General features: G+C 68.2%; 202 protein-coding genes and 11 pseudogenes (2 of these 213 running past the window's edge). 125 read left to right on the top strand and 88 right to left on the bottom strand.

The window, feature by feature from the left end; all coding sequences use genetic code 11:
* The 3 genes and pseudogenes from AC5WJ1_RS24075 to AC5WJ1_RS24065 form a co-directional block, all read right to left on the bottom strand.
* On the bottom strand, positions 1-2,334 hold the 5' portion of the coding sequence (locus AC5WJ1_RS24075) for a DUF748 domain-containing protein (protein WP_494476602.1). It extends 1,746 nt beyond the left edge of the window; 2,334 of the gene's 4,080 nt are visible here — the first part of the coding sequence; the start codon lies at positions 2,332-2,334; its stop codon lies beyond the left edge, outside the window.
* An 821-nt stretch (positions 2,335-3,155) separates the two neighbouring features.
* Positions 3,156-4,019 carry an alpha/beta fold hydrolase gene (locus tag AC5WJ1_RS24070; RefSeq protein ID WP_494476977.1) on the bottom strand — a complete coding sequence of 288 codons (864 nt, stop codon included), beginning with the start codon at positions 4,017-4,019 and terminating at the stop codon, positions 3,156-3,158.
* A gap of 166 nt (positions 4,020-4,185) precedes the next feature.
* Positions 4,186-4,293, bottom strand: a pseudogene (locus AC5WJ1_RS24065) (NmrA family transcriptional regulator); the annotation flags it as partial.
* Positions 4,294-4,295: 2 nt separating this feature from the next.
* Between AC5WJ1_RS24065 and AC5WJ1_RS24060 the strand changes: the two are divergent.
* Positions 4,296-4,856, top strand: a pseudogene (locus AC5WJ1_RS24060) (substrate binding domain-containing protein); the annotation flags it as partial.
* Between the two features lie 207 nt (positions 4,857-5,063).
* Here the strand turns inward: AC5WJ1_RS24060 and AC5WJ1_RS24055 are convergent.
* Entirely contained in the window at positions 5,064-6,221 is a 1,158-nt protein-coding gene (locus AC5WJ1_RS24055) for an extracellular catalytic domain type 1 short-chain-length polyhydroxyalkanoate depolymerase (protein WP_133095814.1), read from the bottom strand.
* A gap of 250 nt (positions 6,222-6,471) precedes the next feature.
* Between AC5WJ1_RS24055 and AC5WJ1_RS24050 the strand changes: the two genes are divergently transcribed.
* A complete protein-coding gene (locus tag AC5WJ1_RS24050; protein WP_135703120.1) occupies positions 6,472-7,266 on the top strand; it encodes a Crp/Fnr family transcriptional regulator in 795 nt (264 codons plus the stop codon).
* Positions 7,267-7,303: 37 nt separating this feature from the next.
* On the opposite strand, the gene AC5WJ1_RS24045 is transcribed toward AC5WJ1_RS24050, so the two are convergent.
* A complete protein-coding gene (locus AC5WJ1_RS24045; RefSeq protein ID WP_431189868.1) occupies positions 7,304-7,690 on the bottom strand; it encodes a hypothetical protein in 387 nt (128 codons plus the stop codon).
* Positions 7,691-7,772: 82 nt separating this feature from the next.
* Positions 7,773-8,063, bottom strand: a complete 291-nt coding sequence (locus AC5WJ1_RS24040) for a transposase (protein WP_158577668.1) — start codon at positions 8,061-8,063, stop codon at positions 7,773-7,775.
* Between the two features lie 926 nt (positions 8,064-8,989).
* Between AC5WJ1_RS24040 and AC5WJ1_RS24035 the strand changes: the two genes are divergently transcribed.
* Positions 8,990-9,949, top strand: coding sequence for a LysR family transcriptional regulator (locus tag AC5WJ1_RS24035; RefSeq protein WP_135703121.1), 960 nt, complete (start codon positions 8,990-8,992; stop codon positions 9,947-9,949).
* Between the two features lie 343 nt (positions 9,950-10,292).
* Positions 10,293-10,958 (top strand): response regulator, encoded by a 666-nt coding sequence (locus AC5WJ1_RS24030; RefSeq protein WP_135703122.1) that lies wholly within the window; start codon positions 10,293-10,295, stop codon positions 10,956-10,958.
* 28 nt (positions 10,959-10,986) lie between these two features.
* Here the strand turns inward: AC5WJ1_RS24030 and AC5WJ1_RS24025 are convergent, their stop codons facing one another.
* The 3 genes from AC5WJ1_RS24025 to AC5WJ1_RS24015 form a co-directional block, all read right to left on the bottom strand.
* Positions 10,987-11,448 (bottom strand): MarR family winged helix-turn-helix transcriptional regulator, encoded by a 462-nt coding sequence (locus AC5WJ1_RS24025; protein WP_133095819.1) that lies wholly within the window; start codon positions 11,446-11,448, stop codon positions 10,987-10,989.
* A 48-nt stretch (positions 11,449-11,496) separates the two neighbouring features.
* A complete protein-coding gene (locus AC5WJ1_RS24020; RefSeq protein WP_135703123.1) occupies positions 11,497-13,092 on the bottom strand; it encodes an MFS transporter in 1,596 nt (531 codons plus the stop codon).
* A 74-nt stretch (positions 13,093-13,166) separates the two neighbouring features.
* Complete coding sequence (locus AC5WJ1_RS24015; RefSeq protein ID WP_135703124.1) at positions 13,167-13,832, bottom strand: TetR/AcrR family transcriptional regulator; 666 nt, start codon at positions 13,830-13,832, stop codon at positions 13,167-13,169.
* A gap of 153 nt (positions 13,833-13,985) precedes the next feature.
* On the opposite strand from AC5WJ1_RS24015, the gene AC5WJ1_RS24010 reads away from it, so the two are divergent.
* The 3 genes from AC5WJ1_RS24010 (at position 13,986) to AC5WJ1_RS24000 (ending at position 19,224) form a co-directional block, all read left to right on the top strand.
* Positions 13,986-15,464, top strand: a complete 1,479-nt coding sequence (locus AC5WJ1_RS24010; RefSeq protein WP_494476601.1) for a coniferyl aldehyde dehydrogenase — start codon at positions 13,986-13,988, stop codon at positions 15,462-15,464.
* Positions 15,465-15,552: 88 nt separating this feature from the next.
* Positions 15,553-17,532 carry an alkyl/aryl-sulfatase gene (locus tag AC5WJ1_RS24005; RefSeq protein ID WP_494476600.1) on the top strand — a complete coding sequence of 660 codons (1,980 nt, stop codon included), beginning with the start codon at positions 15,553-15,555 and terminating at the stop codon, positions 17,530-17,532.
* A 57-nt stretch (positions 17,533-17,589) separates the two neighbouring features.
* Complete coding sequence (locus tag AC5WJ1_RS24000; RefSeq protein WP_494476599.1) at positions 17,590-19,224, top strand: AMP-binding protein; 1,635 nt, start codon at positions 17,590-17,592, stop codon at positions 19,222-19,224.
* 136 nt (positions 19,225-19,360) lie between these two features.
* Here AC5WJ1_RS24000 and treF read toward each other — a convergent pair whose 3' ends face one another.
* From treF to AC5WJ1_RS23980, 4 genes are all read right to left on the bottom strand, one after another.
* Complete coding sequence (treF, locus tag AC5WJ1_RS23995) at positions 19,361-21,103, bottom strand: alpha,alpha-trehalase TreF (RefSeq protein WP_494476598.1); 1,743 nt, start codon at positions 21,101-21,103, stop codon at positions 19,361-19,363.
* Between the two features lie 149 nt (positions 21,104-21,252).
* Positions 21,253-21,405: an ATP-binding protein gene (locus AC5WJ1_RS23990; protein WP_255519877.1), complete on the bottom strand. Its 153-nt coding sequence runs from the start codon at positions 21,403-21,405 to the stop codon at positions 21,253-21,255.
* Positions 21,402-21,638 carry a hypothetical protein gene (locus AC5WJ1_RS23985; RefSeq protein WP_255519878.1) on the bottom strand — a complete coding sequence of 79 codons (237 nt, stop codon included), beginning with the start codon at positions 21,636-21,638 and terminating at the stop codon, positions 21,402-21,404. The genes AC5WJ1_RS23990 and AC5WJ1_RS23985 overlap by 4 nt, the downstream gene beginning before the upstream one ends.
* Positions 21,635-22,354, bottom strand: coding sequence for a response regulator transcription factor (locus AC5WJ1_RS23980; protein WP_240745833.1), 720 nt, complete (start codon positions 22,352-22,354; stop codon positions 21,635-21,637). The genes AC5WJ1_RS23985 and AC5WJ1_RS23980 overlap by 4 nt, the downstream gene beginning before the upstream one ends.
* Positions 22,355-22,591: 237 nt before the next feature.
* Between AC5WJ1_RS23980 and AC5WJ1_RS23975 the strand changes: the two genes are divergently transcribed.
* Positions 22,592-24,592 (top strand): ligand-gated channel protein, encoded by a 2,001-nt coding sequence (locus AC5WJ1_RS23975; protein WP_494476597.1) that lies wholly within the window; start codon positions 22,592-22,594, stop codon positions 24,590-24,592.
* Here the strand turns inward: AC5WJ1_RS23975 and AC5WJ1_RS23970 are convergent.
* From AC5WJ1_RS23970 to AC5WJ1_RS23960, 3 genes are all read right to left on the bottom strand, one after another.
* Complete coding sequence (locus AC5WJ1_RS23970) at positions 24,562-25,098, bottom strand: hypothetical protein (protein ID WP_135703131.1); 537 nt, start codon at positions 25,096-25,098, stop codon at positions 24,562-24,564. The genes AC5WJ1_RS23975 and AC5WJ1_RS23970 overlap by 31 nt on opposite strands.
* 60 nt (positions 25,099-25,158) lie before the next feature.
* Positions 25,159-26,595 (bottom strand): multidrug transporter subunit MdtD, encoded by a 1,437-nt coding sequence (gene mdtD / locus AC5WJ1_RS23965; RefSeq protein WP_494476596.1) that lies wholly within the window; start codon positions 26,593-26,595, stop codon positions 25,159-25,161.
* A 181-nt stretch (positions 26,596-26,776) separates the two neighbouring features.
* Complete coding sequence (locus tag AC5WJ1_RS23960) at positions 26,777-28,963, bottom strand: TonB-dependent receptor family protein (RefSeq protein WP_434034438.1); 2,187 nt, start codon at positions 28,961-28,963, stop codon at positions 26,777-26,779.
* Between the two features lie 305 nt (positions 28,964-29,268).
* Here AC5WJ1_RS23960 and AC5WJ1_RS23955 point away from each other — a divergent pair, with 305 nt between their 5' ends.
* The 5 genes and pseudogenes from AC5WJ1_RS23955 to AC5WJ1_RS23935 all read left to right on the top strand — a co-directional run bounded on the left by AC5WJ1_RS23955 (position 29,269) and on the right by AC5WJ1_RS23935 (position 34,100).
* Entirely contained in the window at positions 29,269-29,889 is a 621-nt protein-coding gene (locus AC5WJ1_RS23955) for a flavodoxin family protein (protein WP_133095830.1), read from the top strand.
* A gap of 317 nt (positions 29,890-30,206) precedes the next feature.
* Positions 30,207-31,931, top strand: a pseudogene (locus AC5WJ1_RS23950) (ribonucleoside triphosphate reductase); the annotation flags it as partial.
* On the top strand, positions 31,928-32,101 hold the full coding sequence (gene nrdD / locus AC5WJ1_RS23945) for an anaerobic ribonucleoside-triphosphate reductase (RefSeq protein WP_135703134.1): 174 nt from the start codon (positions 31,928-31,930) through the stop codon (positions 32,099-32,101). The pseudogene AC5WJ1_RS23950 and the gene nrdD, both read left to right, overlap by 4 nt.
* Positions 32,064-32,828, top strand: coding sequence for an anaerobic ribonucleoside-triphosphate reductase activating protein (locus AC5WJ1_RS23940; RefSeq protein WP_434034437.1), 765 nt, complete (start codon positions 32,064-32,066; stop codon positions 32,826-32,828). Before nrdD ends, AC5WJ1_RS23940 begins: the two co-directional genes overlap by 38 nt.
* A 168-nt stretch (positions 32,829-32,996) precedes the next feature.
* Positions 32,997-34,100 (top strand): methyl-accepting chemotaxis protein, encoded by a 1,104-nt coding sequence (locus tag AC5WJ1_RS23935; RefSeq protein WP_434034436.1) that lies wholly within the window; start codon positions 32,997-32,999, stop codon positions 34,098-34,100.
* Between the two features lie 152 nt (positions 34,101-34,252).
* Here AC5WJ1_RS23935 and AC5WJ1_RS23930 read toward each other — a convergent pair whose 3' ends face one another.
* Together AC5WJ1_RS23930 and AC5WJ1_RS23925 are read right to left on the bottom strand one after the other, a co-directional pair.
* Positions 34,253-35,596: an aspartate aminotransferase family protein gene (locus AC5WJ1_RS23930; RefSeq protein WP_434034435.1), complete on the bottom strand. Its 1,344-nt coding sequence runs from the start codon at positions 35,594-35,596 to the stop codon at positions 34,253-34,255.
* A 241-nt stretch (positions 35,597-35,837) separates the two neighbouring features.
* On the bottom strand, positions 35,838-36,938 hold the full coding sequence (locus AC5WJ1_RS23925; RefSeq protein ID WP_240745835.1) for a helix-turn-helix domain-containing protein: 1,101 nt from the start codon (positions 36,936-36,938) through the stop codon (positions 35,838-35,840).
* A 245-nt stretch (positions 36,939-37,183) separates the two neighbouring features.
* On the opposite strand from AC5WJ1_RS23925, the gene AC5WJ1_RS23920 reads away from it, so the two are divergent.
* The 15 genes from AC5WJ1_RS23920 to AC5WJ1_RS23850 all read left to right on the top strand — a co-directional run bounded on the left by AC5WJ1_RS23920 (position 37,184) and on the right by AC5WJ1_RS23850 (position 54,426).
* Positions 37,184-38,302 (top strand): aromatic ring-hydroxylating oxygenase subunit alpha, encoded by a 1,119-nt coding sequence (locus AC5WJ1_RS23920; protein ID WP_135703138.1) that lies wholly within the window; start codon positions 37,184-37,186, stop codon positions 38,300-38,302.
* Positions 38,303-38,330: 28 nt separating this feature from the next.
* Positions 38,331-39,797, top strand: a complete 1,467-nt coding sequence (locus tag AC5WJ1_RS23915; RefSeq protein WP_135703139.1) for an aldehyde dehydrogenase family protein — start codon at positions 38,331-38,333, stop codon at positions 39,795-39,797.
* A gap of 85 nt (positions 39,798-39,882) precedes the next feature.
* The gene (gene betA / locus AC5WJ1_RS23910; protein ID WP_133095836.1) at positions 39,883-41,613 is read left to right on the top strand and encodes a choline dehydrogenase; all 1,731 of its coding nucleotides are present in this window, start codon (positions 39,883-39,885) and stop codon (positions 41,611-41,613) included.
* A gap of 178 nt (positions 41,614-41,791) precedes the next feature.
* The gene (locus AC5WJ1_RS23905) at positions 41,792-42,679 is read left to right on the top strand and encodes a TorF family putative porin (protein ID WP_135703140.1); all 888 of its coding nucleotides are present in this window, start codon (positions 41,792-41,794) and stop codon (positions 42,677-42,679) included.
* A gap of 46 nt (positions 42,680-42,725) precedes the next feature.
* Positions 42,726-43,028, top strand: coding sequence for a CBU_0592 family membrane protein (locus AC5WJ1_RS23900; RefSeq protein ID WP_133095838.1), 303 nt, complete (start codon positions 42,726-42,728; stop codon positions 43,026-43,028).
* A gap of 367 nt (positions 43,029-43,395) precedes the next feature.
* On the top strand, positions 43,396-45,015 hold the full coding sequence (locus tag AC5WJ1_RS23895) for a trimethylamine N-oxide permease (protein WP_494476976.1): 1,620 nt from the start codon (positions 43,396-43,398) through the stop codon (positions 45,013-45,015).
* A gap of 74 nt (positions 45,016-45,089) precedes the next feature.
* A complete protein-coding gene (locus AC5WJ1_RS23890) occupies positions 45,090-46,043 on the top strand; it encodes a PDR/VanB family oxidoreductase (RefSeq protein ID WP_133095840.1) in 954 nt (317 codons plus the stop codon).
* 95 nt (positions 46,044-46,138) lie between these two features.
* Complete coding sequence (locus tag AC5WJ1_RS23885; protein ID WP_133095841.1) at positions 46,139-46,600, top strand: SRPBCC family protein; 462 nt, start codon at positions 46,139-46,141, stop codon at positions 46,598-46,600.
* Complete coding sequence (locus AC5WJ1_RS23880) at positions 46,584-46,928, top strand: ArsR/SmtB family transcription factor (protein ID WP_434034433.1); 345 nt, start codon at positions 46,584-46,586, stop codon at positions 46,926-46,928. The genes AC5WJ1_RS23885 and AC5WJ1_RS23880 overlap by 17 nt, the downstream gene beginning before the upstream one ends.
* A gap of 188 nt (positions 46,929-47,116) precedes the next feature.
* The gene (locus AC5WJ1_RS23875; protein ID WP_133095843.1) at positions 47,117-48,334 is read left to right on the top strand and encodes an efflux RND transporter periplasmic adaptor subunit; all 1,218 of its coding nucleotides are present in this window, start codon (positions 47,117-47,119) and stop codon (positions 48,332-48,334) included.
* A gap of 23 nt (positions 48,335-48,357) precedes the next feature.
* Complete coding sequence (locus tag AC5WJ1_RS23870) at positions 48,358-49,050, top strand: ABC transporter ATP-binding protein (RefSeq protein WP_133095844.1); 693 nt, start codon at positions 48,358-48,360, stop codon at positions 49,048-49,050.
* 6 nt (positions 49,051-49,056) lie between these two features.
* A complete protein-coding gene (locus tag AC5WJ1_RS23865) occupies positions 49,057-50,211 on the top strand; it encodes an ABC transporter permease (protein WP_133095845.1) in 1,155 nt (384 codons plus the stop codon).
* An 11-nt stretch (positions 50,212-50,222) separates the two neighbouring features.
* Positions 50,223-51,389 (top strand): ABC transporter permease, encoded by a 1,167-nt coding sequence (locus AC5WJ1_RS23860; RefSeq protein ID WP_135703144.1) that lies wholly within the window; start codon positions 50,223-50,225, stop codon positions 51,387-51,389.
* A 270-nt stretch (positions 51,390-51,659) separates the two neighbouring features.
* Positions 51,660-52,850, top strand: a complete 1,191-nt coding sequence (gene gltS, locus AC5WJ1_RS23855; protein ID WP_494476595.1) for a sodium/glutamate symporter — start codon at positions 51,660-51,662, stop codon at positions 52,848-52,850.
* A 1-nt stretch (position 52,851) separates the two neighbouring features.
* Positions 52,852-54,426, top strand: coding sequence for a TAXI family TRAP transporter solute-binding subunit (locus AC5WJ1_RS23850; RefSeq protein ID WP_135703145.1), 1,575 nt, complete (start codon positions 52,852-52,854; stop codon positions 54,424-54,426).
* Between the two features lie 21 nt (positions 54,427-54,447).
* Here AC5WJ1_RS23850 and AC5WJ1_RS23845 read toward each other — a convergent pair whose 3' ends face one another.
* Complete coding sequence (locus AC5WJ1_RS23845; RefSeq protein ID WP_133095849.1) at positions 54,448-55,257, bottom strand: CDP-diacylglycerol diphosphatase; 810 nt, start codon at positions 55,255-55,257, stop codon at positions 54,448-54,450.
* Entirely contained in the window at positions 55,245-55,478 is a 234-nt protein-coding gene (locus AC5WJ1_RS23840) for a CDP-diacylglycerol pyrophosphatase (RefSeq protein WP_195429955.1), read from the bottom strand. Before AC5WJ1_RS23840 ends, AC5WJ1_RS23845 begins: the two co-directional genes overlap by 13 nt.
* Positions 55,479-55,617: 139 nt before the next feature.
* Between AC5WJ1_RS23840 and AC5WJ1_RS23835 the strand changes: the two genes are divergently transcribed.
* Complete coding sequence (locus AC5WJ1_RS23835; RefSeq protein ID WP_135703146.1) at positions 55,618-56,103, top strand: DM13 domain-containing protein; 486 nt, start codon at positions 55,618-55,620, stop codon at positions 56,101-56,103.
* Positions 56,104-56,239: 136 nt separating this feature from the next.
* Here AC5WJ1_RS23835 and AC5WJ1_RS23830 read toward each other — a convergent pair whose 3' ends face one another.
* Complete coding sequence (locus AC5WJ1_RS23830) at positions 56,240-57,310, bottom strand: porin (RefSeq protein WP_135703147.1); 1,071 nt, start codon at positions 57,308-57,310, stop codon at positions 56,240-56,242.
* 318 nt (positions 57,311-57,628) lie between these two features.
* Here AC5WJ1_RS23830 and AC5WJ1_RS23825 point away from each other — a divergent pair, with 318 nt between their 5' ends.
* The gene (locus AC5WJ1_RS23825) at positions 57,629-60,268 is read left to right on the top strand and encodes a penicillin-binding protein 1A (RefSeq protein ID WP_133095851.1); all 2,640 of its coding nucleotides are present in this window, start codon (positions 57,629-57,631) and stop codon (positions 60,266-60,268) included.
* A 17-nt stretch (positions 60,269-60,285) separates the two neighbouring features.
* On the opposite strand, the gene AC5WJ1_RS23820 is transcribed toward AC5WJ1_RS23825, so the two are convergent.
* The 5 genes from AC5WJ1_RS23820 to AC5WJ1_RS23800 all read right to left on the bottom strand — a co-directional run bounded on the left by AC5WJ1_RS23820 (position 60,286) and on the right by AC5WJ1_RS23800 (position 64,869).
* Positions 60,286-60,687 carry a type II toxin-antitoxin system VapC family toxin gene (locus tag AC5WJ1_RS23820; protein WP_135703148.1) on the bottom strand — a complete coding sequence of 134 codons (402 nt, stop codon included), beginning with the start codon at positions 60,685-60,687 and terminating at the stop codon, positions 60,286-60,288.
* On the bottom strand, positions 60,687-60,929 hold the full coding sequence (locus tag AC5WJ1_RS23815) for an antitoxin (RefSeq protein ID WP_133095853.1): 243 nt from the start codon (positions 60,927-60,929) through the stop codon (positions 60,687-60,689). The genes AC5WJ1_RS23820 and AC5WJ1_RS23815 overlap by 1 nt, the downstream gene beginning before the upstream one ends.
* Before the next feature lie 92 nt (positions 60,930-61,021).
* Positions 61,022-62,356, bottom strand: coding sequence for a DUF1501 domain-containing protein (locus AC5WJ1_RS23810; RefSeq protein ID WP_494476594.1), 1,335 nt, complete (start codon positions 62,354-62,356; stop codon positions 61,022-61,024).
* A 27-nt stretch (positions 62,357-62,383) separates the two neighbouring features.
* Positions 62,384-63,934 carry a DUF1800 domain-containing protein gene (locus AC5WJ1_RS23805; protein WP_431189877.1) on the bottom strand — a complete coding sequence of 517 codons (1,551 nt, stop codon included), beginning with the start codon at positions 63,932-63,934 and terminating at the stop codon, positions 62,384-62,386.
* 173 nt (positions 63,935-64,107) lie between these two features.
* Positions 64,108-64,869: an NADPH-dependent F420 reductase gene (locus AC5WJ1_RS23800; protein ID WP_133095856.1), complete on the bottom strand. Its 762-nt coding sequence runs from the start codon at positions 64,867-64,869 to the stop codon at positions 64,108-64,110.
* 314 nt (positions 64,870-65,183) lie between these two features.
* Between AC5WJ1_RS23800 and AC5WJ1_RS23795 the strand changes: the two genes are divergently transcribed.
* Positions 65,184-66,248, top strand: coding sequence for a YVTN family beta-propeller repeat protein (locus AC5WJ1_RS23795; RefSeq protein ID WP_135703149.1), 1,065 nt, complete (start codon positions 65,184-65,186; stop codon positions 66,246-66,248).
* Positions 66,249-66,259: 11 nt separating this feature from the next.
* On the opposite strand, the pseudogene AC5WJ1_RS23790 reads toward AC5WJ1_RS23795, so the two are convergent.
* A pseudogene (locus tag AC5WJ1_RS23790) lies at positions 66,260-66,580 on the bottom strand (ankyrin repeat domain-containing protein); the annotation flags it as partial.
* Between AC5WJ1_RS23790 and AC5WJ1_RS23785 the strand changes: the two are divergent.
* The 3 genes and pseudogenes from AC5WJ1_RS23785 to AC5WJ1_RS23775 form a co-directional block, all read left to right on the top strand.
* Positions 66,576-66,803: pseudogene (locus AC5WJ1_RS23785) on the top strand (quinonprotein alcohol dehydrogenase); the annotation flags it as partial. The pseudogenes AC5WJ1_RS23790 and AC5WJ1_RS23785 sit on opposite strands and share 5 nt — an antisense overlap.
* Positions 66,804-67,116: 313 nt before the next feature.
* Positions 67,117-68,496: an amino acid permease gene (locus AC5WJ1_RS23780; RefSeq protein WP_135703150.1), complete on the top strand. Its 1,380-nt coding sequence runs from the start codon at positions 67,117-67,119 to the stop codon at positions 68,494-68,496.
* A 172-nt stretch (positions 68,497-68,668) separates the two neighbouring features.
* Positions 68,669-69,817: a glycosyltransferase gene (locus AC5WJ1_RS23775; RefSeq protein WP_135703151.1), complete on the top strand. Its 1,149-nt coding sequence runs from the start codon at positions 68,669-68,671 to the stop codon at positions 69,815-69,817.
* Positions 69,818-69,857: 40 nt separating this feature from the next.
* Here the strand turns inward: AC5WJ1_RS23775 and hpnA are convergent, their stop codons facing one another.
* Entirely contained in the window at positions 69,858-70,862 is a 1,005-nt protein-coding gene (gene hpnA, locus AC5WJ1_RS23770) for a hopanoid-associated sugar epimerase (protein ID WP_135703152.1), read from the bottom strand.
* 233 nt (positions 70,863-71,095) lie between these two features.
* On the opposite strand from hpnA, the gene ispH reads away from it, so the two are divergent.
* The 4 genes and pseudogenes from ispH to AC5WJ1_RS23750 all read left to right on the top strand — a co-directional run.
* Entirely contained in the window at positions 71,096-72,121 is a 1,026-nt protein-coding gene (gene ispH / locus AC5WJ1_RS23765; RefSeq protein WP_135703153.1) for a 4-hydroxy-3-methylbut-2-enyl diphosphate reductase, read from the top strand.
* A gap of 21 nt (positions 72,122-72,142) precedes the next feature.
* Entirely contained in the window at positions 72,143-73,315 is a 1,173-nt protein-coding gene (hpnH, locus tag AC5WJ1_RS23760; protein WP_133095862.1) for an adenosyl-hopene transferase HpnH, read from the top strand.
* A gap of 103 nt (positions 73,316-73,418) precedes the next feature.
* Positions 73,419-73,707, top strand: a pseudogene (locus AC5WJ1_RS23755) (ChbG/HpnK family deacetylase); the annotation flags it as partial.
* Between the two features lies 1 nt (position 73,708).
* Positions 73,709-74,082: pseudogene (locus tag AC5WJ1_RS23750) on the top strand (lysylphosphatidylglycerol synthase domain-containing protein); the annotation flags it as partial.
* Here the strand turns inward: AC5WJ1_RS23750 and AC5WJ1_RS23745 are convergent.
* Positions 74,079-74,711: an MlaC/ttg2D family ABC transporter substrate-binding protein gene (locus tag AC5WJ1_RS23745; RefSeq protein WP_135703154.1), complete on the bottom strand. Its 633-nt coding sequence runs from the start codon at positions 74,709-74,711 to the stop codon at positions 74,079-74,081. The pseudogene AC5WJ1_RS23750 and the gene AC5WJ1_RS23745 overlap by 4 nt on opposite strands.
* A 175-nt stretch (positions 74,712-74,886) precedes the next feature.
* Between AC5WJ1_RS23745 and hpnN the strand changes: the two genes are divergently transcribed.
* Both hpnN and AC5WJ1_RS23735 read left to right on the top strand, forming a co-directional pair.
* Complete coding sequence (gene hpnN / locus AC5WJ1_RS23740; protein ID WP_135703155.1) at positions 74,887-77,529, top strand: hopanoid transporter HpnN; 2,643 nt, start codon at positions 74,887-74,889, stop codon at positions 77,527-77,529.
* Positions 77,530-77,561: 32 nt separating this feature from the next.
* The gene (locus AC5WJ1_RS23735; protein WP_494476593.1) at positions 77,562-78,428 is read left to right on the top strand and encodes an MlaA family lipoprotein; all 867 of its coding nucleotides are present in this window, start codon (positions 77,562-77,564) and stop codon (positions 78,426-78,428) included.
* 19 nt (positions 78,429-78,447) lie between these two features.
* On the opposite strand, the gene AC5WJ1_RS23730 is transcribed toward AC5WJ1_RS23735, so the two are convergent.
* A complete protein-coding gene (locus tag AC5WJ1_RS23730) occupies positions 78,448-78,888 on the bottom strand; it encodes an FKBP-type peptidyl-prolyl cis-trans isomerase (RefSeq protein WP_494476592.1) in 441 nt (146 codons plus the stop codon).
* A 218-nt stretch (positions 78,889-79,106) separates the two neighbouring features.
* Between AC5WJ1_RS23730 and AC5WJ1_RS23725 the strand changes: the two genes are divergently transcribed.
* The 3 genes from AC5WJ1_RS23725 to AC5WJ1_RS23715 all read left to right on the top strand — a co-directional run bounded on the left by AC5WJ1_RS23725 (position 79,107) and on the right by AC5WJ1_RS23715 (position 81,436).
* Complete coding sequence (locus tag AC5WJ1_RS23725; RefSeq protein ID WP_133095867.1) at positions 79,107-80,432, top strand: tetratricopeptide repeat protein; 1,326 nt, start codon at positions 79,107-79,109, stop codon at positions 80,430-80,432.
* Between the two features lie 113 nt (positions 80,433-80,545).
* Entirely contained in the window at positions 80,546-80,908 is a 363-nt protein-coding gene (locus AC5WJ1_RS23720) for a DUF6152 family protein (RefSeq protein ID WP_133095868.1), read from the top strand.
* A gap of 15 nt (positions 80,909-80,923) precedes the next feature.
* Positions 80,924-81,436 (top strand): DUF6644 family protein, encoded by a 513-nt coding sequence (locus AC5WJ1_RS23715; RefSeq protein WP_434034428.1) that lies wholly within the window; start codon positions 80,924-80,926, stop codon positions 81,434-81,436.
* 25 nt (positions 81,437-81,461) lie between these two features.
* On the opposite strand, the gene copD is transcribed toward AC5WJ1_RS23715, so the two are convergent.
* The 4 genes from copD to AC5WJ1_RS23695 are packed head-to-tail and all read right to left on the bottom strand — an operon-like array spanning position 81,462 to position 85,710.
* Entirely contained in the window at positions 81,462-82,385 is a 924-nt protein-coding gene (copD, locus tag AC5WJ1_RS23710) for a copper homeostasis membrane protein CopD (RefSeq protein WP_135703158.1), read from the bottom strand.
* 9 nt (positions 82,386-82,394) lie between these two features.
* Positions 82,395-82,781, bottom strand: a complete 387-nt coding sequence (copC, locus tag AC5WJ1_RS23705; RefSeq protein ID WP_494476591.1) for a copper homeostasis periplasmic binding protein CopC — start codon at positions 82,779-82,781, stop codon at positions 82,395-82,397.
* 44 nt (positions 82,782-82,825) lie between these two features.
* Entirely contained in the window at positions 82,826-83,833 is a 1,008-nt protein-coding gene (locus AC5WJ1_RS23700) for a copper resistance protein B (protein WP_431189869.1), read from the bottom strand.
* On the bottom strand, positions 83,833-85,710 hold the full coding sequence (locus AC5WJ1_RS23695) for a copper resistance system multicopper oxidase (RefSeq protein WP_135703161.1): 1,878 nt from the start codon (positions 85,708-85,710) through the stop codon (positions 83,833-83,835). Before AC5WJ1_RS23695 ends, AC5WJ1_RS23700 begins: the two co-directional genes overlap by 1 nt.
* Positions 85,711-85,868: 158 nt before the next feature.
* On the opposite strand from AC5WJ1_RS23695, the gene AC5WJ1_RS23690 reads away from it, so the two are divergent.
* The gene (locus AC5WJ1_RS23690; protein WP_135703162.1) at positions 85,869-86,561 is read left to right on the top strand and encodes a heavy metal response regulator transcription factor; all 693 of its coding nucleotides are present in this window, start codon (positions 85,869-85,871) and stop codon (positions 86,559-86,561) included.
* On the top strand, positions 86,558-87,964 hold the full coding sequence (locus AC5WJ1_RS23685; protein WP_494476590.1) for a heavy metal sensor histidine kinase: 1,407 nt from the start codon (positions 86,558-86,560) through the stop codon (positions 87,962-87,964). The genes AC5WJ1_RS23690 and AC5WJ1_RS23685 overlap by 4 nt, the downstream gene beginning before the upstream one ends.
* A 164-nt stretch (positions 87,965-88,128) precedes the next feature.
* On the opposite strand, the gene AC5WJ1_RS23680 is transcribed toward AC5WJ1_RS23685, so the two are convergent.
* From AC5WJ1_RS23680 to AC5WJ1_RS23670, 3 genes are read right to left on the bottom strand one after another with little or no spacing between them, the layout of a single operon-like run.
* On the bottom strand, positions 88,129-90,678 hold the full coding sequence (locus tag AC5WJ1_RS23680) for a CHASE2 domain-containing protein (protein WP_135703164.1): 2,550 nt from the start codon (positions 90,676-90,678) through the stop codon (positions 88,129-88,131).
* Entirely contained in the window at positions 90,593-92,296 is a 1,704-nt protein-coding gene (locus AC5WJ1_RS23675; RefSeq protein WP_135703165.1) for a FecR family protein, read from the bottom strand. The genes AC5WJ1_RS23680 and AC5WJ1_RS23675 overlap by 86 nt, the downstream gene beginning before the upstream one ends.
* A complete protein-coding gene (locus AC5WJ1_RS23670) occupies positions 92,289-93,017 on the bottom strand; it encodes a response regulator transcription factor (RefSeq protein ID WP_135703166.1) in 729 nt (242 codons plus the stop codon). Before AC5WJ1_RS23670 ends, AC5WJ1_RS23675 begins: the two co-directional genes overlap by 8 nt.
* Before the next feature lie 887 nt (positions 93,018-93,904).
* Between AC5WJ1_RS23670 and AC5WJ1_RS23665 the strand changes: the two genes are divergently transcribed.
* The 4 genes from AC5WJ1_RS23665 to AC5WJ1_RS23650 all read left to right on the top strand — a co-directional run bounded on the left by AC5WJ1_RS23665 (position 93,905) and on the right by AC5WJ1_RS23650 (position 98,066).
* Positions 93,905-94,108 (top strand): cold-shock protein, encoded by a 204-nt coding sequence (locus tag AC5WJ1_RS23665; RefSeq protein ID WP_029045406.1) that lies wholly within the window; start codon positions 93,905-93,907, stop codon positions 94,106-94,108.
* A gap of 253 nt (positions 94,109-94,361) precedes the next feature.
* Positions 94,362-95,234 (top strand): presqualene diphosphate synthase HpnD, encoded by an 873-nt coding sequence (gene hpnD, locus AC5WJ1_RS23660; RefSeq protein WP_135703167.1) that lies wholly within the window; start codon positions 94,362-94,364, stop codon positions 95,232-95,234.
* 88 nt (positions 95,235-95,322) lie between these two features.
* Positions 95,323-97,389, top strand: a complete 2,067-nt coding sequence (gene shc, locus AC5WJ1_RS23655) for a squalene--hopene cyclase (protein WP_135703168.1) — start codon at positions 95,323-95,325, stop codon at positions 97,387-97,389.
* Positions 97,386-98,066: a phosphorylase gene (locus AC5WJ1_RS23650; RefSeq protein WP_133095881.1), complete on the top strand. Its 681-nt coding sequence runs from the start codon at positions 97,386-97,388 to the stop codon at positions 98,064-98,066. The genes shc and AC5WJ1_RS23650 overlap by 4 nt, the downstream gene beginning before the upstream one ends.
* A gap of 35 nt (positions 98,067-98,101) precedes the next feature.
* On the opposite strand, the gene AC5WJ1_RS23645 is transcribed toward AC5WJ1_RS23650, so the two are convergent.
* Positions 98,102-99,358: an Hsp70 family protein gene (locus AC5WJ1_RS23645; RefSeq protein WP_494476589.1), complete on the bottom strand. Its 1,257-nt coding sequence runs from the start codon at positions 99,356-99,358 to the stop codon at positions 98,102-98,104.
* Between the two features lie 100 nt (positions 99,359-99,458).
* Positions 99,459-100,697: a GGDEF domain-containing protein gene (locus tag AC5WJ1_RS23640; protein WP_135703971.1), complete on the bottom strand. Its 1,239-nt coding sequence runs from the start codon at positions 100,695-100,697 to the stop codon at positions 99,459-99,461.
* 506 nt (positions 100,698-101,203) lie between these two features.
* Here AC5WJ1_RS23640 and AC5WJ1_RS23635 point away from each other — a divergent pair.
* Positions 101,204-101,437 (top strand): IclR family transcriptional regulator, encoded by a 234-nt coding sequence (locus tag AC5WJ1_RS23635; RefSeq protein ID WP_195430021.1) that lies wholly within the window; start codon positions 101,204-101,206, stop codon positions 101,435-101,437.
* 212 nt (positions 101,438-101,649) lie between these two features.
* Positions 101,650-102,009 (top strand): helix-turn-helix domain-containing protein, encoded by a 360-nt coding sequence (locus AC5WJ1_RS23630; protein ID WP_133095884.1) that lies wholly within the window; start codon positions 101,650-101,652, stop codon positions 102,007-102,009.
* 11 nt (positions 102,010-102,020) lie between these two features.
* Here AC5WJ1_RS23630 and AC5WJ1_RS23625 read toward each other — a convergent pair whose 3' ends face one another.
* From AC5WJ1_RS23625 to AC5WJ1_RS23605, 5 genes are all read right to left on the bottom strand, one after another.
* Positions 102,021-102,791 carry a class I SAM-dependent methyltransferase gene (locus AC5WJ1_RS23625; protein WP_133095885.1) on the bottom strand — a complete coding sequence of 257 codons (771 nt, stop codon included), beginning with the start codon at positions 102,789-102,791 and terminating at the stop codon, positions 102,021-102,023.
* 55 nt (positions 102,792-102,846) lie between these two features.
* Positions 102,847-103,758 carry an ABC transporter permease gene (locus AC5WJ1_RS23620; RefSeq protein ID WP_133095886.1) on the bottom strand — a complete coding sequence of 304 codons (912 nt, stop codon included), beginning with the start codon at positions 103,756-103,758 and terminating at the stop codon, positions 102,847-102,849.
* A gap of 32 nt (positions 103,759-103,790) precedes the next feature.
* Positions 103,791-104,642: an ABC transporter ATP-binding protein gene (locus tag AC5WJ1_RS23615; RefSeq protein ID WP_135703171.1), complete on the bottom strand. Its 852-nt coding sequence runs from the start codon at positions 104,640-104,642 to the stop codon at positions 103,791-103,793.
* Positions 104,643-104,644: 2 nt separating this feature from the next.
* Positions 104,645-105,655 (bottom strand): ABC transporter substrate-binding protein, encoded by a 1,011-nt coding sequence (locus AC5WJ1_RS23610; protein WP_135703172.1) that lies wholly within the window; start codon positions 105,653-105,655, stop codon positions 104,645-104,647.
* 78 nt (positions 105,656-105,733) lie between these two features.
* On the bottom strand, positions 105,734-106,660 hold the full coding sequence (locus tag AC5WJ1_RS23605; RefSeq protein ID WP_135703173.1) for a TauD/TfdA dioxygenase family protein: 927 nt from the start codon (positions 106,658-106,660) through the stop codon (positions 105,734-105,736).
* 271 nt (positions 106,661-106,931) lie between these two features.
* Between AC5WJ1_RS23605 and AC5WJ1_RS23600 the strand changes: the two genes are divergently transcribed.
* The 6 genes from AC5WJ1_RS23600 to AC5WJ1_RS23575 all read left to right on the top strand — a co-directional run bounded on the left by AC5WJ1_RS23600 (position 106,932) and on the right by AC5WJ1_RS23575 (position 113,058).
* On the top strand, positions 106,932-108,086 hold the full coding sequence (locus AC5WJ1_RS23600; RefSeq protein ID WP_240745837.1) for an ABC transporter substrate-binding protein: 1,155 nt from the start codon (positions 106,932-106,934) through the stop codon (positions 108,084-108,086).
* A gap of 4 nt (positions 108,087-108,090) precedes the next feature.
* Positions 108,091-108,930: an ABC transporter permease gene (locus AC5WJ1_RS23595; RefSeq protein ID WP_135703174.1), complete on the top strand. Its 840-nt coding sequence runs from the start codon at positions 108,091-108,093 to the stop codon at positions 108,928-108,930.
* Between the two features lie 13 nt (positions 108,931-108,943).
* Positions 108,944-109,741 (top strand): ABC transporter permease, encoded by a 798-nt coding sequence (locus AC5WJ1_RS23590; RefSeq protein ID WP_135703175.1) that lies wholly within the window; start codon positions 108,944-108,946, stop codon positions 109,739-109,741.
* A gap of 36 nt (positions 109,742-109,777) precedes the next feature.
* Positions 109,778-110,566 carry an ABC transporter ATP-binding protein gene (locus tag AC5WJ1_RS23585; RefSeq protein ID WP_135703973.1) on the top strand — a complete coding sequence of 263 codons (789 nt, stop codon included), beginning with the start codon at positions 109,778-109,780 and terminating at the stop codon, positions 110,564-110,566.
* Between the two features lie 45 nt (positions 110,567-110,611).
* Positions 110,612-111,580 (top strand): TauD/TfdA dioxygenase family protein, encoded by a 969-nt coding sequence (locus AC5WJ1_RS23580; RefSeq protein ID WP_135703176.1) that lies wholly within the window; start codon positions 110,612-110,614, stop codon positions 111,578-111,580.
* A gap of 203 nt (positions 111,581-111,783) precedes the next feature.
* The gene (locus tag AC5WJ1_RS23575) at positions 111,784-113,058 is read left to right on the top strand and encodes an O-acetylhomoserine aminocarboxypropyltransferase/cysteine synthase family protein (protein WP_135703177.1); all 1,275 of its coding nucleotides are present in this window, start codon (positions 111,784-111,786) and stop codon (positions 113,056-113,058) included.
* A 46-nt stretch (positions 113,059-113,104) separates the two neighbouring features.
* On the opposite strand, the gene AC5WJ1_RS23570 is transcribed toward AC5WJ1_RS23575, so the two are convergent.
* The 3 genes from AC5WJ1_RS23570 to AC5WJ1_RS23560 form a co-directional block, all read right to left on the bottom strand.
* Positions 113,105-114,094, bottom strand: coding sequence for a lysylphosphatidylglycerol synthase domain-containing protein (locus AC5WJ1_RS23570; RefSeq protein ID WP_494476975.1), 990 nt, complete (start codon positions 114,092-114,094; stop codon positions 113,105-113,107).
* Positions 114,094-115,311: a cardiolipin synthase ClsB gene (gene clsB, locus AC5WJ1_RS23565; RefSeq protein WP_133095891.1), complete on the bottom strand. Its 1,218-nt coding sequence runs from the start codon at positions 115,309-115,311 to the stop codon at positions 114,094-114,096. The genes AC5WJ1_RS23570 and clsB overlap by 1 nt, the downstream gene beginning before the upstream one ends.
* A gap of 63 nt (positions 115,312-115,374) precedes the next feature.
* On the bottom strand, positions 115,375-115,716 hold the full coding sequence (locus AC5WJ1_RS23560) for a hypothetical protein (protein WP_135703178.1): 342 nt from the start codon (positions 115,714-115,716) through the stop codon (positions 115,375-115,377).
* Between the two features lie 178 nt (positions 115,717-115,894).
* Here AC5WJ1_RS23560 and AC5WJ1_RS23555 point away from each other — a divergent pair.
* The 6 genes from AC5WJ1_RS23555 (at position 115,895) to AC5WJ1_RS23530 (ending at position 121,651) form a co-directional block, all read left to right on the top strand.
* A protein-coding gene (locus tag AC5WJ1_RS23555) for an IS630 family transposase (protein WP_464225665.1) occupies positions 115,895-116,889 on the top strand; the annotation gives its coding sequence in 2 pieces (ribosomal slippage) (positions 115,895-116,360 and positions 116,360-116,889; 996 coding nt in all).
* A gap of 108 nt (positions 116,890-116,997) precedes the next feature.
* Positions 116,998-117,813 carry a MetQ/NlpA family ABC transporter substrate-binding protein gene (locus AC5WJ1_RS23550; protein ID WP_494476588.1) on the top strand — a complete coding sequence of 272 codons (816 nt, stop codon included), beginning with the start codon at positions 116,998-117,000 and terminating at the stop codon, positions 117,811-117,813.
* 203 nt (positions 117,814-118,016) lie between these two features.
* Complete coding sequence (gene pdhA / locus AC5WJ1_RS23545) at positions 118,017-119,102, top strand: pyruvate dehydrogenase (acetyl-transferring) E1 component subunit alpha (RefSeq protein WP_135703179.1); 1,086 nt, start codon at positions 118,017-118,019, stop codon at positions 119,100-119,102.
* Between the two features lie 46 nt (positions 119,103-119,148).
* The gene (locus tag AC5WJ1_RS23540; protein WP_135703180.1) at positions 119,149-120,126 is read left to right on the top strand and encodes an alpha-ketoacid dehydrogenase subunit beta; all 978 of its coding nucleotides are present in this window, start codon (positions 119,149-119,151) and stop codon (positions 120,124-120,126) included.
* A 45-nt stretch (positions 120,127-120,171) separates the two neighbouring features.
* On the top strand, positions 120,172-121,290 hold the full coding sequence (locus AC5WJ1_RS23535; RefSeq protein WP_135703181.1) for a dihydrolipoamide acetyltransferase family protein: 1,119 nt from the start codon (positions 120,172-120,174) through the stop codon (positions 121,288-121,290).
* Between the two features lie 166 nt (positions 121,291-121,456).
* Entirely contained in the window at positions 121,457-121,651 is a 195-nt protein-coding gene (locus tag AC5WJ1_RS23530; protein WP_063237357.1) for a CopG family transcriptional regulator, read from the top strand.
* Position 121,652: 1 nt separating this feature from the next.
* On the opposite strand, the gene AC5WJ1_RS23525 is transcribed toward AC5WJ1_RS23530, so the two are convergent.
* Positions 121,653-123,362 carry a SulP family inorganic anion transporter gene (locus AC5WJ1_RS23525; protein ID WP_135703182.1) on the bottom strand — a complete coding sequence of 570 codons (1,710 nt, stop codon included), beginning with the start codon at positions 123,360-123,362 and terminating at the stop codon, positions 121,653-121,655.
* A 265-nt stretch (positions 123,363-123,627) separates the two neighbouring features.
* Between AC5WJ1_RS23525 and AC5WJ1_RS23520 the strand changes: the two genes are divergently transcribed.
* Together AC5WJ1_RS23520 and AC5WJ1_RS23515 are read left to right on the top strand one after the other, a co-directional pair.
* Positions 123,628-124,065 (top strand): universal stress protein, encoded by a 438-nt coding sequence (locus AC5WJ1_RS23520; RefSeq protein ID WP_133095898.1) that lies wholly within the window; start codon positions 123,628-123,630, stop codon positions 124,063-124,065.
* An 82-nt stretch (positions 124,066-124,147) separates the two neighbouring features.
* Positions 124,148-124,804: a peroxiredoxin gene (locus tag AC5WJ1_RS23515; RefSeq protein WP_133095899.1), complete on the top strand. Its 657-nt coding sequence runs from the start codon at positions 124,148-124,150 to the stop codon at positions 124,802-124,804.
* 342 nt (positions 124,805-125,146) lie between these two features.
* On the opposite strand, the gene AC5WJ1_RS23510 is transcribed toward AC5WJ1_RS23515, so the two are convergent.
* Entirely contained in the window at positions 125,147-126,103 is a 957-nt protein-coding gene (locus AC5WJ1_RS23510; RefSeq protein WP_133095900.1) for a chemotaxis protein, read from the bottom strand.
* A gap of 162 nt (positions 126,104-126,265) precedes the next feature.
* Here AC5WJ1_RS23510 and AC5WJ1_RS23505 point away from each other — a divergent pair, with 162 nt between their 5' ends.
* Both AC5WJ1_RS23505 and AC5WJ1_RS23500 read left to right on the top strand, forming a co-directional pair.
* Positions 126,266-126,460 carry a hypothetical protein gene (locus tag AC5WJ1_RS23505; RefSeq protein WP_135703183.1) on the top strand — a complete coding sequence of 65 codons (195 nt, stop codon included), beginning with the start codon at positions 126,266-126,268 and terminating at the stop codon, positions 126,458-126,460.
* A pseudogene (locus tag AC5WJ1_RS23500) lies at positions 126,457-126,983 on the top strand (FAD-binding protein); the annotation flags it as partial. The gene AC5WJ1_RS23505 and the pseudogene AC5WJ1_RS23500, both read left to right, overlap by 4 nt.
* A gap of 46 nt (positions 126,984-127,029) precedes the next feature.
* Here the strand turns inward: AC5WJ1_RS23500 and AC5WJ1_RS23495 are convergent.
* Positions 127,030-127,119 (bottom strand): annotated as a pseudogene (locus tag AC5WJ1_RS23495) (ABC transporter ATP-binding protein); the annotation flags it as partial.
* Here AC5WJ1_RS23495 and AC5WJ1_RS23490 point away from each other — a divergent pair.
* Positions 127,104-128,046: pseudogene (locus AC5WJ1_RS23490) on the top strand (HEAT repeat domain-containing protein). The pseudogenes AC5WJ1_RS23495 and AC5WJ1_RS23490 sit on opposite strands and share 16 nt — an antisense overlap.
* 132 nt (positions 128,047-128,178) lie before the next feature.
* Here AC5WJ1_RS23490 and AC5WJ1_RS23485 read toward each other — a convergent pair.
* A complete protein-coding gene (locus AC5WJ1_RS23485) occupies positions 128,179-128,439 on the bottom strand; it encodes a MoaD/ThiS family protein (protein ID WP_063237368.1) in 261 nt (86 codons plus the stop codon).
* A gap of 14 nt (positions 128,440-128,453) precedes the next feature.
* Positions 128,454-129,602, bottom strand: a complete 1,149-nt coding sequence (locus AC5WJ1_RS23480; RefSeq protein ID WP_494476587.1) for a glycosyl hydrolase — start codon at positions 129,600-129,602, stop codon at positions 128,454-128,456.
* Positions 129,603-129,824: 222 nt separating this feature from the next.
* Here AC5WJ1_RS23480 and AC5WJ1_RS23475 point away from each other — a divergent pair, with 222 nt between their 5' ends.
* Genes AC5WJ1_RS23475 through AC5WJ1_RS23465 form a run of 3 tightly spaced genes read left to right on the top strand, consistent with a single transcriptional unit; the run spans position 129,825 to position 130,819 of the window.
* Entirely contained in the window at positions 129,825-130,004 is a 180-nt protein-coding gene (locus AC5WJ1_RS23475; RefSeq protein ID WP_133095901.1) for a glycosyl hydrolase, read from the top strand.
* A gap of 17 nt (positions 130,005-130,021) precedes the next feature.
* On the top strand, positions 130,022-130,153 hold the full coding sequence (locus tag AC5WJ1_RS23470; protein WP_255519863.1) for a hypothetical protein: 132 nt from the start codon (positions 130,022-130,024) through the stop codon (positions 130,151-130,153).
* A gap of 60 nt (positions 130,154-130,213) precedes the next feature.
* On the top strand, positions 130,214-130,819 hold the full coding sequence (locus tag AC5WJ1_RS23465) for an N-acetyltransferase (protein ID WP_240745839.1): 606 nt from the start codon (positions 130,214-130,216) through the stop codon (positions 130,817-130,819).
* A 26-nt stretch (positions 130,820-130,845) separates the two neighbouring features.
* Here AC5WJ1_RS23465 and AC5WJ1_RS23460 read toward each other — a convergent pair whose 3' ends face one another.
* Entirely contained in the window at positions 130,846-131,067 is a 222-nt protein-coding gene (locus AC5WJ1_RS23460) for a hypothetical protein (RefSeq protein ID WP_135703185.1), read from the bottom strand.
* 480 nt (positions 131,068-131,547) lie between these two features.
* Between AC5WJ1_RS23460 and AC5WJ1_RS23455 the strand changes: the two genes are divergently transcribed.
* Positions 131,548-132,942 carry an NCS2 family permease gene (locus tag AC5WJ1_RS23455; RefSeq protein ID WP_195430033.1) on the top strand — a complete coding sequence of 465 codons (1,395 nt, stop codon included), beginning with the start codon at positions 131,548-131,550 and terminating at the stop codon, positions 132,940-132,942.
* A 134-nt stretch (positions 132,943-133,076) separates the two neighbouring features.
* Here the strand turns inward: AC5WJ1_RS23455 and AC5WJ1_RS23450 are convergent, their stop codons facing one another.
* Positions 133,077-133,487: a VOC family protein gene (locus AC5WJ1_RS23450; RefSeq protein WP_434034414.1), complete on the bottom strand. Its 411-nt coding sequence runs from the start codon at positions 133,485-133,487 to the stop codon at positions 133,077-133,079.
* 279 nt (positions 133,488-133,766) lie between these two features.
* Between AC5WJ1_RS23450 and AC5WJ1_RS23445 the strand changes: the two genes are divergently transcribed.
* Positions 133,767-134,081, top strand: coding sequence for an H-NS histone family protein (locus tag AC5WJ1_RS23445; RefSeq protein ID WP_494476586.1), 315 nt, complete (start codon positions 133,767-133,769; stop codon positions 134,079-134,081).
* A 66-nt stretch (positions 134,082-134,147) separates the two neighbouring features.
* Here the strand turns inward: AC5WJ1_RS23445 and AC5WJ1_RS23440 are convergent, their stop codons facing one another.
* Positions 134,148-134,633 (bottom strand): hypothetical protein, encoded by a 486-nt coding sequence (locus AC5WJ1_RS23440; protein WP_494476585.1) that lies wholly within the window; start codon positions 134,631-134,633, stop codon positions 134,148-134,150.
* Between the two features lie 630 nt (positions 134,634-135,263).
* Between AC5WJ1_RS23440 and AC5WJ1_RS23435 the strand changes: the two genes are divergently transcribed.
* Positions 135,264-136,271, top strand: a complete 1,008-nt coding sequence (locus AC5WJ1_RS23435) for an AraC family transcriptional regulator (protein ID WP_135703188.1) — start codon at positions 135,264-135,266, stop codon at positions 136,269-136,271.
* A 91-nt stretch (positions 136,272-136,362) separates the two neighbouring features.
* On the opposite strand, the pseudogene AC5WJ1_RS23430 reads toward AC5WJ1_RS23435, so the two are convergent.
* Together AC5WJ1_RS23430 and AC5WJ1_RS23425 are read right to left on the bottom strand one after the other, a co-directional pair.
* Positions 136,363-136,742, bottom strand: a pseudogene (locus tag AC5WJ1_RS23430) (substrate binding domain-containing protein); the annotation flags it as partial.
* A gap of 71 nt (positions 136,743-136,813) precedes the next feature.
* Positions 136,814-138,037 (bottom strand): NnrS family protein, encoded by a 1,224-nt coding sequence (locus tag AC5WJ1_RS23425; RefSeq protein ID WP_494476974.1) that lies wholly within the window; start codon positions 138,035-138,037, stop codon positions 136,814-136,816.
* 280 nt (positions 138,038-138,317) lie between these two features.
* On the opposite strand from AC5WJ1_RS23425, the gene AC5WJ1_RS23420 reads away from it, so the two are divergent.
* The 23 genes from AC5WJ1_RS23420 to AC5WJ1_RS23310 all read left to right on the top strand — a co-directional run bounded on the left by AC5WJ1_RS23420 (position 138,318) and on the right by AC5WJ1_RS23310 (position 164,555).
* Positions 138,318-139,598 (top strand): MFS transporter, encoded by a 1,281-nt coding sequence (locus tag AC5WJ1_RS23420; protein WP_494476584.1) that lies wholly within the window; start codon positions 138,318-138,320, stop codon positions 139,596-139,598.
* Between the two features lie 53 nt (positions 139,599-139,651).
* Positions 139,652-141,037: a NarK family nitrate/nitrite MFS transporter gene (locus AC5WJ1_RS23415; RefSeq protein WP_135703191.1), complete on the top strand. Its 1,386-nt coding sequence runs from the start codon at positions 139,652-139,654 to the stop codon at positions 141,035-141,037.
* A 187-nt stretch (positions 141,038-141,224) separates the two neighbouring features.
* Positions 141,225-144,974: a nitrate reductase subunit alpha gene (locus AC5WJ1_RS23410; RefSeq protein ID WP_494476583.1), complete on the top strand. Its 3,750-nt coding sequence runs from the start codon at positions 141,225-141,227 to the stop codon at positions 144,972-144,974.
* Complete coding sequence (gene narH, locus AC5WJ1_RS23405; RefSeq protein ID WP_434034410.1) at positions 144,971-146,521, top strand: nitrate reductase subunit beta; 1,551 nt, start codon at positions 144,971-144,973, stop codon at positions 146,519-146,521. The genes AC5WJ1_RS23410 and narH overlap by 4 nt, the downstream gene beginning before the upstream one ends.
* Positions 146,522-146,548: 27 nt before the next feature.
* The gene (gene narJ, locus AC5WJ1_RS23400; protein WP_135703194.1) at positions 146,549-147,214 is read left to right on the top strand and encodes a nitrate reductase molybdenum cofactor assembly chaperone; all 666 of its coding nucleotides are present in this window, start codon (positions 146,549-146,551) and stop codon (positions 147,212-147,214) included.
* A 45-nt stretch (positions 147,215-147,259) separates the two neighbouring features.
* Positions 147,260-147,943: a respiratory nitrate reductase subunit gamma gene (gene narI / locus AC5WJ1_RS23395; RefSeq protein WP_135703195.1), complete on the top strand. Its 684-nt coding sequence runs from the start codon at positions 147,260-147,262 to the stop codon at positions 147,941-147,943.
* A gap of 17 nt (positions 147,944-147,960) precedes the next feature.
* Positions 147,961-148,713 (top strand): peptidylprolyl isomerase, encoded by a 753-nt coding sequence (locus AC5WJ1_RS23390; RefSeq protein ID WP_135703196.1) that lies wholly within the window; start codon positions 147,961-147,963, stop codon positions 148,711-148,713.
* A 29-nt stretch (positions 148,714-148,742) separates the two neighbouring features.
* Positions 148,743-149,450, top strand: coding sequence for a carbonic anhydrase (locus tag AC5WJ1_RS23385; RefSeq protein WP_133095916.1), 708 nt, complete (start codon positions 148,743-148,745; stop codon positions 149,448-149,450).
* Positions 149,447-150,004, top strand: coding sequence for a molybdopterin-guanine dinucleotide biosynthesis protein B (gene mobB / locus AC5WJ1_RS23380; protein WP_135703197.1), 558 nt, complete (start codon positions 149,447-149,449; stop codon positions 150,002-150,004). The genes AC5WJ1_RS23385 and mobB overlap by 4 nt, the downstream gene beginning before the upstream one ends.
* Positions 150,005-150,224: 220 nt before the next feature.
* Complete coding sequence (locus AC5WJ1_RS23375; RefSeq protein ID WP_135703198.1) at positions 150,225-153,110, top strand: AMP-binding protein; 2,886 nt, start codon at positions 150,225-150,227, stop codon at positions 153,108-153,110.
* Between the two features lie 99 nt (positions 153,111-153,209).
* Positions 153,210-154,226 (top strand): TerC family protein, encoded by a 1,017-nt coding sequence (locus tag AC5WJ1_RS23370; RefSeq protein WP_133095919.1) that lies wholly within the window; start codon positions 153,210-153,212, stop codon positions 154,224-154,226.
* A gap of 10 nt (positions 154,227-154,236) precedes the next feature.
* Positions 154,237-154,662: a universal stress protein gene (locus AC5WJ1_RS23365; RefSeq protein WP_133095920.1), complete on the top strand. Its 426-nt coding sequence runs from the start codon at positions 154,237-154,239 to the stop codon at positions 154,660-154,662.
* Positions 154,663-154,938: 276 nt separating this feature from the next.
* Positions 154,939-156,624: a nitrite reductase gene (locus AC5WJ1_RS23360; RefSeq protein ID WP_133095921.1), complete on the top strand. Its 1,686-nt coding sequence runs from the start codon at positions 154,939-154,941 to the stop codon at positions 156,622-156,624.
* Positions 156,625-156,691: 67 nt separating this feature from the next.
* Positions 156,692-157,045 carry a c-type cytochrome gene (locus AC5WJ1_RS23355; RefSeq protein ID WP_133095922.1) on the top strand — a complete coding sequence of 118 codons (354 nt, stop codon included), beginning with the start codon at positions 156,692-156,694 and terminating at the stop codon, positions 157,043-157,045.
* Positions 157,027-157,413, top strand: a complete 387-nt coding sequence (locus tag AC5WJ1_RS23350; protein ID WP_133095923.1) for a c-type cytochrome — start codon at positions 157,027-157,029, stop codon at positions 157,411-157,413. Before AC5WJ1_RS23355 ends, AC5WJ1_RS23350 begins: the two co-directional genes overlap by 19 nt.
* Positions 157,341-158,582, top strand: a complete 1,242-nt coding sequence (locus tag AC5WJ1_RS23345) for a cytochrome D1 domain-containing protein (RefSeq protein WP_494476582.1) — start codon at positions 157,341-157,343, stop codon at positions 158,580-158,582. Before AC5WJ1_RS23350 ends, AC5WJ1_RS23345 begins: the two co-directional genes overlap by 73 nt.
* Positions 158,583-158,590: 8 nt before the next feature.
* Positions 158,591-159,574 (top strand): siroheme decarboxylase subunit beta, encoded by a 984-nt coding sequence (gene ahbB, locus AC5WJ1_RS23340; RefSeq protein ID WP_133095924.1) that lies wholly within the window; start codon positions 158,591-158,593, stop codon positions 159,572-159,574.
* Positions 159,571-160,071: an Lrp/AsnC family transcriptional regulator gene (locus AC5WJ1_RS23335; protein WP_494476581.1), complete on the top strand. Its 501-nt coding sequence runs from the start codon at positions 159,571-159,573 to the stop codon at positions 160,069-160,071. Before ahbB (AC5WJ1_RS23340) ends, AC5WJ1_RS23335 begins: the two co-directional genes overlap by 4 nt.
* Complete coding sequence (ahbB, locus tag AC5WJ1_RS23330) at positions 160,071-160,586, top strand: siroheme decarboxylase subunit beta (RefSeq protein ID WP_195430417.1); 516 nt, start codon at positions 160,071-160,073, stop codon at positions 160,584-160,586. Before AC5WJ1_RS23335 ends, ahbB (AC5WJ1_RS23330) begins: the two co-directional genes overlap by 1 nt.
* A complete protein-coding gene (gene nirJ, locus AC5WJ1_RS23325; protein WP_494476580.1) occupies positions 160,586-161,749 on the top strand; it encodes a heme d1 biosynthesis radical SAM protein NirJ in 1,164 nt (387 codons plus the stop codon). Before ahbB (AC5WJ1_RS23330) ends, nirJ begins: the two co-directional genes overlap by 1 nt.
* Entirely contained in the window at positions 161,746-163,245 is a 1,500-nt protein-coding gene (locus AC5WJ1_RS23320; protein ID WP_135703201.1) for a nitrite reductase, read from the top strand. Before nirJ ends, AC5WJ1_RS23320 begins: the two co-directional genes overlap by 4 nt.
* A gap of 33 nt (positions 163,246-163,278) precedes the next feature.
* On the top strand, positions 163,279-164,046 hold the full coding sequence (cobA, locus tag AC5WJ1_RS23315; protein WP_135703202.1) for a uroporphyrinogen-III C-methyltransferase: 768 nt from the start codon (positions 163,279-163,281) through the stop codon (positions 164,044-164,046).
* 50 nt (positions 164,047-164,096) lie between these two features.
* A complete protein-coding gene (locus tag AC5WJ1_RS23310) occupies positions 164,097-164,555 on the top strand; it encodes a potassium channel family protein (protein ID WP_494476579.1) in 459 nt (152 codons plus the stop codon).
* A 73-nt stretch (positions 164,556-164,628) separates the two neighbouring features.
* On the opposite strand, the gene AC5WJ1_RS23305 is transcribed toward AC5WJ1_RS23310, so the two are convergent.
* The 4 genes from AC5WJ1_RS23305 to AC5WJ1_RS23290 form a co-directional block, all read right to left on the bottom strand.
* Entirely contained in the window at positions 164,629-165,393 is a 765-nt protein-coding gene (locus AC5WJ1_RS23305; RefSeq protein ID WP_133095929.1) for a DUF4410 domain-containing protein, read from the bottom strand.
* A gap of 243 nt (positions 165,394-165,636) precedes the next feature.
* Positions 165,637-166,968, bottom strand: coding sequence for an ATP-binding protein (locus AC5WJ1_RS23300; RefSeq protein ID WP_133096045.1), 1,332 nt, complete (start codon positions 166,966-166,968; stop codon positions 165,637-165,639).
* Between the two features lie 14 nt (positions 166,969-166,982).
* Positions 166,983-167,696 (bottom strand): response regulator, encoded by a 714-nt coding sequence (locus AC5WJ1_RS23295; RefSeq protein WP_133095930.1) that lies wholly within the window; start codon positions 167,694-167,696, stop codon positions 166,983-166,985.
* A 162-nt stretch (positions 167,697-167,858) separates the two neighbouring features.
* On the bottom strand, positions 167,859-168,857 hold the full coding sequence (locus tag AC5WJ1_RS23290) for a hypothetical protein (protein WP_135703204.1): 999 nt from the start codon (positions 168,855-168,857) through the stop codon (positions 167,859-167,861).
* 252 nt (positions 168,858-169,109) lie between these two features.
* On the opposite strand from AC5WJ1_RS23290, the gene AC5WJ1_RS23285 reads away from it, so the two are divergent.
* A complete protein-coding gene (locus tag AC5WJ1_RS23285; protein WP_135703205.1) occupies positions 169,110-170,024 on the top strand; it encodes a sterol desaturase family protein in 915 nt (304 codons plus the stop codon).
* Positions 170,025-170,115: 91 nt separating this feature from the next.
* Here AC5WJ1_RS23285 and pobA read toward each other — a convergent pair whose 3' ends face one another.
* Complete coding sequence (gene pobA / locus AC5WJ1_RS23280; protein WP_135703206.1) at positions 170,116-171,285, bottom strand: 4-hydroxybenzoate 3-monooxygenase; 1,170 nt, start codon at positions 171,283-171,285, stop codon at positions 170,116-170,118.
* A 127-nt stretch (positions 171,286-171,412) separates the two neighbouring features.
* Between pobA and AC5WJ1_RS23275 the strand changes: the two genes are divergently transcribed.
* Positions 171,413-172,300 (top strand): helix-turn-helix domain-containing protein, encoded by an 888-nt coding sequence (locus tag AC5WJ1_RS23275; protein ID WP_135703207.1) that lies wholly within the window; start codon positions 171,413-171,415, stop codon positions 172,298-172,300.
* Between the two features lie 4 nt (positions 172,301-172,304).
* Here AC5WJ1_RS23275 and pcaDC read toward each other — a convergent pair whose 3' ends face one another.
* The 4 genes from pcaDC to pcaH all read right to left on the bottom strand — a co-directional run bounded on the left by pcaDC (position 172,305) and on the right by pcaH (position 176,266).
* A complete protein-coding gene (pcaDC, locus tag AC5WJ1_RS23270; RefSeq protein ID WP_135703208.1) occupies positions 172,305-173,480 on the bottom strand; it encodes a bifunctional 3-oxoadipate enol-lactonase/4-carboxymuconolactone decarboxylase PcaDC in 1,176 nt (391 codons plus the stop codon).
* A 27-nt stretch (positions 173,481-173,507) separates the two neighbouring features.
* Positions 173,508-174,896, bottom strand: a complete 1,389-nt coding sequence (locus AC5WJ1_RS23265; protein ID WP_135703209.1) for a 3-carboxy-cis,cis-muconate cycloisomerase — start codon at positions 174,894-174,896, stop codon at positions 173,508-173,510.
* A gap of 94 nt (positions 174,897-174,990) precedes the next feature.
* Positions 174,991-175,560 carry a protocatechuate 3,4-dioxygenase subunit alpha gene (gene pcaG, locus AC5WJ1_RS23260; RefSeq protein ID WP_135703210.1) on the bottom strand — a complete coding sequence of 190 codons (570 nt, stop codon included), beginning with the start codon at positions 175,558-175,560 and terminating at the stop codon, positions 174,991-174,993.
* Between the two features lie 4 nt (positions 175,561-175,564).
* Entirely contained in the window at positions 175,565-176,266 is a 702-nt protein-coding gene (gene pcaH / locus AC5WJ1_RS23255; RefSeq protein ID WP_494476578.1) for a protocatechuate 3,4-dioxygenase subunit beta, read from the bottom strand.
* A 94-nt stretch (positions 176,267-176,360) separates the two neighbouring features.
* On the opposite strand from pcaH, the gene AC5WJ1_RS23250 reads away from it, so the two are divergent.
* Entirely contained in the window at positions 176,361-177,314 is a 954-nt protein-coding gene (locus AC5WJ1_RS23250; protein WP_135703212.1) for a LysR substrate-binding domain-containing protein, read from the top strand.
* A gap of 23 nt (positions 177,315-177,337) precedes the next feature.
* Here the strand turns inward: AC5WJ1_RS23250 and AC5WJ1_RS23245 are convergent, their stop codons facing one another.
* Entirely contained in the window at positions 177,338-178,717 is a 1,380-nt protein-coding gene (locus AC5WJ1_RS23245; protein ID WP_133095940.1) for an MFS transporter, read from the bottom strand.
* A gap of 456 nt (positions 178,718-179,173) precedes the next feature.
* Between AC5WJ1_RS23245 and AC5WJ1_RS23240 the strand changes: the two genes are divergently transcribed.
* The gene (locus tag AC5WJ1_RS23240; protein WP_133095941.1) at positions 179,174-179,383 is read left to right on the top strand and encodes a DUF2905 domain-containing protein; all 210 of its coding nucleotides are present in this window, start codon (positions 179,174-179,176) and stop codon (positions 179,381-179,383) included.
* A 16-nt stretch (positions 179,384-179,399) separates the two neighbouring features.
* Here AC5WJ1_RS23240 and AC5WJ1_RS23235 read toward each other — a convergent pair whose 3' ends face one another.
* Both AC5WJ1_RS23235 and AC5WJ1_RS23230 read right to left on the bottom strand, forming a co-directional pair.
* Positions 179,400-181,352: a methyl-accepting chemotaxis protein gene (locus AC5WJ1_RS23235; protein ID WP_494476577.1), complete on the bottom strand. Its 1,953-nt coding sequence runs from the start codon at positions 181,350-181,352 to the stop codon at positions 179,400-179,402.
* A gap of 215 nt (positions 181,353-181,567) precedes the next feature.
* Positions 181,568-182,608: a LysR family transcriptional regulator gene (locus tag AC5WJ1_RS23230; protein ID WP_135703214.1), complete on the bottom strand. Its 1,041-nt coding sequence runs from the start codon at positions 182,606-182,608 to the stop codon at positions 181,568-181,570.
* A 143-nt stretch (positions 182,609-182,751) separates the two neighbouring features.
* Here AC5WJ1_RS23230 and AC5WJ1_RS23225 point away from each other — a divergent pair, with 143 nt between their 5' ends.
* Positions 182,752-183,987, top strand: coding sequence for an MFS transporter (locus AC5WJ1_RS23225; protein WP_135703215.1), 1,236 nt, complete (start codon positions 182,752-182,754; stop codon positions 183,985-183,987).
* Positions 183,988-184,080: 93 nt separating this feature from the next.
* Here the strand turns inward: AC5WJ1_RS23225 and AC5WJ1_RS23220 are convergent, their stop codons facing one another.
* Both AC5WJ1_RS23220 and AC5WJ1_RS23215 read right to left on the bottom strand, forming a co-directional pair.
* Positions 184,081-185,988 carry a sensor histidine kinase gene (locus AC5WJ1_RS23220; protein WP_240745841.1) on the bottom strand — a complete coding sequence of 636 codons (1,908 nt, stop codon included), beginning with the start codon at positions 185,986-185,988 and terminating at the stop codon, positions 184,081-184,083.
* An 11-nt stretch (positions 185,989-185,999) separates the two neighbouring features.
* A complete protein-coding gene (locus tag AC5WJ1_RS23215) occupies positions 186,000-186,701 on the bottom strand; it encodes a response regulator transcription factor (RefSeq protein ID WP_135703216.1) in 702 nt (233 codons plus the stop codon).
* Positions 186,702-187,100: 399 nt separating this feature from the next.
* Between AC5WJ1_RS23215 and AC5WJ1_RS23210 the strand changes: the two genes are divergently transcribed.
* Both AC5WJ1_RS23210 and xth read left to right on the top strand, forming a co-directional pair.
* Positions 187,101-188,225 (top strand): BON domain-containing protein, encoded by a 1,125-nt coding sequence (locus AC5WJ1_RS23210; protein ID WP_135703217.1) that lies wholly within the window; start codon positions 187,101-187,103, stop codon positions 188,223-188,225.
* Positions 188,226-188,335: 110 nt separating this feature from the next.
* Positions 188,336-189,145: an exodeoxyribonuclease III gene (gene xth / locus AC5WJ1_RS23205; protein WP_135703218.1), complete on the top strand. Its 810-nt coding sequence runs from the start codon at positions 188,336-188,338 to the stop codon at positions 189,143-189,145.
* A gap of 21 nt (positions 189,146-189,166) precedes the next feature.
* Here xth and AC5WJ1_RS23200 read toward each other — a convergent pair whose 3' ends face one another.
* Positions 189,167-190,090, bottom strand: coding sequence for a LysR substrate-binding domain-containing protein (locus tag AC5WJ1_RS23200; protein WP_133095948.1), 924 nt, complete (start codon positions 190,088-190,090; stop codon positions 189,167-189,169).
* Positions 190,091-190,232: 142 nt separating this feature from the next.
* Between AC5WJ1_RS23200 and AC5WJ1_RS23195 the strand changes: the two genes are divergently transcribed.
* Both AC5WJ1_RS23195 and AC5WJ1_RS23190 read left to right on the top strand, forming a co-directional pair.
* Positions 190,233-191,732 carry an amidase gene (locus AC5WJ1_RS23195; protein WP_195430134.1) on the top strand — a complete coding sequence of 500 codons (1,500 nt, stop codon included), beginning with the start codon at positions 190,233-190,235 and terminating at the stop codon, positions 191,730-191,732.
* Positions 191,733-191,832: 100 nt separating this feature from the next.
* Positions 191,833-192,819, top strand: coding sequence for a Bug family tripartite tricarboxylate transporter substrate binding protein (locus tag AC5WJ1_RS23190; RefSeq protein ID WP_133095950.1), 987 nt, complete (start codon positions 191,833-191,835; stop codon positions 192,817-192,819).
* A 46-nt stretch (positions 192,820-192,865) separates the two neighbouring features.
* Here AC5WJ1_RS23190 and AC5WJ1_RS23185 read toward each other — a convergent pair whose 3' ends face one another.
* Positions 192,866-193,642, bottom strand: a complete 777-nt coding sequence (locus AC5WJ1_RS23185; RefSeq protein WP_135703220.1) for an NAD(P)H-dependent oxidoreductase — start codon at positions 193,640-193,642, stop codon at positions 192,866-192,868.
* Positions 193,643-193,739: 97 nt separating this feature from the next.
* On the opposite strand from AC5WJ1_RS23185, the gene AC5WJ1_RS23180 reads away from it, so the two are divergent.
* Both AC5WJ1_RS23180 and AC5WJ1_RS23175 read left to right on the top strand, forming a co-directional pair.
* Positions 193,740-194,642, top strand: coding sequence for a LysR family transcriptional regulator (locus tag AC5WJ1_RS23180; protein WP_135703221.1), 903 nt, complete (start codon positions 193,740-193,742; stop codon positions 194,640-194,642).
* Positions 194,643-194,740: 98 nt separating this feature from the next.
* The gene (locus AC5WJ1_RS23175; RefSeq protein WP_135703222.1) at positions 194,741-195,136 is read left to right on the top strand and encodes a nuclear transport factor 2 family protein; all 396 of its coding nucleotides are present in this window, start codon (positions 194,741-194,743) and stop codon (positions 195,134-195,136) included.
* Between the two features lie 26 nt (positions 195,137-195,162).
* Here the strand turns inward: AC5WJ1_RS23175 and AC5WJ1_RS23170 are convergent, their stop codons facing one another.
* Positions 195,163-195,597, bottom strand: a complete 435-nt coding sequence (locus AC5WJ1_RS23170) for a RidA family protein (protein WP_205751623.1) — start codon at positions 195,595-195,597, stop codon at positions 195,163-195,165.
* Between the two features lie 126 nt (positions 195,598-195,723).
* Here AC5WJ1_RS23170 and soxR point away from each other — a divergent pair, with 126 nt between their 5' ends.
* A complete protein-coding gene (gene soxR, locus AC5WJ1_RS23165) occupies positions 195,724-196,239 on the top strand; it encodes a redox-sensitive transcriptional activator SoxR (protein ID WP_243736937.1) in 516 nt (171 codons plus the stop codon).
* A 9-nt stretch (positions 196,240-196,248) separates the two neighbouring features.
* On the opposite strand, the gene AC5WJ1_RS23160 is transcribed toward soxR, so the two are convergent.
* Positions 196,249-196,638, bottom strand: coding sequence for a c-type cytochrome (locus tag AC5WJ1_RS23160; RefSeq protein ID WP_133095955.1), 390 nt, complete (start codon positions 196,636-196,638; stop codon positions 196,249-196,251).
* Between the two features lie 157 nt (positions 196,639-196,795).
* Here AC5WJ1_RS23160 and AC5WJ1_RS23155 point away from each other — a divergent pair, with 157 nt between their 5' ends.
* Together AC5WJ1_RS23155 and AC5WJ1_RS23150 are read left to right on the top strand one after the other, a co-directional pair.
* A complete protein-coding gene (locus AC5WJ1_RS23155) occupies positions 196,796-197,200 on the top strand; it encodes a hypothetical protein (protein ID WP_133095956.1) in 405 nt (134 codons plus the stop codon).
* A gap of 120 nt (positions 197,201-197,320) precedes the next feature.
* Positions 197,321-197,980, top strand: coding sequence for a DsbA family oxidoreductase (locus AC5WJ1_RS23150; RefSeq protein ID WP_135703223.1), 660 nt, complete (start codon positions 197,321-197,323; stop codon positions 197,978-197,980).
* A gap of 59 nt (positions 197,981-198,039) precedes the next feature.
* On the opposite strand, the gene AC5WJ1_RS23145 is transcribed toward AC5WJ1_RS23150, so the two are convergent.
* The 7 genes from AC5WJ1_RS23145 to AC5WJ1_RS23115 form a co-directional block, all read right to left on the bottom strand.
* A complete protein-coding gene (locus AC5WJ1_RS23145; protein ID WP_218959656.1) occupies positions 198,040-199,182 on the bottom strand; it encodes a 3-deoxy-7-phosphoheptulonate synthase in 1,143 nt (380 codons plus the stop codon).
* A 175-nt stretch (positions 199,183-199,357) separates the two neighbouring features.
* Positions 199,358-199,735 (bottom strand): hypothetical protein, encoded by a 378-nt coding sequence (locus AC5WJ1_RS23140; RefSeq protein WP_195430144.1) that lies wholly within the window; start codon positions 199,733-199,735, stop codon positions 199,358-199,360.
* A 52-nt stretch (positions 199,736-199,787) separates the two neighbouring features.
* Positions 199,788-202,892, bottom strand: a complete 3,105-nt coding sequence (locus AC5WJ1_RS23135) for an efflux RND transporter permease subunit (RefSeq protein ID WP_494476576.1) — start codon at positions 202,890-202,892, stop codon at positions 199,788-199,790.
* A gap of 9 nt (positions 202,893-202,901) precedes the next feature.
* Positions 202,902-203,966, bottom strand: a complete 1,065-nt coding sequence (locus AC5WJ1_RS23130; RefSeq protein ID WP_240745843.1) for an efflux RND transporter periplasmic adaptor subunit — start codon at positions 203,964-203,966, stop codon at positions 202,902-202,904.
* 68 nt (positions 203,967-204,034) lie between these two features.
* Complete coding sequence (locus AC5WJ1_RS23125; RefSeq protein ID WP_434034392.1) at positions 204,035-204,589, bottom strand: hypothetical protein; 555 nt, start codon at positions 204,587-204,589, stop codon at positions 204,035-204,037.
* Complete coding sequence (locus AC5WJ1_RS23120) at positions 204,586-205,803, bottom strand: TolC family protein (protein WP_494476575.1); 1,218 nt, start codon at positions 205,801-205,803, stop codon at positions 204,586-204,588. Before AC5WJ1_RS23120 ends, AC5WJ1_RS23125 begins: the two co-directional genes overlap by 4 nt.
* Positions 205,804-205,902: 99 nt before the next feature.
* Positions 205,903-206,283 carry a hypothetical protein gene (locus AC5WJ1_RS23115; RefSeq protein WP_494476574.1) on the bottom strand — a complete coding sequence of 127 codons (381 nt, stop codon included), beginning with the start codon at positions 206,281-206,283 and terminating at the stop codon, positions 205,903-205,905.
* A gap of 138 nt (positions 206,284-206,421) precedes the next feature.
* On the opposite strand from AC5WJ1_RS23115, the gene AC5WJ1_RS23110 reads away from it, so the two are divergent.
* Genes AC5WJ1_RS23110 through AC5WJ1_RS23100 form a run of 3 tightly spaced genes read left to right on the top strand, consistent with a single transcriptional unit; the run spans position 206,422 to position 209,914 of the window.
* Positions 206,422-207,384, top strand: a complete 963-nt coding sequence (locus tag AC5WJ1_RS23110; protein WP_494476573.1) for a chromate resistance protein ChrB domain-containing protein — start codon at positions 206,422-206,424, stop codon at positions 207,382-207,384.
* A 36-nt stretch (positions 207,385-207,420) separates the two neighbouring features.
* On the top strand, positions 207,421-208,614 hold the full coding sequence (locus tag AC5WJ1_RS23105; protein ID WP_494476973.1) for a chromate transporter: 1,194 nt from the start codon (positions 207,421-207,423) through the stop codon (positions 208,612-208,614).
* Between the two features lie 37 nt (positions 208,615-208,651).
* Complete coding sequence (locus AC5WJ1_RS23100) at positions 208,652-209,914, top strand: MFS transporter (protein WP_135703231.1); 1,263 nt, start codon at positions 208,652-208,654, stop codon at positions 209,912-209,914.
* 33 nt (positions 209,915-209,947) lie between these two features.
* Here AC5WJ1_RS23100 and AC5WJ1_RS23095 read toward each other — a convergent pair whose 3' ends face one another.
* Together AC5WJ1_RS23095 and AC5WJ1_RS23090 are read right to left on the bottom strand one after the other, a co-directional pair.
* Complete coding sequence (locus AC5WJ1_RS23095) at positions 209,948-210,241, bottom strand: EF-hand domain-containing protein (protein ID WP_494476572.1); 294 nt, start codon at positions 210,239-210,241, stop codon at positions 209,948-209,950.
* 89 nt (positions 210,242-210,330) lie between these two features.
* Positions 210,331-210,624, bottom strand: a complete 294-nt coding sequence (locus tag AC5WJ1_RS23090) for a hypothetical protein (protein ID WP_135703233.1) — start codon at positions 210,622-210,624, stop codon at positions 210,331-210,333.
* Positions 210,625-210,878: 254 nt separating this feature from the next.
* Between AC5WJ1_RS23090 and AC5WJ1_RS23085 the strand changes: the two genes are divergently transcribed.
* The gene (locus tag AC5WJ1_RS23085) at positions 210,879-211,793 is read left to right on the top strand and encodes a sterol desaturase family protein (protein ID WP_135703234.1); all 915 of its coding nucleotides are present in this window, start codon (positions 210,879-210,881) and stop codon (positions 211,791-211,793) included.
* Positions 211,794-211,899: 106 nt separating this feature from the next.
* On the opposite strand, the gene AC5WJ1_RS23080 is transcribed toward AC5WJ1_RS23085, so the two are convergent.
* Entirely contained in the window at positions 211,900-212,121 is a 222-nt protein-coding gene (locus tag AC5WJ1_RS23080) for a hypothetical protein (RefSeq protein WP_195430437.1), read from the bottom strand.
* A gap of 117 nt (positions 212,122-212,238) precedes the next feature.
* Here AC5WJ1_RS23080 and bufA1 point away from each other — a divergent pair, with 117 nt between their 5' ends.
* From bufA1 to AC5WJ1_RS23050, 6 genes are all read left to right on the top strand, one after another.
* Positions 212,239-212,559, top strand: coding sequence for a BufA1 family periplasmic bufferin-type metallophore (gene bufA1 / locus AC5WJ1_RS23075; RefSeq protein WP_135703236.1), 321 nt, complete (start codon positions 212,239-212,241; stop codon positions 212,557-212,559).
* Between the two features lie 11 nt (positions 212,560-212,570).
* A complete protein-coding gene (gene bufB, locus AC5WJ1_RS23070) occupies positions 212,571-213,452 on the top strand; it encodes an MNIO family bufferin maturase (RefSeq protein WP_195430174.1) in 882 nt (293 codons plus the stop codon).
* Positions 213,424-214,209, top strand: a complete 786-nt coding sequence (locus AC5WJ1_RS23065) for an HvfC/BufC N-terminal domain-containing protein (protein ID WP_195430176.1) — start codon at positions 213,424-213,426, stop codon at positions 214,207-214,209. Before bufB ends, AC5WJ1_RS23065 begins: the two co-directional genes overlap by 29 nt.
* Before the next feature lie 24 nt (positions 214,210-214,233).
* On the top strand, positions 214,234-214,710 hold the full coding sequence (locus tag AC5WJ1_RS23060) for a DoxX family protein (RefSeq protein ID WP_133095968.1): 477 nt from the start codon (positions 214,234-214,236) through the stop codon (positions 214,708-214,710).
* A gap of 48 nt (positions 214,711-214,758) precedes the next feature.
* Positions 214,759-214,977: a GDCCVxC domain-containing (seleno)protein gene (locus AC5WJ1_RS23055; RefSeq protein WP_133095969.1), complete on the top strand. Its 219-nt coding sequence runs from the start codon at positions 214,759-214,761 to the stop codon at positions 214,975-214,977.
* A 140-nt stretch (positions 214,978-215,117) separates the two neighbouring features.
* Entirely contained in the window at positions 215,118-215,963 is an 846-nt protein-coding gene (locus tag AC5WJ1_RS23050; protein ID WP_494476571.1) for a cytochrome c, read from the top strand.
* A gap of 282 nt (positions 215,964-216,245) precedes the next feature.
* Here the strand turns inward: AC5WJ1_RS23050 and AC5WJ1_RS23045 are convergent, their stop codons facing one another.
* The gene (locus AC5WJ1_RS23045; protein ID WP_135703240.1) at positions 216,246-217,112 is read right to left on the bottom strand and encodes a LysR family transcriptional regulator; all 867 of its coding nucleotides are present in this window, start codon (positions 217,110-217,112) and stop codon (positions 216,246-216,248) included.
* Positions 217,113-217,261: 149 nt separating this feature from the next.
* Here AC5WJ1_RS23045 and AC5WJ1_RS23040 point away from each other — a divergent pair, with 149 nt between their 5' ends.
* Both AC5WJ1_RS23040 and AC5WJ1_RS23035 read left to right on the top strand, forming a co-directional pair.
* Complete coding sequence (locus AC5WJ1_RS23040) at positions 217,262-218,575, top strand: DUF3422 family protein (RefSeq protein WP_494476570.1); 1,314 nt, start codon at positions 217,262-217,264, stop codon at positions 218,573-218,575.
* Between the two features lie 40 nt (positions 218,576-218,615).
* Positions 218,616-218,792 (top strand): hypothetical protein, encoded by a 177-nt coding sequence (locus AC5WJ1_RS23035; RefSeq protein WP_167884554.1) that lies wholly within the window; start codon positions 218,616-218,618, stop codon positions 218,790-218,792.
* 88 nt (positions 218,793-218,880) lie between these two features.
* Here the strand turns inward: AC5WJ1_RS23035 and AC5WJ1_RS23030 are convergent, their stop codons facing one another.
* Positions 218,881-221,169 (bottom strand): nitric-oxide reductase large subunit, encoded by a 2,289-nt coding sequence (locus AC5WJ1_RS23030; RefSeq protein ID WP_133095973.1) that lies wholly within the window; start codon positions 221,167-221,169, stop codon positions 218,881-218,883.
* Positions 221,170-221,207: 38 nt separating this feature from the next.
* The gene (ytfE, locus tag AC5WJ1_RS23025) at positions 221,208-221,936 is read right to left on the bottom strand and encodes an iron-sulfur cluster repair protein YtfE (RefSeq protein WP_195430182.1); all 729 of its coding nucleotides are present in this window, start codon (positions 221,934-221,936) and stop codon (positions 221,208-221,210) included.
* Positions 221,937-222,089: 153 nt separating this feature from the next.
* On the opposite strand from ytfE, the gene norR reads away from it, so the two are divergent.
* Positions 222,090-223,646, top strand: coding sequence for a nitric oxide reductase transcriptional regulator NorR (gene norR, locus AC5WJ1_RS23020; RefSeq protein ID WP_494476569.1), 1,557 nt, complete (start codon positions 222,090-222,092; stop codon positions 223,644-223,646).
* A gap of 161 nt (positions 223,647-223,807) precedes the next feature.
* Positions 223,808-223,872, top strand: the start of a protein-coding gene (locus AC5WJ1_RS23015) for a polyhydroxyalkanoate granule-associated phasin (protein WP_240745844.1). 388 nt of this gene lie beyond the right edge of the window; 65 of the gene's 453 nt are visible here — the first part of the coding sequence; its start codon is at positions 223,808-223,810; its stop codon lies beyond the right edge, outside the window.

Raw genomic sequence — 223,872 nt, 5'->3', positions numbered from 1 at the left:
CATGGCAGGCAAGACGGTGCCGTCGATGCCGATCACGCCGCGCCGGCCGGATTCGGCGTGCAGCTTCACCGGCACCGCCGCCGGCGTCAGCGGCCAGGCAATGGCGCCGGTGCTGAGCTCGATATTGCGGAACTGGTGGATCACCGGGCGGCCGCGGTTGGCTTCGGCCGGCTGGTAGTCGGCCACGCGCGCGCTGCCGCCGTCGACGGCGATCTTGCCGATCCTGGCTTGCCAGACACCTGCGGCGGCACTGCCGTTCCTGCCATTGGCGCCACTAGCGCCATTCGTGGCATTCGCGGCAGGGGCCGGTGCCTTGCGCGGCGTGGCGCGAGCCTGCTGGGCGGATTCGCTGGCCCACAGCCGCGCCATTTCGAGCAGTTGGCCGCTATGGTCGCGCGTGGCCGCGATCTGCGGCTGCGCCAGCGTCACCTGGCTGGTCGCGAAGGTCTGGCGCGCGAGGTCAAACTGGATATCGTCGAGCACCAGCTTCTCGGCGCGCAGCAGCGGCAGGTTGGCGCCTGCACGGTCGGCCTCGGCGCGTTCGCGCGCACGACGGCTGACGCGCTGGGGGGCCTGCGTCGCGGCTTCATTCGCGGTGTTGGCGGTGTTGGCGGTGTTGGCGGTGTTGGCGGTGTTGGCGGTGTTGGCGGTGTTGGCGGTGGCGGTAGGTGCGGCCGGCATCACCACCGGATCGCGTGTGGCGACATAGAGCGGCGCCAGTTCCACCCGGGACTTTTCCAGCACGAACTGGAACTGCGGCGCCGCCCACGACATGCGGTAGTGCAGCTCGGCATCGACCGCGGTCTCGCCGAACTGGCTGCGCAGCTCGCGCGGCCACCACGCGGCAAAGCCCTGCGGCCGCAGCCCCTTGGTCTCGAGCGTGCCGGCCAGCGTGCCGTCGCGCAGCAGCAGGTCGCCGGCATGGTGCAGGGTCTGGCCGTCGGCCACGGTCAGGGTGGCATCGATATGCGCCGGCTTGTCGCCTTCGGTGCCGGCAAAGCCCTTGACCTCGGCGTCGAGCGGGCCCAGCGCCAGCTTGCCCGGGCCCGAGGGCGCCAGCGCATCCTCAAACCCGAGGTTGGCCTGCTTTACTACGATGCGGTCGACCGCATAGCGCCAGGGCTGGTCCTTGGCCGCGGGGCCGGCCGGCGCGGCTTGCGCGGCAGAAGCCGAAGGAGCAGGAGCAGCGGAAGCAGCCGCGGCGGGCGCGGGCGCGGACGCCGCCGCAGCCGGAGCCGGAGCGGGGGCCGGCGCCACGCCGTCGGTCGACTTGCTTACCGCCTGCGGCAGGAACGCCGTCGCCAGGTTCAGCGTGCCGTCGGCGCGGCGTACCGCCTGCACCCCCAGCCCTTCGATTTCCACGCTACGCAGCTGGGCCCGGTGCGCCAGCGGCTCGAGCCGGGCAATGTCCAGCGCCAGCCGGCCGCTTTTCACCAGCGGCTGGCCCGCGCGCGTGCGGATATCCGCATCGCGCAGCGCGGCCGTGCCCATCAGCAGCATTTCCTGCGTGTCCTTCTGCTGGCGGAACGCCACCGTCAGGCGCGTATCAAGCTTGCCGGACTTGACCTCGGCATCGCGCAGCGGCGGCGCGAAGGCCATGAGGCGCGTCACGTCGAGCCCGTCGAGATTGACATTGAGCCGGGTCTGGCGCGAATCGGCGAAGGGCAGCACCTCGCCATCGAGCGCCAGCGGCGTGCCGTTGACCCGCGCGCTCAGCGTCGGCCGCGTCACGATCTCGACGTCATGCGGCAGGTTGGACAGGAACGGCAGCGTCAGCGTCAGGTGGTCGACGCGCAGGCTGGTGTCGAGCAGCCTGTCGTCATAGCTGAAGCTGCTGCCGGTCACGGCAATATTGTTGACCGAGAAGCGCGCCGGCTTGGCATCGGCCGGCTTGGGCGGCAGTGCTGCGAACTTTTCCTGGACATCGGCAAAGGTCATGCGCCCGTCGGCGCCGCGCGCGACGCGCACGGCAAGGCGGTCGACGTGCAGGTTGTCCACCACCGGTGCCAGATGCCACAGCGATGCCACCGAAGTATTGGCCTCGGCCTCGCCCAGCGTCACCGCAGGCGTCTTGCCGTCGCGCTCGTAGATCGTCAGGTCAGACAGCGTGGCGGCCAGTTCGAACGGCCGCACATGCGCCTTGCCCAGCGTGACCTTGCGCCCGAGTGCTTCAGTCGCGTTCTTTTCGATCAGGTATTTGAGCAGCGGCGGTCCGCCGATATAGCCCGCCAGCCCGAACACCGCGAGCGCGGCAACCACGCCGCCGGCAACGCGGGTCGCCAGCCGGCCGCGCGGCGTGGCGGCCACTGCCTGAATGGATTGCTTGAATTCCATGTCGTCCCAGAAAATCTGACCCCGCACTCCGGCGTTACACGCTGCTTTGTGCCCCGGATTTCACTTTTTTGTCGCCATTATGGCAACGGATTCGGACAAAGCAAAGACATGGGAATTGCTCAGTCACCGCCAAAAATGCCGATCTGGCATCTTTATGGCCTTTGCGAAGTGGTTGGTCGCAAGCCTGGGGCTTACCCGCCACACCGCGCCTGCCACTCCCGCGCTGTATCCGACGTCGCTCGGGGAATGCCCCCGCGGTGACGACTTGTGTACGGTTCGATTGTCGACTGAGAGCTCGCGCGCGATTTCTTTCATCGTGCGGCCCTGGGCGCGCAGCGCCATCACCCACTCGCAACAGGCGCCCGTTCGGACCCGGTCGGACGAAATAGCCTTGCCTTGTGGAAGGCGCTTTCGCCGATATGCAGGCTGGTGTCCGAAGGCGCCGGCCGCTGCGCCACCTGCCATAGCGGCACACTGCTTACCGACGCCAATGCGCGCCTGCATCCGCCGAGCGACTCGATGGTCGAACCGGAATCGCCCAGCTATGCCTCACGTTCGGCAAGCAGTATCGAACCAGTCCGCTCAGGAGTGTGTGGCAGCATCCGCCTTACTTCCACGACGGGTCGGCTGCAACGCTGGAGGACGTTGCGCAGACCTATAACACCAGGCAAGGGCTGGGGTTGACCGCTGAGCAGATTGCGGATCTGGCCGAGTATCTGAAGTCGTTGTAGGCGCGCCTTCCGTGAATGACGCGTCAGGATTTCCTCGGTCACGATGGCGATCAACGGCTCGATCCACGAACTCTGCGAGACAGGGCCTCTCTAGCCAGCCAACTCGGCAACCGCCCGATTGAACGCGCCTGGGTTGGCAATATTCATGCCGTGAGAGGCTCCGGCAATTGTCTGACGCTTAGCTTGCACGATCCATTCTTGAAGCTTCTCGACCGTGCCACGGAACATGCGCGGACTCTTTTGCCCATCGATCAGCAACGTTCGACACCGGATTTCGCCGGCCGCTTCGCGTGTGTAGGCGGGCAACGGGTCACGCAGCTGCTTCGGCAGTGTGAGCGCATTATCGAGCGCCATCCTGCGGAAGCCCTGGGAACTCTTGCTCCAAAAACCCGGCATGGTTACCGAGTCTACGAACAGATTCAGACCGGCATCGAATTCGCCTTGCTCAACCAGTGCTGCAGCCTTCTCTCTCAACGCATGGGTGGCCGGCGGCAATTTGCCGGCCCCTGCTTGCGGCGTTGCCTGAAGTGGGCCGCCTGGATCAGCGAGCGTGAGCGTGTTCACCAAGTGAGGGTATTCACACGCTAGATGAAACGCAATGCAACCGCCACGCGAGTGGCCGACCAGATGGACCGGCCCCAGACCGAGCGCATCGATGAACTCCGCAATCTCCGCGACGTGCGCCTCCCAACTGAAGTCGCCGCGTCCGTTCGCACTGGTTTGTGGCCAATAGTGGCCCAGGCTCGGAGCGAGGCAGTGGAAGTCCTTCGACAGAGAAGCGAGCTGCGGCTCCCAATAGCGGTAGTCGCACAGCGACCCGTGCACGAATACCATTGGCTCGCCGCTCCCAGCTTCCACATAGGGAACGGAGGTGCCGGAGGCGGTGGAAACAAAAGAAGGTTGTGGCCAGGCACCGGCAAGAGCCAGCGCAGTCAGGGGCGCTCGTGCATTCATGTTTAACTCCTTGCCCAGACTTTGCGGCACCGCACTCAAAAAGAAAATCGAATAATATTGATGGAATCTTTCAGATTTTCTGATAGCTCCACATTCGCGGGGCTCCCTTGCGGCCTTGTCGAGTCCGAAGGCCTTGCCGGACGAACCGGGCACCGTGCGGAACGCGGACATCGTCCGACGCGACAGGCTGGATCAGCGCGGACGCGAGTGTGATCGTGTCGCCCTGTCCGGCCGACTGCACGATGCCGCCGAAAAATTCAAGGAACTGGGTCGACGGATTTCGCCTCGGAACAGATCGACATCGCGTTCCGCAACGGGCGGATCGAGGATTCGAGCATCATCGCCAGGCAGCTGATTCCGATGCAGATGGCATTGTGCGCAGCGCCGTCCTACGTGGCCAGGCACGGCCTGCCACAGACGCTGGAAGACCTGCCGCAGCACGAGTGCATCAATTTCCGCTATTCCAGCGGGCGCGTGTTCGATTGGGAGTTCAAGGTCGACGGCATTGTCCGCAAGTACACGCCAGCGGCTCGCATGACCTTCAACGATGCCGACCTTGTACTGCAGGCGGTGCTGCAGGGATGGGGCATTGCGCAGATGGCCGGCTACCAAATCTGCGATCACATCGCGAGCAAAAACCTGCTGGTTGCGATGAGCAGGCACTCGCCCGACGACCGCGGGCATTACATCTGCTATCTGAGCCGGCAACACCTGCCCACGCGAAATCGCGTCTTCATCGATTTCATGGTCGAGCACATCCGTGCGCTCGACCTGAATTGCCTGACCGAGTTCAACGCCGGAGACATTGATGCGACGGCGGAGGCGGCGGCAGCGTAGTTCTCCAGTTCAGGTGCCGCGTCTGCGCATTGGTAGTCCAGCTTCGACCACGGCGATGTGGTCGCTGTGCGTGCCGGGCATGGTGACGGCGCTGTTCGTCAAGGACCGCTTGCGCGGCTGAAGCTTGGTGGCCCTGAAACGCAGAGAAAGGGAGGGCAATTGCCGGGGCAATTGCCGTCCCTTTTTCCATGCGCGCGTGGTCGCGGCTCAACGCCGGTGCTGGCGCAGGAAATCCCACATCATCGCGCTGGCGTCGGGGCCGATGTCGCTATGGAAACCGTAGCTGGCGTCGCCACCGCTCCAGGCGTGGTCCAGCCCTTCCACCTCCACCAGCGCGACCAGGTCGCGGCTCCAGCGGCCGAAGCGGTACTCGCGGCAGCGGCCGGGTTCTTCGCCCGGCGCCGCGTCGGGCCCTGCGTCCGGAATCGCGGCAAGCCGGTCTTCCAGCTCGTTGTAGGCGAGAAACTGGCGCGCCAGCAGCCTGCCGTTGACCGGGTGCACCGCATCGTCGGCGAGGCCGTGGATCACCAGCGCCGGCATCTCGGGCCCGCCTGGCGTGACGCCAGCGGCGTCGAGCAGCCATGCCGGCTCGGCCGTGGCACCGTGCCGCATGGCGTGCAGGCCGGCGCGCGGCGTGTCGGCAGCGCCGATCACGACACCGGAATGCATCGCCACCGCGGCCACCTTGCCGGGGTAACGCAGCGCCACCACCGCGGCCATGGCCGCACCGGCGGACATGCCGGCGAGGTAGATCTCGCGCTCGCGCACATCGTGGCGCGCGGCCAGCGCATCGAGCAGTGCCGCCAGGGCCTGCGCCTCGCGCCCGCCCTCGGCGGCGCTCAGGTCGAACCACTGCCAGCAGCGCTGGACCTGCCGCCGCAGCGGCTGTTGCGGGTAAGCGACGATAAAGCCCTCCTGTTCTGCCAGCGCGTTCATGCGCGTGCCGGCACTGAGGGCATCGGGCGTCTGCCGGCACCCATGCAGCAGCACCACCACCGGCAACGGGCCGCGATGGCGCTTGGACGGGATATAGAGGTGATAGGACAGCTGTGGCACCAGTTCGCCGGGCAGCGCCGCCAGGCGCAGCCGGTGTGCCTGCCAAGTGCCGGGCAGTTCGTCCGGCGCGATGGGTGACGTGGCGGGCGACCTCGCGGGTGACCACGCGGGCGGCGTGGCGGGCGTCGTCAGGGGGGCAACAGCCGAGCGGCGTGGGCGGGCTGGCGCGTCCTGCGGACGTGACGGTGTCAGCGGGTTCAGCGAATCGAGGCGTCGCAGCCAGGACTTCACCTGAGTTTCAGTTCGGGCCTGCACCCGGCTCAGGCGCCGGAGTTGTGCGTGCCAGTCAGCGGCTAGGCTCTTGGTCATGAGGACTCCTGCTCATATGACGGAATCTCCCCCGGGGTGCCTTTGTTGTGCGTTGCAGCATACCACACCCCGGATGGACTTCCCGTGAGGCGGATGTGGCACGCGGATTGCCTTGGCGCCACGCCCGGGCCTCCCCCGCCATCGCGAAAATATTGAACACTGGAATCGAAAGAATGAAGATCGCAGCAAGTTGGCTGGCGATGCCGGCGTTTTATACTGACTTGTCGATTGCCCTTGCGTCAAAATACCCATGCCGGATCACGGCGCCCCCGCCTGTTCGCTTTGCCTTTTCCATCCCGTCTGTGGCGCAGCCGCGACGGCCGCCGCCACCGCGCCCGCCGGCACGCGCCTGCGGCCCGAGCGCCTGAGCCTGCGCGCCGGCGACTATGTCGTCCGCCAGGGACGCCCGGCATTGACGGTCTATCCGCTGCGCACGGGCAGCGCCAAGCAGGTCTACGAATCGCCGCTGGGCTGGCGCCAGGTCACCGGCTTTTCCTTGCCGGGCGATGTGCTGGGACTGGAACCGCATGAAGCGCCACAGCACGGTGCCGCGGCGATCGCGCTGCAGGACTCCGAGGTGTGCGCGGTGCCGGTCGAATCGCTGCGCGAGTTGATGGCTGCGCCGGCCTTCCGCATCGCCGCACTGGCGGTCATGCGCCGCAACGCCGAGCGCGAGCGCGTGCTGCTGGTTGCCGTGGGATCGATGAAAGCCCCGCAGCGCCTGGCCATGCTGCTGCTGGACCTTGCCGGCGAGCAGGCACGCCGCCATGGACGGCAGGACAGCACGCTGACGCTGGCGATGTCGCGCGCCGATATCGCCAGTCTGCTGGGCCTGACGCTGGAAACGGTATCGCGGCTGCTGTCGCGCTTTGCATCGGTTGGTCTGATCGCGGTGCGCCAGCGGCGGCTGCGCATCATCGACTCCGCCGGGCTTGCCTCGATCTATGCCGACCTTGACGGCGGCGCACAGCGGCCTGCGCGCGAAGGTGATCCGGGCGCGGAATTCGCGCCCGCGATGGCGATGTGCCGGGGCCCGGCGTCCTAGCCGTCGGCGACGGCTTGCAGCCCCGGGGGTTGCGCACTCAGCGACGTTGCTGCGTGCACTCCTGCCGATACGCCTCTTCCAGCCGCTTGCGATCCGGCTGCCGCTCCAGTGTCGGATAGGTGCGGCCGTCTGCCGTGGTCACCGACGACTTGCCTTCGGACCACTGGGGCCCCTTCGGCAGCGCATCGATCTGGTCCAGCAGGCCCTGGCAGTGCTGGCGCTGCGATGCGGACAAGGTGCCACCGGGGCCTTCGACCACGGCGGTGGCTTCGTCCAGCATCCGCGGCGGCGGTGGCGCCACCATCGGCGTACCTCCGGCGGCGGCTGCGGATGCGGCAGGACTCGCTGCCCACGACGTGGCGTGCAGGGAAATTGCCACGATGGCGGCCGTCAGCAGGCCGCACTTGCAAACAAACCTCTTCAAAACCAGTACTCCAGGGGCCTGCGCAGGGCATGGCGACAGCCATGGTGCGCGGCATTGCGTTGCGGAAAAACCAGCCGTGCCTTCAGCGATCCTTGCCGTTGCCCTGGCGGCGGCCGGTACGGTTGCGCAGCAGCTCGAGCTTGAGCAGTGCGTCCGCAAGCATACTCTTAAGCCGCGCATTCTCCTCTTGCAGTTCGCGCAGCTTGCGCCCGTCGCGGGCATCGTTCTGGCTCTGGTCCCCGTAGCGCGCGCGCCATCCATAGAACGAGGCATCGCTGAAGCCATAGCGCGCGCACAGCTCGCGCACCGGCACGCCGCTGGCCGCTTCGGCCAGGTAGCTGCGGATCTGTTCTTCCGAATACCGTCTGTTCACGAATCTCTCCGCTCCACAACGGCGCCGGCGCTGGCGCAGGCAATGCCGGCCGCGCCGCCAACCGTGCCGACTCTGGCCGTACGTTAGCCCACGGCCGCGCCAAAAGGCAATTCAGTGTCTTCGCAAGGCGAGTTAAGAAAATTATCTGGATGGACGCCGCGCGCAGCGCCGCCCAAATGGCTGCCGCAAGCCACCTGCCAGCAGGCGCGCGGGCGTTTCCGGCACCTCGTCGTTCAGAAAATCCGCAAGCCTCGCCGTAGCCGCACAGGCCGTGCCGCCGTGCCGGCAACGCTGCCGACACGGCCATATTTTGCTAAGCCAATTTGGAGTCCACTTTGTTTCAGCACCGTGGCAATGGCCTGGCAAGCCGTGTCGGCCCGCACGTCGTCTTGAGCCGGCAGCGGCTGTCCCGCCGGTATAGCGAACCGGATAAGGGCGATAAAAGCAGGATTAGAAGCCTGTCATCAAATCAAGTTTCTAGGACTTTTGCAGACCATGTATTAAGATTCCTCGGCACAACTAAATTTCGCACGCTTTCGCAATGCGCCACGCGGCGCTCGCAGGAAGCGGCCCGGCAGCCCGCAGCCACCGTGAAGAGAACCGGTGTGCGGTCCCTACACTGCCGGCAAATATCAGGCCTGAAGGATCGAGGAGTCACTGCGCCAATTTGTCGACGCAAGTCGGAAATGTGGAGTCGTGCATGGCCATCCAAAGAGTCCTGTCCGGACGGCGCGGACCGATCCGGTCTGCCGCGCCGAGTGTGACGGGCGCCATTTTCCAAGCTGGCTTTGCAGTATGGGCGTCAGATTGCCGCCCCGTCGGATAAGCACGTTTCATGCTTTGCCGCGCGCTCCATTGCGCGCGGTGCTGTACGCATCGGACAGACAAGAAATCAAAAAAAGAATCATGCATCGGGAGAAGTCAGAATGCGTCACGTCAGCACCAAGCTATTACATGTCTTCGTCCTGGTGATGGAGTATCGCGACCTCAACGCGGTCGCCGCCTGTACCCAGGGACGCGTGCCCACCGTCGCTTATAGCCTGACGCGCTTGCGCGAAATCACGGGCGATCCGCTGTTCGTCAAGCGCAATGGCATGCTCGAACCGACGCCCCACGCCTTGCGCCTGGAGCAGACCGCGCGCCAGATCCTGGCCAAGTGGAACCAGCTGGTGCGCCCGGGCGAAGCGGGCATAAGCCAGCGCCGCGCGGACGGCAGGCGGATTTCCATCGGCTTCTCGTCTTCGATCGGCGACCCGGTCATTACGGAAATCCTGACCACGCTGTGCGAGCAGTTCCCGCAGGACAGCTTCATCACGCGCCCCGTGATCGCCGATGCCGCGCTGGCCAGCCATCTCGATAGCGGCCAACTGGATTGCGCGTTTGTCGTAGACGGCGGCCACGACCCCGAGCGCGTGCAGCAACAGAACATCATGGCCACGCCGCGCCGCCTCGTCAGTGCCGCCCGCGAAGGCAGCCACGACGAGGGTGAAACGGACTGGATCCTGCTGCAGGAAGATTGCGAAGCCGGCAGCCCGCTGCGCGCCTTCCTGAGCCGGCAGGCCGGCACGCCCGGGCATCGCGAGACCGTGGTGCCTTCCTGGCACACGCAGATCACGCTGCTGCATGCCGCGGGAGGCATCTGCCCGGTGCTGGACTTCAACGTGCCGCTGGTCACGCGCGAGCGCAAGACACGGCTGCTGGCACCGCCGAGCAGTTTTCCCGAATGGGCCGCCCTGCATTTCTGGGCGCCGGAGCGCAGCCACGACAAGGCGGTGCTGCGCGACATCATGGAAGTCGGCAGCGCGGTGCTGCGCGATCCGCTCAAGGCCATCGACGGCCGCCGCAGCGGGCGGCCCGCGATGGCACAGGCCGAGGCGCTCGCCTGACTCGCGCAATGGCGCCGGCGCGCTAGTCGCCGATCCGTCAACGCATTCGATGCGCCGCGAGGCGCTGGCCCCTGCCGGGGCCAGCGCTTTTTTTTTGCTGCGACACGGTGGCGACAGCGCTTTGCGAATTCTCCTACTTTCGCGCCGGGGCATAGCCAGTATCCTGCCCATGCATCGCAGCGCGCCGGCCGTCTCCCGTTTGGCCCGTCCTGCGGCGATGCATGCAGTTGTCTGGCGTCACTTGTCTGGCGCCGCCATTTCGCCGCACGTCGGCCGACGTGCGGCGTTTTCTTGAGCGCGGCGCGGCATGACGGCCGGCACGAATCTGGACCGAGGAGACCCGATGGCATTGAGGATCCTGCTTGCCGATGACCATCCGGTGGTCAGCGCGGCCGTTGCCGACCGCCTGCACACCCAGACCGGATGGGAAATCTGCGGCACAGTGACCAGCGCAACGGCACTGCTGAACAGCGTCGCGACCCTGCGGCCCGATGTCGTCGTCACCGACTATCACATGCCCTCGCAGCAGGAAGGCAGCGGGGACGGTTTGCGCATGTTGGGCGCACTGCGCCGGCGCCATCCGTCGCTGGCCGTGACCGTTCTGACCATGATCACCAACCCTCTGGTGCTGCGCTCCATCCTCGATACGCAGGTGCATGGCCTGCTGCTGAAAGACGCCCCGCTGTCGGAGCTGGTCACCATGATCAGCCGCATCCAGCGCGGCTTCCGCTACATCGGCAAGTCGGCCATGGAGATCCTGTCACAGGCCGATCCCGGCAACCCGGCGGCAAGCCATGGTGGCGCCGAGCGGCTGTCGGCGCGTGAAATGGAAGTGCTGCGGATGTACCTGGCCGGGCGCTCCGTCAGCGAGATTGCGGTCCTGCTATGCCGCAGCGTCAAGACCATCAGCCGCCAGAAGAACTGTGCCATGCACAAGCTCGGTGTCACCAACGACCGCGAGCTGTTCGAATTCGCCGCCCTCAACGGCATGCTGCTTTCCGGCTGCTGAATGGCGGGCGCCGGCACCGGCCCGGCACTCAGGCCACGGCGTCAGGCTGCTCCAGCCGCGCCAGCGCATGCGCAATGCCGGTCTCCAGCTGCGCCAGCCCGCGCGACAGGTCTTGCATGGTCGAGGCCGAAACCTCGGTCAGCACATCCTCCAGGAAGGCGGAGCGCAGCGGCATCAGGCGCGCCACCAGTTGCTGCCCGGCGTGCGACAGCGTGACATGGGTCACGCGGTTGTCGCGCTCCGATGTGGTCCGCTCGACCCAGCCAAGCTCCTGCATGGCCTTGAGCTGGCGCGTCAGCGCGCCCGGATCCATGCCGACGCGGTCGGCCAGTGCCCGCTGCGCAATGGCATCCTCCTGCAGGTGCAGTACATGCAGGATCCGCCAGCGCGCCAGCGGCAGGCCGATGCACTGCTCGAATGCGGCCGCATACGCGCGGTAGGTGCGTCCGAACTGCTGCAGTACGGCTACGCTTTGTCGCTCCAGTTCCATCCGTTCTCCTCAGGGGTACACAAGCGCCATCACAGGCGCCGCAGGCGCTCACTCCGCCGCCATCGCAGGCCCCGCGGTGCGCACCAGTCTGACCGGCGGCACCCGGTGCGCGCACCAGACGCCCACCGCAGCGGCAATCCCGGCGGCCAGCAGGCCCAGGTGGATCGCGCTGACCAGCGACATGCGCGCCTGCTCCAGCAGCAAGGCGCCATTGTGCCCGGCCTGGCCCAGCTCGCCGAGCAGCGCCAGTTGCGAGGCCTTGTCGATCAGCACCTGCGGGTCTCCCATGCGCGCTGCCCACTGGCTGGCGCCGGCGGCAGCCATGGCGTGGTCGACGCCGCCGGTATAGCTGCGCGTGACCAGCGTGCCGACGATCGCCGTACCGACCATGCCGCCCACCATGCGCAGCGATTGCAGCATCGCCGTGGCAATGCCAAGGTGCTCGCGCCCGGCGGTCTGCTGCGCGAACACCGTCAGGTTGGGCATGATGAAGCCCAGCCCGAGTCCGCCCACCAGCATGATGGCGAGCAGCATCCCGTGCGGCATGGCGCGCGTGGCCTGCGACAGGGCCAGCGTGGCCAGCGCCAGCATGCCAAACCCGGCATAGAGCATCGCGTTGGGCCGGCGGATGCGGGTGATGACGCGGCCGTTGACGATGCTGCCGACCGTGATGCAGACCACCAGCGGCGTGATCAGCAAGCCCGCTTCCTTCGGCGACAGGCCAAAGCCGCCCTGGAACAGCAACGGCGCATACAGCAGCAGCGCGAACATCGTGAAGCCGGCGAACACCGACAGCTGGAACAGCGGCGCCAGTCCGGGATTGCGGAACATCTCCACCGGCAGGATCGGGTTGGCGCAGCGCCGCTCCCAGTGCCACAGCGCCACCATCGCGAGGGCCGACAGCAACAGCAAGCCACCGGTATAGGCATCGAAGCCGCGCCCGGGCAGCAGTTCGACGCTCATCTGCATGGCGCCCAGGCCAAGGGCGATCAGCAAGGCCCCGACCCAGTCCACGCGCACCGGCCCGCTGTGCGCCTGCTGGCGCAGGTGCGGCAGGTAGCGCCAGGCAAACCACAGGCCCAGCACGCCGACCGGCAGGTTGACATAGAACACCGCGCGCCAGCCGTACCACTCGGTCAGCACGCCGCCCAGCGACGGTCCGATGGCATTGGCGATACCGAATGCCGCACTCAGCATCACCTGCCAGCGCAGCCGCACATGCGAGTCGGGAAACAGGTCGGCAATGCAGGCGAAAGCCGTGCCCACCAGCATGCCGCCGCCGATGCCCTGCAGCGCTCGCGCCAGCACCAGGAACGGCATGCTGCTCGCGAGCCCGCACAATGCCGACGCGACGGTGAACACCACGATCGACGCCAGCACGAAGGGCTTGCGTCCGTAATAGTCGCCCAGCCGGCCGAAGATCGGCACGGTGATGACGGACGTCAGCAGGTACGCCGTCGCCACCCAGGCGTAGTACTCGAAGCCTTGCAGTTCCGCCACGACGGTCGGCAGCGCGGTGCCGACCACGGTCTGGTCCAGCGCCACCAGCATCACCACGAAGGACACGCCCAGCATGGCCAGCAAAGACTTGCGGAATGGCAGGACCTGGCCGGTGGCCTCACCGCTTTGTGGCTGGGGCGTCATGTGATTGCTCGATCAATCGTTGCGATGTCAATGATTATAGGACACACATCGGAGTCCGCCAGCCCTCAAGACGATTATTCCGCGCCGAGATACCAGTGGCGGAACATCTCCCGTGCCGGCGCCAGGTAACTGCCGATAGGCTCCTGCCGGCCATTGGCATACCAGTGGCAGTAACAGCCATGGAATACCGCCAGCAGCGCGCGCGCCATTTCCGGTGGCAGCGGGCGCTCCGGCGTGCCAAGGGCCTCCACCAGAACCCGCACATGGCCGTTCCACCCTTCACGGATATGCTCGCGCACGCTTTGCGGCGCATTGCCTGAAAACAACAGCGCCAGCACGATCCCCTTGGTTTCCGGGTTGCGCGTGAAGTAATCGGCTACCCGCTCGAACAACTCATCCACCCGCTGCGACACGGTCAGGCCTTGCAGGTCAGCCGGGTCGAACTGCACCTCGATTTCCTGGAACAGGCTGATCGCGGCTTCCGCCAGCAGCATTTCCTTGCTGCCGAAATGCCACAGCAAGCTGCTTTTTGCCACGCCGGCGTGTGTGGAGACCTGGTCCAGCGTGACTTCGCCATAGCCGTGCTCGGCGATCAATCCCTTGGTCAGGTCAATGACGCGCTGGCGCGTTTCCAGGCCGCGGCGGTATTTGGTCGCGCCGGTTCCGCGTGCCGGCGGTGCTTTCGGTGCGGTGTCGTGGGGGCGGTCGGTGCCTGGGGCACCTTCTTCTGATGAATGCATGGCTGCGTCGGCACTGGGCCGGGGAAATGTTGAGCGCCGGCCATTTTCCCTCTCGGGATTTGCCCTAGAGGCGGCATGCTGTCCTTGACAGGCTACCACCGCCTTCACCAAACTTGAAATTGTACCGACTGTTCAGAATAAATTTAGGGGATTATGATTATGGTGAATGCAGCACAACCAACACGCCTGGAGGCGCTGCTGGCAATGCAGCAGTCAGCCTTCATGGCGTCGCCCTTCCCCTCGCTGGCGCAACGCAGAAGCGCACTGCAGCGGCTGCGCCGGGCGATTCGCGGCCATGCCCACCGGCTCGCCGCCGCCGCGGCGCGCGACTTCAGCGCGCGCGCCGACGCCGAGACTCTGATGGTCGACGTACTACCGTCGGTGCTGCATATCAACCACCTGCTGCGCGGCCTGCGGCGCTGGATGAAGCCGTCGCGCCGGCACACCGAGCTGCTGTTCCTCGGCAACGGCGCGCGCGTGATGGTCCAGCCCAAGGGCGTGGTCGGCATCGTGGTGCCGTGGAATTTCCCGGTCTACCTCGCGCTGGGCCCGCTGGCGACCGCGCTGGCCGCCGGCAACCGCTGCATGGTGAAGACCTCCGAATACGCGCCGCACACCTCGGCCGCGCTGCGCGCGCTGCTGGCCGAAGCCTTCGATGAAGACGAGGTGGCCGTGGTCGAGGGCGATGCCGCGGTGGCACGCGCCTTCACCAGCCTGCCGTTCGACCATATCGTCTTCACCGGCTCGCCCGAGGTGGGCCGCCACGTCATGCGAGCCGCCGCCGACAACCTGACCCCCGTGACGCTGGAACTGGGCGGCAAGTCGCCGGCAATCGTTTCCCGCAGCGCGGCGCTGGCGACGGCGGCCACGCGCATCGCCCATGGCAAGACCCTGAACGGCGGCCAGATCTGCGTCGCGCCCGACTACGCGCTGGTGCCGGAAGAGCTTGCCGGCGCTTTCGCCGAAGCAGTGCTCGCCGCCGCGGCCCGCATGCATCCACAGGGCAGCGACGACTACACCGCCGTCATCCACGACGACGCGCTGGCCCGCCAGCGGGCGCTGCTCGACGATGCCCGCGCGCACGGCGCGCGGATCCTCTCCGCGGCGATGCCGGCGGACGGACGGCGCCTGCCCCTGCACGTGGTGCTTGGGGTCACGCCGCAGATGCGCCTGGCGCGAGAGGAAATCTTCGGGCCGATCCTGCCGGTCATGACCTACCGCACCTTCGACGAGGCCATCGTCTGCGTGCAGCGCGGCACGCGGCCACTGGCGCTGTACTACTTCGGCCATGACAAGGCCGAGACCGGTCCGCTGCTGGAGCGCACCCACGCCGGCGGCGTCACGCTCAACGACTGGGGCTGGCATGTGGTCAACCACGACCTGCCCTTCGGCGGCACCGGCACCTCCGGCATGGGCAACTACCACGGCGCCGAAGGCTTCCGCGAGCTGTCGCACGCCAAGGCGGTGTTCAGCGAGCGCCGCTGGTTCCCGATCACGCTGTTCCACCCGCCATACGGCGGCCGGATCCAGCGGCTCGCTCTGCGCCTGTTTCTCGGCAAGCCGCATTCGTCCGCCGCGGATGCTCCCCTGCCTTCCGGCACGAAGGCGGTTCCGCCGGCCACGCCCCGCTGAGCCACACGCCCGCCGGCCATCATCGATACGCCGGCGACGGCTGCCTGCTTCCCCGACAACGACCCTACCAAGCAACACTGGAGACTTTATGCTTCGCAAGTCCGCCGCTTCCGCGATCTCCATCGCGTGCGCCCTGCTGCTGCCGCTGCCCGCCGTCGCCGGCGTAGCGCCGGTAGCTCCGGGCGATGCCACCGCGGCCACGCGCCAGGCCAACGCCGAGGTGCTGAAGCACCTGCCCTTCGCCAACCGGCAGGATTTCGAGGACGCGCGCCGCGGCTTTATCGGCACTATCGAGCGCGGCGAGATCCGCGACGCCAGCGGCCGCGTCGTCTGGAACCTAGACGCCTACGCCTTCCTGAAGGACGACGCCGCGCCGGCCTCGGTCAATCCGAGCCTGTGGCGCCAGGCGCAGCTCAACCTGCACCATGGCCTGTACCGCGTGACCGAGCGCATCTACCAGGTGCGCGGCTTCGACCTGTCCAACATGACCGTGGTGGAAGGCGACACCGGCCTCATCATCATCGACCCGCTGCTCACCGCCGAAACCGCGCGCGCCGCGCTCGACCTGTACTACAAGCACCGCCCGAAGAAGCCGGTCGTCGCGGTGATCTATACCCACAGCCACGCCGACCACTTCGGCGGCGTCAAGGGCGTGGTCAGCGAAGACGACGTCAAGGCCGGCCGCGTCAGGATTATTGCCCCCGAAGGCTTCATGGAAGAAGCCGTCAGCGAGAACATCTACGCCGGCAACGCCATGAGCCGGCGCGCGCAGTACATGTATGGGCCGCTGCTGCCTAAGGGGCCGCGCGGGCAGGTCGACGCGGGGCTGGGCAAGACGGTGTCGCTCGGCACCGTCACGCTGATCCCGCCCACCGACCTGGTCGGCAAGACCGGCGAGACCCGCACCATCGACGGCGTGCAGATCGAATTCCAGATGGCTCCCGGCACCGAGGCGCCGGCCGAGATGCTGATGTACTTCCCGCAGTTGAAGGCCCTGTGCGCTGCAGAGGACGCCACCCACACGCTGCATAACCTCTACACCATCCGCGGCGCGCAGGTGCGCGACGCCAACCAGTGGTGGCGCGCGCTGGACGAGACCGCAGACCGCTACGGGCATCGCACCGAAGTGGTCTTTGCCCAGCATCACTGGCCGATGTGGGGCCAGCAGAGCATCCTCGCGTACCTGGGCAAGCAGCGCGACGGCTACAAGTACATCCATGACCAGTCGCTGCGGCTGGCCAACCAGGGCTACACCATGACCGAGATCGCGGAAATGATGAAGCTGCCGCCGTCGCTGGCCAGCCAGTGGGACCTGCGCGACTACTACGGCACCGTGAACCACAATGCCAAGGCCATCTACCAGCGCTATCTCGGCTGGTACAGCGGCAATCCGGCCGACCTGCACCCGCTGCCGCCCGAGCAGTCCGCGCAGCGCTACGTGCGATTCATGGGCGGCGCCGACAAGGCGCTGGAGCAGGCGCGCGCCTCATACGCGCAAGGCGACTACCGCTGGGTGGCCGAGGTGGTCAAGCATGTGGTCTTCGCCGATCCGAAGAACCAGGCGGCACGCAAGCTGCTGGCCGACGCGCTCGAGCAGATGGGCTACCAGGCCGAATCCGCAGCCTGGCGCAGCGCCTACCTGGTGGGCGCCTACGAGCTGCGCAACGGCGTGCCGAAGACGCAGTCCACGCAGACCGCCAGCCCCGACATGGTCCGCGCGATGACCGACACCATGTTCCTGGACTTCCTCGCCGTGCGCCTGAACAGCGAACGCGCGGCCGGCAAGCTGGTGAAGATCAACTGGGTCCAGCCCGACACCGGCAAGCGATACGCCCTGTCCGTCGACAACTCGGTCTTCATGTATCGCGCGGAACGCCAGCACGCCGACGCACAGGTCACGCTGACCGCGCCGCGCGCAGTGCTGGTCGGCGCGCTGCTTGGCCAGACCACGCTGCAGGCGGCAACGGCTGCCGGGCAAGCAAAGCTTGACGGCGATCCCGCCGCGCTGCAGACGCTGTTCGGCATGCTCGACAAGTTCGACCCGCAATTCGAGATCGTGGCGCCGTGATACCCGCCGACGGCGCGCGACTTTCTCCGCTTTCAAACCCTGCTTGACCAAGGCACCATGACCACGAAACCCTGGCTCGCCAGCTATGGCGACATCCCCGCCGAGATCGATGCGGACACGCCCCGCTCGCTGACCGCACTGCTGGATACCGCGCTGCGCCAGCATGCCGACCGGCCCGCCTTCACCTGCCTCGGGCAGACCGTCAGCTACGCCGGTCTCGACGCGCAGTCGCGCGACTTCGCCGCCTATCTGCAGTCCGAACTCGGCGTGCGCAAGGGGGACCGCATCGGCGTGATGCTGCCCAACCTCATCGCCTTCCCGATCGCGCTGATCGCGATCGCGCGCATCGGTGCGGTGCAGGTCAACATCAACCCGATGTACACGGCGCGCGAGCTCGAGCATCAGCTCAACGACGCGGGGGTCGAGATCCTGGTGGCCTACAGCGGAATCAGTGCCACCGTCGCAGAAGTGATGGCGCGGACCCCGCTCAGGACCATCGTCACCGCCGGACCCGGCGACGGCACCGGGGCGGCGTTGCCGTCGCCGCCGGTCGATCCCCGGCTGGCGCAGGCAATCGCCTTCGACGCAGCCGTCGCCCAGGGTCGTGCGCTGCCGCTGCAGGCCGTGGAAATCGAAGGCAACGACCTGATTTTCCTGCAATACACCGGCGGCACCACCGGCGTGTCAAAGGGCGCGGCGCTGTCGCACCGCAACCTCGTCGCCAACGTGGCGCAGTTCAAGGCGATGGTGACGGACAACCTGGTCGACGGCAAGGAAGTGGTCGTGACCGCGATCCCGCTGTATCACATCTTCGCGCTGATGGTGAACTTCATCACCTTCTTCACGGTCGGCGCGCGCAACTGGCTGGTGCCGAACCCGCGCGACATGGATGCCTTCATCGACGTGCTCAAGGCCTCGCGCTGCACCGTGCTGACCGGGGTCAACACGCTTTACGCCGGCCTGGTTGCGCACCCGCGCATCGGCGAGGTCGACTTCTCGTCGCTGCGCCTGGCCGCGGGCGGCGGCGCGGCCATCGTGCCGGCCACCTCGCAGCGGTGGAAGGCGCTGACGGGTGTCTTCATCCGCGAGGGCTATGGCCTGTCAGAGACCAGCCCGATCGTCAGCTTCAATCCACCGACGGCCGAAGCCTTCAACGGCACCACCGGCCTGCCGTTGCCGTCCACCGATATCCGGCTGCTGGGCGACGACGACCGTGACGTGCCGCCCGGCGCGGCGGGCGAAGTCTGCGTCAAGGGGCCGCAGGTCATGCGCGGCTACTGGAACAAGCCAGGCGCCAACGCCGATGCGTTCACCGTCGATGGCTACTTCCGTACCGGCGACATCGGCATGCTGACCGAACAGGGCTACCTGAAGATCGTCGACCGCAAGAAGGACATGGTGATCGTCTCCGGATTCAACGTGTTCCCCAACGAGATCGAGGCCGTGGTCAGCGACTGTCCCGGCGTGATCGAATGCGCGTGCGTGGGTATCAGCGACGGCCACTCCGGCGAAGCACTGAAAGTCTACGTGGTGAAGGCCGCCGGCGCGACGCTGGATGCAGCGGCATTGCAGGCGCATTGCCGCGGGCAACTGACCGGATACAAGGTGCCGAAATCCTTCGAATTCGTCGAGGCACTGCCGAAGTCGACAGTAGGCAAGGTGTTGCGACGGGAGCTGCGGCCCCGGGCGTGAAGCCAGTTTGCAAGCAACGCCAACCGCGTCAGGTACCAGAACCCTTCCACCGCCGGCTCGCCTCCGGGAAAGGACGGCCCGCCCAACCTCGGGCGTGCCGTCCATGACCACGCGCTGTCGACGGGATCGAGCCAGGCTAGACGTTCAGGCACATCGCCGGCAGATCGCCATACAACGCCATCAACGCACTGGCAACGCCGTTGGTCCAGCCGAACCCGTCCTGCAGCGGATACTCGCCGCCTCCGCCACCCCTGGCACGCTCGCCGGTGGCCTCGATCCGGTATTTCTCCACCAGCTTGCATTCCCGGGCATAGACACCGGCGATCGTGGCGAGCCAGCGCTGCGCGATGTCGCGCGCCAAGCCTTCATGGCCGTAGCGCGTCAGTCCGCGCACCGCGAGCCATTGCAATGGCGCCCAGCCGTTGGGATGGTCCCACTGCTGGCCGGAGGTGAGTTCGGTGGTGGCCAGTCCTCCTGAATCCATCAGGCGTGCAGCCACAGCACTGGCAACGCCGCCGGCTTCTTCCGTCCGTGCAAGGCCGAGGTATAGCGGCATCATCGTCGCCGCTGTCAGGCATGGTCGCGGCGATCCGCAGCACCAGTCGTAGTCGACGAAGATGCCGGCTGCGTCGTCCCACATGTATTGGCGGATGGCGGCTTCGCGCCGGCGCGCGGCGGCAAGGAAGCGGTCGGCATCGGCATCGCCGGCCTGGTCGCACAATTCGGCCAGGCGCGTTTCTAGGTGCCACAACAACGCGTTGAGGTCGACCGGCAGGACCGCTGTAGTGCGAATAGTGGCGAGATCGGCGGGTTGCCCCGCAAGCGGCAGCTCGAGCCAGCGGGAGCTGAAATCCCAGCCCGATTCGGCGGCGGCGCGCAGGTCGCGAAACACCAGGTGGTGCGGCCGGCCGCTGCGCTCGGCGGTCTGCACGTCTTCCAGGAAAGCTTCCTCGCGCGGGCAAGGCCGGTCGTCCCAGTAGCGGTTAAGCACGGCGCCGTCGGGCAGGCACAGCGCGCGCCGGTGTGCGCAGCCCGGACGCAGGGCCTGGGCGCCGTCCATCCAGAAGTCGTACTCGCGCCGAAGCTGCGGCACGAAGTCGCGCGCGCTGGCGACCTGTTCGCGCTCGAGCAGGTCGACCATCAGCGCGAATACGGGCTGCTGCGAGCGGCTCAGATAATAGTTGCGCGTACCGTTTGGCACCAGCCCGTAGGTGTCGATCAGGTAGGCGAAATTGCGCGCCATTTCCAGCAGCAGGTCGCCGCGCCCGCTTGCCGACAGCCCCACCATGGTGAAATAGGAATCCCAGTAGTACAGCTCGCCGAAGCGCCCGCCAGGCACCACGTAGCGATGCGGCAGCGGCAGCAGCGACGACAGCGGCGGATGCGCGCCCGGCTCGCGCGTCAGCACCGGCCACAGGCCGTCGATATGTTCGCGCAGCGTATTGGCGGGATCGGAGACATAGTGGCTGTCCGGCACGATCGCGCGGGTGAAGTGGGCCTGCACGAAGTCGGCCAGGCAGAAGCCAGGCTCGACGCGTGTCTGGCGATAGCGCGCGACGATCCACTCGGGGTCGCAGCCGGGAATGCAATCAGGAAAGGTCTTGCTGTCGGCGAACAGGCCGCTGTGCTGGACATCGACGAACAGTTCGCCGTAGCGCACCGCCGGCGACAGCGTGTCGGCCTGCGGACAGCTCGCCAGGGCATGTGGCTGCGGGCATTCGCGATGCGCGGCCAGCGGCGGATGAGCCACCGCGTGGACCTTGGCCGGCGCGGCGACGGCGCCGGAGACCGCCCCGGCGCCATCGGGCGTGGCCGGGTCAGTGCGCGGCACCGTGTAGGCGCCCGCGCTTGCGGCGCGGCGGTCGTCATTGTTGTGCATAGGTCCAGTGCAGGCTGCCGGTCACTGACGTATTCATGACGGCCGAAGCCTTGGCGCCTTCTCGCGTTGATGCCGGCATCCTGTACGCCGCCGGCGCATGATGGCAGGAGCGGCCAGGCGCAGCGAAGTTCGCCCGTCAAGGTGTGGATTCAGTGTAGTGCGGCGAGGTCGGCAACTGCGTCTTCCGGTGCCTGCACGACATGGCACGGCAGACAGATCCGCACCGCGAGGCCATGCGGTGCAGCATTGTGCGCGGTGACGGCACCGCCATGCGCGGCGATCGCCGCCTGCGCGATGCTCAACCCCAGTCCCGCGCCGCCGGATGCCCGGCGCCGCTGCGTACGCGGAAAAAGGGCTCGAACAGGCTCGGCAGTGCATCGTCAGGCACGCCGCGGCCGCCGTTGAACCACTCCACCGCGGCGGTCAGCGCCATGCCGATGCCGACAATGGCAGCCACGCCCAGCCAGAACGTCAGAAAATTGCGCCAGAACAGCGGCAGCGGGAACAGCGCACGCACGCGGCGCCACGGAGTCATGGCGACTGCACCAGCATGTAGCCGCGGCCGCGCAGGTTGCGGATCAGCAGCGGCGGGGCCGTGCCGTCGATCGCCAGCTTGCGCCTCAGTGCGCTGATATGGGTGTCGATGCTGCGGTCGAAGCGCTCGGGCGCGCGGCCCAGCGCAAACTGGCCAATCTCTGCGCGCTCGACCACGCGGCCCGCGGAGCGCAGCAGGATTTCGAGCACGCGCTGTTCTGCTCCGGTCAGCATCGCCTGGATGTTGCCGTGCATGGCAACGCCCGTAGCCAGATTCAGACGCAGCGTGCCGGCCTGCAGCCAGGTGTCCTGCTCCGGCTGCGCAGCCTCCACGCCCGTGCGGAAACGGCGCAGCACGGCGTGGATGCGCGCCTTCAGCTCGCGCGGGCTGAATGGCTTGCTTAGGTAGTCGTCGGCGCCGAGCTCCAGGCCCAGCACGCGGTCGGTTTCATCGCCATGCGCGGTGAACATGATCACCGGCCGCTGCGAGCGGCTGCGGTGCTGCCTGAGCAGGTCCAGCCCGTTGCCGTCCGGCAGCATCAGGTCGAGCAGCGCCACATCATGGTCGTTGCGCGCGAGCAGGACTTCGCCCTGCTCGCGGGTGTGCGCCAGCGTGACCGTGCAGTGATCGGGTTCGAGGTATTCGCGCAGCATCTGCGCAAGCTCGATGTCGTCGTCGATCAGCAGCACGCGCGCGGCGCCCATGTTGAAGCACATCTGTATCCAGCCTTCCCGGTGACGGCGTTTGATGCTGCCGCGCGCCCGGGTTCCGTCAAGAAACGTCAAGAAAACAAAACCTATCCAAAGTGACTGGTAAGCACTTTGTATCGCGAATTCTAATATGAGAATGATTGTTATTCACATTGTGCGGGGAAAATAATGAAGGACAGGCAAGCCATGGGGCACACCGTGGCGGCAAACACGGCGGCCGGTACGTCGGCAGGTTCGACGGCAATGAGCGCAGGATCGTGGGGCCGGATCGTGGCGGCGCTTTGCGCGGCTTCCGGCATGACGGGAATGACAGGAGCCTGGGCGCAGTCAGGCCAGCCGGACGCCGAAGCGAAGAACCTGCCCACGGTGGTGGTCACCGCCGCCGGCAGCGCGCAGGACATCCGCGACGCACCCGCGTCGATCAGCGTGGTCACGCGCGATGAGCTTGAAAACAAGGCCTATCGCGACCTCAACGACGCGCTCGTGGAAGTGCCCGGCGTCATCATCAGCGGCGGCGGCGACACCACCGACATCAGCCTGCGCGGCATGGGTCCCAAGTACACCCAGATCCTGATCGACGGCAAGCGCCAGAGCTCGCGCGAGACGCGCACCAACTCCGACTCGTCCGGGGTTGAAAGCAGCTGGACGCCACCGCTGTCGGCGATCGAACGCGTCGAGGTGGTGCGCGGGCCGATGTCGTCGCTGTATGGCTCGGATGCCATGGGCGGCGTAGTCAACATCATCACGCGCAAGGTACCCAGGACATGGACCGGCGAACTGCGCGGCGACGCCACGCTGCAGCAGAACAGCGACTCCGGCGACATCTACCAGGGCAATTTCTACCTCGCCGGCCCGCTCAGGAACGACCTGCTCGGCCTGCAACTGTACGGCCAGAGCTACCATCGCCAGGAAGACGATATTGACAACGGTTTTCGCGGCCGCCGCGCCGAGAGCCTGACCGCCAAGCTGGCGCTCACGCCCACGCGCGACCACGACATCGTGCTGGAAGCCACCACCATGCGCCAGCTGCGCAACGAGACCGTCGGCAAGACCGTGCCGCCGCTCGCGCCCGGCGCCAGCTGTCCGCGCACCGGCTGCCCGACCTCGTCCGAGGCCGACTACCGCAGCGAGAAGTTCGCGCTGTCGCATACCGGCCGCTGGGGCTTCGGCGTCTCCAACAGCTATATCCAGCAGGAGGAGTTCGACAACCGCAGCCGCCAGATGAAGATCAGGAACCTGGACCTGCGCACCAGCTGGGCCATGCCGCTGGGCAACCACATGCTGTCGGTCGGCGCCGAGTACCTGAGCCAGCGCCTGCACGACCAGACCGGCAACCAGATCGCCAACGGCCCGGAAAAGGTTGACCGCTACCAGTGGGCGCTTTTCGCCGAGGACGAATGGCGCCTGTCGCAAAGCTTCGCGCTGACCGGCGGCGCGCGCATGGACTATGACGAGAACTTCGGCCAGCACTACAGCCCGCGCCTGTACGGCGTGTGGCAGCCGGCCGAGCGCTGGACCGTCAAGGGCGGCGTTTCCACCGGCTTCCGCGCGCCGGACCTGCGCCAGACCGTGGCCGGCTGGGGCCAGACCAGCCGCGGCGGCAATATGTATGGCAATCCGGACCTGAAGCCCGAGACCATGCTGTCGCAGGAACTCGGCCTGCTGTATGACCAGGGCAATGGCCTGCAGGCCGGCGTGACACTGTTCAACAATGACTTCAAGGACAAGATCACGCGCGTCGCCTGCCCGAACACGCAGTGCACCGATGGCGCGAACCGGTTCGGCGCCAACCCGACCACGTACATGAACGTGGACAGCGCCTACTCGCGCGGCGTGGAAGCCAGCCTGCGCTGGCCGATCGCGCGCACCTTGTCGCTGACCGGCAGCTACACGTACACCAAGTCGGAACAGAAGAGCGGACAGTACGCCGGCCAGCCGCTGAACCAGCTGCCGATGCACCTGTTCGTCGCCACGCTGAACTGGCGCCCGACCGGAGAGCTCAACGGCTGGGCGCGCGTCAACTATCGCGGCAAGGAAAGCCAGCCGATCACCGGGCCGTCGTCCAGCACCGTGGTGGCGCCGTCGTACACGTTCGTCGACCTTGGGGCGACTTACGCGGTGACCAAGCACGTGTCGGTGTTCGCCGGCATCTACAACCTTTTCGACAAGCAGGTGAACTACACCGATTACGGCTATGTCGAGGATGGCCGGCGCTACTGGATGAGCGTATCGGTCAAGTTCTGATCTTTCGGCTTGTCAACGGCCCGGTGGTCCTGGTTGCAGGATCCCGGGCGTTGCTGTGCATTCAACCAGGGACTCTGATGAACCGATTCCAACCGGGCAGGCGCCGCCTGCTCGCCGCCGGTGCCGCGGCCCTGCTCGCCCCCGCCTTGCCTGCGCTGGCAATGACGGTGAAGCATGCTAAAGGCACCACTGAAGTACCCGACCATCCCGCGCGCATTGCCGTCTTCGACATGGCCACGCTCGACACGCTGCGTGTGCTGCAGGTCCCGGTCGCCGGCGTGCCCGAAGGCCAGTTCCCCGGCAAGCTCACGATGTACCAGGATGCGCGCTACGCCCGGCTGGGCCCGGTGAGTGAGCCCGACCTGGCGGCGATCCGCGCCCTGGCCCCGCAGCTGATCGTGGTCGGTGGCCGCTCCGCCGCCAGGTACGACGCGCTGGCGCAGCTGGCACCGACGCTCGACCTGTCGCCGGGCCGCGACGACCTCGTCGGCAGCGTCCCAGCACATGCAGAACTGCTGGCCCGCCTGACCCGAGGCCGGCTCCCAACGCCGGTCCGCCAACTGCCCTCACACCTCCTTCTCCCCATGCCTGACCGGCAACGCCGGCGCCGCCTCCTGCCTCCCCAGCTGCATGAAGATCCACGCCGACGCACAAGTGATCAGCCCCATGCAGACAAAGGTGGCATGAAACGCCGGCAACACCGCGGCCGTGTCCCCGCCAAACCGATTCTGGAACGTCGCCAGCAACGCGCCCGCCGACGTCACCGCCAGGCTCATCGACAGCATCTGCACCATCGACAGCATGCTGTTGCCGCTGCTGGCGCCGGCGCCGCTCAGGTCCTTGAGCGTCACGGTATTCATCGCCGTGAACTGGATCGAATTGACCATGCCGAACACGGCCAGCAAGGGGATCAGCAGCCATTGCGGCAGTTGCGGCGTGATCAGCGCGAAGGCGGCCATCACCAGGCCGACCACGAAAGTATTGGAGACCAGCACGCGGCGATAGCCGTGGCGCTGGATCAGCCGCGTGGCGAGCCGCTTGGAGGCCATGCCGGCGGCGGTGACGGGCAGCATCATCAGGCCTGCGTCGAAAGGGGAATAGCCCAGGCTGACCTGAAGCGTCAGGGGGATCAGGAACGGCATCGAGCCATTGCCGATGCGGGCGAACAGGTTGCCCAGCAGGCCGACGCTGAAGCTGTGGATGCGGAACAGGCGCAGCGGGAACAGCGGCTGCTTGCGGCGGTTGGCATGCAGGCCGTAGGCGGTCAGCGCGGCCATGCTGGCGATCAGCAGCAACAGCACGGTGGCGTGCTGGAAGCCGAGGCCGGCCAGGCCGTCGAGGGAAAATGACAGCGCCAGCATGGCGATGGCCAGCAGCAGGTAGCCAGCGATGTCGAAGCGGCCGATGCCGGACAGCTTTGCGTTCGGCATATACCGGATCGTGGCGATCGCGCCGAGCAGGCCGACGGGCACGTTGATCAGGAAGATCCAGTGCCACGACAGCGCCTGCGTCAGCCAGCCGCCCAGCGTGGGTCCGATCAGCGGACCGATCATGCCCGGGATGGCAACGAAGCTCAGCGCCTGCAGGTACTGTTCGCGCGGGAAGGTGCGCAGCACCGAGAGCCGTCCGACCGGCAGCAGCATGGCGCCCCCCACGCCCTGTACCACGCGTGCGCCGACCAGGAAGTTGAGCGTGGGCGCGTACGCGCACAGCAGCGAGCCGGCCACGAACAGGCCGATCGCGGTCTGGAAGATGGTGCGCGTGCCGAAGCGGTCGGCGAGCCAGCCCGAGGCCGGGATGATCACCGCCATGGTCAGCGAGTAGGCGATCACCACGGACTGCATCCGCAGCGGGCTCTCGCCGAGGCTGCGCGCCATCGACGGCAAGGCGGTGTTGACGATGGTCGAGTCCAGCGTCTGCATGAAGAAGCCGACCGCCACGACCCACAGCATGATGCGGCGGGTACGGTCGTCCGGCGACGGCACGACGGGAAGGTCTGGCATGGGCGCGGTCATTACGCAAACTCCGGTCTGGCGCGCGCTGCCGCCGGCAATGACTGGTTGGGCATGCAGGCGGACGCAGCCAAAGCCAACACCTTAAAGGGCAATGGCGCAACAGGCAATCAACAGGCAATCAACAGGCAGTCAGCGAAACCGGTGCACGACCGCCCGACGCGTGCCGAGCCTACAAGGCCGCGCGCAGCCCGATGAAGAAGCGCCGGCCCGGTGCCGGCTCGAAGTAACGCCCGTTGGCCTCGTTGACGATCACCGAGCCGATATAGCGCCGGTCGGTCACGTTGTCGATGCGGCCGAACAGGTAGGCGCGAGTCGGGCCGATGCGGAACTCATAGCCCGCGCGCAGGTTGAAGACCGCGTAGCCGGGCGCGGCCTGCGTGTTGAGATCGTCGGCATAGACGCGGCTGTCGACGCGCATCTCGGCGCCGAGCGTGAGCGGCGCCAGCGGCCGCCAGGCCACCTCTGCGCTGAGGCTGTGGCGCGCGATGCCGGGCAGCCGGTTGCCCGCGGCCACGGTCTGGCCCTGCGCGTTGACGAAGGCATCGCCGAAATAGGCATCGAGCCAGGTATAGGCCAGCCCGGCCTCGACGCGGCTGCCGCCGCCCTGCCCCGGCGTGCCGACCTGCCCCAGGAAGCCGCCGCGCCAGCCCAGCTCGAAGCCGCGCCGGCGCACACCGTTGACGTTCTGGTAGACGGTGCGGCCCGCGTTGTTCGATTGCGGCACCACTTCGTCGTGGCTGTCGGCATCGAACAGCGCGGCCTCCAGCCGCTGCCCGTCAGCCTGCCACTTGATGCCGATCTCGCCCTGGCGGCTGGTCGAGGCGCGCAGGCCAAGGTTGCTGCCGACCCCGCCGGGGCCATAGGCGATCTCGGTCAGCGTCGGCGTCTCGAAACCGCGCCCGAGGTTGGCGTAGACGTTCAGGGTATCGAGCGCATGCCACACCAGTCCCAGCACCGGGCTGACGTTGCTGTAGGTGGCGGTGCCGCTGTCGTCCGGGCTGGCCGCGGTGATGAACTGGTCGTCGATGCCGAGCCGCACGCGGCTGGCACGCACGCCGCCGACCACCTGCCAGGCGGGGTGGAAGGTCCAGTCGACCTGCGCGAAGGCGCCCAGGTCGGTCGCGGTATTGGTCTCGTCGCGCCGCAGCGCGCCCTGGCTGCCATCCTGGTTGACATAGCCGTTGCGGCCGTCGCGCATGCCGTTGGCTTCCACCCCGGCAGTCCACCGCAGCGGCAGGCCGTTGGCGGTAGTGCGCCGGCTCCAGGACAGCGCACCGCCGCCAAAGATGCGATCCAGGTCGACGATGCCGCCGGACGACGTCGGCGCGGCGCCGCTGAAGCCGAGCCGCTGGTACAGGTTGCGGGTGCCGCCGTAGAGACGCCCGGAGAGGCTGTCGAGGTCGGTCAGCTGGTGCTCCGCCACCACGCCCGCCTGCGCCTGCTCGACGTTCTTGCCGGTGTCAAACTGGGTCGCCGCCGGCACCGCCTGGCGCGGGTTGGCATCGGCCTGCGCGCGCGTCAGCCCGAGCGGATCCTGCGCCAGCGGCTGGTTGAAGTAGTTGAACTGGCCGGTCACGCGCGTGCCGCTGGCCGGCTGCGCCACCACGCGTGCATTGAGCTGGTAGCGGCGCGCCGCCGAATGGTCGCGGTAGCCGTCGGTCTGGTAGGTCCAGGCATCGAGCGAGCCGCCCAGGCGCTCGTTGCCGCCGGCCAGCGCCACCCCGGCCTGCCACTGGCCGTCCGAGCCGAAGCCGGTCGACGCGCGCGCGGTAAAGCCGTCCTTGGGCGGGTCGGGCGTAAACACCTGCACCACGCCGCCCGAGGCATTGCCGTACATCTGCGCAAACGGGCCGCGCAGCACCTCGACCCGGCCGGCGTTGGGCAGGTCGGCGGTGGAGGCCTGGCCCTGCCCGTCCGGCATGGTCGCGGGGATGCCGTCGACATAGAGCCGAACGCCGCGCACGCCGAATGTGGAACGCGTGCCGAAGCCGCGCACCGCCAGTTGCAGGTCCTGCGAATAGTTCTGCCGGTCGCGCACGGCCACGCCCGGCACACCCGCCAGCACTTCGGACAGATTGACCAGCGGCGTGGCGCTGCGCAGCGGATCGACCGGCACGCTGTCTACCGCGGCGGGCGCGTCGAAGCGGCGCTGCTCGCTGCGGGTGGCGGTGACCACGATGTCGGAGAGGGTTTCGCCGGTGGCGGCGGCCACCGCGCTGTCCGGCGGATCTGCGGCGCGCACGCCGGCGCATGTGAGCAGCAAGGCTGCCAGCGCCAATGCCCTGGGCACCAGCACGCGGAGGCAGGGACGGCGCTGATGCAAGACCGACGAAGGCTGCGTGCCGCCTGGTCTCATGATGGTCGGGGGCGTGGGCCACAAGTGGTGGTGCCGCAACTTTATCGCGTCCCGGGGCGCTTTTCCATGGCCGCCGCTGCGGGGAAAACCCGGGATAGCGCTGCGTGGACGATCGTCCAGCGCGGCACGATCGAAACTTCAAAATATTTCAATAATTTGTTTAATGAATGGCCTCACGCAGGGGTAACCGCGTGCCTAAACTCTCTTCACCGGCCGACACAACGCGCGATACTAAAAGGCAGACACGCCACAGCGCAGCGCAGCAAACGGTCATTCAGATTTTTAAAATCAAGGGACTAGACACCATGCATACCCAACCTACCCGCGTCGCCATCGTCTACCACAGCGGCTACGGCCACACCGCCAAGCAGGCCCAGGCCGTCGCCCGCGGCGCCGGCAGCGTGGCGGGTGCCGAAAGCCTGCTGATTCCGGTGGAAGACATCGACCAGCACTGGGACACGCTGGAGCAGGTCGACGCCATCATCTTCGGTGCGCCGACCTACATGGGCAGCGCCTCGGCGCAGTTCAAGGGCTTCATGGACGCCACCTCGCGCAACGTCTTCGCCAAGGGCGGCAAGTGGGCCAACAAGGTCGCGGCCGGCTTCACCAACGCCGCCTCGCGTTCGGGCGACAAGCTGGCAACGCTGCAGCAGATCGCCATTTTCGCGGCACAGCACGGCATGCACTGGGTCAACCTGGGCCTGCCCCCGGGCCACAACAACTCCAAGTCGACCGAGGACTCGCTGAACCGCCATGGCTTCTTCCTCGGCGCCGCCGCGCAGTCCAACGCCGATGAAAGCGCCGACGTGGTGCCGCCGCTGGCGGACCTGCGCACCGCCGAGCACCTCGGTGCGCGCGTCGCTGAAGTGGCGCAACAACTGGTGGCAGGCCGGCGCGCGCTGGCGGAACTGAAGCAGGCCGCCTGACCCCTCACCACGCCTCGCGCGTGAACTGCCTGCCGGCCCTTCGGGGCCGGTTTGCGTTTTGGGAGACGTGCGTTGCACCGCAGCGGGAATGCCCCGCCCGGAAATATGGCTTTGCGCGCGCGCAAGCGCTGCCCCAGCCAGCCAGGCGCCGGTTATGTCGGTTGACAGCCGTCAACCTAGACGCAGAACACATGACTCCGGCAGCTCATGACCACTATATGTAGTGCTAACCTGTGCGTCACACACTACATAAAGGGGTAAACATGCGCGACGCACAGCAAGCCGGCACGCTGCCGCCGGCCCAGCCCGGCGGCCAGGTCGACGTGGCCAGCGCCATGGAGGAATACCTGGCCCAGCGCGACTGGCGCGTGCGCGCCAACGCCAACCAGGGCTATAGCCTGGGCGGACTGATCCTCAACGTCGCCGGCAAGGTCACGGCCAACTACTGGCTGTCGCAAATCTTCAGCCCTGAATCCGGGCAGGCGCACCGCGACGGCGACCTGCAAATCCATGACCTCGACATGCTGTCCGGCTACTGCGCCGGCTGGTCGCTGCGCCAGTTGCTGGCGGAAGGCTTCAACGGCGTGCCGGGCAAGGTCGAGGCCAACCCGCCCAGGCATATGTCGGCCGCCGTCGGCCAGATCGTCAACTTCCTCGGCACGCTGCAGAACGAGTGGGCCGGCGCGCAGGCATTTTCCAGCTTCGATACCTACATGGCGCCGTTCGTGCGGCACGACCGCATGGACTACCGCGCGGTACGCCAGGCGATGCAGGAGCTTGTATTCAACCTGAACGTGCCAAGCCGCTGGGGCACGCAGACGCCGTTCACCAACCTCACCTTCGACTGGACCTGCCCGCAGGACCTGGCCGGCCAGGTGCCGTATATCGCCGGCGAGGAAATGCCGTTCACCTACGGCGACCTGCAGCCGGAGATGGACATGATCAACCGCGCCTACATCGAGGTGATGATGCAGGGCGATGCGCGCGGGCGCGCCTTCACTTTCCCGATCCCCACCTACAACATCACGCCGGACTTCGATTGGGACCATGCCAATGCCGAGCCGCTGTTCGAGATGACGGCGCGCTACGGGCTGCCCTACTTCCAGAATTTCATCAATTCCGACCTGGAGCCGCACATGGTCCGCTCCATGTGCTGCCGCCTGCAGCTGGACCTGCGCGAACTGCTCAAGCGCGGCAACGGCCTGTTCGGCTCGGCCGAGCAGACCGGCTCGGTCGGCGTGGTCACCGTCAACTGCGCGCGCCTGGGCTACCTGCACGCGGGCGACGAGGCCGGGCTGACGGCAGCACTGGACCGCCTGCTGGCGCTGGGCCGAGACGTGCTCGAAGACAAGCGCCGCGTGGTGCAGCACTACATCGACGCGGGGCTGTATCCCTATACGCGCCGCTACCTCGGCACGCTGCGCAACCACTTCAGCACGCTCGGCGTCAACGGCATCAACGAAATGATCCGGAATTTCTCCGGCGACGCCGACGACATCACGACGCCGGGCGGGCATGCCATGGCATTGCGGCTGCTCGATCATGTGCGCGCGCGCATCGGCGAGTTCCAGGAGGCGACCGGCCACCTTTACAACCTGGAGGCAACGCCGGCCGAAGGCACCACCTACCGCTTTGCGCGTGAAGACCGCAAGCGCTGGCCCGACATCCTGCAGGCCGGCACCGCCGAGCAGCCCTACTACACCAATTCCAGCCAGTTGCCGGCCGGCTATACCGACGATCCGTTCACCGCGCTGTCGATGCAGGAGGCGCTGCAAGGCAAGTACACCGGCGGCACCGTGCTGCACCTGTACATGAACGAAGCCCTGTCCGGCGCACAGGCCTGCAAGGCGCTGGTCCGGCGCGCGCTGTCGCGCTTCCGCGTGCCGTACCTCACCGTCACGCCCACGTTCTCGATCTGCCCGAAGCACGGCTACCTGAGCGGGCGCCACGAGTTCTGTCCCCGGTGCGATGCCGAGTTGCTGGCACGCGCCCCAGCCGCGGCGAGCGCGCCGCAAACCCAACCTGAAGAGGAGCTCTCATGAATACCGAATCGCGCCAGCCAGCCACGCCGGCCCTCGATCCCGCCCTGCGTACCCGCTGCGAGGTCTGGACCCGGGTGATGGGCTATCACCGGCCCGTGACGTCCTTCAACACCGGCAAGCAGGGGGAGTTCAATGAGCGGCTTTTCTTCACCGAAAGCGCCTGTCGCTGACAGCCCCTGCCTCACGGCCATACCGGTGCCCGCGCCGGCGGCCACCGCGTCATTGCGGGGCGGGCCGGCGCTCGCCGGCCTGGTGCCATTCTCCAGCGTGGACTGGCCCGGCCAGCTGGCGGCGGTGCTGTTTATCGCCGGCTGCCCGTGGCGCTGCGGCTATTGCCACAACGCCCACCTGCAGCGGCGCCATGCGGCCTATGCCTGGCCTGCAGTGCTGGACTGGCTGAAGACCCGCGCCGGGCTGCTCGACGGCGTAGTGTTTTCCGGCGGCGAGCCGCTCAGCGAAGCGCGCCTGCCGGACCTGGCCGCGGCGGTGCGCGCGCTCGGTTTCAAGGTGGGGCTACATACCGCCGGCATCTACCCGCGCCGTCTCGCCGCACTGTTGCCACTGCTGGACTGGGTCGGGCTGGATATCAAGGCGGACGCCGCCGGCCACGATGCGCTGGTTGGACGGCCCGGCGGCCTGGCGCGCGTGCAGGCCAGCCTGGCGCTGCTGATCGGCGCCGGCGTCCCGTTCGAATGCCGGACAACGTGGGATCCCGCCTGCCTCAGCGAGCCGCGCTTGCTGGCGCTGGCACGCTCGCTGGCCGCGCATGGCGTGCGCCACTATGCCGTGCAGGCCTGCCGGACGGGCACGGTGGCGGTGCCTGGCGCATCGTTGAGCGCGCCGGGGCGCGCGGCGCTGGCGTCGTCGTTCGAGACGTTCTGCTACCGCGAAGGGTGAGCCGTGCCGCCCGGCGGTGCCTTTGGCCCCCGTCCGCAAAAAATTCCCTAAAGCCCCGCCTTCCGCCGTCGATAACAGTAGGTTGAGGCGTCAAGCGTGCGTGCCGGCGAACCGGCACCGGCGAGGCGCCATGACAGCCGACTTGGACAGCGGGGGAACGGAGGAGACATGCAGAACCTGGGAATACGGATGAAGCTCGGCGCGGCGTTCGGCGCCATGTGGGCACTGGCGGCGGTCGGCATCGCGATCGCACTGCCGCGCATGCAGGGCGCCGCCGACGGCAACGCGCGCAACCTGCTGGTGGCGCTTGGCGTGGCCGGATTGGGCGTGGCGGTGGCGGCCACCTGGGCCCTGGCGCGCAGCATCGAGGCGCCGCTGGCCGAAGCGGTCTACATCGCCGAGACAGTGGCCGCCGGCGACCTGAGCCAGGACTTCGAGACCGAGCGCGGCGGCGAATTCGGCCGGCTGCTGGGCGGGCTGGGCGAGATGGAAGACATGCTCACCGACCTGGTGACGCGCATCAAGGCCGCCACCGATTCCATCGGCGCGGCCTCGCACCAGATCGCCGCCGGCAATACCGACCTGTCGCAGCGCACCGAGGAACAGGCCGCCTCGCTGCAGCAGACCGCGGCCAGCATGGGCGAGCTGACGGCGATGGTGCGCCAGAACACCGAACGCGCACGCGCGGCCAACGGCCTCGCGGAAGCCGCATCCGGCATCGCCGAGCGCGGCGGCGAGGTGGTCGGCCACGTGGTCCAGACCATGTCGGCGATCAGCGCCAGTTCGCGCAAGGTCACCGACATCATCGAAGTGATCGAAGGCATTGCCTTCCAGACCAACATCCTCGCGCTAAACGCCGCGGTGGAAGCCGCGCGCGCCGGCGAGCAGGGCCGCGGCTTCGCCGTGGTGGCGGGCGAGGTGCGCACGCTGGCGCAACGCAGCGCCGCGGCGGCCAAGGAGATCAAGCAGCTGATCGACGCCTCGGTGCAGCAGGTGGACAGCGGCTCGGCGCTGGTCGGGCAGGCGGGCGAGACCATGCATGAAATCGTGCAGTCAGTCAGCCGCGTCACGGCGCTGCTGGGCGAGATCACCGTGGCGTCGGAACAGCAGAGCGCGGGGATCGCGCAGGTGAATGAAGCGGTGGCGCAGATGGACAGCGTGACGCAGCAGAACGCCGCACTGGTGGAGCAGGCGGCCAGTGCTTCGAGTGCGCTGGCGGGGCAGGCTACGGAGTTGCAGCAGGTGGTGGGGGAGTTCAAGCTGGAGGCTTGAGCGGGGCTGCGACAACGCATCCCTACCGATGGTTTGCTCCCCTCTCCCACTTCGCGGGAGAGGGGAGCCTTCGCCAGCGGTGGAGGCTTGCGTATTAGCGCGCCGGCGCACCACCGCACTTGATGGCGAGGCAGCGCTCGCGCGCCCACGCCCTACACTGCAGCAACCACCCCCGCCGGCAGCACAGCCCGCACCGCCGCTGCAAAGCGCCCCACGATATTGTCGATATCCTGCTCCGTACTGATAAACGGCGGCGCAAACAACACGTGGTCGCCACGCACGCCGTCCACCGTGCCACCCATCGGATAGACCAGCAACCCGTTCTGCATCGCCGCAGACTTGAGTCGCGCATGCGTCTTCAGCGCGGGATCGAGCGTCGCCTTGCTGTCGCGGTCCGCGACAAACTCCACGCCGACAAATAGCCCGCGTCCGCGCACGTCGCCCAGGTTGGGATGGTCGCCCAGTGCTTCGCGCAGCCGCGCGCGCAATTGCTCGCCGCGGGCCAGCACATTGGCCAGCAGCCTGTCTTCGGCAATCGTGCGCTGCACCGCCAGCGCCGCTGCACAGGCAGTGGCATGCCCGATGTAGGTATGGCCGTGCTGGAAGAAGCCGCTGCCGCCGACGATGGCGTCATAGATGCGGCGCGTCGACAGCATCGCCCCGATCGGCTGGTAGCCGGCCCCGAGGCCCTTGGCAATGGTGACGATATCCGGCACCACGCCATCCTCTTCGCACGCGAACAGGTGGCCGGTGCGGCCCATGCCGGACATCACTTCGTCCAGGATCAGCAGCACGCCGTACTTGTCGCACACGGCGCGGATGCGCTTCAGGTAGTCGCCCACCGGCGGCACCGCGCCGGCGGTGGCGCCGACCACCGTCTCGGCGACGAAAGCGGCGACGGTGTCCGGCCCCAGTTCCAGGATCTTCGCTTCGAGCTCGTCGGCGAGCCGCTGTGCGTACTGCGCGTCGGTCTCGCCAGCCTGCTGGTCGCGATAGGCGTAGCACGGCGAGACGTGATGCGCCGGCACCAGCAGCGGCAAGAACGGCTCGCGCCGCCAGGCATTGCCGCCGATCGCCAGCGCGCCGAGCGTGTTGCCGTGGTAGCTCTGACGGCGCGCGATGAAATGGCGGCGGCCCGGTTGGCCCACCTCGACGAAATACTGGCGCGCCAGCTTCAGCGCCGATTCCACGGCTTCGGAGCCGCCCGAGACGAAATACACATGGTCGAGATCTCCGGGCGCGGCGTGCGCCAGCGTTTCGGCCAGCGTTTCCGACACCTCGGTGGTGAAGAACGAGGTATGCGCGTAGGCAATGGTGTCGAGCTGCGACTTGATCGCCTCGATCACACGCGGGTGCGCGTGCCCGAGGCACGATACGGCGGCGCCGCCGGAGGCATCGAGGTAGCGCTTGCCTTCGCTGTCGATCAGTTCGATCCCCTGCCCGGCAACGGCGACGGGCAGTTTCTGACGCGGATTGCGATGGAATACGTGGGTCATGATGGCGTGGTGGTGGCAATGGCCGGACGCTACGGCTGCGCGGCACGGGCGACACGCATCGTGGCGCGGTGCGAAACAGTATAAGGACTTGGCGGGGATTTGCGCAACATTTGTTGCATTTACGATTTCCCATGCAATCAAGACGTTTTCACCGAAAAGTACGCCGGCATCACCCGAAAGCCACCCGGTGCGAAACGATTGTTTCACCACAGCGCGTAGCGTCGCACCTGACGGATGCCCCTCAACGCCTGCTCTTCGCCGCTTTCGGCCCCTCCGTGCCACCCTCCCCCTCTGCCAACGCCTCCACCAACGCGGCCTTGACGCGCTTCTGCTCGGTCACGTCCTGCGACGCGCCCACCATGGTCAGCGCATTGCCGTGCTCGTCCAGCGTGACCTCGCCTTCCTCGTGGATGTCGCGGAGGCTGCCGTCGGGCAGCGTGATGCGGTAGTCCACGCGGTACGGCGCCTTGTCGACGGTGGCCGCGCGGATGGCGGCCTGCACGCGCGGGCGATCCTCCTCGACGATCGAGGCCAGGTAGCGGTCCATCGTCACCTTGAACGCCTGCGGCGCCCACCCGAAGATGCGATAGGCCTCGTCGGTCCAGGCGCAGTCGTCGGTCTGGATGTTCCAGTACCAGCCGCCCAGGTGCGCGATCTCCTGCGCCTTGGCCAGCAGCGCCTCGTTCTGGCGCAGCGCGGCCTCGGCGCGGCGGCGTTCGGTGATGTCCAGGCTGACGCCGATCATCTTCACCGGGCGCTGGTCGAAATCGCGCACCAGCGTGGCCCGCGACGAGATCCAGCGCGTGGTGCCCTCGTGCACCACGCGGAATTCCCACTCGTGCATTTCCTGCGCGCCCAGCGTGCGCGCCAGCACTTCCTTGAGCCGCGCCACGTCGGCCGGATGCACGCAGGCCCAGAAGTCGTCCATGTTGCGGATATGCCGGCCGAACAGCGTGACGTCGTTGGATGAGTACGTCAGGCCGTCGGTCAGCACGTTCCATTCCCACGTGACGATGCCCGAGACCTCCTGCGCGAACTTCATACGCGCCTCGCTTTCCATGATCTCGGCCAGGTGCTTCTGGCGCAGTTCCTTGATGTGCGGATCGGACGCGCTGCTTGCCTCCAGGTCGGCGATGGCCTGCTCGCCATATCGCAGCCACAGCCAGTTCACGCCCAGGAAGCGCGCCAGCGCCAGCAGGCGCTCATATTCGATCTCGCCGCCGCGGGTCCACTTGTGTACCGCCGATGGCGAGACCGACAGGGCCTCGGCCACCTGCTTGAGCATGATCCTTTTGCCCTCCAGCACGCCTTTCAGGCGGGTGGCAAAAGTGTCTTCGGTCATGGCATCCCCTCTACTTTTTTTCAACCGATGGTGAATTGAGTAACTCGAACCTTACACCATCGGGGTAAATCGCGTGACTTGATAGCTTGGATCAATTGTGTATGTATTATCGATCGCTTTTACCATATTGCGCCGCTCCCGCTCTCGTCACTAGACTTCATTCCACATCACTGGTGGTAATTTAATTTACTTTCAGTGAATCGACAAGTCACCGCACAGACCGAGACAAACGAGGAGACACCCCCATGCAAGAGACCACCGCCGCCGCCTGCAGCACCACCCCGCTGGCCTACACGCTGCCGGCCCACTACTACACCTCGCCGGAGATCTTCGAGCACGAAAAGAAGACGATCTTCGCGCGCAGCTGGGTCTGCGTGATGCACAAGAGCCAGGTCGCCGAGAACAACCAGTACGCCACCGCCAAGGTGGCGGGCGAGAACGTGTTCGTGGTGCGCGGCCGCGACGGCGTGCTGCGCGCGTTCTACAACGTGTGCCCGCACCGCGCGCACGAGCTGTTCGCCGATGGCGCCGGCAAGGCAAAGAACGTGATCACCTGCCCGTACCACGCGTGGTCGTTCGGCCTGGACGGCAAGCTGATCCATGTGCGCAACGCCGAAAACGTGCCGGGCTTCTGCAAGGACAACGCCGGGCTGACGCCGGTGCGCGTGGAAGAGTTCTGCGGCCTGATTTTCGTCAACCTGGACATGGATGCGAAGCCGCTGTCGGAACTGGCCGCCGGCCTGAACGACGAGATCCGCGCGCGCTGCCCTGACGTCGACAAGCTGGTACCGGCGCACAAGCTCACCTACGAAATGAAGGCCAACTGGAAGGTGGTGGTCGACAACTACCTGGAGTGCCTGCACTGCCAGACCGCGCACCCGGCGCTGGTCGAGTCGATCAGGATGGAGACCTACAAGCACGAAGTGCGCGGCCTCTACACCAGCCAGGTCGGACAGACCCGCTCCGGCAGCGACGCCTTCACGTATGACAGCGATGCGCCCAATACCGACTTCGCCGCGTACTGGCTGTGGCCCAACGTCACGCTGAACGTGCTGCCGGGCGACGGCAACTATGGCGTGTTCTACATGTTCCCGGTGGATGCCGACACCACCATCCAGCACTTCGAGTTCTACTTCCGCGACAGCACGCCCACGGCCGAGCAGGAACAGCTGATCGAGTACTACAAGAACGTGCTCAAGCCGGAAGACCTCAGCATCGTCGAATCGGTGCAGCGCGGCCTGAAGTCGCGCGGCTACCGCAACGGGCAAGGTCCGCTGCTGGTCACCGACGACAAGACCTCCGCCATCGGCGAGCACGGCGTGCAGCACTTCCAGCAGATGGTGCTCGACGCGCTGGCCGCCTGAACCAACAAGATAACGAGGAACCGCAGCAATGATCCAGACCCAGCTCTATATCGACGGCCAGTGGCAGTCGCCCGTCGACCACGGCACGCGCGCCATCGTGAGCCCGGCCGACGAATCCGTGATCGCCCAGGCCGCCGAAGCCACCCGCGCCGACGCGCGCCTGGCCATCGCAGCTGCGCGCAAGGCCTTCGACGGCCCGTGGCGCCAGACGACGATCCGTGACCGCGCCAGACTGCTGAACAAGATCGCCGGATTGATCGACCGCGATGCCGAGAAGCTCGCCCACCTGGAGTCGCTCAACACCGGCAAGACGCTGGCCGAGAGCCGCACCGACATGGGCGATATCGCCGCCACCTTCCGCTACTTTGCCGGGCTGGTGGCGTCGGAATCGGGCGCCGTCAACGAAGCGCCGCACCACGTCATCAGCCGCACGCTGCGCGAGCCGGTCGGCGTGTGCGGCCTGATCACGCCGTGGAACTACCCGCTGCTGCAGGCCGCATGGAAGATCGCGCCGGCGCTGGGTGCGGGCAACACCGTGGTGATCAAGCCCAGCAACCTGACGCCGCTGACCACGCACCACTTCACGCAGCTGGTGGCCGAGCTGGACCTGCCGCCAGGCGTGTTCAACCTGGTGACCGGCGGCGCCGAAGTCGGGGCCGAACTGGCCGAGAGCCTGGATGTGGACCTGGTGTCCTTCACCGGCGGCGCCTTTGCCGGCGAGAGCATCATGAAGGCCGCCACCGGCAACTTCAAGCGCATCGGTCTGGAGCTGGGCGGCAAGAACCCCAACATCGTCTTTGCCGATGCCGACCTGGATGCCGCGGTGGACTACGCGCTCAACGCCGCGTTCTTCCACGCCGGCCAGGTCTGCTCCGCCGGCTCGCGCCTGATGATCGAGGACAGCATCTATGATGCATTCATCAGCCGGCTGGCCGAACGCCTGCCGCGCATCGTGATCGGCAACGGCTTTCATGGCGAAACGCAAATGGGCCCGGTGCAGTCGGCGCAACAGCACGAGAAGATCCTTGGCATGGTGCAGGCCGGCATTGCGGAAGGCGCGCGCCTGGTCCACGGCGGCAAGCGGCCGGCCGGCGACGTGTACAAGAAGGGCTACTGGCTGGAGCCGACGCTGCTGGCCGACGTGACGGCAGACATGAAGATTGCGAAGGAGGAGATTTTTGGGCCGGTGATCACGGCCGAGCGTTTCCGCTCCGAAGAAGAGGCACTGCGTGCCGCCAACGACACGCCGTACGGCCTGGCCGCCGCGGTCTGGACCCGCGACCTGGACAAGGCCAACCGCATGTCGCGCGCGCTGCGCTTCGGCACGGTGTGGGTCAACGACTACCACCCGTACTTCCCGGAAGCGCCGTGGGGCGGCTACAAGGCGAGCGGCATCGGCCGCGAGCTGGCCCGCATCGGCCTGGACGAGTACACCGAGCTCAAGCACAGCTATATCAACCTGGCCCCCAAGGCGATGGGCTGGTTTGGCGCCTGAGCGCAGCTGACTTCGCAATCGCGTGCGCGGCGGTACCGTCCCCGGGCTGCCACGCACGGCGTCAAGCACACAAGGAGATTGCACCATGCAGGCAATCCAAGAGTACGACTACATCATCGTCGGCGCAGGTTCCGCGGGCTGCGTGCTGGCGGCGCGGCTGACCGAGGACGCCGGTGTCTCGGTGCTGCTGCTGGAAGCCGGCGGCCCAGACTGGCGCCTGGACTGGCGCACGCAGATGCCTGCGGCGCTGGCGTATCCGCTGCAGGGCACCACCTATAACTGGGCCTATGTGACCGAGCCCGAGCCGCACATGAACAACCGCCGCATGACGCAGGGCCGCGGCAAGGGACTGGGCGGGTCGTCGCTGATCAACGGCATGGTCTATATCCGCGGCAACGCGATGGACTATGACGGCTGGGCGGAGAACCGGTCGCTGGAGGACTGGAGCTACGCCGACTGCCTGCCCTACTTCCGCAAGGCCGAGACCTACGACAAGGGCGCCAACGACTACCACGGCGGCAACGGCCCGCTGCATGTGACCACCCCGAAGGCGAACATCAGCCCGCTGTTCGACGCCTTTATCAAGGCCGGCGAGCAGGCTGGCTATGGCAAGACCGACGACCTGAACGGCTACAGGCAGGAAGGCTTCGGTCCGATGGACCGCACCACCACCGCGCGCGGCCGCCGCTGCAGCACGTCGCTGGCCTACCTCGACCAGGCGAAGGACCGGCCCAACCTGACCGTGCACACCCGTGCGCTCGCGGACCGCGTCCTGTTCTCCGGGCAGCGCGCCATCGGCGTGTCATACATCCAGGGCGATCACGTGCGTGAAGCGCGCGCGCGCCGCGAAGTGATCGTCAGCAATGGCGCGGTGGCCTCGCCGCAACTGCTGCTGCGCTCCGGCGTGGGCAATGCCGATGAGCTGCGCGCGTTCGGCATCGATCCCGTCGCGGACCTGAAAGGCGTCGGCGAAAACCTGCAGGACCACCTGGAGATGTACCTGCAGTACGAATGCATTAAGCCCGTGTCGCTGTACCCCGCGCTGAAGTGGTGGAACAAGCCGGCCATCGGCATCGAGTGGTACCTGCGCGGCACGGGCATCGCGTCGTCGAACCACTTCGAAGCGGGCGGCTTTATCCGCAGCAGCGACGAGTTTGCGTGGCCCAACCTGCAGTACCACTTCATCCCGCTGGCGATGAACTACGACGGCAGCAACCCGGTGCAGTCGCACGGCTTCCAGTGCCATGTGGGCTCGATGCGCTCGCCCAGCACCGGCTTCGTCAAGCTGGCCAGCCGCGACCCGCGCGTCAAGCCGCGCCTGCTGTTCAACTACATGGCGCATGACGTGGACTGGCGCGAGTTCCGCGCCGCGGTGCGCCTGACGCGCGAGATCATCGGCCAGCAGGCGATGGACCAGTTCCGCGGCCGCGAGATCAAGCCCGGCATGATGATACAGAGCGATGCCGAGATCGATGCCTTCGTACGCGAGCATGCCGAGACCGCCCTGCACCCGTCGTGCACGTGCAAGATGGGCGACGCGTCCGACCCGATGGCCGTGGTCGACAACCAGGGCCGCGTGCATGGCCTGTCTGGCCTGCGCGTGGTCGATGCCTCGATCATGCCGAGGATCGTCACCGGCAACCTGAACGCGCCCACGATCATGATGGCCGAGAAGCTGGCCGACGTGATCCGCGGTCGCGCCCCGCTGCAGCGCTCGACGGCGCCTTACTACAAGGCGGCGCCGGCGCGCAGGCAGGCGAGTGCGGAGCGAGCGCAGCCACCCACCGCGCGCGTCCCCGTGCCTATGCCTGCCTGACCCGAGCGGCGCGACTCGCGGGCCTACCGCCCGAACCCTGACTGCGGCACATGTGCTGCCGGGACCAAGGTCCCGGCGGGCAGCGTGCGCCCGGCCGGACGCGTCGCGCCTCCCACACCACCAAAAGCCGGCGACCCATCAACAAACCCAGACCGGCTGCAAGGAGGAGACAACTTCCATGCTGCGCAAATGCTTTCCCGCAAGACGGGCCCTGCAAGGCGCCCTGCCCCTGTTGCTGTGCCAGGCGCTGCCGGCGCTGGCTCAAGCCGACGGCGACACCACGCTGGCGGTCGCGCCGGTGCCGCAGGTCACCGCGACCGTGCCGCCGGCAGAAGCCGCTGCGGTAGCGTCGCCGTGGAGCGCCAACATGACGCTGACCTCGCAGTACGTCTCGCGCGGCTTCCGCCAGACCTGGGGCAAGCCTGCCGTACAGGGCGGCATCGACTACGCCCATCCGAGCGGCTTTTCCGCGGGCACCTGGATGTCGAGCATCAGCGACAAGTTCATCGAGGGCGGCACGGTCGAATGGGACTTGTATGCCGGCTACACCGGCACAGTCGGCGACTTCGTCTACGCCGGACAGGTTTACTACTACCTGTATCCGGGCGCGAAACTGCAGTACGCACAGACCAGATACAACTATGGCGAGGCAGTCGCCTCGCTGACCTACAAGTGGTTCAACGTCAAGTACTGGCTGACCTATACGCCCGACTACTTCGGCTATAACAGCGCCTCGCTGTTGACCGGCAACAACCTGCACAGCCGCGGCTCGGGCTACCTCGACATCAACGGCACCTTCGACCTCGGCCACGGCGTTTCGCTACTGCTGCACTACGGTCAGGAGCGCGTGCGCAATTTTGCCGCCTACAGCTTCCGCGACGTGCGCGTCGCGGTTTCCAAGGCGTTCGAAGGCGGCTGGACCCTGACGGGCGCCTACACCCGCGGCTGGGGCCGCACCAACGTCTACGACAACTACACCACCGGCGCGCTGGATTCCTCCGGCAACCCGGCGGTGTCCAACCCGCTGAAAAGCACGTTCCTGGTCTCGCTGACCAAGACGTTCTGACGGCATTCACCAACCGCTGTACCACTGCCTTACGAAGCACACCACCATGGCCTCCCTGGGTCTTACCGATGCGACCGGACTTGTCGGCGTAGCCGCCTACGTCGCCGCGCACTTTGCCGTGCAGGTCCTGCACAAATCCCCGACCGGCCGGCTGGCGGTCGTCCTCAACGTGATCGGGCCGAGCTGCATCCTGATCTCGCTGACCGGCGCCTTCAACCTGGCCTCGTTCCTGACCCAGTGCTTCTGGCTGGGGCTGACGCTGTTGGGATGGTGGCGCAACCGGCGGACCGGGCGCGCGGTGGTTGAAACGTTGGGTGGCCCGCGTCCGGGGCAGCCCGTGCAGCAGTAACCCACGGCGCGGCCGGTGCCGATTGCAACGCGATACAAAACTTCCGTTGCCATGGCACAGCGCCGTTCCTATACTCATTCGAAACACCATTAGTGCTGTAATTTACTTTTGGTGAATTGATAAGACACCGGAAGTTGCGAGACCTGCATTCGGGGATCGCGGCAACCCCGGGATGACAACAGGAGACAAGGATGAGAAACGCCCCCAAAATTCCCGCCACAGATTCCCGACCGTCGTAACGACCGGCAGGCAGTACCCAAGTACCTACCCACCGCAGACGGCAGACCGTGACGGAGCTAGCGCTCCAGACAAACGGCACCGGGAAGCAAGGAGACATTTCGTGTATTCGCAAAAAGACGTGCTGTCGATCGGCGCGCAGGCGCCGCTCGCCCCTGCGCAGCAACAGACCCAGCCAACCCAAACCCATGAACTGCAGCGCACCCTGACCTGGAAGGACGCCTTCTGGGTCACCAGCGGCGTGCCCGCCGGCGTGCTCTTCACCATCGGCGGCGTGTCCGCCACCATCGGCAACCCGGCGTGGGTGATCTGGATCCTGGCCATCCTGATCGGCTTTGCGCAGTGCTTCGTCTACGCCGAGATCTCGGGCCTGTATCCGCACAAGTCGGGCGGCGCCTCGGTGTACGGCGCGCTCGGCTGGGTGCGCTACAGCAAGTTCGTCGCGCCGGTCTCGGTGTGGTGCAACTGGGTGGCGTGGTCGCCGATGCTGGCGCTGGGCACCAGCCTGGCCGCCGGCTACATGCTGAGCGCGCTGTTCCCGCCCGATTCGGTCATCAACACGTGGCAGCTGACGCTGGTCGACCTGGGCTTCGTCAGCAAAGGCCTGACGCTGCGGGTGAACTCCACCTTCCTGCTGGCGACGGCATTCCTGCTGATCACCTTCAAGCTGCAGCACAGCGGCGCCTCGGCCGCGGCTACCACGCAGCGCATCCTGGGCATCGCTTCGCTGACGCCGCTGGTGGTGATCGCGCTGGTGCCGCTGTTCACCGGCGACATGCCCTCGACCAACTTCCTGCCGCTGCTGCCGCTGACGCATGACGCCACCGGCGCCGCGGTGCTGGGCGGCTGGAACGCGGCCGGCATCAGCACGGCGATGGGCGCGATGTTCCTGGCCTGCTGGTCGACCTTCGGCTTCGAGACCGCGGTCTGCTACACCCGCGAGTTCAAGGACCCGCAGAAGGACACCTTCAAGGCGATCTTCTGGTCCGGCGTGCTGTGCCTGTTCATGTTCATCGCGGTGCCGATCGCCTTCCAGGGCTCGCTCGGGCTGCAGGGCATGCTGGCGCCCGACATCGTCGACGGCTCCGGCGTGGGCGCGGCAATGGCCAAGTTCGTCGGCGGCGGCGCGGTGGTGTTCAACGTGATCGTGGTGATGCTGGTGCTGGCGATCCTGCTGATCGTGATGACCTCGATGATGGGTTCGTCGCGCACGCTGTACCAGGCCTCGCTCGACGGCTGGCTGCCGCGCTACCTTTCGCACGTCAACGAGCACGGCTCCCCGACGCGCGCGATGTGGACGGACCTGCTGTTCAACCTGTTCCTGCTGCTGATGTCGAACTACATGGCGGTGCTGTCGATCAGCAATGTCTGCTACATGATCTTCGTGTTCCTGAACCTGCAGGCCGGCTGGATCCACCGCATGGACCGCGCGGACTGGGCCCGCCCGTACAAGTGCACGAACTGGCTGCTGGCACTGGGCGCGTTCTGCGGCTTCTTCGACCTGGCTTTTGTCGGCGCCGGCGCCAACTTCCAGGGCGAGAACACGCTGCGCAATGGCCTGATCGCCGCGCTGCTGATCGTGCCGGTCTTCGTCTACCGCCACTATGTCCAGGACAAGGGCCAGTTCCCCGAGTCGATGCGCCGCGACATGGAACTGCCGCATGCGCGTGCCGGCAAGCTACCCTACGTGGCGCTGATCGCCGGCGCGGCGGTGGTGTGGATCGCCGCGCGGCTGACCGTGATCTCCTGATCTGGCGAGGCAGGCGGCGCCTGGCTCGCCTGCCCTCTCTCTTCCCGACATTCCCTGCATTCCGAGGTATTGCCATGACTGACACGCTCCGCGTACGCGTCGGCCGCGTCGAGCCGCTGGCCGCCGGCATCAAGCGCTTCACCCTGCAACCCTGCGACGGCGGCGCGCTGCCCGCTTTCTCCAGCGGCAGCCACGTCGTGGTCCATATGGACAGCGGCCGGCTGCGCAACGCTTACTCGCTGACCAGCGCGCTGGACAACCCGGCCCACTACCAGATCGCAGTGCGGCTGGAAGAAGCCTCGCGCGGCGGCTCGCGCTACATGCATGAGCAGGTGCAAGAGGGTGATGAACTGCACATCGGCGCGCCGGGCAACCTGTTCGGCCTGGACCATGGCGCCGGCCGCCACCTGCTGATCGCCGGCGGCATCGGCATCACGCCGTTCATGACGCATATCCAGGCGCTGCGGGCGCGCCACGCCGCGTTCGAGCTGCACTACTGCTTCCGCAACGCGCAGTCCGCGGCGTTCCTCGACGTACTGCCGGCCACGCTGCAGCCGGGCCAGTTGCACCTGTACGAGAGCGATACCGGCACCATGCTCGACATCGCCGCGCTGCTCGCCGCGCAGCCCGCCGATACCCATGTCTATGTGTGCGGCCCCGGCCCGCTGAACGATGCCGTGGTCAACGCCGCGCGCGCCGCCGGCTGGGATGCCGGCCGTATCCACTTCGAGCAGTTCCGCAACGAGGTCGACACCACCGGTGGCGCCTTCGAGGCCGTGCTGCAAAAGAGCGGGCTGACGCTGCAGGTGGGCGCAGAGGAATCGCTGCTGCGCGCGATCGAGAAAGCCGGCGTCCAGGTGGATTGCATGTGCCGCGAGGGTATCTGCGGCTCGTGCGAAACCGCGATCCTGGAGGGCGAAGCGGACCATCGTGACCAGTACCTGTCCGATGCGGAGAAGACGGCGCAGAAGACGATGATGCTGTGCGTGTCGCGGTGCAAGGGGCAGCGGCTGGTACTGGATCTCTGATCGCCATTCGCAACATTTTGGTTGCATCTCCCTCCCCGGTCTCCTAACATGCAACCACACCGTTGCATATCAACCCCCGAAACAGGAGACCGGACATGCCCTCAGAAACCGACCGCATCGAGCGCAGCATCCTGATAGAAGCCCCCGTGGCGCGCGTGTGGCACGCGCTGGCCGATGCCGATACCTTCGGCAGCTGGTTCGGCGTCAAATTCGACGGCGCCACCTTCACGCCCGGCCGGCGCGCCATCGGCAGCATCACCCACCCCGGCTACGAGTACCTGAGATTCGATGTGCAGGTGGAACGCATCGAGCCCGAAAGGCTGCTGTCCTGGCGCTGGCACCCCGCTCCGGTGGAACGCGGGCGCGACTATTCCGGCGAACCCAGCACGCTGGTGGAATTCACCCTGCGCGAAGTCGACGGCGGCACCATGCTGACGGTAGTCGAGTCTGGCTTCGACCAGATCCCGCCCGAACGACGCATGGAAGCGTTCCGCCTCAACAGCGGCGGCTGGGACGCACAGATGAACAATGTCCGCAAGCATGTCACCGGCGCCTGAAGCGCTGGATCTGAAACAGTCGGCCGCGGTCTTTGCCGCGCTGGGCGACGAGACCCGGCTGCGGCTGGTGGCGGCGCTGTGCGCGGGCGGCGCGATGTCGATCGCGCAGCTGACCGCCGGCAGCGCGATGACGCGGCAGGCGGTGACCAAGCACCTGCAGGTGTTGTCGCAGGCCGGGCTGGTGCGCGACAGCAAGGCCGGGCGCGAGCGGCTGTGGATGTTCGAGCCCGGGCAGGTCGAGGCGGCGCGGCACTCGCTGGAGGCGATTGGAAGGCAGTGGGAGTTTGCGCTGGGCAAGCTGAAGCTGGCGGTAGAGACGAATCACTAGCCAAACCGACGTCCCGCACGTCACCTGTTTGCTCCCCTACCCCGCAAGCGGGAGAGGGAGCACACATTTGTAGACGACACCGCAACATGTAATCCCCCGCGCACCCCGCTATACTGGGAAGCCCCCCGCCTCACCACCACGGCAACGCAGGCCGCGCCCGCGCCAGGCCTGCCGGAGGAAGCGCGCAATTGGCTGACCACGACCTGTCCAGGCTGAAAATCGACCGCAGCGCCACCGCCGCGACCGGCGCCCGCGTCCGCCCCCGGCGCAGATGGCTGCGCTATGCGGTCATCGCGCTGATCCTGCTGGCCGTGCTCGGCATCGCTGTCAGGCTCGCCGGCCCGAAGTCGGTGCAGACCACAACGGTTACCTCGGCCTACCCCACGCAGAATTTCACGCTGCTCAACGCCACCGGCTATGTCGTGCCGCAGCGCAAGGCGGCGGTCGCATCCAAGGCGCAGGGCCGGCTCGAATGGCTGGGCGTGCTGGAAGGCTCGCGCGTGAAGAAGGACGAGGTCATCGCGCGGCTGGAAAGCAAGGACGTGTCCGCGTCCTTCGCCCAGGCGCAGGCGCAGGTCAAGGTGGCACAGGCCAACCTGGCCCTGCAGCAGGCGGAGCTGAAGGACGCAGAAGTCAACCTGCGCCGCTCGCAGATCCTGATCGGGCCGAACGCGATCTCGCGCACCCAGTACGACGCCGATGTTGCGCGCTACAACAAGGCCAGGGCCTCGGTCAGCAGCTCGCAGGCGTCGATCGCGTCGGCGCAGGCCAATGCGCGCGCGGCCGAGGTGGCGGTGGAACAGACCGTGGTGCGCGCGCCGTTCGACGGCGTGGTACTGGTCAAGCATGCCAACGTCGGCGACAACATCACGCCGTTCTCGGCCGCCGCCGACACCAAGGGCGCGATCGTGACCATTGCCGACATGGAGACGCTGGAGGTCGAGGCCGACGTCGCCGAATCCAATATCGCCAGGATCCGCGCCGGCCAGCCGTGCGAATTGCTGCTCGATGCGTTGCCGGGCGTGCGCCTGGCCGGGCAGGTGTCGCGCATCGTGCCGACGGTGGACCGCTCCAAGGCCACGGTGCTGGTCAAGGTGCGCTTTGTCGACCGCGACGCGCGCGTGCTGCCGGACATGAGCGCCAAGATCGCCTTTTTGTCGCGCGCGGCCACGGCGCGCGACCGCCAGCCGATGGTGGCGGTGCAGCCCGCCGCGGTGGTCATGCGCGATGGCCGGCAGGTGGTCTACGTGGTGCGGGACGGCAAGGCGCACGAGACCCAGGTCAAGACCGGCGACAAGCTCGGCGAGCTGGTCGCGGTACAGGGCGTCAAGACCGGCGACGTGCTGGTGCTGTCCCCCGGCGACAAACTCGGCGACGGCGACCGCGTCACGCCGGCCAAGCCTTGAAGTAACCACATGAGGGTGAGCGCATGAGCACCGCGCCGCTGGTCCGCATCAGCCACGTCGCCAAGTCCTACCGGCGCGGCATGCAGACCGTGCCCGTGCTGACCGATATCTCGCTCGATATCGGCGAGGGCGACTTCGTCGCGCTGATGGGCCCGTCCGGCTCCGGCAAGAGCACGCTGCTGAACCTGATCGCCGGCATCGACCGCCCCGACAGCGGCACGCTGCAGGTGGGCGGGCTCGATATCACGCAGCTGCCCGAGGCCGCGCTGGCGGACTGGCGCGCGGCCAACGTCGGCTTTATCTTCCAGTTCTACAACCTGATGCCGGTGCTGACCGCATTCGAGAACGTGGAGCTGCCGCTGATGCTGACCAGCCTGCCGCGCGCGGAACGGCGCGCGCGCGTGGAGCTGGTGCTGGACATGGTCAACCTGGCCGACCGCATGAGCCACTACCCGTCCGAGCTGTCGGGCGGGCAGCAGCAGCGCGTGGCGATCGCGCGGGCGCTGATCACCGACCCGTCGCTGATCGTCGCCGACGAGCCCACCGGAGACCTCGACCGCACCTCTGCCGCGGAAATCCTGGCGATGATGCAGCGCCTGAACGCGGAACTCGGCAAGACCATCATCATGGTCACGCACGATGCCCATGCCGCGGCCGCGGCGGGCTCGCTGGTGCACCTCGATAAGGGCGAGCTGATCCGCGGCGAGGTGGCCTGATCCGTCATGTACGCGCTCAAGCTGATCACTCGCAACGCACTGCGGCACAAGCTGCGCACCGCGCTGACCGTGCTGGGGCTGGTGATCGCGGTGCTGGCGTTCGGGCTGCTGCAGACCGTGATCGATGCGTGGTACGCCGGCGCGTCGGCCGCGTCCAGCGCGCGGCTGGTGACGCGCAATGCGATCTCGCTGGTGTTCCCGCTGCCGCTCAGCTACGAGGGCCGCATCCGCGGCGTCGACGGCGTGACCGCGGTGGCGCGCTCCAACTGGTTCGGCGGCGTCTATCGCGACCGCAAGAATTTCTTCGCGCAGTTCGCAGTGTCGGACAACTATCTCGATCTCTACCCGGAATTCATCGTTCCCGAACAGCAGCGTGCCGAATACCAGCGCGACCGCAAAGGGGCGCTGGTCGGCCGCCAGCTGGCCGACCAGTTCGGCTTCAGGATCGGCGACGTGATCCCGATCAAGGGCACCATCTACCCCGGCACCTGGGAGTTCGTGGTGCGCGGCATCATGGACGGCCGCGACGAAAGCATCATCACGAAGCAGATGGTGTTCCACTGGGAATACCTGAACGAGACCATCCGCAAGAAGTCGCCGCGGCAGGCCGACCAGGTCGGGGTCTATGTGCTGGGCGTCGACAATCCCGACAACACCGCGGCGATCTCGCGCAATGTCGATGCCGTGTTCCGCAACTCGCTGGCCGAGACGCTGACCGAGACCGAGCAGGCGTTCCAGCTCGGCTTCGTCGCCATGTCGAACCAGATCATCGCGGCGATCCGCGTGGTCTCCTACGTGGTGATCGTGATCATCATGGCGGTGATGGCCAATGCGATGGCGATGAGTGCGCGCGAGCGCACCGCGGAATACGCCACGCTCAAGGCGCTGGGCTTCGGACCAGGATTCCTGGCGCTGCTGGTGTTCGGCGAGTCGCTGGCGATCTGCGTGGCGGGCGGCGCGCTCGGCATGCTGGCTACGCCGCCGATGGCGGCGGCGTTCAAGCAGGCGGTGGGCGGCGTATTCCCGGTGTTTACAGTGTCGCAGGAAACGATGCGCGCGCAGGCCGCGTGCGCGCTGGCGGTCGGCATCGCCGCCGGCATCGTGCCCGCGGTACAGGCCGCGCGGGTGCGCATCGTCGAAGGCCTGCGGGCAATCGGCTGACGCGTTCGACCATGGCGATCCCGCTCACCTATATCGCGCGCAACCTGTGGGCCCGGCGGCTGACCACCGCGCTGACCGCGGGCGGGCTGGCTTTGGTGGTCTTTGTCTTCGCCACCATGCTGATGCTGGATGCCGGCCTGAAGAAGACGCTGGTCACCACCGGCGAGCGCGACAACGTGGTAGTGATCCGCAAAGGCGCCGAGACCGAAATCCAGAGCGCCGTCGAGCGCGGCCAGGCCGGCATCATGGAAATGCACCCGGCGGTGGCCATGACCGGCGCCGGCCAGCCGATGGCCTCGCGCGAGGCCGTGGTGCTGATCTCGCTGACCAAGTCCAGCACCGGGCAGCCCTCCAACGTGGTGATCCGCGGCATCTCGCCGCTGGGCATGGACCTGCGTCCGCAGGTCAGGCTCGTGGCGGGGCGCATGTTCCGTCCGGGCTCGGCTGAAATCATTGTCGGCAGCAGCATTGCCGACGGCTTTGCCGGCGTGCAGATCGGCGAACACCTGCGCTTCGCCCAGCGCGAGTGGACTGTGGTGGGCCACTTCGACGCCGGCGGCAGCGGTTTCGACTCGGAGATCTGGGGCGATGTCGACCAGCTGATGCAGTCGTTCCGGCGCAATGCGTATTCGTCGATGGTGGTGCGGCTGGCCAACCCCACGCTGTTCGAGCGCTTCCGCGCCGATATCGACGTGGATCCACGCCTTGCCGACGAGGCCAAGCGCGAGCAGGTCTTCTATAGCGACCAGTCCAGGGCGCTGTCCAAATTTATCAATATCCTGGGCTTTACGCTGTCCACGATTTTTTCGATTGCGGCAATGATCGGCGCCATGATCACCATGTACGCGTCGGTGGCCAACCGCGTGGCCGAGATCGGCACGCTGCGCGCGCTGGGATTCAAGCGTGCCAACGTGCTGGTGGCTTTCCTGATCGAGGCGGCGTTGCTCGGACTGGTGGGTGGCGTGGCCGGGCTGGCGTTTGCGGCGCTGATGCAATTCGCGTCGTTCTCGACGACCAATTTCCAGACGTTTGCCGATCTGTCGTTCCGCTTCATCCTGACGCCTGGCATTGCGCTGCAGACGCTCGGGTTCGCGATGGCAATGGGGCTGGTGGGCGGCTTCCTGCCGGCGGTGCGGGCGGCGAGGATGAATATCGTGGATGCGCTGCGGGCGCGTTGAGCGGCTCGCTCGCTGCCGGTTTGCTCCCCTCTCCCAATGAGGGGAGAGGGAGAACACCTTGCTTAGCCCGGCTCGGGCGGCTTGGGTGCACCCAACGCCGTTGGCTTCGCTACAGGTCTCCAAGAGCCCCGATCCTTTCCTTGCCTTCTCCCCACTGTCCGTCTACAACCCGTAGTGATGCATGCTACTCGCCAGGCCTCGCTGGCGGCCAGTGCGCACCGGCACGGCCAGCGGCGCCCCACCGCAGGACTTACCGCCAGGACGCCCCCGATGAATCTCGACCTGCTGGCTTCATTGCTGACTGCCGTGGTGGTGCTGCTGATCGGCACCCTGGTCAACCGCAGCGTCGGCATCCTGTCGCGCTACAACATCCCCGACCCCGTCACCGGCGGGCTGCTGTTCGCCATCGTCGCGTCGGTGGCAGCGGCGGCGGCGAATTTCCGCGTGGTCATCGATCCCGGCATGAAGCCGGTGCTGCTGCTGATGTTCTTCGGCGGCGTCGGCCTTGGCGCCGACCTGCGCATGCTCAAGCGGGGCGGCAGGGCGCTGGTGATCTTCCTGATCATCCTGCTGCCCTATATCGTGGTGCAGAACGCCGTCGGCGTGGCCATGGCCAGGACACTCGACCTGCACCCGATCTTCGGGCTGGTGAGCGGCTCCATCACGCTGGTGGGCGGCCATGGCACCGGGGCCGCCTATGCCGAGCGCTTCGCCGAGGTCAACAACCTGCAGGCGGTGATGGACCTGTCGATGACGGTGGCGACCATCGGCCTGGTCGTCGGCGGCATCATCGGCGGTCCCGTGGCGCAGTACCTGATCTCGCGCTGCAAGCTGCGCTCGACCGCGCGCGAGGTCGGCGACACCGAGGAGGAAGCCGCCGCCGCGTCGCCGATCACCACGGTCGGCGCGCTCGCCGCGCTGGCCGGCATGCTGGCCGCCGTGATCGGCGGGCGCTGGATCGCGGCGCAGATGCCGGCGGGCCCGATCACCATCCCCGGCTTCCTGTGGTGCATGATGCTCGGCATCGCGATCCGCAACCTGCTGCCATTCATCGGCCTGCGCTTCGACGACCGCGCCACCGACCTGATCACCAACGTCTGCCTGTCGCTGTTCCTGGTGATGACCATGATGGCGCTGGACCTGGCCGAGGTGGCGCTGTCGGCCGGCCCGTTCCTGCTGATCATCGCGATGCAGGTCGTGTTCATCATCCTCTACGTGGTGTTCGTCTGCTTCCGCTTCATGGGCGGCGACTACGAGGCGGCGGTCACCTCGGCCGCGTTCATCGGCTTCAACATGGGTTCCACGGCGACCGCCATGGCCAACATGCGCGCGATCACCGCGCGCTACGGGCCGGCGCCCACCAGCTACCTGATCACGCCGCTGGCCGGCGCGTTCTTTGTCGACCTGATGAACGCGTTCGTGCTGACCATGTTGCTGGCCTTGCCGCTGATCGGAGGCTGACATGCGCCGCGCCTGCCTTGCCTTCCTCTTTGCGCTGCTGGCCAGCCTGTGGCTGGGCGGCTGCGGCGGCGGCCCGAACGCCGACGGCATCCGCGCCAATCTCAACGAGCGCCTGGCGCAGGCGCTGCCGCCGGGCACCGTGCAGCTGGTCGACGTCGACCGGCGCGGCTCGCAGTCCGATACCAAGGCACCGGCCGGCGAAACCCGGCGCGTGGTGTACTTCGATGCGGAACTGAAGCTGCTGCGCGACTACGACTTCGGCGCGTGGGATTCGCCCGGCGTGGCCGGGCTGATCTCGGCGCTGGGCGCGGGGCCGCGCGGGATCACCGGGGTCACCAGCGGCGGCAACAAGGCGGGCGACGTGCTGCGCGCGCACGGCACCGCGCTGTACCGGCGCGACGGCGAGCGCTGGGTCAGCGTGCAGCCCGCCGGCTATCGCCCCGCCGAGGCGCCGGCCGTGGCCACCAACGCGCCCACCGGCCCGGCAGCGATCCTGGATGCGATGCGCAAGGTGATCGAGGCGGTGCAGAAGGACGCCTCGCCGGCGCAGCGCGCGGTGATCGAGCAGGAACTGACCACCGCGCACGCCAATATCCGCGCCCGGCTGGCACGCGTGGACGAGGGCTACGCCATTGCCGCCGGCGCCGAGCATGGCCAGTACCTGCGCTTCGTGCGCGCGCTGGTGGACGGCGCGCGTGTGCGCGCCATCGCGCTGGTCACTCGCGGCGGCGAAGAGAACCTGCGCCTGCTGCGCGCCGGCAAGGTCTCGGCGGCCATGGCGCAGGGCGATGCCGCGCTCGATGCCTACGAGGGCAAGGGCGCCTTTGCCGAAGACGGGCCGCACGCGTCGCTGCGCGCCGTCGGCAGCCTGTACCCGGAACCGGTGCACGTGCTCGTGCGCGACGGCGATCCGGCACGCTCGGTGTCCGACCTGCGCGGCAAGCGCATTGCGGTGGGCGAAAGCGGCTCGGCCTCGCGCGGCACGGTGCTGCGCGTGCTGGCCGCACACGGGCTGGCCGAGAAGGATTTCAAGGCCGAGGAAGTGGGCCTGGGCGCGGCGCTGGTGGCACTGCGCCAGAACCAGGTGGATGCCGTGATGCAGGTGATCGGCGTGCCGTCCGACAGCATCCGCGATGCGCTGAGCGAACTGCCGTTGCGACTGCTGCCACTGGACGAGCGCGCTATCGCGGCGATGGTCGGGCAGAAGGCGGGGTATTTCCGCGCCAGCATCGCACCCGGCACGTACCCCGGCCTGCGCGAGCCGGTGCGCACCGTCGCCACCGCGGCGATCCTGGTGACCGGACCCGACCTGTCGGATACCGAGGTGGCCGACCTGACGCGGCTGGTGTACCGGCATGGCCGCGACTTCGTCGCGCGCGGCAGCGCCCAGGGCGGGCAGATCAACGTGGCCACGGCGCGCGAAGGGCTGGTGATTCCGCAGCACCTGGCGGCAGCAAAGGTGCTGGACGGCCTGGCGGCGGGCACGCCAGCGCAGCGGTCCGGAGGACCGGCCACTCAGGCACCGGCACCCGCGTCGGCACCGGCTGCCACCGCATCCAGGCCGGCCGCCCGCTAACCCCGGAAGCCGCCGCTCGCGCTACCCTGCCGCCGGCAACTCCGCCGCCAGCCGGCAGCGCCGGTCGAGAAAATCGCTCGCATGGCCATTGCTGCCACCCGCCGCGTGGACCGGCTGGTCCACCAGGAAGAAGCCAGGGCGGCCCTGCCGGTCCTGGCCATAGGTCAGGAATATGCCCCGGTCGGGCGGCGGCACCGCGGCGGCGCTGGCGCCGGGATCGTCAGCCCTGCCCCCGACCAGCGCGAACGGGTCGGCCGACAGGACCGGCGTGGCAGCCGGGATAAACCTGGCCCGCACCGGCTTACCGTCGAACCGCAGCGAAGTCCACTCGGTGCCGATCGGCCCGCTCGCGCCATTGACGAAGGCGCGCGCCGCGGCGCTGATGCAATCGAGATGGATATGGAGCTGGTCCTGGCTGCGCGAGGTGCGGGAATTGACCGCCAGCCCCAGCATGTCGTCCGGCACGGGCTTGCCCAGCGCCTGCCCGACCATGCCGCGCTCGTCCCAGCCGAAGGCCCAGGCGTTGGCACCGGTGCCGTCCCACGCCTTGCGATCCTCCACGCCCGTCACTGTCCGTGCCGGGATCACCAGGTAGTGCGACACGCCGATCGCGTCCTTGTACAGCACCAGCCCGCGGGCTCGGTCGACGCTGGCGCAATCGGCATGCTGCGGCTGCGGCGGCGCCAGGCAGCGCTGCTGCACGTTGCGCCACAGGCCATCGCGCCCGCCGGACAGGACGCCGACCACGTTCTCGGCGGTGCAGCCCGCCAGCATCATTGCCGCCGCCAACGCCAGCGCGCCGCGCCGGCGTGCCGGGGTCAGCGCCGGCATGGAATGCCGTAGTACGTCCCTACCCGCGGGTTGGACACGATATAGGCGTGGCGCTGGGCCCAGAACTGGGCGTCGCGGAAGACCTCGGCCTCGCGTTCGCTCCAGGGTGTGGCCAGCAGCGGCAGGGCTTCGGCGTCGGTGGTCGGGTAGACCTGGGCCTGGTAGCGGGCCGTCTGCAGCGCGCCCGTACGGATGGTACGGATCGTGACGTGGCGTGTCATAGGCAGCTTCTCGTCATGAGGACGCCAAATCATAACCACATTCCTGTGTTGCTTTGATGACTGCGGCTGTAACTTGCTGTCAGGAAGCCGCACCGGCCACGACCAACCGATGTCCCCTCGCCGGAAACCGGAGCCAGACATGACGATCAAGTCACCTCGCAAGATCGCAATCCTCGCGCTGACGCATCTCGCCATGCTGGCGGCCGGCTTCGCGGCCGGGATCTATGTGCTGCCGATCCTGACCGAGCAGGCGGGGGCGAGTATCGGGCAGTTACAGGAGGTGTCGCGGCAGGCGGCCTTTTCCGGCGCCTTCCGCAAGGACCTGGCCGGCAGTGACGCATTCCACTGGGCCAGCGGACGGCTGCATGTGTCGGACCGCGCCATTGCCTTCGAAGGCAGCGTGGCGCCGGGACCGGACTACCGGATCTACCTGGTGCCGGAGTTCGTCGACACCAAGGCCGCTTTCCTTGCGATCAAGGACCGCGCGGTGCAGGTTGCGCCGTTGAAGACCTTCGGCAATTTCACCGTCGCGTTGCCGGATGGCGTCGATCCCGGCCAGCACCGTGCGGTAGTGATCTGGTGCGAGCGGTTCGGGCAATTCATCAGTGCCGCGGCCTACCGGTAGGCCGCGCAAGAAAAAAAGGCCGATCGAGGAACCGGCCCAACGAACCCCGCACAGGCAAGGTGTCGATATGAACATCACGCGCCCGCCCGTGCGCGGCGCCGCAGCGCCATCGCGGGCGGGCATCAGGCGGCGGTGATCAGAAGCGGTGACGCATGCCGATGGTGGCGCCGGTCTGGTTCTCGCCCGCGACCACGGTGCCCACGCCATTCAGGCCCAGGGCCGAGCCGTTCTTGTTCTTGGCGTAGCCCACGTTCAGGTACACGTCGGTGCGCTTGGACAGCGAATAGTCCGCCGACAGCACGAACATCCACGGATCGGCATCGCTGCTGCGGGTGTCGTTGTAGTAGGCGGCGCCGGTCACCAGGAAGGCGGGCGTGAAGCGGTACTGCGCGCCAGCCCAGTAGACGTTGCTGCGGGTCGCGGCGGCGGTGGCGCTGGAGACGCCATCGTCCTTCAGCCAGCGGTAGCCGGCGAACACCTTGGCGTCGCCGAAGGCATAGGCGGTGCCCACCGCGGCGCGCTTGGCGCTGCGGTCCTGCAGCGCCACGGTGGCGCCCTGGTACTGGTCGTAGGCGGCACCGACCGAGAAGCCGCCGGCGGCATATGTCAGCCCGCCGCCGAAGTTGCGCGCGACCTTGGGTTCGCCCGGCACTTCGCCGTTGTTGTCGCGGCCGAAGCTGTAGAAGCCGGTGGCGGTCAGGCCGCCGAACTTGCCGGTGTACTTGATGGTGTTGTCGGCGCGGCCGTTGAAGGCCGAGTCGACGCTGTTGAGCGAGTAGCGCGGGCCCACGCCCATCGGGTCGAAGGCGCCGAACAGGTCGTACAGCGCGTTCTGCTGGCGGCCCAGCGTGACGGCGCCGAAGCCGCCCTGCAGGCCCACGTAGGCCTGGCGGCCGAACAGGCGGTTGCCCTGGCCTGAGGTGCCGGTATCGATATCGAAACCGCTTTCCAGCACGAAGATACCCTTCAGGCCGTCGCCCAGGTCTTCGGTGCCGCGCACGCCCCAGCGCGAGCCGGACAGGTTGCCCGAGTTCAGGCGGGTGGCCGTGCCCTGGGCACCGTTGGTGCCGGGCACGTGGCTGATGACTTCGAGGCCGGCATCGGCGATGCCGTACAGCGTTATGTTCGATGCGGACTGGGCCGAGGCCACCCCGGATACCGCGGTAGCGGCCACTGCTGCCGCCATTGCAAGGAGAGCTTTCTTCACTGTGATTTCTCTGTTTTATGGTGATTCCATGACACCGCGCCGGACCGACCGGGACCGGTCGGCCATCCTGGCCTGAGCTGGCTGGCCGCGCAGGACCCGGCGGCGGCGCACGTCCGCACAAGTGCGGCCGGCGCATTGTGCTGGCGCAATATGAAAGCGTTGTGACGAGTAGTACGCAGCACAAAGTGCCGAATAGCACTCGCATGGGGGTTTTCCCTGCAACCGACGGGATCGTTTTGGTAGGATGCAGGCTTTTCCGACGACGGTAATGCCAGTGCTCCTTGCCGCCATGTGCCCTTGCCTCGACAGCTTCGCGTCATGAAGCTGGCAGAGATCAAGACCCGGCTAGCCTCGCTGCAGGCTCCGCTCCCCGCCTCGATCCAGCAACGCCTTTCCGGCCTGTGCGCGCGCAGCGCGCGCCTGGGCCTGACCCGGCCCGGCTCGCTGCGCCCCACGCGACGTGGCGTGCTGGTGGGCATGGCCGCGGTGCCGGCAGCCTTGCTGCTGTACGTGCTGGTGCTGGTGCCGTTCACGCCGGGCATCAGCGACATCCGCAAGGCCAAGTCCGAGCAGCCGGCGCAGGTGCTTTCGGCCGACGGCAAGGAGCTGGCGCTCTTCAAGTGGGCCAACCGCGACTGGGTGCCGCTCAAGCAGATCTCTCCCAACGTGGTGGCGGCGCTGATCTCGACCGAAGACCACCGCTTCTATGAGCACCACGGGCTCGACTGGCGCCGCCTTGCCTCGGCCGCGGTGCATACCTTCTCGGGCGACCGCCAGGGCGGCTCGACCATCACTCAGCAGCTGGCGCGCAACCTCTATCCCGACGAGATCGGCCGCGCGCCCACGCTGACGCGCAAGCTCAAGGAAGCGATCACCGCGTTCAAGATCGAGGCCCTGTACACCAAGGACGAAATCCTCGAGACCTACCTGAACACGGTGCCGTTCCTGTACAACGCGTTCGGCATCGAGATGGCCGCGCGCACGTACTTCGACAAGCCGGCGCGCTCGCTCGATGTGCTGCAGAGCGCCACGCTGATCGGCATGCTCAAGGGCAACAGCTACTACAACCCGGTGCTGAACCCCGAGCGCGCGCTGGACCGGCGCAATATCGTGCTGGGGCAGATGGTCAAGCGCGGCAAGCTCGACGCGGCCCGCTATGAGCAGCTCAAACGCCGTCCGCTGCGTATCGACTTCGAGCGCCAGACCGAGCCGCCCGGCCCCGCGCCGCATTTCGCGCAGCAGCTGCGCAAGTGGCTGATCGGCTGGGCCGACCGCAACGGCTACGACATCTACGCCGACGGCCTGGTGGTGCGCACCACCATCGACGCGCGCCTGCAGGCCATGGCCACGCAGGCGGTGGCGCAGCAAGGCAACCGCCTGCAGGCGATCGCCAACGCGGCCTGGGCGCCGCGCGCGGGCTGGGCCGCGGACCGCGCGCTGGTGCAGGCCTTCGTGCGCGAGTCGCCGGAATACCGTGCCGCCACCGCCGCCGGCACGCCGTCCGAAGACGCGATGAAGCAGCTGCTGGCCAATGGCGCCTTCATGCGCGCGCTGCACCAGCAGAAGACGCGGATCCAGGCGGGCTTCCTCGCCATCGATCCGCGCAACGGCGAGATCCGCGCCTGGGTCGGCAGCCGCGACTACACGCAGGACGCCTTCGACCATGTGCAGCAGGCGCGCCGCCAGCCGGGCTCGACCTTCAAGCCCTTCGTCTACGGCGCGGCGTTCGAGGAAGGCAAGTCGCCCGACGACACGCTGATGGACCAGCCGGTCGAGATCGAGCTGGCCGGCGGCGAGATCTGGCGCCCGTCCGACGAGGGCCGCCCCACCGGGCGCGCGATGAGCCTGCGCGACGGCCTGGTCTACTCGCGCAACACCATCACCGCGCAGCTGATGCAGCAGGTCGGCCCGGCGCGCGTGGCGCGGCTGGCGCGCGAGATGGGCGTGCGCGAAAGCCGGCTCGACGAGGTGCCGTCGCTGGCGCTGGGCACCAGCCCGGTCACGCTCAAGGAGATGGTGGCCGCCTACGGCACCATCGCCAACGCCGGCAACTACATCGCGCCGACCATGGTCACGCGGATCGAAGACCGCAACGGCAATGTGCTGCAGGTATTCCGCCCGGCGCGCGCCGAGCACGCCCTGCCCCACGCCACCACGCAGACCCTGCTCGACGTGATGCGCGACGTGATCGACCGCGGCACCGGCGCCGGCATCCGCTCGCGCTTCGGCATCCGCGCCGACGTGGCCGGCAAGACCGGCACCACGCAGGACAACGCCGACGGCTGGTTCATCATGATGCACCCGGAGCTGGTCGCCGGCGCCTGGGTCGGCTTCAACGACAGCCGCGTCACGCTGCGCAGCGACTACTGGGGCCAGGGCGCGCACAGCGCGCTGCCGATGGTCGGCGACTTCTACCAGCGCGCCCTGCGCGGCCGCATCATCGACGGTAGCGCTCGCTTTGCCGAGTACGAGGAAACCCATGTGTTCGCCTCGCTCGGCAACCAGGTGCGCGGCTGGTGGGCCCAGTTGTTCAGCCGCGACAAGGCCAACGACGCCACCGCGCCGCGCCCGGCACCGCGCCGTCCGGCGCTGCCGGCGCCCGAGGCGGATGTGGCGCCGCCGGCGAGCACGCCGATGGCGTCGGCCTCAGCGCCGGGGAGCGGTGGGGGCAGTGGCGGGGAAGAGTCCAGCCTGGCGCTGGATCAGGGGGAAACAGTGATGGCGGTGCCGCCGGGTTTTGAGGCAAGTCCAGCGCAGGCACCAGCGGCATCGCAGGCACCGGTCACGCCCGCGACGCCGCCTGCCCCGCCGCCCGATCCAGCAGGCTCCAATGCGCCTGCGGCGCCTGCGTATCCGGCCGGGCGGCCGGCGCCGGCTGCGCCCGTACCCGCAGCGCCAATACCGCCGGCACCGGTGACGCCGGAAAGCAATAACCAGAGCAGCGTCGCGCCCGGCTAAAGCAGGCACTGGCGGGCTTACGCCATCCAGTTCTCGCAGCGCAGTCCGTTCACGCGGGAAAATTCACCCATGTTGTCGGTGACCAAAACAGCCCCAAGCGAGAGCGCATGCGCGGCAATCAGCATGTCATTGGCTCCGATGACTGTGCCCTTGCGCTCCAGTGCTGCACGCAACTCGCCGTAGCAGTGATCCGCGTCACCGCCGAGGGGCAGGACGCGCAGGCCGGCCAGTGCCTGGCCGACACGCTGGCTGAGCGCCGATGAGCCATTCTTTGCTGCGCCGAAGCGCAATTCGGCCGCGACGATGATCGATGTGCAGAGACTATCGGGGTCGGTCGCTTCGATCCGGGCCGCGCAAGCCCCACGAGTATTGCGAATGGCGTCGGAAATGATATTGGTGTCGAGCAGGAACAAGGCCATCAGAGATTGACGTCCTCGGCTGGCAAGTCGTCGATCGTCGGCCAATCGTCGTCGATCGGCTCCCATTGCGACAGCAGCGCCCGCAACGGCGTGGCCGCGACCGGCTCAATGATGAGGTGGTTGCCTTCGCGGCGAAGAATGGCCTCGTCCCCGGGCAGCTCGAACTCGCGCGGGATGCGGATTGCCTGGTTGCGACCGTTGCGGAACAGCCTGACATGGCGGATTTCGTCGGTTGTCGTCATCGAACCTCCTTCGCATATGCCAAAGCATATGCCAAATGCCGGGGTACTGCAATGAGAGCCGGCTCAAATCGCCGCAGTGCCTCGTCGACGACTCAAATCAGTCCCAGATCACCGGCCCGCCCCCCTGGAAACACCTGTTCCAGCCGCCCCGCATCCAAGCCGTACAACCGCTGGAGCAGCCCGCCCAGCACCGCCCGATACTCATTGCGCACCGGCCAGTCCCGGTCCTGGTTCAGCGCCGCGCGCTCCACCGCGACCTGCTCGCCCGCGATGCGCCCGCCGCGCACCGCGCCGCCGGCCACCCAATAGACGGTGCCATGGCCATGGTCGGTGCCGCGGGTGCCGTTCTCGCGGAACGTGCGGCCGAACTCCGACAGCACCACCACCGTGGTATTGCCCCACGCCGGCCCCATACCGTCGGCGAAGGCCGACAGGCCGCGGCCGAGGTTGTCGAGCAGGCCGGCGAGCTGGCCCTGCGCCGCGCCCTGGTTGACGTGGGTATCCCAGCCGCCGACGTCGATAAAGCCGAGGTTGAAGCGCTCGCGCATCAGCCCCGCCATGCGCCGCGCCTCGATTTCGAAGCCGCGCGCGCTGAGCGAGCGGCGGTTGGCGGCCTGCATCTCCTGCTGGCGCGCGGCCATGTTGCTGCCACCTGCCATGTCCCCTGCGGCCGCCTCGGCCTGGCGTGCGACCGCCTGGCGCAGCTCGAAGCCTTCGTCGATCAGCGACTCGAAGCGCGTGCCGCGGTACATCTGCGCCAGCATCTGTTCCTGGCGCGCGTCGAACGGGGTGCGGCCGCTGCCCTTGAGCGAGACGTTGGGCACGCCGCGCGGCCCCGCCAGCACCAGTGGCAGGCCATCGGTGAAGGCCACCGGCGCGGCCTGGCCGCCCATCACCTGCGCCAGGCGGTTGAGAAAGCCGCTGCCGCGCAGCGCGGCGAGCTGGCTGCGGTTGTGGTCGCGTGGATCGTCGCCCGCGCCCGGCAGCCCTGCCTCGATGGTGTCCTGCGTCTCGAAGTGGCTGCGCGACAAGTCATGCGTGCCGGCAAACGGCACGAAGGCCAGCTGCCCGCGCTGCCACAGCGGCAGCATGGCCGGCGCCAGTGCCGGGTGCATCGCCCAGCCGCCGATGCCGCGCGCGGCGCTGTCGGCGGCAAAGGCCGGCGCCAGCGCGACGGCGGCGCCGGGGTCGGGGTCCGCTCCGGCGGCGGGCGGTCGCCGGATCGCGATATTGGGGCGCGCCGCGTAATAGAAGTCGCTGCCGGCCGGCACCAGCACGCTGGCGGCGTCATAGCCGCCGCGCAGGAACACCAGCAGGAAGCGGGCGTCGGCCTGCGCCGGCAGCGCGTAGACGCGCGACACCGTGGCGGGCAGCGCCCACGCCAGCGCGGTGGCGCCCATCGTGCCGAGCCATTGTCTGCGTCGCATGGCGAGCTCCTTCCTTTCCCGTGCGCGTCAGCGCTGCATCCATTCGGGCGAGCTGAGCAGCACGGTATTCCACTCCGCCTGCGAGGCCGCCTGCGCCAGCCCCGCGCGCGTTGCCGGGCCAAGCGTGGCTTCGATGCCGTCGTAGTAGAGCTTGTTGCCGATCACCGGGAAGCGCGCGCCGCGCGGCGTGCCCGCATCGCCGGCGAACAATCCGGCCGGTCCCGAGCCGATTGCGCGCGCAATCTCGAAGCGCCGCACCATCTGCCCGGAACTGGCCCAGGCGCTCTCCGCCGCGGGATAGCCGTCGGGTGTCACGTGGCCATACAGCGGCTCGCCCAGCTGGTTCAGCCAGTTCAGCACCGGGCGCAGGTTGGCGACCGGCCGGCCTTCGTAGGCCAGCCGCAGCGACGACACCACGTAGACCACCGGATCCTTGAACTTGCGCGGGGAAGAAGCCGGCAGCCGGTCCAGCTCGGGCGCCAGCAGCATGGTGCGCAGCACCGCGGCGATATTGCCATCGGTGCGCGCGAAGGTCTGGGCCATGCGGTCGACCAGTGCGGGCGGCGGGTTGTCGGCGATGAAATAAGCGGCCAGCCTGGCACTGATAAATCGCGCCGTGGCCGGCTCGCGCGACAGGATCGCCACCGCGCGCTCGACCTCGGCAAACCCGGCCGGCTCGATGCGCTGGCCCAGCAGCGTCTTGGCGCCGAAGTCATGCCGCGCCGGATTGAACTCGAACGCGCCGTCGCTGCGGTACAGCGCCGCGCGCGCGGGCGGCAGCCGCGGCGGCGTGCCGCGCAGGTTGACGCCGACGCCGGTCAGCACGCGCGCCAGTTCCTGCACGTCTTGCTGGGTGTAGCGCGAGCCGCTGGGGCCGCCCGCCACGCCCAGCGTATGCAACTCCATCAGCTCGCGCGCGTAGTTCTCGTTGATGCGGTTGGCGCTGCTTTGCGCGTTGTCGAGGTAGAGCAGCATCGCCGGCGCGGTGACGGTGGCCATCAGCAGGTCCCGGAAGCGGCCCAGGGCATGGGGGCGGATCGCGCGTTCCTCATAGTCGGGCAGCAGCCAGCGCACCTGCCCCTTGCCCGAATAGACATTGAAGTGGTTCATCCAGAACCACGTCATCTGCTCGCGCAGTTGCGCCGGCGAGTACAGCGCCCGCAGCAGGTGGCGCCGCGCGGTATCGGCCACCAGCTCGCGGCCTTTTTCGTTCAGGGCCTGGCGGGCCTGCTGCTTGCTGTCTGCGTCGGCCAGCGCGTCGATGCGCTCGCGCGCCTGCCGCGCAGCCAGCAGCGGCGTGCCGGGGTCGCCTTGCAGGGCCGGCAGCGCGGCGATGGCGGCCCCAAGTTCGGGCGGATCCGCCAGCGGCATGGCGAGCTGGCGCTCCAGATAGGCTGTGCGTCCCAGTCGGCGCAGCTCGGCCAGGCTGGCCTGGTCGGCGCCGAAGCTGACGGTATTGAGCCAGCGCAGGTCGGTCGCGCTGTCGCTGCCGGCGTCCGGCATCTGGGCACAGGCGCCTGCGCAGGCGGCCAGCACCACCGCTGCGCCGGCGCGCCAGGCGGCCAGCCGCCGCGGCATCCTGCCATGCCCCGCCTGTTGCGCCGCATCCATGCCCGCCTCCTTGTCATGCCCACTGTCAATGTTACGGGGCAAGCGCGTTTCCGTTGACATGGGCGCTTGGCGGGCGGCTGCCTTGCACGATCGGCAGCGCTGATCGGTACGTGCGCGCGGTAAGGTCGCGGCGACCAGCCCTATTGCCCGCTCATCTTCCTGCGGAATTCTTCGGCCGTGCCGATCTGCCGAAACAGGGGTCCGCCTGGCGCGAACCTGTCCGCGCTGGCCAGCGGCCCCACCACCACCGGCTCGAACCCCGCGTCGCGCACCAGCCGCGCCGCCACCTGCAGCGCCGCCTCGTCGTCACCGGCGATCGGCACGGCGATCAGGCCGCCGGGCCGGTGATGTTCATTGGCAAAGTTGGTCGCGCCCATGAAGTTGAACGCCCTCACCACGCGCGCGCCGCGCAGGTATTTCGCCGTGGTGATGCCAATGCCGTTGCGCTGCGCTTCGTCGGCAATCGCGCCGTCGCGCTGGGCGAAGGCATTGGTGGCATCCAGCACGATCTTGCCCGACCATGCCCCGGCATTCTCCTGGCTTAGCTGCGGCAAGGCGTTGTACGGGGTGGCGAGAAACAGCACGTCGGCAAAGGCGATTGCCTCGGCGACCGTTCCCGCCCGCGCCAGCGGGCCAAGGCCGTCGACCAGCGGCTTGAGCGCTTCAGGATGCCGCGACGAGAACAGGACCGGGTGCCCCGCCTTGACCCAGAGGCCGCCGATGGTGCCGCCAATGCGCCCGGAGCCGATCACGCCGATGCGCCCCGGACCCGCGTCGCTGGCGGCAGCCGGCTTCCGGGCACAGGCGCTCAACGGCGGCAAGCTCAGCGCCACCATGGCCATTGCCCCCGTTCGCAGCATGCGGCGACGTTCGGGATTGAAGACATTGGCCGGCTCTTGCATCGCGCGCTCCCAGGATGATTGCTTGCCCGCGCGGCCACCATGCGCATCTCCTGCCGCACACCGGCCGCCCAACGAACTCTAGGCGAAAAAATGGCTTGCCGGGCCATCGCGCTTGGCACTGCCTGCGCGCTGGACTAGATTAGGTAGCATTTGCGCCACGCCACGAAGTCTGCGTTACAGCCGCCCGCGCGATGCGGCGCGAGAGGGGAAAGGGGAACCCCATGGCCCACGCCCGACCCCGTTGCCAGGCTTGCATCGAGCCACAGGCTTTTCCCGCCAATCCAGACAGTCACCGACGGCGAGGAGGAATCGCCATGCTCTCGCATCTGTTACGCCGTACGCCATGCAGCTTCGCGGCCGCCTTGCTTGCGCTGGCGTGCCCGCTCGTAGCCCACGCGGCGCAGGCCTACGTATCGACCGAAGGCGGCGGTATCGCAGTCATCGACCTGGAGCGGCTCGAAGCCGTCGCCAGTCTGCCGGCGGGTGGCAAGGGCCCGCGCGGGCTGGGCGTGACCGCCGATGGCAAATACCTGCTGGCGGCCAACAAGGACACCGGCGACGTGTCGGTGATCGAACTGGCCACCGGCCAGCCGGTCCGGCGCGTGCCGATCGGTCAGAACCCGGAGTTCGTGCGCATGGCGGGCGACCAGGCCTTCGTCACGTTCGAACCGGGCGAGCGCTCCGGCCCGCCCGGCGCCGCGCCGACGCCGCCCGCAAAGGGCAAGGGCACTGACGACAAGCCGCTGCCGGCTGAAATCGCCGTGATCGACCTGAAAGACTGGCGTGTGAGCCGGACCATCCGCAGCGGGCTGGAAACCGAAGGGATCGAGTTCTCGCGCGATGGCAAGCTGATGCTGGTCACCAACGAAGGCGACGACACCGTCACGGTCTACGAAAAAGCCAGCGGCAGGCAAGTGAAGCTGCTGCCGATGCCGGCCGGCTCGCGCCCGCGCGGGATCAAGGCAAGCCCCGACGGCGCCCGCTACGTGGTGACGCTGGAAAACACCAACGCCTTCGTGGTGCTCGACGCCACGGACTTCCGCGTGCAGCGCACCGTGCCGACGCGCACCGGTCCCTACGGCGTGGCGTTCGATCGCGCCGGCGCGCGGCTGTTCGTCGCCGCGTCGCGCGCCGACTCCCTGCAGGTGTTCGATGCGCAGACCTTCGCACTACTGACCGAGATCCCGGTCGGCAAGCGCTGCTGGCATTTCAGCTTCACGCCGGACGATGCGCGGCTGCTGGTGGCGTGCGGCCGCTCCAATGCGGTCCTGGTCTTCGACGCGCGCACCTACAAGCCGGTGAAGCAGTTCGACGGGCTGCCGCTGAGCTGGGGCATCGTGACCTTTCCGAAAAGCGTGGGTTCGATCGATTCGCCGTAAGCGGCGCGGCGTCATTTCACCGGCGCCGCCGCGGTAGGGCTGCCCGACAGGATCGACACCACGTTCTTCGCGCCAGCCTGCTCGGCAATCTCGCGTGCGGTCAGCCCACGGTCATCGCGCAACGAGGCATCGGCGCCACGTGCAATCAGCAGTTGCACGACCTCGCTCTTGTCATAGCCGGCCGCCCACATCAGTGCCGTCAGCCCATGCGCATAGCGCGCGTTGCTGTCGACGCCGGCGTCCAGCAACTGCTTCACCACCACCGTGCGACCCTCTCCCGCTGCATAGATCATGGCGGTCTTGCTGACGCGGTCGGTGGCGTTCAGTTCGGCGGCCATCCTGGTCGACGTGCGCGATGAAAAGGGCCAGATGACCCCGGGCGTCATCCACGGCGGCAAGACCGGGCACGTCTACGTGCATGATCGCCGCGATGGCCGCCTGATCCGCTATTCGCAGGCGATGATCCCGCAGGAGAACATGTGGACCCTGCCCACCCCGCAAGGCGCGCGCATGCTGCCGGGCGCAAACGGCGGCGTGGAATGGGCGCCCAACGCCGTGCAACGTACCGACACGGTGTTGCGCAACAAGCATTTACCACAGCAGGCATAGCAATTTTTCTTAAATTTCTACGGCAATTCAGCAACAAATTCCCCCGTGATCTTATTAACCTGCCCGCTATTTTCCGTTTGCGGCCAGACCTCTTGTTGGACATTTCCTGACGGCGGCTACCTCACCGGCGCACGCGGATTGCGCGGTGTGGCGTATTGCCGGCTCGGCGCAGGCCCGTAGCGAACGCGAAGATATGCTGCTCCCCGCCAGCCCCACAAGGGCCGGCGCGGCCATTCTGATCACACGGAGACAACGAGACATGAGTGCAAGCGCAGAGCATCTGCAACGCGGCCTGGGCGAACGCCACATCCGCCTGATGGCGCTGGGTTCGGCCATCGGCGTGGGCCTGTTCCTGGGCGCCGGCAGCGCCATCAAGATGGCCGGCCCCGCCATCATGCTGGCCTACCTGATCGGCGGCGCGATGATCTTCCTGATCATGCGCGCGCTGGGCGAGATGGCCGTGCACAACCCCGTGGCCGGCTCCTTCTGCCGCTACGCGCAGGACCACATGGGCCCGCTGGCGGGCTACCTGACCGGCTGGAACTACTGGTTCCTGTGGCTGGTGACCTGCGTGGCGGAGATCACCGCGGTGGCCATCTACATGGGCATGTGGTTCCCCGACGTGCCGCGCTGGATCTGGGCGCTGGCCGCGCTGGCCGCGATGGGCTCGGTCAACCTGATGGCGGTCAAGGCCTACGGCGAGTTCGAGTTCTGGTTCGCCATGATCAAGATCGTCACCATCGTGCTGATGCTGTTCGGCGGCGGCGCGATGATCGTGTTCGGCTTCGGCAACGGCGGCGTCGCCACCGGCATCTCCAACCTGTGGGCGCATGGCGGCTTCATGCCCAATGGCGCCTCGGGCGTGCTGATGTCGCTGCAGATGGTGATGTTTGCCTACCTGGGCGTGGAGATGATCGGCCTGACCGCCGGCGAGGCGCGCAACCCGAAGAAGTCGATCCCGGACGCGATCAACTCGGTGTTCTGGCGCATCCTGATCTTCTACGTGGGCGCGCTGTTCGTGATCCTGTCGCTGTACCCGTGGAGCGAGATCGGCGCGCAGGGCAGCCCGTTCGTGCTGACCTTCGAGCGCCTGGGCATCAAGACCGCCGCCGGCATCATCAACTTCGTGGTGCTGACCGCGGCGCTGTCGTCGTGCAACGGCGGCATCTTCAGCACCGGGCGCATGCTGTACAACCTGGCGCTGCAGGGCCAGGCGCCGGCGGCCTTCGCCAGGGTAGACCGCAACGGCGTGCCGCGCCGCGCGCTGCTGGTGTCGATCGCCGCGCTGCTGTGCGGCGTGCTGCTCAACTACCTGGTGCCGGAAAAGGTGTTCGTCTGGGTGACCGCGATCTCCACCTTCGGCGCGGTCTGGACCTGGGCCATCATCCTGGTCACGCAGATCAACTTCCGCCGCGGCCTGTCGGCGGCCGAGCGCAAGGCGCTGGCCTTCCGCATGCCGTTCTGGCCGTATGGTTCATACATCGCGCTGGCGTTCCTGGCGCTGGTGGTGGCGCTGATGGCCTACTTCCCGGAAACGCGCGTGGCGCTGTACGTGGGCCCGGGCTGGCTGGTGCTGCTGACAATCTGCTACTACGCGCTGGACATGCGCTCGCGCGGGCCGGTCAGCTACCGCGCCTGAACGAGCGCGAGTGCGCGCGAGGTGCGCGTGACAGCGCACCTCGCTACAATGGCCCCGGGCAATCCATTGCCAGGGGGCCGAATGTCCGAGACGCCTGACACCTGCGCCGCACCGCGCCAACCACGCCGCCTCGCCGCCAAGGCGTGCCGGCGCGCCACTTGCTGAAATCGCCATGGATATCGCGCTGGCGCTGTCGCTGCTGACGCTGGCGATCTGGTGCGGGCTGCTGTGGCTGCGCGCCGGCTTCTGGCGCGTGCACAAGCCGGCCGCCGCACCGGCGCCGGCGCAATGGCCGGACGTGGTCGCCATCATCCCGGCCCGCGACGAGTCCGCGGTGATCGCGCGCGCGGTCGCGGGCGTGCTCGGCCAGCGCTATCCGGGGCAGCTCTCGCTGGTGGTGGTCGATGACCACAGCCAGGACGGCACCGCCGATCTCGCCCGCGCCACTGCCGCGACGACCGCGCGTCCGCAAGCGCTTGCGGTGTCCGGCGCGCGCGAGCTGCCGCCCGGCTGGAGCGGCAAGGTCTGGGCCCAGTCCGAGGGGCTGGCCGAAGCCGACCGCATCGCTGCGCGCGCCCGCTATGTCTGGCTGACCGATGCCGACATCTGGCATGGCCCCGGCGTGCTGGCATCGCTGGTGGCGCGCGCGGAGCACGAGCGGCGCGACCTGGTCTCGCTGATGGTGCGGCTGCGCTGCGAATCGGCGTGGGAGCGGCTGGTCGTGCCCGCGTTTGTCTTTTTCTTTGCCAAGCTCTACCCGTTCGCGCGCGTGCGCGACCCGCGCTCGCGCGTGGCCGCGGCGGCGGGCGGCTGCATGCTGGCCCGGCGCGCGGCGCTGGCGCGCATCGGCGGCTTTGCCGCGATCCGCGGCGAGCTGATCGACGACTGCAGCCTGGCGGCGCGCATCAAGCCCGGCGGCGCGATCCGGCTGGACCTGGCCGACGACAGCCTGTCGCTGCGTCCCTATGACGACTGGCGCAGCCTGTGGGACATGATCGCGCGCAGCGCCTATACGCAGTTGCGCTATTCGCCGCTGCTGCTGGCGGGCGCGGTGGCCGGCATGGCCCTGACCTACCTGGCGCCGCCGCTGCTGGCGCTGGCCGGCGGCTGGCGGCTGTGGCCGGCGTGGCTGGCATGGGGCGCGATGGCGTTTGCCTACCTGCCGATGCTGCGCGAGTACCGCCAGCCGGCATGGCTGGCGCCGCTGCTGCCGGTGACGGCGCTGTTCTACCTCGGCGCCACCATCGACTCGGCGCGGCGCTACTGGCTGCGCCGCGGCGGGCAGTGGAAGGGGCGGGCACAGGCGCCGGTGCGGTCCTGAGGCGCAGCACTCACCCGCTCACCTGCCGCTCACCTGCCGCTCATTTGCCAAGATATCCCTGCGTGCGGAACCATGCCAGCGCATCGCGCAGCCCTTCGCGGTAAGCGCGCGGCGCATAGCCCAACTGCTGGCGCGCCTTGGCCGACGTGAAGAACATCCGGTAGCGCGACATATTGAGCCCGTCGACGGTAATGAGGGGCTCCTTACCGGTCACCCGCGCCGCCGCTTCCGCCGCACGCGCCAGCGGATACAGCGGCCAGCGCGGCAGTTGCATGGTGGGCGGACGCCGGCCGCACAGCTCGGCGATATCGCGCAGCATCTGCTGCAGCATCACGTCGTCACCGCCCAGGATGTAGCGCTCGCCGGTGCGGCCGCGCTCCAGTGCCAGGAAATGGCCCTCGGCGACGTCGTCCACATGCGCCAGGTTCAGCCCGGTATCTACGAAGGCCGGGATCTTGCCGGCCGCCGCCTCGACGATGATGCGGCCGGTCGGCGTGGGCCGGACGTCGCGCGGCCCGATCGGCGTCGACGGGTTGACGATCACCGCGGGCAGGCCATGCTCGGCCACCAGCCGTTCGACCACGCGTTCGGCCAGCACCTTGCTGCGCTTGTAGGCGCCGATGGCCTCGTGCGGGTGCATCGGCGCGGTCTCGTCCACCGGCGCCTGCGCGCCGGCGACGCGCAGCGTGGCAACGCTGCTGGTATAGACCACGCGCTCGACGCCGGCGCGCTGCGCGGCTTCCATTACCGCCAGCGTGCCATCGACGTTGGTGCGCACGATCTCCTCCGGATCGGGCGCCCACAGCCGGTAATCGGCGGCAACGTGGAACAGGTAGCGCACGCCCTGCAGCGCGGCGGCCACGGCGGCGGCGTCGCGCATGTCGCCCTCGGCCACCGTCACCGGCAGGCCGGCCAGGTTGGTGCGCGGGCTCTGCGGGCGCACCAGCACGCGCACGCTGAAACCCTGCGCCAGGGCCTGCCGCACTATCGCCGACCCGAGGAAACCCGAGGCTCCTGTCACCAGCACGTCATCGTTTCTCGTCATAAAGCCGTTTTCCCGGTGTGGTACAAGCGCCGCAAAGGCGGCGGGCCGCGCTCGCCGTCCGGCCCGCCGGGTCGCGGGGCTGCCAGACAAAGCGCGCGAGTCGGGTATATAGTAACCATCGTGCGACGGAAATGTGATCCTGATGAATCTCCGGTGCGGCGCCGGCCTGTGGATCGCAAATCCGGCCATCCCAATTGCTGAAACCCGTTGCAAAGGGTCTGGGGGTCTACTTTATGCAGGTGATTCTGGCTCAGCCCCGCGGCTTCTGTGCCGGCGTGGTGCGCGCGATCGAGATCGTCGACCGCGCCCTCGTCAAGCACGGCGCGCCGGTGTTCGTGCGGCATGAGATTGTGCATAACAAGCACGTAGTAGAGGGGTTGAAAGAAAAAGGCGCGCGTTTTGTCGAAGAACTCGACGAAGTTCCGACCGGCGCCGTGACCATCTTCAGCGCGCACGGCGTTTCCCGCGCGGTCGTCGCCGATGCCAGCCAGCGCCAGCTGCATGCCATCGACGCCACCTGCCCGCTGGTGATCAAGGTCCATACCCAGGGCCGTCAGTACGCTGCCAGCGGCCGCACCGTGATCCTGATCGGCCATGCCGGCCATCCCGAGGTGGAAGGCACCATGGGCCAGATCCCGGGCAAGGTGATCCTGGTGCAGAACGAGGCCGAGGTCGAGCAGCTGGACCTGCCGCCCGAAACGCCGGTGGCCTACGTCACGCAGACCACGCTGAGCGTTGACGACACCCGCAATATCATCGCCGCGCTGGCCCGCCGCTTCAGCAACCTGGTCGGCCCCGATACGCGCGACATCTGCTACGCCACGCAAAACCGCCAGAGCGCCGTGCGCGACCTGTGCAAGCTGGCCGACGTCATCCTGGTGATCGGCGCGACCAACAGCTCCAACTCCAACCGCCTGCGCGAGATCGGCACCGAAAGCGGCGTGCCCAGCTACCTGATCGCCGACGGCAGCGAGCTGGACCCGGCCTGGGTGCGCGACGCCAACGTGGTCGGCATCACCGCCGGCGCCTCGGCGCCCGAGGAAATGGTCGAGGACGTGATCGCCGCGTTGCGCAATCTGGGCCCGGTCGAGGTCACCACCATGGCAGGGCGCGAGGAGCATGCCGAATTCCGCCTGCCCGCCGAACTGGCCGAGGTCAGGCCATCCGCCGTGCCGCGCAAGGCTGGCAAGGCCGCCGCCCGCGCCGAAGCCGACACCGCGCCTGCCGCTGCCGGCACCAGCGAGAATATCGCCGGCTAAACCCAACCAGAGGAAGCTGCCTTGGCCATCCCGCTCCTGCAGGTTGCCCGCGTGGGCGCCTACATCGTCGGCAAGCATCTGTCGCGGCAAAAACGGTATCCGCTCGCGCTGATGCTAGAGCCGCTGTTCCGCTGCAACCTGGCCTGCTCGGGCTGCGGCAAGATCGACTACCCCGATCCCATCCTGAACCAGCGCCTGTCGGTGCAGGAATGCCTGGACGCGGTCGACGAATGCGGCGCGCCGGTGGTCTCGATCGCCGGCGGCGAACCGCTGTTGCACAAGGACATGCCGGAGATCGTGCAGGGCATCATCGCCCGGCGCCGCTTTGTCTACCTGTGCACCAACGCGCTGCTGATGGAGAAGAAGCTGGACCAGTACCAGCCCAGCCCTTATTTCATCTGGTCGGTGCACCTGGACGGCGACCGCGAGATGCACGACCGCTCGGTGTGCCAGGAAGGCGTCTACGACCGCGCGGTGGCGGCGATCCGGCAGGCCAAGGAACGCGGCTTCCGCGTCAATATCAACTGCACGCTGTTCAACGATGCCGAGCCCGAGCGCGTGGCCAGTTTCTTCGACTCGGTCAAGGCGCTGGGGGTGGACGGCATCACCGTGTCGCCGGGCTATGCCTATGAGCGCGCGCCCGACCAGCAGCATTTCCTGAACCGCGGCAAGACCCGGCAACTGTTCCGCGACATCCTCGGCCGCGGCCGCGCGGGCAAGAACTGGGCCTTCAGCCAGTCGACGCTGTTCCTGGACTTCCTGGCGGGCAACCAGACTTACCATTGCACGCCGTGGGGCAACCCGGCGCGCACGGTGTTCGGCTGGCAGCGGCCGTGCTACCTGGTCGGCGAGGGCTATGCCAAGACCTTCCGCGAGCTGATGGACGAGACCGACTGGGACGCCTACGGCACCGGCAACTACGAGAAGTGCGCCGACTGCATGGTGCACAGCGGCTACGAGGCCACCGCGGTGGCGGATACCTTCGCCCACCCGCTCAAGGCGCTGGGCGTGAGCCTGCGCGGGGTGCGCACCAGCGGGCCGATGGCGCCCGATATTGCGCTGGACCGGCAGCGGCCGGCGGAGTACGTATTCTCGCGCCACGTCGAGATCAAGCTCGAGGAAATCCAGCGCGCGAAGCCGCCCGCCAATCAGGGCCGGCAGGCGGCCAAGGCCGAAGGCGCAGCCACGCACTGATCCCGGAACCGTGCCATGCTCGCCGCCAGCCTGACCGGCGCTGCGCTGACCTGCGTGGCGGCGGGCTTGCGCTGGCCGCGGCGTCGGTGGCGCGCCGTCGAAGCGCGCGCGCCGGCTGCCGTCATTGCGCGTGGGCCTGCACGTGGTATTGGCTGACGGGCCCGCCACGCTGCCGCGCGCGGATCCCGGCGCTGGTCGATGCGCAGGGCCGCTTCGGCTCGGCCATGGCGCCGGACGGCTGCCGCTTCTTCTTCCTGCCGCATGTGCGGCGCCAGCTGGCCGCCGAGATCCGCGCGCAGTTCGACGCCTTCGCCGCGACCGGGCTGCCGCTGGACAATGTCAACACGCACAAGCATTTCCACCTGCACCCGACCGTGCTGGCCCTGATCCTGCAACCGCCGCCACAACGAACTGGTGAGCGCCGTGTTGTGGCAGCTCGCGGGGCTGGTCACCGGCACGCTGGAAGTGTGGTTTGCGCTGATGCTGCTGGGCCACCCGGTGCAGTTCTGGCATGCGCTGGTGATCGAGGCGCTGACGCAGGCCGCGCGCAACGTCGCGTTCTTCGTGCCAGTGGGGCTCGGCGTGCAGGAAGCGGTGGTGATGCTGCTGGGGCAGGCGCTGGGGATGGATGCGCAGGTCGGCTGGCGCTGGCGCTGGTCAAGCGCGCGCGCGAGGTGCTGGTCGGCGTGCCGGCGCTGCTGTCGTGGCAGTGGGTGGAGCTGCGGCGCTGGCGCCGCAGCCGCGCGCGCGAGGCGGGAAAAGCCTAGTCGGCGTTCTGCCGGGCGTTGTGCGTGGTCAGGTAGCTCACCAGTCCGTCCACGCCGCCGCGCGCGACGATATCGGCGAACTGCTTGCGATACACCTCGATCAGCCACGCGCCCATCATGTTGATGTCATAGATGCGCCAGCCGGCGGCGGTGCGCTGCAGCCGGTAGTCGATCTGCATCTCGTCGGCATTGTTGATCACGCGCGTCTGCACCACCACGTCGGAGGCGTCGCTGCCGGCTTTGGACGGCTGGTAGCGGAACTTGACGTTCTGCTCGCGCAGCTGCGCCAGCGATACGGCGTAGCTGCGCACCAGCAGCGTCTCGAACTGCTCGTAGAGCTGCTTCTGCTGCTCGGGCGTCGCGCTGCGCCAGGCGCTGCCGACCGCCAGCCGCGTGGTGCGCCGGAAATCGGCATAAGGCAGGAATTGCTTGCGCACGACCGCGGTGATCTTGGCGAGGTCGCCGGCGCGCGTGTCGGGGTTGGACTGGATCGTGCCGACCACGCCTTCGACCGCCGTCTGCACCAGCTTCTCGGGGCTGGCGCCGGGCTGGACCGCCTGGGCGTGCGCCGTTGCAACCATGACCACCGCCGCAAGCGGCACCAGGGGGAGCAAACCGTAACTCTTCATGATCTCGTGCAGGAAGGACAGGGTGGCCGCGCGTGTGGCGCATGGCTGTCAGGCGCGGTTGGCAAGTGTGCGGCCAGTATAAGCGGAACACTCCTGCGCTGCTCCGCCCCGTATGCCGCATATGCCACGCCGCCAGCCGATATACTCGCGGTTCGTGCTCCTTCCGGATCCGCCCATGCTGACTACGCTGCTGACACGCATCGTCCGGCTCGCCACGGCCTGGCCCTGGCGGGTCATCATGCTGGCGGCATTGCTGAGCGCTGCGAGCGGCGTCTACGTCGCGCACAACTTCGCGATCAACACCGACATCGGCCGCCTGCTCGAATCGGACGCGCCGTGGGCACAGCGCAATGCCGCCATCAATGCCGCCTTCCCGCAGCGCGGCCAGCTGCTCCTGGCGGTGGTCCAGGCGCCAGCCGCGGAGCTGGCAGATGCCGCCGCCGATGCGCTGGCCGAGGCATTGCGCCGCCAGCCGGCGCGCTTCACCGCCGTCGTCCAGCCTGGCGGGGGAGCGTTCTTCGCACGCAACGGGCTGCTGTTCGCCAGTTCCGACGAAGTCCGCCAGCTGTCGCAGCAACTCGTGCAGGCGCGCCCGCTGGTCAGCGCGCTGGCGCACGACCCCACGCTGCGTGGCCTCTCCGATACCCTCACCACCACGCTGACGCTGCCGTTGCAGTTGGGCCAGGTCAAGCTTGGCGACATGGCCAAGCTGCTCGGCAGCAGCGCACAGGCACTGGACCAGGTGCTGGCCGGCAGGCCCGCGGCGCTGTCGTGGGCCGGACTGGTCGAAGACAGCCTCAAGCCCGGCCCCGGCGGCCATGCCTACAGCTACGTCGCCGTGAGCCCGGTGCTCGACTACAGCGACCTGCAGGCCGGCGCCGCGGCCTCGCGCGCGATCCGGCAGGCGGCCGCCGACCTGCAGCTGGCGCAGCGCTACCAGGCGACGGTGCGGCTGACCGGCCCGCAGGCGCTCGCCGACGATGAATTTGCCTCGGTCAGCGACGGCGCCGCGCTCAACGGCGTGCTGACCGTACTGGTGGTGGTGCTGATCCTGTGGCTGGCGCTGCGTTCGGCGCGGCTGATCGTGGCCGTGCTGGCAAGCCTGTTCGCCGGGCTGGTGATCACTGCGGCGCTGGGACTGGCCATGGTGGGCGCGCTGAACATGATCTCGGTGGCGTTCGCGGTGCTGTTCGTCGGCCTCGGCGTGGACTTCGGCATCCAGTTCGGGGTGCGCTACCGCGCCGAGCGCCATGACCGCGACCACGCGGTCGAGGCGCTGGGAATGGCCGCGCACGCGGTCGGCGCGCCGCTTGCGCTGGCCGCGGCCGCGACCGCGGCGGCGTTCTTCTGCTTCCTGCCGACCGATTACCGCGGCGTGGCCGAGCTGGGCCTGATCGCCGGCGTCGGCATGATGATCGCGTTCGCCACCACCTTCACGCTGCTGCCGGCGCTGGTCTGCGTGCTGCGGCCCGGCGGCGAAGCCGAGGCGCCCGGCTTTGCCTGGCTGGCGCCGGCGGACCTGTTCTTCGAGCGCTACCGCAAGCCGGTGCTGCTGGTGACGCTGCTGGCCATCCTCGCCGGCGCGCCGCTGCTGCCGGGCCTGCGTTTCGATTTCGATCCGCTGCACCTGAAGGACCCGCAGTCCGAATCGATGGCGACGCTGCTGGCGCTGAAGGACGCGCCGCAGGCCGGCACCGAAAACGTGAGCGTGCTGGCGCCGTCGCTGCAGGCGGCGCGCGACAGCGCCGCCCGGCTCGCGGCCCTGCCCGAGGTGGCGCGCGCTGTCACGCTGCAGAGCTTTATCCCGGAAGACCAGCCGCCCAAGCTGCAGGCGATCGCGCAGGCGTCGGCCGCGCTGATGCCGGCGCTCACGCAGCCCACCGCCACGCCCGCGAACGACACCGCCCGCGTCAATGCGCTGCGCAACGCGGCGCGCCAGCTCGCCATCGCCGCCGACGAGCATCCCGGCCCCGGCGCGGCCGAAGCGGCGCACCTGTCGGCCACGCTGAAGAAACTCGCCGGCGCCAACGCGGCCACGCGCGACCGCGCCGAGCGCGCGATCGCGCTGCCGCTGCAGCTGGCGCTGGCCCGGCTCAGGCTCGCGCTCAGCCCGCGCCCGGTCAGCCGCGAGACACTGCCGCCTGAACTGGTGCGCGACTGGGTCACGCCCGATGGCCGCGCGCTGGTCAGCATCAGCCCGAAGTTGCCGCCGGCCGGCAGCGCGCAGCGAGAGGCCGCGCTGGACCGCTTTATCGCCGCGGTGCAGCGCGCCGAGCCTGCCGCCACCGGCGGGCCCATCGCCGTGCGCGGCTCGGCCAACACCATCATGACGGCATTCGGGCAGGCCGGCGCCTGGGCGGTGCTGTCGATCACGCTGCTGCTGTGGATCACGCTGCGCCGCTTCGGCGACGTGCTGCGCACGCTGGTGCCGCTGCTGGTGTCGGCCATCGTCACGCTGGAGCTGTGCGTGCTGTTCGGCATTGCGCTGAACTTTGCCAACGTGATCGCGCTGCCGCTGCTGCTGGGCATCGGCGTGGCCTTCAAGATCTATTACGTGATCGCCTGGCGGCACGGCAAGACCAAGCTGCTGCAATCGAGCCTGACGCATGCGGTGCTGTACAGCGCCGCCACCACCGCCACCGCCTTCGGCAGCCTGTGGCTGTCGCACCATCCCGGCACCGCCAGCATGGGCAAGCTGCTGGCGCTGGCACTGGTATGCACGCTGGTGGGCGCGGTGTTCTTCCAGCCGATCCTGATGGGCCGCCCGCGCGAAGAGGCGCAGCCCGGCCACGACAAAACCGCCGCGCCTTCGCCCTGAGCCGTCCCGACTTCCCGCACCTTTTTCGTACGATGCCTTTCCGCACCCGCCCGCGCGCGCCTGCCATTTCCCTTGCCGCCATCGCCGCCGCGGCCCTGCTCGCCGGCTGCGCCACCGGCCCGCAGGCCAACCCCGACGATCCGCTCGAACCGATGAACCGCGCCGTGTTCAAGGTCAACGACAAGCTCGACCAGTACGTGGCCAAGCCGGTCGCGCAGGGCTACAAGGCGGTCACGCCGGAGCCCGTTCGCACCGCCGTCACCAACTTCTTCTCGAATCTCGCCGACGTCGGCAACTTTGCCAACAACCTGCTGCAGGGCAAGGGCGTGGCGGCGGCCGAAAGCTTTATGCGGGTCGCGGTCAATTCCGTGCTCGGGCTGGGCGGGCTGATCGATATCGCCACGCCGGCCGGGCTGGAAAAGCGTTCGCAGGATTTCGGCCTGACGCTGGGCACGTGGGGCGTGCCGTCGGGGCCCTACCTGGTGCTGCCGTTGTTCGGTCCGAGTTCGTTCCGCGACGGCGTGGGCCTGTATGTGAATTTCCAGTTCGATCCCATCACCTATGCCGAACCGGCGGTACGGAATTCGCTGTTTGCCGCCAACGTGGTCGACGTGCGCACCAACCTGCTGGGCGCGACCGACCTGCTGTCGCTGGCGGCGCTGGACAAGTATGCGTTCGTGCGTGACGCGTACCTGCAGCGCAGGCGCTACCTGCTGGGGGAAAACACGGCGCTGCCCGACTATGGCGACGAGGACGACCTGGACAACGCGGACAACGCGAGCGGCAAGGGCGACAACCAGGACAACAAGGACAGCAAGGACAGCAAGGACAGCAAGGACAGCAAGCCTGCCGCGCCGGCCGCTGCGCCGACGCCGACGCAGCCGGTGGCGCCGCGCTGAGGCGGCGCCTGCGCCCGGATCAGCTGCCGATACCGAGCAGCACCACCTCGAACGTCAGCGTCGCGTTCGGCGGAATCGTGCCCGGCACGCCGCGCGCGCCATAGGCGGTCGAGGCCGGGCAGGTCAATTTGGCCTTGCCGCCCACCTGCATCGCCTGCACGCCTTCGGTCCAGCACGGGATCACGCGGTTGAGCGGGAACGAAATCGGCTGGCCGCGCTTGTACGAGCTGTCGAACTCGGTGCCGTCGGCGAGCGTGCCGCGGTAGTGGACCTGTACCGTGTCGGTGTCCTTGGGCGAGGCGCCGGTGCCCTTGACCAGGTGCTGGATGGTCATGCCCGAAGGCAGCGCCTGCGGCGCCGCGGGGGCGGCCGGGGTGGATGCAGCCGGCCCCGCCGCCATGGCAGAGGCAGCGGCGCAGGCCAGAGTCAGGGATCCGACAAAAAGCGCGAGAGTTTTCATGGGAAAGGCCATCGTGTTGTCGTGATTGGGATGCGGCAGTGTAACTTAGGCGGGCATCCCCTCGGCGTGCCAGCGCCCGATGGAGCACAGGCGGGTTGCGCCATGCGGCGTATGCGGCGTATGCGCCGGATTGCGACACAGGGCCCGTTGCATGCCCCGTTTTGCGGTCTACGATGATTCTGACAGTCCCGGCGCGGCCGGGCCGCACGGAGGATGCCATGGCATTGACGGACTCAAGGGATCTCGCGGTCACCACCCAAAACGCCCGCTCGGTCGAGCTGTACGAGACGGCATTGCGACTGCTGAACGGCTACTACGGCGACCCGCTCGGCGTCATCGACGCCGCGCTCGACGCCGATCCCGGCTTCGCCATGGGCCATGCCTTGCGCGCCGGCCTGATGCTGACCGCCGGCGACGGCACCGCCGAGCCCATGCTGCGCGACAGCGTGGAAGCCGGCGAGGCGCTGGGCGGGCTGAACGAGCGCGAGCAGCGCCACCTGGCCGCGGCGCGCGCGTGGCTGGACGGCGAGTTTGAGCGCTCGCTGCGGCTGTACGGCGATATCGTGGTCGACTATCCGCGCGACCTGCTGGCGATCCAGGTGGCGCACCTGGGCGACTTCCTGCTGGGGCAGTCGTCGATGCTGCGCGACCGCATCTCGCAGGTGCTCCCGCACTGGGACGAAGGCATGCCGGGCTACGGCTACCTGCTCGGCATGCATGCGTTCGGGCTGGAAGAAACCCAGCTCTACGGCCGCGCCGAGGAAAGCGGCCGGCGCGCGCTGGAACTGAACCCGCGCGACCCGTGGGCGGTGCACGCGGTGGCGCACGTGATGGAGATGCAGGGGCGGCTCGACGACGGCATCGCCTGGCTGAATGCACGCCGCGACGACTGGTCCGAGGACAACATGCTGGCCGTGCACAACTGGTGGCACCTGGCATTGTTCCAGCTCGAAGCGGGCAACACCGACGACGTGCTGGCACTGTACGACCACGAGATCAGCCGCCCGGCGCCGGCGATCGCGCTGGACCTGGTGGATGCCTCCGCGCTGCTGTGGCGGCTGCGCCTGCGTGGCGTCGACGTAGGCACGCGCTGGCAGCCCGTGGCGGACGACTGGCTGGGCCGCGGCGCGGCCGGATACTACGCCTTCAACGACGTCCACGCCGTGATGGCGAGCCTGGGCGCGCACCGGCCGGCGGCCGTCGACCAGTTGCGGGCCGCGCTCGAGCGCGCCGCGCTGGGCAACGGCACCAACGCCATGATGGCGCGTGACGTGGGACTCCCCGTTGCCGATGCGCTGATCGCGTTCGAGCAGGGCGACTACACCGGGGCGATCGACCTGCTGCTGCCGGTGCGGCTGATCGCCCATCGCTTCGGCGGCAGCCATGCGCAGCGCGACGTGATCGGCCTGACGCTGCTCGAGTCGGCACTGCGTGCCGGCCGCCGCAACCTGGCGATTGCGCTGACTGCCGAGCGTGCCGCGCTCAGGCCCGTGAGCCCGAGCCTGCACCGGCTGGTGCAGCGCGCGGACAGCTGCCGGCCATGATGTGGCCCCATAAAGCGGACCCGCGAGGCGGCCCAGCGCCGCCTATACTGCACCTGACCGCACCTGGCCGCACCCGAGCGCCCCCGACCCTGCACCTGACCGGAGACCGCCCCATGCCGAACCGCTTCCGCTCGCTGATGCTCGCCGCCAGCGCCACGCTGGCGCTGGCCGCTGTACCCGCCCTGGCCCACCACGGCTGGTCGACCTACGACGAGACCAAGCCCCTGACGCTGACCGGCAAGATCGTCGAGAGCCACTACGAGAACCCGCACGCGCATATCCGCATCGATGCGGGCGGCAAGCGCTGGCTGGCGATCCTTGCGCCGGTGTCGCGCATGGAAGCGCGCGGCGCCACCGCCGACAAGGTCGCCGTGGGCCGCGAGGTCACGCTGGTCGGCTACGCCAGCAAGGACAAGGCCGACGAGCTGCGCGCCGAGCGCATCACCGTGGACGGCAAGACCGTCGAGCTGCGCTGAGCCGCCACGTGCGCCATGGCGGCACTGCTGGCGCAATGGAGCGAATGGGCCGCCGGGCTGGCACGGCTGCCGTTCGCTGCCGCGTTGCGCTCCTCCCCGTGGGCCTACCCGGCGGTGGAAATCGTCCATCTCGCCGGCATGGCGCTGCTGTTCGGCTCCATCGTCGTGGTTGACATGCGCCTGGCCGGGCTCGGGCGCCGGCTGCCGGTCAGCCTGCTGCTGCGCCATGCACTGCCGTTCACGGTAGCGGCCTTTATCGCCGTCGCCGCCAGCGGCGTGCTGCTGTTCATGGCGCACGCGGACGAACTGGCCACCAATCCCGCCTTCCTCGCCAAGCTGTTCCTGGTCGCGCTGGCGCTGCTCAACGTCGCGTGGTTCCACACCGTGCCCTACCGGCGGCTGCATGACAGCCGGCTCGGCTGGGACGTTGAGCGCGCGCCGCCGGCCGGCGCGCGCATCAGTGCCATCGTGTCGGTGGTGATGTGGGTGCTGGTGATCTGTGCCGGACGCCTGATCGCCTACGTCTGAGGGGACGCACCGCGCGCCGGCTGAATCAGCTCATTGCGGGCGACAGCGTGCCCAGAGCCGCGACCAGCGCCAGCACCGCCGTGCCCGCAGCCGCTTCCAGCGCCACGCTGCGCCGCAGCGCGCGCGCCGCCATGGCGGCCTGGCCCGTGCGCAAGGCCTGCGCCAGCCGCGGTGCGTGGCGGAAGCGGTTGGCCGCGGCCAGCGCCAGCATCGCCATGAACAACGCGAGCTTGGCGGCCAGCAAGCCACCGTATGCGGTGGCCGAGAAGTCCGGCAGCGCGGCACCGACGATGAAGCCGTAGTTCAGTACGCCGGTCAGCACCAGCGTGACGACAATGCCGGTGCCGAGTCGGGCGAAGCCGTTGGCCGTGCGGCTGAGCAGCGACAGCGCGGCGGGATCGGATCCGGGCCGTGCCCGCGACAGCAGCACGAAGGCGGCCAGCGCACCGGCCCACGCACCCGCGGCAAGCAAGTGCGCCGCATCGGCGGCCAGGTGCACGTAATGGCCAATCCCCTCGCTCATCGCGCCGTGGCCGGCCCAGGGCTGCGCTGCCAGCGCCACCGCCGACAGCGTCGCCAGCGATACGGCCTGCGCCACGGGCCGCGCGCGCAGCACCAGCACGGCGGGCAGGCACAGCACCAGCGCTGCCACGCGCACCGACCAGGCGAGGCCGTACGCCGTGCCGGTCAGGATCATGGCGAAGACCTCGCGGTCCAATGCGGCATACGACGCCGCGCCGCTCATCGTCCTGGCCATCACCACCAGCCCGGCCAGCGACAGCACGATGCCGGCCAGTGCGCAACCGAGCGCAATGACACGGCACTGCGTGGCGAAGCGCGCACCGTGTTCATCGCGCCGCAGCGCAGCCAGGCAGAACAGCGGCAGGCCGAACGCCAGGCCCAGGACGACATAGAGCGCCAGGCGCAGCACCACGGCGAGCCAGTCCATCGCTCGCGATCACTTGACGGTGAAGGAGAAATTGCCGGTGACGGGATGCGTGTCGGCCGACACGGCGCGCCATTCGACGCGGTAGCTGCCCGCGGGCAGCGGCTGCGCCGGCGTGATCACCATGGCCTTGGGGTCGCTGCTGGCGGACACCCTGACGGCCATCTTCATCGGCGCATGGCTGGCCATGCCGGGCATGCCGGTCATCACCAGGTTGGCGCCGGAAAACTGCGTGACGAGGTCTTCCGAGAAGGTCAGCTCGATCTTCTGCGGCGCGGCCACCTCGGCCTTGTCGGCGGGCGAGGACGTGACCAGCCTCGGATGCGCAAGGACTGCGCTGCTGGCCAGCGCGGCGGCCGCGGCGGCAATGGTCGCGATCAGGGGGCGCTTGATTCGCATGGCTGTGCTCCGTATTGGTAGTAAGAAAGAAAAATGGCGGCCGCTCAGAACCACATGCGCACGCCGGCCACGAAGCGCGTCTCGCCGGCGCGGCCGCCGGAGGTACGGATCATGTCCGCCGTGTTGCCGAAGGCCTGGTAGCGCTCGACGCCGATATACGGCGCGAACTGCCGGCTGATCTCATAGCGCAGGCGCACGCCCACGGTGCCGCTGGACAGGCCGCTGCCGATGCCGGTCTCGGGGTCGTTCTTGCCGTACAGGTTCGCTTCGATACGCGGCTGCAGGATCAGGCGCTGCGTCAGCAGCAGCTCGTACTCGGCGGCAAGCCGCAACGCAGTGCGGCCGCTGGTGCCGAGGTAGGCGGTGGCGTCGACCTCGAACCAGTACGGCGCCAGCCCCTGGATGCCGAATGCCAGCCAGTTGCGCGCGGGCCGGCCGCTGCCGGCATCGTTGCGCAGGCCCAGCTGGGTATCCCAGTAGGTGGCCACGGCATGGCCCCACAGCAGTTCGGTGCGGGCGTCATGCATCTTTCCCTTGGCGGCCTCGCCTTCGGCCTTCAGCACGAGCTTGTCGTAGCTGTTGCCGAACCACGCCTGCGCCTCGTAGGCCGCGGCGTTTTCGCCGCTGGCGTGCGCCCACTCCAGTCGGTCGACCAGCACGGAAGCGAACAGGTGCTCGTCGGCCATCACCAGCTGGCGCTTGTCGCCCAGCGCGTACTTGCCGACGCCGAGCTGGTAGCCGCCGGAATACGCGTTCGGATCGCGCGCATCGGGCGGGGCGCTGCCGCCCTGCATCTTCATGTCGCCGTGATCCATCGCGCCGGATTGCTGCATCGGCTGCATGGGTTCCATGGGCTGCATCGGTTCCATGGGCTGCATCGGTTCCATGTCTTGCGTCGGGGAGGTGTCCTGCGCCGGCACACCATGGCCCTGGTGGCCCGCGTGCGGATCCTGCGCCGACGCGGCGCCCATCGCGGCCAATGCCAGCACGGCGGCCACGACATGGGTGGCTGGCCTGGCCAGCGAACGGGAAGCCTTCTTCATTGCCGTCATCACGCCACCACCACTTCGCGGAACATGCCCGCATCCATATGCATCATCAGGTGGCAATGCCAGGCCCAGCGTCCCAGCGCATCGGCGGTGACGAGGAAGCTGATGCGCTGTGCCGGCTGCACGGGGATGGTGTGGCGCCGCGCCTGGAAGCTGCCGTCCGGCGCTTCCAGTTCGCTCCACATGCCGTGCAGGTGCATCGGGTGAGTCATCATGGTGTCGTTGTGCAGGATAACGCGCAGCCGTTCTCCGTGCTTGAAATAGATCGGCGTCGACTTGCCGAACTCCACGCCGTCGAACGACCACGTGTAGCGTTCCATGTTGCCGGTCAGGTGCAGTTCGACTTCGCGGCCCGGGCCGCGCGGATCCATCGGTCCGCCGATGGTGTGCTGGTCGGCCAGCGTCAGCACGCGCCGGCCGTTGTTGCGCAGGCCGATGCCGGGATCGTCGAGATTGGTGCGTGCCGTGTCGACGCGCATGTCGGTGCCGGCGCCATACTCGGTGCGGGCGTGGCGCGCGGCCTTGCTCGGCACCTTGAGCGACGCCTCGGCCGGCATCGCCGCCATGCCGTGCTGGCTGTGGTCCATGCCGTGCTGGCTGTGGTCCATGCCCGGCATCGCGCCATGGTTCATCGCGGCCATGCCATGCATGCTGCCGTGGTCCATGCCATGCGCGCCACCATGACCCATGCCACCCATGTCGCCCATCATGTCCGCCATGGTCAGCCACTCCGGCTTGTCCAGCGCGGGCACGGGCGCCGACAGTCCTTCGCGCACGGCCAGCGTGCCGCGCGCATACCCGGTGCGGTCGATCGACTGCGCGAAGATGGTGTAGGCGTCGTCCTGCGGCGCGACCACGACGTCGCAGGTCTCGCCCGGGCCGAAGCGGAATTCGTCGACGGTGACCGGCTCCAGGTCCTGCCCGTCGGCCTGCACCACGCGCAGCTTCAGGCCGGGAATGCGCACGTCATAGAAGGTATTGCCCGAGCCGTTGATAAAGCGCAGCCGCACGGTTTCGCCGCGGCGGAACAGCCCGGTCCAGTTGCCGGCAGGCGTGACGCCATTGGTCAGGTAGGTCAGCGTGGCGCCGGACAGGTCCGCGAGATCGGTCGGGCTCATCCGCATCTGGTTCCACATGCGGCGCTTGTCCAGCGCCTGCTTCATCCCGTCGCGTGCCGCGTCGCGGAAGAAGTCGACGGCGGTCGGCTGGTTGTAGTTGTAGTAGTCGCTCTGCACCTTCAGCTTGGTCAGCACCCGCATCGGGTCTTCGTCGGTCCAGTCGGACAGCAGTACGGTGTGGTCGCGGTCGGCATGTCCGTGCTCGCGGCCCGCTGCCGGGTCGATGACGATGCCGCCGTAGACGCCTGTCATCTCCTGGAAACCGGAGTGCGAGTGGTACCAGTAGCTGCCCTGCTGAGCCACCTTGAAGCGGTAGGTGAAGGTCTCGCCCGGGGCAATGCCGGCAAAGCTGATGCCCGGCACGCCGTCCATCCCGAACGGCAGGATGATGCCGTGCCAGTGGATCGAGGTCGCCTCGCGCAGCCGGTTGGTGACGCGGATGGTGACGGTGTCGCCCTCGCGCCAGCGCAGCGTCGGGCCCGGCAGCATGCCGTTGATGGTGGTCGCCACCATCGGCTTGCCGGTGAAGTTGACCAGCGACTCGCCGATCACGAGGTCGAATTCGGTGCCGCGCAGCACCGGCGCGGTTCCCGCCGCGGCGGCAGCGGTGGCGCGGTGGGGCGTGCCGGCCAGCGCGCTGGCGCCGCCAAGCCCCGCCAGCCCGGCGACCACGCCGCCGGCCACCAGTCCCTGGACGAAGCGGCGGCGTGGCAGGTCGGGAGGCGTGGGCAGCAAGAGGCCCGTAGGTCGGTGGCGTCGCATGGCTTCACTTTGTTGATCAAGGCAAGCCAAGCGTAGCTAGCGCCACCCTACCCTCGCCTGACCGGAACATGACAATCCGGTAATCTTCCGGTCATGTTCTCGCGCGCCGCGCGCGCGTACAGTTGCCGCAACCATTGATTGCAAGGAATCCAGGGCCAATGAAGCTTCTCGTAGTGGAAGACGAGTCCAAGACCGGGGAGTACCTGCGCCAGGGCCTGACGGAAGCGGGCTTTGTCGTCGACCTGGTGCACAACGGCCTGGACGGCCAGCACCTGGCCATGACCGAGCCCTACGACCTTGTCATCCTCGACGTGATGCTGCCGGACATGGACGGCTGGCGCATCGTACAGGCGCTGCGCGCCGCCGAAAACGCCGTGCCGGTGCTGTTCCTGACCGCTCGCGACAGCGTGGCGGACCGCGTCAAGGGACTGGAGCTGGGCGCCGACGACTACCTGGTCAAGCCCTTCGCTTTCTCCGAACTGCTGGCGCGCGTACGCACCCTGCTGCGGCGCGGCGCCGCGCATATGGCGCTCGACCGGATCCAGGTGGCCGACCTTGTGCTCGACCTGGGCCGCCGGCGCGCCACACGGGCCGGGCGCCGCATCACGCTGACCAGCAAGGAGTTCGCGCTGCTCGAACTGCTGGCGCGCCGCCGCGGCGAAGTGCTGCCGCGCTCGCTGATCGCCTCGCAGGTGTGGGACATGAACTTCGACAGCGACAGCAACGTGATCGACGTGGCCATCCGCCGCCTGCGCGCCAAGATCGACGACGGCTTCGAGCCCCGGCTGATCCAGACCGTGCGCGGCATGGGCTATGTGCTGGAGGCGCCGGACCCGGAGGATGCGGCATGAAGGCCCGGCTGTCGCTGACGGCGCGGCTCACGATCCTGTTTTCGCTGTCGTCGGCGGTGGTGCTGCTGGGGCTGGGCGTGCTGATCTGGCTGGCGATGGACAGCCATTTCGCCGACGAAGACTATGCCGTGCTGGACGACAACGTGCGCCTGGTCCGCAAGATCGCGGCCGAAGGCCCGATGGCGTCGCTGCCGCAGCGGCTGGGGCAGGCGCTGGAGCACCATCCCGGCTTCGTCGCCGAGGTGCGCAACGCGGATGGCCAACGCGTGTACGCCACGCATGGCTTCGATTTCGGCCCCGCGCAGGCCGTTGCCACGGCAGCGCAGCGCGATACCTTCGCCTGGGAGCAGAGCGGACAGGCCTACCGCGGCTTGCGCGCCGTGGCGCAGGTGCCGGGTGCCGGCGCGCTGCGCATCGTGGTCGGCATGGACACCGCGCTGCATGCGCACTTCATGCAGGCGTTCCGCAAGTCGCTGGCCTTCTACACCGCGCTGGCCGCGCTGGCCAGCGGGCTGCTGGGCTGGTGGGCGGCCCGCCGCGGGCTGGCGCCGCTGCGCACCATGGCATCGCGCGCACGCACGGTCACCGCGCACAAGCTCGACGAGCGCATGCCGGTGGAAGCGGTGCCGGTGGAAATGGCCGACCTGGCCGCCACGCTCAACGCCATGCTCGCGCGGCTGCAGGACGACTTCAGGCGCCTGTCGGAATTCTCCTCCGACCTGGCGCATGAGTTGCGCACGCCGATCACCAACCTGATGACGCAGACCGACGTGGTGCTGTCGCAGCCGCGCGATGCGGCCAAGTACCGCGAGGTGCTGGCGTCAAACGCCGAGGAGCTGCAGCGGCTCGCGCGCATGGTGTCCGACATGCTGTTCCTGGCCAAGATGGAACACGGCATCACGCTGCCCAGCGCCGAGCCCATCACGCTCGAGCAGGAAGTCGCGGCCCTGTTCGACTTCTACGATGCGCTGGCAGAAGACAAGGGCGTGCAGCTGCGGCAGCACGGCAGCGGCCGCATCACCGGCGACCGGCTGATGGTGCGGCGCGCGCTCAGCAACCTGCTGTCGAACGCGCTGCGGCACGCCGCCGCGGGCAAGCCGATCGTGGTGACGATCGTGCCGCGCGCCAGCGCGCAGGACGGCGCGGACGCAGTGGATATCGTGGTCGAAAACGAAGGCGAAACCATTCCGCCCGAATTCGTGCCGTCGCTGTTCGACCGTTTTTCGCGCGCCGACAAGTCGCGCGCGCGGCCAGAGTCGGACGGCACCGGGCTGGGCCTGGCGATCACGCAGGCGATCATGGCCGCGCATGGCGGCGCCATCGCCGCCGAGTCGATCGCGGGCAGGACGCGCTTCGTGCTGACGTTCCGCGCGCGGCGCGAACAGGACATCGTGCGGACGTGATTGCCGGCGGGCTGCATGGCATGTAAAAAAACCGCCCGAGCCAGTAAGGCCGTTGGGGGAGCTGGCAAGGGCGCAAAAACCGCCGGATGCGGCTCCAGCGGCGGTCCGATGCTACGCAATTCCGCCCTGATCGAATGGCAACAATTGTGTCGGCGGACCCGCGCTTAACCCGCCGGCAATGCGATCCGGAATGTCGCGCCGGCACCTGCCGCGCTCTGCACCGTGACCTTGCCGCCATGCCGCTCGGCCACCGCGCGCACCAGCACCAGGCCCAGCCCCGTGCCGTCCGGCGCGCCCTGCCGGCCCTCGTGCAGGCGCACGAAGGGCTCGAACAGCCGCGCCTGGTCGGCCTCGTCGATGCCGGGGCCGTGGTCCTGCACCGCGATCACGAAATGCTGGTGCGCGTGCGTCAGCGTCACCGCCACCTCGGCACCGTGTGGGCTAAATTTGATCGCGTTGCTGACCACGTTGGCGATGGCCCGCACCAGCAGCGCGGGCTCGCCACGCAGCACGGCGGGCTCGTCGGGCAGGTCGACCTGCAGCGATACGCTGCGGGCATTGGCCAGCGCCCATAGCTGATCGGTGGCATCCAGCACCAGGCCGCCAAGCTCGACCTCGGTAAAGGCGAGCGACTGCGACTCGGCGCGCGCCACGCTGATGAAATCGTCGGCCAGCGTCATGGTGCGGCGCGCGTGGGCGGCGATGCGGTGCAGCACGGCGTGCGCGGCGCGATGGTGGCCGTCGTCGGTGTCGGTGTCGGCGGCGTCATCGGTGTCTGCGATGTCGGCGGCATTGCGGCGGGCGCGGCGCTCGTGCAGCTCGATCAGCGCCAGGATCGATGCCTGCGGCGAGCGCATGTCATGCGACAGGAAGCGCAGCATCTGCTCGCGCTGGCGCTCGGCCACGCGGATCGCCGTGATGTCGGTGACGCTGACGATCAGCCCCGCCACCGCGCCGGATTCTCCGTGCAGCGGCGCGCCGTGCACCAGGTAGCGGCGGTCGCCACGCCCGGCCACCTCGATGCCGCCCTCGGGCACGGGCTCCTGCCCCGGCCGGACCCCGGCATGGCGGTCATGCAGCGCGTGCCAGTACGCCAGCGCCGGCGCGGGCGCCGGGAACAGCGCCTCGATCACGTCGCGGATCGGCGGGCGCGGCTGGCCGGAATCGCCTGCCGCGGCCATGTTCCCGAGCACCGCCGGCGCCAGCGCCACGCAGCGGCGGTTGGCCAGCATCACGCCGCCCGCCAGGTCGCAGATGGCGGTGGCATCGGGCAGGCTTTCCACCCCGTCGGAGAGGAATCGGCGCATGCCGCGCAGCCTGGCGCTCATACCATAGACGGCGCGCATGCGGCTGTCCAGCGTGGCGCCGGTGTAGTGCGGTGCCGGCATCAGTCCCGGCTCGCGCTCCAGCCGCGCCAGTTCGTCGGCCAGGAAGCGCAGCGCCGCTTCCTGGCGGCGCCACGCCCACAGCGGGTAGAACAGCAGGCAGCCCAGCGCCGCCGCGGCCGGGGCGAACCAGAACCGTGCTAACGCCAGCAGCGCCAGCGAGCCGCCCAGCAGGGCCGCCAGCAGCAGCCCGGTGGCGACCAGCGCGCCACGCGGCGGCAAACGCAGCGCGGCCAGCGCCGCCAGCAGCACCGCCAGCAGCGTTCCCGCGAGCTGCCAGCCGCGCGGCACCGCCAGGATGGCGTCGCCGTCGGTCAGCGCCTGCAGCGTATTGGCCAGGATCTCGACGCCGCTCATGCCGCGGCCGTCGCGCGACACCGGGGTGGGCAGCACATCGCCCATGCCGGTGGCCATGGCGCCGACCAGCACCGCCTTGCCGGCAAAGCGCGCGGGATCGACGCGGCCTTCCAGCACGTCGCGCGCCGACACGCGCGCAAAGGTGCCGGGCGGGCCGGCGTAGGGAATGCGCAGGCGGCCGCTGCGCTGCCAGCCGTTGCTTTCGGCGACGCGAGCGGCTTCGTGGCGGTAGCTGTCGAGCGCGCGCGGTGCGCGTCCCGGTTCTGCCAGCATGCCGGCCATCACCGCCGCAAGGTGCGGCACGCCGGCGCCCTCGACCGGCTGCGGCCCTTCGCGCAGCCAGACCTGGCGCGCCACGCCGTCGGTATCGACCACCATGTTGATATGGCCCACCGCGGCGCCCAGCCCCGCCAGCGGATAGCGCACCAGCATGCCGCCGGTGCCGCCGGTGCTCGGTTCGGCCACCACCGGCAGCACCACATTGCCCGCCTGCGCCAGGCTGCGCGCCAGCAGCGCATCGTCCTGCGGATAGCGGGTGTCGCGCTCGGACAGGATCACGTCGACGCCGATCACGCGCGGGCCGCCGGCGGCAATGCGCTCGACCAGTTGCCCCAGCACCGCGCGGCGCCAGGGCCAGCGGCCGATGGCGGTGATGCTGGCGTCGTCGATGGCGACGATGACGATGTCGTCGCGGGCGGGATGGTGCTGGGCGGCGATGGCGGTGTCGTAGGCGGCCAGGTCGGCGCGTTCGGTCCAGCCCTGGCGCGCGGCCAGCAGCACCAGCGCCAGCACCGCCGCGACCAGCACGCACCATTCTGCCAGCGTGCGGCGGCCGAAGGCGCGCCCCGGCGCGATCGGCGCGTCCGGCTCCGGCGCCGCGGCGGGCTCAGTGGAGGCGGATGCGGCCACCGCCAACCGTCCCGCCACCCGCGCCGCCACCTGTCCCGCCACCCGCGCCGATGGCACCGCCATTGCCGTCCATCAGGTAGGTGAAGACCTCGATGCGCTGCGGCGTGGAGAAGGCCGCCGGGTCGGGCGCTGTCCCCGGCGCCGCGCGGGCGACCCGCACGTAGTAGACGCCGGGCGCCGGACGCGGCAGCTCGATGGCGTTGGTTTCGCTGTGCTGGTCCACCAGCAGCGTGGCAAAGCCGGCATCGGCCGACAACTGGACCCGGTAGCCGGTGCCCGCGCCACGGTCGGCGGGCCAGCCGATCTGCAGTGTCTTGCCGTCGTCCTGCATCGACGGCACCGGGCCCGGCGGCTCGACGCGATAGGCGACCGGCGCCGACCAGGGACCGGGCCGGCCCGCGGCGTCGACGCTGCGCACGCGCCACCAGTACTGGCCCGGCGCCTGCGGCTGCGCGCTGGCCGGCTCGGCGGCGGGATGCAGTGCCACCTCGCTGGCGAAGCCGGCATCCGTGGCCACGGCCAGTTCATAGCTGCCGGCGCCGGGCACCGCCGCCCAGGCGAACGCCACCGTCTCGCCATAGCGCACCGCATCGGCGGCTGGCTGCAGCGTGAACGGCGCTGGCGGGTTCAGCCGCACGGCCACCGGCGCCTGCGCGGCAAGGCCGGTCAGCCGGTTGGCGTCGATGGCGCTGACGGCAAGATAGAGCGTGCCTTCCGGCAGGCCCTCCGGACGCGCGCGGGTGTCGGTGGTGGTGCCGCTCCAGGCCAGTTCGGTCAGCGCCGCGTCGCGCGCCACCGTGACACGGTACGCGCTGGCGCCGGGCACCGGCTGCCAGGCGGCGTCGAAGGCCGGGCCCAGCACGGTATCGGCGGGGGGCAGCAACACCGGCGCCGGCAACAGCGCCACCGGCTGCGACAGCCGGCCACGATCGGACACGCCGACGCCGTAGCCGGCGCTCACTTGCGCCGCCGCCGTCATGGCGCGACCGGCGGGTACGGGCCTGGCCTGGCGCGCCGCGCTGATGCCCACGCGGCCTTCCAGCACCTCGCTGCGGCTGCCGGCGGCGTCGGCCGCAACCCGGTAGCTGGTGCCGCGCACGCCCGTGACCATCATCGGCGTATGCAGCTCGAAGCGGCCCACGCCGCTGCCCTCGGGCGCCACGCGGGTATCGGCGCCGCCCTGGTCGATGCGGATCACGGTATCGGTCAGGCCGCTGCGCGCGAACGTACGCAGCCGGCGCACGGCCACCGTGGTATTTGGCGGCAACGTGATGCGGCTGCGATCGGGCAGTTCCAGCGTGACCGAGCCGGCCGCCGGGGTCTCGATCCGTGCCGATTCGTCCAGCGACATGCCCACCTGCACCGCACGGCCGTTGGCGCGCACTTCGCCGTTGACATAGACCACGCGCGCCGACGCGGCCTGCTCGGGGATCTGGCTCAGCGGGATGCGCAGCCGCGAACCGGGCACCAGCCGGTAGGGATCCGCCACGCCGTTGAGCCGCTGCAGCGTGCGCCAGCCATCGGACGAGGCCATGTAGCGCTCGGCCAGCCCGATCAGGGTATCGCCCGGCTCCACCAGGTACAGGAAATCGGCGCCCTCCGCGCCCGCCGGCCCGCCCTGGGCCGGACCCGCCACGCCGGCCAACCAGGCCAGCGCAGCCGTGCCAATCCACTTACGCATCCGCCGCGGCCTCGTCAGCTTCCGCTTCGCCAGCGGAAATTTCCTCAAAGCGATAGCCGTGCGAATACACCGACGTCAGCCGCACGCCGTTTTCGGGGCGCAACGCCAGCTTCAGCCGCAGCCGCGAGATATGGGTATCGAGCGTGCGCGAGCCGGCGCCCATGGCGCGGCCCCAGACCGCCTGCTCCACCACCTCGCGCGCCAGCAGGCGCCCGGTATTGCGGAACAGGAACAGGGCCAGCTCATACTCGCGCGGCGACAGCTGCACGGGCTGGCTGCCGATGGTAATGGCGCGGGTATGGGGATCGACGGTGTAGTTACCGCGCCGGATCAGCTCGACTTCCTGCGCGGCCTCGGGATAGGCGCGGCGCAGCAGCGAGCGCACGCGCGCGACCAGCTCGCCGGCGCGGATGGGCTTGAGCATGTAGTCGTCGGCGCCGACGCTCAGGCCGGCGACGATGTCGGCCTCGCCGGTACGGCTGGTGACAAACAGGATCGGCGGCATGTTGCCGGACTTCTGGCGCACCCAGCTGACCAGTTCATAGCCGCTGGTGCCGGGCAACTGCCAGTCGACCATCAGCAGGTCAAACGCCCGTTCGCGCAGCGCGCGCAGGAAATCGGCGCCATTGGCGAACGATTCGCACTCGAAACCGGCCTCGCCCAAAATCTGCCGGATCAGTTCGGCCTGATCCGGATCGTCCTCCACCGAGGCAATTCTCATCCACTCCCCCCTGCCTACTGCGACTGCCACTGCGACTGCGCGCCGGGCAATACTGACGGCTGCTCTGATATCCACCCTGGCGGGCGCGGCCCATGGTCAATCGCGCGGCAAGCGTGGCCGAAGCAAGCCGGAAGTCGCAATGTTACCTAACAGCGACACCCGCCGTCGAGGCTACCGACGAGGGGCATGCCGCAACATGCCGGGATCGGCCATCGATCCGAGGCGAAAAACCGGCCAATCGCAACGATCGCGGGCGAGCGGGGGCGGCGGACTGGCGGACCGGCGGTGGGAGAGCCCGCGAACACTCAGGCGCGGCATGCAGGGGTTCACCCTATATACGTTGCACGAGAATCGTTCTGCGAAATGGAGCGCTGCGGCATTTCTCCCGCCGGATTTGCCCCAAACTATTGCCGCCCACACCCGAACGGGCAAAAACATCCCCCGAATGTGGTAATGCATTTGAAACAAAGCGAAACAAATGCACCGAAACACGGACCTTCCGCACCAGGAGCCCGCATTCGGCGCGCATTCAAGGTGCACCCGTCTGAAATTCAGTCCAACCCGCGCAGGCAAGCACACTCAGGGAATTCACTGAATCGAATGCGAAGTAGAAGACGTTAATATCTCCTATCGGAACCTCTCATCATGATTAGGCGCTTCGCCTGATTGACACATCGGGAAAATTCGGCAGAATGATTCCCACTTGTGCAGCGCCCTTTGGGGTGTGTCATTTGGTGTGTTGTTCCGTGACGTTTTCGGTTGTCACGACAGCGACATATCGAGGTCATACGGATGCAGCAGCGGAACCAAAACAATCCGTTGCCTGCGTTGCACACGGTGTATAACGAGCGTTTTCGCTCATTTTGAAATCCAAGGTTGAGATAGATATGGAAACCGGTACCGTTAAGTGGTTCAACGACGCCAAGGGCTTCGGCTTCATCACGCCGGACGCAGGCGGCAACGATCTGTTCGCGCACTTCTCCGCAATCGAAGGCTCGGGCTTCAAGTCGTTGAAGGAAGGCCAGAAGGTGCGCTACGTCAAGGCCATGGGCCAGAAGGGCGAGCAAGCCACCAAGATTCAGGCCGTCTGATACCGGTTTAGGACCGGCCCGGTCCCGCGGCGTCTCGCGACGCCGCGCCGGCCAGCAAGCCCCGCAGCTCCGGCGCGGGGCTTTTCTTTTGCGCGCCGGCAATGCGCTGCCGCCTCCCTGCCGCCGGCCAGGGCGCCGCGATGCCAGGGTTGATGTTGCTATAATCGCCCGACCCACAACCACCGCCCGCGCATGGGCGCGCACACCGTTGCGTGCGAAGCGCGGGAAGGTATGCAGCGTGTCGAGGAGTTACGTGGCCGGTACTCAGATCGCAACGCAAGACACCCCCGCCGCCGTGGCCGGCTCCAGCGCGGGAGCCGCCGCCTCTGCCGGCAGTTCCTTCCATGCCGCACTGCGCATCCTGCCGGCGCACCAGCGCCAGGCCATGTTCGAGATCTACGCGTTTTGCCGCGCGGTCGACGACATCGCCGACGGCAACGCTCCGCATGCGGAGCGCCTGGCAGGGCTCGATGCCTGGCGCAGCGACATCGCCGCCTGCTACGCGGGCAGCCCGCCCGCGGCGCTGCAGCCGCTGGCCGTGCAGATCCGCGCCTTCGACCTGCAGCAGCAGGATTTCCTCGCCGTCATCGACGGCATGACCATGGACGTGGTGCAGGACATCCGCGCCCCCGACGCCGCCACCCTCGACCTGTATTGCGACCGCGTGGCGAGCGCGGTGGGGCGGCTGGCGGTGCGCGTGTTCGGCCTGGAAACGTCGTGCGGCATCGCGCTGGCGCACCACCTGGGGCGAGCGCTGCAGCTGACCAACATCCTGCGCGACATCGACGAGGATGCCGCCATCGGCCGCCTCTACCTGCCGGCCGAGGCGCTGGCCGCCGCCGGCATCGATGCCGCGGGCGCCACGCCGCAGGCCGTGGTCGCGCACGCGGCAATCGGCCAGGCTTGCGCGGCGCTGGCCCTGGAAGCGCAGGCGCACTACGACCAGGCCGACGCCATCATGGCGCGCTGCCCGGCACGGCTGGTGCGCTCGCCGCGCATCATGGCCGACGTCTACCACCGCATCCTCGCGCGCCTGCGCATGCAGGGCTGGCGGGCACCGCGCCAGCGCGTGCGCCTGCCGCGCGCGCAGTTGCTCTGGATCATGCTGCGCCACGCCATTGGCTGAGCGCCGCATGCCGTTGCCGGCGATGTAAGCCGATGCAAGCCGAGGCCGGGCGCGGATCATCCCGCCCGCGCCGGCACAAGGAGTCCGCATGTCGATCAACGAGACCGCCTTGGGCACGACAGCCCCGCCTGTCCGGGTCGCCGCCGATCCGGCGTTCGCCCCTGCTTTCGCCCAGCGATCTGCCGCACAGGAGCTCGACCACGGCATCGGCCTCGCGGTCGATGCGCTGCTGCACCAGCAGCGCCCCGATGGCCACTGGGTCTACGAGCTGGAAGCCGACGCCACCATCCCGGCCGAATACGTGCTGCTGGTGCATTACCTGGGCGAGGCGCCCGACCTGGCGCTCGAAGCGCGCATCGCGCGCTACCTGCGCCGCATCCAGAACGCCGATGGCGGCTGGCCGCTGTTCCATGACGGCAAGGCGGACATCAGCGCCAGCGTCAAGGCCTACTTCGCGCTGAAGATGGCGGGCGACGATCCGCAGGCGCCGCACATGGCGCGCGCGCGCCAGGCCATCCATGCCATGGGCGGCGCCGAGGCCAGCAACGTGTTTACGCGCACGCTGCTGGCGCTGTACGGCGTGATGCCGTGGTCGGCGGTGCCGATGATGCCCGTGGAAATCATGCTGCTGCCGCGCTGGTTCCCGTTCCACCTGTCCAAGGTCTCTTACTGGGCGCGCACGGTGATCGTGCCGCTGCTGGTGCTGAACAGCCTGCGCCCGCGCGCGCGCAACCCGCGCGGGATCGGCATCGACGAACTCTTCTCCAACCCGCGCCGCAGCGTCGGCCTCGCGCCGCGCGCGCCGCACCAGCACGCCGGCTGGTACAACCTGTTCCGCGGGCTCGACGCGCTGCTGCGCGTGGCCGAGCCGGCGTTCCCGCGCGTGCTGCGCCGGCGCGCCATCGCCGCGGCGCAAAGGTTCGTGCGCGAGCGGCTGAATGGCGAGGACGGGCTCGGCGCGATCTTTCCGGCGATGGCCAACAGCGTGATGATGTTCGACGTGCTGGGCGTGCCGGCCGACGATCCCGCGCGCGCGGTGGCCCGGCACTCGGTCGAGCGGCTGCTGGTCGAGCATGGCGACGAGGCCTACTGCCAGCCCTGCCTGTCGCCGGTGTGGGACACCGCGCTGGCCGCGCAAGCGCTGCTCGAGACCGGAGAGGCGCGCGCGGCCGCGGCCGTGGGGCGCGCGCTGGACTGGCTCAAGCCGCTGCAGGTGCTGGACGTGCGCGGCGACTGGAGCGTGCGCCGCCCGCGGGTGCGCCCGGGTGGATGGGCCTTCCAGTACGCCAACGCGCATTACCCGGATGTCGACGACACCGCCGTGGTGGCGGCGGCGATGGACCGCTACATGCGCGAACACGCCACGCCCGGCCGCTACGACGAAGCCGTGGCACGCGCGGCCGAATGGATCGTCGGCATGCAGAGCGGCAACGGCGGCTGGGGTGCGTTCGAGCCCGAGAACACGCACCTGTACCTGAACAACATCCCCTTCGCCGACCACGGCGCACTGCTGGACCCGCCCACCGCGGATGTCTCGGCGCGCTGCCTGTCGATGCTGTGCCAGACCGGCGCCACGCCCGCCAGCAGCGAGCCCGCCGCGCGCGCGCTGCGCTACCTGCTGGCCGAGCAGCTGCCGGATGGCAGCTGGTTCGGCCGCTGGGGCACCAACTACATCTACGGCACCTGGAGCGCGCTGTGCGCGCTGAATGCGGCCGGCCTGGGGCCCGACGCGCCCGCGGTGCGGCGCGCCGCCGACTGGCTGGCCGGAATCCAGAACGACGACGGCGGCTGGGGCGAAGACGGCGCCAGCTACCGGCTCGACTACCGCGGCTATGAGGCCGCGCCCAGCGTGGCATCGCAGACTGCCTGGGCCTTGCTGGCGCTGATGGCGGCCGGCGCCGTGCAACACCCGGCGGTCGCGCGCGGCATCGGCTACCTGCTGCGCACGCAGCGCCCGCCGCAGGAAGGCGGGCTCTGGCACGAGCCGCGCTTCACCGCCGTGGGTTTCCCGCGCGTGTTCTACCTGCGCTACCACGGATACGCGCGCTATTTCCCGCTGTGGGCGCTGGCGCGCTACCGCAACCTGCGGCGCGGCGGTGACGGTGGCGGTGGCGGTGAGGGTGTCGCTGAGGGCCGCGTGGCGTGGGGCCTGTGAACGCGCCCTTCGTCATGGTCGTCACCGGCATGGATTTCGAGGCCGGCATCGCCGCCGGCCCGCATTGCCGCGTGGTGCACGGGCTGCGCGGCGTCGCGCTGGAGCAGGAGGTGTCGGCCATGGCCAGCCGCGCGTGCCGGGGCATCGTCAGCTTCGGCGTCGCCGGCGGGCTGGACCCGGCGCTGGCGCCCGGCGACCTGGTCATTGCCGATGAGATCCGCGCGCCCGGCGAACGCTACGACACCGCGCCGGACTGGACCCATGCGCTGCACGCGGCGCTGCCGCATGCCCGGGTCGGCCCCATCGCCGGCACGGAAGAGCCGGTGCTCGACGTCGCCGCAAAACACGCGCTGCGGCAGGCCAGCGGCGCGCTGTGCGTCGACATGGAATCGCATCTCGCCGCGCGCATGGCCGCCGCCTGCCGGCTGCCGTTCGCGGCTTGCCGCGTGGTCATCGACCCGGCCAGCCGCGCCGTGCCGGCCGCGGCGGCGGCAGGGATGGGGGAAGGCGGCAAGACCGATGTGGCGGCGGTGCTGGGCGGGCTGCTGCGCGCGCCGTGGCAATTGCCGGCGCTGCTGCGGCTGGCGGGCGATGCCGCCGCGGCGCGTGGCGCGCTGCGGGCGGCCAGGCTGGCGGTGGGCGACGGCTTTGCGTTGCGCGACGTGCTGCAGCAGTAGGCGGGCCGGTCGAGCCGAACGTCGCCCGGATTTCCTCAGCCGAACTTCCTCACCGCATCCAGCGCCAGCCCGCTGCCGATGCTGCCGAATCGGTCGCCTTCGACGCGGCGCGCCTGCGGCAGCAGTGCCGCCAGCCGCTGGCGCAGCAACGGCACGCTGCTGGAACCGCCAGTGAAGAAGATGGTATTGACGCCGTTGCCGTCCACGCCCGCGTCAACCAGCAGTTGCTGGACCGTCTTCTCGGTCCTGGCGACCAGCTTGTCGATCGACGCATCGAATTCGTCGCGCGTGATCGTCAGCATCAGCCCCTGCTCCAGCCGGTGCAGGTCGACCTCGGTGCTGGCCGCATCCGACAGCGCGATCTTGGCGCCTTCCACCTGGATCGCCAGCCAGTGGCCGGCACGCTCGCGGATCAGCCGCACCAGGCGGTCGAGGCTGACGGTGTCGGCAGCATCGCGGTAGTTGTCCATCACCACCGACCAGGCCTTGCGCGTGTAGACGTAGTTGATGGTGTGCCAGCTGGCCAGGTCGAAGTACTGGCTCGACGGCATCGCCTTGCCGTTGCGCAGCTGGCTGCCCAGCCCAAGCAGCGGCATGGCGCGCGCCAGGCTGAGCGCGCGGTCGAAGTCGGTGCCGCCGATATGCACGCCACCGTTGGCAAGGATGTCTCCCCTGCGGTCGGTCTTGCGGGCGCGTTCGGGCGACAGGCGCACCAGCGAGAAGTCCGAGGTGCCACCGCCGATATCGGCCACCAGCACCAGCTCCTCGCGCGAAATGCCGGCTTCGTAGTCGAACGCCGCGGCGATCGGCTCGTACTGGAACGCGATCTCGGCAAAGCCGGCGTCGCGCGCGATCTCGGCCAGCGTCTCTTCGGCGAGCCGGTCGGCGGCCGGGTCCTCGTCAATGAAGAACACCGGGCGGCCCAGCACCGCGTGGGTAAAGGTGGTGCCGCCGGCCTGCTCGGCGCGGGCCTTCAGCTCGCGGATGAAATGCGCCAGCAGCTTGCGGAACGGCATGGCCTGCCCCATCACCTCGGTGCTGTCGTCCATCATCGAGGTGCCGAGCAGGCTCTTGAGCGAGCGCATCAGCCGCCCTTCATAGCCGGCCAGGTAGTCGCCGAGCGCGGCGCGGCCATAGCTGACCAGCGGATCCTCGGCGTGAAAGAAGATCACCGACGGCAGCGTCACCTTGCCGTCTTCCAGCGGCAGCAGCGCCGCGGGGCGGTCGGGCCGGCTCCAGCCGACGGTTGAGTTGGACGTGCCGAAGTCCAGGCCGCATGCGTTTGACATCATTGATTCCAGATTTTCCTGCAAGACACCACATCAGTTGCCGCTGGACGCGAGTCCGGGCGGGGGCGCCATTGTAGGGCAGGCGCGCGGCGGCCCCGCGATTTCAGGCGACGGGGTCGGCGGCAGGCTCCAGCATCGGCGGGGCGTGGCCCGGCACCGGCGCGGCCATCGACGAGGCCAGCACATAGCGGTCACGCCCGTGCTCCTTGGCGCAGTACAGCGCGCGGTCGGCATCGGCGAACAGCGCGCGCCACAGGCCTTCCTTACTGCCCGGGCCGCCGCGCAGCTGGGCCACGCCGATGCTGACGCTGGCAAAGCCCTGCGCGCCCGGCAGCGCGATCGCGCGCACCTTGCGCAGGATGCGGTTGGCCAGCGCCGACGCCTGCTGCTCGTCGGTGTGCGGGCACAGGATGCAGAACTCCTCGCCGCCATAGCGCCCGGCCACGTCGGAGGCGCGGCGCGAGTTGTCCAGCGCGTGCGCCACTTCGCGCAGCACCGCATCGCCGGCATGGTGGCCGAAGGTATCGTTGACCTGCTTGAAGTAGTCGATGTCGATCACCAGGCAGGACAGCGGCAGCCCGTCGCGCTGCCAGCGCGCCACCAGCTGCAGCGCCGACATCTCCAGCGCGCCGCGGTTGAGCAGGCCGGTCAGCGCATCGACGCGCGCGCCGCTCTCGTTGTGCGCGACGATCTGCTCCATTGCCATCACGGTGAAGCCGAACAGGCCCAGCAGCGTGGCGATCAGCGGCGCCAGCATCCAGGCCGAGCCGGCGGGGCCGGCGAAGAACAGGATCATCGGCTGCGCATCGGCGCCGGCCAGCCGCATCGCATGGTCAAAGCCGGCCAGCTGCGTGGCCAGTTGCACCAGGCTGGCAACCAGCACCAGCGGGGCTCCGATGCTGCGCCGCCCGCGCCCGGCGCGCGCCAGCGTGGCAAAGGTGGCCAGCGACAACAGCGCCAGCACGCCGTAGACCACGCGCAGCACCAGCTGAGGCCCGCCGGGCAGGCCACCAACGGCCACCAGGGTGGCCAGCACGATGGTGGCGGCACTGGCCAGCGCGCCCGGGTACGCCGGTACGCCGTAATAGACGCGCACCCCGCGGTAGATCAGCAGCCAGCCGATGACGAAGGCACCCGCCCCTAACGTGCCAAGGTGGATGGTGCCTGTGGCCGCGCTCAACGCCAGCGCCAGGCCCGCGCCGGATGCCAGCACGTGCCCCGATGCCCACAGGCGTCCCGCCTCGCTCGCGCGCAGCGCGAACACCAGCCCCGCCGCGATCACCAGCGTGCTGCAGAAAAACACCATCATCACGACCGCAATGGTCTGCTGGTCCAGGTGCACGGGAATCCTCAAGGAGGCGGTCCGCCTTGCCGTCAATCGATGGGCGGGACTGGGGCCAAGGGACAGTCAAGATACGCCGCGGCAGGCCGGCGGCGCTCGGCAAACGAGCATGATAGCCCGCGTGCGCTGGCAGTTGGCACCCCCGTCTAGCCGGGGGCGTGCATGACGGGCCGGTTGTGGTGCCGGCGCCGCTGCGCGGCGTCGCATGGATAGATCCCACTGGCGTTTTTATGCAACACCCAGACCGCGTTGAAGGATGCCTCTAACGGCAACCACTCGCGCGCAAGCGGCTTGCGCGCCCCACCAGCCTCAGCATGCGCCACATTGCCACCACGCAATCGCCACTCGCTCGCGTGCAAGCGGAATTGAGGTCAAAGTTGGTTGCATTTGGTTAAGCAGGCACTGCACCGGCTGGATAAAATCATGCGTTGCCTACCGCGCCGACCGCGCAAGAATCTCGCGTCAATACTGCATCAATGACCCGCCCTGCTATTCCCGACCCTGGTATGACCGTTCCCGCCCTCTCGCTTGGCGCCATCCTGGATGACCTGCGCAGCGCACCGCGCCCGCTGACATCCGCGGAGTACGCATACCTGGCGCACCTGCGGCAACGCATCGTCACCGGCGATGCCGACTTGTGGACCACGCTGGAGACCGCCGGCGTGCCGTGCCGCGAACGCCGCCTGTCGCCCGAGGTGATGCAGGCGCTGACGGCGATCGGCCATTTGCCGATGCACTGAAGCGCACCGGCATCGCCATCTGTGACCATCTGACCGGGACCATTCCCCACCTTAACTCGGAAGCTTCACCGCCCTACCCCCGTGCGTGCGCCGCTACGATCGGTTAACTTCGATCCGCCGGCAACAGGCCGCGCACCCGGGGTGCATCGCCTCCCCGCCGCGCAACGGTGCCCCAGCGCGCCGCAAGTGCCCGTCCCGGCAATGGCACATCCATGGCATACCTTGTCAACAACAGGCGCGTCAGCTTCCTGTCGTTGCGCGCCTTCGTCGCACTGATGCAGCACCGCGACACCGCCCGCGCCGCGCAAGCGCTGGGCATACAGACCCAGAGACTCCTTTACCAGATCCGCAGCCTCGAGGCCGTGCTCGGCACGCCGCTGTTCAGCGTGGGCAGCCCCAACTGGCTGCCCACGCCCACCGGCGTCAAGGCCCTGCCCAAGGTCATGGCGATGCTGCACATCTGGGAACAGATTGCGCCGCGCCCGTGCGCCGGCCGCACCGGCCCGCCGCCGGAGTTCAGTGACGCCGCACGCCGCGGCCCGGCGTTCTGGGTCCGGCACGCGACGATGTAGCGCGGCGCGGCTCAGGCCAGGCGTTCGCAGCTATAGGCTTCGGTGCGATAGGGAAACGCGACTTCCTGCCGTCCGGCAAGCGCCGGGTGGCCATCGATGACAGCCTGCAGCGCGGCGCGCACGCGCTCCTGCTCCGTGCCGGGCAGCGAGGCAATGAAGCTCACCGACATCACCCGGTCGACGATCACTTGCTGCGGCGGGCCCGCGTGCGTGTATGGCAGGCTGTGCAGCGCCATGGGGCCGAAGCCCTCGGCGGGAAAGACCCGCTTCCAGTCGCCCTTGTAGAAGCGCGGCGCGTCGCCCTCGTAGGGCGTCATGATGGCGGTCAGCTGCGCGACCCAGTCCACGCTTTCATCGCGTACGTTCCAGACCAGCCCCAGCCGGCCGCCCGGCCGCAGCACGCGGCGGATCCCGGCGATGGCGCGGTCGTTGGCAAACCAGTGGAACGCCTGCGCGCAGACCACTGCGTCTGCGCTGGCATCGGGCAAGGGAATCGCTTCGGCGCTGCCCGCGAGCGCCCGCACGGCCGGCAGCGCACCGGCGAGCTGCGCGCGCATCTGCGCCACCGGCTCGACCGCGATCACCGCTGCACCGGTGTCGGCCAGCCGGCGCGTAAATTTGCCGGTACCGGCACCCAGGTCCAGCACGGTGCGGCCCGGGCCCAGCCCGAGCGTGGCGCGCAGCCAGCCATCGATGGCTTCAGGATATTCGGGGCGTCCGCGCGCGTAGGCATCGGCCTGGCTGGCGAATCCCTGTGCGGCGGCCTGGTGGATGGCGGTCATGGCGGCTCCGGTTGGCTTTACGGTGCCGTAGGCTACGCCCGAAGTCCCCGCGCGGCTAGTGCTGCATGCCCCAGCGTCGTACGGTCAGCCGCTCCAGCGTGGTGAAGACCAGCCCCTCCACCAGCAGGCCGATCAGGATCACCGCCGCCAGGCCCGCGAACACGCGGTCCGTATAAAGCTCGTTGCGGTTCTGGAAAATGAACCAGCCCAGGCCGCCCTCGCCCGACGACGCGCCGAACACCAGCTCGGCCGCGATCAGCGTGCGCCAGGCAAAGGCCCAGCCGATCTTCAGCCCCGACAGGATCGCCGGCAGCGCGGCAGGCACCAGCACCAGCGCGACATAGCGCGGCCCGCGCAGGCCATAGTTGCGCCCGGCCATGCGCAATGTCTGCGGCACCGCCTGGAAGCCGGCGTACATGTTCAGCGCCAGCGGCCACAGCACCGAGTGGACCAGCACGAACACCAGGCTCCTGGTGCCCAGCCCGAACCACAGCAGCGCCAGCGGCAGCAGCGCGATCGCCGGCAGCGGATTGAACATGGCGGTGAGCGTGTCCAGCACATCGCGGCCGAAGCGCGTCGATACCGCCAGCGACGTGAGCACGAACGCCAGCACGATGCCCGCGGCATAGCCGCGCAGCAGCACCGACAGCGACACCGCCGCTTTGCCCGGCAGTTCGCCGCTGGCCACATCCTGGACGAAGGCGCGCAGGGTCGCCAGGAACGTCGGCAGCAGCAGGTCGTTGTCCTGCACGCGTGCCACGATTTCCCACACCAGTGCCAGCGCCAGAAGGATCACGGCCTTGCGCAGCCAGCCGTACTGCCACAGCCGTTGCTGCCACGGCAGCGCGCGCGCCAGCGGCGCTTCGGTGAAGGGTTCGATGTCGCGCTCGTATGCCGGGCGCACCAGCGGCCGGAAGTCGGGACGGAGTTCGGGCGACTCGGGGAGCGCCAGGGTGGATTGCGTCATGATGCTTCTTTCCCTTTCCGCAGTAAGGCTCGCTAGCGGCCCGCGGCGCTGCGCGCGCGCAGCGGCTGCGCGTCGGCGGCGGGCTCGCCGAACAGCATGGTGTGGATGCGTTGCGCGGCGGCCTGGAATTCCGTGCCACCCTGGCTGGCCAGGCTGAACTGGTGGCTGTTCAGTTCGGCGCGTACGCGGCCCGGGTGCGGCGACAGCAGCAGGATGCGGCTGCCCACCACCAGCGCCTCTTCGATCGAATGCGTGACGAACAGCAGCGTGAAACCCGCGTCGTCCCACAGCGCCAGCAGTTCTTCCTGCATGCGCCGGCGCGTCAGCGCGTCGAGCGCGGCAAAGGGCTCGTCCATCAGCAGCACCTTGGGCCGCATCGCCAGCGCCCGCGCGATCGCCACGCGCTGCTTCATGCCGCCCGACAGCGTATGCGGGTAGGCATCGGCGAAATCAGCGAGGCCGACCTTCTCCAGGCTGTCCAGCGCGCGCTCGCGCGCTTCGGCGCGCGACAGGCCGCGCGCCTGCCGCAGCGGGAATATCACGTTCTGCACCACGGTCTTCCACGGCGGCAGCTGGTCGAACTCCTGGAACACGACGATGCGGTCCGGCCCGGGCTGCTGCACGCGCTGGCCTTCCAGGCGGATCTCACCCTCGGCGGGCGCGACGAAGCCGGCCACCGCCTTGAGCAGCGTCGACTTGCCGCAGCCGGACGGCCCCAGCAGCACGAAGCGGTCGCCCGCATGCACGTCGAAGCTGACCCGGTGCGTGGCGCGCACGATGCGCTCGGGCGTGCGGTACTCGAGCGACACGCCGTCAATCTGAAGCAACGGCGGTAGCAGCGGCGCGGCGCGGTCGGACACCACGCGCAGGCTGTGCGTGGCCATGATCAGCTTCCCTGCGCGGTGACCGGGTCCTGGAAGAAATAATCCTGCCAGGACTTGGGCTGGTTGCGGATCGCGCCCACGCGGTGCATGAACGAGGCCAGCGCAAAGGTGTTCTGCGGCGCCACCTTGAACTGCACCTGCGGGTTCTTCAGCACGCGCACCAGCAGCGCGCGGTCGGTCTTTGCCTTGGCCTGGCGCAGGTAGATATCGGCGGCGGCCTCGGGATTGGCGGTGGCGTAGGCAGCCGCTTCAGCCAGCGCATCGACGAACGCGCGGTAGGTCTTCGGATTGTCGTTGCGGAACTTCTCGGTCGCGTACAGCACCGTCGACGAGCTCGGCCCGCCCAGCACGTCGTACGAACTCAGCACGATGCGTGCGTTCGGATTGCCGGCCAGTTCCTGCTCCTGGAACGGCGGGTTGCCGAAATGACCGGTGATTTCCGTGCCGCCCGAGATGATCGCGGCAGCGGCGTCGGGATGCGGCACCGCCACGGTCCACTTGTCGAGCCGGTTGTACTCCTTGTCGCCCCATTGCTTCGCCGCTGCCAGCTGCAGCACGCGCGACTGCACCGACACGCCCACCGCCGGCAAGGCGATGCGGTCCTTCTCGGTGAAATCGGCAATGGTCTTCACCTTGGGGTTGTTGCTCACAAGGTAGTACGGGAAATTGCCCAGCGACGCCACGCCGCGCACGTTCTGCTTGCCATGGGTGCGGTCCCACAGCGTCAGCAGCGGACCGACGCCGGCACCGGCGATATCGATCGCGCCGGACAGCAGCGCATCGTTGACCGCGGCGCCACCGGAAAGCTGGGTCCATTCGACCTTGACGTCGATGCCCTGCTGCCTGCCGTGCTTCTCGATCAGCTGCTGGTCGCGCGCCACGTTGAGCAGCAGGTAGACCACGCCGAACTGCTCGGCGATGCGCAGCTTGCCTTCGGCGTGCGCGGCACCGGAAATCGCCAGGCCGGCGCTCAGCGCGAGCAGGCCCAGCTTGCGGGAAAACCGTTGGAACATGAATGGACTCCGGGAAATCAGGGAAGGGACGCACGCGACATGCGTGAGTCCGGGATGCATGGCGAAGCGATCGCCGCGTCAGCGCGGCACGTCGCCTTCGATGGTGGTGCGGTACATCACGCGCCGCAGGTGGTCCGGACAGCCCGCGGCCAGATGCAGCAGCGAGCGGTTGTCCCAGAACACCAGGTCATGCGGCTGCCATTGGTGGCGGTACACGTGCTCAGGCTTGACGCTGTGCGCGAACAGCTGCTTGAGCAGGTCGCGGCTTTCGTCCTCGGGCAGGCCCGCGATGCGCGTGGTGAAGTGCTCGCTGACGAAGAGCGCCTTCCTGCCGGTTTCGGGATGGGTGCGCACCACCGGCTGCAATACCGGCCTGACCTGCGCGATCTGCTCGGGCATCAGGTTGGGACGCCACGGGCTGCGCTGCTGCAGTTCGGCATAGCGCGCCAGGTAGGTGTGCTCGGCGTACAGGCCGTCGACAGTGCGCTGAAGTTCCGCGGGCAAGGTATCCCATGCCAGGTGCATGTTGGCGAACAGCGTATCGCCGCCTTCGGCGGGCAGCTCGCGCGCATGCAACAGCGAACCCAGGCTCGGCTTCTCCTTGTACGACAGGTCCGAATGCCAGAAGTGGCCGGCATCGCCGAGTCCGATCGGCTTGCCGTTCTCGACCACGTTGGACACCACCAGCACTTCGGGATGGCCGGGTAGCTGGAACTGGTGCAGCACGTGGATCTGCAGCGGCCCGAAGCGGCGGCTGAAGCTGATCTGCTGCGCCGGGGTGATCCGCTGGTCGCGGAACACCACTACGTGGTAGTCGAGGTGGGCGCGATGGATGCGCGCGAAATCGCTGTCGGACAGTGGGCGGGACAGGTCGAGGCCGAGCACCTCCGCGCCCAGCGGCGCGTCCAGCGCGCGGATCTCGAAATCCTGGCCGGCATCGATCGCGGCGGAATGCAGTGCGCTCTGCTGGCGCGAAACTATGGTGTAGGCGGTTGCGGTCGTCATGGCAGCTCTGGCAATTCGGGGGAAGCCTGCGCGGCAACGGGTGCCGCGTGCAAGCTTGCACTGTAGAGAGACGGGGCAAGCAGGGTCAACGAATCAAATCGCTGGGGCTTATCCGCTTATCGCATATCCATGTCTGCACATTGCCCTGCGCGCGCGAAAGAGCGCATCCCATATACGCCGACCCGATATCCAATGCCGGAATCATTCGTTCAGGTCCGCGCACGGCGCCGCTTATCGTTGAGCCGTCCTCCACTTCGAGAAGGTCTGCACGATGAAGACCCAGCGCCCCCGTTCCGCCGCCGGATTCCGCGGTGCCGATGCACTGCCATCCCGATTGAGCCGCCGCGACCTGCTGCGCGGTGCGGCATGGTCAGGCCTTGGCCTGGCCGCATCGCTGTCGCCGCTGTCCGCGTTCAGCGCGAGTCCGTCGGCGCGTCCAGACGTGATCCGCATCGGCGTGGCGCAGCCGGCCACCGGCACGCCGCCCAGCTTCGCCGGCAGCTCGCTCGCGATTGCGCATGCACGCGGCTGGCTGGAGGAATCGTTCAAGCCCACCGGCACGCGCGTCGAGTGGTTCTTCTTCAAGGGCGCAGGCCCCGCGGTCAACGAGGCGCTGGCCAACCGCCAGCTCGATTTCGCGCTGCAGGGCGACCTGCCGTCGCTCGTCGGCCGCGCCGCCGGGCTGAAGACGCGGCTGGTGCTTGCCACCGGTGTGCGCGCCAACATCTATGTCGGCGTGCCGCCCGACTCGCCGCTGAAGACGCTGGCCGACCTGCGCGGCAAGCGCGTGTCGCTGTTCAAGGGCACCAACATGCATCTGCCGGCGCTGCGCCTGCTGGAGGCCAACGGCCTCACCGACAGGGACCTGCGCCTGCTGAATCTCGACACCGCGGGCTACCTCGCGGCGCTGTCCACCAAGGACATCGATGCGGCCATCGGCGCCATGGACATCCTGCGCCTGCGCGACAAGGGCGCGGTGCGCATCCTCTATTCGAGCAAGAACCAGTCCCCGATCTACACGCGCCAGAGCCACGTGCTGGTGACCGACGATTTCGCCAGCCTCTATCCCGAGGCCACCCAGCACCTGGTGAAGACCGCGGTCGAAGCCGCGCGCTGGGCCTCCGACGAAAGCCATCGCGAAGAGGTGCTGCGCACCTGGGCGCGTGCAGGCACGCCGTACGAGCACTGGAAGGAAGACTTCGACGGCGAGCCGCTGCGCGTGCGCCTGAACCCAAACTTCGATCCCTTCCTGGTGAGCCGCTACAAGGACGCGGTCGAGCAGGCCTATCGCTTCCGCCTGAGCCGCGCGCGCTTCGACGTCGACCAGTGGATCGACCAGCGCTTTCTCAAGGCCGCGCTCAACGACCTGAGCCTGCAGTCCTACTGGCCCGTGTACCAGCCCAACGGCAAGATCCTGGGAGCCTGATGCCATGTCCGTCGCCGAACTCTCGCTGCCCGCCGCACAGCACGGTGCCTCGCGTGCGGCCCCATTGCGCAAGGCCCTGAACTGGCGCAATGCCACGCGCTGGCTGCTGGCCTGGCCGGTGCCGCTGACACTGCTGCTGCTCTGGTACGTGGCATCGCGCCATGCCTGGATTCCGCCGCAGGTGCTGCCCGCGCCGGAAGACGTGGCACACACGCTGGCCGGGCTGTGGACCAGCGGTGAACTGCAGGCCAACCTTGCCATCAGCGCGCTGCGCGTGGCCGGCGGCTTCGGCGTGGGACTGCTCGGCGGACTCGCGCTGGGCGCGGCGATGGGCCTGTCGCCGACGCTGCGCGACTACGTGTACCCGACCTTCAAGGCCTTCAGCCAGGTGCCGGTGCTGGGCTGGCTGCCGCTGCTGATGCTGCTGGTCGGCATCGACGAAGCGCTCAAGGTCATCCTGATCGCCAAGGCGGCGTTCGTGCCCGTGGCGCTGAACACGTACAAGGGCATCGGCAGCGTGCCGGTGCGCTACCTGGAAGTGGCGCGCGTGCTGCAGCTGACGCGCTGGCAGACGCTCGCGCGCGTGGTGCTGCCCGCAGCGGCGGCACCGGTGTGGAACGGCGTGCGCTACGGCCTCACGCACGCCTGGCTGGCGCTGGTGGTGGTGGAGCTGCTGGCTTCGTCCGAGGGGCTGGGCTACATGATCGTCTACGGCCGCCAGCTGTTCCAGCTCGACATGGTGCTTGCCGCGGTGGTAGTGGTGGGCGTGATCGGCTTCGCGCTTGACAAGGTTCTGGCGCTGGCCGAGGGCGCGGTGCTGCGCTGGCGCAAGCCCGGATTCTGAACGGAGGCCACCAATGACCGTATCCGCCAGGCATTCCCGTCTTGCCGTGCCGCGCGCGCTGCGCGGCTGGATCCTGCCGCTGGTGCTGGTGGCGCTGTGGTGGGCTGCCGTGCGCTTCCACTGGACCACATCCCCGCTGCTGGTGCCGGTCTCCGCCGTATGGGACACCGCCGTGCGCCAGCTGCAGAGCGGCGCGCTCCTTGTCTCGCTGTCGGCCAGCCTGTGGCGCGACGTGGCCGGCTTTGCGATCGGCGCAAGCGCGGGGCTGGTGTTCGGCGCTGCGCTGGGGCTGTCGCGGCTGTTCGAGCGGCTGGTCGGCCCGAGCTTCCATACCGTCAAGCAGATCTCGCTGTTCGCATGGATTCCGCTGATCTCGGTGTGGTTCGGGCTGGGCGATACCGCCAAGGTGGTGTTCCTGTCGCTGGCGGCATTCTTTCCGGTGGTGCTCAACACCTTCGAAGGCATCCGCGCGGTGCCCGCCGACCTGCTGGAAGTGGCGCGCGTGCTGAGCTTCAACCGCGCGCAGGTGCTGTGGCGCATGGTGCTGCCGTCGGCGGCGCCGTCGATCTTCGCCGGCATCCATCTGGGGCTGATCTATGCGTGGCTGGCGACGCTCGGCGCCGAGTACCTGCTGGTCTCGGGCAAGGGCATCGGCAACACCATGATCGACGGCCGCGAGAACTTCTGGATGGACCTGGTGATCTTCGGCGTGATCGTGGTCGGGCTGGTCGGCTTCACGCTCAACTGGATCGCCAGCCGCATCGAACGACGGCTGCTCGCGTGGCGCGGCAGCTCGGTGGCGGCGGGCTGAGCCCGACGCTTGCTCAATATTTCCGGAGAGAACGACATGGCGCATGCCGGCACGCTCAGCATCGCACACCTGCACAAGCAGTACGAGGTCAAGGGCCGCACCCTGCCCGTGCTGGAGGACATCACGCTGACCATCGCCCCGGGCGAGTTCTTCAGCATCGTCGGCGCCAGCGGCTGCGGCAAGTCGACCTTGCTGCGGCTGGTGGTGGGGCTGGAAGAAGACTATCGCGGCGAGATCCTGCTCGATGGCAAGCGCGTGGCCGGCACCAGCCTGCAGCGCGGCATCGTGTTCCAGGAGCACCGGCTGTTCCCGTGGCTGACGGCGGAGCAGAACATCCGGCTGGCGCTGCTGAACACGCCGGGCAGCGCGGCGGAAAAGGACCGCAATGTCGCCGAGCATATCGCGCTGGTCGGGCTGCGTGGCTTCGAGCATGCGTATCCGCACCAGCTCTCGGGCGGCATGTCGCAGCGCGTGGCGATCGCGCGTGCGCTGGTGACGCGACCCGAAATCCTGCTGCTGGACGAACCGTTCGGCGCGCTCGACGCGATGACGCGCACCTACCTGCAGCAGGAGCTGCACCGCATCTGGCAGGCCGAGGGCATCACCATGATCCTGGTCACGCATGACGTCGAGGAAGCCGTGTATCTCGGCGACCGCGTGGTGGTGATGGAGCCGCGGCCCGGCCGAATCCGCCGCATCGTGCCGGTCGGCCTGCCGCATCCGCGCGAGCGCGCCGGGCAGCCGTTTTCACGCGTGCGCGATGCCGTGCTGCAGGAATTCGCCGGACAGGCTATCGCCGCCGAAGCCATTGCCGAACCCGCCTGACCGCATTCGAACGATGACCCACCCGCATTTTCCCGGAGCCCAGCAATGACCCAAGCAATCCAGCAAGACCAGGCAGTTCAGCTCGATATCCACCCGGTGGCCGGCCGCATCGGCGCCGAAGTGCGCGGCGTCGCCCTGCATGGCGACCTGCCTGCCGAGACCTTCGCCGCCATCCGCGCCGCGCTGCTGCAGCACAAGGTGCTGTTCTTCCGCGACCAGGTCCACCTCGACGACAGCGCACAGCAGCGCTTTGCCGCGCTGTTCGGCGAACTGGTGCCGCATCCGACCGTGCCCTCGCGCGACGGCACGCAACTGCTCGAACTCGATTCCGAGCACGGCGGCCGCGCCAACTCCTGGCATACCGACGTGACCTTCGACCTGGCCTACCCTGCGGTGTCGGTGCTGCGCGCGGTGACCGTTCCCGCGTTCGGCGGCGACACCGTGTGGGCCAACACCGCCGCGGCGTACCAGGACCTGCCCGAGCCCCTGCGCGAGCTGGCCGACAAGCTGTGGGCGCTGCACACCAACGACTACGACTACGCGGCCACGCGGGTGAAGGCCAGCAGCGAGGGGCTGAAGCGCTATCGCGAGGTGTTCACCTCCGCGCTCTATGAAACCGAGCATCCGGTGGTGCGCGTGCATCCCGAGTCCGGCGAGCGCACGCTGGTATTGGGGCACTTCGTCAAGAAGCTGCTCGGCTATTCGTCGGTCGATTCGGCGCACCTGGTATCGGTGCTGCAGGGCCACGTGCACCGGCTCGAGAACACGGTGCGCTGGCGCTGGCGCGCGGGCGACGTCGCGATCTGGGACAACCGCGCCACGCAGCATTACGCCATCAACGACTACGGCGACGCCAAGCGCGTGGTGCGCCGCGCCACCGTGGTGGGCGCGGTGCCGGTCAGCGTGGACGGGCGCCACAGCGTGGCGGTCAAGGCCGGCGTGCGCCGCGACGACACGGCCCCGGCCAATCAGCCTGCAGATCACGCCGACGCAGCCGCGCAGCGCGCGGCGTGAGTAGTGCCAGCGGCCGGCACGCTCGCGCAGGCCGCATATCCAAATGCAATAAGGTTCCTTGCCTCGCTGGGTGCCGTCCGTGACCATAGCGCCCGAACGCCTGGGCGGTGCAGCGGCCGGCTGGTACCATCGCTCGGCCCGGCGGCGCGCATTTGCGTGCGCGGCGCCGCCAGGCATGTCCGGCACACAACCCAGAGAAGAACATGAGACTCGAAACTTTGGCCGTCCATGGCGGCTACTCGCCCGATCCGACCACCCGCGCGGTGGCGGTGCCGATCTACCAGACGGTGGCCTACGCCTTCGACAATGCGCAGCATGGCGCCGACCTGTTCGACCTGAAGGTCGCGGGCAACATCTACAGCCGCATCATGAACCCGACCAACGACGTGCTCGAGCAGCGCCTGGCCGCGCTCGAGGGCGGCGTGGGCGCGCTTGCGCTGGCATCGGGCATGGCCGCGGTCACCTACGCGATCCAGACCATCGCTGAGGCCGGCGACAACATCGTTTCGTCGAGCCAGCTGTACGGCGGCACTTACAACCTGCTGGCGCACACGCTGCCGCAGTCTGGCATCGAGACCCGCTTCGCCGACGGCCGCAACCCGTCGAGCTTCGGCGACCTGATCGACGAGCGCACCAAGGCCGTGTTCGTCGAGTCGGTTGGCAACCCGCTCGGCAACGTGGTCGACATCGAGGCGATCGCGCGCGTGGCGCACAACCACGGCGTGCCGCTGATCGTCGACAACACCGTGCCCTCGCCCTACCTGTGCCGGCCGTTCGAGCATGGCGCCGATATCGTCGTGCATTCGCTGACCAAGTACCTGGGCGGGCACGGCAACAGCGTCGGCGGCGCCATCGTCGACAGCGGCAAGTTCCCGTGGGCCCAGCACAAGGCGCGCTTCCGGCGCCTGAACGAGCCGGACGTGTCGTACCACGGCGTGGTCTACACCGAGGCGCTGGGGCCGGCGGCCTATATCGGCCGCGCGCGCGTGGTGCCGCTGCGCAATACCGGCGCGGCGCTGTCGCCGTTCAACGCCTTCCTGATCCTGCAAGGCATCGAGACGCTTGCGCTGCGGCTGGACCGCATCACCGAAAACGCGCTGGCGATCGCACGCCACCTGCAGCAGCACCCGAAGGTGGAATGGGTCAACTTTGCCGGCCTGCCCGACCATGCGGACCACGCACTGGTGCAGAAGTACCTGGGCGGCCGCGGTCCCGGCATCCTGTCGTTCGGCCTGAAGCAGGGCGGCCGCGAAGGCGGGGCGCGTTTCCTGGATGCGCTGCAACTGTTCACGCGGCTGGTCAATATCGGCGATGCCAAGTCGCTGGCCACGCATCCGGCATCGACCACGCATCGCCAGCTCAACCCCGAGGAGCTGAAGGCGGCTGGCGTCAGCGAGGATATGGTGCGGCTGTCGGTGGGCATCGAGCATATCGATGACCTGATCGAGGACCTGGAGCGCGCGCTGGCGGCAGCGTAAGCGCAGGTTTGCCCCCCTCTCCCGCCTGCGGGAGAGGGGGGAGCGTTCACTGCCGGCGTTGGTTTTCTTCCATCGCCGTTCCCTGCGCCAGCTTCTTCCCCCGCGCCTCCAGCAGGAAGTACCCCACCGTCCCTACTGCCAGCGGTATCAGGTAATACAACGCCCGATACGCGATCAACGCCGCCAGCAACAACCCATGCGGCACCTGTCCGCCCAGCATCGTCAGGAACACCGTCTCGACAACCCCAAGGGCGCCCGGCACGCGGATCACCACGCCCGCCAGTCCGGAGGCAAGGTACACGCCGAGCACCGTGTAATAGTCCGCATGCGTATGAAGGAAGGCATGCAGGATGGCCGCCACCGCCGCCCAGTTGCCCGCCGACACCAGGATCTGCAACAGCGCGAAGCGCGGTGACGGCACATAGATATCATGGTCGCGCACAGTACGGTGCCGACCCTGCCACGCCGCACATGCCGCTATGTAGGCAGCCGGCGCGGCCAGCATCACTACGCCAATCAGCCGCGTCGCCGCCGGCGGGATACCCCACCCGGGCGGCAGCACTACCAGCTGCCCGGCCAGGATGATGCCCGCCAGCAGCGCGTAGCCGAGCCAGTTGCTGCTGACCGCCACCGCGAACACGCTCCAGATCTGCGGCGGGCTCAGGCCCGCGTGCGAATACAGCCGGTAGCGCACGCCCGCGCCGCCGAGCGTCGCGCCCAGGTTCAGGCTCATGGTGTAGCTGACATAGGCGATCGCCATCACCCGATGCACCGGCAGCGGGTGGCCGGCGTAGCGGCACCCCAGCACGTCGAACTGGCTGTACAGCAGACCCGTCAGCACCACGAACCCCGCGGCTGGCAACAGCGTGCGGCGGTCGAAGCCGCGCAGCGCGGCTAGCACCGCGTCCCAGTCGATGGTGCCAAGCTTGCGCGCGATCAGCGCAAGCACTGCCGCGATGAACAGGATGCCGATCGCGCGCCGCCACATCGGCCAGCGCGCGTGGTGCCGGATTGCCGAAAGCGCCTGCGCGACCATCACTCGGCCTCCCGTTCCAGCACGAATACGCGGCGGCGCCCGCGCGGGTCGCCGGCTTGCGGCGTCACCAGCCGCGGCGTATGCGCGGGCAGCCAGCCGGCCCACGCCGGGAAGCGGCGCAGGAAGTGGAACATCAGCGTGGCGCCGGCCGCGTCCAGCAGCGAGCGCTCGTGCCGGCGCGGCGGCACCTCGCGGCAGCGTTCGGCGATCAGCGCCTGCAGCCTGCCGCGCAGCCGCTGCGCGAAGGCGGTGTCGCGGATCACCAGGTTGGCTTCGAGATTCAGCGACAGGCTGAGCGGGTCGAGGTTGCTCGAACCCACCGTGGCCCATTGCTCGTCGACGACGGCGACCTTGCCGTGGAACGGCCGCTCGACGTACTCGAGGATCTGCACCCCGGAGTCCTGCAGGTGGCAATACAGCAGGCCACCGGCACGCGCGACCCATGGCATGTCGGGCTTGCCCTGCAGCAGCAGGCGCACCTGTATGCCGCGCCCAGCGGCTTCGCACAGCGCGTGCAGCAGCCGGTAGCCCGGCAGGAAATAAGCGTTGGCGATGACCACCTCGCGCCGCGCGGCGCGGATCGCATCGAGGTAGGCAAACTCGATGTCGTTGCGATGGCGATGGTTGTCGCGCGTGACCAGACGCACCGGACCCGGCGGCGCCGTGTTGCAGCCCGGCGGCGGCGGTGCCAGCCTGCCCTGCAGGCATGCGCCGGGGATGGCCCGCGCGAGGAAGTCATGCACCTGCCGCGCCGCGGGGCCGGCGATTTCCACGGCATAGTCCTGCTTGGCCCGTGGCCCGTAGCCATACAGGTGCTGCGCCGAGAAATTGATGCCGCCGACAAAGGCCACCTCGCCGTCGATCGCGACCAGCTTGCGGTGCATGCGCCGGAAGATATGCGTGCGCACGCCCAGCAGGCGGCGGCAGGGCGAGAATGTGCAGAAGTGCACGCCCGCCTTGACCAGCTCTGTAATGAATGCAGGGGGCAGGTCATGCGAGCCGAAGCCGTCGACCGTGACGGCCACGCGCACGCCGCGCCGCGCGGCAGCCAGCAGCGCGGCGTGCAATTTCGTTCCTGCCTCGTCGTCGAACAGGATAAAAGTTTCCACCAGCACGCTTTCGCGCGCTTGCGCGATCGCCTCGAATACGCGCGGGAAGTACTCTTCTCCGTTCTCCAGCAGGCGGATGCTGTCGGGGGCGGACGGCAACGGTGTCATGGCCCGAGAGGCGCCGCAAACACCATGCCAGCGCCGGGGTGTTGCCGGGGGCGCCCGGGCCGCTCAGCCAGGGCCGCGCCGCCGGCGGACCACTAGGGCCGTCAGCAGCACGCCCGCCAGCAGCCCCGCCGTGCCCACCCCGGCCATGGTGAGCGGCGGCATGCCGGGATTGGGCGGCGCACCCGCCTGCTGTGCCAGCGCGCGCCAGTCGGCGGCTGTGATCTGCGTCATGCTGATGGCGTTGTCCAGGCCGTACACGCAGACTTCGCCGCCAGGCAGCTTGCAGAAGCGCTCACGCGGGCAGGCCTTGAGGATCTCCTGCGGCGCGCCTTCGCCGCAGCGCGCGCCGGCACTGCGCAGGACCTGCAGCGTGACATCGGGATGCCGGGTCAGTTGTTCGGGCATGGCGGCCTCCGTGCAAGGATGGGCTGGCGGTCTTTCAGCGTAGCGCACGGCGCTGCCTGCAGGCAGCCTATATGCGCTTCAGGCATATCGGCATGATTATTGAGATTTACAAAAAACATGACAACGGATTCAGGGCTGGCGCGTTTCATCTCTAACGGGTTGATTGGAGATACGCGCCGTGTCGAAGAAGCCGTTAGACGATGCAACGAAGAAGCGCTTGCGAGCTGGTCGGATGCTGTTGGCTGGCAAGCGACCAGCCGAGGTGGCATTGGCCGTGGGGGTAGCCCGACAAACGGTGTACACGTGGAAAGCTCTGCTCGATGAAGGCGGAATTGATGCGCTACGGGCTGTGCCAGGTCGAGGCCGCCCAGCCAAGCTCGAGCCGGAGCAATTGGCCGAATTGCGCGGGGCGTTGCTGCAAAGCCCGACTGCGCATGGCTTTGGGACCGAGCTATGGACACTCAAGCGCGTCGGCTCGCTCATCAAGCGGACGTATGGCGTCGAGTTCAGCCAAACGCAGATCTGGCGCATTCTTGGGGCGTTGGGTTTCAGCGCGCAAAAGCCAGATCGTCGCGCGATCGAGCGAGACGAAGACGCGGTGCGCCACTGGAAGCGCCACACTTGGCCTGCGCTTAAAAAAAAGCCCAGCGCGAAGGCCGATTGATTGTCTTTATCGACGAGACTGGCATCAGCGAGCGGCCCACGCGTGTGCGCACCTGGGCGCCGAAGGGGCAAACACCCATCATCCAGTTTCATTTCAACTGGAACCATGTGTCGGCGATCGCCGGCCTGAGTCGCACCAACTACCTGTTTCGGCTGTACGAAGGCAGCGTCAAGAAAGAACAGGTGGTCGAGTTTCTTAAGGCGCTCAAAGCGCATCTGAAGCAGCCGTTGCTGATCATCTGGGATGGGGCCAGGCCCCATCGCGCCGCAATGGTCCGCGAATATCTGGATTCTCTCGAGGGACATATTCATATGACCTTCCTGCCACCGTACTGCCCTGAGCTCAACCCAGTTGAGTACCTGTGGGCATGGCTCAAGCGTCACGCGATTGCGAACTTCTGCCCCGACAACCTCAACGAGTTGCATACCGTCGCCCGCAACAAGCTCAAAAGCGCTCAACACCGGCCTTCGATCATCGCCGCGTGCTGGGTTCAGGCAACGTTGTGGTGATGTCATGATTTACGGAAAGATCAATAAGTACTCGTTCGCCAGATGACTTGCCTTCCATACAATGGGCTCTCCAACGAACGATCAATGAACAAACAGGGGAGCGTTTTGATGCGATACGGGAAATTCGGCTTCGCGGTAGCCGCGGCAGTACTGGCGCTGGGCGTGGTGCAGGGCGCAAGCGCCGCCGATCCGGACAAGAAGGAAATCCGCTTCGGCGCCACCGCCGGCCCGTACGCCGACCAGATCCGCTACGGCGTGAAGCCGGTGCTGGAGAAGCGCGGCTACAAGGTCACCATCATCGAGTTCAGCGACTACGTGCAGCCCAACCTGGCGCTGGCCGACGGCGCCATCGACGCCAACGCCTTCCAGCACGTGGCCTACCTGAAGAAGTTCTCGGCTGACCGCAAGCTGCAGCTGACCGACATCATCCAGGTCCCGACCGCGCCGATCGGCATCTACAGCCACAAGCACAAGACGCTGGCGGAGGTGAAGCCGGGCAATACCGTCTCGCTGCCGAATGACCCCACCAACCTGGCGCGTGCCATCGCCATCCTGCAGCAGGTGGGCTGGGTCACGCTCAAGCCGGGCACCGACCCGATCCGCGCCAGCGAGCGCGACATCGATGCCAATCCGCACAAGCTCAAGCTGGTCGAGCTGGAGGCCGCGCAACTGCCGCGTTCGCTCGACGATGTCGACTACGCCTTTGTCAACGGCAACTTCGCGCTGGCCGCGGGGCTGAAGCTGACCACTGCGCTGGCGCTGGAGAAGATTCCCGACTACTACATGAACCTGGTGGCGGTGAAGACTGCGGACGTCAACAAGCCGTTCGTCAAGGACATCAAGGAGGCCTACCAGTCGGCCGAGTTCAAGGCGGTGACGCAGCAGCGCTTCGCGGGCTTCGTGCCGCCGCCGTACCAGCGCTGATCCGGCTCGTATCATCTGCGCAGGGCTCCCGCACGGGAGCCCTTTTTCGTTGGCGGTGCCGGGATCCCGCTCCGCCTTGTGCACGGCAAGACAATTGCCGCCGCCATTGCGCCGCAAATACCCTACACTCGACTACACATGCCGCGCGCGCCCACAAAGCACGCCCGGGATCACAACACGACACGCGCATCGAGAGACCTGCCATGTCCATGGTTGCGAGCTTCGAGATCGGCTATACGCGTTATCTCGCCCCGCCGGGCGAACCCCCTTCCCCCACTTCCCCGCCCCCGCCCTTTGCCAGCGACCCTGAGGCGCTGCTGCCTCTGTACCAGGCCATGGTGCTGGCGCGCCAGTTCGACCTGAAGGCGATCGCGCTGCAGCGCACCGGCAAGATCGGCACCTTCGCCTCGGCCCTCGGGCAGGAAGCCATCGGCGTCGGCGTGGCCTTTGCGATGCGGCCCGAAGACGTGCTGGTGCCCTCGTACCGCGACCACGCGGCGCAGTTTGTGCGGGGCGTCACGATGACCGAGAGCCTGCTGTACTGGGGCGGCGACGAACGCGGCAGTGGATTTGCGGCGGCGCCGCATGACTTTGCCAACTGCGTGCCGATCGGCACCCAGGTGTGCCATGCCGCGGGCGCGGCCTATGCCTTCCAGCTGCGCAACGAGCCACGGGTGGCGGTGTGCCTGCTCGGCGACGGCGGCACCTCCAAGGGCGACTTCTACGAAGGCATGAACATGGCCGGCGTGTGGCGCGCGCCGATGGTGATCGTGATCAACAACAACCAGTGGGCGATCTCGATGCCGCGCAGCGGGCAGACCGCGGCGCAGACGCTGGCGCAGAAGGCGATCGCGGCGGGCATCCCGGGGGAGCAAATCGATGGCAACGACGTGGTCGCGGTGCGGCACCGCGTGGGCGAGGCCATCGAGCGCGCCCGCACGGGCGGCGGCCCCGCGCTGATCGAGGCCATCACCTACCGGCTGGGCGACCACACCACCGCCGACGATGCCTCGCGCTACCGCGACGAGGCCAGCGTCAAGGCGCACTGGCAGGAAGAGCCGCTGCTGCGCCTGCGCACGCATTTGCTGTCGCTGAACGCATGGGACGCGGCGCGCGAAGAGGCATTGGTCAAGGACTGCTCGCAGCAGGTGGCGCAAGCGGTCGAAGCCTACCTGGCGCTGCCGCCGCCGGACGCCGCGGCGATGTTCGACTGCCTGTACGCCACCATGCCGCCGGCGCTGCAGGCGCAACTGGAGACCGCGCGGCGCTATCCCGCGCAGCACGGCTGACGCTTTCATCGTCCCCCTGGCCTTCAACGACCAAAGCGAGCGAACCATGGCGGAAATCAATCTGGTCGAAGCAGTCAACCTGGCCCTGGGACATGCGCTGGAGAACGATCCCGACGTACTGCTGCTGGGCGAGGACATCGGCGTCAACGGCGGCGTGTTCCGCGCCACCGCGGGACTGCAGGCGCGCTTCGGCGCGGCGCGGGTCATGGATACGCCGCTGGCCGAGGGCGGCATCGTCGGCGCGGCGATCGGCATGGCGGCGATGGGACTCAGGCCCGTGGCCGAGATCCAGTTCACCGGCTTTATTTACCCCGCCATCGACCACATCATCAACCACGCCGCGCGCATGCGGCACCGCACGCGCGGGCGGCTGAGCTGCCCGCTGGTGGTGCGCTCGCCATGCGGCGCGGGCATCCACGCGCCCGAGCATCATTCGGAAAGCCCGGAAGCGATGTTCGCCCACATGCCGGGGCTGCGCGTGGTGGTGCCGTCGTCGCCGGCGCGCGCCTACGGCTTGCTGCTGGCCGCAATCGCCGATCCCGACCCCGTGATCTTCCTCGAGCCCACGCGGCTGTACCGGCTATTCCGCCAGGAGGTCGCCGACGACGGCGCGGCGCTGCCGCTCGATACCTGCTTCACGCTGCGCGAAGGCAGCGACATCACGCTGGTGACCTGGGGCGCGATGGTGCAGGAGACGCTGACCGCCGCCGACGAACTGGCCGCCGAAGGCGTGAGTGCGACCGTGATCGATGTCGCCACGCTCAAGCCGCTCGACATGCCGACCATCCTCGAAGCGGTGGCGCGCACCGGGCGCTGCGTGATCGTGCACGAGGCGCCGCGCACCGCGGGCTTCGGCGCCGAGATCGCGGCGGAACTGGCCGATGCCGGGCTGTATTCGCTGGCGGCGCCGGTGCAGCGCGTGGCCGGCTTCGATACCGTGGTGCCGCTGGCGCGGCTGGAATACACCTACCTGCCCAGCGCTGCGCGCATCGCCGACGCGGCCCGCAAGGCCATGGCCGCCTGACTGACACCAGGCAACACCGAGCGACACCAAGCCGAGGAAGCGCCGATGAGAGTCTTCAAGCTGCCCGACCTGGGCGAGGGCCTGCAAGAGGCCGAGATCGTGACCTGGCATGTCAAGGTGGGCGATGCGGTGGCCGCGGACCAGCCGCTGCTGTCGGTGGAGACCGCCAAGGCCATCGTCGAGATTCCCTCGCCCTATGCGGGCACCATCGCCCGGCTGCACGCGCAGCCGGGCGATATCGTCCACCTGGGCGCGCCGCTGGTCGGCTTCGAGGGCGCCGGCGAGGATGCCGATGCCGGCACCGTGGTCGGCTCCGTGCAGGTCGGCACGCGCGTGGCCAGCGAAGCGGCGCCGCCGGGCGCGGCCGCGCCTGCCTCCGGCATGGCCGCGCGCGTCAAGGCCACACCCGCGGTACGCGCGCTGGCGCGGCGCCTCGGCGTCGACCCGGCGATGGCCACCGCGTCGGGGCCGGAGGGCACCGTCACCGCCGCCGACGTCGAACGCATGGCCGCCACGCTGGCCGAACTCGGTGCGCCCGAGGAACTGCGCGGCGTGCGCCGCGCGATGGCGCAGAACATGGCGCGCGCGCAGAACGAGGTCGCCGCGGCCACGGTGATGGACGATGCCGATATCCACGCCTGGCAGGCGGGCGCCGACGTCACCATCCGCCTGGTGCGCGCGCTGGTGGCCGGTTGCCGTGCCGAGCCGGGCCTGAACGCCTGGTACGAGGGCCAGACCGGGCGCCGCCACGTGCTGAAGAAGATCGACGTGGGCATTGCCGCGGACCTGCCCGAAGGGCTGTTCGTGCCGGTGCTGCGCGACGTGGGCAGCCGCGACGCGGCCGACCTGCGCCGCGGGCTCGACCGCATGCGCGCGGACATCCGCGCGCGCACCATCGCGCCGGAGGAGATGCGCGGCAATACCATCACGCTGTCCAACTTCGGCATGATCGCGGGGCGCTACGCGGCGCCGATCGTGGTGCCGCCGACGGTGGCGATCCTTGGGGCGGGACGGGTGCGGGACGAGGTGGTCGCGGCCGGCGGCGTGCCGGCGGTGCATCGGGTGATGCCGCTCAGCCTGACGTTCGATCACCGCGTGGTGACGGGGGGCGAGGCGGCGCGGTTTCTGGCGGCGGTGATTGCGGACCTGGAGATGCCGGCTTAGCGGAACACCGGGGAAAGCGCCTGCAAAGGCCGCCGCCCGTCGTGAACGCTCCCCTCTCCCGCGAAGTGGGAGAAGGGTGGGGGAGAGGGGGGCAAACCAGCGGCTCGGCAAAGTTTGCGCTGTATATAATGCGAGCGATCCAGCCGGACCGCCCGACACACCCCTCATGGAAACCAAGACCGCCCGCCTCACCATCCTGATCGATCCGGTCAAGAAGAAGGCCTTCGAAACCCTGTGCGCCGCGCAGGACCTGACGCCGTCGCAGGTGGTGCGCCAGCTGATCCGCGATTACCTGGCCCAGCACGGCGTGGAATACGCCACCAAGGCACGGCCCGCCGGCAGCGGCCGGCAAAAGAAGTAGCTCAGTGCGGGGCGCCCGTGTCCTCGCGCTCCCGTTCCGCACCCTCCTCTCCCGCCAGCACGCCGCAACGCCGCACCGCCTGCGCCAGCGCATCCGCGTAGTTTTGCTGCCCCAGCGCCGCAAGCACCCCGGCCCGCTCCAGCTTTTGCCGCACGCGCGCATTCGCCTCGGCCAGCACCACGGCCACGCCGCGCCGGCGCAGCGTGCGGATCACGGCTTCCAGCGTCTGCAAGCCGGTCATGTCGATGAACGGCACCCGGCCCAGGCGGATCAGCAGCACGCGCGGCTCGGTATGGGTGTGCACCAGCGCCTGCTCGCAGGCCTCGACCGCGCCGAAGAAGAACGGGCCGTCGATGGCGTAGACCAGCACGCCCGGCGGCATCCGGGCCGCGACGGAATCGGCCGCGTCCGCTTCGGCGCTTAGCTCGCGCTCGATGCCGGTTACGTCCTGGCGCGTCACTTCCACCGACGCCGACATGCGCCGCAGGAACTGCAGCATGGCCAGGATCACGCCGATGTTGACCGCGACCACCAGGTCGGTCAGCACGGTCAGCGTAAAGGTGATCAGCAGGATCGCCACGTCGGCGCGCGGCGCCTGCCGCACCATGCGCGCGAACTGGCGCGCCTCGCTCATGTTCCACGCCACCACGAACAGGATCGCGGCCAGCGTCGCCAGCGGCACGCTCGCGGCCAGCGGCGCCAGGAACAGCAGCACCAGCACCAGCGTCAGCGCATGGGCGATGCCGGCCAGCGGGCTGCTGCCGCCGTTGCGGATATTGGTGGCGGTGCGCGCGATGGCGCCGGTGGCGGCAAACCCGCCGAACAGCGGCGCCAGGACATTGGCGATGCCCTGCCCCACCAGTTCCTGGTTGGAATCGTGCCGGGTGCCGGCCATGCCGTCGGCCACCACCGCGGACAGCAGCGATTCGATCGCGCCCAGCATGGCGATGGTGAAGGCCGGCCCTGCCAGCTCGATCACGCGCGCCAGCGAGATCTCCGGCAGCGCCGGAACCGGCAATCCGCGCGGCAGGCCGCCGAAGGCGCTGCCGATGGTGGCCACGCCGTCGAAGCGGAACAGCGCCTGCACTGCCGTGGCCACCACCAGCGCCACCAGCGGGCCGGGAACGCGGTGCAGCCAGCGCACGCGCGGCGCGCCCAGCACCAGCAGCAGGCTCCCCAGCGCCAGCGCGGTCGTGGCCGCATGCCACTGCGGCAGCGCCTGCAGCAGGTGCCACAGCTTTTCATGGAAGTGGGTGCCGGCTACCGGCGGCAGCCCGAAGAAATCACGCCATTGCCCGACGAAGATGATCACGCCGATGCCCGCGGTAAAGCCCACGATCACCGGCGCGGGAATGTAGCGGATCACGCCGCCAAGCCGCGCCAGGCCCAGCGCCAGCAGGATCAGCCCGGCCATCAGCGTGGCAAGTTGCAGCCCGCCGATCCCATGGCGCGCCGTGATGGCGGACAGCACCACGATGAACGCGCCGGTGGGCCCGGCAATCTGCAGGCGGCTGCCGCCGAACATCGACACCGCCAGCCCGGCGACGATGGCCGTATACAGCCCTTGCTCGGGCTTGGCGCCGGATGCGATCGCAAACGCCATCGCCAGCGGCAGCGCCACCACCCCGACGATCACGCCCGACACCAGGTTGGGCAGCCAGTTGGCGCGGCGGAACAGCCCGGCCTGCCATGCTTCGCGCAGCGCGATCATGCGGAGAATCCTTGCAGTGGGTCAACGTCGGAGGGAGGGCGCAGGTGCATGGAATGATAACAACATGCTAATGCCGTGACATGGACCCAGGCACTTGCGGCTTGCGCCGGACGCGGGGCATCGCGCCATCGAGGGCCGGAGTTGGCCGGCGCTGCACGCGACCTGTCGCTATCACGGGCCAATTCCTATACTGGAGTGGCTCGTCCGGACGGTCCGGGCGGAACGGCCCGGCGGACGCGGCTATTCACTGCAATCGGAGGCCATCATGTTCAAGCACCTCCTAGTCCCCACCGACGGCTCCGCACGCGCCGAGGCGACGGTAGCCCGGGCCATGACCTTCGCCAGCCGCATCGGCGCCCGCGCGACCGGCTTGCATGTGATTCCCGAGTATCACGTATTGACGTACCGGCTGACCAGCCAGCAGGACACCAGGGACTCGTTCGCGGCCGAGGCCGCACGCCATGCCGATACCTTCCTGGCCGCCGTCACGCGTGCTGCCGGCCAGGCCGGAGTGCCGTGCGACACCGTCACCGCCACCGACGACCACCCGTGGCAGGCCATCATCCAATGCGCCGAGCAGCGCGGCTGCGACCTGATCGTGATGTCGTCGCACGGGCGGCGCGGGTTGCAGGCGTTGCTGATCGGCAGCGAAACGCAAAAAGTCCTGACGCACAGCACGATCCCGGTGCTGGTCCTGCGCTAGGCGCCATGCATCGCGCGCGTTGCGGGCCGGCACGCCGGCAACGCGCTTTTTCCACCCCATGCCAACTGCAAGGAGCGCAACCATGGCGATTCGACTGGGTGAACAAGCCCCGGACTTCACCGCAGACACCACGGAAGGCAAGCTCAGCTTCCACGAATGGATCGGCGACAGCTGGGCGATCCTGTTCTCGCACCCCAAGGACTTCACGCCGGTATGCACCACCGAACTGGGTTACATGGCGCGGCTCAAGCCCGAATTCGACAAGCGCAATACCAAGATCATCGGCCTGAGCATCGATCCCGTCAGCGACCACCAGCGCTGGGCCAAGGACATCGAGGAAACCCAGGGCGCCGCCATCAACTATCCGATGATCGGCGACGCCGACCTGACGGTGGCCAAGCTCTACGACATGATCCACCCCGAAGCCAGCGGCGCCGGGCCGCGCACGGCGGTGGACAACGCCACCATCCGCTCGGTGTTCATCATCGGCCCGGACAAGAAGGTCAAGGCGATGCTGGTGTATCCGATGACCGCGGGGCGCAATTTCGATGAAGTGCTACGGCTGCTGGACTCGCTGCAACTTAACGCCAAGCACACCGTAGCCACGCCGGTGAACTGGAAGCCGGGCGAGGATGTCATCATCCCGACATCGGTCTCGGACGAAGATGCGAAGAAGAAATACCCGCAAGGGTTCAAGACGCTGAAGCCCTACCTGCGCACGGTGGAGCAGCCCAAGTAGCGCAATCGCGGGATCCCGGCAGCGACCGGGCCAGGCCAGGCAAGGGAGAGAGAGCGAGCAAGGGAGCGCGGCAGGGCGTGGAGGTCACGCAGGACCGCCGGCAGGCGTCCCGGGCAGTTCGGCCGGGACGCCTGACTTGTCCACAGGATCTATCCACAGCTTCAGTGGATATCTCCCCTCTTGACAACCGCCAAGGGCGCGCCGGCCTTGGCTCGTACTGGAGTGCCCGTTTTATAGGCAAACCGTAAACATACGGGAATGCTTGCAGCCTGATTGATTTTGTGCCTTGTGCTGCCTAAGGCCAACCCGGTTGTGGCCTCAGGCACCTAACTCAGCGCCCGCTCAGCGCGTCAGCACCTGGCGGATGGTATCGGCCAGTTCCTTGGCGACGAACTTCGCCACGTAGGCATCCGCGCCCACCTTGCGCACATGCTCTTCGCTGGCTTCGCCCGATAGTGACGAATGAATCACCACCGGCAGCTGCTTGAGCCGGCTGTCGGCCTTGATCTTGCGGGTCAGCGTGAAACCGTCCATTTCGGGCATTTCCAGGTCTGTCAGCACCAGCGCCACTTCGTCCTGCACCGACTTGCCGTGGCTGGCGGCCTCGCCGGCGATGCGGTCGAGCAGTTCCCACGCTTCCTTGCCCGACTTGGTCATCAGCACCGGTGCGCCCAGCGCCTTCAGTCCCTGCTCGATCAGGCCACGCGCCAGCGCGGAATCATCGGCGGCAATTACCTTAAGGCCCGGGCGCAGGTTCAGCTGCGGACCCACCGAGCCCGGCTCGACGTCCGGCTGCCGCGCCGGCAGCACATCGCGCAGGATCTGCTCCACGTCCAGCACCTGCACCAGGCGCGCCTGGTCCGTGCCGGCATCCAGCTTGGCGATGCTGGTCACGTGGCCGGTGCGCACGCTGGCCTCGGCCGAGTGCACCTGGTTCCACTCCAGGCGCACGATTTCTTCCACCGCCTCGACCGCGAAGCCTTGCGTCGAACGTGCGTACTCGGTCACCAGCAGGATGCCGAGCCCGTTGCGCGGCTTGCATCCCACCAGCCTGGGCAGGTCGATCACGGGGATCACCTGCCCGCGGATATCGGCCATGCCCAGGATCGACGGGTCGGCCCCGACCACCGTCGTGACCTGCGGCATCACCAGGATCTCGCGCACCTTGAACACATTGATGCCGAACAGTTCGGACTGCCCGCTGTGCTCGGCGTCGCCCAGCCGAAACAGCAGCAGTTCGAACTGGTTGTTGTTGGTGAGGTTAGTCCGTTCGTCGATGTCCCTCATGGAACTGCTCATGCGTCGCTCCCGTGCCGTGCGTTGGATGATCTGTGGCCGCCGTGTATGCCTTGCCGTGCCGCCGCGGCGGCTGGCGGACGGCAGGTTTCTTGACTGGATATCGGCGCGGGGACTGGAGAGTTGAGGGAGATCGCCCGGGGGGAGCATGTTCGGATTTCGTCGTTGGATATCCGGATTGCTTCGATCCTCGGCGGGCGTGTCGACTACGAGTTCCTCTACTTCCGCGGCGACGCCTTCCGGTACCGGCTGCGCGCCGAGCGCCACAAGGCCGAGCTGCCTACTTCGCAACCAGCGCCAGCCACGCCCGCACCGAAGCGCACCCGCAAACCTGCCAGCAAGGGAAATCCCAACGCATGAACACCCTGACCCACGAATACGGCATTGTCGTCGTCGGCGGCGGCACCGCCGGCCCGATGCCGCGATCAAGGCCAATGAGCGCAACCCCGCGCTGCGCGTGCTGTTGCTCGACAAGGCGCACGTCAAGCGCAGCGGCGCGATTTCCATGGGCATGGACGGCCTGAACAACGCCGTGATCCCCGGCCACGCCACGCCCGAGCAATACACCCGCGAGATCACCCTGGCCAACGACGGCATCGTCGACCAGTCCACGGTCTATGCCTATGCGCGCCACAGCTTCGCCACCATCGAGCAGCTCGACCGCTGGGGCGTGCGCTTCGAAAAGGACGAGACCGGCGACTACGCGGTGAAGAAGGTCCACCACATGGGCTCGTACGTGCTGCCGATGCCGGAGGGCCACAACGTCAAGAAGGTGCTGTACCGCCAGCTCAAGCGCGCGCGCGTGGAGATCACCAACCGCATCGTCGCCACGCGCGTGCTCACCGATGCCAATGGCGCCGCCTGCGGCGTGATGGGTTTCGATGCTCCAGGTCGAGCAGCGCCTGCGCCTCGCGCTGGCGCTCGCCAGCCTCGATATCGTGGGTGACAAAGACTACGGTGGTGCGCATCTGCGTCCAGACGTCGAGCAGCAGCGACTGCTGCCATCGGCGCGATTGCGCCGCGCCTGTCCGACCCCGACCCCGCCGTGCGCCGCGTGGCGGTGCTGCGACTGGCCGACCTTGAAGACGAAGCCGGCGTCCCGCTGCTGCTGCAGCGGCTGCAATCCGATCCCGCCGCGGCGGTGCGCGCCGAAGCCGCGCGCACGCTGGCCAGCTGGGAGACGGATACCGTCGTGCGCGCGCTGGCTGCCGCGCTGGCCGATGCCGACCGCGAGGTGGCAGAGGCGGCAGCACTGGCACTGGCGGAACTAGGACGCAGACTCCGGCGCGGCCGTGCTGCCCTGGGTCACGCATCAGGATCCCTTTGTCCGCGCGTCAGCCTGGCGCGGCCTGCGCGAATTGCGCTACGCGCCGGGCTTCGCTGCCGCGATGGCGGCGCTGGCCGACGCCGCCGCGCCGGTGCGGCGCGAAGCGGTGACCGTGCTGGGCTGGCTCAGGCGCAGCGAAGCGCTGCCGGCGCTGGCGCAGGTCGCCGCCAGCGATGCCGACACCGAAGTCCGGCGCGCCGCGGCCGGCGCGCTCGGCCTGGCTGCCGACGCCTCGGCGCGCAACGCGCTGCTTGCCGCGCTCGGCGACAGCGCGTGGCAGGTGCGCGAGGAAGCGGCGCAGACGCTCGGCAAGCTCAGATTTGCGGAAGCCGTGCGCCCGTTGATCGGAGCGCTGGAAGACGCCTACTGGCAGGTCCGCCTGCAGGCCGCGCGCGCATTGGGCAAGCTCGGGGACCGGCAGGCGCTGGCGCCCCTCACCGTGCAGCTTGCCCATGCAATCAGTAAGCTGCGCAAGGAAGCCGCGCTGTCGCTTGGCAGCCTGCGCGATCCCGCCGCGCTGCCGGCGCTGTCCGCCGCGGCCAGCGACGCGGACCCCGAGGTGCGCAAGGCGGTGCGGATCGCGCTGGCGCAGATCGGCCATCCGCATGGCGGGGCCTGAGCATGCAGGTTCCGGCGCTGTTGGAACTGGCCAGGGTTGAAGGGACGCTGCGCATCCACTGGCCGGATGGAACGGTCCCCTCTCCCGCGCAGTGGGAGAGGGGAGCAAACCAGCAGCACCTGCGAGCAGTCGCTAGCCCCCCGCCAGCGCCTGCAGGATATGCACCTCATCGGTCTCCCGCAGCGGCGCATCCAGCCGCATCAACTGCGTCCGGTTAACGAAGACGCGGATATACGGCCTCAACTTTCCCTGCTCATCGACAATGCGGAACCGCATGCCCGGAAACTGCCGGTCAAGGTCGTCCAGCAGCGCGCCGATGTTCGCGCCGTGGGCTTCCACATACTCGCGCTGCCCGGTGTAGGAGAACAGCGGCGTGGCAATGCGTACTTGCATGGCTGCCCTCCGACTCAGGCCGGCCGCGCCACGCTGACGGCGTAGACCTGCGGCAGGTGGCTGGCGATGCAGCGCCAGTGCTCGCCTTCGTCAACACTCGCCCAGATCTCGCCGCCGGTGGTGCCGAAGTACACGCCCACCGGCCCGTGGCGGTCGGTGGCCATGGCCTGCCGCTTGACCGTGAACCAGCCCTGCTCTGGCGGCAGGCCGCGGTCCTGTCGCTGCCAGGTCTCGCCGCCGTCGCGGGTGATATAGGCCGCAGGGTGGCCGCCGGGACTGACGCGCGGCCAGACATCGCTGCCGTCCATCGGGAACACCCACACCGTGCGCGCATCGCGCGGATGCGCGACGATCGGGAAGCCGATGTCGCCCACCTCGGCCGGCATTGCCTCGCCGATGCGCTTCCACACACCTTCGCGCCGGTCCATGCGATAGATGCCGCAATGGTTCTGCTGGTAGAGGATGTCGGGATTGGCCGGGTGCTGCAGCACGCAGTGCGGATCCTGGCCGTATTCCGGGTTGGGGTCGGGCAGGAAGAGGGCCAGGCTGCCTCGGTTCAGCGGTTTCCAGTCGGCCCCCGCGTCGGTGCTCTCGAACACGCCGCCGCTGGACATGCCGATATAGAGATGACGCTTGTCGCGCGGATCGACCAGCACGGAATGCATCTTGGGCCCGTCGGGGGTGCCGTCCTGCTCGCCGCCGGTCCAGTTGCGCCACATCGGGTGGTTGTTGAAGCCCGGCACGGACTCCCACGTGGCGCCATGGTCGGTACTGCGGAACAATCCCTGCGGCGAGGTGCCGGCGTACCAGGCGCCGGGTTCGCTGGCGTGGCCGGGAGTCAGCCAGAACACATGGTCGACCACGCGGCCGGTCTCGCCTTCGGGCGCCTTGTCGAAAGCGGGCGGGCGCGTGGCCTCGGTCCAGTTGCGTCCGCCGTCGGCGGAGCGGAATACCGTCGGGCCAAGGTGGCCGGTGCGCGCGGCCATCAGCATCCGCGACGGCTCGCGGGGGTCCTGCACGATGTGGTGGATGGTGTGGCCAAGGAAGGTGGGACCTGCCACCTGCCAGTGGCCGCGGGCGGCATCGCTGGTCAGGGTCCAGGCACCCTTGGTGGTGGCGACCAGCAGCGTGATCGGGCCGGTTTCGGGGGACGTCGTCATCATGGCTCCTGCGGGAAGGCCGTTGAACGATGCATCCGAGTCTAGTACATGTAGACAGTGTTCACAATTGAGATTGCACGAGTGCGATCGGCCCAAACAGCGCCATAGCCGCATCCAGCGAGTCGGTAGACAGCAGATAAAAGCGGATATCGGCACGTTAGCTGGACATCGGCGCACAAATATGGCATAAGCATGGTTGCCCCGAATCCGACGCACCGCGCCCCCATGTCTCGCATCGTCCGCATCGCCGCATTGAACCGCCCGGCCCTGCCGGCGGCGGCGTTCGCCGTGACTTCGCAGCAACCGGGCTACGCCATTGACCACGCCGCCCACGGCGTGGTCCGCAGCGCCGTGCTTTTCCTGGCCGTGCGGGCAGCTCGGGACACTACCCTTCAGCAGACCTGAGCTTTCCTGCACGGCACATGGCGCGGATCGCCATCCGGCATCCGCTTGATCATGCAGCCAGGAGAAAGCCAGCCATGCCTCAGCTCTACCGCCAGACCCTTCTTGCCATGGTGGCGCTTGCCGCCCTTTACCTGCTCCTCGAAGCCTGAGGCGCAGCCATGGTCCCGTTTCCTTCACTAGGCCCGATGTTGGGCCCGATGTTGGGCCCGATGCTGGCCCCGACTCCGGTCCTGACCCGTCCCCTGGCATTGCGCATCGACGTGGAACTGGCCCCGGGCGAGATCGAGCGCGAACTGGACGCGCTCCACGAGCGCATCCACCGGCCCGGCGACCGCCTGCACGACATGCCCGCGCTGCCGGCGGGCACGCCGGCGCTGCGGCTGCGCTACCGCGAAGCCGACGGCGAGTACTACGTGTATGTGGAAGACCTGATGCAGCGGCGCCTGGCCGGCTATACCGTGTTCAACCGGCTGATCGAGGTGGGCCGGCGCGCCGACCCATGGGTGCGTGCGCCGCACACGAAGTTTGCGCCCGCTTACCAGCGCCGCGGCATGGCCAGGGCGCTGTACCGCTGGGCGCTGGACGGCGGGCTGTGCCTGCTGAGCGGCGCCCGCCAGTCGGCAGGCGCGCACGCGCTATGGCAGGTGCTGGCCGCGGATTACGCCGGCGGCTATGTCGACCTGCGCCAGAAGACACTGACATGGCAGGGCGAGACGGTCAGCCCGCAGCAATGCGATGGCCTCCACACGCGCCGGCTGCTGCTGGGCCGCGGCTGGACCCTGCAGCAATTCATGGCACGTACCGGCATGTACTGAGCGCGGGCCGCGCCACGGAAGCGTCTTTACAGGTGCATCAGCGGCGCGACTGCGCGGGCGTTGTCGAGATAGAGCGTCCAGCCGCGGGCGAAGTAGTCGCGAACACGAGCCGACAGCGAGCGGCCGCTGCCCATGCGGGCGTAATCATCGGTCTCGCGCGCCGGTTCGGCGGCAGCACGGGCATTGGACCTGGCCTCGGGCCTGGCTTGGCGGGGTTGACGATAAAGCGTATCAGCGAGCACTTGCATGGCAATATTTCCTTTTCCGGACCGGAGAAATGTTCAGTGCCTCGCAATGCATATCTGACCGGGTTCTGGCCAGCCGCGCGAGGCAGCTCAGGGTTATCCCTAGTATAGCGAAGTACCTCGTTCGGCATCCGGGTCATTACCTATAGGCCGTATATGACTGGCGTGATAATTCCCTGCGTCCAAAGCGCCACCTGGCGGAAGCCTCAGCCTCAAAGATAATCATTCTCCACACTCGATATTCCGCACCGCGCATGCCGTGCATTCCGCGGCGGTTATGACGAGTCCCTCGCACTCACCTAGCCTTCAGCCTTGCCCAGATCAAGCCCGCACTAGAAGGCAACGACAAGCCGGCACACCGATAACAGCGGGTTGGCGAGGCCCTCCAGGCCTGCAGCCCAAAACAGCCCGAACCACGTGAGACAAGCCTGACGACGCGCCGTACGACGGACGTTGCAGCGCCCTGCAAGGAGACAGTTCATCATGATCGAGCAGCCCTATCCGTCGTCAGCGACGGAAGCCGATGCGGCACGCCCCAACGTCCCCGAGGTCCGGAACCGGCTCGACGCCTATTTCGAGATCACCGCGCGCGGCAGCACCCAGCGCAAGGAAGTGGTGGCGGGCATCACCACCTTCATGGCAATGGTCTACGCGGTCTTCGTCGTGCCCGGCATGCTGGGCAAGGCCGGCTTCGACACCAGCGCGGTCTTTGTCGCGGTGTGCCTGACCACCGCCTTCGGCTCGCTGCTGATGGGCCTGTGGGCCAAGCTGCCGATCGCGATCGGCTGCGCCATTTCCTTGACTGCATTCATGGCCTTCGGCCTGGTGCTCGGCCAGGGCCTGTCGCCGGCGGTCGCGCTCGGCGCAGTGTTCCTGATGGGCCTGATCTTCACCGCGATCTCGGTGACCGGGGTGCGTTCCTGGATCCTGCGCAACCTGCCGGCAGGCGTCGCGCATGGCACGGGCATCGGCATCGGCCTGTTCCTGCTGCTGATCGCCTCCAATGAAGTCGGCCTGGTGGTCAAGAACACCCACGCCGGACTGCCGGTGGCGCTGGGCAAGATTACCTCGTTCCCGGTGGTGATGTCGGTGCTCGGCCTGGCCGCGATCTTCGGCCTGGAGCGGCGCAAGGTGCCGGGCGGCATCCTGCTGGTGATCATCGCGATCTCGGCGCTGGGCCTCGTCTTCGATCCCGCGGTGAAGTTCACCGGCGTGTTCGCACTGCCGTCGCTGAGCGCACCGGGCCAAGCTTCGCTGATCGGCGCCATGGACCTGCGCGGCGCGCTGACCGCTGCGGTGCTGCCAAGCGTACTGGCGCTGGTGATGACCGCCGTGTTCGACGCCACCGGCACCATCCGCGCCGTGGCCGGGCAAGCCGGGCAGCTCAACGCCGCCGGCCATATCCACAACGGCGGCCGCGCGCTGACGGCGGACTCGGTCAGCTCGATCTTCTCCGGCTTCTTTGGCGGCGCACCGGCCGCGGCCTATATCGAATCGACCGTCGGCGTGGCCGCGGGCGCCAAGACCGGCCTGACCGCCGTGGTGGTGGGCCTGCTGTTCGTGGCGGTGATGTTCTTCTCGCCGCTGGCGGCACTGGTGCCGTCGTACGCCACGGCGCCGGCGCTGATGTACGTCGGCCTGCTGATGCTGTCCAGCGTCAGCCGCCTGCATATGGATGACCTGGTCGATGCGCTGGCCGGCCTGGTCTGCGCGGTGTTTATCGTGCTGACCTGCAATATCGTCACCGGCATCATGCTGGGCTTCTGCACCCTGGTGGTCGGCCGCGTGATCGCCGGCGAATGGCGCAAGCTCAATGTCGGCACCGTCGCCATCGCAGTGGTACTGGCTGCCTTCTATGCCGGCGGCTGGGCGATCTGATCCTGCTTGATACATCCCGCATCCCGGGCAACTGGCCCGGGCTGTCTACGACAAGTTGTCTCCTCCACCGCGATCCAGGTGGATTTCAAGCCCGGGCTTCCTGCTTTCCCGGGCTGTTTTTTTTGGTGCGCGCCTTACTGCGCGCCCTGCATTGCCGCCGTATCCATGTACACCAGTTCCCAGACATGGCCATCCAGATCCTGGAAGCCATGCCCGTACATAAATCCCAGGTCCATCGGCGGCTTGTAGGTATTGCCGCCCGCGGTCACCGCGGCATTCACCATTTCATCCACGCGCACTCGGCTTTCCATCGACAGGCACACCAGCACTTCGGTGAATTTGCGCGCATCGCAGATGTCATTCGGTGAAAAGCTGCGGAATTTGGCTTCGGTCAGCAGCATCACGAAAATGTTCTCGCCAACGATCATGCAGGTGGCGGTGTCATCGGTAAATTGCGGATTGAAGGTAAAGCCAAGACTGGTAAAGAACGCGATCGACTCTTGCAGGTCGCGTACTGGCAAATTGACAAAGATCTGCTGGTTCATGACGTCTCCGGAAAGCGTTGTACAACGCAGAGAACCAGTCTAGGTGCAAAATCCGGCAGCGCCAGCTTTTTCCTTTCCCGGAAATTGGAGCGGCGGCGTTGCCATTCGCCGCACTAGGAGCACCGCAATGGCGCGCATCGGTGCGCTGTAAAACAGTGAGGCTGTGCGCAAACACAATCAATCCGTGCAATCCCCGTTATTTTTTGTAAAATTTTTATGTCTACCGACACCTGAGGTTCTAGCAACATGCAGCGGCCTAATTGCAGAAAGGGGAAATGAATGGCGACATACAAGCAACTCCTGGCAGAGAAAGAAGCGCTGGAAGCCAAGCTGAATGAAGTGCGTGCGACGGAAGTCGCCGGTGTGATCGACAAAATCCGCGAACTGATGACCGAATATGGCCTGACCGCGGAAGACATCATGCCCCGGCGCAGGCGCGGCCGCCCCGCGGGTTCCGCCGGCAAGGCGGCCGCCCCGGGTTCGACGCTGCCCCCCAAGTACATGGATCCCAAGACCGGCAAGACCTGGTCCGGCCGCGGCCGCGCCCCGGCATGGCTGGGCAAGCGCCCCGAGCGCTTCCTGATCGAGCAGTAATCCCGCCTGTCGGCCAGGCGGGGGCCTGCCCGGCGCGCTATCGTTCCGGCGCCGCCCAGGGCGCCGTCACAGCGCCTGGCACACATACTCCTTGCGCAGCGCGCGGAAGCCCTTCTGCGTCGGCTCCGCCGTCAGGCGCGCGCCGCCGGCTTCCAGCGGCTGCATCCGCAATACCTGCGCCGAGCACTGGCTCGCGCTCTCGTCACGCTGATACCGGATTTCATAGAGGCCGCCCGGCGCGGGCACGAACGACACCCCGGCCGCGCAGCGCTGCTCCGGCAACGGCGGCTCGGCGACGGACGTCACGGCCACGTAGATGCGCCGGCCTGCCTCGACCAGCCGTTCGCGCGTGCGTTCCGGCGGCTCGGGCGAGCGCCCCGGCAGGCCCAGTTCGCGATCCCGTCCCATTGCCGACAACTGCTTGCCCGTGCCGGCCAGGATCAGCGGCCGTGCCGGCACCGGGCACCTGGCCGGGTCGACCACCGCGAAAGAGGTGATTTCTTCGGTATTGGTCAGCAGCCGCACGCTGGCCGTGGGGGCGCCCGATGGCACCCGGTATTGCGCCACGCAGCCGCATAGTGCCGCGGTGGCGGCCAATGTGGCGAGGCAGGTCAGGCGGGAGGGGACTGCGGACGACCGGTCATGGCGCATGGCGGCAGGCAGTTTGGCATCGCGGTTACGCCAGCCGGGCGATCGCTGGCAGCGGGAAAGCGGCAACATCGGTGGAGATAGGCCACGAACCATGCGCGATACCGGCATGCACGGCATCCGGCGGTGACACCGTCGCGGCTTGCGCAGTGTTGCCCTGCTCCCAAAACCGTGCAGCATACCGGTTTCCGGCAGATTGCGGCAGCCGCACAAACCCATGTTGAAAACCCCGGCGTGATATCCACAGAATCTGTGGATATCCTGCCTTCACCCTCCCCGGAAGCCTTGGTCTGTGCGGCAACGCACCGGACCGCACAAATTTTAGGCAACGCGCTGCATCGATCGCGCATCGACCCTCGTCAGCGCGTCGAAGCCTCCCCCGGTGTTGCGCCCCCTTGCCCAGCCCGCCGGTTGCGCTGCCTTGACCACACATCCTCCCCCCGCGTGCCCTTGAAGGCGCCGCCACCACCGCGTAATCTCAGTCTTACCGGGGGCTAGCACAGGTGCCTTGCGCCAATTTGCCAGCCAATAACAATGCCACTACAAGAGCCAATCCAGGCCAGGCCGTTTCCTCGCGACCTGCTGCACGCGCTGCGTGAAGGCGGTTACGATGTGTCGGCGCTCGTGCCTGCTCCTGAATCCGATCCCGAGTCTTCCGCCCCGTACACGCCCGAGGCCGGGCCCCAGCAGGCGAGCCACCTGCTGTGCGCGGTCTACCAGGCCACCGGCGATCCCGCCATCGGCCTGTGGCTGGGCAGCCGGATGCAGCCCGACCTGCTCGGCCTGGCAGGCATGCCGGCCATGGCGGGCCCGTCGTTGGGCACGGCGCTGCGGCGTATCGCGCGCTACCAGAAGCTGATGATGGGCGACCGCATCGAACTGCGCCGGCAGGGCGAAGAGGCCTGGGTCTGTATCCGCCCGAGCGAGCCGGAGGCGCCTGACACCCGCCCCCGCATCGACATGGAGTTGTGCTCGCTGCTGGCCTTCGGGCGCCAGTTCACGCGCAAGCCGCTGCATCCGCTGCGGGTCTCGCTGCGCATCGGCCAGCCCGACTGGCACCTGCGCTATACCGAAGCCTTCGATTGCCCGGTGCGCTTTGGCGAACCGGAAGACGCGATCGTGTTCGGCCGGCGCGACCTGTCGCTGCGCCTGGTCGCGCGCGCCCACAGCCGTCCGGCTGCGCCCGCCGCCATGCGCGACGCGCAGCGCGCGGCGGCATCGCTCGACGACGTGCGAGCCGCCCTGCACCAGCTGGCCGGCGAGCGCGCGCTGAGCCTGGCCGCGGTGGCGCGCCACCTCGACATCAGCGAACGCACGCTGCAGCGCCGGCTGATGGCGGCAGGCACGGGCTTCCGCGCGCTGTGCGAAGATGTGCGTCGCGAACTGGCCGGCCGATACCTGACCGAGGGCAATATGTCGCTGGGAGAAATCGCTTTCCGGCTCGGCTTTGACGATGCCAATTCGTTCTTCCGCGCCTTCCGCCGCTGGACCGGCATGACACCGGGCGACTACCGGCGCTCGGCGGCGCACCCGCAGGGTTAGGGCAAGCGGCCCGATTCCCCCTCCCCGGCCGGCTTCATGCGCCGGCCGGCGCTCCCCACGGCGGATTCTCGCCGTACTCCTGCGCGAGGGAGGTCGAATGCAGCGCGATGCCGAAGCCGGCCAGCGCTGCGTCCGCCAGCAGCTCGCCGGTATTGGCCTCGATGCGCCCACGCACCCGCACCGCGATTTCCCCGCCCTGGCCGTCGCCCAGTCTCCAGACGTCCTGCCGGCCCTGGCTGCCCACCAGCACCAGGCAATCGTGCCGGGCCAGGTCATGCGGCGTGCGCGGCGTGCCGCGCCGGGCAGGTAATCCGGCGCGGCGCACAGCACGCGCCGGTTGCTGGCAAGGCGGCGTGCCACCAGCGAGGAATCGTCGAGCGCGCCGATGCGGATGGCCAGGTCGAAGCCGGCGCTGACGAGGTCGAGCACGTTGTCGGTCAGGTTCACGCTGAGCGATAGCCCGGGATGCCGCTACAGGCATTCTTCCACGGTACCGCAGCAGCCTGTCAGGCAATACTCGGGAACCAGAGTATTCGCATCACTCAACCCGGCTTGCCGTCCACCCGTGGGCGCGCAAGCCGCGGCGCATAGGTCAGTGCATATAGACCAAACCCCGCCACCCAGCACGCCCCCGCGCCCCAGATCCAGTGCAGATAGCCGGCCGGCCATGCCATCGGACCGAACACGCGCAATACCGCGGCCATGGCAATCAGCCAGTACGCCACCGTTTCGGTGCGGCCGGCCACCAGCATGCGCCCGGTATGGCCCAGAGCGGTGCGCGTGATCATGGCGATGATGGCCACGCCGAGCACGCCCACCGTGAACGCATGGGTCGCCAGCCCGGCCATCGCCAGCCCCAGCGCGCCCAGTGCCTGCAGCAGCAACGCTAGCGGCAGCCACGCATAGGCGAGATGCAGCACCCACAGCAGTGGCCGGTTGCCCACCGCATAGCCGCGCCATCCCGCCACGCGCACCGCCAGCACGCCGGCAGCGAGCAGCGACAGCGCCGCGGCCAGCCATGCCGGCAAGGGCAGCAGTCCCGAGGCCAGCCCCAGCACCGTTGCCGGGATCACCATCCGATCGGCCTGCTGGTACTGCCGCAGGCGGAAACCGGGAATCGCGTTGGTGGTAAACATCGGGATCACGCGGCCGCCGATCACCACCACGAACAGCGTCACCAGCGCCACGCCGGCGCGACAGGCATGCAGCGCCGCGACGTCGTGCCCGCCGGCCTGCAGCCACAATGCAGCGATATTGGCCACGGCGAGCAGCCACAGCGCCAGTGCGAGCGGGTAGTTGCGCCGGTTGCCGGCCCTGGCCAGCGTGCGCGTGAAGGCCAGCGCCGCCAGCGGCAGGAATGCGCCTTCGATGGCGAAGGCAACGGTGCCCGGCGCGATCCACATGCCAACGCGTCCCGCCAGCCACAACAGGAACAGCACGGCCAGCGCGGCACCGGTCGGCGTGGGCTGACTGGTCCAGGCGCGTCCCGCGGTGAACAGGAAACCCACCACGATCGCCGCGGCAAAGCCGAACACCATCTCGTGCGCGTGCCAGAACATCCCTGGCAGCACCGGCGCCGGCCCGACCGACTGCATGCCCGCGAGCATTGCCGACCATGCCGCGATCGCCAGCGCGGCAAAGGCCGCGCCGCCCAGGTAGAACGGCCGGAACCCCAGCGCGAACAAGGCGAAGCCACGCGGCGGCGGCCCGCCCGGTTTTTTGCCGGAAGGCGAAGGCCGGGAAGGAAGGATCGGGATGGTTTCCATGGCGGGCGGAAGGGTCGGTATATCTGGTGAATCCGGCAGTGCCGGGGCGGCAGGCGTCAGATTCTTGATCTGGCGCAGGATTGCCGCAAGCACGCAAACGGGTGCCATGCGTGCTGCGATCACGATAGCACCAGCGCCGCGCCACCAACCTCCGCCGGTGGAACTACCTCCAACGACAGATCGCTCCATGTGGCGTGCTGTGCTGCCGGCGAATAGGCAGCACCAGTGGCCGCCCCTACTCTGGCATCACCCCCGCCAAAGTTGACACAGGAGCATGGCCATGGCCACCCAAACACGCGCGCCGGAACCCGTTCCAGCCGGCGCGGCACTCACGCTGGCGTCCAGTACTTTCGCCTTCACCATCTGCTTTGCCGTCTGGATGCTGTTCGCCGTCCTGGGCATCCCGCTCAAGCAGGAACTCGGTCTCAACGACACTGAATTCGGCCTGCTGGCCGCCACGCCGGTGCTGAGCGGCTCGCTGATCCGCGTGCCGCTGGGCATCTGGACCGACCGCTTCGGCGGCCGCATCGTCTTCTTCGTGCTGATGCTGGCCACGGTGGTCCCGATCTGGCTGATCTCCTACGCGCACAGCCTGTGGCAACTGCTGGTGCTGGGCCTGTTCGTCGGCCTGGCGGGCGGGTCGTTCTCGGTCGGCACGCCCTACGTGGCGCGCTGGTTCCCGCGCTCGCGCCAGGGCCTGGCGATGGGCATCTTCGGCGCCGGCAACTCGGGCGCGGCACTGACCAAGTTCGTCGCGCCGGCGATGATCCTGGCGGCCGGCACCTGGACCATCGTGCCGCGCGTCTATTCGGTGGCGATGCTCGTCACCGCGCTGCTGTTCTGGGTGCTCTCGCGCAGCAACCCGGCGCACATGGTCAAGTCCAGCGTGGGCTGGCGCGAGCAGCTGGCGGTGATGCGCGACCCGCGCGTGTGGCGCTATTCGCAGTACTACTCGGTGGTGTTCGGCGGCTATGTCGGCCTGTCGCTGTGGATGACCAAGTACTACATCGGCGAATACGGCTTCGACATCAAGACCGCCGCCTTCCTGGCCGCCTGCTTCTCGCTGCCGGGCGGCGTGCTGCGCGCCATCGGCGGCTGGATCTCCGACCGCTACGGCGCACACCGCACCACCTGGTGGGTGATGTGGGTGAGCTGGGTCGGCTTCTTCCTGCTCAGCTATCCGCAGACCGACTTCATCATCCAGACCACCGGCGGCCCGCAGGGCTTCCGCATCGCGCTGACGCCCACGGTATTCACCTTCCTGCTGTTCTTGGTCGGCATCGCCTTCGCCATCGGCAAGGCCTCGGTATTCAAGTTCATCTCCAACGATTTCACGCACAACATCGGCGCGGTCTCCGGCGTGGTCGGCCTGGCCGGCGGCCTGGGCGGCTTCATCCTGCCGATCCTGTTCGGCATGCTGGCCGACCTGACCGGCATCCGCAGCAGCTGCTTCATGCTGATGTACGGCACGGTGTGCGTGAGCCTGGTGTGGATGCACTACAGCCACCGCGCTGAACGCCAGCGCAAGGCACAGGCTGTCGGCCTGACACAGGCAGCCTGATTGCTCACCTCACAAGCGCGCCTCCGCGCTCTCTCAACCAAGGCATACCAATCATGACCTCATCCGTACTCACCCGCTGGGAGCCCGAGAACGTGGCGTTCTGGCAAAGCGAGGGCGAGCGCATCGCCTATCGCAACCTGTGGATCTCGATCCCCGCGCTGATGCTGGCGTTCGTGGTCTGGATGCTGTGGAGCGTGGTCGCGGTCAACCTCGACCGCGCCGGCTTCCAGTTCACCAAGAACCAGCTGTTCTGGCTGACCGCGCTGCCGGCGCTGTCGGGCGCCACGCTGCGCATCTTCTATTCCTTCCTGGTGCCGGTGTTCGGCGGGCGCCGCTTCACCGCGATCTCCACCGCGCTGCTGCTGGTCCCGGCGCTGGGCATGGGCTTCGCGCTGCGCGACCCGTCCACCGGCTATCCCACGCTGCTGGTACTGGCGCTTCTGTGCGGGCTGGGCGGTGCCAACTTCAGCTCGTCGATGGCCAATATTAGCTTCTTCTTCCCCAAGGCGAAGAAAGGCCTGGCTACCGGGCTGAATGCCGGCATCGGCAACCTGGGCGTGTCGGTGGTGCAGTTCGTCACGCCACTGGTGGTGTCGCTGGCGGTGTTCGGTGCGCTCGGCGGCGAGCCGCAGCAATTCCAGGCCAACGGCGCCACGCAGGACCTGTGGCTGCAGAATGCGGGCTTTATCTGGGTGCCGTTCATCGTGGTGTCGGCGCTGGCCGCGTGGTTCGGCATGCATGACATCGCCGATGCCAAGGCGTCGTTCGCCGAGCAGGCCGTGATCTTCAAGCGCAAGCACAACTGGCTGATGTGCTGGCTGTACGTGGGCACCTTCGGCTCGTTCATCGGCTTCTCGGCCGGGCTGGCGCTCTTGACCAAGTCGCAGTTCCCGGGCGTGAACCCCACCGCCTATGCCTTCCTCGGGCCCCTGGTCGGCGCGCTGACGCGTCCCGTGGGCGGCTGGATCTCCGACAAGCTCGGCGGTGCGCGCGTCACGCTGTGGACCTTCATCGGCATGATCGTGGCGGTGTTCGCCGTGCTGGCGGCGCTGCCGCATGACGGCGCCGGCGGCAACTTCACATACTTCCTCGCGGCCTTCATCGCGCTGTTCGCGCTGACCGGCATCGGCAATGGTTCGACCTTCCGCATGATCCCGGTGATCTTCCTGACCGAGCGCCAGCGCGCCGCGAAGGGCAAGGGCGACGCCGCGCAGCGCCAGGCGCTGCAGGACGCCGGCAAGGAATCCGCAGCGGTGCTGGGCTTTTCCGGCGCGATCGGTGCGTACGGCGGCTTCTTCATCCCAAAGAGCTTCGGCACCTCGCTGGAACTGACCGGTGCCCCCGACACCGCGCTGTACTGCTTCATCGCCTTCTATGTCAGCTGCGTACTGGTGACCTGGTGGTACTACGCGCGCCGCAACGCGCCCATGCCCTGCTGACCGCCTTGCCGGCCGGACTAGTTCTTCGGAACTAGTCCCGCGGCCGGCACCTCCCCCGATCGCCATGCGGCGGCTGTTCCACCAGCGAATTGGCTGCCGCGCCGCTCCCCCATAAGCTCAAGGTGTCCCTGCAAACGCTCCGGCAAGCCCCGGAGCCCCGCAGAAAAGCCTCGCGGAGAACAAGCAAATGAGTCATTTCCTGGATCGACTGAAGTTCATGTCGCGCGTCAAGTCCACCTATGCGGACGGCCACGGCGCGGTGGTGAACGAAGACCGCAAGTGGGAAGACGGCTACCGCAGCCGCTGGCAGCACGACAAGATCGTGCGCTCCACCCACGGCGTGAACTGCACCGGCTCCTGCTCCTGGAAGGTCTACGTCAAGAACGGCCTGATCACCTGGGAAACGCAGCAGACCGACTACCCGCGCACGCGCCCCGACCTGCCCAACCACGAGCCCCGCGGCTGTCCGCGCGGCGCGTCGTACAGCTGGTACGTCTACTCCGCGCAGCGCGTCAAGTACCCGATGATCCGCGGCCGCCTGATGGAGATGTGGCGCGAGGCCCGCAAGACCATGGACCCGGTCGCCGCCTGGGAATCGATCAGCCAGGACCCGAAGAAGGCGGCGCGCTACAAGAGCGTGCGCGGCCAGGGCGGCTTCGTGCGCGCCGACTGGAACACCGCCACGGAGATGATCGCCGCGGCCAACGCCTTCACCGTGAAGAAGTTCGGCCCCGACCGAGTGATCGGCTTCTCGCCGATCCCGGCCATGTCGATGGTCTCGTACGCCGCCGGCGCGCGGTACCTGAGCCTGCTCGGCGGCGCCTGCCTGTCGTTCTACGACTGGTACTGCGACCTGCCGCCGGCCAGCCCGCAGATCTGGGGCGAACAGACCGACGTGCCCGAATCGGCGGACTGGTACAACTCGACCTACCTGATGGTGTGGGGCTCCAACGTGCCGCAGACGCGCACGCCCGATGCGCACTTCTATACCGAGGTCCGCTACAAGGGCACCAAGACCGTCGCCGTCTCGTCCGACTTCGGCGAGATGGTCAAGTTCGGCGATATCTGGCTGGCGCCGAAGCAGGGCACCGATGCCGCGCTGGCGATGGCCATGGGCCACGTGGTGCTGAAGGAGTTCCACGCCAACGGCAAGTCCGCCTACTTCCGCGACTACATCAGGCAGTACACCGACATGCCGATGCTGGTGCTGCTGCGCGAAAACCAGGACAACGCAGGCACGCTGGTGCCCGACCACTTCCTGCGCGCCTCGCACCTGGCCGACAACCTCGGCGAAGCCAATCATCCCGAGTGGAAGACGCTGCAGATCGACGACACCACCGGCGAGATCGTCGCGCCCAACGGCTCGATCGGCTTCCGCTGGGGCGAGGCCGCCCACAACGGCGGCGAGAAGGTAGGCCGCTGGAACCTGGAAATGAAGGACGGGGGCAGCGGCCGCCCGGTCGAGCCGCGCCTGTCGCTTATCAGCCAGCACGATGAGGTAGTGGAAGTCGGCTTCCCCTACTTCGGCGGCGAACACGACGAACTGCTGCGCCGCCGCGTGCCGGCGCGCCGCATCACGCTGGCCGACGGCAGCACCGCGCTGGTGGCGACCGTGTACGACCTGCAGATGGCCAACTACGGTGTCGACCAGGGCCTGGGCGGCCCCAACGTGGCATCGTCGTATGAAGACGACGTGCCCTACACCCCGGCCTGGCAGGAAAAGCACACCTCCGTGCCGGCCCGCCTGGTGACCCAGGTGGCGCGCGAGTTCGCCGACAACGCCGACCGCACGCAGGGCAAGAGCATGGTGATCGTCGGTGCCGCGCTGAACCACTGGTACCACAACGACATGATCTACCGCGGCATCGTCAACCTGCTGATGATGTGCGGCTGCATCGGCAAGAGCGGCGGCGGCTGGGCCCACTACGTGGGGCAGGAGAAGCTGCGCCCGCAGTTCGGCTGGGCCCCGCTGGCGTTCGGCCTGGACTGGTCGCGCCCGCCGCGCCAGATGAACGGCACCTCGTTCTTCTACAACCACACCAGCCAGTGGCGCCACGAGAAGCTGGCCGTCGACGAGATCCTGTCGCCGACCGCCGACCGCAAGCGCTATGACGGCCTGTCGCTGCTGGACCTGAACGCCAGGTCCGAGCGCATGGGCTGGCTGCCGTCGGCGCCGCAGCTCGGCAGCAATCCGCTCGACGTGGTCGACGCGGCCGAGCAAGCCGGCAAGGATCCGGTGGCCTACACCGTCGAGCAGCTGAAGTCTGGCGCGCTGCAGTTCGCCTGCGACGATCCCGACAATCCCGCCAACTTCCCGCGCAATATGTTCGTGTGGCGCTCCAACATCCTGGGCAGCTCGGGCAAGGGGCATGAGTACTTCCTGAAGTACCTGCTCGGCACGCAGAACGCCGTGTTCGGGGATGAAAACGATGCGATCACGCCGAGCGAAGTCAACGTGCGCCCGGCCGCCGAAGGCAAGCTCGACCTGCTGACCGTGCTGGACTTCCGCATGAGCACCACCTGCCTGTACGGTGACATCGTGCTGCCGACGGCAACCTGGTACGAGAAGGACGACCTCAACACGTCCGACATGCACCCCTTCATCCACCCGCTGTCCGAGGCCGTGCAGCCGCTGTGGGAAAGCAAGACCGACTGGGAAATCTACAAGGCCATCGCGAAGAAGTTCAGCGAGATCGCCGGCCCGTACCTGGGCACCCGCAAGGACCTGGTGTGCACGCCGCTGCTGCACGACACCCCGGGCGAACTGGGGCAGCCGTTCGAGCCGAAGGACTGGAAGGCCGGCGAGTGCGACCTGATCCCGGGCAAGACCGCGCCGTCGATGACGGTGGTCGAGCGCAACTACGCGGACATCTACAAGAAATTCACCTCGATCGGCCCGCTGCTCGACAAGCTCGGCAATGGCGGGAAGGGCATCAACTGGAACACCCGGCATGAGGTGAAGGAAATCGGCGAGCTGAGCCATACGGTGACGGAACCGGGCGTGAGCCAGGGCCGCCCGAAGCTCGAAACGGCGATCGACGCCGCCGAGATGATCCTGACCTTCGCGCCCGAAACCAACGGCCACGTCGCCGTCAAGGCGTGGGAAGCGCTTTCGAAGATCACCGGCCGCGATCACACCCACCTGGCCGAAGGGCGCGAGCACGACAAGATCCGCTTCCGCGACGTGCAGGCGCAGCCGCGCAAGATCATTTCCGCGCCGACGTGGTCGGGGCTGGAATCGGAAGAGGTCAGCTACAACGCCGGCTACACCAACGTGCACGAACTGATCCCCTGGCGCACACTCACCGGCCGCCAGCAGTTCTACCAGGACCACCGATGGATGCTGGACTTCGGCGAGGGCGCCTGCGTGTACAAGCCGGCCATCGACACCAAGACCGTGGCGCCGATGCTGGGCAAGAAGCCCAACGGCAACCCGGAGCTGGTGCTGAACTGGATCACGCCGCACCAGAAGTGGGGGATCCACTCCACGTATTCGGACAACCTGCGCATGCTGACGCTGTCGCGCGGCGGCCCGCACGTGTGGATCTCGGAAGTCGAGGCCAAGGCCAACGGCATCCGCGACAACGACTGGGTCGAGGTGTTCAACGTCAACGGCACGCTGACCGCGCGCGTCGTGGTGTCGCAGCGCGTGCCCAAGGGCATGTGCCTGATGTACCACGCCCAGGAGAAGATCGTGAACGTGCCTGGCGCCGAGACCAGCGGCATGCGCGGCGGCATCCATAACTCGGTCACGCGCGCCGTGACCAAGCCCACGCACATGATCGGCGGCTACGCGCAGCTCGCCTATGGCTTCAACTACTACGGCACCGTGGGCAGCAACCGCGATGAGTTCGTGATCCTGCGCAAGATGAAGAAGGTCGACTGGCTCGAAGGGCCGCTCGTGGAAAAGACAGAGAAGGAAGGAGCAACGCAATGAAGATCCGCGCCCAGGTGGCCATGGTGCTGAACCTCGACAAGTGCATCGGCTGCCATACCTGCTCCGTAACCTGCAAGAACGTCTGGACCAGCCGCGACGGCGTCGAGTACGCGTGGTTCAACAACGTCGAGACCAAGCCCGGCATCGGCTATCCCAAGGAATGGGAGAACCAGGACAAGTGGCAGGGCGGCTGGAAGCGCAACCCCGACGGCACGCTGGAGCCGCGCCAGGGCGGCAAGCTGAAGATCCTGGCGAACCTGTTCGCCAACCCCAACCTGCCGCAGATCGACGAGTACTACGAGCCGTTCACCTACGACTACGAGCACCTGCAGAAGGCGCCGCTGTCGCAGACCCCGCCCACCGCGCGCCCGGTCTCGGTGCTGACCGGCCGCAAGATGGAAAAGATCGAGTGGGGCCCGAACTGGGAAGACGACCTCGGCGGCGAGTTCAGCTCGCGCGGCCGCGACAAGCTCTTCGACGACGTGCAGAAGGAGATGTACTCGACCTTCGAGAACACCTTCATGATGTACCTGCCGCGCCTGTGCGAGCACTGCCTGAACCCGGCCTGCGTGGCCTCTTGCCCGTCGGGCTCGATCTACAAGCGCGAGGATGATGGCATCGTACTGGTCGACCAGGACAAGTGCCGCGGTTGGCGCATGTGCATCTCGGGCTGCCCGTACAAGAAGATCTACTTCAACTGGCAGAGCGGCAAGGCCGAGAAATGCCTGTTCTGCTATCCGCGCATCGAGGCTGGCCAGCCTACGGTCTGCTCCGAGACCTGCGTCGGCCGCATCCGCTACCTCGGCGTGATGCTGTACGACGCCGACCGCATCGAGCACGCCGCGTCGGTGGCCGATGAACGCGACCTGTACCAGTCGCAGCTCGACGTGTTCCTCGATCCGCACGACCCGGCGGTGCAGGCCGAGGCGCTGCGCCAGGGCATCCCGCAAAGCTGGCTCGATGCCGCGCGCAAGTCGCCGGTGTACAAGATGGCGTGCGAATGGAAGATCGCCTTCCCGCTGCACCCCGAGTACCGCACGCTGCCGATGGTCTGGTACATCCCGCCGCTGTCGCCGATCCAGTCGGCGGCCGAAGCGGGCCACATGGGCATGAACGGCATCATCCCCGACGTCAAGAGCCTGCGCATCCCGGTCAAGTACCTGGCCAACCTGCTAACCGCGGGCGACGTGATGCCGGTGCTGTCGGCGCTGGACCGCATGCTGGCAATGCGCGCCTACAAGCGCTCGCAGGTGGTGGACGGCGTGCAGGACCTGGACGTGCTCAGGCAAGTGGGGCTGACACCAGCGCAGGTCGAGGACATGTACAAGACCATGGCGATCGCCAACTACGAGGACCGCTTCGTGATCCCGTCCTCGCACAAGGAAATGGTCGAGGACAGCTTCAACGACAAGGCCAGCTGCGGCTTCACCTTCGGCAACGGCTGCTCGGGCGGCACCTCGGATGGCGCGCTGTTCGGCAAGAAGCCGCAGGGCAGCGTGCATTTCGTCGATATGCCCAGGTCGCGCAAGAAGGCCGTGATGAGCTGAGCGCCCGCGAACGAACCGGAGAACAACATGCCCCTCTATCCCATCCTCAGCGCGCTGCTCGGCTATCCCGAGCAGGAACTGATCGACGCGCTGCCCGAGATCGACACCGCCCTGGCCGAATGGCCGCAGGCCCGCCACCTGCTGGCGCCGGTGACCGACATGCTGCGCGGCGAAGCGCTGATCACGCTGCAGGAGAACTATGTCGCCACCTTCGACCGCAACCCGTCGCACTCGCTGCACCTGTTCGAGCATGTGCACGGCGAAAGCCGCGACCGCGGCCAGGCCATGGTCGACCTGATCGACGAATACCGGCGCGACGGCTTCGAGCCGGCCGCGTCGGAGTTGCCGGACTACGTGCCGCTGTTCCTGGAGTTCCTCGGGGCGCTGAGCGCCGACGGCAAGGAGGCACGCGCCGAGCACCTGCTGGGCGAGGCGATCCACGTGCTGGCCGCGATCGGCGACCGGCTCGCGCGCAACCAGAGCCCGTATGCCGGCGTGTTCGCTGTGCTGCGCACGCTGACCGACGTGCAGCCGCAACCGCAGCAGGAGCCGCCGGTGCGGGACATGGACGAGGCGCTGGAGACCTTCGGTCCGGGCGCCGATGGCGTGGAGCCGCTGCTGGCGCCACAGACTGGGCCGCAGGCGGTGAAATTCTATCCGCGTGGCACGGCGCCGGTTCCCGCGCATTGCTGACCACACCTGGCAAGGCAACCCGAACACAGACATTGGGCTAATACCATGGCAACGCTTCACCAATTCCTCTACGGCATCTACCCCTACATCGCTGCCGCCATCTTCCTGTTCGGCAGCCTGGCCCGCTTCGAGCGCGAGCAGTACACCTGGAAGACCGACAGCTCGCAGGTGCTCTACCGCGGCAACCTGCGCATGGGCAACATCCTGTTCCACGTCGGCATCCTGGGCCTGTTCTTCGGCCACCTGGTGGGCCTGCTGACGCCGGTGGCGGTATGGGACGCGCTGGGCGTCTCGCACGGTTTCAAGCAAGGCGTGGCCATGGCGGCCGGCGGCGTGATGGGCACCATGTGCCTGGCCGGGCTGCTGATCCTGCTGCACCGCCGCCTGACCAACGCGCGCGTGTCCGCCGTGACCCGCACCGGGGACAAGGTGCTGCTGCTGTGGCTGCTGGTGACGCTGCTGCTGGGCCTGTCCACCATCTTCGAATCGGCCGGCCACATGGACGGCCACATGATGGTGCAGCTGATGACCTGGGCCCAGCACCTCGTCACGCTGCGCGGCGACGCCGCCGGCTATATCGCCGACGCGCCGCTGCTGTTCAAGGCGCACCTGTTCATGGGCATCACGCTGTTCGCGATCTTCCCGTTCACGCGGCTGGTGCATGTGTGGAGCGGCTTTGCCTCGGTCGGCTACGTCGGCCGCGCCTGGCAGCTGGTACGCGGACGCTGAACCAACGGAGAACCGACATGCCTGTCACCGTCAACGGCGTGGAACTGCGCGACGCCGATATCGAACGCGAGCTGGACCACCATCATGACGCGGCCAATCCCGCGAAGATGGCGACGATCGCGGCCATCCTGCGCCTGCTGGTGCGCGAAGAGGCCGGACGCATCGGCCTGAGCGTGCCCGGCCAGGACGACGACGCGCTCGCCATGGCGCTGCTGGAGCGCGAGGCCGGCATCCCCGAGCCTGACGAAGCCAGCTGCCGCCGCCACTACGACAGCCGTCCGGAGCGCTTCCGCGACGGCGAATGGGTCGAGGCCGACCACATCCTGTTCCAGGTGACGCCGCGCGTGCCGCTGGATGCGCTGCGCGAGATCGCGGCGCAGACGCTGGCGCTGGTGCGCGGCGATCCGTCGAGCTTCGCGCAGCATGCCCGCGCGCTGTCGAACTGCCCGAGCGGCAACAACGGCGGCCGCCTGGGCCGCGTGTTCCGCGGCGAAGCCGCGCCGGAGTTCGAGCGCGCGCTCTTTGCCGCGCAGCATGACGGCGTCTTGCCGCAACTGGTCGAGACCCGCTTCGGGCTGCATATCGTGCGCATCCTGGAGCGCTGCCCCGGCACCCGACTGCCCTTCGATGCCGTGCGCGGCGACATCGCCTGTGCGCTGGCCACGGCGGCGCGCGACCGCGCCTGGAAGCAGTACGCCAGCCTGCTGATCGGCCGCGCCCGCATCGAAGGCATCGAACTGGAAGGCGCCGACAGCCCGCTGGTGCAGTAGCGCCGCCATCCTGACCAACGGAAACCGCCATGCATCAGATCGAACATCTACTGAAGGGCTTCGAGCGGTTCCAGCAACGCTATTTCGACGATGCGCCGAGCCTGTTCGACGCGCTGCGCACCGGGCAGCAGCCGCCCACGCTGCTGATCGGCTGCTGCGACTCGCGCGTGGACCCGGCCCTGCTGCTGGGTTGCGACCCCGGCGATCTCTTCACCGTGCGCAATATCGGCAACCTGGTGCCGCCCTGCACCGGGCGTCATGAAGGCAGCCTGCACGGCGTGTCCGCCGCGATCCAGTTTGCCGTCGAGCAGCTGCAGGTCGACCGCATCATCGTGATGGGCCATGGCGGCTGCGGCGGCATCCGCGCGCTGCTGGCGCAGCCGGCCGACGCCGGCGACCATCCGCCCGAAGAAGGCGACGAAGCCGACTACCTCGGCGCCTGGGTGCGCATCGCCGCACCGGCGCGCCGGCAGGTGGAGCAAACGCTCGCCGACGCCAGCCCGGCGCAGCGCCAGCGCGCCTGCGAACAGGCGGCGATCCTGGTCTCGCTGCGCAACCTGCAGACCTTCCCGTTCGTGCGTCGCGCGCTGGAAGCCGGAAGGCTGACGCTGCACGGCTGGTACTTCGACTTGCAGGCCGGCGCCCTGCTGGCCTACTCGCAACGCGCCGATGCCTTCCTGCCGCTGGTATGCCCTTTGCCCATTACCGCCGCACAAACCGAATCCGTCACGACATGAATCCCTTTATCTTTGGCATCACCGGCACCTCGGGCAGCGGCAAGACCACGCTGATTACCGCATTGCTGCCGTGGTTTCGCGCGCAAGGCCTGACCGTCAACGTGATCAAGCACAGCCACCATCCGCTGGAGCTCGAGCCCCCCGGCAAGGACAGCGCGCGCTTTCGCACGGCCGGTGCCACGGAAGTGATGGTGGCCTCGCCCTATCGCTACGCCATCGTGCGAGAGCTGGCCAATGAAGCCGAGCCGACGCTTGCCGAACAGGTGGCGCGGCTGCGGCCGGCGGACATCACGCTGGTCGAAGGCTTCCGCCGGGAGGATATTCCGCGCATCGAGGTGTATCGCCCGGCGCATGGGCGTGCGCCCTACTATCCCTGCGATCCGTCGATCGTCGCTGTGGCGACCGATGCGCGGCTCGACACATTGCTGCCGTGCCTGCCGCTGGACGATAGCGGGCAGGTCGGCCGGTTCATCCTCGCCATGCGCGGCCGGAACCATCTGGATCCGCTCGACTCCGGCGCTTTCCCCACAGCGGTGGACATGGTCGCCGCCTGACGGCGGCCTCCGGCGGACCCGACAGCCCCGGCGGCATGTGCGGGATGCTGCGTCTGTGCGTCGCCGGAATGCCCGCGCCAGTGCCCGCGCCGCCACCCGCCTCGACAATTTCCGCACGCCGCCTATCTTAAGGGTGTCAGTACTGGCGCCGCCGGTGCTGCCGACTGCCCGTCCGCGGCAGGCGGCAGTCGCCGTTTGCCCGGACGCAGGCATCAAGCGAATGAACGAGGACTCACCCCCGCGGCAGAACTATGAGGATGCCTTGCTCGGCATCGTGGGGGAGATGTCTACCGCCATGCGGCCGCAGGCCGAAGCCGGTGCAGCCGCCGCCCCCTCGTTGGACAGCGCGCTCGAAGCCGAACTGGGCTTCGACAGCCTGACGCGCGCCGAACTCCTGACCCGCATCGAACAGCGCTTCGGCGTCAGCCTGCCGGAACAGGTGCTGGCCCAGGCCGACACCCCGCGCGCGCTGCTGCGCGCCGTGCTCGCCGCCAGGGACCTGCCGCCCGGCGCTGAAGATGCACCCGCACGGCTGGCCAGCCCGGCACCGGCAGATGCCGCGGCACAAGCGCCGGAAGGCGCCGCCACCATGACGGACGTGCTGCGCTGGCACCTGCACCGCCACCCGGACCGTACCCACATCATCCTGCACAGCGGCGAGGGCGAGGATACGCCGATCACTTTTGCGCAACTGCACCGGCGCGCCTGTGCAGTCGCAGCCGGCCTGGCCGCGCGCGGCGTGCGCGCCGGTACGACCGTGGCACTGATGCTGCCAACCAGCGCGGAGTACTTCTACTGCTTTACCGGCATCCTGATGGCAGGCGGGATCCCGGTGCCCCTCTACCCGCCGGCGCGGCTGGCGCAGATCGGTGACCACCTGCAGCGCCACGCCGGCATCCTGGCCAACGCGCAGGCGCCGATCCTGATCACGGTGGCCGAAGCGCGGCCGCTCGCCACCCTGCTCAAGGCCAGCACCGGCACGCTGCAAAGCGTGCTGACGCCACAAGAAGTTGAGGACACCGACGCGGCGCCGGTCCATGCGATGCTGCGCGCGCACGATATCGCGCTGCTGCAATACACTTCCGGCAGCACCGGTTCGCCCAAGGGCGTGGTGCTGACGCACACCAACCTGCTGGCCAACCTGCGCGCCATGGGCTTGGCGCTGTCGGTCGACTCGCGCGACGTCTTTGTCAGCTGGCTGCCGCTGTATCACGACATGGGCCTCATCGGCGCCTGGATGGGCAGCCTGTACTTCGCCTTCCCGCTGGTGGTGATGTCGCCGCTCACATTCCTGGCACGGCCCGAGCGCTGGCTGTGGGCGATCCACAAGTACCGGGGCACGCTGTCTGGCGGGCCCAACTTTGCGTATGAACTGTGCCTGCACAGGCTGGCCCAGGCGGACCTGTCGGGCCTGGACCTGTCGAGCTGGCGTTTCGCCTTCAACGGTGCCGAGCCGGTGAGCCTGCAGACCATGCGCAAGTTCACGGCGCGCTTCGCCCGGCATGGACTGCGCGCGCAAGCGGCAGCGCCGGTCTACGGGCTGGCCGAAGCATCGGTGGGCCTGACCTTCCCGCCGCCGGGACGCGATCTGACGGCCGACCTCATCGACCGCGCCGCATTCGCACGCACGTCGCGGGCCGTTCCTGCCGGAGCGGACGGGCCAGACGTGGCAGGCGAACGGGACGCCATGGAGATCCCGTCGTGCGGGCGGCCGCTGCCCGGCCACGATATCCGCATCGTCGACGCCAGCGGCTGCGAACTGCCCGAGCGGCGTGAGGGCCTGCTGCAGTTCCGCGGGCCTTCGGCCACCAGCGGCTATTTCCGCAACCCCGCACAGACGCGCCAGCTCTTCGATCGCGGCTGGCTCAACACCGGCGACTACGCCTATATCGCCGACGGCGAGCTCTTCATCACCGGACGCGCCAAGGAAACCATCGTCCGCGGCGGCCGCAATCTCTATCCCTACGAAGTGGAGCAGGCCATCGGGGCCATCCCCGGCATCCGCAAGGGCTGCGTCGCGGTGTTCGGCAGCCCCGATCCGGCCAGCGGCACCGAGCACATCGTGGTGATGGCGGAATCTGCGGCAACGGACGAAGCAGCGCGCAGCGCGCTGCAACGGCAGGCGCTGAAGACCGCGCTCGATGTGCTCGGCATGCCGCCGGACCATGTCGTGCTGGTGCCACCGCACACCATCCTGAAGACGTCGAGCGGCAAGATCCGCCGCGCCGCTTGCCGGGAGCGATTCGAGCATGGCGGCACCGGCCCGGGCGACGCCGCGCCATGGCTGCAGATCGCGCGCTTCGGCTGGCAGGCGCTGCTGCCGCAGTTGCGGCGCGGCCGGCATGCCGCCGCCGGGCTGTCCTATTCGCTGTACGCGTGGCTGCTGTTCGCCGCGATGGCGCCAGTGACGTGCCTGGCTTCGGTGGCGATGCACCGGCCTGCCATGGGCTGGACGCTCAGCCACCACGCCGCCCGGCTGCTGCTGCGGCTGGCCGGGGTGCCATGGTTCGTGCAGGGGCTGGAGCACCTGCCGCGCAATCGCGCCTGCGTGCTGGTATCGAACCATGCCAGCTACCTGGACGGCATGGTGCTGATCGCCGCACTGCCCATGCCCGTGTGCGTGGTGGCCAAGCGCGAGCTGCAAGGACAACGCATCCCGGGCGCCTACCTGTCCAGCATCGGGGCCGACTTCATCGACCGTTTCGACAACGTGCGCGAATCCGAGGCGATCGAGCGACTGGTCACAACCGTGCGCGCCGGGCGCTCTGCCCTGCTGTTCCCGGAAGGCACCTTCGGCCGCGAGCCGGGGCTGCAACGTTTTCGCTCGGGCGCCTTTGTCGCCGCCGCCCGTGCCGGCGCCCCGGTGGTTCCGATTGCGCTGCGGGGCACCCGCTCGGTGCTGCGCGACGGCCAGTGGCTGCCGCGCCGGGGCCCGATCAGTGTCGTCATCGGCCGGCCCCTGCCGCCCGACGGGCAGGACTGGCCGGCGGCAATGCGACTGCGCAACGCGGCCCGCGCCGAGATCCTGCACTACTGCGGCGAACCCGATGCACTGCGTATCAAGGCGCAGCCTGCGCGGCCCCACCTCGCGCGGCAGCTGCCATGATCCCTGCTGGCCGGACCGGGCGCGAGCCGCCGACCGCCACATCGACCGTCTCACCGGCCGTCTCACCCGCCGTTTCACCCGCCGTTTCACCATAAGGCAATGGAGACCTTTGCCACCGCCCCGATGTGGGCCGGATTTTTTGTCCTGGTGCTGGGCACGCTGCTCGTGGACATCTTTGTCCTTGGCGGCCGGCATGCGCACCGCGTCTCCTCGCGCGAAGCGCTGGGCTGGACCCTGACCTGGATGACCCTGGCCGCGCTGTTCGGCCTCGGGCTCTGGTGGGTGGTGGCCGAGGACGCCGGCCACGACGCCGCCAATCGCAAGGTGCTGGAGTTCTACACCGGCTACCTGATCGAGCTGTCGCTGTCGGTCGACAACATGTTCGTGTTCGCGATGATCTTCAGCTACTTCGCGGTGCCGCCGGAACTGCAGCGCCGGGTGCTGCTGCTTGGCGTGCTCGGCGCGATCCTGATGCGCGCCGCGATGATCCTGGTGGGCGTATGGCTGATCAGCCAGTTCGCCTGGATTCTCTACGTGTTCGGCGTGTTCCTCATCATCACCGGCATCAAGATGCTGTTCATGTCCAGGCATGCGCCCGACCTCTCGCGCAATCCCATCGTGCGCTTCCTGTGCGCGCATATGCGGATCACCCCGCAGTATCACGGCGAACGCTTCTTCGTGCGCATCGACGGCCTGCGCTATGCCACCCCGATGTTCGTGGTGGTGCTGATGGTGGAGGCCACCGACCTGGTGTTCGCCGTCGACAGCATCCCGGCGATCTTCGCCGTGACCACCGATCCCTTCATCGTCTTCACGTCGAACATCTTCGCGATCATGGGGCTGCGCGCGCTGTATTTCCTGCTCGCCAACCTGGCGGCGCATTTCCAGTACCTAAAGTACGGCCTTGCCGTCGTGCTCGCCTTCATCGGCGCCAAGATGCTGGTCGAGCCGTGGTTCCACGTACCGGTGCACTGGTCCCTGGGCGCGGTCGCGATGACACTGTTCGTCTCCGTCCTGCTCAGCCAGGCCAGGACCAGGCGAGCCGCCGCGGCGGGCGATGAGCCGGGCCGCGGCGGCGCACCGCGCGAACGCGAGGCCGGTAACCGGCGCACATGAGGAGCAAGCCATGAACAAGATCCTGCTGGCGACCGACGGGTCGTCCTATAGCGACGCGGCTGCGCGCTACCTGGCGCAAAGCCCGTTGCTGACCCGCGACTTCGTCGTGCACGTGGTGCATTGCGAGCCGGATGTGCCCGGCGACATCAAATCTTTCATCGATCGCCGCACGCTCGACGACTGGCATCGCGAACAGAACGAGAAGGCGATGGGCTCGGTGGCCACCATCCTCGGCGAAGCCGGGATCCCGTTCGAGCGCCATGGCTTCACTGGCTTCGCGCCGACCCGCATCGTGGAGTATGCGAGCCAGATCGGTGCGAGCCTGATCGTGATGGGCTCGCATGGCCGGGGCGGATTCCTGGATGCCATCGTGGGGTCGGTGGCAAGGCGGGTCCTTGCCCATGCGCACTGTCCTGTGCTGCTGATCAAGGATTAGCAGCGCGTCGTTCCCACTAGGCACGGCCCCATAGCCATAAGGGCGGCGAGCGCTTCCACGCGATGGCGCCGCCGCTGGGAGCGCGCGCGCCTGCCGCGCGCGCAACCGCGTCTTCTCCACAGGCAAAAAACCGCTGCATGACATCCTGCCCGGTTTGATGCCAGTCAATCCCCTTCTCGCAGTGTGTCCGCATCATCACTGCAAGCGCCTGGTGCCAGTTCGCGCCCCACAAGCACCGCGACAACAGCTTTCCACAACCCGCTGAACCACGGCACCATGAAAGCAAGAAAATGGCTTTACCCCGCATTCGCGGCACTGCCGCTCTCGCTCTGGCTGGGTCTTCCCCAGGCAGCCACCAACACCGCCAAGGCCGCACCGAAGGCTGAAGCAAAGGCTGACAGGAAGGCGGCTATCCCCACCCTCACCGCCGCCGAGTTCGATCATGCCAGGCAGATCTACTTCGAGCGCTGCGCCGGCTGCCACGGCGTGCTGCGCAAGGGCGCGACCGGCAAGCCGCTGACGCCCGACATCACCCGCGCGCGCGGCTCCGAATACCTGAAGACCTTCATCAAGTACGGCAGCCCGGCCGGCATGCCGAACTGGGGCACTTCCGGCGATCTCTCCGACCAGGAAGTCGACCTGATGGCCCGCTACATCCAGCTTGATCCGCCGACGCCGCCGGAGTTTTCACTGGCCGACATCGAGAAGAGCCGCAAGGACATCCTGCCCGTCGCGCAACGGCCGACGAAGAAGATGAACCAGTACAACCTGGACAACCTCTTCTCGGTCACGCTGCGCGACGCCGGCGAAGTCGCGCTGATCGACGGCGACAGCAAGCAGATCATCAACATCGTCAAGACCGGCTATGCGGTGCACATCTCGCGCATGTCAGCGTCGGGCCGCTACCTGTACGTGATCGGGCGCGATGCGCGGCTGGACCTGATCGACCTGTGGCTGCCCAAGCCCGACATCGTCGCCGAGGTCAAGATCGGCATGGAGGCGCGTTCGGTCGAGACCTCCAAGTACAAGGGCTATGAAGACAAGTACGCGGTGGCGGGCTCCTACTGGCCGCCGCAGTACGTGATCATGGAAGGCGATACGCTCAAGCCGCTGAAGGTCGTGTCCACGCGCGGCATGACCGTCGACAACGAATACCACCCCGAGCCGCGCGTTGCCTCGATCGTCGCCAGCCATTACCACCCCGAGTTCGTGATCAATGCCAAGGAGACCGGCAAGATCCTGATGGTCAACTACTCGGACCTGTCCAACCTGAAGACCACCACCATCGATTCGGCCAAGTTCCTGCATGACGGTGGCTTCGACTCCACCGGGCGCTACTTCCTGGTCGCGGCCAACGCATCCGACAAGATCGCCGTGGTCGACACCAAGGAAGACAAGCTCGCCGCACTGATCGAGGTGGGCAAGACCCCGCACCCGGGACGCGGCGCCAATTTCTCGCATCCGAAGTTCGGCCCGGTCTGGGCCACCAGCCACCTGGGCGACGAGACCATCAGCCTGATCGGCACCGATCCCGCCGGCCATCCGGCACAGGCCTGGAAGGTCGTGCAGACGCTCAAGGGCCAGGGCGGCGGCTCGCTGTTCATCAAGACGCATCCCAAGTCCTCGAACCTCTGGGTCGATACGCCGCTGAATCCCGATGCCAAGCTGAACCAGTCCGTGGCGGTGTTCGATACGCGCAACCTGGAAGACGGTTTCAAGGTGCTGCCGATCGCCGATTGGGCCGGCCTGAAGGGTGCGGGCGCCAAGCGCGTGGTGCAGGCCGAGTACAACAAGGCCGGCGACGAGGTCTGGTTCTCGGTCTGGGGCACCAAGGACGGCGAGTCCGCGCTGGTGGTGGTCGATGACAAGACCCGCACGCTCAAGACGGTGATCAAGGACAAGCGCCTGGTCACGCCAACCGGCAAGTTCAACGCCTACAACACACAACACGACGTCTACTAATACCCGCGGCACCGCACCGCTCTCTCGGTGCGGTGCCCGGTTCCATTCCCCCAACGGAGAAATCAAGATGAAGCACCCCGTTCACCTGACTGCGCACCTTCCTGCGCGCCTGCCCGCGCTGCTCGCAGCCGCCGCCTGTGTCCTGTCATTCGGCGCCGCCGTACCCGGCGTGGCCCATGCCAGCCAGCAGCTTGCTTCCAGCAAAGCTTGCCTGTCCTGCCACGGCGTCGACAAGAAGCTGATCGGACCGGCCTTCAAGGACGTCAAGGCCAAGTACGCAGGCAAGAAAGACGGGCAGCCGCATATGGTCCAGTCGATCCTGAAGGGCAGCAACGGCCAGTGGGGCGCGATGCCGATGCCGGCCAACGCGGTCAGCGAGGCCGAGGCCAATACGCTGGCCAAATGGATCCTGTCGCTCTGATACCCCGGGGGTGGCGTGGCGCCACGGTGACGGTTCTGGCCGCGGTGCTGCTGACCGCGCCGGCAGCGGCGTCAGCGCAGCCCACGCCCACCCGGCAGGCGCAACTGGCGCACTGGCTGCGCGACGACTGCGGCGCCTGTCACGGCATGACACTGCGCGGCGGCCTGGGTCCGCCGCTGACGCGCGAGGCGCTGGCGGGCAAGCCGCCCGAGAGCCTCGTCGCCACCGTGCTGTACGGGCGGCCCGGCACCGCCATGCCGCCCTGGCAACCCTTCATGACGCAGGATGAAGCCCAATGGCTGATCGAACGACTCCGGGCCGGCACTCCGCCGACCGTCGTGCCCGTCACCACGGCGCCGGCACGATGATGCGCGGCCTGGCCGCTGCCTTAGCCTGCGCCGCGGCACTGTTGGCCGGCTGTGCCAGCGCGGTGCGCGGCACCGGCGATCTCGGCGTGGTGGTGGAACGTGCCGCCGGCCGGCTGCAGATCGTGGAAACCACCGGCATGACGCGGCTGGCCACGGTCGACGGGCTGGGCGACCTGTCGCACGCCAGCGTGGTGTTCTCGCACGATGCGCGCTACGCCTACGTGTTCGGCCGCGACGGCGGGCTCACGCGCGTGGACCTGCTGGACGCGCGCATCACGCACCGCGTCCTGCAAGCCGGCAACAGCATCGGCGGCGCGATCTCGCAGGATGGCCGCGTAGTGGCCGCGCAGAACTACGCGCCGGGCGGGGTCCGGCTGTTCGATGCCCAGACCCTCGAACCGCTGGCCGACCTGCCGGCCATCGGCCAGGACGGGCGTCGCGCCAAGGTGGTGGGCCTGGCCGACCTGCCGGGCCGGCGCTTCGCCGCCAGCCTGTTCGAGTCCGGCGAGATCTGGATCATCGATGCCGCCGATCCGCGCCATCCGCAGGTGACGCGCCTGCCGGCCGGGCGCGAGCCGTACGACGGCCTGGTCACGCCCGATGGACGCTGGTACCTGGCCGGCCTGTTCGGCGAGGACGGGCTGGCGCTGGTCGACCTGTGGCAAACGCCACCGCAGGCACGCCGCATCCTGTCGGGCTACGGGCGCGGCAGCCAGCCGCTGCCGGTCTACAAGATGCCGCATCTGCGCGGCTGGGCGATGGCGCAGGGCCAGGCATGGCTGCCGGCCATCGGCCGCCACGAAGTGCTGGTGGCGGATCCGGCGCGCGGCTGGCAGCAGACCGCGCGCGTGGCGCTGGCCGGCCAGCCGGTGTTTGTGATGGCACGCCCGGACGGCCGGCAGGTGTGGGTCAACTTCGCCTTCCCGCACAACGACACGGTGCAGGTCATCGACACCGCCACGCGCGAGGTGATTCGCACCCTGCGGCCCTGCGGCGGAGTCCTGCACATGGAATTCACGCCCAAGGGAGAGGCGCTGTGGCTGTCCTGCCGCGACGACAACCGCGTCGAGGTCTATGACACCGCCAGCCTGGCACGCATCGCCACGCTGCCGGCCGACAACCCCAGCGGCATCTTCTTCACCGCGCGGGCACAGCGCTTCGGCATGTAGACGGCGCCATGTTCGACGAATTCACCCTGTACGACACGCTGCAGCACGACTTTCCGCTGCAGCCTCGCCCCTACCAGGCGCTCGCGCAAGGGCTGGGCCTGTGCGAGCACACGCTGCTGTCGCTGCTGGCGCGCGATCTGGGCGCGGGCCGGATCAGCCGCGTCGGCGCCGTGTTCGCGCCCAATGTGATCGGCGTCAGCACGCTGGCCGCGCTGAGCGTGCCGACAGCGCAGCTGGATCGCGTGGCCGCGCGCGTCAGCACCTGCGCGTCGGTCAGCCACAACTACGCGCGCAGCGGCCACGCCTACAACCTGTGGTTTGTCGCGGGCGCGCGCGAGCGCGGCACGCTGGATCGCACGCTGGCGGCGATTGCCGACATGGCGGGGCAGGTGCCACTGGACCTGCCGATGGCACGCGAGTACCACATCGACCTGGGTTTTGCGCTCGGTACTGGCAATCGCCGCCAGCGCCGAGTCGCGGCCCCCGTGCTGCCTGTCACGCTGGATGCGGATGACTGGCGCCTGGTGGCGGCGCTCGAGGCGGGCCTGCCGCTGACGCCGCGCCCGTTCCATGATCTGGCGCTGCGCACGCGGCTGCCGATGCCGCGGGTGCTGGAGCGGATTGCGCAATGGTCGGCGCAGGGCGTGATCCGGCGGCTCGGCGTAGTCCTGCGCCACGGCCGCTTCGGCTACCGCCACAACGCCATGTGCGTATGGGACGTGCCGGACGCCCGCGTCGACGCGATCGGCCTGCGCCTGGCACGCCAGCCGCGCGTGACGCTGTGCTACCGGCGCGAGCGGCGCCTGCCGGCGTGGCCCTTCAACCTGTTCGCGATGATCCATGCGCGCGATGCGCACGACCTGCGGCCGGCACTCGACGACATCCGCGCCACCGTGGGGATGGACCAGACCCCCGGCGCGGTGCTGGTCGGCACCCGTTGCTACAAGCAGCGCGGCACGCGCTACGCCACGCAGGAGGCGGCGCGAGCATGACAGCCGATGCCTCCGGTGCCGTGCTTCCCGACTCCTTCGACACCATCGACACCATCGACGCCACCGACCGCCGCATCATCAACGCGCTGCAGCGGGGCCTGCCGCTGGTGCCCCGGCCTTATGCCGAGGCAGCCGCCTCGCTTGGCATCGCGGAGGACGAACTGCTGGCGCGGCTGCGCCGGCTGCTCGACCATGGCGTGCTGACGCGCTTCGGCCCGCTCTACCAGATCGAGCGCGCGGGCGGCCGCTTCGTGCTGTGCGCCTGCCACGCGCCGGAACAGCGGCTCGACGCCGTGGCCGCCGCGATCAACGCCTTCCCGGAGGTCGCGCACCACTACCAGCGCACCCACCACCTGAACCTGTGGTTCGTGCTGGCGGTCGCGCGGGCCGAGGACGTGGCCCCGGCGCTCGCGCGCATCGGCGCCGCGGCAGGCGTCGAGATCCTGCCGTTTCCCAAGGAGCGCGAATTCTTCGTCAACCTCTACCTTCCCGCATGATGTCCGCCGACGCCCACGATACCATCGACCTTGCCCTGATCCGCGCCACCCAGGCCGGCCTGCCGCTAGAGCCGGCGCCGTTCGCAGCGGTCGCCGCCATGCTGGGCCTCGAAGAAGCCGAAGTCATCGCCCGGCTGGCGGCGATGCAGACGCGCGGCATGCTCCGCCGCATCGGCGCGGTGCCCAACCACTACCGGCTGGGCTGGCGCGCCAACGCCATGACGGTGTGGGACGTGGACGATGCCGGCGTCGATGCGCTCGGCGAACGCGTCGGTGCGCTGCCCTTCGTCAGCCACTGCTACCTGCGCCCGCGCCGCTTGCCGCACTGGCCCTACAACCTGTTCGCGATGGTCCACGCGCACACGCGCGCCGACGCGGCGCCGCAGATAGCCCGCATCGCGGCACTGCTGGGCGACGCATGCCGCGCGCATGACGTGCTGTGGTCCACCCGCATCCTGAAGAAAACCGGCCTGCGCCTGCCGCCGGCGGGCGCTGCCCCACAGGAGCCACGCTGATGTTCCGCCTGTCCCGATTCATGGAAGCCCTGCGCGATGCCGGTCCGGTGCCGCATGCCCGCAAGGCCGCCGGGCCGGTCGTGATCTGGAACCTGATCCGCCGCTGCAACCTCAACTGCCGCCATTGCTATGCCACCTCGGCCGATACCGACTTCAAGGGCGAGCTGGATACCGCCGAGGCGCTGCGCGTGCTGGCGCAATTGCGCGATGCGCGCGTGCCCGCGTTGATCCTGTCCGGTGGCGAGCCGCTGCTGCGGCCGGACCTGTATGACATTGCCGCGCATGCGCGCGCGCTCGGCTTCCACCTGTCGCTGTCGTCCAACGGCACGCTGCTCGATGCCGGCCACGCTGCACGGCTGGCCGCGGCGGGCTTCGACTATGTCGGCGTCAGCCTGGACGGGCTGCCAGCCACGCACGACCGCTTCCGCCGCAGCGACGGCGCCTTCGCGCAGGCGCTGGCGGGCCTGCGCGTGGCGCGCGCCGCCGGCCTGCGCGTCGGCGTGCGCATGACGCTGACCGAGGCCAACGCCGCGCAACTGCCCGACATGGTCGCGCTGGCCGAACGCGAAGGCATCGGCAAGTTTTACCTGTCCCACTTCAACTACGCGGGCCGCGCGCGCAGCCATCGCGCCGAGGACGCGCGGCATGCGCGCACGCGCGCCGCGCTGGACTGGCTGTTCGACCATGTCTGGCAGCGCACGCGCGCGGGCCATGCCGGCGACTTCGTCACCGGCAACAACGATGCCGACGGGGTCTACCTGCTGCACTGGATCGCGCAGCGCTTCCCGCACCGCGTCGCCGACATGCGCCAGCGGCTGGAACAGTGGGGCGGCAATCCGACCGGCGTGGGTGTCGCCAATATCGACAACCTCGGCAATGTGCATCCCGACACGATGTGGTGGCATGTCACGCTGGGCAACGTGCGCGAACGGCCTTTTGGCGAGATCTGGGCAAGCCGCGCCGATCCGCTGATGGCGGGGCTGGCCAGCCGGCCGCGCCCGTTGCAGGGACGCTGCGCTGACTGCGCGCACCGTGCCATCTGCAACGGCAATACGCGAGTGCGCGCGCTCGCACTGACCGGCAACGCGTGGGCGGAAGATCCGGGCTGCTACCTCAGCGGCACCGAAATCGCCACCTCGCCCCAAGCGGAGGTGGCGGCATGACACGCCTTGCCCGATGGCTCATGTCCATGGCGCTCGCTTGCGGGATGCAATCCGCGCTCGCGCACGATCCTGCCGCGCTCTATGGCCAGCACTGCGCCACTTGCCACGGCGCCGACCGCCTCGGCGGCCTGGGCCCCGCGCTGCTGCCGGAAAGCCTGGAGCGGCTGCGCCCCAGCGAACTCGATACCGTGCTGCGCGACGGCCGCGCCGCGACGCAGATGCCGGCCTTCGGCGCCACGCTGCCGGCGCCCGAACTGCAGGCCCTGGCGCGCTGGCTGCGCATGGCACCGGCCGCCGCGCCGCAATGGAGCGCCGGCGCGATCCGGGCCAGCCACGTGGTCATGCATGCACCCGGCGCGCTGCCGGCGCGTCCCGTGTTCAGCGCCGATCCGCAGAACCTGTTCGTGGTGGTCGAGGCAGGCAGCCATCACATGACCGTGCTCGACGGCGACAGGCTGGCACCGATCCATCGCTTTGCCACGCGCTTCGCCTTGCACGGCGGCCCGAAGTTCAGCCGCGATGGCCGCTATGTCTACATGGCAAGCCGCGACGGCTGGGTCAGCAAGTACGACCTGTGGAACCTGGCCTATGTCGCCGAGATCCGCGTCGGCATCAACACGCGCAACGTTGCCGTCAGCGACGACGGGCGCTGGGTGCTGGCCGGCAATACGCTGCCGCGCACGCTGGTGCTGCTGCGCGCCGACGACCTGTCGCTGGAGCGGGTGATCGACGTCAAGGGCCTCAGTGGCGACGTTTCGCGGGTATCGGCGGTTTACGACGCGGCGCCTCGCCACAGCTTTATCGCGGCGCTGAAGGACATTGCCGAGGTCTGGGAGATCCCGTATGCCGACGCCGCCGGCGAGCCCCTGGCGTCGCTGGCGCCGCGTGCGATCGTGCTGGACGATGTGCTCGACGACTTCTTCTTCGACCAGCCTTACCGCCATATCCTCGGCGCATCGCGCAGCGGCGGCGGCCAGGTGATCGACCTCGACCAGGGCCGCAAGGTGGCCTCGCTGGCGCTCGGCGGCATGCCCCACCTCGGCAGCGGCATCACGTGGGAACGGGGCGGCCATGCAGTGATGGCGTCGCCCGACCTCGGGCAGGGGCGCATCCCGGTGATCGACATGCAGGACTGGAAAACTGTCGCCGCCATCCCGACCAACGGCCCCGGCTTCTTCCTGCGCAGCCACGAGAACAGCCGCTACGCCTGGGCGGACGCAATGATGAGCCCGCGGCGCGACACGCTGCAGGTGATCGACAAGCAGACCCTGCAAGTCGCCGGCAGCGTCACGCCCAGCCCCGGCCGCACCGCCGCGCATGTTGAATTCACGCGCGACGGGCGCTATGCGCTGGTCAGCCTGATGGAGCGCGACGGCGCGATCGTGGTCTACGACGCCGCCACGCTGCGGGAAGTGAAGCGCATCCCGATGGACAAGCCCATCGGCAAATACAACGTCTTCAACAAGACCACGCGCTCGGCCGGCACCAGTCATTGACGCCATGCCGCCACGCACGCAGGAGTCACTCGCATGAACTCTCCCCTCAAGCCCGGCAAGGTCTGGCTGGTCGGCGCCGGCCCCGGCAGCCCCGACCTGGTCACGGTACGCGCGGTGCGCGCGCTCGGCTCCGCCGACGTATGGCTGGTCGATGACCTGGTCTCGCCGGAGATGTCCTGCTATGCCCGGCCCGGCACGCATGTCGAGTGGGTCGGCAAGCGTGGCGGCCGCTGCTCGGTCACCCAGGCGCGCATCCAGCAGCTGACGCTGCAGCATGCGCTGGCCGGCCGCACCGTGGCGCGCGTCAAGGGCGGCGATCCGCTGCTGTTCGGCCGCGGCGGCGAAGAAGCCGCCTTCCTGCGCGCGCACGGCGTGCCGGTGGAAGTGGTCAACGGCATCAGCAGCGGCGTGGCGGCGGCGCAGGCGCTGGGCATCGCGCTGACCCACCGCGCCCACTGCCACGGCGTGACCTTCGTCACCGGGCACACCAGCGAACACGGCTCGCCGGACTGGGACGCGCTGGTGCGCGGCGGCACCACGCTGGTCATCTACATGGGCATGAGCCGGCTCGCGGCGATACGCGACGGGCTGCTGGCGGCCGGCATGCGCGCGGGCATGCCGGCGGCGGTGGTGATGCATGCCGGCGCCACGGAAGAGCGTTCGTGGACCGGCACGGTGCAAACGCTGGCCGATGCATTGACTGCCGGGCTAGCCAGCCCGGCGGTGGTGCTGGTGGGCGGCGTGGTGGCAGAGGCGATGCCGCCGGCGATGGCGCTCTCCTTCGTCGCGCCGCTGGAGTAGCATGGTGCCGCGCGGCCGGCCCGGGTTGCGCCACACCAACAGGCACAACTATGCTGATCAAGGCTCTCACCGCATTCCTATTGATGGCGCTTTGTGTATCGATCCACGCGATCGGCATCCTGGCGGCGTTTCACTGGCTCAAGTGGCGGATCCCGTCGGGGCCGCGCTACTTCTGGCGCGCCACGCATGCGCTGATCAGCCTGGCGGCGTGCACGATCCTGCTGCACCTGCTGCGGATCACGGCATGGGGCCTGTTCTACTACTGGCGCGCGGGGATGCCCGACCTGCATACGGCCCTGTACTTCAGCGCCGTGACCTACACCACCACGGGCTATGGCGACGTGGTGCTGCCGCAGGAATGGCGCCTGGTGGGCAGCGTGGAAGCGCTGACCGGCATCCTGATGTGCGGCCTGTCGACCGGCTTGTATTTCGCGTTCTTTTCCAGGCTGGTGAGCAAGGTGCTGCGCGACCGGAAAGACGAAGGCCCCGCGCAAGGCGGGGCCGCATAGTGCTGACAGCGCCAAAAGCTGCCAGTGTTGTCTCCCCTCTCCCGCACGCGGGAGAGGGGAGCAAGCCGTTGGCTTAGCGAGCCGCCGCGGCAGTCAGCCAGCCTTCTTCGGTGCTCGCGGCCGCGACCTGGCTGGCGATCGAATTGCCCAGGCGCGTGGCATCGGCGGAGATCGAGTCGCGCGTCATTTCCGTGGCGCCGTGCACGCCGGCGCCACCGGCTGCCGCCATCGCCACATGCCCGGCAGCGGCACCGATGCCGGCGGTTTCCGCGACGCCCGGGACATGGCCCGAATCAGCGCTGGCCACAAAGCTCTGCAGCGGGATCGGCGCGCCGTTGGCGGGCTTGTACGAGATGCGCACATCGGCGCCGACTTCGCTCTTGCCCGCACCCAGGCCGATCAGCAGGCGGCGGCGGCCGCTGCCTTCATCGATCTTGCGGAAATCGCCCTCGACGATCAGCGCGCTGGCACCAGCCGGCGCCGGCGCATCGGAACGCACCGCGTTCAGGCCCATGCCGCGCAGCTCGCGCACGATCTCGTTGGCGACCTGCTCGCGCGCTTCGGCGGCGGTCTGGCCTTGCGCGCTCGCCGACGAGCCGCCGGTGGCCATCATCCTGACCTTCTGCGCCAGGCCGCCGTCAAGCTTCACCTGCCCGGCATCGGCGTCGAACGCGTGGACGTAGATCACGTCGGCGTGCACGGCCTGCATCAGGCCCACCTGGTTGATGCCGGTGACACCGGCGTTGGCGCAGCCGGCGCCGAGCATGGCGGTGGCGGCGAGTGCGGCGATGGTCAGGCGCTTGGTTTGCTTGGCGATGGTCTGGAGAGCGTTGCGCATATCGTTTCCTTTGGGTTGGCGAGTGGTGCCGTCAGTGGTCTGTAAAAGCTGTCACCGACATCGTTGCATCAGGGATCGCAAACCATCGGGAGCTTCTTGCCGCGTTGCCTGCTTCGGGTGTTGCCGAGTGTGTTGCCGTTCGGCATCGCGGTGACGGAAGTATGGGAAAAACCCGCGCGCAGCGCCATCTGGGAATTATTTCGCGCCATGTCACGGCGCGGCGGGGTGCGGCGAGGTGCTGCGCTACGCCGCCGGTGCCTGCAGCGGCAGCGCCACCACCGCTTCGAGCCCGCCGCCATCGCGCGGGCGGAACTGCAGCGAGCCGCCGTGCAGCCGCGCAATGCGCTCGACGATGGCCAGCCCGAGCCCGGTGCCGCCCGCGTGGCCGCGCGCGTTGGCGCCGCGGCTGAAGGGCGCCTTGAGCTGCTCCAGCTCGTGCGCGGCGATACCGGTGCCGCGATCGCCGACCGCCACGTAGGCACACGCGGCATCGCGCCACGTGCGCACGCTGAAGCCAGACTTGCCGTAGACGACAGCGTTCTGCATCAGGTTCATCAGCAGCCGCATCAGGCTGACCGGGCGATAGGGAACCGGCGGCAATTGCGCCAGCGACAGCTCGAACTCATGGCCCAGGCCGGCGAAGTCGGCGGCGAGCTGTGACACCAGCGCGTTGACGTCGCCGGGCTGCGGCTGCTCTTTCTCGCCGCTGCCGGCGTAGTCCATGAACTGCTGCAGGATCGTCTCGATGTGGTCCAGGTAGCCCTCGGCCGAGGCCACGAAGGCGTCGTCGGCGCCGCGCGGGATCGACATGGCCATCGCCAGGCGCAGCTTGGTCAGCGGCGTGCGGATGTCATGCGAGACTCCCGCCAGCATCAGTGCCCGCGTCTGCTCGGCCTGCTGCAACGCCTGCGTCATCTGGTTGAAGGCGCCGCTGACCTGGGCGATCTCGGTCGGACCGTCGGTCGGCAGCGGCGGCGGCGTCGAGCCCGCGCAGATGTCCTGCGCGGCACGCGCAAGGTCCTGCAGCGGCCGGTTCAGGTGGCGCTGGATCAGGTAGCCGGTCAAGGCCGCCAGCAGCGCCAGCGCGGTCGACAGCGCCAGCGCCGTGGCGATGCCGCCGGCGCGCACGTCCTCGCTGATGGGCAGGCCGATCCAGCGAGGCTCGCCGCCCACATGCATGCGGATCCAGAGTTGCTCGGCCTCGCCGGCCTGCCATCGCACCGGCATGTCGGCGGGCAGGTGGCGCCGCAACGCCTCCATGAAGACATCGCGTTGCCAGGTGCGCAGCAGGTGCTGCAGATCGGCCGCGGGTTTCGCCGCGGCGTGCTCGGGCTCTTGCGCCTGCGCGCCCATGCGCGTGGCCGCGGCTCCGCTGGGGTCAAGCGGCATTGCCGCCACCACGCGGTCGAGCGTGCGCACGTAGTCGGCAAAGACGATGGCGGCGCGCTCGATGCGCGGGCGCTGCACGTAATGCATCAGCACCGTCAGCGAGCACGCCTGGGTGATGGCCACCAGCGCTACCAGCAGCAGGATATTGCGCGCCAGCAGCGAGCGCGGCAGCAGGCGCCTGAGCATGGGCGACGAACGGTTCACGAATCCACGCCGGCGACCAGCATGTAGCCGACCCCCCACACGGTCTTGATAAAGCGCGGCTTGGACGGGTCGTCTTCGACGATCTGGCGCAGCCGCAGGATCTGCACGTCGATGCTGCGGTCGAGCGCATCATGGTCGCGCCCGCGCGCCCGCGCCAGCAGGTTCTCGCGGCTGACCGCGCGGTTCGGCGACGATCCCAGCGCGTGCAGCAGCAGCATCTGCGCCGAATGCACTTCTACCGGCTCGCCGCCGCGCAGCAGCGTCTGCTTGCCGACATCGAAGGTGAAGTCGCCGAAGCGCAGCCTCTGCGTGGTCACGGTGGGATCGCCGGCCGACATCTTCTGCCGGCGCAGCAGCGCGCGGATGCGCGCCACCAGCTCGTCGGGTACGAAGGGCTTGGCGAGGTAGTCGTCGGCGCCGGTTTCCAGCCCCGCCACGCGGTCCATCGGGTCGCCCTTGGCCGTCAGCATCAGGATCGGCAGCGTGTGGCCCTCTGCCCGAAGGCGCTTGCAGATGGTGAGGCCGTCCTCGGGCTCCATCATCAGGTCGAGCACCAGCAGGTCGTGCGGCTCGCGCTGCAGGTACTTGTCCAGCTGCTTGCCGTCGGCCACCGCGCGCACGCGGAAGCCGTGCCCGGTCAGGAAGCGCTGCAGCATGTTGCGCAGCTCGGCTTCGTCGTCGAGCACGACAATCCTGTTCACCTGTTCCATCACGGGTCTCCGGCGATGCGGCCCTTTGTGCATAGGCGCCTGCAGAAACAATACACAACACAAGCACAGCAATCATCTTCTTCATGTGGGGCGCGGTAGGCCCGCCGGTCATTTACCGGCGCTTTGCGATGGGATACCGAAGGGAAAACCGCCTCGCTGTGCTCAGACCAAGTGTGCGGGCACCCACGCGCCGCCGGCCCAGTGGCCGGGGATCATGACGGGCGGGCGGGTCACGTAGACAGCGCGCGGCGCGACATAGACGGTGCGCGGCACCGGTGCGGCAACCACCACGCGCACCGGAGGCGGCGGCGGGGCAACCACGACCTTGGCGGGCGGCGGCACGTACACCGTGGCGGACGCAGGGGCCGGCACGTAGACAGGCGCCGGCGGAGGCGGCGTGACCACCACCGGCGGCGTGCTGACCGCCACGGTCGTACCCACCGTGCCGACGGCAGCCACAGTGCCGACCGCTCCGACCGTGGTGACGGTCGTGCCGCCGGTCGTCACCGCCGCGCCGTGGACCACGGTAGTGCCGCCGCCGGTGGTCACCACGCCGGGCGCCACGCTGGTGGCGCTGCCCGAGTGCACGACCGTGCCGCCCTGCGTGCCGGTCACGGTGCCGGAGCGGTAGCAGGTCGAGCCGGCGCAGCTGGTCGAAGCGGCGTGCCCGTAGGTATTGCCGTTTGCGCCAGTGACGGTGCCCGACGACGAATACTGGCCCACGCCTTCGCGGGTCACGCTGCCGGAAGTGGTGGCGGTCTGGCCGTTGGGGCCGGTCAGGTCGCCGCTGTGCGAGCAGGTGCCCCCGGCGCAACTGGTGCTGCCGTCGTGCTGCACCGAGCGCCCGTTGGAGCCGACGGCGGTGCCACTGTTGCTGAACTGGCCCGGCGCCGTGCGCGTGACGGTGCCGGTATTGGTGGCCAGGCCGCCATGCGGGCCCTCGATGCCGCCGGCGTGCGAGCAGCTGCCGCCACCGCAGGCGCCGATATGCCCGCTCTCGAACGTGCCGCGCGGCGTATAGGCCATGCTGTGTCCGCCGAATGCAGCGAAGGCGGGCGTGCTCGCCAGGATCACCAGCGCGCCACTGGCGATACCGAGCACGCGGGGCAGGTGCAGGGGCAGGTGCAAGGAAGAGGCAAGATTGCTGAGGCGTTTCGTCATGGCAGGTCCTTCCGGTTCGTTTCTTGCCGCGCTCCGTGGCGCGGCGACGGTCGAACTATAGGAAAGGGACGGCGGCTTTTCGCGGTGGAAAAAATGTCGCGCTGTTGCACCGCCCGCGGCCCGCCGGGCATGACATACGGCGAAATAATTGCTGGATGGCGCCGCACGGGTCCAGCCACTACATTTGCCTCACCGACGCAGCAAGCAGCAACCCGCAAGCCAAGCGTCCCACCTCACCGCACTGGACCTGACATGCACAATCTCGGCAGATTCACCCTCTACGTCACGGCGTTTATCGTGGCAGTCTCTCTGGTCGAAGCCTTCGTCCTGGCACGCAAGGCGAATCGCCAGGGCAAGGCCTACCCCTGGCATGAAGTCACCCTGTCGCTGGCCGACCTGGTTGGCCGCAAGCTGCTGGCGCTGCTGCCCCTGTCGCTGGCCGCCCCCGTGTTTGCGTTTGCCTGGCAGCACCGCCTCTTCACGGTCGAGATCAACAGCGCGCTCGCAGTGCTGCTGCTCTTCCTCGGACAAGAGTTCTGCTACTACTGGTACCACCGCGCCTCGCACCGCATCCGCTTCTTCTGGGCGACGCACGCGGTCCACCACTCGCCGAACGAACTGACGCTGGGCACCGCCTATCGCCTCGGCTGGACCGGCAAGATCACCGGCACCGCCATCTTCTTCGCGCCGCTGGTCTTCCTGGGCGTTCGTCCTGAAGTGGTACTGGCCACGGTGAGCCTGAACCTGCTGTACCAGTTCTGGCTGCACACCACCTGGATTCCCAAGCTGGGCTGGCTCGAGTACGTGTTCAACACCCCGTCGGCGCACCGCGTGCACCATGCCTCGAACATCGACTACCTCGATGCCAACTACGGCGGCGTGCTGATCATCTTCGACCGCCTGTTCGGCACCTATGTGGAAGAGCGTGCAGCAGAGCCCTGCCGCTACGGCCTGGTCCACCCGACCACCACGCATAACCCGCTGGTCAACCAGTTCGAGCACTGGATCGGCCTGGGCAAGGACATGCTCAACGCTGGCAGCCTGCTGAAAGCGATTGGCTATCTGGTGATGCCCCCCGGATGGACCCCGGATGGGTCGGGCCAGACCACGGAGAGCCTGCGGCTGCAGGCGCAGGCTGAGCGGGCGGTGGCAATAGAAGTCAGGTAAGACCTGCGGAATGCAGGGTTGGAAAGCGCGGCAAGTGCCGCGCTCTATTTTTTCTTCCGACAACGCCCCGCGCGGCACCGGTTTTGGCCGTTCAGTACGGCAACCCCACATAGTTCTCCGCCAGCACCCGGCACGCCGCTTCCGAACCCACCAGGTAATCGAGCTCGGCCCGCTGCATGCGCAGCGCAAACGGATCCGCAGCCGGGAAGCGATGCATCAGCGAAGTCAGCCACCATGAAAAGCGCTCGGCCTTCCAGATGCGGCGCAGGCAGCGCGCCGAATAGGCATCCAGCTCGCGCTTGTCGTCATGCCGGTAGGCGGCGACCAGTCCATCGGCCAGGGTCAGCACGTCGCTGGCGGCCAGGTTCAGCCCCTTGGCGCCGGTGGGCGGCACGATATGCGCGGCATCGCCGGCCAGGAACAGGTTGCCGAAGCGCATCGGCTCGCACACAAAGCTGCGCAGCGGCGCGATGCTTTTCTCGATGCTCGGGCCCGTCACCAGCGACTGCGCCGACTGCGGATCGAGGCGGCAACGCAGTTCGTCCCAGAAGCGTTCATCGGACCAGTCCTCCACGCGCTCGCTCGACGGCACCTGTACGTAGTAGCGGCTGCGCGTGCGCGAGCGCATGCTGCACAGCGCAAAGCCGCGTTCGTGGCTGGCATAGATCAGTTCCTCCGCCACCGGCGGCGTGTCCGAGAGGATGCCAAGCCAGCCGAACGGATAGACGCGCTCGAACAGCTGCGTGGCGGTAAGCGGCACGCTCTGGCGGCTGACGCCATGAAAGCCGTCGCAGCCGGCGATGTAGTCGCAGTGGATCTCGTGCGCCACGCCGCCCTTGCGGTAACGGACCACCGGCCTGGCGCCATCGAAATCATGAAGGCTGACATCCTGCGCCTCGTAGACCGTGGTGATGCCCGCTTCCTGCCGTGCCGCCATCAGGTCGCGCGTGACCTCCGTCTGGCCGTAGACGGTCACGCTGCGGCCGACCAGCGCATGCAGGTCGATCCGATGCCGCTGGCCATCGAACGACAGCTCGATGCCGTCGTGCACCAGGCCTTCCTCATGCAGCCGCGCCGCCACGCCCGCGCGCTCCAGCGCATCGACGGTCACACTCTCGAGGATGCCGGCGCGGATGCGCCCCAGCACGTATTCCGGGCTGCGTTGCTCGACGATGATGTTGTCGATGCCCGCCTTGGTAAGCAACTGCCCGAGCAGCAGGCCGGCGGGGCCGGCGCCGATGATGGCAATCTGGGTGCGCATGTCTTGTCTCCTTGTACATATCGATCTACCGGCGCTAACGATAGTCGGCGGAGGCCCGCTACGGAATGGACAGACCGAACCGATGACAGGACAATCGGAACATTGCTGGTAAACACTGACGCCCCCCGTGAAACCTGTCCCGACCTACTCCCTGTATGGCGTGAATTCGTCCGAGCCGCTGTCTGACCAGCTGCATTTCGAGTCCATCGCCGCGCGCAGCCGCCTGCACGGGTGGGAGATCAAGCCCCACCGGCATGAACGCTTCCTGCAAATTCTGTACATCCACGCGGGTGGCGGGGAAGCCCTGCTCGAGGAACGCCGCGAGCCGTTGCGCGGCGGCTCGCTGGTGACGATGCCGCCGCGGCACATCCACGGCTTCGTGTTTACGCCGGACACTGACGGCATGGTTGTCACCATGACCGACAGCCACCTGCGCACGCTGCTGGCGGGTGTGCCGGATGCGCTGCCGCTGCTCGACCACCCGCGCCACGACCGCGTGCGGCGCGGGCATGCGCTGGCGGATGCGCTGGCGCTGTTTCGTGCGGAGATGGAAGCGGTGTCCGCCTGGCGCGGGGCGTCGCTGTCGGCGCTGCTGACGCTGGTGCTGATCGGCATTGCGCGGCTGGGCAATGCCGATCAGCCGGCCGCCGCGCGCAGCAGCGGCCGACCGGCGCGGCACTTCCAGCACTTCCAGCAACTGCTGGAATCGGACTACCGCGAGCAGAAGGAGATCGGCCACTATGCCGGCACCATCGGCATCACGCCTACACAGCTCAACCGCGTGTGCCGCCAGGCCTCAGGGCAGTCAGCGCTGCAGATGATCCACGCGCGCGTGCTCGCCGAAGCGCAGCGCGACCTGCTCTTCAGCGACCTGGAGATCAAGCACATCGCACTGTCGCTCGGGTTTTCCGATGCGGCGTACTTCTCGCGCTTCTTCGCGCGGCAGGTGGGCCAGGCGCCCACGGAGTTCCGGCAATCGGGGCGGGCGCGGCTGCCGGCGTTCGCGGTGCGCTGACGGATCAGGCGGGCTGGTCCATCGCGGCGAAGATTTCCTCGGCCATGTGGAAGGCCGAATTCGCCGCCGGCACGCCGCAATAGATCGCCGTCTGCAACAGCACTTCCTTGATCTCGTCGCGCGTCACGCCATTGTTGGCGGCGGCGCGCAGATGGAGCTTCAGTTCATCCGTGCGGTTCAGCGCCACCATCATGGCGATGGTCAGCAGGCTGCGCGTATGGCGCGGCAGGCCTTCGCGCGTCCAGATCTCGCCCCAGGCGTAGCGTGTGATCAGGTTCTGGAATTCTTCGTTGAGCGGCGTCAGCCGCGCCAGCGAGCGATCGACATGCGCGCTGCCGAGCACCTCGCGCCGCACCGAGAGGCCGGCGTCGTAGCGCGCGTGGTCGTCGGTCACGGGCAGGCGGCCGCGCACGAAATCGATCAGTGCGGCAGTGAAGCGGCCCGGCTGCTCGAAGCTGGAGATATGCGCGGCAGGCAGTTCGATGAAACGCGCGCCGGGAATCGCATCGGCCAGCGCGCGGCCCTCCTGCGCGGTGGTCGACGGGTCCTGGCTGCCGGCGACAACCAGCACCGGCACCGGGATCGACGGCACCGTCTCGCGGAAGTCGGCGTCGCGCACCGCCGCGCAGCTGGCCGCATAGCCGCGTGGATCGAGTCCTGCCAGCACGCTGCGCAGGCCGTCCAGCGCTCGGTCGGCCGTGGCGGCAAACCCGGGGGTGAACCAGCGCTCGACCGAAGGCGCGACCATCACGCTCATGCCGTCGCGCAGCACGGTGTCGATGCGAGTGTTCCATCCCTCCGCGTTGCCGATCTTTGCGGCGGTATTGGCCAGCACGATGCGGGAAAAGCGCTCGGGCGCATGGATGCCGAGCCACATCCCGGTCAGGCCGCCCATCGACAGGCCACAGAATATGGCCTGGCCGATGCCCAATGCATCCAGGATGGCGATCACGTCCTGGCCGAGTTGTTCAACCGTGAAGGCATCGCCGGGTGCGGTCGAGCGGCCATGGCCGCGCGTGTCGTAGCGCACCACGCGAAAGCGCCCGGCCAGCGCGGCGGCCTGTGGCTCCCACATGGTGTGGTCGGTGCCGAGCGAGTTGGAGAAGATGATGGCCGGCGCGGCCTCGGGGCCGTCGACGGTGTAGAAGAGCCGGGCACCGGCGTGATCGAGATAGGGCAATGCAGTCTCCTGAGAATCCGTGGCCAGTCAGCGTGCGGCACGTCCGGCAAGCGCGGATTGCCACGCCTGCACCGCGGCATCCGCAAAAGCCGATGACTGGCCCGCGTAGTTGGCGGGGTTGGCAAGGCGGTCGAGCGTGGCGTCGTCGAGCAAGCCCGCATGGGCGGGTTCCTCCTGCAGCGTGCGGGCCAGCGCATCGCGCAGGCTGGTGCCGTCGGCCACTGCGCGGCGCGAGGCGCGCTCCACCAGATGGTGCGCCTGCAGGCGTCCGATCCTGCCGCCGATCTCCAGCATCGCGGCCTCGCCGAGTATCAACCCATGCGTGAGATCGAGATTGCCACGCATGCGCGCCGCATCGACCTGCAGCCCCGCCACCACCTCGCCGATCTGGCGCAGCGCGCCCGCGGCCAGCGTGACGATCTGCGGCAGCGTGTCCCATTCCGCCTGCCAGCCACCAAGCGCGCGCTCGTGTTCCTGCACCATGCCCGACAGCATGGTGGCCACCAGCGGCGGCACGCGCACCGATGCCGTCAGCACCGCCGCGCAGCCGACCGGATTGCGCTTGTGCGGCATGGTGCTGGAACCGCCGCGGCCGGGCCCGGTGGGCTCGGCCACTTCCGCCACCTCGGTCTGCATCAGCAGCGAGATGTCGCGCGCCATCTTGCCGAGCGTGCCGGTCAGCATGCCAAGCGTGGCGGCCACTTCGACCATGCGGTCGCGATGCGCATGCCATGGCAGCACGGGTGCGACCAGGCCCAGCTCGCGGGCCAGTGCGGCGGCTACGCCGGGCGCGGCGTAGCCGAGGCTGGCGAGCGTGCCCGCGGCGCCGCCGAACTGCAGCGCGCGGGCCTGCGCGCGTGCCGCATCAAGGCGGGCGAGGTCGCGGCGCAGCGCGTCGAGCCAGCCGGCGGCCTTGCAGCCAAAGGTGGTGGGCAGTGCATGCTGGAGCCAGGTGCGTGCCACCATCGGCGTGGCGCGGTGCGCGCTGGCCAGCGCGGCGCAGGATTCGCCCAGGCGTATCAGGTCGGCATCGAGTACGCGCAGCGCGTCGCCCAGCTGGAGGACGAGCGCGGTGTCGATGATGTCCTGGCTGGTGGCGCCCCAGTGCACGAAGCGCGCCGCATCGGCATCGCGCGCAGCCACGGCGGTGGTCAGCTGTTTGACAAACGGAATGGCCAGATTGCCGGCGGCGACCGCGGCCTGCGCCAGCGCATCGCGGTCGATGGCGCCGACGTCGCTGCAGACTTCGGTGATGACGGTCGCGGCAGCGGCCGGGATCACGCCGCATTGCGCTTCGGCGCGCGCGAGCGCGGCCTCGACGGCAAGCATGCGTTGCACGGTGCCGGCGTCGGAGAAGATGTCCAGCACCGCGGGGCTGCCGAACATGGGATCGGTAAGACGCGTGACGGTTGGCATGGGGGCGATCGGTAGGGGTCGTGGCGATGACGACCACCTGATTATGCTTTGTCGCCGGCGGCCCGGGAGATTCCCCGGCCGCCGGCGCGGCGTGTCAGATATCGAAGAACACCGTCTCGCCCGGGCCTTGCAGCACGATATCCCAGCGCAGCGTGCCATTGCCGGCATCGTTGCCAACCAGCGTGCCGCGCCGCTCGGCCGGCACCAGCGCCAGCACCGGATCGGCCCCATTGGCCGCGGCCTCGTCCGGAAAGTACATGCGCGTGGCAACGTGCTTGACCAGCCCGCGCATGAACACCGACACCATGATGTGCGGCGCCTGCGGCCGGCCGTCGGCACCGGGCACGGCGCCCGGCTTGACGGTGACGAAGCGGAACGACCCGTCAGCCTCGGTCGGCACGCGGCCGAAGCCGGTAAAGCCTGGCACCAGAGGCAGCTCGCGCGTGTCTTCGGCGTGGCGGTAGCGGCCGGCGGGATTGGCCTGCCAGATCTCGACCATGCCGTCGGGCACGGGCTCGCGGTTGCCGTCGGTGACGCGGCCTTCGATCACGATGCGCTGGCCGGCCAGTGCCGGTGCGCTGGCGGTCAGGTCGGCGCAGTTCAGCCCGCTCAGGCCGATATGGAGGTAAGGGCCGACGGTCTGGGATGAGGTGGCGTAAAGCATGGTCTTACTCCATCGGCGTGGCATCGCGGCCACGCAGCACGATATCGAAACGGTAGCCGAGCGCGTATTCGGGCTGGGTGGTCTCCCAGTCGAGGCTGGCGATGAGCCGGTCGCGCGCCTTCTCGTCCGGCACGCAGTTGAAGATCGGGTCGAACGGCAGCAACGGATCGCCGGGGAAGTACATCTGCGTCACCAGCCGCGTGGCGTAGGCATTGCCAAACAACGAGAAGTGGATATGCTGCGGCCGCCAGGCATTGTGGTGGTTGCGCCAGGGATAGGCGCCGGGCCTGATGGTCTTGAACCGGTAGTGCCCGTTGGCGTCGGTGACGGTGCGGCCCTCTCCGGAGAAATGCGGGTCCAGCGGCGCGTCGTGCTGGTCGCGCTTGTGCACGTAGCGGCCGGCCGCGTTTGCCTGCCACACCTCGATCAGCGCGTTCGGCACCGGCCGGCCATTCTCGTCCAGCACGCGGCCGGTCACGAGGATGCGCTCGCCGATGGGCTCGCCGCCGTTGCCGACGGTGAGGTCGTTATCGCCTTCGCGGACGAACTCGTCGCCGAAGGTGGGACCGGTCACTTCGGACAGCGACTGCGGCAGCGCAATCAGCGGCTGGCCCGGCGAGCGCTTCTGCGTGGAAGCGTAGGGGTCGAAGCGGTATTCGGGCTGGGTGTCCCAGTAGGGACGTCGATACTGGGCAAGGCGGGTCATTGCGCAGTCTCCTTGTCGTTGGAATGGTATGACTTTAAGCAACACATAAAGTCATGTAAATTGAGATTTCCAAGAATTACGATAACTTTTCAGCATGAAACCCCCCGCCCCACCCGCGCTCGAAATCTTCCGCAACCGCGTGCGGCTGCGGCATCTCTACTGCTTCGTGGCGGTGTCGCAGACCCAGCACCTGGGCCGCGCCGCTGATCGCCTGGGGCTGACGCAGCCAGCCGTGTCCAAGACCCTGAGCGAGCTGGAGGAGCTGACCGGCACGCGCCTGCTGGTGCGCCAGCGCGCGGGCACGGAACTGACCACCGCCGGCACGCGCTTCCTGCGCCACGCGCTGCGCATCCTCGCCGATATCGATGCGGCGGCCGACAGCATGGCCGGCGAGCAGGCGCAGCCACAGGAGCGCATCCGGCTGGGCGCGCTGCCCAGCGTCGTGCCGGCGGTGCTGACCGATGCCTTGCTGCGCTTCCGCGCCGCGCACCCCGAGGTCGGGCTTGCCGTCCAGACCGGCATGAACCGCAGCCTGATCGACCAGCTCAAGGCCGATGTGCTGGATCTGGTCATTGGCCGGATGGATGACCCGGTTGCCATGGAAAGCCTGTGGTTCGAATCGCTGGGCCCGGACTCGCTGGCGCTGGCGGTGCGTTCCGCGCACCCTCTTGCCGCCGTATCGCGGCCGACCTTGCTTGACGTGCTGGCATGGCCGCTGGTGATCCCGGCAGCGGGCTCGATCCCCCGCCACAACACCGAAAGCCTGCTCGCCCGCCACGGCCTGCCCCTGCCGGGCGGATGCGTGGAAACATCGGACGCCTACCTCGGACGGCTGCTGGCCCGCCACAGCGACTGCGTGTGGGCGGCGCCGCTGTCTGCCGCGCAGCGCGCGGTGGCCGAGGATGAACTGGTCCTGCTGCCGCTCGATACGCAGGGCACGGAGGAACCGATCGGCCTGCTACGGCACGGCGACCGCACCCTCAGCCCGATGGCCGAAGCGCTGGCTGACTGCATCCGCGCCGCGGCCCGGCCGCTTGCGGCTCAGTGATGCTCAGGACTGCTCAGTGAGGCTCAGTGAGCTGCCACGCCGGCGCTGCCCTCGGCGTCGGCACCCGGGGCATGACTGCCGCTGAAATGCTTGACCACCAGCGCACCGGCAGCCAGGAATGCCGGCACGGCAAGCAGCGTAAAGATGGTGTCGAAGCCCAGATGCAGCCGCAGCAGTTCGGCACCGAGCAAGGCCCCGGTGATGCCGCCGAAGCGGCCGATGCCAAGCATCCACGCCACCCCGGTGGCACGGCCCTGCGTCGGGTAGAACGCCGCGGCCAGCGACGGCATCGACGACTGCGCGCCGTTCATGGCGGTGCCGGCGAGAAAGATCAGCACGCCAAGCAGCACCTGGCTGCCAGTGCCGTGCCCCACGGCGTAGATCAGCACGCCGGTGGCGGCGTAGGTGATGGCGATCACCTTGTTGGGGTTGAAGCGGTCCATGAACCACCCGGCCGCGATGGTGCCGATGCCGCCGCCGAGCGGGAACAGCGCTGTCAGGAATGACGCGTGCTGGATCGAGAAGCCGGCGTCCTTCATCAGCGTGGGCATCCAGCTCGTCAGCAGGTAGAAGATGACCAGGCCCATGAAGTAGGTGCACCACAGCATCGCCGAACCCAGGCGATAGCCCGGCGCCAGCACGGTGCCGATGGCGGAGCGGGTCGCGGGCGCCTGCTCGCCGATGACGAAGGCGTTCGCTGCCCCCACGTCCGCGCCGGTCACGCGCCGCAGCAGCTGGCGGATCTGGTCGGCCGGATAGTTGCGCAACACCATGTAGCGCACCGACTCGGGCAGCAGCACCACCAGCAGCAGCGCCAGCGCAAGCGGCACGATGCCGCCAAGCAGCAGCACGCTGTGCCAGCCGAAATGCGGGATCATCGCGGCGGCGACAAAGCCGCCGGCCGCGGAGCCGAGCGGAAAGCCGCAGAACATAGTGTTCACCAGCACGGCCCGGCGGCGTTGCGGCGCGAACTCGGCGGTCAGCGTCACGGCATTGGGCATGGCGGCGCCCAGACCCAGGCCGGTCAGGAAGCGCAGCACCGTCAGCCAGCCCAGCGTGGGCGCAAAGGCCGTGGCCAGGCTGCAGGCGCCAAAGAAGAAGACCGACAGCACCAGCACCTTCTTGCGGCCGATGCGATCAGCCAGCGGGCCAGCAAAGATCGCGCCGAAGGCGAGGCCGAACAGCGCCGCGCTCATGACGGGCCCGAGGGCCGATTTCTCGATCCCCCAGTCCTGCACCAGCGCCGGCGCGATATACCCGATGGCGGCGGTATCGAAGCCGTCGACGGCAACCACCAGGAAGCAAAGCACAAGGATCAGCCACTGGTAAGCAGTGAATCGCTGTCCGTCGATCAGGGCCTGGACGTCCGCGACGCCAGCCTTGGTTTGGAGGGATTGGGGCACTATTGTCTCCGTCTGCCTTGGAAATCGCGCGGTCCGCCTGCAGGCAGGCACGACCGGCACCGCGATTTGTTCTAATAGCGAACTCACGTTCTCTAATTGAACGAATCTTAGGCAACGGGCATTGAGGCCAAGAATTGGCGTTAACCCGGCAAAAAGGCGTGCGCATCAGAGCCGCGATTCACCAGGAATCTCCACCTATCTCGGGTTTTTCACTATCTGTTCCTCACTATTTTGGATATTTATTTCACTGTTCTACGACATACTGAAATTTTCTATCCCAACCATCAATACGAATAAGGAAATTTCATACAAAAAGCGCGAGCCTTCAATTTACATTCCGAAATCCATGTAAATCACGGCATCCTGACCAGGATGGCTGGCCGGCGGCAGACCGGAATCAATGCGTCGACCTGCCGGTCAAATGCCTCAGGATCGCCCGCTGACCCTCCCCATCCCATGCAACGCCTGCTCCTCATCCTGGGCGCCGTGCTGCTTGCCGCCGGCGCCGCCTGGCCCTGGCTGTCGAAGTTGCCGTTCGACCGCCTTGGCCGCCTGCCCGGCGACATCCATATCGTCCGCGACGGCTTCAGCTTCTACCTGCCGATCACGACCTGCATCCTGGTGTCGGTGGTGGTCTCGGTCGTGATCTGGCTGCTGCGGCGCTGACCCCGCGCCAGCGGCATCAGGCCGCCTGCGCCTCGGTGCGGAACACCGCCATCGCGCGCTGCATCTGCTGCGCCTGCGCCTGCAGCGACTGCGCCGCGGCGGCGGCCTCCTCCACCAGCGCGGCGTTCTGCTGCGTGACCTGATCCATCTGCGCCACCGCCTGGTTGACCTGCGCGATGCCGGTGCTCTGCTCGCGCGAGGCATGGCTGATCTCGTCCATCATCGCCGTCACGCGGCGGATCGCCGCCACCGTGCTGTCCATGCTGGCGGCGGCATCCACCGCCAGCGACGTGCCGGATGCCACGCGCTGCGCCGACTGCGAGATCAGCGCGCCAATTTCCTTGGCCGAGTTGCCGGCACGTTGCGCCAGCCCGCGCACCTCGGTCGCCACCACGGCGAAGCCGCGCCCGGCCTCGCCCGCGCGCGCCGCCTCCACCGCGGCGTTCAGCGCCAGGATATTGGTCTGGAAGGCGATGGCATCGATCACCGCGATGATGTCGACGATGCGGCGCGAATCGGCCTCGATGTCCTGCATGGTCTGCCGCATGCGCCCCACCGCGGCGCCGCCGGCCAGCGCGATGTCCGACGCCTCGCGCGCCAGCTCGCTGGCCTGCCCGGCGCTGCCGGCGTTCTGCTGCACGGTGGCGGTAAGCTGCTCCATGCTGGCCGCGGTCTGCTCCAGCGAAGAGGCCTGTTGCTCGGTACGCGCCGACAGGTCGATATTGCCCTGCGCGATCTCGCCGGCGGCAGCCAGCACATTGTGCGCGCCGGCCTTGGTATCGCCGATCAGCCCGCGCCAGCTGTCCACCAGCGACAGCAGGTGGCGCTTGACCTCGCTGAGTTCGTCGCGCCCGTGCACCGCCATGCTCAGGCTCAGGTCGCCGGCGTTGATGCGGTCGACCATGTCCCCCACGGTGCGCACATCGCTGCGCATGCCGCGGCTGAAGCCGCCGAACAGATAGAAGGCCAGGGCCAGCGCGACCACGCCCAGCGCCGCCAGCAGCACGAACTGGCGCTGCTGCGCGGCGATGCGCTGCGCCAGCATGGCGCCGGCGATGGCCGAGAACTCCCTGTTGGCGGCCAGTACGCCGTTGATCGCCGCGGTCGCCTCGTCGAAATAGGTCTTGGCATCGATGCCGATGCCGCTCGCACCAAGCATGCGCGACTTGAGCGTGCGGTGGAAGTTGTCCATCGCCGCCAGCTGCTGCATGGCCGCGTCGAGCTGCGGCTGGTGTGCCGGCGCATTCCTGCGCACGCGCGCGGCATCGCGCCGGATGGCTTCAAGTCCCTCCTGGATCTGCTCGGCAAGCGCGCCCAGGTCGGCCTGCTGCGCGGCATCGGCATAGCCGCCCCGCGCGATGATGCCGGCGCCGCGCCCGCGCGCCAGCGCGCTGTGCTCCGCCAGGCGCGGCATTGGGCCAACCATCAGGCTGATCAGGTAGTAGGCGCCGGCCTCGCCGTCGAGCGCGAGCTCCGAACGGTCGGCCACGTCGGCGATGAACAGCAGCGTCTGCCTGACCAGCGCGCTGTGCCGCTCGAACAGCGGTCCGGGCGAGGTGTTCAGGCCGAGGCCGCGGATGTACTGCCAGTCCTGCTCCAGCTTGCGCGCCGAGGGCTCGAGCGCAAAGCCGGGATTGGCGGTGGTGGCGCGCAGCAGTTCGGCCAGGTTGCCCGCGGCCTTGCCGTCGGCCGCGTCGAAGGTCGGCCGGAAGCCGGCGTTGCCGGCCAGCACGGTATTCGCGGCACCGCGCCGGACCTGCGTCTCGCGCATGAAATCAAGCGCGTGGCCGACGATGACCAGGCCGCGCCGTTCGCTGTCGGTGGTGCGGATCGACTGCGCCGAGCCATGCAGCACGACGTACATCGCTCCGCACAGCGGCACGAGGAACAGCACCGCGATCAGGGTCAGTTTCTGGTTGATGTTGAGGCGCGCCATCAGGCGCTCGGCGGGGCGGAAAAAGGCGGTCATCGGGCTCGGCAAGGGGTTGGCTTTCCCCCGGGCTATCGGCCGCGTTTTCCAGGCCTGAAGCACGAATTCCGATCGTTTTGACGATGCGCAAACGGGGTGCAGAAAATGCCCGGCATCGGGGCAAAATGCACGCACCAGGGGCAGAAAAACGGTGCTTGCACGCCAAGGTCGGCGATACCGACAGAGTCCTCTGCGCGATTGCGGTGTGCCGTCGTCTATCGCTTTCCGGCCCTCGCTTTGCCCGCCCCGGTCTGTGCCTGCCTGCGCCGGGCGCGCGGCGGCTGCACGCCCGCCATGGCCGGCACCGCCTCGCGCATGGCATCGATGAACAACCTGAGCCTGGCGGGGTAGAAGCTGGCGTACGGATAAACCAGGTAGACCGGCAGCGGCTCGGCCTGCCACTCCGGCAGCAGGTGCAGCAGGTCGCCGCGCGCGATGTCGTCGGCGAAGATCCACGCCGAGCCCACGCCGACGCCCAGGCCCTGCAGCGCGGCACTGCGCAACGCGTACAGGCTGTCGGTGCTCAGCCGCGGCCGGAACCGGAGTTCGCGGGAGTCGCCGCTGGCCGCGTGCGACAGCGTCATCGCCTGGCGGTAGAAGGTGTGCAGCGCCAGCCAGGGCAGCGCCTCCAGTTCCTCGGGCTGGAGCGGCAGCCGCCGGCCTTCGAGCAGCGCCGGCGCGGCGACTGCCACGCGCGGCACTTCGGCCAGCCTGACTGCGACCAGCCCGGGCTCGCGCACCTCGCCGACATGGATGGCGCAATCGATGGCCTCGGCGATGAAGTCGGGCGTGCGGTCATGCAGCAGCCACTCCACCGCGACCTGGTCGTACTGGCGCATGTAGGCGGCCAGCGGCGGCACCATCAGGTCCTGGCCGAAGGCATGCGGCACCACCACGCGCAGCGTGCCCTCGGGCGCGTAGCCGGCGCCGCGCAGGTCGGCCTCCAGCGTCGCCCAGTCGCCGACCAGCGCCTTGGCGCGCTCGTAGCAGCGCTCGCCGTCTTCGGTCAGCTTCATCCCATGCGTGGAGCGCTGCAGCAGGCGCACGCCCAGCTGCCGCTCCAGCGCCTGCAGGCGGCGGCTGACGGTGGGCTGCGTGGTCCGCAATTGCGCGGCGGCTTGCGACAAACTGCCGGCCTCGACGATGCGCACGAAGGTCTGGAGCAGGTCGATGCGGTCGGCACCGGCGCTGGCCGGAGCGGGTTCCGGGGTGCCGGCCCGTGCGGTGGCCCGTGCAGTGGTCCGGGATCTGGTCATACGCGCCTCGTATAGCCGTTGTTCACCGCACACCTCTACCAGAAAACGCGGGGGCCGGACAACATCTGCATCCATCGCATCCACTGCACCGATTGCGGATCTGCCTTTTTTCAACGAAATCACCAGATTCAGGAACAACGACCATGCCTTGCCTATCCACCTCGCCCGCCGCTGCCATCGCGGCGCCATCGCCGGCACCGGCGCTCCCGGCACGCCTCGTATTGATGCTCGCCACTGCCGCCGGTCTCGCCGTCGCGTCGCTGTACTACAGCCAGCCCATGCTCGGCATCATGGCGCCTGACCTGCACACCTCCGCCACGGCTGTCGGCGCCATCCCGACGCTGACGCAGCTTGGCTATGCGCTGGGCATCCTGCTGCTGGCACCGCTCGGCGACCGCTTCGACCGCCGCCGCATCATCCTGGCCAAGTCGGCGGCGCTGGTGGCCGCCCTGCTGCTGGCGGGACTGGCGCCCGGCATCGGCTTGGTGCTGGCGGCGAGCCTGGCCATCGGCCTGTCCGCCACGCTGGCGCAGGACATCGTGCCCGCCGCGGCAACGCTGGCGCCCGATGCGCAGCGCGGCAAGGTGGTGGGCACGGTCATGACCGGGCTGCTGCTCGGCATCCTGCTGTCGCGGGTGGTCAGCGGCCTTGTCGCCGCGCAATTCGGCTGGCGCGCGATGTTCATCGCCGCCGCCGGCAGCATCGCCGCGATGGCGCTGGTGGCGCAGCGCAGCCTGCCGCGTTTCGCCCCGACCGCGGTGATGCCCTACCGCGCGCTGCTGGGCTCGCTGCTGACGCTGTGGCGCCGGCATGGCGACCTGCGCCGCGCGGCGCTGGCGCAGGCGCTGCTGTCGGTCGGCTTCAGCGCGTTCTGGTCAACGCTGGCGGTGATGCTGCATGGCGCCCCGTTCCACCTTGGCAGCGAAGCTGCTGGCGCATTCGGGCTGGCCGGTGCGGCAGGCGCGCTCGGCGCCCCGATCGCGGGCCGCATCGCCGACCGCCGCGGCCCGCAGGCCGTGACCCGGCTCGGCGCCGCGCTCGCCGCGCTGTCCTTTGCCGCCATGCTGCTGGCGCCATGGCTGTCGCCGCAGGCGCAGCTCGGGCTGCTGGTGGCCGCCGCCGTCGGCTTCGACCTGGGCGTGCAGGTAACGCTGGTCGCACACCAGACCATTGTCTATGGCATCGACCCGGGCGCGCGCAGCCGGCTGAACGCGGTGCTGTTTGTCTGCATGTTCGCCGGCATGGCCGCGGGCGCCGCGCTCGGCAGCCTGGCGCTGGCGCATGCCGGCTGGACGGGTGTGGCCGCGCTCGCCACGGCCACATCGCTGGCAGCGTTGGCGGTACGGACGCTGCCGTTGCGAGCCGGGCAGGCGTCGTAACCAGGAAGCAATGCGCAAGGCTTCCTGCGGGCGGTGATGGCGGGCGGCTACGTCCCCGCCCGGCCTGCGCCCTGGCATGCCGCCGCGGCACGATCATGCGGCGGGTGCCAGTCCCTCACCTTCCTCGCCGTCCTCATCCCCCGTCGGCGCCAGCGGCAGTTCGATCGTCAGCGTCGTCTGGCCCGGTACCGATTTCAATTGCAGCCGCCCGCTGATCGCCGCAGCACGCACCCCCATATTGCGCAGCCCGCGCCCGCCACGCGGGGCGTCGACATCGAAGCCGCGCCCGTCATCGCCCAGCGTGACGCGGATCACCTGCGCCACCGGGTCGGCATGCGCCGCCAGCGTGATCGCGCTGGCGCCGGCGTGCTGCAGCACGTTGGTGATGCCCTCGAGCAGCAGGTACTGCAGCTCCTGCACCTTGCGCGCGGTGAAGTGGGGCAGCACCGGCAGCCGCTCGACCTGCCAGCGGATGGCGATGCCGGCCTCTTCGATGCGCGGCCCCAGCCGGTAGCGCAGGTTGCCCAGCACCGCGGCGAGGTCGCCGCCGGTGTCCTGCATGGCATCGATGGAGAGCTTGAGCGAGTCCAGCGCATGCCGCACCTGCCCGGCGATCTCCGCGCGGCTGGGCTGGCCTGACTCCAGCATCGACAGCGTGGTGACCAGCTGGCTGCCGAGGCCGTCGTGCATGTCGCGCAGGATGCGGCTGCGCTCGCGCAGCGCGGTCTGCTCGGCGGCGGCCTTCTGCGCGCGTGCGAACACCGCGCGCAACTCGGCCTCGCGCTGCGCCACGCGCTCGCTCAGCACCTGGTTGGCGCGCTGCAGGCTGCGTACGGCGCTGGTGTAGCGCTCCACCAGCATCCACGCCATGACCACGCTGAACGGCACCGAGACATAGCGGGTCATCGAGTGCACCCAGTAGTAGTCGCCGGTCAGCCACACGCGCAGCCAGTCGCCCAGGAACAGCACCGCCGACACGCCCACGGTGGCGGCCAGCAGCCTGGCCTCGCGGCTTGGATGCCGCAGCGCGGCCCATACCAGCGCGGCCGCCACCGTCAGGATGATGCCGACCTTGGCCAGCCAGCTCAGCGGGAACACCAGCGGATGGCTCGACAGCGCGGCCAGCGGCGCCAGTATGGGCAATGCCAGCCACAGGTAGGCGTCGAGCGTGCGGTGCAGCCAGCGCCAGGGCACGCGGATCACCAGCAGGCAGAACTTGCCGATGGCGCCGAGGAAGACCTCGCGCGCGGCCGCGACGATATAGCTGCGCAGTTCCGGCGGCAGCGCGAGGTCGTCGACAAAATAGTCGAGCAGCCGCACGCTCCAGGCGATCTCGGCCAGGCCGTACAGGCCGAACAGCGGGTCGCGCTGGCGCCACCAGATCAGCAGCGCGATGGTGCCGAGCACGGCGCTAAGCACGGCGACGATGAAGGGCCCGGCCACGCGCACCATGAATGCGTCCTGGTAGCGCGCGCGCACCGCCTTGGCCGGCCCCACCGTGACCGGCAGCAGGCCGGCTCGTGAAAACGCGCGCGCCGCCACCGTGATGCGCAGCGCGTTGCCGTGCTCGCGCACCAGCTCCGGCGGCAACGGCACATAGTAGGGTCGCTTGGCCAGCGCGGATGACGGCGCGCCCAGGCTGCCGCCCGCCGCCACCAGGATGCCGTTCAGGCGCACCTCGTAGCTGCCGCCTGCCCACGGCACGAACAGCCCTGCCGCTGCCGCCGCCGGCCAGCCGCGGTCAAAGCGCAGGTCGTAGACCGCCATGCCGGACTTGCCCGGCAGCGCGCGGTCCCAATAGTCCGGCAGCGTCAGCGGCTGCGCCGGCAGCAAGCTGCCGTCGCTAAGCGTGGCGCTGCGCACGGCCAGCTCCAGCTCCGCCAGCCCGTCGCTGGCGGCCGGCGCGGCACCACGCGCCGGCGACGCCAGCCACGACAGCGGCAGCAGTACCGCAAGCACGGCAAGCAAGGTCCGGGTGAGTCGCAGCCAGGTCGGCGGCATGGCGCAGGAAGCTACAGGGACTTGAGCAGGCCGAGCTTGGCGGCCTCATACACGGCTTCGCCGCGCGAGCGCACCGCCAGCTTGCCGTAGATGTTCTTGATGTGCGATTGCACGGTATGCACGCTCAGGCCGACATAGCGCGCGGTCTCGGCATAGGTATAGCCGCGCGAGATCAGGTCGAGGATCTCGCTTTCGCGCGCGGACAGCGTGACGCCGCGCTGGGCGGCGTTGCCGCGTCCGGCGCATTCGGCGGCCCCGGCCAACCCAGCGGCCCCGGCGGGCTCGCCGCGCAGGCGGTTGACCACCTGGCGCGCAATCAGCGGGCTCATCGGCGAGCCACCGGCGCGCAGTTCGCCGATCGAGGCGGCGATGCGGTCGGTGGTCTCGTCCTTGAGCAGGTAGCCAATGGCGCCGGCTTCGATGCTGGCCAGCACGTGCTGGTCGTCGCCGAACACCGTGACCACCATGCATTCGCACTCGGGATAGCGTTCGCGCACCTGGCGTATCACGGCGATGCCGCTGCCGTCCGGCAGGCCCAGGTCGCACAGCAGGACGTCGGGCTGGTGCAGCGCCAGCCAGGCAAGGGCATTGGCGACACTGCCGGCGCAGCCGGCCACGGTACTGGCGGGAGCATGCATCTCGACGGCCTGCACCAGGCGGCTCTGCGCCGCCGGGTCATCCTCGACGATCAGGACTCTTGTTGTGCTTGTCATGCCAGTGTGGTTGCGGGGCCCTGCCGTTGCGTCGGCGCGACGGGTTGCCGGCGGATTCTGACATATCCCCCGGTGTCGCGGGCGTGGCTCGGGCTGGTTTTCAGGGTAAACACAAGCGTCGCCGCGGCCGCCCGCACCAGCCTATCCATGCGGGTGTCGCTTTTCGTCCGCTGGTTCGCGGCGCCGCCCCGTTGTGGAGCACGCGGCATTTCTCCCGGTTCCCCACCCTGCATCCCTTACAAGGTCTGCAAGGCTTGCACGGCCTGCGGCGTCACCCGGGCCGCAGGCGCGCGGCTGCCGCACGGTATGAATCTTGCCGCTCCTGATAACCCGCCACCGGAATGCGGACATTGTTGTGCTCGTCCGCGTATGGCGCCATTCACATATCAGGAAATCAGCATGAGCTACTACTACGACGAACGCCAACGCCGCCAGGCGTGGGACGACGACGACTGGCAACCGGAATCCGAAAGCGACCGCGACCGCTGGCAGGCGCAGCGCCGTCGCCAGCAGCTGACGCCGGGCCAGACCAGCTACGGCGGGCCGGCACGCCAGGGCGGCGGCTACAGTGACGAGTACGGAGCCGGCCGGTATCCGGAGCGGCCGACGCAAGGCGAGTACGGCAGCCGCGGCCAGCAGCGCTCCGCCGGTGCGTGGCGCGGTGACTACGACTATCCACAGCGCCAGGACTTCCAGGGTTCCCAGGGTTCCCAGGGCTACCAGGGCGATGAAAGCCGGCGGTATGAGCGCGACGAGCGCAGCCAGCGCGACCGGGACGAAGAGCGCTATCGCCGCCGAGCCGGCAGCAGCCTGAGCTACGGCCTGAACGGCGGCTATGGCTGGGAACGCGCAGGCGAATGGCGCGATCCGCAGGCGTGGCAACGCGATGACGAATACGCCGACCGCCAGTGGCGCGAAAGCGCCGAGCGCGCCCGCGACCCGTATGAGATCGCTCGCGAGCGCAACCGCGACCGCTACTTCCGCGACCTGCGCAGCGACACCCGCTACTGGACCGAGGACCGCGACGAGCGCGAAGACCAGCAGCGCTACGGCCAGCGCTACAGCCGCGCGGCGGCGCGCCAGCGGGGGTGGGAAACCGATGATCGCGAAGGCTATCGCGGCGACGACCGGGAAGACCGCGGCGTGCTCTACAACCTTGGCCGCCGCATCGGCGAGGCGGTCGGCGACCTGTTCGGCACCGACCAGCGCGAGCACGAGCGCAAGGCTGGCCCGCGCGGCTACCAGCGCAGCGACGACCGCATCCGCGACCAGATCTGCGAGCGGCTCAGCTATGCGCGCGGCGTCGATGTCAGCGATGTCAGCGTCGACGTCAACGAAGGCGTGGTGTCGCTGACCGGCACGGTGCGCGAGCGCGGCCAGAAGTACTACATCGAGGATCTGGCCGACGGCACCTACGGCGTGAAGGAAGTCAACAACGACATCCGGGTGCGCCGCGAGGGCCACGGCACCAGCGCCGGCAGCACGAGTACGTCCGAGGCGACCGGGAGCACCTGGCGCGCCTGATTTGCCGCAGCAGCGCACCGGTGCAGCGCCGGTGCGCGCGGCAGATGCCCCGGCCGGCACTTGTGCCGGCCGGCCTCGTTCCTGCCTCATTACCAACGCGCAAGGTGCCCATGCCCGCCCTCAAGATCGCCACGTTCAACATCAACGGCATCCGCAGCCGGGTCGGCGCGCTGCGCCACTGGCTGGAGCGCGAGGCGCCCGACGTGGCCTGCCTGCAGGAACTGAAGACCGCCGACGAAAGCTTTCCCGCGCGCGAACTGCGCGAGGCCGGCTACGGCGCCGTCTGGCACGGCCAGAAGTCGTGGAACGGCGTTGCCATCCTGGCGCGCGGCGCCGATCCGGTGGAAGTCCGCCGTGGCCTGCCCGGCGATCCCGACGACAGCCACAGCCGCTACCTGGAGGCAGCGGTGCACGGCATCCTGGTCGGCTGCCTCTACCTGCCCAACGGCAATCCGCAGCCCGGGCCCAAGTTCGACTACAAGCTGGCCTGGTTCGCGCGGCTGATCGAACACGCGCAGACGCTGTTCGACAGCGGCCAGCCGGTGGTGCTGGCGGGCGACTACAACGTGGTGCCCACCGACGAAGACATCTACAACCCGCGCTCGTGGCGCAAGGACGCGCTGCTGCAGCCTGAAAGCCGCGAGGCCTACGCGCGCCTGCTGGCGCAAGGCTGGACCGATGCGTTGCGCACGCACTATGGCGAGGAACGCGTCTACACCTTCTGGGACTACTTCCGCCAGCACTGGCAGACCAACTCCGGGCTGCGCATCGACCACCTGCTGCTGAGCGCCGACCTCGCCCCGCGGCTGCGCGATGCGGGCGTCGACACCTGGGTCCGCGGCGAGGATCATCCCAGCGACCATGCACCGGCGTGGGTGGTGCTGAACCGGCCCGCCGCCCGGCGCAAGCGCGCGCCATAGCCAGCGCCGCCAGCGCAGGATTCAGGCCGCCGCGCCCATCTCCGCCGCCAGGCGCTCCCGGGCGAAGTCCAGGAAAGCGCGCACTCCCTCGGGCAGCGTGCGGCCGGCCAGCGTCTGCAGTTCGACCGCACGGCTGCGCATGCCGCGCTCGCGGATGGCAGCGGCATGCAGTTCGCCGCGCCGCAGGCGGTCGCCTACGGTCACCGCGCCCGAGATCGACAGCCCGCCGCCATGCAGCACGAAGCTGGTCAGCGTCTCGAAGTGGTTGGTCACCAGCACCGGATCGAACACGATGCCGCGCTCGCCGCAGGCAATGTCGAACAGCTGCCGAACAGTGTTGTCGCCTTCCGGCAGCGCCAGCGGGTACGGCTGCATCTGCGCCAGCGTGATGCTGCGAAAGCGCGCCAGCGGGTGGTCGGGCCGCATGATGGCGATGACCGGCGCGGGCTGGCGATGCTCGATGCGTATGCCCTGCTCGGCCGCACGGCTGTAGGTGATGCCGATGTCCGCGTCGCCATGCAGCACGATGCCGGTCACCTCCGCCGGCGCCGCCACGCGCACATGGAAATGCAGCCCCGGATAGCGCTCGCGGAACTCGGCGATGATGCGCGGCAGGAACTCGATGGCAAACCCGGCGGAGCTGGCAATGCGCACGCGGCCACGGCGCAGCCCCTGCAGCGCGGCGATCTCCGCCACGACGCGGTCCGCTTCCAGGGCGCCGCGCAGCGCATAGGCGGCGAGCAGTTCACCGGCGGCGCTCGCGACCATGCCCCGGGGGCGCCGGTCGAACAGCGGCACGCCCAGCAGCGCCTCCAGTGCCGCGACCTGCCGGCTGACCGCCGAAACGGTCACGCTCAGGCGCTGCGCCGCCTCGGTCAGCGAACCGCTGCGCACCACCTCCAGGAAGTAGCGCAGCGAGGTGTCCTGCAGGCGGTGCGACAGCATGGGGGCGGCTCCGTGGAATGCGGCGGTGCAGCGAGCCGCTTTGCGTTTTATGCAAGGATATTTGAAAAAATCATCGATTGCGTAAAGCCCTGCCGGGCCCGTATGCTTTTTCCCGACACCACAGGAGACACCGGGAGAACCCATGGCGAACAGGCTTTCCAGCGCGCTTTCCATCACGCTTCCCACCGCGCTTCCCACCGACCCGATCACCGAACTCGATGCCGTCGCCCTGTCGCGCGCCGTCCATGCCCGGGAGGTCTCTTGCGTGGAGGTGCTGGAGGCCTTCCTCGGCCAGGTCGATCGCCACAACCCCCGCGTCAACGCCATCGTCGCGCCAGTCGACCGCGACGTGCTGCGCAGCCAGGCGCAAGCGCTCGATGCCGAGCTGGCGCGCGGCGACAGCCGCGGCCCGCTGCACGGCTTTCCGCAAGCGCCCAAGGACATCAGCCCGGCGGCGGGCATGGTCACCACCAAGGGGTCGCCGATTTTTGCCGGGCAGGTCACCCGGAGCGATGCCGCGATCTTCGAGCGCATGCGCGCCGCGGGCTCGGTCTTTATCGGCCGCACCAACTCGCCCGAGTTCGGCCTGGGCGGCCATACCTACAACCCGGTCTACGGCACCACCCGCAATGCCTTCGACCCGGCGCGCTCGGCCGGCGGCAGCTCCGGCGGCGCGGCGGTGGCCGTGGCGCTGCACATGCTGCCGGTGGCGGACGGATCGGACATGATGGGCTCGCTGCGCACGCCCGCGGCCTTCAACCAGGTGTACGGCCTGCGCACGTCGGTCGGCTGCGTGCCGCATGGGCCCGCCGACGAGGTCTTCTTCCAGCAGTTCAGCGTGGCCGGGCCGATGGCGCGCAACGTGCCCGACCTGGCGCTGCTGCTGTCGGTGCAGGCCGGCTTCGATGCGCGCATGCCGCTGACGCGGCGCGCCGAAGCGCCCGGCGCCTTCACGCTGCCCCCCGCGCGCGACTGGAAAGGTGTGCGCGTGGGCTGGCTTGGCGACCTGGGCGGCCACTTGCCGACCGAGCCCGGTGTGCTCGAAACCTGCGAGCAGGCACTGGACCACTTCCGCGCGCTCGGCTGCGACGTCGACGCCGCACTGCCGGATTTCGAGCTGGAGCGCCTGTGGCAGGCGTGGATCGACCTGCGCAGCTTCTCGGTGGCCGGCGCCAATGGCACGCTGTACCGCGACCCGGCCACGCGCGCGTTGCTCAAGCCCGAGGCCGCCTGGGAAATCGAGCGCGGCCTGGCGCTGCCCGGCACGCGCGTCTACGAAGCCCTGTGCGAGCGCAGCGCGTGGTACCAGGCACTGCGCGCGCTGTTCGAGCGCTTCGACTACCTGGTGCTGCCGGCCGCGCAGGTGTTCCCGTTCGACGCCGGATGGGACTGGCCGCGCAGCGTCGGCGGCCGTGACATGGACACCTACCACCGCTGGATGCAGGTCGTGGTGCCGGCCACCATGGCCGGGCTGCCGGCGCTGGCCGCGCCCGCCGGCTTCGGCCCGCAGGGGCTGCCAGCCGGCATCCAGATCATCGGGCCGGCGCAGGCCGACGCGGCGGTGCTGCAGCTGGGCCATGCCTACGACCAGGCCGGCGGCTTCTCGCGCGTGCGCAGCCCGTGGCTGGACCGCGCGGCCTAGTTCGACAACACACCACACCATCACAACACACGCGGCCCGGCCTGACCCGGGCCGGCGCCCACCCTTCGCTTTCCTACAACTGCCGGCAGGAGTGAATCCGATGACCGCATTGCCCCCGAAGCTGTTCCTCGCCTGTGCCGCATTCAGCGCGGCGATGGCCACGGCGCCTGCCATGGCGCAGGCGCCAGCCTGGCCCGAGCGCCCGTTGCGGCTGGTGGTGCCGTTCGCCGCCGGCGGCGCCACCGACCTGCTGGGCCGGCTGCTCGCTGTCGGCCTCGGCGAAAAGCTGGGCCAGCCGGTAGTGGTCGAGAACAAGCCCGGCGCCAGCACGGTGGTCGGCGCCACCCAGGTCTCCAAGGCAGCCCCTGACGGCTACACCCTGCTGCTGGCGGCCAGCACCACGCTGACGCTGAACCCGGCGATCCGGCAGCACCTGGGCTATGACCCGATCAAGAGCTTCACGCCGCTGGGCCTGGTCGCCGACATGAGCCTGGTGCTGGTTGCCAATCCCGATGCGCAGGTCGGCTCGGTGAAGGACCTGGTGACGCAGGCCAGGGCCCATCCCGACAAGTTCTCCTATGGCTCGTTCGGCACGGGTTCGTCGGTGCATTTCGGCGGCGAGATGCTCAAGTCCGCCACCGGCATCCGCATGGTCCACGTTCCCTTCAATGGCAGCGCGCCGAGCCTGACCGCGCTCGCCGGCGGGCAGGTGCAGGTGGCGGTCGATACCGTGGTTGCCAGCCTGCCGCTGATCAAGGGCGGCAAGATCCGGCCGGTGGCGGTGCTGTCGCCGCAGCGGCTGCCGGCGCTGCCGCAGGTGCCGACGGTGGCGGAAAGCGGCTATCCCGGCTTCCAGATGGGCACCTGGTTCGCACTGCTGGCGCCGGCGGGACTGCCCGCGCCGGTGCAGCAGAAGCTGGAAAAGGCGCTGGCCGAAGTCGCCAATGCCCCGGCCACGCGCGCGCGCATGGTCGAGCTGGCGCTGACGCCGGCCTACGGCAACGGCGCCGCGGTGCGGGCGCGGGTCGAGAAGGAGCTGCCGGAGATGCGCGCAGTGGCCGCGCGCGCGGATATCCGCGCTGAATGACGGTGGCAGGCGCCTGCCTGCCGCACGGTGCCCCCGCGCGCGCGGCTCATGCGACGTGCGCAGCAAACCCTGCCAGGCCCGGCGCCACGTCTTCGCGCAGCGTCAGCGCCGGGATCCGGTAGTCGCCGGCGTTCTGCGGCCGGAACGGAATCGGCGCCGTGGTCGCCAGCGTATCGAGGCGCTCGCCCAGCTCTGCGCGGATCGCGGCAAAGCGCGCGTCGTCGACCCGGCTGGTCCGGTACACCACGTACGGCGGCAACACGTCGAAGCCGGGGTAGTACAGGATGCCGTGCTGGATCGGGAACAGGACATCGTCGATCGGCCCGTTGATGCCGCGCGCGCTGTAGTGCGATTCCCAGCCGCCGGTGGTGACCACCAGCATCGCGCGCTTGCCGGCGAGCATGCCTTCGCCGTAGCGGTTGCCCCAGCGTTCGTCCGAGTGCTCGCCCACGCCGTAGGCAAAACCATAGGCGTAGACGCGCTCGATCCAGCCTTTCAGGATCGCCGGCATCGAGAACCACCACAGCGGGAACTGCAGGATCACCGTATCGGCCCAGCGCAGCTTGTCCTGCTCGCGCGCGATATCGTCGCTCTGCAGGCCGTTCTCGAATGCGTGCCTGGAATCCAGCGAGGGATGGAACGGCGCATCGCCGCGGCGCGCCTTGCTGTCTGCGGCATCGAGCTGCGCTTTCCATTGCATCGCGTACAGGTCGGATACCTGGACCTGGTGGCCGGCATCGCTCAGCCGCTGCACCGCGTAATCGCGGATGGCGCCGTTGAGCGAGGTGGGTTCGGGGTGGGCGTAGACGATAAGAACGTTCATGACAGCGGCTTCCTTGGGTAAGCAATGATCGGGAGAAGCCAGCTTAGGCCGCCGCGAGGTATATTGGAAATGAATATCCAGTATCACAGGTATTGTCATGACTAATCTCAGGCGGCTCGACCTCAACCTGCTGGTCACGCTGGACGTGCTGCTGTCCGAGCACAACGTGACCCGCGCCGCGCAACGCCTGCATTTCTCGCAGCCATCGGTCAGCGTCCACCTGGCCAGGCTGCGCGACTACTTCGGCGATCCGTTGCTGCTGCCCGGGCCGCGCGGCATGCGGCCCACGGCCAGGGCGGAATCGCTGCGCGAGCCGCTGCGCGAAGCGCTGGCCGCGCTGGAGCACGCGGTGTCGCCCGACAGTCCCTTCGATCCCGCCGCCGCCACGCATACCTGGCGCGTGGCGGCCACCGACTACGGCGAATCGACCATCGTGCTGCCGGCCATCCGGGCGCTGCGCACCGCCGCCCCGGGCGCGCGGCTGGCGGTGCTGGAGATGGTGCCGTCGCGCATCGCCCGCCAGTGCGAGCAGGGCGAGCTGGACCTGGCCTTCCACACGACCGAAGGCTCGCCGCCCGCGCTGCACCGGCGCGCCCTGTTCACCGAGCGCTATGTGCTGGCGGGCCGCGGCGGCCATCCCCGGCTGAAGCGGCGGCCGACGCTGGCCCAGTTCTGCGCGCTCGAGCATGTGATGGTGTCGCCCGACGGCGGCGGCTTCTCCGGCGTTACCGACGAGGCGCTGGCGCTGGCCGGCATGCAGCGCCGCGTGGTGCTGTCGGTGCCACATTTCCTCTTTGTCGCCGCGGTGCTGGCGAGCACCGACCTGGTGGCGATGGTGCCGCAGCGCCTGGTGCGCGATGCGCCGGCACTGCGCGTGGTCGAGCCGCCCGTCGAGGTGCCGGGCTACGAGATGTCGATGCTGTGGCATGAGCGCGTGCACCGTGACCCGGCACATCGCTGGCTACGGGAGCAGATCGTCGCGTCGCTCTCACAGGCCTAGACCGGCGCTTCTGTTTTGCATACAAAACTGGAATACAATCAGTGCTTTCAATGTAGCGGCCGGGTGCTTCCCGCGCCGCCCCAGTTTTGGAGGAGACCATGACCTACAGTACAACCGGCCTGACTTCCCGCCACACCGCCGCCCTGGCCCCGATCGAGGACTACCTGCAGGGCCACGCCACCGGCAACCCCGAGGTGATGCGCCGCGCCTTCCATGCCGACGCCCGCATCGTCTCGTTCCGCGACGGCAAGCTGCATTCGCTGACGGTGGAAGACTTTATCGCCGCGCGCTGCCCCGGCCATCCGCCGGCCGATGAAGCGCAGCGCCGGCGCGCCATCAGCCAGTTCGACGTGGTCGGCAATGCCGGCGTGGCCAAGGTCGTGCTGGAGCATCCGGACGTGGTCTTTACCGACTACATGACGCTGCTGCAGATCGACGGCGCGTGGAAGATCGTCAACAAGACCTTCAGCGCCGCGCCACGCGTGCCGCAGTAACGTACTGCGGCGGCTGCCCGCGCGGCTCAGCCGGGCAGCACCGCGGTGGCTTCGATCTCGAACAGCATGTTGTCGAGCGCCAGCCGCGGCACCGGGATCAGCGTGCAGGCCGGCGCGGGCCGGTCGCCCCACATCTCGCGCAGCGCGGCGCCGAAGGTGCGCAGGCGGTCGTGCGAGTGGTCGACCACCAGCACCGTCAGCTTGGCGACATCGCCCACGTCGGCGCCCGCGGCCTGCAGCGCGATGCGCAGGTTCTGCATGGCCCGCGCCACCTGCCGCGGAAAATCCGCCGCCAGGCAGCCGGCGGCATCCTCGCCGCCCTGCCCGGCCACGTAGACGATGCGGGCGGGCCCTTCCACCACCGCCACGTGCGAATAGCCGTTGGGACGCGGGTCGTACAGCGCGGGGGGATTGATCAGGTTCAGCGAAGCATTGGGGCGGGCAGGCGTCAGCATGGTCATCAACTCTGTGTTGAGAGAAGGGCAAACAATGGAGCCGCAAGTATCAAACCTCAAGTTAGGTTAAGGTCAAGCGCGGCCACGGTGGTAGCATGGGCATTCCCGCCGCCGCCCTCCCTCCACCCAGCCATGCCCAAGACTTCCCGACCTGTTCCCGCCGTGCCTGCCACGGCCGATGCGCCGCGCCGGCGCCGGCCAGGACCTGCCGAGGAACTGCTGTCGGTCGGGCAGGTGGCCGAACGCACCGGCATCGCGGTATCGGCGCTGCATTTCTATGAATCACGCGGGTTGATCGCCAGCACGCGCAGCGGCGGCAACCAGCGCCGCTATGCGCGCGCCGTGCTGCGGCGGCTGGCGGTGATCCGCGTGGCGCAGCGCATGGGGCTGCCGCTGGCGGTGATCGCGGCGGCGATGCAGAAGCTGCCCGACGGGCGCGCGCCGACAGTGGCGGACTGGCGGCGGCTGTCGGCCAGCTGGCGCGATGACCTGGAGGAACGCATCCGCACGCTGACGATGCTGCGCGACCAGCTCGATGGCTGCATCGGGTGCGGCTGTTTGTCGCTGAAGGCGTGCCCGCTGCGCAATCCGCAGGATGCGCTGGCCGGAGCAGGGCCGGGGCCGCATTTCCCCGGCGAAGAGGATTAGGCGGAGGCCTTACCGGAAGGTCTGCAGGTATCCGAGCAGGTCTTCGATCTGCTTGTCGTTGCCCATGCCCCAGAAGCGCATTTTGGTGCCCGGCACGACCTTGGCCGGTGAACGCAGGAAGGCGCTCAACGTGTCGCGCGACCACACCACCCTGGATGTGCGCATCGCTTCCGAATACTGGAAATCCGTTGTCGTACCCGCCTGGCGCCCGAAGATGCCGTTCAACTGCGGCCCGAACGCGCCGCGCGCATTGCGGCCGACGTAGTGGCACGACGCGCAGCGCGTGGCAAACAGTGCCTTGCCGGCCTGCAGGTCAGGCTCGGCGCGCGCCACGGCGGGCATTGCGGCAAGGATGGAAAAGGCGAGGAAAGCGGCGGCGGGCAGGACGGTACGGCGCATGGGCAACACGGGGCAATGAACTGCGAGGCTGCATGATACAGGCGCGCGGGTGGATGGGCAGGTTACACCGCGTCACACTTGCAACACTTCGAGCGCCCAATATTACGGACCCTGCCCCTACAGTGAGCCCATGTCCAACGCCCCTTGGGAGGCACCCATGAAACGAATCCTGGCAATGGCAGTAGCAGGCGGTGCATTGCTGGCGGCGAGTGCCGCAGCCCATGCCGGCGTCAGCGTCGGCATCAATATCGGCGCGCCCGCCGTCGTGGTCGCGGAGCCGGCGCCGGTGTACCGCCCGGCCCCGGCGGTCTACGTGCCGGCGCCCGCGCCGGTAGCGTATGCCCCCGCCCCAGTCGCCTACGCCCCGGCACGCCCGGTGGTAGTGGCCCCGGTGCCGGTGCGCTATCGCCCGGACTATCGGGCCGACTATCACCCCGGCTATCACCCCGGCTATCACCGCGCGGAATACCGCGAGGCTCGCCGCGAATGGCGCGAGCGCGAATGGGCCCACCGCCATGACGGGCACCGCGATTACCGCGGCCCGGGCCGCCACTGGGACTGACACGCCGCTGCCGGCCGGGCCCTCCAGCCCGGCCGCCGTGGAAAGGCCCTTCCAGCAAAGATCCGCAAGTCAGGCTACCCTGTCGGCCAACTTCCCGTTTGAGCCTGCCAGGAAATCGCCATGACCCAACCCCTCAGAATCGACTTCGTCTCCGACATCGCCTGCCCCTGGTGCGCCATCGGCCTGTCTTCGCTCCAGCTCGCGCTGCAGCGGCTGGGCGACAAAGTCGACGCCGAGATCGTGCTGCATCCCTTCGAGCTGAACCCCGACATGGGCCCCGAAGGCCAGGCCATTGTCGACTACCTCGGCAAAAAGTATGGCCGCACGCCCGCGCAGATCGCCGAAACCCAGGCCATGATCCGCGAGCGCGGCGCCGGCGTGGGCTTCACCTTCGGCGAGCGCGCCTTCGTCTACAACACGTTCGACGCGCACCGGCTGCTGCACTGGGCCGGCCTGGAGGGCAAGCAAGTCCCGCTGAAGCTGGCGCTGCTGCGCGCCTACCATACCGATGGCAAGGATCCGGGCAACCATGCCGTGCTGCTCGAGGCGGCGGCGTCGGTCGGCCTGGATGCGGACGCCGCGCGCCACGTGCTGGAAAGCGGCCAGTACGGCGACGAGGTGCGCGCCGAAGAGCGCCAGTACCAGCAGATGGGCATCCAGTCGGTGCCGTCGGTGATCTTCAACAACCGCTACCTGGTAACGGGCGGGCAGCCGGTCGAGGCCTTCGAGCAGGCGATCCGGGAGATCGCGGCCGAGGCGCAGGCGGGTACGGCAACCTGAAGCAACGCGTGTGCTGACTGGACCGGCCTGGGGTGGTCCTCAGGCCGGTAGCTTGCGGGTCAGGAATTGCGCTTGTGCCCGCGCCGTTCATTGACCGCTTCGCCGAGCAAGTCCAGCATTGCCAGCGAATCCTCCCAGCCGATGCAGGCATCGGTAATGCTCTGCCCGTAGGTCAGGGCGGACGGGCTGTGCTGCCCCGGGGTGAACTTCTGCGCGCCGGCCACCAGATTGCTCTCGACCATGACCCCGAAGATGGAGCGGCTGCCGCTGCGGATCTGCTGCGCCACGTCCCGCGCCACGTCCAGCTGACGCTGATGCTGCTTGCTGCTGTTGGCGTGGCTGAAATCCACCATCAGCGCGTCGCCCAGCCCTGCCGCCTGCAACTCCCGGCACGCCGCCGCCACGGAATCCGCATCGTAGTTGGGCACCTTGCCGCCGCGGAGAATGACGTGGCAATCCGGATTTCCCTTGGTGTGCACCGTCGCGACCTGGCCGTTCTTGTGCACTCCCAGGAAGTGGTGCGGTCGCGATGCGGCCTGGATCGCGTCGATCGCAATCCTGATATTTCCGTCGGTGCCGTTCTTGAAGCCGATCGGCGCTGAAATGCCTGAAGCCAGCTCGCGATGCACCTGGCTTTCCGTGGTGCGGGCGCCGATCGCGCCCCAGCAGATCAGGTCGCCGATGTACTGTGGCGAGATCACGTCGAGCAACTCGCCGGCCGCCGGCAGGCCGAGGCGGTTGATGTCGACCAGCAGGCTGCGCGCAATGCGCAGGCCCTCGTCGATGCGGTAGCTCTCGTCCAGATAAGGATCATTGATCAGCCCTTTCCAGCCGACCGTGGTCCGGGGCTTCTCGAAATACACGCGCATCACGATCTCGAGCGTGCCGGCATGACGTTGCCGCTGCTCCAGCAACAGCCGCGCATATTCGAGTGCCGCCTGCGGGTCGTGGATCGAGCAGGGTCCCATGATCACCAGCAACCGGTCGTCCTCGCCATGCTGGATACGCGCGATACGCTGCCGCGTCTGCGTGATCAGCGACTCGACCGCCGTGTTCCGGATCGGGAAAAAGCGGATCAGGTGTTCGGGCGGCGGCAGCGGGATGATGTCTTCGACATGCGCGTCGTCAGTCACGCTGGTACGGTCCGGCGGTGACTGCCATTCACTGGTGATGGTGGGCGAAGGTTTGAGCGGGTCGTTCATGGCGAGGTCGAGCAGGTTTTGCTAGCGAACGATGGTGCTACACCAATGGCGAGGGCGTCAAGGCAGGCCGAAGGCCCGCCTGCTTCCGAACTGTGTTGACGGGCACATATGATCCGCCTTCGCCACCCTGGTCCGGCCGGCACCTGTTACTGTCGACGAATCACTTGGCCACAAATCACTTCGCCACGAATCTCGCCGTCACGGTCTTGCCGTCGGCAAACCGGATCGTCGCAACCAGCTTGGCGCCAGCCTGCAGCGACAGCTTGTCGGCGGCCACGAGCGCGTTTCCAGCGCCCGGCGCAAGCGTGGTTTCCGTCTTCCTGGCACCCGTCAGCACCGTCAGCTTGCCGCTGGCACCGGCCACGGGCAATTTCTTGTCGTGGTCGTCAACATAGATGGTGACTGCGCCATCCTTGTTGACCAGTTCGAATTGCAGGTCGCTGGCCGCCTGCACGATGCCGCCGTACTGCGCGGGCCCGGCGCCGTGGGCCAGCGCCAGGCCGGACACGCCAAGGCTGGTGGCAATCAGGATGGTTGTGATCTGCTTCTTCATCGCATACTCCATTGATGCAGCAACTTGGGGGCGTCGCTGCCAAAGCCCATGTTCAGTACATGTCGCCCTGCCGCTGCGACAGGATCCGCTCCAGCGGGCGGCGCCCGAACAGCCAGAAGGCCAGCGGCGTCAGCACGGAATCCAGGATGGTCGAGCTGACCAGGCCGCCGAATATCACCACGGCAACCGGATGCAGGATTTCCTTGCCTGGCGCATCGGCCGACACCAGCAGCGGAACCAGCGCAAATGCGGCGACCAGCGCAGTCATCAGCACCGGGGTCAGCCGCTCCAGGGAGCCTCGCACGATCATCGGGATTCCGAAGGTTTCTCCTTCGTGGCGGCACAGGTTGATGTAGTGGCTGACTTTCAGGATGCCGTTGCGGGTGGCGATGCCGGTCAGCGTAATGAAGCCGACCATCGATGCCACCGACAGCGCGAGTCCGCCGATCCACATCGCGATGACGCTGCCGATCAGCGCCAGCGGAATGTTGGCCATGATGATCAGCGTCAGCGTCGCCGAGCGGTAGCGCGAATAGAGCACCAGGTAGATCAGCGCAAGCGACACCAGGGACAGCAGCACGATCAGTTGCGTGGCTTGCTCCTGCGCCTGGAACTGGCCTTCGATGCTGATGAAGTAACCGCCCGGCAGCCCGGCGCGCGCCACGGCGCCGCGCACTTCGCTGATGATCCTCGACATATCCGAGCCGTCGGTGTTGGCATAGACGACGATGCGCCGCCGGCCATTCTCGCGGCCAATCTGGTTGGGGCCGTCGCCCTCTTCGACAGTGGCGAGAGCCGACAGCGGCACCGGCCCGCGCGGCGATTCCAGCATGATGCGGGACAAATCCTGCGGCGTGCGGCCGGCATCCGGCAAGCGCACCACCAGGTCGTAGCGGCGCACGCCTTCGATGAGCTGGGTGATGCGCGAACCATCGGACAAGGTCTGCAGAGCCTTCAGCGCCTCGCCCGCGGGGATGCCGTATTGCGCTGCCTTGCGGTAGTCGAGCCGCACGTTTACCTGCGGAATCAATACCTGGCGCTCCACCGTGATATCGACAAGCCCCGGTATGGCAGCGAGCCGCCCGCGCACGCTCTCCGCCAGCCCGCGCAGCGTATCGAGGTCATCGCCATAGATCTTGAGCGCGACTTGCGCCCGCACGCCGGACAGCAAATGATCCAGCCGGTGCGAAATCGGCTGGCCTATCGCGACCGACGCCGGAAGGCTTGCAAGCTGGGCGCGGATCGCGGCCATCACTTGCTCCCGGCTACGATCCGAGCGCTTCAGGTCGATGTCGATCTCGGACGAATGCACGCCTTCGGCATGTTCGTCGAGTTCGGCGCGGCCGGTGCGCCGTCCCACCTGGGTGACTTCAGGCACCTGGCGGACCAGCGTCTCGGCCAGTGCGCCCATGCGGTTGGCTTCGGCCAGCGAAGTACCGGGATTCAGCATCAGCGACATCACCAGCGAGCCTTCGTTGAAGGACGGCAGGAAGGTCCGCGGCATGAAGGGTACAGTGGCGGCCGCCAGCGCGACCGTGACGGCGGCCGTCACAAGCACGGCTTTGGCACGCGGGAACGACCGGTCCAGGATCCTGGCATCGACCCGCTTGAGCCACGCCACCAGCGGGCTGTCAGGATGATCCAGCCGCTTCATCCGCGGCAGCAGGTAGTACGAAAGTACCGGGGTCACCGTCATCGACACCAGCATCGACGCCAGGATCGACACGATATAGGCGATACCCAGCGGCGCGAACAGCCGCCCCTCGATGCCAGGCAGCGCGAACAGCGGCACGAATACCAGCACCACCACCAGGGTGGCATAGACAATGCCGGAGCGGACTTCGACCGACGCGCGCCAGATCGTTTCCAGCACGGACGGCGGGTCCTCCACGCTTGAGCGCTGCCTGAGCCGGCGCAGGATGTTTTCCACATCGACCACCGCGTCGTCGACCAGCTCGCCGATGGCAATGGCCAGCCCGCCCAGCGTCATCACGTTGATCGACTGGCCCAGCAGATGGAAGGCCAGCGCTGTCACCGCCAGCGACAGCGGGATCGCGACCAGCGAGATCGCGGTGGTGCGCGCGCTCAGCAGGAAGGCGAACAGGATCACGGTGACCATGATGGCGCCGTCGCGCAGCGCCTCGACCACATTGCCGATCGACGCCTCGATAAAGTCCGCCTGCCGGAACAGGACTTGCGGCGCGGACACGCCTGCCGGCAGTCCTCGCTTCAGTTCGCCCAGCGCTGCTTCCAGCTCGCGCGTCAGCCGGACCGTATCCGCCGCGGGCTGCTTCTGCACGCTGACGATCACTGCCGGCGTGCCATTGAAGCCGGCATCGCCGCGCTTGAGCGCCGCGGCATATCGTGCACTCGCCACCTGCTCGAGGAGCACCGGCGCGCCGTCCTTGTAGGCAACGGCCAGTCCCTTGAGGTCTTCCAGGCGGTTGGTGCGCCCGAGGTTGCGGATCAGGTATTCGCGGCCGTTCAGGTCGATGAAGCCGCCGCTGGTATTGGCCGCGAAGTCGCGCAACGCGTTTTCCACCTGCGGCAGCGCCACGCCGAACTGCGCCATCCTGGCGGTGTCCGGTTCCACCCGTAGCTGGCGCACCTCGCCGCCGATCGGGATGACCTGCGACACCCCGGCCACCGACAGCAGGCGCGGACGCAGCACGAAGTCGGCATACTCGCGCGCCTGCATGGGGCTGGCCCTGGCCGGATCGATCGGCAAGGCGATCAGCATGATCTCGCCCATGATCGACGATACCGGCCCGAGGATGGGCGTGAGCCCGCCGGGCAATTGCTCCCTGACCAGGGCAAGCCGTTCCGACACGAGCTGGCGGTTGCGATAGATATCGCTGCCCCAGTCGAACTCGGCATATACGATGGATAAGCCGACGCCGGACACCGAGCGGACCCGCGTGACGCCCGGCATACCGTTGAGCACAGTCTCGATCGGGAACGAAGCCAGCAGTTCGACTTCCTGCGGCGCCATGCCGCCGGCTTCGGTGATCACGGTCACCAGCGGCTTGTTGAGGTCCGGGAAGACATCCACCGGCGTGCGCCACGCGGTGAAGGCGCCGTACGCCATCAGAATGACGGCGACGGCGAGGACCAGCAGCCGGTTGCCAAGACTCGCGCGAACAATCCAGTTGAACATGCGCGCCCCTCAGCGGACCTGGTTGATCAGCGCCGCGCCGGACACCACCACGCGGTTCTCCGGCGACAGGCCCCTGACCACGACCACGGTACGCGCATCCAGCACCCGGGCCTCAACCGGCTGGGCGATAAAGCGCTGTGTCCCGGACTTGATCCATACCACCGGCACGTTGCTGGCATTGCGCACCAGCGCCTCGGCTGGCAGCGCAATGCCCGTGGCCGTGTCGGTCAGCGTGGCTACCACGGTTACCGGCTGGCCAACGGCAAGCGGCAAGGTTTTGCCTGCAAGCCGGAACATCAGCGGCACGGCCCCGTTCTTCAGGCTGCGGCCCGCGCCCACGAATTCCAGCTTGCCACCGTCCGCGCGGCCCAGCGTGCCGCCCTGGATGCGGCCCGCCAGCGTGGCATCCGCGGTGTTGGCTTCGATCAGCATCCGCTCCGGATCCAGCACTTCGTAAAGCACGTCGCCCGGCGCGACCACCTGGCCGGCCAGGACATTGGCGGTTGCGATGATTCCGCTGGCCGGCGCGGTCAGGTTGTCGGTGTGGCGCAGGCTCTTGCCCACCGCGTCGCGCTGGCCGGACAGGCTGCGGACTTCCGCGCGGACGGCTTCGATCTCCTTGCGCGGGATGCTGTCCTGCAGCGACTCCAGCCGCGCCAGCCGCTGCTGCGCCAGCTTGAGGTCGGCACTCAGGCTCGCCAGGCGGGCCTGCTGGTTGCCGGTATCGAAGGGTTCGTTCTTGTGCCGCAGGACGGCGAGCACCTGGCCCCTGGCAACGCGCTGCCCCAGCACCGGGAAGCCGCCGGAAGGCGGCTCGATCCAGCCGGCATGGCCTGCCTGGAGCCGGCCGCCGGCATTGGGATCGATCGCCACCACGGCGTTCAGCTCCACCGTCATCGGATGCGTGGCTTCCTGCGGCATCGCGGTCCGGATGCCCATGCGCCGTTGCGCGAGCTTGGGCACGTGGACGCTGCCATCCGGCAGCCTGGCCAGGCCGGTGCCCGATACCGCGCCGGCCACATCGAGGTGCTCGCCATCGGGCCCATGGGCACCGGGTCCTGCCTGGACCGGCATGCCTGCGCTAGCGGCCAATGCCATAGCAATGGCGACGAATCTTGTAATCCTGGACATGATGTCTGGCCTCAGCTCTTCTTGCCGGCATGGCGGCGCCACACGAACCCGGCCGCAGCGGCCAGTACCAGCGCGACGGGGATGATCCACGGCCAGCGCGCTTTCCAGAACGCGCCAAAGCCAGCGTCGTGCCCGTCCGCAACAACCTTCAGGCTGCCCTCGATCAGGTCGGACTCATTCCCCGCGATCAGCGTGAACACGAGCGCGTGGTTGCCGGGCCGGTGCAGCGCCCTGAGGAGCTTCTCGTCGGTAAAGGAGTAGTCGCCGAAGTCGGCGTGCAGCTTGCCTTGCGCCCTGATGCCGTTGAACTCGACCTCCAGATTGCCGTTCAGGACTGGTTCGTTGGTGGCATAGCGGTCCACCATCACCGACAGCTCGTCGGCAGCCAGGGTGCCAACCAGTTCGAATGTTTCCGTATGGGCTTCGATGATCGGCTGGGCATTCACGGCAGCGCCGGCGCTTGCCGGCGCGTCCAGGTGTTCGCCGTTTGGTCCGTGGGCCCCGGGCCCGGCATGCGCCATGCAGGCGCAGGAAAGCAGCAAAGTCAGAAAGAACTGGCGGATCATGGCAGCACTCCGAGAGCCTGGTTCAGGTTGGCAATGGCGATACCGCGCCTGGCGCGCTGGCGCGCCAGGTCGGCTTGGGCTTCGAGGGCGTGGTTCTGGGCGCGCAGCACCTCCGGCAAGCCGAGTTCGCCGGCATCGAAAGCCTTGCGTAGCAGCGCCGCCCGCTCGGACAGCGTGGCGCTGCGCTCTTCGGTGAGCCTGAGCTGCTGTTCCGCCAGCGACAGCGCCTGGCGTGCCGCGTCAATTTCGGAGCGGACGACGCGCTCGGTGCGGTCGAGTTCGGCGCGCGCCGTCATCAGATCCGTCTGCGCGGCCGACTCGCGTGGCATGTTGCGCGCCTCGGTGGCAAACGGAATCTTGATGAACAAGCCGACGGTCTGGTCGCTGGGCATGCCGCCGCCCGCACGGTCATTGCGGTACAGCACGCCGACTTCCGGCGGGTCGCGGCGCGACTTGCGCAGGTAGCCCACCTGACGCTCGCCGCGCTGCACGGCCCGCTGCGCCGCTTCCAGCCGCGGGTGGGCCGCGGCGGCGGCAGCAGGGTCGCTCACTGGCGCGGCGGCTTCGTCAAAGCGAAGCGGCAGGGCCGATACCCCGGTCGCTTGCAGCAGCCGCGTCCTGGCGTCCACCAGCCGCCCCTCGCTGTCCGCCAGCAGGCCCTGTGCCGCCAGATGGTCCTGCTGCGCCAGCAGCAGGTCGGTGCGCGCGAGGTCGCCAGCGGCAACCCGCCGGCGCACATCGTCGCGCAATGACGCGGCGATCTCTGCGCGATGCCGCAGCACATCGCGCTCCGCTTCCGCGGCCGCGAGCTGCCAGACTCGCTCGCGCACCTCCGCAGCAAGATTCAGCCGCGCCAGGGCGCCGCCGGCTTCAGCTTCGGCCGCTTGCGCGTCGGCCAGGTCGCCGCGTGCCGCACGCTGCCCTGGCATCCATACGGGGACGCCAAGCTGGACCTCGCTCTCGCGCAGGCCGCGCTTCTCGGTCCAGCGGTCATCCCGGTGCAGCAGCCCGAGCGTAGGCGGCCCGGCGATCAGCGAATCGGCCTGGATCCGGCTGGCCGCGGCCTCGAGGCGCCGCCCTTCGGTCGCCTGGAAGGCAACGGACCGCTCCCACGCTGTATTGAACAGCGCGTGCAGGTCCGCCGGCGCTGGCTGGGCATGGGCCGACGGCAGCAGCAGCGCGGACGCAACAATGGAAATGAAAATCTTCCGCATGGAATCCCCAATGCAAATTGCAAAAACGAAGCAAATGCGGCGGGGCGCGGCACAAGACATTGCGCCACGGGATGCAGTCAGGAGATCAGTGCCCCGCCGTCAGGCGGGCGCGTGAGGGGGGCGTAAAGGTGGACTGCCGCGGGGATCAGGCATGCGGCCGCCGAGGAACAACGGTTTGGGCTGCGTCCGCTGCGCCAGCGACAGCGGCAGGCCCCCGGGCAGCGGCGCCTGGAAGTGCATGCCGTAGTCGAAGTCAAGCTGGTGCGACGCGGAAGCGGCGGAATCGTCGAACGTGATATCCCCGTCATCATCGTGGTGATGGGGGACATGATCGGCATGCGCCGCCATGTGGTCCACCAGGTCCACCAGGTCCACCAGGTCCACCGGGAACCCGGCGGAATGCGCGAGCTGCCGCTGCGCTGCGGCCAGTGCCTGCAGCGGCAGGATCAGCATCAGGAGGATGGCAATCACGCGCGACATGGGGCGGGATTTTACCTGACCTATCGCGTGCGGGCGCGGCCGGGGGTCCAGCTCATGTCTCAAATGTGGCTCAAGAGCGTTTTTTGTAGAGATATCTACATTGTTGAAATGCGAGTTATGGGCTTCTAACATGCGCTCATGACAGCGTTCTCCGACAACTGGGCCCTGCTGATCGTCACGCTACCAACCTCCGGCGCCACCGCCCGGATGCGGATCTGGCGCGCGATCAAGACCATTGGTTGCGCCGCCCTGCGTGACGGCGCCTATCTATTGCCCGCGGGCAACGTGCAGGTCGCCCAGTTGCGCGAGCTGGCCGACGAGGCGCGGCAGGAAGGGGGGCAAGCCTGGCTCCTGAATGTCCGTGCCGCCGATCCGGAGGAGGAGAGCGCTTTCCGGGCGTTGTTCGACCGCAGCCCCGACTATGCCGAACTGCAGGCGGCCCTGTCAGAAGCGCGCAAGTCGCTGTCCGATCAAAGCAGCGCCGAACTCAATCGCCTGCTGCGCCGTCACGGGCGTGCCTACGAAGCGATCCGCATGATCGACTTCTTCCCCGATGCGGCGTCGGCCCGCGCCGAAGCCCAATGGAATGACTTCAGCCGCGCCATCGAGACCATCCAGTCTCCGGGTGAGCCACAGGCCCTCGTGCACGCGATTGCTCGCCGGGATCCTGTCCAGTATCAAGGGCGGCTTTGGGCCACACGCCGCAACTTGTGGGTGGACCGCGTGGCAAGCGCCTGGCTGATCCAGCGCTTCATCGATCCCCACGCCCGCTTCCTGTGGCTGGAGAACCCCGCTGATTGCCCTGGCGATGCGCTGGGCTTCGATTTCGACGGCGCGACCTTCACGCATGTGGGCGAGCGCGTTTCATTCGAAGTGCTGCTGTCGAGCTTCGGCCTCGATTCCGACCGCGGGCTCAGCCGGCTAGGCGCCATGGTCCATGCGCTGGACATCGGCGGCATTGCGGTACCGGAAGCCAGCGGCTTCGAGGCCATGCTGGCCGGCGCACGCGCGCGCCTGAAGGATGATGACGCCCTGCTGGCGGAAATCGGCGCGGTGCTGGATTCGCTTTACGCACACTTTTCCACCAACAGGAAGCCCTGATAGCCAGCTTCCTTACAGGATCCCGTGATGAATCGCATGCAATCAGGCGGCATGGCCCCGCCGGACGCCGCGGAGCAGCCCGCCTATACCCTCTGGCAGCTCGTGCTCTATTTTCTTCGCCTGGGCACAACCGGCTTTGGCGGGCCGGTCGCGCTGGCCGGCTATATGCATCGCGACCTGGTGGAGCGGCGGGGCTGGATCAGCGATGGCGACTACAAGGAAGGGATGGCGCTGGCACAACTTGCGCCCGGCCCGATGGCGGCGCAACTGGCGATCTACCTGGGCTACGCCCACTATCGGATCCTCGGCGCCACGCTGACCGGCGTGGCCTTCGTGCTGCCGTCGTTCCTGATGGTGCTGGCGCTGGGTTGGGCCTATGTCAGCTTCGGCGGGCTGACCTGGATGCAATCGGTGTTCTATGGCGTAGGTGCCGCCGTCATCGGCATTATCGCCATCAGCGCCTATAAGCTGACCACGAAGAGCGTCGGCAAGGACAAGCTGCTGTGGGCAATCCACCTGGTGCTGGCTGCGGTGACCGTCGTCACCGAGTCCGAAATCGCCTGGCTGTTCCTGGCGGCGGGGGGGCTTGCCTGGTTCTGGCGCGCCCCGCCCAAATGGCTGCGCCAGAGTGGCGTCAATGCGCTCGCGGCAGTGCAGGTACCCGCCGCAAGCGGCCTGGCGAGCACGCTGGACTGGTCGCTACTGACCCAGATCGGCTTGTTCTTTGCCAAGGCAGGCGCCTTTGTCTTCGGCTCCGGACTCGCCATCGTGCCGTTCCTGTACGGCGGTGTCGTGACGGAGTACCAGTGGCTCAACGAAAAGCAGTTTGTCGATGCGGTGGCCGTGGCCATGATCACGCCCGGCCCGGTTGTCATCACGGTCGGCTTTATCGGATACCTGGTGGCGGGACTACCCGGCGCCTGCGTGGCGGCACTGGCGACGTTTCTGCCTTGCTATCTGTTCACCGTGCTGCCCGCTCCTTATTTCAAGAAGTACGGAAAACTGCCCGCCATCCTCGCCTTTGTCGATGGCGTCACGGCGGCCGCGGTTGGCGCCATCACGGGTGCAGTGCTGGTGCTGGCCAAGCGCTCGATCGTCGACGTTCCGACCATCCTGCTGTCCCTGGGAACGGTCGCATTGCTGCTGAAGTTCAGGAAGCTGCCCGAGCCCGTCATCATCACCGGCGCCGCGCTGATCGGCCTCGCGGTTTATCCTGTGCTGCACCACTGAAGGCGCATGCACATGCTCCGCTAAACCCAGGCTCGCCATGGCCCGGCACAATGGCCATCCCTCGAACGCCAGAAGCAGCTGGCTCGAACGCATCGCGCTGCCATCCGGTGTCCACGCCGACGCCATGCCGCTGCTTGCCGGCCGCGCGCTGCGTGGCATCTGCGATGGCTATGTTGCCGTGCTGTTGCCGTCCTACCTGCTGGCACTCGGCTTCGACTCGATGGCGGTCGGGCTCATCAGCAGCGCGACCCTGATCGGCTCCGCCCTCGCCACGATCCTGATCGGACTCGTCGGGCACCGCTACCCGCAACGCCGCCTGATGATGCTGGCGGCTGCCCTGATGTTTGCAACTGGCCTCGGCTTTGCGGGTTTCTCCACGCTGTGGCCGCTTCTGATGATCGCCTTCGTCGGCACGCTCAACCCCGGGTCCGGCGATGTCAGTATCTTCCTGCCGCTGGAACATGCGCGGCTGGCGGAATCGGCAACGCCCGACACCCGGACGGCGCTGTTCGCCCGCTACGGCCTGATCGGCGCATTCTCATCCGCCTTCGGGGCACTGGCGGCGGCGATACCGGCATGGCTGGCCGGGCAATCCCCGCTGTCGCTACTCGATGCGATGCGCCTGATGTTCGTTTTCTACGGGATCATTGGGTTGCTGCTGTGGCGTCTGTATGCGCGCGTGCATGCCGCTCAGCCTCATGGCGCTGCGACCGCGGCTAGAACACCACTGGGTCCTTCCCGTCCGATCGTGTTACGGCTGGCCATGTTGTTCAGCGTAGACGCGTTCGCTGGCGGGCTCGTCGTCAATTCGCTGCTGTCGCTGTGGCTGATGCAGCGTTTCGGCCTGAGTCCGGCCGCGACCGGCCAGTTCTTCTTCGTGGCGGGGGTGCTGACGACGTTCTCGCAACTCGCTGCGGTGCCGCTGGCGCGAAAGATCGGCCTGCTCAATACGATGGTGTTCACGCATATTCCGTCCAGCCTGTGCCTGATCGCAGCCGCCTTTGCACCCACGCTGGCGCTTAGCCTGGCACTGCTGCTGGCTCGCAGCGCGCTGTCGCAAATGGATGTGCCGACCCGGACGGCCTATGTGATGGCCGTTGTCACCCCGCCTGAACGGGCGGCCGCTGCAAGCCTGACCGCGGTGCCGCGCAGCCTGACCGCGGCACTCAGTCCTGCGCTCGCCGCCGCGTTGATGGCCTACGGCTTTACCAGCACGCCGCTGGTCGCCTGCGGCCTGCTGAAGATCGCCTACGACCTCGCCATGCTGCGCTCGTTCCGTCGCGTCAAGCCGCTCAACTGATCCAGCGGACCCGTAAACCGCGGGAGACCGGGATTACCGCGACATCATCATCTGCCCCATGAACGCCTCGATCTGCGGCAGCGTCACGTAGCCGGTCCGCTGCGCGTCGATCTGGTCGAAGTGCTTGGCGACCATCGGCATGCCGGCGGCCGCCTGCTCGCGCGTCAGCTTGCCGTCGTGCGTGGTATTTGCACTGGCGAAGCGGCGTTGCAGTTGCTGCATCGCACGCTCCACCCGGGGGTTGGCGGCAGCGGGCATGTCAGCGCTTTGCGCTAACGCACCGGCGGAAGCCAGGCACACGGCGGCTACTGCAATCATCTTCTTCATGGTGTTTCTCCGTTTGGCCGGCCTCTGCCGGCGTTGTGAACTCAGGTTCGCGGATACGCATACCGCACCCGCGCAGTGGCCCGGGAATATCACCGCACCAGGTAGACCGGGCGGGATGCGACGTAGACGGTACGCGGCAGCGGCGTGGCTTTCACGACTACCGTCGGCAGCGGCGCCGAGGCCACGACCACCTTGGGTGCAGGCTTGACCACCACCTTGGGCGGCGGCGCAACCACCACCGCCGGCGGACGGACATACACGCTGGCCGGGGCGACCACCACCGTCGAGGCGAAGGCCTGGCTGCTTGCCAGCAGGACCAGCGTACCGGCGGCAGCGCCAAGGAAGCGGGGAATGCGGAGGTATTTTGAGAAGCGCGAGGTCATCACAAGTCCTTCAGGTTCGGTTTCAGCCGGCCGGTGCAGCGCGGCAACGGACCGAACTATAGGTCGGGGCCTGGCGAATTTCGACGCGGAAAACATGTCGCGGTGTTACACGACGGCAGCCCCGTCAGGCATGACATGCGCCGACATATTTCCCACATGGCGCCGGCAGCGATCGGCCACTACATTTGCCTCACCGACGCAGCAATGCCGCTCCTTGCAAAGCAAGGCGTCACCACTCACCCCACAGGACGATCATGCACAGCCTCCACAAGATCACCCTTCTCGCCACAGTCTTCGTCGTGGCGATCTCACTGGTCGAAGCCTTCTTCCTGGCGCGCAGGACTCGCCAGCAAGGCAAGGCCTACCCCTGGCACGAAATGGGACTGTCGCTGGCCGACATGGCCGGACGCAAGCTGATGGCACTGCTGCCGCTGTCCCTGGCCACGCCGATCTTCGCGCTCGCCTGGCAACACCGGATCTTCACCGTTGAGATCAACAGCGCGCTGGCCGTGCTGCTGCTCTTCCTCGGACAAGAGTTCTGCTACTACTGGTACCACCGCGCCTCGCACCGCATCCGCTTCTTCTGGGCGACGCACGCGGTGCACCACTCGCCGAACGAACTGACGCTGGGCACCGCCTATCGCCTTGGCTGGACCGGCAAGATCCTCGGCGCGTCGATGTTCTTTGCCCCGCTGGTCTGGCTTGGTGTTCGTCCGGAGGTCGTGCTGTCCACGCTGAGCCTGAACCTGCTGTACCAGTTCTGGCTGCACACCACCTGGATTCCCAAGCTGGGCTGGTTCGAAAAAGTGTTCAACACCCCGTCGTCGCACCGCGTGCACCATGCCTCGAACGTGGATTACCTGGATGCCAACTACGGCGGCGTGCTGATCATCTTTGACCGCCTGTTCGGCACCTACGTGGAAGAACGTGAAGACGAACCGTGCCGCTACGGCCTGGTCCACCGCACCACCACGCACAACCCGTTCGTCAACCAGTTCGAACACTGGATCGGCCTGGGCAAGGACATGATCAACGCCGGCAGCCTGCTGAATGCGCTCGGTTACCTGCTGATGCCTCCGGGCTGGGCACCGGACGGGAAGGGTCAGACGACGGAGGTCCTGCGGCAGCAGCAAGCCATGGAGCGCGCGGTGCCGGTCAGTGCGAGGTAACAGGCAGGATGGAGGAGATGAAGCGGGCAGCGCAGGCTGCCCGCTTTTTTTGTTCTTCGACGAGTTCCGCCGAGATCGGCCGCCCATCGCTGATCGGGCAGCAGGCTCACCTGCTGGGCGCGCTGGTCGCGTCGACGTATTTGCTGGTCAAGCGACGCCCAATCAGGCCGCCGCCAGCGACGAACACCAGCGCCACACCGAGATTCCAAAGCAGGATCATCGCGCTGGCATCCAGGGGATGAATGACTGAAAGGACCGCTGCCGTCATCGCGGCTACCGCGAGCGCCGCGGACATTGCCTGGGACGACATACCCACATTCTGCTTCACTGGAAATCGCCTGTCGCGCATCTTGAAATTTTCAGGGATGCGTAACCTTTGGTCGCCTCAGACCGAATTTCCTGACACGGCTCGGATCCGGGGCCGCAACCTTCAGGAGATTGCAACATGAACAAGCATGCATTGGCAGCCTCGACCTTGTCGTCCGCGCTGGGCCTCGCGCTTGCCATGATCGCCGTGCCCGCGCAGGCGCAAGCCACGAAGGACATGAGTGCGATGCCGCAGGTCGTCAAGGACAACATGGCGAGGATGGAAAAAGGCAAGCTGGAAAAGTGCTACGGCATCAATGCTGTCGCCAGGAACGACTGCGCGGAGGGTGTCCATTCCTGCGCTGGACAAGCCACCCAGGCGCGTGATGCCAAGTCGTTCGTGCTGCTTCCCGCGGGCGATTGCAGCAAAATCCAGGGCGGCAAGCTGAAAGCCTCCTGAGGCCGGCGACCATGGCTGCCCTCCATCAACACGGGCCGGGCCTGATCCCGCTGCGCGCCGGGGTCGGGCTGCGTTTCCGGCATCACCAGGCGGTGCTGGAGGAGCACCCTCCGATTGCGTGGTTTGAGGTGCATACGGAAAACTACATGGGCGGTGGCCGCGCGCCACGTTGCCTGGAGGCCATCCGCTCCGACTATCCGCTCTCGCTGCACGGCGTGGGCCTGTCCCTTGGCAGTGCCGAGGGGCTCGACCCGGCCCATCTGGCGCGCGTGTGCCAGATGGTTGAGAGGCTGGAACCCGGCCTGGTATCGGAACATCTTTCCTGGAGCATCGCGGGGGGCAAGTACCTTGCCGACCTGCTGCCGCTGCCGATGACCGAAGAGGCCCTGGCGGTGGTATGCCGGCATGTCGACCAAGTCCAGGGCGCTTTGCGACGCAGCATCCTGCTCGAGAATCCGTCTACCTACTTCCAGTTCCGTCATTCGACCATTCCGGAGTGGGAGTTCCTCGCCGAAGTGGCGCGGCACACCGGGTGCGGCATCCTGTGTGACGTCAATAATATCTTTGTCAGCGCTAGCAATCATGGATGGGATGCCATGACATACCTGCGCGCGCTGTCGCCGGCCGCCATCGGCGAAATCCACCTGGCCGGCCACAGCATGCTGCAACTCGGACAGGGACAGGTCGTGTGCATCGACGACCACGGCTCGCGGGTGGTGCCACCGGTGTGGGCGTTGTATGAGGCGGCGCTTGGGTTGTTCGGGCCAGTGCCGACGCTGATCGAATGGGATACGGATGTGCCGCCGCTCGACGTGCTGAGGGATGAGGCGCGTATTGCAGAGGCAGCCTTGGAGAGACAGCGGCATGCAATCCGATCTGCCATCGCTGCTTGATCTGCAGCACGCGTTCGCCAACGCGTTGAGGAATGCTGGCGACGGTCGCGCCTCGTCATCCGTGACCGCTGGCGCGCTTGCGCCGCAGGATCGGGTTGGCATCTACCGGAACACGTCCACCGCCACGCTGGTGGCCGCGCTGCGCCTGTCATATCCGGCGGTGCAGGCCCTGGTGGGGCCGGAGTTCTTCGAAGGCGCGGCCCGGCTGTTCATCGAAGCAGAGCCCCCGCGCAGCGCATGGCTGGATGCGTATGGCGAGGGGTACCCCGTTTTCCTGGCGCGCCTGCCCGAGGCCGCAGCAATCCCTTACGTGCCGGACGTCGCCCGCCTTGACTGGGCCGTGAATTCGGTGTTGCACGCGCCGGATGCCATGCCGCTTGACCTGGGCCGTTTGGCGGAACTGGACATGGCCGTGGCCGGCGAGATCTGTTTTGTGGCACACCCTGCGGTGCGCCTCGTGCAAGCCGATTCTCCTGTCGACGTCATCTGGCGGGCGGTGCTGATGCGCGACGACCGGGCGCTGGGGCTTGTCGACCTTGCATCGGGCCCGGTCAGCCTGCTGGTGCGCCGGGCATCCGCCGGCATCGACGTCGACCGGATCCATGCCTGGCAATGGCAATTCGCAGGGGCCTTGCTGGCCGGCGCTCCACTGCACATCGCACTTGGCGCTGCCTCGCCGGCTGACGCTCACGCGTGGCTGGCCACCCTGCTGTGCGCTGGCTGTTTCACCGGATTCGGCCGCGCGCCATGCGCCTGATCTGACTATCGCGGAGCGTTCGGCATGACACATATCACGCACTCAGCCCGGTCCTCGTTCACGCTCGGCGCGCATTTCCGGCGCGCGGTGGGCTGGCTGGATCGAATTCCGTACTCGGCTCTCGCCGTCCCACTGCGCGTCGCGGTGGCCACTGTCTTCTGGCATTCGGCCATGGCCAAGCTGGCGAACCTGGAGACGGCTTTCGAGCTTTTCCGCGAAGAATACCGGCTGCCGTTGCTGCCACCCGAAGTGGCTGTCTACCTGGCCGTGTCCGTCGAGCTGACCGCGCCAGTGCTGCTGCTCCTCGGCCTGGCAACCCGGCTCGCAGCACTGGTACTGTTGTGCATGACGGCAGTGATACAGCTCTTCGTCTATCCACAGGCATGGCCGACGCATATCCAGTGGGGAGCGATGCTGTTGGTATTGCTGGCGCGGGGTGCGGGGACCCTTTCGGCCGATTGGCTGATCCGGCGGCATGCCATGTGCACTGGGGAGCAATGACCCGCGTGGACCGCTTGGTGATGTGCAGTTTCTTGCAAGGGAGGGGCGATGCGAGACGTCATCCTGGAATCCGTTCTGACTTGTCCGCATTGCGGTTGGGCACAGCAGGAGACGATGCCGACGGATGCCTGCGTGTTCTTCTATGAGTGTGCAAACTGCAAGACGCTGCTGAAGCCCGCTCCTGGTGACTGCTGCGTGTTCTGCTCGTTCGGGACAGTCAGGTGTCCGCCGGCGCAGCAAGGACACTGCTGTGAAGGAAAGTTCTGATGTGAAACGTCTGCCGCAGAACGCGACGAGGATGAGGTCGTCCGTCGGATCATCCCCTTCACGGATATCTGTGATGAACCCTTTCTTTATTACACTGAACGTTCGGCTCAACACGTTACCCCGCTTCCGGAGATACACCCATGAAGGCCTGGATTGCAAAGGCAGTTGGAGCGCTTGGCTGTGCCATGGCCTTGCTTGCGGGTCCGGCGAGCGGCGCCGAGCCGGCCACGCTGGTCATTTCGGCTGGTATGCAGCAATGCAGCTGGACGGCCGATGCGCTGCTAAAGGACCGTCGGCTCACCAACGTGACGGTCGACGATGACAACCTGAAACGCCGCCTGACATTCAAGGCGATCCCGATGGCCTCCCTGTTGCGCGGCATGCCTGCGGAAGCCGGCGCGACTGCCACGACAGCGGCCAGCGATGGCTATGTCTCTCACCTGCCGCTGCGTATGCTGCTGGCCGATAGCGCCGACGAGCCGCGGGCCTGGCTGGCCGTGGAAAATCCTGCACGGCCGTGGCCGAAGCTCAAGGGCCAGGGCATCGGCCCGTTTCGGCTGATCTGGACGCTGCCGTCGGGGGGCGCCGCATCCGTGGTCAATGAAAGCCACTGGACCTACAACATCGCGCGCATCGATATCACCGCATCGCCCGCGGAGCGCTTTGCGGCCATCCGCCCTGCCCCCGACCAGCCGGCCGATGGCCCGGTCATGCGCGGCTTCGCGACCTTCCAGCGGGTCTGCTTCTCATGCCACTCGCTGAACAAGGTGGGCGATGCCCACCTCGGCCCGGACCTCAATGTGCCGCACAGCGCGGTGGAGTACATGGGCGATGACAAACTGGCCAGCCTGATCCGCGACCCGCAGTCACTACGCTGGTGGCCGGGCGCGCGCATGCCGGCCATCGACGAAAGGACGCTATCGGATGCCGACCTGAAGGACCTGCTGGCGTACCTGCATCATATGGCCGGGCGCAAGGGCTCCTGAGGCCAGGGTTGCGTCAGGTCTTCTCCGGCATGGCCGACGAATGATGGCTTGTGATCAGCCATTGCGAACCGCCAGGCAAGCAATGCAGGTCAGCTTCATGGCTAGCTCCCTGGATTTTATGGTGAGAGCCAGAATGCACGCAATGCGGTATGGACTATCCCGCCGGGGTTAGCCATGTCTGCATCGTGCCGGCGCGGTGGGGACAAAAGCGGGGATAAAAGCGGCGACAAGCCACGCGACAAAGCGCCCCATTTAAGCGCCGCCATAATCAGGCGACCGGTGCTAAGCCTGCGCGGCCCCTGCCCGAAGGTCCGTCATGATCTGCTCGGCAAGGAAATCGCAAGGCGGCCGCTTGGACTTTGCGCTTCGGGCAAGGATAAGCTCGAGCGGCGGCAGGTCGGGCAGCCCATGGGCCTGGCCAAGCACGGCCAGTTGTGGCGGGATCGCGCATCGGGCCAACGCCGCGACGGCCAGGCCAGCCTCGACCATGCTGAGCAAACCCAGCAGGCTTGGGCTCTCGTACGACGTTCGATGCGCAATCCGTGCTCGATCCAGGCTGCGGATCGCGTTCTCGCGCGCCACGCTACCCGGCATGAACACGGCGATGGGCAACGGCCTGTCCTCCCACACTTGCGGCCCGTTCGTCATGGCGGCCCATGCCATCGGCTCGTAACGGATGAAGTCGCCCGACAAGCCCTTCACGCGTGTGCCGCAGACAAGGTCGACGGTGCCGTCCTTGACCAGTGGCGCGAGCGCGCTGCTGGGCAGGCCGACTACCTGGATCTGCACTTTCGGGTACGTCGTCGAGAACTTCTTCAACACCGATGGCAGCAGCGATGATGCGTAGTCGTCGGGCACCCCGATCGCTACCTTGCCCGTCACCTCCGGCCGTACCACGGCGGCCCAGGCTTCGTCGTGCAGGGCCAGCATCCGCCGGGCGAAGCCCAGCAGCACTTCACCCTCGTGCGTAAGCACGATGCTGCGGGGCCGCCGCACGAACAGGGGCCGGCCCAGCGCTTCCTCGAGTGCCTTGATTTGCATGCTGACGGCGGACTGCGAACGGTTCACCGCCTCGGCGGCGCGCGTCATGTTGCCGGTCTCGGCGACGGCGACTACCGTAGCCAGGACATCGTGGTCAAGCATCTTCATAGCTATCAGGAAAACTGAATACAACAATCAATATTATGCGTTTTTCTTCTTGAGAACGGCGTGCGATATTTGGCAACAACAAACAAAAACGTGGACCGCAACCTTGCACCACGTCTTGACCGCGGGATTTCGGTATCCGCCTTCCGAGCATGGACAACAAAGCCGCTTCGCTACTCGTCGACCACCCGCTACGCGCCTCCCTCGTCGCTGAGTTGCACGCCCGCCCCTTTCTCCGGCTCAGCGGCAGCGTGTCACTGACCCACTATGCGATCTATTCGGACGAGGATCCTGCGATCCACGAGTATCTCGTTCGTACCTTGTGCGAACAGACCGGCATGGCGCTGCCCACGGACCGGGTCACGCACCACGCCGTGCAATCGCCCTTCGGCTGGCACTTGAAATGGGAGCGGCACACCGAGTTCTCCACCTTCACGTTCGTCAGTCCGCGCGACGACACAGACTACTTCAATGACCTCGCCATCCATGGGGTTCCGGCGGATTGGCTGAGCCTGCTGGCGGGCAAGCGCTTTCATGCGGTCCGGATGGAATTGCTGTCGGGAAACGCCGCGGCCGCAGTCAGCGCGGACTTGCGCCACTGGCTCGACGGGCCGGTTCTCGTCGGCAGCGATGTCCTGGGCGGCGGCAAGGTCTACTGCGACTGGAATGTGCGGGCCGACGGCTATATGCGCATCCTTGCGATCGACGAGGACTTCCGCGAGGAACAGGGCGGCAGGCTGCTGCAGCGGCTCTACGAGATCGAGACGTATCGCATGATGGCGTTGCTGGCGTTGCCGGTCGCACGCAGCCTTGGCCGGGAACTCGACGACATTCACGCATCGCTCCAGCAACTGATGCGGGCCATGGACGCCCGTCGCGCCGGCGACGACGATGCGGAACTGCTGGACAGGCTCACCGAACTGGCCGTGCGCGTGGAATCGCTGTCCGGGCACAGCGGACGCTTCAGCGCGTCGCGTGCGTATGAGCGAATCGTGCTGGCGCGGATCCAGGAGCTGCGGGAACAGCGGATCGAAGGCATGCCGACGATCTCGGAATTCATGGAGCGGCGTTTCGGACCCGCCATGGAGACGTGCCGCAGCGTCTGGTCACGCCACGAACAGATCGCGGCACGGGTCGCACGTGCCGTCGACCTGCTCCGCACCCGCGTCAACCTGACCCAGGAGCGTGACGTCACCCGGCTGCTGGCCGGACTGGACCGTACCGCGCGGAACCAGCTGCATCTGCAGCATGCCGTCGAGGGGCTGTCAGTGGCCGCGATCTCGTATTACGTACTGTCCATCGCCGCAGCGGGGTTGAAGGCGCTGCATGTCGTGAAACTGCCGGTCGACCCCGAGTTGGCCGAAGGCTTGCTGATCCTGCCCGTGGTGCTGATCGTGTTCGGCATCATCAAACGCAGCCGGACCCAGAAATCCCACGATGGCGTTGCCCAGGCAAGCCGCGCCTGAAACGTAGTCGACCTGAAGCGCTTATTACCGAGACACGCATATGAACGCCACTACGAGCATTGACCCGCCTCCCATATCGTTGCCTGCGGCAACCCGGCAAGCGCCGCAGCCCGGGCCGCATTGGGTGAGCCAGCAGAAAACACCCACGGAAGTGCTGACGGACAACTCGAACGACCGGCCAGACGTCGCGACGATCGCGATTCTTGGCTACAACTGACGCAAAAAAACGCCCGCCCGGAAACCGGGCGGGCAAGTACTGCCTCTCCTTACCCTTACTGCGTCGATTTCACCTTCCGTCGCGCGCTTCAGCGCGCCGCCGCCTTCATCCTCACAGCCACCGCATCCGCCGCGGCCGGGGTACGGTTAGCCAGCCCCAGCACCACCTGCCAGGCAAACGACACCGCGCCGACGATAAACACCACGTCGCCGAACGTGCGCACCCAGCGCAGCGTCTGCAGGATAGGCTGCTGCATGAACTCCTCGCTGCGCGAGTACCACGTGCCATGCTCGACGCTGGCCAGGAACTGGATGATGCCGACGGGCAGCAGGCTGGTGCCGATCATCAGTACCAGGCCGGCGTTCAGGCCCCAGAAGGCGGTCTTCATCAGCGCCGGGCTCAGCCGGTACGCCGGCCGCACGTAGCGCAGCACCAGCAGCGTGAAGCCCAGTGCCAGGAAGCCATAGACCCCGAACAGCGCCGCATGGGCGTGGACCGGCGTGGTGTTCTGGCCCTGGATGTAGTACAGCGCGATCGGCGGGTTGATCATGAAGCCGAATACGCCGGCGCCCAGCATGTTCCAGAACGCCACCGCGACGAAGCACATTAGCGGCCACTTCAGGTCCGCCATCCACGGCGCGCGCTGCTTCAGGCTCCAGTTCTCCCAGGCCTCATGGCCCAGCACGATCAGCGGCACCACTTCCAGCGCGCTGAACGCAGCGCCGACCGCCATCACCGGCGTGGTGGTGCCGGCAAAGTACAGGTGGTGGAAGGTGCCGGGGATGCCGCCGAGCATGAACAGCGATGCCGAGGCCAGGCTGGCCGCGGTCGCCATCGGGCGCGACACCAGCCCCAGCGTGGCGAAGATAAAGGCCAGCGCGGTGGTGGCGAAGACCTCGAAGAAGCCTTCCACCCACAGGTGCACCACCCACCAGCGCCAGTACTCCATCACCGTCAGGCTGGTGCGCTCGCCGTAGGCCAGGCCCGCGCCGTAGAACAGGCCGATCGCCACCACCGACGAGGTCAGCAGCGCCAGCAGGTTGCGGTCGGTGCCGCGCGCGCGCAGCGCCGGCAGGATGCCGCGCATCATCAGCACGAGCCAGATCAGGATGCCGGCGAACTTGCCGATCTGCCACAGCCGGCCCAGGTCGACATATTCATAGCCCTGGTGGCCCAGCCAGAAGTTCAGGTGCGGCGGCAGCTTCTGCGCAATCGCCAGGTAGTTGCCCGCAAACGAGCCCACCACCACGACCACCAGCGCCCAGAACAGGACATCGACGCCGAGCCGCTGGAACTTCGGGTCCTTGCCGCCGTTGATCAGCGGCGCCAGGAACAGGCCAGCGGCCAGGAAGCCCGTGGCGATCCAGAACAACGCGCTCTGGATATGCCAGGTGCGCACCAGCGCGTACGGGAACCACTGCGATACGTCGATGCCATAGAACTTCTGCCCCTCGACGGTGTAGTGCGCGGTAAAGCCGCCCAGGAACACCTGGAACACGAACAGCGCCACCACCAGGAACAGGTACTTGCCCAGCGCGCGCTGCGACGGGGTCAGCGCCACCGACAACAGCGGGTCGCGCGCGGGCGCCTGCGGCGGCGTCTCTTCCTTGCCGCGCAGGAAGGCCCACGCCCACACCAGGAAGCCCACGCCGGCCAGCAGCACCACCACGCTGATCACCGACCACACCACGTTTTCGCTGGTCGGCTTGTTGCCGATCAGCGGCTCATGCGGCCAGTTGTTGGTGTAGGTGGCTTCATGCCCGGGACGCGCGGTCGAGGCGACCCATGCGGTCCAGAAGAAGAACTGTGTCAGCTGCTGGCGCCGCTCGGCGCTGGGCAGCGTGTTCTCCTTCATGGCGTAGTGATCGCGCGTGGTGTGCAGTGCCGGCGCGTCGGAGAAGAGCTGGTCGTAGTAGGCCGCGGTGTTGGCGATGGCCTGCGCGCGGCGCTTCGACACGGTCAGCACGTTGGTGGCCGGATCGGTGGCGTTGCCGCGGTATTCCGTGCGCAACTGCTCGCGCAGCGCGGCCTGTTCGGGCGCGGCCAGCTTGGCGTACGGACGGCCGTACGTGTCCTGCGCCGCCAGCTCGAGCCACGCGGTCAGTTCGCGGTGCAGCCAGTCGGCGGTCCAGTCCGGCGCCTGGTAGGCGCCATGGCCCCAGATCGAGCCGAGCTGCATGCCGCCCACCGACTGCCAGGCGGTCTGGCCGTCCAGGATCTCGTCGCCAGTGAACAGGGTGCGGCCTTCGGCCGTGACCACCTTGGCCGGCATTGGCGGGGCCTGCCGGTATACCTCGACGCCGTAGTAGCCGAGCAGGGAGAAAGTGACCGCCAGCACGGCGATCAGCATGAACCAGAGTCTGCGGTAGGAACCCATGATGCGAAGTCGTTTGGTTGTGATGGCTGGTGCGCGGCTCAGGCGTGGCCCGCGCAGCCGCAACCGGTGGCTGGCACGGTGGCGGCCACCGTGGCGGCCACTGCGGCGTTCTCGAACAGCACGTTGTTTTCCAGGTGGATGTGTTCCATCAGGTCTTCGCGCAGCGCGCGCAGGCCCAGGTAAAGCGCGCGCCAGGTATTGCAGGCCGCGCGCGGCAGCGTGATGTCGTTGGTCAGGTCGGCTACCCGCTGCAGCGCCACGCCATGGTCGTCATGCTCCATGCGCATCACCGCGATCGGGCGGCCGGCGGCGGCCTGCATGCCGCGCGTCAGCATCGGGAACAGCACCTGCTCTTCCTTCTGCATATGGGTTTCCAGCTCGCCGAGCATGCCGGCCAGGTGGTCGGCCAGGCCGACCGGGCAATCCGGCCGGTCGCCGTGGACCTGCTCGACCCGGCTTGCGAGCCGGATCAGTTCGGGCAACTGCTCGCGGTGACGAGCGTGGAAGCGCGTCAAAATATGGTCGATCAGCACGGCCGGCGTCGCGGTGTTCCAGTCCTGTCCGGCGGGTGCGGCGTCGTCGTGCAGGGCATGCAGCCGCGCTTCGATGCTGTCGATGGCGGCGGCATCGAGGCCTTTTTCGAGCGCGGCATCGCGCAGGGTCTGCTTGCCCCCGCAGCAGAAGTCGAGCGCGTAGTCATGGAAGATGCGCGTCGCGCCGGGGATGCGGCGGGCCAGCTGGCCGAGCGATTGGTCCTGGTAGGTCATGAGGTGCTCCTGTGTGGGAAGTTGCGTCCGCATGACATGACGCGAGGAGCGTGCCTGAAAAAAACCATTCCAGATCAAAGGGTTGTCACACGGATGGTTCTAAATACCCTAGACTGTTCGTGGTACTAATCACCCCAACTGGTGTTTTTCACCATGACGACTTCCGCGATCGTTCCCGAGCTGCTGGCCGACCTGGTGGCCGACCTGCCCCACGCCGTGCGCCTGCAGCGCCTGGTCAGCGGCCTGCGGGCGCATTTCCGCTGCGGCGCCGTGGCGCTGCTGCGGCTGGAAGAAGACCACCTGCGCCCGATGGCGGTGGATGGCCTGGTCGGCGACGCGCTGGGCCGGCGCTTCGCCGTCGGCCTGCATCCGCGCCTGGCGGCAATCCTGGCGCGGCGCGACGTGACCTGTTTCCATCACGACAGCGTGCTGCCAGACCCGTACGACGGCCTGATCGACGAGCACGTGGGCGAGCCGCTGCCGGTGCATGACTGCATGGGCACCAGCCTGGAGGTCGAAGGGCAGCCATGGGGTGTGCTCACGCTCGATGCGCTCGCCGTGGGCACCTTCGACGCCGCCGCGCAGGCCGAGCTGCAGCGGCTCACCGTGGTGGTCGAGGCGGCGATCCGCACCACCCGGCTCGAGGCCGAGATCCTGGCGCTGCAGGTGGCACGGGGCAAGCCCGTTGCCGACGAAGGCACGGCCGGCGCCGGCGACATCACCGGCGAGATCGTCGGCCAGAGTCCGGCCATCGCCAACCTGCTGCACGAGCTGGAGGTGGTTGCCGATACCGAGCTGCCGGTGCTGCTGCTGGGCGAGACCGGCGTCGGCAAGGAGCTGTTCGCGCACCGGCTGCACCGTCAGTCGCGCCGGCGCGCGCAGCCGCTGGTGCACGTCAACTGCGCGGCGCTGCCCGAGTCGCTGGCCGAGAGCGAGCTGTTCGGCCACGCCCGCGGCGCCTTTTCCGGCGCCACCGGCGAACGCCCGGGCCGCTTCGAGGCCGCCGACGGCGGCACGCTGTTCCTCGATGAAGTGGGCGAGCTGCCGCTGTCGATCCAGGCCAAGCTGCTGCGCACGCTGCAGAACGGCGAGATCCAGCGGCTGGGCTCGGACCGGCCGCGCCGCGTCAACGTGCGCGTGATCGCCGCCACCAACCGCAACCTGCGCGAGCATGTGCGCGACGGCTCGTTCCGCGCCGACCTGTACCACCGGCTGTCGGTCTACCCGATCCCGATCCCGCCGCTACGCGAGCGCGGCAACGATGTGCTGCTGCTGGCCGGGCGCTTCCTGGAACTGAACCGCGCCCGCCTTGGCCTGCGCAGCCTGCGCCTGGCGCCGGCGGCGCAGGATGCGCTGCGGCGCTATCGCTGGCCCGGCAACGTGCGCGAGCTCGAGCACGTGCTCAGCCGCGCCGCGCTGCGCGCGGTCAGCCGGGGCGCCGGCCGCAACGACATCGTCACGCTGGAACCGGAGCTGCTCGACCTGGACGGACTCGATGCGCCTCCGCCAGCGCTGGCGGAGGCGACATGCGCCTCACTGCCAGCGATCGTCCCCGGCACCAGCCTGCGCGAGGCCGTCGACCAGACCCAGCGCGCGTGCATCGAACAGGCACTGCAGGCCCACGGCGGCAACTGGGCGCAGGCGGCGCGGCAGCTCGGCGTCGATGCCAGCAACCTGCACAAGCTGGCCAGGCGCCTGGGCTGCAAGTAAGTTGGCAAGTGAGGAGGCAAATGAGGGCGCGGGCGGCATTGGGATGGCAAAGGTCGCCTGGCCTGCCTAAGCTAGTCAGGCGTCGTTTGCAGTGCAGCATGCATGTGGTGCCCTCACCACCCTGCGGTGGCGCGCCCTGTGGACCCGTACCGGAGATGCCCATGATGATGACCGCAACGCAAGCCTTCTGGCCTGCCTGGCCCGCCTGGCCCTTCCCTGCCGTCTT

It is taken from the genome of Cupriavidus sp. MEYA8 (genome assembly GCF_059278825.1).
Note: the sequence above shows the minus strand (reverse complement) of the source record. Positions and strands in the feature narration are given on the sequence as shown.

Coding starts and splice junctions, on each gene's coding strand:
- nrdD (WP_135703134.1), top strand. CDS start 31,928: ATGAATACCGAATCGCGCCAGCCAGCCACGCCGGCCCTCGATCCCGCC.
- xth (WP_135703218.1), top strand. CDS start 188,336: ATGCCCGCCCTCAAGATCGCCACGTTCAACATCAACGGCATCCGCAGC.
- AC5WJ1_RS23115 (WP_494476574.1), bottom strand. CDS start 206,283: ATGTCGCGCGTGATTGCCATCCTCCTGATGCTGATCCTGCCGCTGCAG.
- AC5WJ1_RS23520 (WP_133095898.1), top strand. CDS start 123,628: ATGTTCAAGCACCTCCTAGTCCCCACCGACGGCTCCGCACGCGCCGAG.
- AC5WJ1_RS23050 (WP_494476571.1), top strand. CDS start 215,118: ATGAAGGCCTGGATTGCAAAGGCAGTTGGAGCGCTTGGCTGTGCCATG.
- AC5WJ1_RS23800 (WP_133095856.1), bottom strand. CDS start 64,869: ATGCAAGAGCCGGCCAATGTCTTCAATCCCGAACGTCGCCGCATGCTG.
- AC5WJ1_RS23195 (WP_195430134.1), top strand. CDS start 190,233: ATGGCGAACAGGCTTTCCAGCGCGCTTTCCATCACGCTTCCCACCGCG.
- AC5WJ1_RS23085 (WP_135703234.1), top strand. CDS start 210,879: ATGCACAGCCTCCACAAGATCACCCTTCTCGCCACAGTCTTCGTCGTG.
- copD (WP_135703158.1), bottom strand. CDS start 82,385: ATGGACTGGCTCGCCGTGGTGCTGCGCCTGGCGCTCTATGTCGTCCTG.
- AC5WJ1_RS23485 (WP_063237368.1), bottom strand. CDS start 128,439: ATGCAAGTACGCATTGCCACGCCGCTGTTCTCCTACACCGGGCAGCGC.
- AC5WJ1_RS23925 (WP_240745835.1), bottom strand. CDS start 36,938: ATGACCGAAGACACTTTTGCCACCCGCCTGAAAGGCGTGCTGGAGGGC.
- AC5WJ1_RS23970 (WP_135703131.1), bottom strand. CDS start 25,098: ATGTGCTGGGACGCTGCCGACGAGGTCGTCGCGGCCCGGCGACAGGTC.
- AC5WJ1_RS23530 (WP_063237357.1), top strand. CDS start 121,457: ATGGAAACCAAGACCGCCCGCCTCACCATCCTGATCGATCCGGTCAAG.
- AC5WJ1_RS24035 (WP_135703121.1), top strand. CDS start 8,990: ATGCGTCACGTCAGCACCAAGCTATTACATGTCTTCGTCCTGGTGATG.
- AC5WJ1_RS23375 (WP_135703198.1), top strand. CDS start 150,225: ATGAACGAGGACTCACCCCCGCGGCAGAACTATGAGGATGCCTTGCTC.
- AC5WJ1_RS23605 (WP_135703173.1), bottom strand. CDS start 106,660: ATGACGACCGCAACCGCCTACACCATAGTTTCGCGCCAGCAGAGCGCA.
- pobA (WP_135703206.1), bottom strand. CDS start 171,285: ATGCGCACCCAGATTGCCATCATCGGCGCCGGCCCCGCCGGCCTGCTG.
- cobA (WP_135703202.1), top strand. CDS start 163,279: ATGAACTCTCCCCTCAAGCCCGGCAAGGTCTGGCTGGTCGGCGCCGGC.
- AC5WJ1_RS23320 (WP_135703201.1), top strand. CDS start 161,746: ATGACACGCCTTGCCCGATGGCTCATGTCCATGGCGCTCGCTTGCGGG.
- bufA1 (WP_135703236.1), top strand. CDS start 212,239: ATGAACAAGCATGCATTGGCAGCCTCGACCTTGTCGTCCGCGCTGGGC.
- AC5WJ1_RS24015 (WP_135703124.1), bottom strand. CDS start 13,832: ATGCATTCATCAGAAGAAGGTGCCCCAGGCACCGACCGCCCCCACGAC.
- gltS (WP_494476595.1), top strand. CDS start 51,660: ATGAATCTCGACCTGCTGGCTTCATTGCTGACTGCCGTGGTGGTGCTG.
- AC5WJ1_RS23360 (WP_133095921.1), top strand. CDS start 154,939: ATGAAAGCAAGAAAATGGCTTTACCCCGCATTCGCGGCACTGCCGCTC.
- AC5WJ1_RS23100 (WP_135703231.1), top strand. CDS start 208,652: ATGGCCCGGCACAATGGCCATCCCTCGAACGCCAGAAGCAGCTGGCTC.
- AC5WJ1_RS23190 (WP_133095950.1), top strand. CDS start 191,833: ATGACCGCATTGCCCCCGAAGCTGTTCCTCGCCTGTGCCGCATTCAGC.
- AC5WJ1_RS23745 (WP_135703154.1), bottom strand. CDS start 74,711: ATGAAGAGTTACGGTTTGCTCCCCCTGGTGCCGCTTGCGGCGGTGGTC.
- AC5WJ1_RS23685 (WP_494476590.1), top strand. CDS start 86,558: ATGAAGGCCCGGCTGTCGCTGACGGCGCGGCTCACGATCCTGTTTTCG.
- AC5WJ1_RS23550 (WP_494476588.1), top strand. CDS start 116,998: ATGCGATACGGGAAATTCGGCTTCGCGGTAGCCGCGGCAGTACTGGCG.
- AC5WJ1_RS23825 (WP_133095851.1), top strand. CDS start 57,629: ATGAAGCTGGCAGAGATCAAGACCCGGCTAGCCTCGCTGCAGGCTCCG.
- AC5WJ1_RS24020 (WP_135703123.1), bottom strand. CDS start 13,092: ATGACGCCCCAGCCACAAAGCGGTGAGGCCACCGGCCAGGTCCTGCCA.
- copC (WP_494476591.1), bottom strand. CDS start 82,781: ATGCGAATCAAGCGCCCCCTGATCGCGACCATTGCCGCCGCGGCCGCC.
- AC5WJ1_RS23475 (WP_133095901.1), top strand. CDS start 129,825: ATGTCTCGCATCGTCCGCATCGCCGCATTGAACCGCCCGGCCCTGCCG.
- AC5WJ1_RS23065 (WP_195430176.1), top strand. CDS start 213,424: ATGCAATCCGATCTGCCATCGCTGCTTGATCTGCAGCACGCGTTCGCC.
- AC5WJ1_RS23125 (WP_434034392.1), bottom strand. CDS start 204,589: ATGATCCGCCAGTTCTTTCTGACTTTGCTGCTTTCCTGCGCCTGCATG.
- AC5WJ1_RS23035 (WP_167884554.1), top strand. CDS start 218,616: ATGAACGCCACTACGAGCATTGACCCGCCTCCCATATCGTTGCCTGCG.
- AC5WJ1_RS23235 (WP_494476577.1), bottom strand. CDS start 181,352: ATGACCGCCTTTTTCCGCCCCGCCGAGCGCCTGATGGCGCGCCTCAAC.
- AC5WJ1_RS23170 (WP_205751623.1), bottom strand. CDS start 195,597: ATGACCATGCTGACGCCTGCCCGCCCCAATGCTTCGCTGAACCTGATC.
- ytfE (WP_195430182.1), bottom strand. CDS start 221,936: ATGACCTACCAGGACCAATCGCTCGGCCAGCTGGCCCGCCGCATCCCC.
- AC5WJ1_RS23180 (WP_135703221.1), top strand. CDS start 193,740: ATGACTAATCTCAGGCGGCTCGACCTCAACCTGCTGGTCACGCTGGAC.
- AC5WJ1_RS23680 (WP_135703164.1), bottom strand. CDS start 90,678: ATGGCGGTGCCATCGGCGCGGGTGGCGGGACAGGTGGCGGCGCGGGTG.
- AC5WJ1_RS23105 (WP_494476973.1), top strand. CDS start 207,421: ATGCAATCAGGCGGCATGGCCCCGCCGGACGCCGCGGAGCAGCCCGCC.
- AC5WJ1_RS23860 (WP_135703144.1), top strand. CDS start 50,223: ATGGCGATCCCGCTCACCTATATCGCGCGCAACCTGTGGGCCCGGCGG.
- AC5WJ1_RS23930 (WP_434034435.1), bottom strand. CDS start 35,596: ATGACCCACGTATTCCATCGCAATCCGCGTCAGAAACTGCCCGTCGCC.
- AC5WJ1_RS23250 (WP_135703212.1), top strand. CDS start 176,361: ATGAAACCCCCCGCCCCACCCGCGCTCGAAATCTTCCGCAACCGCGTG.
- AC5WJ1_RS23775 (WP_135703151.1), top strand. CDS start 68,669: ATGGATATCGCGCTGGCGCTGTCGCTGCTGACGCTGGCGATCTGGTGC.
- AC5WJ1_RS23140 (WP_195430144.1), bottom strand. CDS start 199,735: ATGAAGAAGCAGATCACAACCATCCTGATTGCCACCAGCCTTGGCGTG.
- AC5WJ1_RS23915 (WP_135703139.1), top strand. CDS start 38,331: ATGATCCAGACCCAGCTCTATATCGACGGCCAGTGGCAGTCGCCCGTC.
- AC5WJ1_RS23975 (WP_494476597.1), top strand. CDS start 22,592: ATGAGCGCAGGATCGTGGGGCCGGATCGTGGCGGCGCTTTGCGCGGCT.
- AC5WJ1_RS23365 (WP_133095920.1), top strand. CDS start 154,237: ATGAACAAGATCCTGCTGGCGACCGACGGGTCGTCCTATAGCGACGCG.
- AC5WJ1_RS23425 (WP_494476974.1), bottom strand. CDS start 138,037: ATGGAAACCATCCCGATCCTTCCTTCCCGGCCTTCGCCTTCCGGCAAA.
- AC5WJ1_RS23865 (WP_133095845.1), top strand. CDS start 49,057: ATGTACGCGCTCAAGCTGATCACTCGCAACGCACTGCGGCACAAGCTG.
- pdhA (WP_135703179.1), top strand. CDS start 118,017: ATGTCCATGGTTGCGAGCTTCGAGATCGGCTATACGCGTTATCTCGCC.
- AC5WJ1_RS23390 (WP_135703196.1), top strand. CDS start 147,961: ATGCCTGTCACCGTCAACGGCGTGGAACTGCGCGACGCCGATATCGAA.
- AC5WJ1_RS23460 (WP_135703185.1), bottom strand. CDS start 131,067: ATGCAAGTGCTCGCTGATACGCTTTATCGTCAACCCCGCCAAGCCAGG.
- AC5WJ1_RS23150 (WP_135703223.1), top strand. CDS start 197,321: ATGACCCAACCCCTCAGAATCGACTTCGTCTCCGACATCGCCTGCCCC.
- AC5WJ1_RS23935 (WP_434034436.1), top strand. CDS start 32,997: ATGCAGAACCTGGGAATACGGATGAAGCTCGGCGCGGCGTTCGGCGCC.
- AC5WJ1_RS24005 (WP_494476600.1), top strand. CDS start 15,553: ATGCTTCGCAAGTCCGCCGCTTCCGCGATCTCCATCGCGTGCGCCCTG.
- AC5WJ1_RS23890 (WP_133095840.1), top strand. CDS start 45,090: ATGACTGACACGCTCCGCGTACGCGTCGGCCGCGTCGAGCCGCTGGCC.
- AC5WJ1_RS23185 (WP_135703220.1), bottom strand. CDS start 193,642: ATGAACGTTCTTATCGTCTACGCCCACCCCGAACCCACCTCGCTCAAC.
- treF (WP_494476598.1), bottom strand. CDS start 21,103: ATGCACAACAATGACGACCGCCGCGCCGCAAGCGCGGGCGCCTACACG.
- AC5WJ1_RS24050 (WP_135703120.1), top strand. CDS start 6,472: ATGCCGGATCACGGCGCCCCCGCCTGTTCGCTTTGCCTTTTCCATCCC.
- AC5WJ1_RS23820 (WP_135703148.1), bottom strand. CDS start 60,687: ATGGCCTTGTTCCTGCTCGACACCAATATCATTTCCGACGCCATTCGC.
- AC5WJ1_RS23220 (WP_240745841.1), bottom strand. CDS start 185,988: ATGCCGCCGACCTGGCTGCGACTCACCCGGACCTTGCTTGCCGTGCTT.
- AC5WJ1_RS23160 (WP_133095955.1), bottom strand. CDS start 196,638: ATGCGCCGTACCGTCCTGCCCGCCGCCGCTTTCCTCGCCTTTTCCATC.
- pcaH (WP_494476578.1), bottom strand. CDS start 176,266: ATGACCCGCCTTGCCCAGTATCGACGTCCCTACTGGGACACCCAGCCC.
- AC5WJ1_RS24070 (WP_494476977.1), bottom strand. CDS start 4,019: ATGAATGCACGAGCGCCCCTGACTGCGCTGGCTCTTGCCGGTGCCTGG.
- AC5WJ1_RS24010 (WP_494476601.1), top strand. CDS start 13,986: ATGATTATGGTGAATGCAGCACAACCAACACGCCTGGAGGCGCTGCTG.
- nirJ (WP_494476580.1), top strand. CDS start 160,586: ATGTTCCGCCTGTCCCGATTCATGGAAGCCCTGCGCGATGCCGGTCCG.
- AC5WJ1_RS23730 (WP_494476592.1), bottom strand. CDS start 78,888: ATGAAAACTCTCGCGCTTTTTGTCGGATCCCTGACTCTGGCCTGCGCC.
- AC5WJ1_RS23610 (WP_135703172.1), bottom strand. CDS start 105,655: ATGTTCCAACGGTTTTCCCGCAAGCTGGGCCTGCTCGCGCTGAGCGCC.
- AC5WJ1_RS23120 (WP_494476575.1), bottom strand. CDS start 205,803: ATGCGGAAGATTTTCATTTCCATTGTTGCGTCCGCGCTGCTGCTGCCG.
- AC5WJ1_RS23625 (WP_133095885.1), bottom strand. CDS start 102,791: ATGACCGCCATCCACCAGGCCGCCGCACAGGGATTCGCCAGCCAGGCC.
- AC5WJ1_RS23815 (WP_133095853.1), bottom strand. CDS start 60,929: ATGACGACAACCGACGAAATCCGCCATGTCAGGCTGTTCCGCAACGGT.
- narH (WP_434034410.1), top strand. CDS start 144,971: ATGAAGATCCGCGCCCAGGTGGCCATGGTGCTGAACCTCGACAAGTGC.
- AC5WJ1_RS23225 (WP_135703215.1), top strand. CDS start 182,752: ATGCCTTGCCTATCCACCTCGCCCGCCGCTGCCATCGCGGCGCCATCG.
- AC5WJ1_RS23465 (WP_240745839.1), top strand. CDS start 130,214: ATGCTGGCCCCGACTCCGGTCCTGACCCGTCCCCTGGCATTGCGCATC.
- AC5WJ1_RS23810 (WP_494476594.1), bottom strand. CDS start 62,356: ATGCGACGCAGACAATGGCTCGGCACGATGGGCGCCACCGCGCTGGCG.
- AC5WJ1_RS23675 (WP_135703165.1), bottom strand. CDS start 92,296: ATGCGTAAGTGGATTGGCACGGCTGCGCTGGCCTGGTTGGCCGGCGTG.
- AC5WJ1_RS23290 (WP_135703204.1), bottom strand. CDS start 168,857: ATGACGAAACGCCTCAGCAATCTTGCCTCTTCCTTGCACCTGCCCCTG.
- AC5WJ1_RS23470 (WP_255519863.1), top strand. CDS start 130,022: ATGGCGCGGATCGCCATCCGGCATCCGCTTGATCATGCAGCCAGGAGA.
- AC5WJ1_RS23585 (WP_135703973.1), top strand. CDS start 109,778: ATGGCGCATGCCGGCACGCTCAGCATCGCACACCTGCACAAGCAGTAC.
- AC5WJ1_RS23130 (WP_240745843.1), bottom strand. CDS start 203,966: ATGCCGGTCCAGGCAGGACCCGGTGCCCATGGGCCCGATGGCGAGCAC.
- AC5WJ1_RS23960 (WP_434034438.1), bottom strand. CDS start 28,963: ATGAGACCAGGCGGCACGCAGCCTTCGTCGGTCTTGCATCAGCGCCGT.
- AC5WJ1_RS23635 (WP_195430021.1), top strand. CDS start 101,204: ATGACCGTTCCCGCCCTCTCGCTTGGCGCCATCCTGGATGACCTGCGC.
- AC5WJ1_RS23510 (WP_133095900.1), bottom strand. CDS start 126,103: ATGAGCAGTTCCATGAGGGACATCGACGAACGGACTAACCTCACCAAC.
- AC5WJ1_RS24030 (WP_135703122.1), top strand. CDS start 10,293: ATGGCATTGAGGATCCTGCTTGCCGATGACCATCCGGTGGTCAGCGCG.
- ispH (WP_135703153.1), top strand. CDS start 71,096: ATGCAGGTGATTCTGGCTCAGCCCCGCGGCTTCTGTGCCGGCGTGGTG.
- AC5WJ1_RS23230 (WP_135703214.1), bottom strand. CDS start 182,608: ATGACCAGATCCCGGACCACTGCACGGGCCACCGCACGGGCCGGCACC.
- AC5WJ1_RS23940 (WP_434034437.1), top strand. CDS start 32,064: ATGAGCGGCTTTTCTTCACCGAAAGCGCCTGTCGCTGACAGCCCCTGC.
- AC5WJ1_RS23620 (WP_133095886.1), bottom strand. CDS start 103,758: ATGACGCAATCCACCCTGGCGCTCCCCGAGTCGCCCGAACTCCGTCCC.
- betA (WP_133095836.1), top strand. CDS start 39,883: ATGCAGGCAATCCAAGAGTACGACTACATCATCGTCGGCGCAGGTTCC.
- AC5WJ1_RS23835 (WP_135703146.1), top strand. CDS start 55,618: ATGACGATCAAGTCACCTCGCAAGATCGCAATCCTCGCGCTGACGCAT.
- AC5WJ1_RS23480 (WP_494476587.1), bottom strand. CDS start 129,602: ATGATGACGACGTCCCCCGAAACCGGCCCGATCACGCTGCTGGTCGCC.
- AC5WJ1_RS23445 (WP_494476586.1), top strand. CDS start 133,767: ATGGCGACATACAAGCAACTCCTGGCAGAGAAAGAAGCGCTGGAAGCC.
- AC5WJ1_RS23700 (WP_431189869.1), bottom strand. CDS start 83,833: ATGACGGCAATGAAGAAGGCTTCCCGTTCGCTGGCCAGGCCAGCCACC.
- AC5WJ1_RS23575 (WP_135703177.1), top strand. CDS start 111,784: ATGAGACTCGAAACTTTGGCCGTCCATGGCGGCTACTCGCCCGATCCG.
- AC5WJ1_RS23540 (WP_135703180.1), top strand. CDS start 119,149: ATGGCGGAAATCAATCTGGTCGAAGCAGTCAACCTGGCCCTGGGACAT.
- AC5WJ1_RS23215 (WP_135703216.1), bottom strand. CDS start 186,701: ATGACAAGCACAACAAGAGTCCTGATCGTCGAGGATGACCCGGCGGCG.
- AC5WJ1_RS23715 (WP_434034428.1), top strand. CDS start 80,924: ATGGCGGCACTGCTGGCGCAATGGAGCGAATGGGCCGCCGGGCTGGCA.
- AC5WJ1_RS23645 (WP_494476589.1), bottom strand. CDS start 99,358: ATGATGTCAAACGCATGCGGCCTGGACTTCGGCACGTCCAACTCAACC.
- AC5WJ1_RS23345 (WP_494476582.1), top strand. CDS start 157,341: ATGGCTGATCGAACGACTCCGGGCCGGCACTCCGCCGACCGTCGTGCC.
- AC5WJ1_RS23420 (WP_494476584.1), top strand. CDS start 138,318: ATGGCCACCCAAACACGCGCGCCGGAACCCGTTCCAGCCGGCGCGGCA.
- AC5WJ1_RS23515 (WP_133095899.1), top strand. CDS start 124,148: ATGGCGATTCGACTGGGTGAACAAGCCCCGGACTTCACCGCAGACACC.
- AC5WJ1_RS23805 (WP_431189877.1), bottom strand. CDS start 63,934: ATGCCGCGGCGGCTGGCCGCCTGGCGCGCCGGCGCAGCGGTGGTGCTG.
- AC5WJ1_RS23560 (WP_135703178.1), bottom strand. CDS start 115,716: ATGCCCGAACAACTGACCCGGCATCCCGATGTCACGCTGCAGGTCCTG.
- norR (WP_494476569.1), top strand. CDS start 222,090: ATGACGACTTCCGCGATCGTTCCCGAGCTGCTGGCCGACCTGGTGGCC.
- AC5WJ1_RS23615 (WP_135703171.1), bottom strand. CDS start 104,642: ATGGCCACGCACAGCCTGCGCGTGGTGTCCGACCGCGCCGCGCCGCTG.
- AC5WJ1_RS23570 (WP_494476975.1), bottom strand. CDS start 114,094: ATGGTCGCGCAGGCGCTTTCGGCAATCCGGCACCACGCGCGCTGGCCG.
- AC5WJ1_RS23355 (WP_133095922.1), top strand. CDS start 156,692: ATGAAGCACCCCGTTCACCTGACTGCGCACCTTCCTGCGCGCCTGCCC.
- AC5WJ1_RS23335 (WP_494476581.1), top strand. CDS start 159,571: ATGACAGCCGATGCCTCCGGTGCCGTGCTTCCCGACTCCTTCGACACC.
- AC5WJ1_RS23845 (WP_133095849.1), bottom strand. CDS start 55,257: ATGCCGGCGCTGACCCCGGCACGCCGGCGCGGCGCGCTGGCGTTGGCG.
- AC5WJ1_RS23210 (WP_135703217.1), top strand. CDS start 187,101: ATGAGCTACTACTACGACGAACGCCAACGCCGCCAGGCGTGGGACGAC.
- AC5WJ1_RS24025 (WP_133095819.1), bottom strand. CDS start 11,448: ATGGAACTGGAGCGACAAAGCGTAGCCGTACTGCAGCAGTTCGGACGC.
- AC5WJ1_RS23980 (WP_240745833.1), bottom strand. CDS start 22,354: ATGTGCTTCAACATGGGCGCCGCGCGCGTGCTGCTGATCGACGACGAC.
- AC5WJ1_RS23690 (WP_135703162.1), top strand. CDS start 85,869: ATGAAGCTTCTCGTAGTGGAAGACGAGTCCAAGACCGGGGAGTACCTG.
- AC5WJ1_RS23240 (WP_133095941.1), top strand. CDS start 179,174: ATGCAACGCCTGCTCCTCATCCTGGGCGCCGTGCTGCTTGCCGCCGGC.
- AC5WJ1_RS23870 (WP_133095844.1), top strand. CDS start 48,358: ATGAGCACCGCGCCGCTGGTCCGCATCAGCCACGTCGCCAAGTCCTAC.
- mobB (WP_135703197.1), top strand. CDS start 149,447: ATGAATCCCTTTATCTTTGGCATCACCGGCACCTCGGGCAGCGGCAAG.
- AC5WJ1_RS23200 (WP_133095948.1), bottom strand. CDS start 190,090: ATGCTGTCGCACCGCCTGCAGGACACCTCGCTGCGCTACTTCCTGGAG.
- shc (WP_135703168.1), top strand. CDS start 95,323: ATGTCGATCAACGAGACCGCCTTGGGCACGACAGCCCCGCCTGTCCGG.
- AC5WJ1_RS23665 (WP_029045406.1), top strand. CDS start 93,905: ATGGAAACCGGTACCGTTAAGTGGTTCAACGACGCCAAGGGCTTCGGC.
- pcaG (WP_135703210.1), bottom strand. CDS start 175,560: ATGCTTTACGCCACCTCATCCCAGACCGTCGGCCCTTACCTCCATATC.
- AC5WJ1_RS24000 (WP_494476599.1), top strand. CDS start 17,590: ATGACCACGAAACCCTGGCTCGCCAGCTATGGCGACATCCCCGCCGAG.
- AC5WJ1_RS23295 (WP_133095930.1), bottom strand. CDS start 167,696: ATGGAACAGGTGAACAGGATTGTCGTGCTCGACGACGAAGCCGAGCTG.
- narJ (WP_135703194.1), top strand. CDS start 146,549: ATGCCCCTCTATCCCATCCTCAGCGCGCTGCTCGGCTATCCCGAGCAG.
- AC5WJ1_RS23630 (WP_133095884.1), top strand. CDS start 101,650: ATGGCATACCTTGTCAACAACAGGCGCGTCAGCTTCCTGTCGTTGCGC.
- AC5WJ1_RS23850 (WP_135703145.1), top strand. CDS start 52,852: ATGCGCCGCGCCTGCCTTGCCTTCCTCTTTGCGCTGCTGGCCAGCCTG.
- AC5WJ1_RS23410 (WP_494476583.1), top strand. CDS start 141,225: ATGAGTCATTTCCTGGATCGACTGAAGTTCATGTCGCGCGTCAAGTCC.
- AC5WJ1_RS23985 (WP_255519878.1), bottom strand. CDS start 21,638: ATGACTCCGTGGCGCCGCGTGCGTGCGCTGTTCCCGCTGCCGCTGTTC.
- AC5WJ1_RS23880 (WP_434034433.1), top strand. CDS start 46,584: ATGTCACCGGCGCCTGAAGCGCTGGATCTGAAACAGTCGGCCGCGGTC.
- ahbB (WP_195430417.1), top strand. CDS start 160,071: ATGTCCGCCGACGCCCACGATACCATCGACCTTGCCCTGATCCGCGCC.
- AC5WJ1_RS23885 (WP_133095841.1), top strand. CDS start 46,139: ATGCCCTCAGAAACCGACCGCATCGAGCGCAGCATCCTGATAGAAGCC.
- AC5WJ1_RS23720 (WP_133095868.1), top strand. CDS start 80,546: ATGCCGAACCGCTTCCGCTCGCTGATGCTCGCCGCCAGCGCCACGCTG.
- AC5WJ1_RS23590 (WP_135703175.1), top strand. CDS start 108,944: ATGACCGTATCCGCCAGGCATTCCCGTCTTGCCGTGCCGCGCGCGCTG.
- clsB (WP_133095891.1), bottom strand. CDS start 115,311: ATGACACCGTTGCCGTCCGCCCCCGACAGCATCCGCCTGCTGGAGAAC.
- AC5WJ1_RS23905 (WP_135703140.1), top strand. CDS start 41,792: ATGCTGCGCAAATGCTTTCCCGCAAGACGGGCCCTGCAAGGCGCCCTG.
- AC5WJ1_RS23045 (WP_135703240.1), bottom strand. CDS start 217,112: ATGAAGATGCTTGACCACGATGTCCTGGCTACGGTAGTCGCCGTCGCC.
- AC5WJ1_RS23840 (WP_195429955.1), bottom strand. CDS start 55,478: ATGACACGCCACGTCACGATCCGTACCATCCGTACGGGCGCGCTGCAG.
- AC5WJ1_RS23370 (WP_133095919.1), top strand. CDS start 153,210: ATGGAGACCTTTGCCACCGCCCCGATGTGGGCCGGATTTTTTGTCCTG.
- AC5WJ1_RS23435 (WP_135703188.1), top strand. CDS start 135,264: ATGCCACTACAAGAGCCAATCCAGGCCAGGCCGTTTCCTCGCGACCTG.
- AC5WJ1_RS23735 (WP_494476593.1), top strand. CDS start 77,562: ATGCCTTTCCGCACCCGCCCGCGCGCGCCTGCCATTTCCCTTGCCGCC.
- AC5WJ1_RS23695 (WP_135703161.1), bottom strand. CDS start 85,710: ATGCGACGCCACCGACCTACGGGCCTCTTGCTGCCCACGCCTCCCGAC.
- AC5WJ1_RS23265 (WP_135703209.1), bottom strand. CDS start 174,896: ATGCCAACCGTCACGCGTCTTACCGATCCCATGTTCGGCAGCCCCGCG.
- AC5WJ1_RS23670 (WP_135703166.1), bottom strand. CDS start 93,017: ATGAGAATTGCCTCGGTGGAGGACGATCCGGATCAGGCCGAACTGATC.
- narI (WP_135703195.1), top strand. CDS start 147,260: ATGGCAACGCTTCACCAATTCCTCTACGGCATCTACCCCTACATCGCT.
- AC5WJ1_RS23415 (WP_135703191.1), top strand. CDS start 139,652: ATGACCTCATCCGTACTCACCCGCTGGGAGCCCGAGAACGTGGCGTTC.
- AC5WJ1_RS23300 (WP_133096045.1), bottom strand. CDS start 166,968: ATGCTCAGGCGCCTGCTGCCGCGCTCGCTGCTGGCGCGCAATATCCTG.
- AC5WJ1_RS23305 (WP_133095929.1), bottom strand. CDS start 165,393: ATGCGCAACGCTCTCCAGACCATCGCCAAGCAAACCAAGCGCCTGACC.
- AC5WJ1_RS23600 (WP_240745837.1), top strand. CDS start 106,932: ATGAAGACCCAGCGCCCCCGTTCCGCCGCCGGATTCCGCGGTGCCGAT.
- mdtD (WP_494476596.1), bottom strand. CDS start 26,595: ATGCCAGACCTTCCCGTCGTGCCGTCGCCGGACGACCGTACCCGCCGC.
- AC5WJ1_RS23955 (WP_133095830.1), top strand. CDS start 29,269: ATGCATACCCAACCTACCCGCGTCGCCATCGTCTACCACAGCGGCTAC.
- ahbB (WP_133095924.1), top strand. CDS start 158,591: ATGTTCGACGAATTCACCCTGTACGACACGCTGCAGCACGACTTTCCG.
- AC5WJ1_RS23580 (WP_135703176.1), top strand. CDS start 110,612: ATGACCCAAGCAATCCAGCAAGACCAGGCAGTTCAGCTCGATATCCAC.
- AC5WJ1_RS23175 (WP_135703222.1), top strand. CDS start 194,741: ATGACCTACAGTACAACCGGCCTGACTTCCCGCCACACCGCCGCCCTG.
- hpnN (WP_135703155.1), top strand. CDS start 74,887: ATGCTGACTACGCTGCTGACACGCATCGTCCGGCTCGCCACGGCCTGG.
- AC5WJ1_RS24055 (WP_133095814.1), bottom strand. CDS start 6,221: ATGACCAAGAGCCTAGCCGCTGACTGGCACGCACAACTCCGGCGCCTG.
- AC5WJ1_RS23155 (WP_133095956.1), top strand. CDS start 196,796: ATGAAACGAATCCTGGCAATGGCAGTAGCAGGCGGTGCATTGCTGGCG.
- AC5WJ1_RS23095 (WP_494476572.1), bottom strand. CDS start 210,241: ATGAAGAAGATGATTGCAGTAGCCGCCGTGTGCCTGGCTTCCGCCGGT.
- AC5WJ1_RS23350 (WP_133095923.1), top strand. CDS start 157,027: ATGGATCCTGTCGCTCTGATACCCCGGGGGTGGCGTGGCGCCACGGTG.
- AC5WJ1_RS23450 (WP_434034414.1), bottom strand. CDS start 133,487: ATGAACCAGCAGATCTTTGTCAATTTGCCAGTACGCGACCTGCAAGAG.
- AC5WJ1_RS23030 (WP_133095973.1), bottom strand. CDS start 221,169: ATGGGTTCCTACCGCAGACTCTGGTTCATGCTGATCGCCGTGCTGGCG.
- soxR (WP_243736937.1), top strand. CDS start 195,724: ATGCCCAAGACTTCCCGACCTGTTCCCGCCGTGCCTGCCACGGCCGAT.
- AC5WJ1_RS23110 (WP_494476573.1), top strand. CDS start 206,422: ATGACAGCGTTCTCCGACAACTGGGCCCTGCTGATCGTCACGCTACCA.
- AC5WJ1_RS23090 (WP_135703233.1), bottom strand. CDS start 210,624: ATGACCTCGCGCTTCTCAAAATACCTCCGCATTCCCCGCTTCCTTGGC.
- AC5WJ1_RS23795 (WP_135703149.1), top strand. CDS start 65,184: ATGCTCTCGCATCTGTTACGCCGTACGCCATGCAGCTTCGCGGCCGCC.
- AC5WJ1_RS23385 (WP_133095916.1), top strand. CDS start 148,743: ATGCATCAGATCGAACATCTACTGAAGGGCTTCGAGCGGTTCCAGCAA.
- hpnA (WP_135703152.1), bottom strand. CDS start 70,862: ATGACGAGAAACGATGACGTGCTGGTGACAGGAGCCTCGGGTTTCCTC.
- AC5WJ1_RS23595 (WP_135703174.1), top strand. CDS start 108,091: ATGTCCGTCGCCGAACTCTCGCTGCCCGCCGCACAGCACGGTGCCTCG.
- AC5WJ1_RS23060 (WP_133095968.1), top strand. CDS start 214,234: ATGACACATATCACGCACTCAGCCCGGTCCTCGTTCACGCTCGGCGCG.
- AC5WJ1_RS23285 (WP_135703205.1), top strand. CDS start 169,110: ATGCACAATCTCGGCAGATTCACCCTCTACGTCACGGCGTTTATCGTG.
- AC5WJ1_RS23725 (WP_133095867.1), top strand. CDS start 79,107: ATGGCATTGACGGACTCAAGGGATCTCGCGGTCACCACCCAAAACGCC.
- AC5WJ1_RS23900 (WP_133095838.1), top strand. CDS start 42,726: ATGGCCTCCCTGGGTCTTACCGATGCGACCGGACTTGTCGGCGTAGCC.
- AC5WJ1_RS23135 (WP_494476576.1), bottom strand. CDS start 202,892: ATGTTCAACTGGATTGTTCGCGCGAGTCTTGGCAACCGGCTGCTGGTC.
- AC5WJ1_RS23055 (WP_133095969.1), top strand. CDS start 214,759: ATGCGAGACGTCATCCTGGAATCCGTTCTGACTTGTCCGCATTGCGGT.
- AC5WJ1_RS23535 (WP_135703181.1), top strand. CDS start 120,172: ATGAGAGTCTTCAAGCTGCCCGACCTGGGCGAGGGCCTGCAAGAGGCC.
- AC5WJ1_RS23920 (WP_135703138.1), top strand. CDS start 37,184: ATGCAAGAGACCACCGCCGCCGCCTGCAGCACCACCCCGCTGGCCTAC.
- AC5WJ1_RS23525 (WP_135703182.1), bottom strand. CDS start 123,362: ATGATCGCGCTGCGCGAAGCATGGCAGGCCGGGCTGTTCCGCCGCGCC.
- AC5WJ1_RS23455 (WP_195430033.1), top strand. CDS start 131,548: ATGATCGAGCAGCCCTATCCGTCGTCAGCGACGGAAGCCGATGCGGCA.
- bufB (WP_195430174.1), top strand. CDS start 212,571: ATGGCTGCCCTCCATCAACACGGGCCGGGCCTGATCCCGCTGCGCGCC.
- AC5WJ1_RS23780 (WP_135703150.1), top strand. CDS start 67,117: ATGAGTGCAAGCGCAGAGCATCTGCAACGCGGCCTGGGCGAACGCCAC.
- AC5WJ1_RS23040 (WP_494476570.1), top strand. CDS start 217,262: ATGGACAACAAAGCCGCTTCGCTACTCGTCGACCACCCGCTACGCGCC.
- AC5WJ1_RS23310 (WP_494476579.1), top strand. CDS start 164,097: ATGCTGATCAAGGCTCTCACCGCATTCCTATTGATGGCGCTTTGTGTA.
- AC5WJ1_RS23145 (WP_218959656.1), bottom strand. CDS start 199,182: ATGAACGACCCGCTCAAACCTTCGCCCACCATCACCAGTGAATGGCAG.